204 protein-coding genes and 2 pseudogenes (2 of these 206 running past the window's edge) are annotated in these 230,686 nt (G+C 70.0%); 108 read left to right on the top strand and 98 right to left on the bottom strand.

The genetic code is table 11. From position 1 onward, the window contains the following. A pseudogene (locus SD37_RS18700) lies at positions 1-354 on the top strand (SDR family NAD(P)-dependent oxidoreductase) (its annotated part extends 5,394 nt beyond the left edge of the window); the annotation flags it as partial. A gap of 30 nt (positions 355-384) precedes the next feature. On the opposite strand, the gene SD37_RS18695 reads toward SD37_RS18700, so the two are convergent. Together SD37_RS18695 and SD37_RS18690 are read right to left on the bottom strand one after the other, a co-directional pair. Further along, positions 385-1,653 carry a vanadium-dependent haloperoxidase gene (locus tag SD37_RS18695; protein ID WP_044853116.1) on the bottom strand — a complete coding sequence of 423 codons (1,269 nt, stop codon included), beginning with the start codon at positions 1,651-1,653 and terminating at the stop codon, positions 385-387. 79 nt (positions 1,654-1,732) lie between these two features. Further along, the gene (locus SD37_RS18690) at positions 1,733-2,725 is read right to left on the bottom strand and encodes a WD40 repeat domain-containing protein (protein ID WP_044853115.1); all 993 of its coding nucleotides are present in this window, start codon (positions 2,723-2,725) and stop codon (positions 1,733-1,735) included. A gap of 197 nt (positions 2,726-2,922) precedes the next feature. Here SD37_RS18690 and SD37_RS18685 point away from each other — a divergent pair, with 197 nt between their 5' ends. After that, on the top strand, positions 2,923-3,579 hold the full coding sequence (locus SD37_RS18685) for a lytic polysaccharide monooxygenase auxiliary activity family 9 protein (RefSeq protein WP_044853114.1): 657 nt from the start codon (positions 2,923-2,925) through the stop codon (positions 3,577-3,579). A gap of 102 nt (positions 3,580-3,681) precedes the next feature. Here the strand turns inward: SD37_RS18685 and SD37_RS18680 are convergent, their stop codons facing one another. The 3 genes from SD37_RS18680 to SD37_RS18670 form a co-directional block, all read right to left on the bottom strand. After that, complete coding sequence (locus SD37_RS18680) at positions 3,682-4,200, bottom strand: TetR/AcrR family transcriptional regulator (RefSeq protein ID WP_083255009.1); 519 nt, start codon at positions 4,198-4,200, stop codon at positions 3,682-3,684. Continuing rightward, complete coding sequence (locus tag SD37_RS18675) at positions 4,193-4,594, bottom strand: DUF4260 family protein (RefSeq protein ID WP_044853112.1); 402 nt, start codon at positions 4,592-4,594, stop codon at positions 4,193-4,195. Before SD37_RS18675 ends, SD37_RS18680 begins: the two co-directional genes overlap by 8 nt. 93 nt (positions 4,595-4,687) lie before the next feature. Continuing rightward, the gene (locus SD37_RS18670; RefSeq protein WP_044853111.1) at positions 4,688-6,139 is read right to left on the bottom strand and encodes an amidase; all 1,452 of its coding nucleotides are present in this window, start codon (positions 6,137-6,139) and stop codon (positions 4,688-4,690) included. A 120-nt stretch (positions 6,140-6,259) separates the two neighbouring features. Between SD37_RS18670 and SD37_RS42050 the strand changes: the two genes are divergently transcribed. Then, positions 6,260-6,901, top strand: a complete 642-nt coding sequence (locus SD37_RS42050; RefSeq protein ID WP_083255008.1) for an MFS transporter — start codon at positions 6,260-6,262, stop codon at positions 6,899-6,901. A gap of 15 nt (positions 6,902-6,916) precedes the next feature. Here the strand turns inward: SD37_RS42050 and SD37_RS44215 are convergent. From SD37_RS44215 to bluB, 4 genes and pseudogenes are all read right to left on the bottom strand, one after another. Beyond that, a pseudogene (locus SD37_RS44215) lies at positions 6,917-8,860 on the bottom strand (FGLLP motif-containing membrane protein); the annotation flags it as partial. A 7-nt stretch (positions 8,861-8,867) separates the two neighbouring features. Next, positions 8,868-9,398, bottom strand: a complete 531-nt coding sequence (locus SD37_RS18655; RefSeq protein WP_044853108.1) for a hypothetical protein — start codon at positions 9,396-9,398, stop codon at positions 8,868-8,870. Positions 9,399-9,505: 107 nt separating this feature from the next. Next, positions 9,506-10,399, bottom strand: coding sequence for a LysR family transcriptional regulator (locus SD37_RS18650; RefSeq protein WP_065912883.1), 894 nt, complete (start codon positions 10,397-10,399; stop codon positions 9,506-9,508). 93 nt (positions 10,400-10,492) lie between these two features. Beyond that, on the bottom strand, positions 10,493-11,146 hold the full coding sequence (gene bluB / locus SD37_RS18645; RefSeq protein WP_044853107.1) for a 5,6-dimethylbenzimidazole synthase: 654 nt from the start codon (positions 11,144-11,146) through the stop codon (positions 10,493-10,495). 100 nt (positions 11,147-11,246) lie between these two features. Here bluB and SD37_RS18640 point away from each other — a divergent pair, with 100 nt between their 5' ends. The 5 genes from SD37_RS18640 (at position 11,247) to SD37_RS18620 (ending at position 15,724) form a co-directional block, all read left to right on the top strand. Beyond that, positions 11,247-12,626: an MFS transporter gene (locus SD37_RS18640; protein ID WP_044853106.1), complete on the top strand. Its 1,380-nt coding sequence runs from the start codon at positions 11,247-11,249 to the stop codon at positions 12,624-12,626. A 23-nt stretch (positions 12,627-12,649) separates the two neighbouring features. Continuing rightward, positions 12,650-13,414, top strand: a complete 765-nt coding sequence (locus SD37_RS18635) for an IclR family transcriptional regulator (protein ID WP_083255007.1) — start codon at positions 12,650-12,652, stop codon at positions 13,412-13,414. 119 nt (positions 13,415-13,533) lie between these two features. Then, positions 13,534-14,568, top strand: a complete 1,035-nt coding sequence (locus SD37_RS18630; protein WP_065912882.1) for an aromatic ring-hydroxylating dioxygenase subunit alpha — start codon at positions 13,534-13,536, stop codon at positions 14,566-14,568. Beyond that, a complete protein-coding gene (locus SD37_RS18625; protein WP_044853104.1) occupies positions 14,565-14,756 on the top strand; it encodes a hypothetical protein in 192 nt (63 codons plus the stop codon). Before SD37_RS18630 ends, SD37_RS18625 begins: the two co-directional genes overlap by 4 nt. Beyond that, positions 14,753-15,724, top strand: coding sequence for a PDR/VanB family oxidoreductase (locus SD37_RS18620; protein WP_065912881.1), 972 nt, complete (start codon positions 14,753-14,755; stop codon positions 15,722-15,724). The genes SD37_RS18625 and SD37_RS18620 overlap by 4 nt, the downstream gene beginning before the upstream one ends. 92 nt (positions 15,725-15,816) lie before the next feature. On the opposite strand, the gene SD37_RS18615 is transcribed toward SD37_RS18620, so the two are convergent. After that, the gene (locus tag SD37_RS18615; RefSeq protein WP_044853102.1) at positions 15,817-16,698 is read right to left on the bottom strand and encodes an FG-GAP-like repeat-containing protein; all 882 of its coding nucleotides are present in this window, start codon (positions 16,696-16,698) and stop codon (positions 15,817-15,819) included. A 148-nt stretch (positions 16,699-16,846) separates the two neighbouring features. Here SD37_RS18615 and SD37_RS18610 point away from each other — a divergent pair, with 148 nt between their 5' ends. Both SD37_RS18610 and SD37_RS18605 read left to right on the top strand, forming a co-directional pair. Next, entirely contained in the window at positions 16,847-17,458 is a 612-nt protein-coding gene (locus tag SD37_RS18610) for a helix-turn-helix domain-containing protein (RefSeq protein ID WP_083255006.1), read from the top strand. A 374-nt stretch (positions 17,459-17,832) separates the two neighbouring features. Beyond that, positions 17,833-18,927: a S1 family peptidase gene (locus SD37_RS18605; RefSeq protein WP_044853454.1), complete on the top strand. Its 1,095-nt coding sequence runs from the start codon at positions 17,833-17,835 to the stop codon at positions 18,925-18,927. Between the two features lie 41 nt (positions 18,928-18,968). Here SD37_RS18605 and SD37_RS18600 read toward each other — a convergent pair whose 3' ends face one another. Continuing rightward, positions 18,969-19,355 carry a hypothetical protein gene (locus SD37_RS18600; RefSeq protein WP_044853453.1) on the bottom strand — a complete coding sequence of 129 codons (387 nt, stop codon included), beginning with the start codon at positions 19,353-19,355 and terminating at the stop codon, positions 18,969-18,971. A gap of 102 nt (positions 19,356-19,457) precedes the next feature. Then, positions 19,458-20,351, bottom strand: coding sequence for a LysR family transcriptional regulator (locus SD37_RS18595; RefSeq protein WP_065912880.1), 894 nt, complete (start codon positions 20,349-20,351; stop codon positions 19,458-19,460). A 91-nt stretch (positions 20,352-20,442) separates the two neighbouring features. Here SD37_RS18595 and SD37_RS18590 point away from each other — a divergent pair, with 91 nt between their 5' ends. Beyond that, positions 20,443-21,132, top strand: coding sequence for an SDR family oxidoreductase (locus SD37_RS18590; protein ID WP_236725412.1), 690 nt, complete (start codon positions 20,443-20,445; stop codon positions 21,130-21,132). Here the strand turns inward: SD37_RS18590 and SD37_RS18585 are convergent. The 4 genes from SD37_RS18585 to SD37_RS18570 all read right to left on the bottom strand — a co-directional run bounded on the left by SD37_RS18585 (position 21,061) and on the right by SD37_RS18570 (position 23,774). Continuing rightward, a complete protein-coding gene (locus SD37_RS18585; RefSeq protein WP_044853099.1) occupies positions 21,061-22,206 on the bottom strand; it encodes a VanZ family protein in 1,146 nt (381 codons plus the stop codon). The two genes, SD37_RS18590 and SD37_RS18585, sit on opposite strands and share 72 nt — an antisense overlap. Beyond that, positions 22,199-22,504, bottom strand: a complete 306-nt coding sequence (locus SD37_RS18580) for a hypothetical protein (protein ID WP_044853098.1) — start codon at positions 22,502-22,504, stop codon at positions 22,199-22,201. Before SD37_RS18580 ends, SD37_RS18585 begins: the two co-directional genes overlap by 8 nt. A 95-nt stretch (positions 22,505-22,599) precedes the next feature. Then, a complete protein-coding gene (locus SD37_RS43190) occupies positions 22,600-22,767 on the bottom strand; it encodes a hypothetical protein (protein WP_167369598.1) in 168 nt (55 codons plus the stop codon). 80 nt (positions 22,768-22,847) lie between these two features. Then, positions 22,848-23,774, bottom strand: a complete 927-nt coding sequence (locus SD37_RS18570; protein ID WP_037305248.1) for a MurR/RpiR family transcriptional regulator — start codon at positions 23,772-23,774, stop codon at positions 22,848-22,850. A gap of 135 nt (positions 23,775-23,909) precedes the next feature. Between SD37_RS18570 and SD37_RS18565 the strand changes: the two genes are divergently transcribed. Genes SD37_RS18565 through SD37_RS18555 form a run of 3 tightly spaced genes read left to right on the top strand, consistent with a single transcriptional unit; the run spans position 23,910 to position 26,946 of the window. Then, a complete protein-coding gene (locus SD37_RS18565) occupies positions 23,910-25,301 on the top strand; it encodes an MFS transporter (RefSeq protein ID WP_044853096.1) in 1,392 nt (463 codons plus the stop codon). After that, a complete protein-coding gene (locus tag SD37_RS18560; protein ID WP_044853095.1) occupies positions 25,298-25,735 on the top strand; it encodes a GAF domain-containing protein in 438 nt (145 codons plus the stop codon). Before SD37_RS18565 ends, SD37_RS18560 begins: the two co-directional genes overlap by 4 nt. After that, positions 25,732-26,946, top strand: a complete 1,215-nt coding sequence (locus SD37_RS18555) for a metal-dependent hydrolase family protein (protein ID WP_044853094.1) — start codon at positions 25,732-25,734, stop codon at positions 26,944-26,946. Before SD37_RS18560 ends, SD37_RS18555 begins: the two co-directional genes overlap by 4 nt. A 68-nt stretch (positions 26,947-27,014) precedes the next feature. On the opposite strand, the gene SD37_RS18550 is transcribed toward SD37_RS18555, so the two are convergent. The 7 genes from SD37_RS18550 to SD37_RS18520 all read right to left on the bottom strand — a co-directional run bounded on the left by SD37_RS18550 (position 27,015) and on the right by SD37_RS18520 (position 33,991). Further along, a complete protein-coding gene (locus SD37_RS18550) occupies positions 27,015-28,016 on the bottom strand; it encodes a proline racemase family protein (protein WP_065912879.1) in 1,002 nt (333 codons plus the stop codon). Continuing rightward, positions 28,017-28,928 carry a dihydrodipicolinate synthase family protein gene (locus tag SD37_RS18545; RefSeq protein ID WP_044853092.1) on the bottom strand — a complete coding sequence of 304 codons (912 nt, stop codon included), beginning with the start codon at positions 28,926-28,928 and terminating at the stop codon, positions 28,017-28,019. Beyond that, complete coding sequence (locus SD37_RS18540; RefSeq protein ID WP_044853091.1) at positions 28,925-30,277, bottom strand: FAD/NAD(P)-dependent oxidoreductase; 1,353 nt, start codon at positions 30,275-30,277, stop codon at positions 28,925-28,927. The genes SD37_RS18545 and SD37_RS18540 overlap by 4 nt, the downstream gene beginning before the upstream one ends. Continuing rightward, positions 30,274-30,540, bottom strand: coding sequence for a (2Fe-2S)-binding protein (locus SD37_RS18535; RefSeq protein WP_044853090.1), 267 nt, complete (start codon positions 30,538-30,540; stop codon positions 30,274-30,276). The genes SD37_RS18540 and SD37_RS18535 overlap by 4 nt, the downstream gene beginning before the upstream one ends. Then, positions 30,537-31,715: an NAD(P)/FAD-dependent oxidoreductase gene (locus SD37_RS18530; RefSeq protein WP_044853089.1), complete on the bottom strand. Its 1,179-nt coding sequence runs from the start codon at positions 31,713-31,715 to the stop codon at positions 30,537-30,539. The genes SD37_RS18535 and SD37_RS18530 overlap by 4 nt, the downstream gene beginning before the upstream one ends. 78 nt (positions 31,716-31,793) lie before the next feature. Further along, entirely contained in the window at positions 31,794-32,393 is a 600-nt protein-coding gene (locus SD37_RS18525; protein WP_044853088.1) for a helix-turn-helix domain-containing protein, read from the bottom strand. Positions 32,394-32,575: 182 nt separating this feature from the next. Beyond that, the gene (locus SD37_RS18520; protein ID WP_044853087.1) at positions 32,576-33,991 is read right to left on the bottom strand and encodes an aminopeptidase P family protein; all 1,416 of its coding nucleotides are present in this window, start codon (positions 33,989-33,991) and stop codon (positions 32,576-32,578) included. A gap of 90 nt (positions 33,992-34,081) precedes the next feature. Between SD37_RS18520 and SD37_RS18515 the strand changes: the two genes are divergently transcribed. The 4 genes from SD37_RS18515 (at position 34,082) to SD37_RS18500 (ending at position 37,563) form a co-directional block, all read left to right on the top strand. Further along, positions 34,082-35,074, top strand: coding sequence for a LysR family transcriptional regulator (locus SD37_RS18515; protein WP_044853086.1), 993 nt, complete (start codon positions 34,082-34,084; stop codon positions 35,072-35,074). 55 nt (positions 35,075-35,129) lie between these two features. Further along, positions 35,130-36,509 carry an FAD-binding oxidoreductase gene (locus tag SD37_RS18510; RefSeq protein WP_044853085.1) on the top strand — a complete coding sequence of 460 codons (1,380 nt, stop codon included), beginning with the start codon at positions 35,130-35,132 and terminating at the stop codon, positions 36,507-36,509. Positions 36,510-36,611: 102 nt separating this feature from the next. Then, complete coding sequence (locus SD37_RS18505; RefSeq protein WP_037305268.1) at positions 36,612-36,797, top strand: hypothetical protein; 186 nt, start codon at positions 36,612-36,614, stop codon at positions 36,795-36,797. Positions 36,798-37,209: 412 nt separating this feature from the next. Beyond that, positions 37,210-37,563 (top strand): STAS domain-containing protein, encoded by a 354-nt coding sequence (locus SD37_RS18500; RefSeq protein ID WP_236725411.1) that lies wholly within the window; start codon positions 37,210-37,212, stop codon positions 37,561-37,563. Positions 37,564-37,570: 7 nt separating this feature from the next. Here the strand turns inward: SD37_RS18500 and SD37_RS18495 are convergent, their stop codons facing one another. After that, positions 37,571-37,912, bottom strand: coding sequence for an STAS domain-containing protein (locus SD37_RS18495; protein ID WP_236725410.1), 342 nt, complete (start codon positions 37,910-37,912; stop codon positions 37,571-37,573). A 158-nt stretch (positions 37,913-38,070) separates the two neighbouring features. Between SD37_RS18495 and SD37_RS18490 the strand changes: the two genes are divergently transcribed. Next, positions 38,071-38,481, top strand: a complete 411-nt coding sequence (locus SD37_RS18490) for an ATP-binding protein (protein ID WP_044853082.1) — start codon at positions 38,071-38,073, stop codon at positions 38,479-38,481. Positions 38,482-38,503: 22 nt separating this feature from the next. Here the strand turns inward: SD37_RS18490 and SD37_RS18485 are convergent, their stop codons facing one another. Further along, positions 38,504-39,079 (bottom strand): dihydrofolate reductase family protein, encoded by a 576-nt coding sequence (locus SD37_RS18485; RefSeq protein WP_044853081.1) that lies wholly within the window; start codon positions 39,077-39,079, stop codon positions 38,504-38,506. A 167-nt stretch (positions 39,080-39,246) separates the two neighbouring features. Between SD37_RS18485 and SD37_RS18480 the strand changes: the two genes are divergently transcribed. After that, a complete protein-coding gene (locus tag SD37_RS18480) occupies positions 39,247-41,559 on the top strand; it encodes a LuxR C-terminal-related transcriptional regulator (RefSeq protein ID WP_044853080.1) in 2,313 nt (770 codons plus the stop codon). Positions 41,560-41,562: 3 nt separating this feature from the next. Here the strand turns inward: SD37_RS18480 and SD37_RS18475 are convergent, their stop codons facing one another. The 3 genes from SD37_RS18475 to SD37_RS18465 form a co-directional block, all read right to left on the bottom strand. Continuing rightward, positions 41,563-42,687 (bottom strand): helix-turn-helix domain-containing protein, encoded by a 1,125-nt coding sequence (locus SD37_RS18475; RefSeq protein ID WP_065912878.1) that lies wholly within the window; start codon positions 42,685-42,687, stop codon positions 41,563-41,565. Between the two features lie 207 nt (positions 42,688-42,894). Continuing rightward, positions 42,895-44,574, bottom strand: a complete 1,680-nt coding sequence (ilvD, locus tag SD37_RS18470) for a dihydroxy-acid dehydratase (protein ID WP_044853078.1) — start codon at positions 44,572-44,574, stop codon at positions 42,895-42,897. A gap of 64 nt (positions 44,575-44,638) precedes the next feature. After that, on the bottom strand, positions 44,639-45,934 hold the full coding sequence (locus tag SD37_RS18465) for a hemolysin family protein (protein ID WP_044853077.1): 1,296 nt from the start codon (positions 45,932-45,934) through the stop codon (positions 44,639-44,641). A gap of 127 nt (positions 45,935-46,061) precedes the next feature. On the opposite strand from SD37_RS18465, the gene SD37_RS18460 reads away from it, so the two are divergent. From SD37_RS18460 to SD37_RS18420, 9 genes are all read left to right on the top strand, one after another. After that, positions 46,062-47,396, top strand: a complete 1,335-nt coding sequence (locus SD37_RS18460) for a cytochrome P450 (RefSeq protein WP_044853076.1) — start codon at positions 46,062-46,064, stop codon at positions 47,394-47,396. A gap of 72 nt (positions 47,397-47,468) precedes the next feature. Next, positions 47,469-47,957 carry a hypothetical protein gene (locus tag SD37_RS18455; protein ID WP_044853075.1) on the top strand — a complete coding sequence of 163 codons (489 nt, stop codon included), beginning with the start codon at positions 47,469-47,471 and terminating at the stop codon, positions 47,955-47,957. A gap of 61 nt (positions 47,958-48,018) precedes the next feature. After that, positions 48,019-49,017 carry an AraC-like ligand-binding domain-containing protein gene (locus SD37_RS18450; protein WP_044853074.1) on the top strand — a complete coding sequence of 333 codons (999 nt, stop codon included), beginning with the start codon at positions 48,019-48,021 and terminating at the stop codon, positions 49,015-49,017. Positions 49,018-49,057: 40 nt separating this feature from the next. Beyond that, positions 49,058-49,825 carry a MoaF C-terminal domain-containing protein gene (locus tag SD37_RS18445; protein ID WP_044853073.1) on the top strand — a complete coding sequence of 256 codons (768 nt, stop codon included), beginning with the start codon at positions 49,058-49,060 and terminating at the stop codon, positions 49,823-49,825. A 10-nt stretch (positions 49,826-49,835) separates the two neighbouring features. Continuing rightward, positions 49,836-50,228, top strand: coding sequence for a nuclear transport factor 2 family protein (locus SD37_RS18440; RefSeq protein ID WP_044853072.1), 393 nt, complete (start codon positions 49,836-49,838; stop codon positions 50,226-50,228). Then, positions 50,225-51,403, top strand: coding sequence for an ABC transporter substrate-binding protein (locus SD37_RS18435; RefSeq protein ID WP_044853071.1), 1,179 nt, complete (start codon positions 50,225-50,227; stop codon positions 51,401-51,403). Before SD37_RS18440 ends, SD37_RS18435 begins: the two co-directional genes overlap by 4 nt. Before the next feature lie 9 nt (positions 51,404-51,412). Continuing rightward, entirely contained in the window at positions 51,413-52,273 is an 861-nt protein-coding gene (locus SD37_RS18430) for an ABC transporter permease subunit (RefSeq protein WP_044853070.1), read from the top strand. After that, positions 52,260-53,963, top strand: a complete 1,704-nt coding sequence (locus tag SD37_RS18425; RefSeq protein ID WP_044853069.1) for a branched-chain amino acid ABC transporter ATP-binding protein/permease — start codon at positions 52,260-52,262, stop codon at positions 53,961-53,963. Before SD37_RS18430 ends, SD37_RS18425 begins: the two co-directional genes overlap by 14 nt. Then, complete coding sequence (locus SD37_RS18420) at positions 53,960-54,655, top strand: ABC transporter ATP-binding protein (protein WP_044853068.1); 696 nt, start codon at positions 53,960-53,962, stop codon at positions 54,653-54,655. The genes SD37_RS18425 and SD37_RS18420 overlap by 4 nt, the downstream gene beginning before the upstream one ends. Before the next feature lie 558 nt (positions 54,656-55,213). Here SD37_RS18420 and SD37_RS18415 read toward each other — a convergent pair. Together SD37_RS18415 and SD37_RS18410 are read right to left on the bottom strand one after the other, a co-directional pair. Further along, on the bottom strand, positions 55,214-56,011 hold the full coding sequence (locus SD37_RS18415; protein ID WP_044853067.1) for an SDR family NAD(P)-dependent oxidoreductase: 798 nt from the start codon (positions 56,009-56,011) through the stop codon (positions 55,214-55,216). 14 nt (positions 56,012-56,025) lie between these two features. After that, complete coding sequence (locus SD37_RS18410) at positions 56,026-56,745, bottom strand: SDR family NAD(P)-dependent oxidoreductase (RefSeq protein ID WP_044853066.1); 720 nt, start codon at positions 56,743-56,745, stop codon at positions 56,026-56,028. A gap of 122 nt (positions 56,746-56,867) precedes the next feature. Here SD37_RS18410 and SD37_RS18405 point away from each other — a divergent pair, with 122 nt between their 5' ends. The 4 genes from SD37_RS18405 to SD37_RS18390 are packed head-to-tail and all read left to right on the top strand — an operon-like array spanning position 56,868 to position 61,801. Beyond that, complete coding sequence (locus SD37_RS18405) at positions 56,868-58,733, top strand: primary-amine oxidase (protein WP_044853065.1); 1,866 nt, start codon at positions 56,868-56,870, stop codon at positions 58,731-58,733. 9 nt (positions 58,734-58,742) lie between these two features. Further along, entirely contained in the window at positions 58,743-59,534 is a 792-nt protein-coding gene (locus SD37_RS18400) for a molybdenum cofactor biosynthesis F family protein (protein ID WP_044853064.1), read from the top strand. Between the two features lie 3 nt (positions 59,535-59,537). Continuing rightward, the gene (locus SD37_RS18395; protein WP_044853063.1) at positions 59,538-61,172 is read left to right on the top strand and encodes an amidohydrolase; all 1,635 of its coding nucleotides are present in this window, start codon (positions 59,538-59,540) and stop codon (positions 61,170-61,172) included. A 41-nt stretch (positions 61,173-61,213) separates the two neighbouring features. Then, positions 61,214-61,801, top strand: a complete 588-nt coding sequence (locus tag SD37_RS18390; protein WP_037305305.1) for a TetR/AcrR family transcriptional regulator — start codon at positions 61,214-61,216, stop codon at positions 61,799-61,801. A gap of 110 nt (positions 61,802-61,911) precedes the next feature. Here the strand turns inward: SD37_RS18390 and SD37_RS18385 are convergent, their stop codons facing one another. Then, complete coding sequence (locus tag SD37_RS18385) at positions 61,912-62,841, bottom strand: alpha/beta hydrolase (protein ID WP_065912877.1); 930 nt, start codon at positions 62,839-62,841, stop codon at positions 61,912-61,914. Further along, a complete protein-coding gene (locus SD37_RS18380; protein ID WP_065912876.1) occupies positions 62,838-63,824 on the bottom strand; it encodes a methyltransferase in 987 nt (328 codons plus the stop codon). Before SD37_RS18380 ends, SD37_RS18385 begins: the two co-directional genes overlap by 4 nt. Before the next feature lie 234 nt (positions 63,825-64,058). Here SD37_RS18380 and SD37_RS18375 point away from each other — a divergent pair, with 234 nt between their 5' ends. From SD37_RS18375 to SD37_RS18355, 5 genes are all read left to right on the top strand, one after another. Then, positions 64,059-65,801 carry a dipeptide ABC transporter ATP-binding protein gene (locus tag SD37_RS18375; protein ID WP_044853060.1) on the top strand — a complete coding sequence of 581 codons (1,743 nt, stop codon included), beginning with the start codon at positions 64,059-64,061 and terminating at the stop codon, positions 65,799-65,801. Then, on the top strand, positions 65,798-67,378 hold the full coding sequence (locus SD37_RS18370) for an ABC transporter substrate-binding protein (protein WP_044853059.1): 1,581 nt from the start codon (positions 65,798-65,800) through the stop codon (positions 67,376-67,378). Before SD37_RS18375 ends, SD37_RS18370 begins: the two co-directional genes overlap by 4 nt. Continuing rightward, a complete protein-coding gene (locus tag SD37_RS18365; RefSeq protein WP_044853058.1) occupies positions 67,375-68,319 on the top strand; it encodes an ABC transporter permease in 945 nt (314 codons plus the stop codon). The genes SD37_RS18370 and SD37_RS18365 overlap by 4 nt, the downstream gene beginning before the upstream one ends. Further along, positions 68,316-69,236: an ABC transporter permease gene (locus SD37_RS18360; RefSeq protein ID WP_044853057.1), complete on the top strand. Its 921-nt coding sequence runs from the start codon at positions 68,316-68,318 to the stop codon at positions 69,234-69,236. The genes SD37_RS18365 and SD37_RS18360 overlap by 4 nt, the downstream gene beginning before the upstream one ends. Positions 69,237-69,311: 75 nt before the next feature. Beyond that, complete coding sequence (locus tag SD37_RS18355; RefSeq protein ID WP_052675053.1) at positions 69,312-69,965, top strand: alpha/beta fold hydrolase; 654 nt, start codon at positions 69,312-69,314, stop codon at positions 69,963-69,965. 95 nt (positions 69,966-70,060) lie between these two features. On the opposite strand, the gene SD37_RS18350 is transcribed toward SD37_RS18355, so the two are convergent. Next, on the bottom strand, positions 70,061-71,002 hold the full coding sequence (locus tag SD37_RS18350) for an aldo/keto reductase (protein ID WP_044853056.1): 942 nt from the start codon (positions 71,000-71,002) through the stop codon (positions 70,061-70,063). A 69-nt stretch (positions 71,003-71,071) separates the two neighbouring features. Here SD37_RS18350 and SD37_RS18345 point away from each other — a divergent pair, with 69 nt between their 5' ends. Continuing rightward, positions 71,072-71,788, top strand: a complete 717-nt coding sequence (locus tag SD37_RS18345; protein ID WP_044853055.1) for an SDR family NAD(P)-dependent oxidoreductase — start codon at positions 71,072-71,074, stop codon at positions 71,786-71,788. On the opposite strand, the gene SD37_RS18340 is transcribed toward SD37_RS18345, so the two are convergent. Next, positions 71,705-73,084, bottom strand: coding sequence for an amidohydrolase (locus SD37_RS18340; protein ID WP_174567842.1), 1,380 nt, complete (start codon positions 73,082-73,084; stop codon positions 71,705-71,707). The genes SD37_RS18345 and SD37_RS18340 overlap by 84 nt on opposite strands. Before the next feature lie 50 nt (positions 73,085-73,134). Here SD37_RS18340 and SD37_RS18335 point away from each other — a divergent pair, with 50 nt between their 5' ends. Genes SD37_RS18335 through SD37_RS18325 form a run of 3 tightly spaced genes read left to right on the top strand, consistent with a single transcriptional unit; the run spans position 73,135 to position 76,126 of the window. Continuing rightward, a complete protein-coding gene (locus SD37_RS18335; RefSeq protein ID WP_044853054.1) occupies positions 73,135-74,238 on the top strand; it encodes a zinc-binding dehydrogenase in 1,104 nt (367 codons plus the stop codon). An 8-nt stretch (positions 74,239-74,246) separates the two neighbouring features. Beyond that, a complete protein-coding gene (locus SD37_RS18330) occupies positions 74,247-75,206 on the top strand; it encodes an aldo/keto reductase (protein WP_044853053.1) in 960 nt (319 codons plus the stop codon). Next, complete coding sequence (locus SD37_RS18325) at positions 75,203-76,126, top strand: alpha/beta hydrolase (protein WP_044853052.1); 924 nt, start codon at positions 75,203-75,205, stop codon at positions 76,124-76,126. The genes SD37_RS18330 and SD37_RS18325 overlap by 4 nt, the downstream gene beginning before the upstream one ends. Here the strand turns inward: SD37_RS18325 and SD37_RS18320 are convergent. Further along, the gene (locus tag SD37_RS18320; protein ID WP_044853051.1) at positions 76,110-77,555 is read right to left on the bottom strand and encodes a GMC family oxidoreductase; all 1,446 of its coding nucleotides are present in this window, start codon (positions 77,553-77,555) and stop codon (positions 76,110-76,112) included. The two genes, SD37_RS18325 and SD37_RS18320, sit on opposite strands and share 17 nt — an antisense overlap. A 137-nt stretch (positions 77,556-77,692) precedes the next feature. On the opposite strand from SD37_RS18320, the gene SD37_RS18315 reads away from it, so the two are divergent. Then, positions 77,693-79,126 carry an aldehyde dehydrogenase family protein gene (locus SD37_RS18315; RefSeq protein WP_065912875.1) on the top strand — a complete coding sequence of 478 codons (1,434 nt, stop codon included), beginning with the start codon at positions 77,693-77,695 and terminating at the stop codon, positions 79,124-79,126. Further along, a complete protein-coding gene (locus SD37_RS18310) occupies positions 79,123-79,794 on the top strand; it encodes a GntR family transcriptional regulator (protein WP_044853049.1) in 672 nt (223 codons plus the stop codon). The genes SD37_RS18315 and SD37_RS18310 overlap by 4 nt, the downstream gene beginning before the upstream one ends. 243 nt (positions 79,795-80,037) lie before the next feature. On the opposite strand, the gene SD37_RS18305 is transcribed toward SD37_RS18310, so the two are convergent. Further along, a complete protein-coding gene (locus tag SD37_RS18305; RefSeq protein ID WP_236725406.1) occupies positions 80,038-80,931 on the bottom strand; it encodes a helix-turn-helix domain-containing protein in 894 nt (297 codons plus the stop codon). A gap of 135 nt (positions 80,932-81,066) precedes the next feature. Next, on the bottom strand, positions 81,067-82,620 hold the full coding sequence (locus SD37_RS18300; RefSeq protein ID WP_044853048.1) for a choice-of-anchor A family protein: 1,554 nt from the start codon (positions 82,618-82,620) through the stop codon (positions 81,067-81,069). Between the two features lie 157 nt (positions 82,621-82,777). On the opposite strand from SD37_RS18300, the gene SD37_RS18295 reads away from it, so the two are divergent. Further along, a complete protein-coding gene (locus SD37_RS18295; protein ID WP_145926663.1) occupies positions 82,778-83,737 on the top strand; it encodes a permease in 960 nt (319 codons plus the stop codon). After that, on the top strand, positions 83,734-84,381 hold the full coding sequence (locus tag SD37_RS18290; protein WP_044853047.1) for a TIGR03943 family putative permease subunit: 648 nt from the start codon (positions 83,734-83,736) through the stop codon (positions 84,379-84,381). Before SD37_RS18295 ends, SD37_RS18290 begins: the two co-directional genes overlap by 4 nt. Positions 84,382-84,383: 2 nt before the next feature. Here the strand turns inward: SD37_RS18290 and SD37_RS18285 are convergent, their stop codons facing one another. Beyond that, complete coding sequence (locus SD37_RS18285; protein ID WP_065912874.1) at positions 84,384-85,292, bottom strand: helix-turn-helix domain-containing protein; 909 nt, start codon at positions 85,290-85,292, stop codon at positions 84,384-84,386. Positions 85,293-85,464: 172 nt separating this feature from the next. Here SD37_RS18285 and SD37_RS18280 point away from each other — a divergent pair, with 172 nt between their 5' ends. The 10 genes from SD37_RS18280 to SD37_RS18235 all read left to right on the top strand — a co-directional run bounded on the left by SD37_RS18280 (position 85,465) and on the right by SD37_RS18235 (position 95,634). Then, a complete protein-coding gene (locus SD37_RS18280; RefSeq protein ID WP_044853045.1) occupies positions 85,465-87,594 on the top strand; it encodes a metallophosphoesterase in 2,130 nt (709 codons plus the stop codon). A gap of 15 nt (positions 87,595-87,609) precedes the next feature. Next, positions 87,610-88,821, top strand: a complete 1,212-nt coding sequence (locus tag SD37_RS18275) for an MFS transporter (protein WP_065912873.1) — start codon at positions 87,610-87,612, stop codon at positions 88,819-88,821. Continuing rightward, the gene (locus tag SD37_RS18270) at positions 88,818-89,723 is read left to right on the top strand and encodes a TolB family protein (protein WP_044853043.1); all 906 of its coding nucleotides are present in this window, start codon (positions 88,818-88,820) and stop codon (positions 89,721-89,723) included. Before SD37_RS18275 ends, SD37_RS18270 begins: the two co-directional genes overlap by 4 nt. Beyond that, positions 89,720-90,748: a hypothetical protein gene (locus SD37_RS18265; protein WP_044853042.1), complete on the top strand. Its 1,029-nt coding sequence runs from the start codon at positions 89,720-89,722 to the stop codon at positions 90,746-90,748. Before SD37_RS18270 ends, SD37_RS18265 begins: the two co-directional genes overlap by 4 nt. Before the next feature lie 9 nt (positions 90,749-90,757). Continuing rightward, a complete protein-coding gene (locus SD37_RS18260) occupies positions 90,758-91,861 on the top strand; it encodes a sensor histidine kinase (protein WP_065912872.1) in 1,104 nt (367 codons plus the stop codon). Beyond that, positions 91,854-92,927, top strand: coding sequence for a hypothetical protein (locus SD37_RS18255; protein ID WP_044853040.1), 1,074 nt, complete (start codon positions 91,854-91,856; stop codon positions 92,925-92,927). Before SD37_RS18260 ends, SD37_RS18255 begins: the two co-directional genes overlap by 8 nt. Further along, positions 92,906-93,562 carry a response regulator transcription factor gene (locus SD37_RS18250; protein WP_044853039.1) on the top strand — a complete coding sequence of 219 codons (657 nt, stop codon included), beginning with the start codon at positions 92,906-92,908 and terminating at the stop codon, positions 93,560-93,562. The genes SD37_RS18255 and SD37_RS18250 overlap by 22 nt, the downstream gene beginning before the upstream one ends. Before the next feature lie 100 nt (positions 93,563-93,662). Further along, on the top strand, positions 93,663-94,211 hold the full coding sequence (locus SD37_RS18245; RefSeq protein WP_065912871.1) for a hypothetical protein: 549 nt from the start codon (positions 93,663-93,665) through the stop codon (positions 94,209-94,211). 143 nt (positions 94,212-94,354) lie between these two features. Continuing rightward, the gene (locus SD37_RS18240; RefSeq protein WP_044853037.1) at positions 94,355-94,975 is read left to right on the top strand and encodes a hypothetical protein; all 621 of its coding nucleotides are present in this window, start codon (positions 94,355-94,357) and stop codon (positions 94,973-94,975) included. A gap of 221 nt (positions 94,976-95,196) precedes the next feature. Continuing rightward, positions 95,197-95,634: an SRPBCC family protein gene (locus SD37_RS18235; RefSeq protein WP_044853036.1), complete on the top strand. Its 438-nt coding sequence runs from the start codon at positions 95,197-95,199 to the stop codon at positions 95,632-95,634. 66 nt (positions 95,635-95,700) lie between these two features. On the opposite strand, the gene SD37_RS18230 is transcribed toward SD37_RS18235, so the two are convergent. The 3 genes from SD37_RS18230 to SD37_RS18220 are packed head-to-tail and all read right to left on the bottom strand — an operon-like array spanning position 95,701 to position 98,320. Beyond that, positions 95,701-96,186, bottom strand: a complete 486-nt coding sequence (locus SD37_RS18230; RefSeq protein WP_044853035.1) for a GerMN domain-containing protein — start codon at positions 96,184-96,186, stop codon at positions 95,701-95,703. Beyond that, entirely contained in the window at positions 96,183-97,589 is a 1,407-nt protein-coding gene (locus SD37_RS18225) for an ATP-binding protein (RefSeq protein ID WP_044853034.1), read from the bottom strand. Before SD37_RS18225 ends, SD37_RS18230 begins: the two co-directional genes overlap by 4 nt. Further along, positions 97,586-98,320: a response regulator transcription factor gene (locus SD37_RS18220; protein WP_044853033.1), complete on the bottom strand. Its 735-nt coding sequence runs from the start codon at positions 98,318-98,320 to the stop codon at positions 97,586-97,588. The genes SD37_RS18225 and SD37_RS18220 overlap by 4 nt, the downstream gene beginning before the upstream one ends. Before the next feature lie 154 nt (positions 98,321-98,474). Between SD37_RS18220 and SD37_RS18215 the strand changes: the two genes are divergently transcribed. After that, the gene (locus SD37_RS18215; protein ID WP_044853448.1) at positions 98,475-99,017 is read left to right on the top strand and encodes a M15 family metallopeptidase domain-containing protein; all 543 of its coding nucleotides are present in this window, start codon (positions 98,475-98,477) and stop codon (positions 99,015-99,017) included. On the opposite strand, the gene SD37_RS18210 is transcribed toward SD37_RS18215, so the two are convergent. After that, positions 98,995-100,005 (bottom strand): saccharopine dehydrogenase family protein, encoded by a 1,011-nt coding sequence (locus SD37_RS18210; RefSeq protein ID WP_044853032.1) that lies wholly within the window; start codon positions 100,003-100,005, stop codon positions 98,995-98,997. The two genes, SD37_RS18215 and SD37_RS18210, sit on opposite strands and share 23 nt — an antisense overlap. Before the next feature lie 99 nt (positions 100,006-100,104). On the opposite strand from SD37_RS18210, the gene SD37_RS18205 reads away from it, so the two are divergent. Then, positions 100,105-101,055, top strand: a complete 951-nt coding sequence (locus SD37_RS18205) for a helix-turn-helix domain-containing protein (RefSeq protein WP_201788888.1) — start codon at positions 100,105-100,107, stop codon at positions 101,053-101,055. Between the two features lie 24 nt (positions 101,056-101,079). Here the strand turns inward: SD37_RS18205 and SD37_RS18200 are convergent, their stop codons facing one another. Together SD37_RS18200 and SD37_RS18195 are read right to left on the bottom strand one after the other, a co-directional pair. Then, positions 101,080-102,258, bottom strand: a complete 1,179-nt coding sequence (locus tag SD37_RS18200) for an aminotransferase-like domain-containing protein (protein ID WP_044853030.1) — start codon at positions 102,256-102,258, stop codon at positions 101,080-101,082. Between the two features lie 148 nt (positions 102,259-102,406). Then, a complete protein-coding gene (locus SD37_RS18195; protein ID WP_044853029.1) occupies positions 102,407-103,630 on the bottom strand; it encodes an FAD-binding protein in 1,224 nt (407 codons plus the stop codon). A 107-nt stretch (positions 103,631-103,737) separates the two neighbouring features. Here SD37_RS18195 and SD37_RS18190 point away from each other — a divergent pair, with 107 nt between their 5' ends. The 3 genes from SD37_RS18190 to SD37_RS18180 are packed head-to-tail and all read left to right on the top strand — an operon-like array spanning position 103,738 to position 106,991. Beyond that, positions 103,738-104,970 (top strand): SLC13 family permease, encoded by a 1,233-nt coding sequence (locus SD37_RS18190; protein ID WP_174567841.1) that lies wholly within the window; start codon positions 103,738-103,740, stop codon positions 104,968-104,970. A gap of 39 nt (positions 104,971-105,009) precedes the next feature. Further along, entirely contained in the window at positions 105,010-105,783 is a 774-nt protein-coding gene (locus tag SD37_RS18185; protein WP_044853028.1) for an IclR family transcriptional regulator, read from the top strand. 32 nt (positions 105,784-105,815) lie between these two features. Next, on the top strand, positions 105,816-106,991 hold the full coding sequence (locus tag SD37_RS18180) for a 4-hydroxybenzoate 3-monooxygenase (protein ID WP_044853027.1): 1,176 nt from the start codon (positions 105,816-105,818) through the stop codon (positions 106,989-106,991). On the opposite strand, the gene SD37_RS44190 is transcribed toward SD37_RS18180, so the two are convergent. After that, a complete protein-coding gene (locus tag SD37_RS44190; protein WP_044853026.1) occupies positions 106,964-109,852 on the bottom strand; it encodes a helix-turn-helix transcriptional regulator in 2,889 nt (962 codons plus the stop codon). The two genes, SD37_RS18180 and SD37_RS44190, sit on opposite strands and share 28 nt — an antisense overlap. A gap of 73 nt (positions 109,853-109,925) precedes the next feature. Here SD37_RS44190 and SD37_RS18170 point away from each other — a divergent pair, with 73 nt between their 5' ends. Both SD37_RS18170 and SD37_RS18165 read left to right on the top strand, forming a co-directional pair. Further along, positions 109,926-111,092, top strand: a complete 1,167-nt coding sequence (locus SD37_RS18170) for an MFS transporter (RefSeq protein WP_044853446.1) — start codon at positions 109,926-109,928, stop codon at positions 111,090-111,092. Further along, entirely contained in the window at positions 111,089-112,441 is a 1,353-nt protein-coding gene (locus SD37_RS18165) for a M20/M25/M40 family metallo-hydrolase (protein ID WP_044853025.1), read from the top strand. The genes SD37_RS18170 and SD37_RS18165 overlap by 4 nt, the downstream gene beginning before the upstream one ends. Positions 112,442-113,908: 1,467 nt before the next feature. On the opposite strand, the gene SD37_RS18160 is transcribed toward SD37_RS18165, so the two are convergent. Further along, the gene (locus SD37_RS18160; protein WP_044853445.1) at positions 113,909-115,105 is read right to left on the bottom strand and encodes an HNH endonuclease signature motif containing protein; all 1,197 of its coding nucleotides are present in this window, start codon (positions 115,103-115,105) and stop codon (positions 113,909-113,911) included. Positions 115,106-115,222: 117 nt separating this feature from the next. Here SD37_RS18160 and SD37_RS18155 point away from each other — a divergent pair, with 117 nt between their 5' ends. Further along, positions 115,223-116,143: an aminoglycoside phosphotransferase family protein gene (locus SD37_RS18155; protein WP_044853444.1), complete on the top strand. Its 921-nt coding sequence runs from the start codon at positions 115,223-115,225 to the stop codon at positions 116,141-116,143. Here the strand turns inward: SD37_RS18155 and SD37_RS18150 are convergent. Together SD37_RS18150 and SD37_RS18145 are read right to left on the bottom strand one after the other, a co-directional pair. Continuing rightward, positions 116,140-117,927, bottom strand: a complete 1,788-nt coding sequence (locus SD37_RS18150) for a bifunctional sugar phosphate isomerase/epimerase/4-hydroxyphenylpyruvate dioxygenase family protein (protein ID WP_044853024.1) — start codon at positions 117,925-117,927, stop codon at positions 116,140-116,142. The genes SD37_RS18155 and SD37_RS18150 overlap by 4 nt on opposite strands. Continuing rightward, a complete protein-coding gene (locus tag SD37_RS18145) occupies positions 117,917-118,765 on the bottom strand; it encodes a shikimate dehydrogenase (protein WP_044853023.1) in 849 nt (282 codons plus the stop codon). The genes SD37_RS18150 and SD37_RS18145 overlap by 11 nt, the downstream gene beginning before the upstream one ends. Before the next feature lie 126 nt (positions 118,766-118,891). On the opposite strand from SD37_RS18145, the gene SD37_RS18140 reads away from it, so the two are divergent. Further along, positions 118,892-119,533 (top strand): TetR/AcrR family transcriptional regulator, encoded by a 642-nt coding sequence (locus tag SD37_RS18140; protein WP_044853022.1) that lies wholly within the window; start codon positions 118,892-118,894, stop codon positions 119,531-119,533. A 120-nt stretch (positions 119,534-119,653) separates the two neighbouring features. Beyond that, entirely contained in the window at positions 119,654-120,961 is a 1,308-nt protein-coding gene (locus SD37_RS18135) for an MFS transporter (RefSeq protein WP_044853021.1), read from the top strand. Between the two features lie 108 nt (positions 120,962-121,069). Here SD37_RS18135 and SD37_RS18130 read toward each other — a convergent pair whose 3' ends face one another. Then, entirely contained in the window at positions 121,070-121,645 is a 576-nt protein-coding gene (locus tag SD37_RS18130; RefSeq protein ID WP_044853020.1) for a TetR/AcrR family transcriptional regulator, read from the bottom strand. Between the two features lie 82 nt (positions 121,646-121,727). Between SD37_RS18130 and SD37_RS18125 the strand changes: the two genes are divergently transcribed. Continuing rightward, a complete protein-coding gene (locus tag SD37_RS18125; RefSeq protein ID WP_044853019.1) occupies positions 121,728-122,639 on the top strand; it encodes an SDR family NAD(P)-dependent oxidoreductase in 912 nt (303 codons plus the stop codon). Here SD37_RS18125 and SD37_RS18120 read toward each other — a convergent pair. Continuing rightward, a complete protein-coding gene (locus SD37_RS18120; protein WP_044853018.1) occupies positions 122,629-124,038 on the bottom strand; it encodes a PepSY-associated TM helix domain-containing protein in 1,410 nt (469 codons plus the stop codon). The genes SD37_RS18125 and SD37_RS18120 overlap by 11 nt on opposite strands. Positions 124,039-124,153: 115 nt before the next feature. Beyond that, positions 124,154-124,699 (bottom strand): hypothetical protein, encoded by a 546-nt coding sequence (locus SD37_RS18115; protein ID WP_236725405.1) that lies wholly within the window; start codon positions 124,697-124,699, stop codon positions 124,154-124,156. Positions 124,700-124,758: 59 nt separating this feature from the next. Here SD37_RS18115 and SD37_RS18110 point away from each other — a divergent pair, with 59 nt between their 5' ends. Then, a complete protein-coding gene (locus SD37_RS18110) occupies positions 124,759-125,964 on the top strand; it encodes an MFS transporter (RefSeq protein WP_044853017.1) in 1,206 nt (401 codons plus the stop codon). Here SD37_RS18110 and SD37_RS18105 read toward each other — a convergent pair. Beyond that, positions 125,948-127,513 carry a BTAD domain-containing putative transcriptional regulator gene (locus tag SD37_RS18105; protein ID WP_044853016.1) on the bottom strand — a complete coding sequence of 522 codons (1,566 nt, stop codon included), beginning with the start codon at positions 127,511-127,513 and terminating at the stop codon, positions 125,948-125,950. The two genes, SD37_RS18110 and SD37_RS18105, sit on opposite strands and share 17 nt — an antisense overlap. A 140-nt stretch (positions 127,514-127,653) precedes the next feature. On the opposite strand from SD37_RS18105, the gene SD37_RS18100 reads away from it, so the two are divergent. Next, entirely contained in the window at positions 127,654-128,085 is a 432-nt protein-coding gene (locus SD37_RS18100; RefSeq protein WP_044853015.1) for an organic hydroperoxide resistance protein, read from the top strand. 31 nt (positions 128,086-128,116) lie between these two features. Here SD37_RS18100 and SD37_RS18095 read toward each other — a convergent pair whose 3' ends face one another. Beyond that, positions 128,117-130,828: an ATP-binding protein gene (locus SD37_RS18095; RefSeq protein ID WP_044853014.1), complete on the bottom strand. Its 2,712-nt coding sequence runs from the start codon at positions 130,826-130,828 to the stop codon at positions 128,117-128,119. Between the two features lie 139 nt (positions 130,829-130,967). Between SD37_RS18095 and SD37_RS18090 the strand changes: the two genes are divergently transcribed. The 3 genes from SD37_RS18090 to SD37_RS18080 all read left to right on the top strand — a co-directional run bounded on the left by SD37_RS18090 (position 130,968) and on the right by SD37_RS18080 (position 134,880). Then, complete coding sequence (locus tag SD37_RS18090; protein WP_044853013.1) at positions 130,968-132,548, top strand: tannase/feruloyl esterase family alpha/beta hydrolase; 1,581 nt, start codon at positions 130,968-130,970, stop codon at positions 132,546-132,548. 353 nt (positions 132,549-132,901) lie between these two features. Next, on the top strand, positions 132,902-134,242 hold the full coding sequence (locus SD37_RS18085; protein WP_044853012.1) for an alpha-lytic protease prodomain-containing protein: 1,341 nt from the start codon (positions 132,902-132,904) through the stop codon (positions 134,240-134,242). Further along, positions 134,227-134,880: a sigma-70 family RNA polymerase sigma factor gene (locus SD37_RS18080; protein ID WP_236725404.1), complete on the top strand. Its 654-nt coding sequence runs from the start codon at positions 134,227-134,229 to the stop codon at positions 134,878-134,880. Before SD37_RS18085 ends, SD37_RS18080 begins: the two co-directional genes overlap by 16 nt. Positions 134,881-134,887: 7 nt before the next feature. On the opposite strand, the gene SD37_RS18075 is transcribed toward SD37_RS18080, so the two are convergent. Further along, on the bottom strand, positions 134,888-135,133 hold the full coding sequence (locus SD37_RS18075) for a hypothetical protein (protein ID WP_044853011.1): 246 nt from the start codon (positions 135,131-135,133) through the stop codon (positions 134,888-134,890). A 157-nt stretch (positions 135,134-135,290) separates the two neighbouring features. Between SD37_RS18075 and SD37_RS18070 the strand changes: the two genes are divergently transcribed. Further along, a complete protein-coding gene (locus tag SD37_RS18070; RefSeq protein ID WP_236725403.1) occupies positions 135,291-135,767 on the top strand; it encodes a DUF6130 family protein in 477 nt (158 codons plus the stop codon). 17 nt (positions 135,768-135,784) lie between these two features. Further along, complete coding sequence (locus SD37_RS18065) at positions 135,785-136,876, top strand: aldo/keto reductase (protein ID WP_044853010.1); 1,092 nt, start codon at positions 135,785-135,787, stop codon at positions 136,874-136,876. Positions 136,877-136,900: 24 nt separating this feature from the next. Here the strand turns inward: SD37_RS18065 and SD37_RS18060 are convergent, their stop codons facing one another. Together SD37_RS18060 and SD37_RS18055 are read right to left on the bottom strand one after the other, a co-directional pair. Further along, positions 136,901-137,191 (bottom strand): DUF1330 domain-containing protein, encoded by a 291-nt coding sequence (locus tag SD37_RS18060; protein ID WP_044853009.1) that lies wholly within the window; start codon positions 137,189-137,191, stop codon positions 136,901-136,903. Between the two features lie 1,943 nt (positions 137,192-139,134). Beyond that, positions 139,135-140,142, bottom strand: a complete 1,008-nt coding sequence (locus SD37_RS18055) for a hydroxyacid dehydrogenase (RefSeq protein WP_044853008.1) — start codon at positions 140,140-140,142, stop codon at positions 139,135-139,137. A gap of 179 nt (positions 140,143-140,321) precedes the next feature. On the opposite strand from SD37_RS18055, the gene SD37_RS18050 reads away from it, so the two are divergent. The 10 genes from SD37_RS18050 (at position 140,322) to SD37_RS18005 (ending at position 151,473) form a co-directional block, all read left to right on the top strand. Then, positions 140,322-141,650: a sugar ABC transporter substrate-binding protein gene (locus tag SD37_RS18050; protein ID WP_044853007.1), complete on the top strand. Its 1,329-nt coding sequence runs from the start codon at positions 140,322-140,324 to the stop codon at positions 141,648-141,650. Beyond that, entirely contained in the window at positions 141,647-142,603 is a 957-nt protein-coding gene (locus tag SD37_RS18045; protein WP_065912870.1) for a carbohydrate ABC transporter permease, read from the top strand. The genes SD37_RS18050 and SD37_RS18045 overlap by 4 nt, the downstream gene beginning before the upstream one ends. After that, entirely contained in the window at positions 142,600-143,466 is an 867-nt protein-coding gene (locus SD37_RS18040) for a carbohydrate ABC transporter permease (RefSeq protein ID WP_044853006.1), read from the top strand. The genes SD37_RS18045 and SD37_RS18040 overlap by 4 nt, the downstream gene beginning before the upstream one ends. Before the next feature lie 27 nt (positions 143,467-143,493). Continuing rightward, a complete protein-coding gene (locus tag SD37_RS18035) occupies positions 143,494-144,795 on the top strand; it encodes an alpha-L-fucosidase (protein WP_044853005.1) in 1,302 nt (433 codons plus the stop codon). A gap of 13 nt (positions 144,796-144,808) precedes the next feature. Then, positions 144,809-146,251 (top strand): polysaccharide lyase 6 family protein, encoded by a 1,443-nt coding sequence (locus tag SD37_RS18030; protein WP_044853004.1) that lies wholly within the window; start codon positions 144,809-144,811, stop codon positions 146,249-146,251. 82 nt (positions 146,252-146,333) lie between these two features. Next, complete coding sequence (locus SD37_RS18025; RefSeq protein ID WP_044853003.1) at positions 146,334-147,374, top strand: LacI family DNA-binding transcriptional regulator; 1,041 nt, start codon at positions 146,334-146,336, stop codon at positions 147,372-147,374. Beyond that, positions 147,371-148,132, top strand: coding sequence for a sugar phosphate isomerase/epimerase family protein (locus SD37_RS18020; protein ID WP_174567840.1), 762 nt, complete (start codon positions 147,371-147,373; stop codon positions 148,130-148,132). The genes SD37_RS18025 and SD37_RS18020 overlap by 4 nt, the downstream gene beginning before the upstream one ends. After that, the gene (locus SD37_RS18015; RefSeq protein WP_044853002.1) at positions 148,129-148,761 is read left to right on the top strand and encodes an SGNH/GDSL hydrolase family protein; all 633 of its coding nucleotides are present in this window, start codon (positions 148,129-148,131) and stop codon (positions 148,759-148,761) included. The genes SD37_RS18020 and SD37_RS18015 overlap by 4 nt, the downstream gene beginning before the upstream one ends. Before the next feature lie 70 nt (positions 148,762-148,831). Then, the gene (locus SD37_RS18010; RefSeq protein ID WP_044853001.1) at positions 148,832-150,145 is read left to right on the top strand and encodes a protein kinase domain-containing protein; all 1,314 of its coding nucleotides are present in this window, start codon (positions 148,832-148,834) and stop codon (positions 150,143-150,145) included. Between the two features lie 116 nt (positions 150,146-150,261). Further along, positions 150,262-151,473: a cytochrome P450 gene (locus SD37_RS18005; RefSeq protein WP_083255004.1), complete on the top strand. Its 1,212-nt coding sequence runs from the start codon at positions 150,262-150,264 to the stop codon at positions 151,471-151,473. Here the strand turns inward: SD37_RS18005 and SD37_RS18000 are convergent. The 3 genes from SD37_RS18000 to SD37_RS17990 form a co-directional block, all read right to left on the bottom strand. After that, on the bottom strand, positions 151,440-152,504 hold the full coding sequence (locus SD37_RS18000) for a LacI family DNA-binding transcriptional regulator (protein WP_044853000.1): 1,065 nt from the start codon (positions 152,502-152,504) through the stop codon (positions 151,440-151,442). The genes SD37_RS18005 and SD37_RS18000 overlap by 34 nt on opposite strands. Next, positions 152,505-153,149, bottom strand: coding sequence for a flavodoxin family protein (locus SD37_RS17995; RefSeq protein WP_044852999.1), 645 nt, complete (start codon positions 153,147-153,149; stop codon positions 152,505-152,507). Positions 153,150-153,225: 76 nt separating this feature from the next. Further along, positions 153,226-153,930 (bottom strand): alpha/beta fold hydrolase, encoded by a 705-nt coding sequence (locus SD37_RS17990; protein ID WP_044852998.1) that lies wholly within the window; start codon positions 153,928-153,930, stop codon positions 153,226-153,228. A gap of 126 nt (positions 153,931-154,056) precedes the next feature. On the opposite strand from SD37_RS17990, the gene SD37_RS17985 reads away from it, so the two are divergent. Then, positions 154,057-154,617, top strand: a complete 561-nt coding sequence (locus SD37_RS17985) for a TetR/AcrR family transcriptional regulator (RefSeq protein ID WP_044852997.1) — start codon at positions 154,057-154,059, stop codon at positions 154,615-154,617. Positions 154,618-154,740: 123 nt separating this feature from the next. Further along, positions 154,741-156,327 carry an AMP-binding protein gene (locus SD37_RS17980; protein ID WP_044852996.1) on the top strand — a complete coding sequence of 529 codons (1,587 nt, stop codon included), beginning with the start codon at positions 154,741-154,743 and terminating at the stop codon, positions 156,325-156,327. 19 nt (positions 156,328-156,346) lie between these two features. Here the strand turns inward: SD37_RS17980 and SD37_RS17975 are convergent, their stop codons facing one another. Beyond that, entirely contained in the window at positions 156,347-157,732 is a 1,386-nt protein-coding gene (locus SD37_RS17975) for a M20 family metallopeptidase (protein ID WP_044852995.1), read from the bottom strand. A gap of 211 nt (positions 157,733-157,943) precedes the next feature. Here SD37_RS17975 and SD37_RS17970 point away from each other — a divergent pair, with 211 nt between their 5' ends. From SD37_RS17970 to SD37_RS17960, 3 genes are all read left to right on the top strand, one after another. Further along, complete coding sequence (locus SD37_RS17970) at positions 157,944-160,478, top strand: LamG-like jellyroll fold domain-containing protein (RefSeq protein ID WP_418189815.1); 2,535 nt, start codon at positions 157,944-157,946, stop codon at positions 160,476-160,478. Positions 160,479-160,603: 125 nt separating this feature from the next. Continuing rightward, entirely contained in the window at positions 160,604-161,563 is a 960-nt protein-coding gene (locus tag SD37_RS17965) for an amidohydrolase family protein (protein WP_044852993.1), read from the top strand. A 77-nt stretch (positions 161,564-161,640) separates the two neighbouring features. Continuing rightward, entirely contained in the window at positions 161,641-162,681 is a 1,041-nt protein-coding gene (locus SD37_RS17960; protein ID WP_044852992.1) for an enoyl-CoA hydratase/isomerase family protein, read from the top strand. Here the strand turns inward: SD37_RS17960 and SD37_RS17955 are convergent. After that, positions 162,665-163,378, bottom strand: a complete 714-nt coding sequence (locus SD37_RS17955; protein WP_044852991.1) for an SWIM zinc finger family protein — start codon at positions 163,376-163,378, stop codon at positions 162,665-162,667. The genes SD37_RS17960 and SD37_RS17955 overlap by 17 nt on opposite strands. Further along, complete coding sequence (locus SD37_RS17950; RefSeq protein ID WP_044852990.1) at positions 163,371-166,382, bottom strand: DEAD/DEAH box helicase; 3,012 nt, start codon at positions 166,380-166,382, stop codon at positions 163,371-163,373. Before SD37_RS17950 ends, SD37_RS17955 begins: the two co-directional genes overlap by 8 nt. Positions 166,383-166,464: 82 nt before the next feature. Here SD37_RS17950 and SD37_RS17945 point away from each other — a divergent pair, with 82 nt between their 5' ends. Next, on the top strand, positions 166,465-167,085 hold the full coding sequence (locus SD37_RS17945; protein ID WP_044852989.1) for a YaaA family protein: 621 nt from the start codon (positions 166,465-166,467) through the stop codon (positions 167,083-167,085). A 6-nt stretch (positions 167,086-167,091) separates the two neighbouring features. Here the strand turns inward: SD37_RS17945 and SD37_RS17940 are convergent, their stop codons facing one another. After that, the gene (locus SD37_RS17940; RefSeq protein ID WP_044852988.1) at positions 167,092-167,520 is read right to left on the bottom strand and encodes a MarR family winged helix-turn-helix transcriptional regulator; all 429 of its coding nucleotides are present in this window, start codon (positions 167,518-167,520) and stop codon (positions 167,092-167,094) included. Between the two features lie 69 nt (positions 167,521-167,589). Between SD37_RS17940 and SD37_RS17935 the strand changes: the two genes are divergently transcribed. Then, positions 167,590-168,198 carry a TIGR03086 family metal-binding protein gene (locus SD37_RS17935; protein ID WP_044852987.1) on the top strand — a complete coding sequence of 203 codons (609 nt, stop codon included), beginning with the start codon at positions 167,590-167,592 and terminating at the stop codon, positions 168,196-168,198. Between the two features lie 3 nt (positions 168,199-168,201). On the opposite strand, the gene SD37_RS17930 is transcribed toward SD37_RS17935, so the two are convergent. Then, complete coding sequence (locus SD37_RS17930) at positions 168,202-168,921, bottom strand: TetR/AcrR family transcriptional regulator (protein WP_044852986.1); 720 nt, start codon at positions 168,919-168,921, stop codon at positions 168,202-168,204. A gap of 83 nt (positions 168,922-169,004) precedes the next feature. Between SD37_RS17930 and SD37_RS17925 the strand changes: the two genes are divergently transcribed. Next, positions 169,005-170,471 (top strand): carotenoid oxygenase family protein, encoded by a 1,467-nt coding sequence (locus SD37_RS17925; RefSeq protein WP_044852985.1) that lies wholly within the window; start codon positions 169,005-169,007, stop codon positions 170,469-170,471. 49 nt (positions 170,472-170,520) lie between these two features. Here SD37_RS17925 and SD37_RS17920 read toward each other — a convergent pair whose 3' ends face one another. From SD37_RS17920 to SD37_RS17875, 10 genes are all read right to left on the bottom strand, one after another. Further along, positions 170,521-173,277: a DUF5682 family protein gene (locus SD37_RS17920; protein ID WP_044852984.1), complete on the bottom strand. Its 2,757-nt coding sequence runs from the start codon at positions 173,275-173,277 to the stop codon at positions 170,521-170,523. Then, positions 173,274-174,386, bottom strand: coding sequence for an ATP-binding protein (locus SD37_RS17915; RefSeq protein WP_037305392.1), 1,113 nt, complete (start codon positions 174,384-174,386; stop codon positions 173,274-173,276). Before SD37_RS17915 ends, SD37_RS17920 begins: the two co-directional genes overlap by 4 nt. Positions 174,387-174,405: 19 nt before the next feature. Further along, positions 174,406-175,776, bottom strand: a complete 1,371-nt coding sequence (locus tag SD37_RS17910) for a VWA domain-containing protein (RefSeq protein ID WP_044852983.1) — start codon at positions 175,774-175,776, stop codon at positions 174,406-174,408. Beyond that, positions 175,773-177,158, bottom strand: coding sequence for a hypothetical protein (locus SD37_RS17905; RefSeq protein ID WP_236725402.1), 1,386 nt, complete (start codon positions 177,156-177,158; stop codon positions 175,773-175,775). Before SD37_RS17905 ends, SD37_RS17910 begins: the two co-directional genes overlap by 4 nt. Further along, positions 177,155-177,658 carry a hypothetical protein gene (locus SD37_RS17900; RefSeq protein ID WP_235783441.1) on the bottom strand — a complete coding sequence of 168 codons (504 nt, stop codon included), beginning with the start codon at positions 177,656-177,658 and terminating at the stop codon, positions 177,155-177,157. Before SD37_RS17900 ends, SD37_RS17905 begins: the two co-directional genes overlap by 4 nt. Positions 177,659-177,886: 228 nt before the next feature. Continuing rightward, the gene (locus SD37_RS17895) at positions 177,887-178,969 is read right to left on the bottom strand and encodes an RICIN domain-containing protein (RefSeq protein WP_044852982.1); all 1,083 of its coding nucleotides are present in this window, start codon (positions 178,967-178,969) and stop codon (positions 177,887-177,889) included. Between the two features lie 261 nt (positions 178,970-179,230). Further along, positions 179,231-180,607 carry a GH1 family beta-glucosidase gene (locus SD37_RS17890; protein WP_044853436.1) on the bottom strand — a complete coding sequence of 459 codons (1,377 nt, stop codon included), beginning with the start codon at positions 180,605-180,607 and terminating at the stop codon, positions 179,231-179,233. A 17-nt stretch (positions 180,608-180,624) separates the two neighbouring features. Beyond that, positions 180,625-181,509 carry a carbohydrate ABC transporter permease gene (locus tag SD37_RS17885; RefSeq protein WP_065912869.1) on the bottom strand — a complete coding sequence of 295 codons (885 nt, stop codon included), beginning with the start codon at positions 181,507-181,509 and terminating at the stop codon, positions 180,625-180,627. Between the two features lie 8 nt (positions 181,510-181,517). After that, positions 181,518-182,447, bottom strand: coding sequence for a carbohydrate ABC transporter permease (locus SD37_RS17880; protein WP_044852980.1), 930 nt, complete (start codon positions 182,445-182,447; stop codon positions 181,518-181,520). Then, positions 182,447-183,727 (bottom strand): ABC transporter substrate-binding protein, encoded by a 1,281-nt coding sequence (locus SD37_RS17875; protein WP_044852979.1) that lies wholly within the window; start codon positions 183,725-183,727, stop codon positions 182,447-182,449. Before SD37_RS17875 ends, SD37_RS17880 begins: the two co-directional genes overlap by 1 nt. A gap of 191 nt (positions 183,728-183,918) precedes the next feature. Here SD37_RS17875 and SD37_RS17870 point away from each other — a divergent pair, with 191 nt between their 5' ends. Beyond that, positions 183,919-184,992, top strand: coding sequence for a LacI family DNA-binding transcriptional regulator (locus tag SD37_RS17870; protein WP_044852978.1), 1,074 nt, complete (start codon positions 183,919-183,921; stop codon positions 184,990-184,992). Here the strand turns inward: SD37_RS17870 and SD37_RS17865 are convergent, their stop codons facing one another. The 4 genes from SD37_RS17865 to SD37_RS17850 are packed head-to-tail and all read right to left on the bottom strand — an operon-like array spanning position 184,993 to position 189,309. Next, the gene (locus SD37_RS17865; protein ID WP_044853435.1) at positions 184,993-185,673 is read right to left on the bottom strand and encodes a haloacid dehalogenase type II; all 681 of its coding nucleotides are present in this window, start codon (positions 185,671-185,673) and stop codon (positions 184,993-184,995) included. It lies immediately after the preceding gene. 60 nt (positions 185,674-185,733) lie between these two features. Continuing rightward, positions 185,734-187,911, bottom strand: a complete 2,178-nt coding sequence (locus SD37_RS17860) for a xanthine dehydrogenase family protein molybdopterin-binding subunit (RefSeq protein ID WP_044852977.1) — start codon at positions 187,909-187,911, stop codon at positions 185,734-185,736. After that, the gene (locus SD37_RS17855) at positions 187,911-188,870 is read right to left on the bottom strand and encodes an FAD binding domain-containing protein (protein WP_044852976.1); all 960 of its coding nucleotides are present in this window, start codon (positions 188,868-188,870) and stop codon (positions 187,911-187,913) included. Before SD37_RS17855 ends, SD37_RS17860 begins: the two co-directional genes overlap by 1 nt. Next, entirely contained in the window at positions 188,857-189,309 is a 453-nt protein-coding gene (locus SD37_RS17850) for a (2Fe-2S)-binding protein (RefSeq protein WP_044852975.1), read from the bottom strand. The genes SD37_RS17855 and SD37_RS17850 overlap by 14 nt, the downstream gene beginning before the upstream one ends. Positions 189,310-189,526: 217 nt before the next feature. Between SD37_RS17850 and SD37_RS17845 the strand changes: the two genes are divergently transcribed. Beyond that, complete coding sequence (locus tag SD37_RS17845) at positions 189,527-190,102, top strand: TetR/AcrR family transcriptional regulator (protein ID WP_044852974.1); 576 nt, start codon at positions 189,527-189,529, stop codon at positions 190,100-190,102. An 8-nt stretch (positions 190,103-190,110) separates the two neighbouring features. Here the strand turns inward: SD37_RS17845 and SD37_RS17840 are convergent, their stop codons facing one another. The 3 genes from SD37_RS17840 to SD37_RS17830 are packed head-to-tail and all read right to left on the bottom strand — an operon-like array spanning position 190,111 to position 192,100. Further along, on the bottom strand, positions 190,111-190,872 hold the full coding sequence (locus SD37_RS17840; RefSeq protein WP_044852973.1) for an ABC transporter permease: 762 nt from the start codon (positions 190,870-190,872) through the stop codon (positions 190,111-190,113). Positions 190,873-190,883: 11 nt separating this feature from the next. Then, positions 190,884-191,675, bottom strand: coding sequence for an ABC transporter ATP-binding protein (locus SD37_RS17835; RefSeq protein ID WP_065912868.1), 792 nt, complete (start codon positions 191,673-191,675; stop codon positions 190,884-190,886). After that, positions 191,672-192,100: a DUF1048 domain-containing protein gene (locus SD37_RS17830; protein WP_167369651.1), complete on the bottom strand. Its 429-nt coding sequence runs from the start codon at positions 192,098-192,100 to the stop codon at positions 191,672-191,674. Before SD37_RS17830 ends, SD37_RS17835 begins: the two co-directional genes overlap by 4 nt. A gap of 289 nt (positions 192,101-192,389) precedes the next feature. On the opposite strand from SD37_RS17830, the gene SD37_RS17825 reads away from it, so the two are divergent. After that, entirely contained in the window at positions 192,390-193,544 is a 1,155-nt protein-coding gene (locus tag SD37_RS17825; protein WP_236725401.1) for a glycoside hydrolase family 5 protein, read from the top strand. A 96-nt stretch (positions 193,545-193,640) separates the two neighbouring features. Here SD37_RS17825 and SD37_RS17820 read toward each other — a convergent pair whose 3' ends face one another. Then, positions 193,641-194,357, bottom strand: a complete 717-nt coding sequence (locus SD37_RS17820; protein WP_044852970.1) for a S1 family peptidase — start codon at positions 194,355-194,357, stop codon at positions 193,641-193,643. Positions 194,358-194,685: 328 nt separating this feature from the next. On the opposite strand from SD37_RS17820, the gene SD37_RS17815 reads away from it, so the two are divergent. Beyond that, positions 194,686-195,381: a nitroreductase family protein gene (locus tag SD37_RS17815; protein ID WP_044852969.1), complete on the top strand. Its 696-nt coding sequence runs from the start codon at positions 194,686-194,688 to the stop codon at positions 195,379-195,381. A 171-nt stretch (positions 195,382-195,552) separates the two neighbouring features. Beyond that, entirely contained in the window at positions 195,553-196,947 is a 1,395-nt protein-coding gene (locus SD37_RS17810) for a Gfo/Idh/MocA family protein (RefSeq protein ID WP_065913097.1), read from the top strand. A gap of 667 nt (positions 196,948-197,614) precedes the next feature. On the opposite strand, the gene SD37_RS17805 is transcribed toward SD37_RS17810, so the two are convergent. After that, positions 197,615-198,397, bottom strand: a complete 783-nt coding sequence (locus tag SD37_RS17805; protein WP_065913096.1) for an adenylate/guanylate cyclase domain-containing protein — start codon at positions 198,395-198,397, stop codon at positions 197,615-197,617. A 228-nt stretch (positions 198,398-198,625) separates the two neighbouring features. Here SD37_RS17805 and SD37_RS17800 point away from each other — a divergent pair, with 228 nt between their 5' ends. Continuing rightward, positions 198,626-199,222: a DUF6801 domain-containing protein gene (locus tag SD37_RS17800; protein ID WP_044852967.1), complete on the top strand. Its 597-nt coding sequence runs from the start codon at positions 198,626-198,628 to the stop codon at positions 199,220-199,222. Positions 199,223-199,388: 166 nt separating this feature from the next. Beyond that, on the top strand, positions 199,389-200,120 hold the full coding sequence (locus SD37_RS17795; protein ID WP_044852966.1) for an MBL fold metallo-hydrolase: 732 nt from the start codon (positions 199,389-199,391) through the stop codon (positions 200,118-200,120). On the opposite strand, the gene SD37_RS17790 is transcribed toward SD37_RS17795, so the two are convergent. From SD37_RS17790 to SD37_RS17760, 7 genes are all read right to left on the bottom strand, one after another. Then, positions 200,113-201,426, bottom strand: a complete 1,314-nt coding sequence (locus SD37_RS17790) for an MFS transporter (protein ID WP_044852965.1) — start codon at positions 201,424-201,426, stop codon at positions 200,113-200,115. The genes SD37_RS17795 and SD37_RS17790 overlap by 8 nt on opposite strands. A 21-nt stretch (positions 201,427-201,447) precedes the next feature. Further along, a complete protein-coding gene (locus SD37_RS17785; protein ID WP_044852964.1) occupies positions 201,448-202,308 on the bottom strand; it encodes a DUF3592 domain-containing protein in 861 nt (286 codons plus the stop codon). Positions 202,309-202,317: 9 nt separating this feature from the next. Next, positions 202,318-202,845 (bottom strand): hypothetical protein, encoded by a 528-nt coding sequence (locus tag SD37_RS17780; RefSeq protein ID WP_044852963.1) that lies wholly within the window; start codon positions 202,843-202,845, stop codon positions 202,318-202,320. Positions 202,846-202,903: 58 nt separating this feature from the next. Then, positions 202,904-205,936, bottom strand: a complete 3,033-nt coding sequence (locus SD37_RS17775) for a tetratricopeptide repeat protein (RefSeq protein WP_044852962.1) — start codon at positions 205,934-205,936, stop codon at positions 202,904-202,906. A 1-nt stretch (position 205,937) separates the two neighbouring features. Continuing rightward, positions 205,938-206,993 carry a hypothetical protein gene (locus SD37_RS17770; RefSeq protein ID WP_065912867.1) on the bottom strand — a complete coding sequence of 352 codons (1,056 nt, stop codon included), beginning with the start codon at positions 206,991-206,993 and terminating at the stop codon, positions 205,938-205,940. After that, entirely contained in the window at positions 206,990-208,303 is a 1,314-nt protein-coding gene (locus SD37_RS17765) for a hypothetical protein (protein ID WP_044852960.1), read from the bottom strand. The genes SD37_RS17770 and SD37_RS17765 overlap by 4 nt, the downstream gene beginning before the upstream one ends. Before the next feature lie 304 nt (positions 208,304-208,607). Then, complete coding sequence (locus tag SD37_RS17760; RefSeq protein ID WP_145926662.1) at positions 208,608-209,306, bottom strand: hypothetical protein; 699 nt, start codon at positions 209,304-209,306, stop codon at positions 208,608-208,610. Between the two features lie 165 nt (positions 209,307-209,471). Here SD37_RS17760 and SD37_RS17755 point away from each other — a divergent pair, with 165 nt between their 5' ends. After that, positions 209,472-209,909, top strand: a complete 438-nt coding sequence (locus SD37_RS17755) for a chromosome partitioning protein (RefSeq protein ID WP_145926661.1) — start codon at positions 209,472-209,474, stop codon at positions 209,907-209,909. A 440-nt stretch (positions 209,910-210,349) separates the two neighbouring features. After that, positions 210,350-211,417, top strand: coding sequence for a HEAT repeat domain-containing protein (locus SD37_RS17750; RefSeq protein WP_044852958.1), 1,068 nt, complete (start codon positions 210,350-210,352; stop codon positions 211,415-211,417). A 179-nt stretch (positions 211,418-211,596) separates the two neighbouring features. Here SD37_RS17750 and SD37_RS43185 read toward each other — a convergent pair whose 3' ends face one another. Continuing rightward, a complete protein-coding gene (locus SD37_RS43185; protein ID WP_167369597.1) occupies positions 211,597-211,758 on the bottom strand; it encodes a hypothetical protein in 162 nt (53 codons plus the stop codon). A gap of 129 nt (positions 211,759-211,887) precedes the next feature. Here SD37_RS43185 and SD37_RS42045 point away from each other — a divergent pair, with 129 nt between their 5' ends. Further along, positions 211,888-212,583, top strand: a complete 696-nt coding sequence (locus tag SD37_RS42045; RefSeq protein WP_052675038.1) for a class I SAM-dependent methyltransferase — start codon at positions 211,888-211,890, stop codon at positions 212,581-212,583. A gap of 572 nt (positions 212,584-213,155) precedes the next feature. Here the strand turns inward: SD37_RS42045 and SD37_RS17740 are convergent. Continuing rightward, positions 213,156-215,183 (bottom strand): ATP-binding protein, encoded by a 2,028-nt coding sequence (locus SD37_RS17740; protein ID WP_044852957.1) that lies wholly within the window; start codon positions 215,181-215,183, stop codon positions 213,156-213,158. 219 nt (positions 215,184-215,402) lie between these two features. On the opposite strand from SD37_RS17740, the gene SD37_RS17735 reads away from it, so the two are divergent. Next, the gene (locus tag SD37_RS17735) at positions 215,403-218,387 is read left to right on the top strand and encodes a 3-keto-alpha-glucoside-1,2-lyase-like domain-containing protein (RefSeq protein ID WP_044852956.1); all 2,985 of its coding nucleotides are present in this window, start codon (positions 215,403-215,405) and stop codon (positions 218,385-218,387) included. Between the two features lie 64 nt (positions 218,388-218,451). On the opposite strand, the gene SD37_RS17730 is transcribed toward SD37_RS17735, so the two are convergent. The 3 genes from SD37_RS17730 to SD37_RS17720 form a co-directional block, all read right to left on the bottom strand. Beyond that, positions 218,452-219,210 (bottom strand): EI24 domain-containing protein, encoded by a 759-nt coding sequence (locus tag SD37_RS17730; protein ID WP_044852955.1) that lies wholly within the window; start codon positions 219,208-219,210, stop codon positions 218,452-218,454. A gap of 73 nt (positions 219,211-219,283) precedes the next feature. Next, entirely contained in the window at positions 219,284-220,318 is a 1,035-nt protein-coding gene (locus tag SD37_RS17725; protein ID WP_044852954.1) for a hypothetical protein, read from the bottom strand. Positions 220,319-220,344: 26 nt separating this feature from the next. Beyond that, the gene (locus SD37_RS17720) at positions 220,345-221,193 is read right to left on the bottom strand and encodes a hypothetical protein (protein WP_044852953.1); all 849 of its coding nucleotides are present in this window, start codon (positions 221,191-221,193) and stop codon (positions 220,345-220,347) included. Between the two features lie 135 nt (positions 221,194-221,328). Here SD37_RS17720 and SD37_RS17715 point away from each other — a divergent pair, with 135 nt between their 5' ends. The 3 genes from SD37_RS17715 to SD37_RS17705 all read left to right on the top strand — a co-directional run bounded on the left by SD37_RS17715 (position 221,329) and on the right by SD37_RS17705 (position 224,393). Continuing rightward, positions 221,329-221,901 carry a TetR/AcrR family transcriptional regulator gene (locus tag SD37_RS17715; protein ID WP_044852952.1) on the top strand — a complete coding sequence of 191 codons (573 nt, stop codon included), beginning with the start codon at positions 221,329-221,331 and terminating at the stop codon, positions 221,899-221,901. A gap of 8 nt (positions 221,902-221,909) precedes the next feature. After that, on the top strand, positions 221,910-223,049 hold the full coding sequence (locus tag SD37_RS17710; protein ID WP_145926660.1) for a GDSL-type esterase/lipase family protein: 1,140 nt from the start codon (positions 221,910-221,912) through the stop codon (positions 223,047-223,049). Positions 223,050-223,298: 249 nt separating this feature from the next. After that, on the top strand, positions 223,299-224,393 hold the full coding sequence (locus SD37_RS17705; protein ID WP_044852950.1) for a S1 family peptidase: 1,095 nt from the start codon (positions 223,299-223,301) through the stop codon (positions 224,391-224,393). Here SD37_RS17705 and SD37_RS17700 read toward each other — a convergent pair. Beyond that, entirely contained in the window at positions 224,383-225,315 is a 933-nt protein-coding gene (locus tag SD37_RS17700) for a LysR family transcriptional regulator (RefSeq protein WP_044852949.1), read from the bottom strand. The two genes, SD37_RS17705 and SD37_RS17700, sit on opposite strands and share 11 nt — an antisense overlap. 80 nt (positions 225,316-225,395) lie before the next feature. Between SD37_RS17700 and SD37_RS17695 the strand changes: the two genes are divergently transcribed. Beyond that, positions 225,396-225,803, top strand: a complete 408-nt coding sequence (locus tag SD37_RS17695; RefSeq protein WP_044852948.1) for a hypothetical protein — start codon at positions 225,396-225,398, stop codon at positions 225,801-225,803. Further along, the gene (locus SD37_RS17690; protein ID WP_044852947.1) at positions 225,800-227,368 is read left to right on the top strand and encodes a multicopper oxidase family protein; all 1,569 of its coding nucleotides are present in this window, start codon (positions 225,800-225,802) and stop codon (positions 227,366-227,368) included. Before SD37_RS17695 ends, SD37_RS17690 begins: the two co-directional genes overlap by 4 nt. A gap of 20 nt (positions 227,369-227,388) precedes the next feature. On the opposite strand, the gene SD37_RS17685 is transcribed toward SD37_RS17690, so the two are convergent. Both SD37_RS17685 and SD37_RS17680 read right to left on the bottom strand, forming a co-directional pair. Continuing rightward, the gene (locus SD37_RS17685) at positions 227,389-228,138 is read right to left on the bottom strand and encodes a fumarylacetoacetate hydrolase family protein (protein ID WP_044852946.1); all 750 of its coding nucleotides are present in this window, start codon (positions 228,136-228,138) and stop codon (positions 227,389-227,391) included. 4 nt (positions 228,139-228,142) lie between these two features. Then, positions 228,143-230,686, bottom strand: the 3' portion of a protein-coding gene (locus SD37_RS17680; protein ID WP_044852945.1) for an FAD-binding and (Fe-S)-binding domain-containing protein. 387 nt of this gene lie beyond the right edge of the window; 2,544 of the gene's 2,931 nt are visible here — the last part of the coding sequence; its start codon lies beyond the right edge, outside the window — the gene reads right to left on this strand; it ends in the stop codon at positions 228,143-228,145.

Below are 230,686 nucleotides of genomic sequence, written 5' to 3'. Positions count from 1 at the left end.
GACAGCTATCTGCCGAGCGAATACGAGCGGCTGGTCCGCCTGCTGCCGGGTCTCGGTGACGAAATGCAGCTCCGGATGGCCGATCCGAACTATCCGGTGCCCGCCGACGACAGCTGGATCACCGCGATGCTGCACTACGGGACCTTCGACTGGACACCGGCCTACCTGCCGATCCCGGTGCTGTTCGTGCGCGCGGGCGACCCGGTGCAGGACTGGCCGCCCGACTGGGAACCGGTGTGGCCCTTCGAGCACACGGCCGTCATCACCCGGGGCAACCACTTCACCATGATGGAGGAGCACGCCCCGCATACGGCGGCGCTGATGGACGACTGGATGCGCGGCACCTTCGGCTGACCGGTCCGCCGTGAGGCCGAACTGGTGTGTCTACAATGGACAAGCGCCGTGGTGCGTGGGTCCGGTTCGCTTCAGCAGCCGGGTGGCGAGGACTTCGGTCGCGACGTCGTGGCCGATGGCGGAACCCGCCTGGTTGCTGAATTCGAAGTGCTGTCCGCCGAACACCCGCGACCGGCCCGCCTCGGCGGCGGCCGCGGAGAAACTCGGGTAAGTGCGCGCCTGGCCGCCCGGCGCGGTGTCCGTGGTGTGCGTGAAACGAACGTCGTCCGTGCAGAAGAACCCGGCCAGCACGGCCGCCGCCGCGCCGCTGTAAGAACTGTGTCCGGACGGGTATTCCGGTGATCCGCCGATGCTCCCGGCCCGCGAGGCCCAGTCCGGGTTCGGCCGCGTCCACGGGTTCCCGTCGGTGTCCGCCTCGCGGATCGCCGTGGCGGGACGCCAATGACGGTAGGTGAACTTGGTGCCCACGGTGGCGACCGTGGTGTCGGCCAGCGTCATCGTCAGCAAGGCCATGAGGCGCGCCGAGGCGGGCAGCGGCAGGCCATGGGACCTGGCCAGCGCGATCTTCACCCACTCGCCGGCGGGTTGGACGGTACCGGCGGGCACCGACCAGAACTGGAAGATGGCGAGCTTGTCGGGGGCGGGTATCGCGGCGTCGCCGAGCAGCGCGACTTCGGCGAAAGCGGCGGCATAGTCCAGGCTGTCCAAGGCAGGCGGCGGCCCCGGTACGTACACGGCGGGGTCGGCGACGGCGAAGGGACGAACGTCGCGGTACTGCACGCCGGACCACTCGGCCCGGAAGATTCCGGGACCTGAGCCGGCGGGCTGACTTCGCACCGGAGCCGAGCCGTCGTCGGCACGGGAGGCCACCACACGATCGGCGACCTCACGTCCCCAGCGCACACCCGCGTCGCGTCGATGGCCGGGACGCAGACCGGCCAGGTCGGCCTGTAGCCGCGTGTCGTAGCCCGCGGTCCGGTCGGGGTCCAGCCGGACAAGGACCGCGTGTGCCGCGGCGACGGCGGCGGCCTGGGGATCGGCGCCGCGCGGGCCGGGGCCGGGTATCAGCGCGTGGGCGCGTGCCGGGCCGGTGAGTCCGTTGACCGCGTCGTACACGGCGACGTTGAGCATCGCGTAGGTGCGGGCGGCGTCGGCGTCGGTGGCGCGGGTCGCCCGTACCGCGGCCAAGGCGAACTCGTTCCACACTCGCACGATGTCCGACCGTGGCTCGGCGGCGGCGGGTGCGCTCGACCCGGCTCCGACCAGAATGAGCACCAGGGCCAGGACGATCTTCTTCACGGCCGCACCTCCCGGGTCGCCACGGTCCCATGGTGTCGTGATTCCCGCGGCGCCGCGACGGCCACTTGGAGCGGAAGCGCTATTCCGACCAGTCGACGACGGTGATGAACTCGTCGGAGGCCACCGCGAAGCGGGTGCCGTCCGGATGCACGGCGACGGTCAGCGGCTCGTATTGCCAGCCGTACGCCAGCATGCGCTCGCCGGTCGGCAGGTGCGGCCACGCCTCGACCACGGCACCGGTGGCGGGCTCCAGGAGCTTCGGATACTCGTGGAAGCTGAGCAGGTGATCGCCGAACCGGGTCATCGTGCCGACGTGCTCGCCATAGGAGGCCTTGCTCGCCCAGCCCGCCGCTTCCATCGACCAAACGCCGAGTTCGCCGTTCGACAGCTCGGGCCGGCTGCCGGCCGTCGTGCTTATGGAGAAGACCGCCAGGCGGTCGTCGTCGAGCCAGCAGGCGGACTCAACCTCGTGGCCGACCGGTTCCGGATAGGGCTGGATCGCGTCGAGGGTGACCGGATCGGTGAGGGCGACGTCGAGATCGAAGACTTGGGCGACGCCGGCCGGATGCCAGACCCAGCCCGCGCTCAGCAGCCACCGTCCGCCGGGGCTCACCTCGAGCCGGGAGTGGTACATGTCGGTCGGGTAGACGCCGGGCTCCAAGGCGCGTGTGGTGAGCCGTTCCCCGGTCGCCGGTAGCTCGATCTCCAGCCGGTCCCGGCGTTCGGGGCAGTGGACGAGCACCTCCCGCCCGTCGGTGAGCCGCCCGAAGGTCACCGGATAGAAGAAGGCGTCCGGATCGTCGTCGTCACGGGTGAGTGCGCGGAGTTCTTCGCCTTGGTCGAGCAGGATCGCGTCGAGGCCGTACTCGGCGTAGACGACCTGGTAGCGCCCGGACGGGGACACGGCCACGCCGTTGTAGATGTCGCCGTAGCCCTGCAGCGGGGCTCCTGTTCCGGGGCGGCCGTCGGGATACCAGCTGTAGCCGCTCGCCCAGTCGACGAGACCGTTGCCTTGCCAGACCAGCGTTTGTGGTGCCTGGCCGGTGGTCGGCCATCGTTCTTCCGCTCTCATGATGCGCTGGATGATGCCAGCTCGCCGGCGGGACCGCCCCCGAATTTCCGAAGATCATTTCGAGAAGTGCGAAATAAACCATAACCATCGTCCACTGTTTCGTTGAAGTTTCGCGGAGTCGCGTATACGCTGATCCCTGCTCTGGGAGCGCTCCCATTTTGATCATCGCCGATCATCCCGAGAATGGAGGCCCATCCATGCGCAGTACCTCCAGGCCCATCGCCAGACGGCGGAGCGTCATCGTCCTGATCATCGCCACACTCGCCGGTATGTTCGCCTGGGTCCCGGCGGCTTCGGCGCACGGCACCATCGTCGGTCCGTCGACCCGCGCCTACCAGTGCTGGAAAGACTGGGGCAGCCAGCACACGAATCCCGCCATGCAGCAGCAAGATCCCATGTGCTGGCAGGCTTTCCAGGCCAACGCCGACACCATGTGGAACTGGATGAGCGCCCTGCGGGACGGACTCCACGGAAACTTCGAGGGGTCCACTCCCAACGGACAGCTCTGCAGCAACGGCCTCGCGCGCAACAACTCCCTGAACACCCCCGGCCCTTGGAAGACCACCAGTGTCGGCAGCAACTTCTCGATGCACCTGTACGACCAGGCCAGCCATGGTGCCGACTACTTCCGGGTCTACATCAGCAAGAACGGGTTCGACCCCACCACCCAGACCCTCGGCTGGGGCAACCTCGACTTCATCACGCAGACCGGTAGGTACGCCCCGGCCAAGGACATCACGTTCGACGTCCGGACCTCCGGCGCGTACCGGGGACACCACGTCGTGTTCACGATCTGGCAGGCATCACACCTCGACCAGACTTACATGTGGTGCAGTGACGTGAACTTCGGCTAGAAATCCATACGGTCGACCGGAATCCAAAAAGCCGCCCCGGTGTTCGCGACACCGGGGCGGCCTTCCGACGGGATCTTCCGTCACGGCTCGCGGCCCGCGGGTTCACGCGCCGGATCTCCGTCGAGCGGGGACGGCGAACGCCTTCAGCCCGGTGCGCCAGGCGCTGTCGAGGTCCGCGTCGGGCGGGAAACGACCGTCGAGTTCGAGGATGACCATGCCGTGCGCGAAAGCCCAGACAGCGCGCGCCCGGTCCATATCGCCGCCGACAGCACGCACGAGCGGCAGCGCTGCCGCGTCCTCGACTCCGGCGGGCAGGAGATGACGAGGGAGCGGCCCGGAATTCATCAGCCGGTAGAGATGGGGATGTTCGAGCGCGTAGGCACGATAGGCCGACGCGAGCGCGTCCAAAGAACCGGCTCGTTCCAGTTCGCTCGCCAGTTCCCGCAAGGCGAGCGCGATCACCTGCGCTTCGACCGCGCCCTTGTCCGGGAAATGCTTGTAAAGGGACGGAGCGCGAATGCCGAGCCGTTCGCCGAGTGCCCGCATGGTCAGCGCGGCGGAGCCGCCCTCGTCGATCAGCACGCGTGCCGCGTCGACGATCTGACCGGTCCGCTCAGACACGCCTGCTCCCGTCACGCTCACGGAGGCCGTAGCCGAAGGCCCGGTCGACCGCGATGTGCGTGAGCCAGCCGAGTCCCGCAGTGAACAGCGGCACCCAGTCCCCCAGGACGCCAAAGCTGTAGACGACCAGGACGGCCAACGGGATCCATGGCCGGTGCATGAGGTTGTAGTAGGGCACGGCCTTGGGCGACAGCTTGCCGCCACCGGCCGTGCCGTCACCGGCCCCGACGAACATCGACAGGTCGGGCGCGATCAGCAACAGCAGCGCGGCGGCCAGCGCCGGGCCGCCGTGGTTGATCACCTCGAGCACGATGAAGGCCAGCAAGAACACCGCGAGGGCGGCCCACGCCACCCGCTTGGCGACGTGACGAGCAGGCGAAAGAGCGACGGACATCGGAACCCCCAGAACGTGGCTAACAGCGTTAGCCTGACTGTATGGCTAACGCTGTTAGCCGTCAAGGCCGGCTCAGGAACCCGGTGGCGCGCCTCAGTTCGGTATCCGGAAGCCGCCGATCTCCTGCTCGAGCAGTTCGGCCAGTCGCAGCGGGGTGCGGTCCTCGTACATCGGCCCGATGAGCTGCACTCCCACCGGCAGGCCCTCGGGGGAAAGGCCCGTGGGTACGGCGGTGGCGGGCAGGCCGGGCATGGTGGCCAGTCCTGCCCAGACGAACTGGTCGAAGTACGGGTACTCGGCACCGTCGATGTCGATGCGCCGTTCCAGCGGATCAGGGGCGTGGTCGTGCGGGAACGCGGGCGTCGGCGTGATGGGGCAGACCACGGCGTCGAACTCGGCGAAGAGCCGCCGCCAGCCGTGGCGGTGGAGTTCGCGGCGGTGGTTCGCCTCCATCCAGTCGCGGTGGCTGAAGACCAAGGCGCGCAGCCGCGTCGCACTGAGACTCTGGTCGTCGGCGCTCAGCCCGGCGGCCTGGATCTGAAGCTGCTCATACGAGTCGATCGGGAAACGCGCGACGGAGCCCGAGATCAGCAACTGCATGTAGAGCGTCGCCGCTTCGGTCAGATCGGGCAGCAGCGGACTGTGCCGTTCGACGCGGGCGCCACCGGCGACAAGCGCGGCGGCCACCCGGTCCACGCCCGCCCGCACGGCGGACCCGGTCGGGATGAGCGGATGCTCGTCGAGGACCAGGACCCGGAAATCGCGCAGCCGCTCGTGGCGCGCGGGCGGCAGGGTCAAGGCGTACGCCATGCCGAGCGTCAGCGGGTCCGGTCCGGCCATGACGTCGAGCAGGAGCGTGAGATCGCGGGCGGTGCGCGCCATCGGGCCGGCGACGGCGAGGTCGAGCTCGGTCGGCAAGGCCGGCCCCGGCGGCGGGACCATGCCGCGGGTCGCCACCAGCCCGACCGTCGGCTTGTGCGCGTGGACGCCGCAGAAATGGGCGGGGGTGCGCAGCGAGCCGGCGAGGTCGGAACCGATGGACAGCGCGCCGAATCCGGACGCCAGTGCCGCCGCCGACCCGCCGGAGGAACCGCCCGAAGTGCGATCGCGATCCCACGGGTTGCCGGTGGTGCCATGGATTTCGTTGAAGCTCTGGATGTCCTGCAGTCCCAAGGGGACGTTGGTCTTGCCGAGCACCACCGCGCCCGCGGCCTTGAGCCGCGACACCTGTACCGCGTCCTCGGCGGGCAGGTGGTCCCGGTGCGGCGGCATGCCCCAGGTCGTCGGCAGCCCGGCGATGTCGTAGGACTCCTTGACCGTCACCGGGATACCGAGCAGCGGCCGGTCCTCACCACGCGCGAGTGCCTGGTCGGCCTGACGCGCGGCGGCCCGCGCGCGGTCGAAGTCCGGCACGCAGATCGCGTTGATCGTCTTGTCGTGCCGCTCGATCCGGGCGATCGCCTCGTCGGTCAGTTCCGCCGACGTCACCTCGCCTGCCCGCAGCGCGGCCGAAAGCCGGTGGGCCGGCTGAAAGTCCCATTCCATGAATCGACCGTAACGACCTCTTGAGCGAGCCATAAAATGCCGATTGGCGCAACGGAGGCCACCGGCCGCCTTTCGCGAAGTGCTTCGTCCACGGTGGCCGTGCGCTATAGGTTGTGCCCCATGTACGTGCCGACACCGACTGAGCGCGACCCGCACCCCCAGGCCGGGCAGCCTTGGTGGCTGATCATCGGACCCGGGTTCGCCGCGCTCATCGGCCTGTTCCTACTCACTGTCGTCTACCGCTTCGACGGCCTCTCCGCGCTGCAGGTCGAGCTGCACATGTCCAGTCAGGCCTTGCTGCTGAGTGGACTCGTCGCGTACCTCGTCGCGGCCGCGATCGCCTTCCCTGCCGGGCTTCTGCTCGGGGCCCGCTTCCCGACGTCGCTGACCGTGGCCGGGCTCGGTCTGATGCTCCTCGGCGTGCTGGCCGTCGCCTTCGTCCCCAACAGTGCCCTGCTCGTGGTCGGGCGGGTGCTCACCGGGCTCGGCGCGGGCGCGGCCATCGGCGTGACCGCCGCGCTGATCCGGCGGCTCCCCACCGGCCGCGGCCTCGCGGCCGGGGTGACCGGCGGACTCGGTGTCCTCGCCATGGTGATCGCGCCCTTCCTCGGCTCACTGCTCTCGGACGCCCTCAGCTTCCGCCTGGTGTACGTGGTGGCCGCGCTGTTCGTGTTCGCCGCGCTCGTCGTCACCGGGGTCATCGGCATCGTCGCGCTGACGAAGAAGGAAACTCGCCACACCCGCCGATACGAACAGGGCTGACGCCACCAGGATCTTCTCTCCGGCGGGTTTCTCGTCGACGGCGGGATGCACGCTGTGCAGGACCACGTGGACGTAGACGAAGACCGCGGGCGCGTACAGCGCCCACCACGCGGCTTTGCTCCACGCCTTCAGCGCGTATCCGTCCAGCGGCTTGATCGGGAGCAGTCCGAAGACGACGACCTGGACACCCGCGGCCAGCACGACACAGATCGCGAAGGCGCCCTCGTAGGCCGGTGACTTCAGCTCGGCCTCCCGCCCGGCGGCGACGACGGGCGCGAAAACCACCCAAAGCCCGATGGCGGTCACGAGGACGGCGATCCCGCCACCCAGCGTCGCACGTCCTTGCACGGCCGCCGTCTTCGGCACGCTTCCCAACGCCACGAACGTGACGACCAATCCGTACACGTAGGGCACGGGCGAGCCCAGGACACGGGACAGCGTGGCCATGACCGCGGCGACGAGGAATCCGAACCAGATCGCCCGGACGTACCCCCGCCCACGGCTCGCGGTGAGCAGGAGGTCCTTGGGTTTCTCGTATGCGGCGACGACCAGGAGCAGGGACATGGCCCCCACCGCCGCCTTCAGCAGGACGACACCCCAGTCCGTGCCGGGGCCGATCTCCGGGTCGGCCCAGACCAGCAAGGTCCCGCCGAGCGCGGCGTAGCCGAGCGTCCGCACCCAGCCGGGAACGCGCGGGATGCCCGCGTTCAGCCGTCGCCGGACGGCGCGGGTCCGCAGCAGTTCGATGATCTTGTTGACCCGGTCCGCCGGGAACGCCGTCTCCAGCAGCAGCACGATCGCGATGATCGCCGCCGATTCCGCCACGCTCACCGCCAGGGAACGCAGATCGGTCGGGACCTCGCTCGGGGTGGGGATGTCGGGAAGGCCGGGCGGGGGCGGCCGCGGGGGTTTCGGGAGTGGCGACGGGGGATCGGCCGTCTCCGTGGCCGGCCGGGTGGACGTCGTGGGGGCCGGGGCCGCCTTCCAGGTCAGCTCGAAGGTGGTCAGGCCGGGCGCGGCGGGCAGCCTCATCGTCCCGGCGGGATAGGTGGTCCCGGCACAGCGGAACTCCACGGCGCGGAGGCCGCCGGGCAGCCCGGACGGGATGAACGCGTGCAGGTCGATGAACTCCCACCCGGCCGCTCCCCCGCGCCCCTGCCGTGCTTCGTCCAGCCAGGTCTCCAGTCTCCTGCCCCCGATGCTGATCAGGCCGGAGCGGCAAGCCGCCGGATAGCCGTGCAGGTGCACGGTGACCTCGGGCTTGCCCGAGGGCCGGTCGCCGCCGGGCGAAGGCGTGGGCTGCGGCGTGATCGTGTCCGTCTTCGGCAGGACGACGATGCTGACGGTCGCCTCGGCCGCGTCGTTCTGCGGGTCCACCGCCCGATAGCCGAACGAGTCCGTTCCGGTGAAGCCGGACGGTGGCGCGTAGTCGAAGGAGCCGTCCGGCCGCAGGACGACCCGGCCGCCTCGCGCGGTGAAACCGTTGCCCGCCTTGGCTTCCGCCGTCATCGGCTCCCCCGCGGGATGGGTGTCCCCGGTCAGCACACCGGGCGCGGGGACCTTCAGCAGCACACCCGAGGTCGCCTGGTAGCCGTCGTCCCGCGGATGCGGACCGAGCCGCACCCCCACGGACACCGCCGCGGTGGCGCTCCGGTTCCCCGCCGTGTCGACGATCCGGTAACTCCAGCGCGCGGTCAGCGAAGACCCCCTTCGCCAGCGGAACCCGACCGGCCGTGTCGTCGGCTCGACCACGCCGTCGGTCGGGCCGGACACCAGCTCGACCGCGCGGACTGCCGTACCGCGCGGGGTGTCGTTGGCCAGGACGTCGACCGTGAACCAGCCGTTGACCGCCTGGCCGCTGGAGAAGACGAAGTTGTCGTCCACCGCCGACGGCGGCGCCGCGGCCAGGGTCAGGAAGACGCCGAGCCCGGCGACGAGCAGCACGAGGGCGCGTTTCATGGGCCCGTCAGAAGTTCCAGATCCGGACGGTGAGATCCCACCGCCCGCTGTTGTCGACGGTCCGGTCGTCGTTCTGTGCCAGCCACAGCCAGGTCTGCGGCCCGCGGTAGACCACGCACCCGCTGTCGGTCCCGGCCGGGAACGCGGCGCCGGTCGAGTTGAAGAAACCGTAGAGGCCGTACGCCGGCGCCGAAATCCCGCCCCAGAACGTCCTCGCCCGCTCGGTCGGATGGCCCGCCGGGGAGAAGGACGGGCCCCACGGCCAGGAGTCGATCTTGATCGAACCGCTCGCCAGGATCCGCACGACATCCCCGTCCTGGAGCGGGATGCCCGGTCCGATGACCGTCCGGTCCTGGTAGCCGAAGCTCACCGGCTGACCGTTCACGATGGTCAGGGCCGTGTCACGGATGGAGCCGATCTGGTTGTTCCGGCACAGCCGCTGGGACAGCTCCGTGCCCGCCTGAGCCGGCGCCGCCAGGCACAGGGCGAGGGTGGCCACACCGGCCGCGATCAGGGCGGTGGACCGGATTCCGGTCATGGTCGGTGAACTCCCGTCGTGACGTCGTTTCCTCGGTGTACTCCGAGAATCGGGCCACTCACCCGGTCACGTCGAAGTCGTGGTGACTATGCGCCGATCGGCCGGGGCTATAACGGCAGCTCCGCCGCGACCTTCGCCGCCAGCTCGCAGAACAACCGGGGCAGCGCGCGGCGGTCGTCCCGCCGCCGGGCGACGCCGGTGGACGAGCAAGGACCGTCGCGCAGCTCCAAGGCGCGGAATCCGTGCACGGCGGCCGTCTTGACGTACAGGAACGGGGCCGGGCAGACCACCTCATTCAGGACGACGGACAGCGCCAGCTCCGTCACCGTGGTGACCGGCTCCCCCACCGCCTTCGGATACTCGCCATTGCGCGCTTCGGGCATCAGCCACCACCGCTTCATGGACTCGGGCACCGCGTCCCCCACGTTCGGCATCGGTTCCTCGAGCACGTCGGCGACGTCGACGGAATCGAGTTCCCACAACGGGTGCCCGACCGGGACCGCCAGGCCGCAGGGTTCGTCGATGATGGGCTCCCACAGCACGCGCTCGGCGTCCACCGGCAGCCGCACCAGCGAGACGTCGACCTCGTCTTCGAGCAGCGGGCGTTCCGGATCGGGCAGGGTGGTCTCCTGCCACGTCAGCCGCACATGCGGGTACGCCGCGGAGAACGCGCTCGCGATCGGCACGTGCACCGCCCGCGGGATCGGCGGGCTCCCCCCGACCCGCAGCACGCTCGGCTCGGCCGCGGCGCGTCTCGTCGCGCGGGCGGCCTCGTCCACCATCCGCAGCACCGCCTCGGCGTGCGCGTAGAAGACCTCTCCGGCGGCGGTCATCCGGACCCCGTCCGGGGCGCGCAGCAACAACGGCACGCCGAGTTCCCGCTCCAGCGCGCGGATCTGCTGGCTCAAGGTCGGCTGGGAGACGTACAGCATGGCCGCGGCCTTGGTGAACCCACCCTGTTCGGCGACGGCCGTGAAATACCGGAAATGACGCAGCTCCATGAATCCCCTCCCGCGTTCCGCCCGCGTTTCCGCGGACGCGTCAACGATTCCGCATCGAGGCCGCGCGAGGACACGTCCAGGAGGATGAAGTCGTCAGGAAAGTTCGGCCGGTGAGTATTTTTCGTAATGCAGTACGGCGTCGAGCGGGAGCCGTTCCCGCCAGCCGTGCCGTTCCAGGTCGGGGACGTTCGGCAGCTCTCGCACCGGTCCGACGCACAACCACGCCACCGGGCGGATGTTTTCCGGCAGACCGACCAATTCGCGCAGGAATTCTTCGCGGTAGAAGCTGACCCAGCCGACACCGAGTCCTTCGGCGGTCGCCGCCAGCCAAAGATTCTGAATGGCCAGGCACACCGAGTACAAACCGGCGTCGGCGATCGCGTGCCTGCCCAGTACCGCGGGCGCCCCGCGTGACGGGTCGTAGCCGACCACGATGCCCACCGAAGAATCCACGATTCCTTCGATCTTGATAGGCGCGAAAATCCGGGCTCGTTCGGCGTCCAGCCGCCCTTCGAATACCGCGCGTTCGTCCAGCACGTGTTCCCGGAACTTCTTGCGAAGATCCATATCGGACACCACGACGAAATCCCAGGGCTGCGACAGGCCGACACTCGGTGCCGCGTGCGCGGCGCTCAGCACGCGGCGCAGGACCTCCGCCGGGATCGGCTCTCCGGTGAATTCACCCCTCGTGTCCCGGCGCCGGAAGATGGTCTCGTACACCGAACGGTCACCTGTCTCACTCGTCATGGCTAGATCGTGCCCCGGCTCGCCGGGATTCCCTCTGCCGGACGCCGCGCTGGATCGAGATCACATCTACTTAGTAGTTAGTAACTGGTAACTTACTGGCATGGCGGAACGGACGAGGAGCGAGGTCTCGGGACGGCTCGGCACCGCCCTGATCTGCACGGCGCTGGCGGGAGCGGTGATCGGCAGCGTCGGGGCGCCCCTCATCACCCCGGTCGCCACCGGGATGGACGTCTCGCTCGACGCCGCGCAGTGGACCTTGACGGTGACCCTGTTCAGCGGCGCGATCGCGGGCCCGGTCCTCGGCAGGCTCTGCAGCGGCCCGTACCGCCGTGTCACGATCCTCACCACGCTGGCCCTGGTCATGGCGGGCGGACTGCTGACGGTGCTCCCCCTCCCGTTCGCGGCGTTGCTGATCGGACGCGCCCTGCAGGGGCTCGCGGTCGCGGGCGGGGCGCTGTTGATGAGTGTCGCCCGCGCACATCTGCCGCCCGATCGCTCGGCCTCGACGATCGCCACGCTGTCGGTCGCGTCCACGGTCGGCATCGGGTTCGGCTACCCGGCGATCAGCCTTCTCGACCAGCTCGCGGGCCTGCGCGCCGCGTATGGGCTCGGTTTCCTGCTGTCCGCCGTGGCGCTGGTCATCGCCTGGCGGACGCTGCCCGCCGAGGCGCCCGGTGAGGTGCCCCGGATCGACGTCGCCGGGGCGCTGCTGCTGGCCCTGGGCACCCTCGGGGTCCTCCTGGTCATCGCCGAACCCGGGATCTGGGCGACCGGGTGGCCCGCCTGCGGCGTCCTCGCCGGTTCCGCCGTGGTCCTGGCCTTGTGGGCGTTCATCGAACTGCGCGCCAAGGCGCCGCTGGTGGACCTCCGGCTGCTCGGCCACGGCCCGGTCCTGCGCGCGAACCTGGCGGTGCTCGTGGCCGGTGCGGGGTTGTATCTGCTCTTCAGCGTGTTCACCCGCTATGTGCAGACCCCCGCCGTCGCCCGCTACGGATTCGCGCTTCCCGGTGTCGCCGCGGGTGCCGCCCTGATCCCGTTCTCGGTGCTCGGCTTCGTCGCGGGGAGAGCGATTCCGCGCCTCATCGCCCGCGTCACCGAACGCTGGACGTACACGATCGCGATCGTGATCGCCGTCGCCGCCGCACTGCTGTTCGCCGTCGGCAACCGGTCCCTTCTCGCCACCCTCGCCGCGATCGCGCTACTCGGCTTCGCCGTCGGGGGTGTCTTCGCGGTAATGCCGAAGCTCGTGCTTCCCGTTGTGCCCCAAGGGGAAACGGCCAGTGTGCTCTCGATCAACCAGATCGCCCGCAGCATCGGGATGAGCGTCGGGAGCGCGCTCGCCGGCTTCCTGCTCTCCGCCGCCACACCGGAGGGAAGCCTGTTCCCCACCCAGGACGGTTACGTCGCCGCCGCGCTGTGGGCACTACCCTCACTCGTCGGCAGCGGGCTCGTCATCGCGACCGGCCGATCCGCCCCCTGACCGAGCGAGGAGGGTGAACAACGATGCCGAAAGGTCGCCGCCCCGGCCCCACGGGCTCCGTGATCGGTCGCGCGTTCCGGGTGCTGGACGCGTTCAGCGCGGGGCGGCCGACGCTGAGCCTCAGTGAGATCGCCCGCCGGGCGGAGCTGCCACTGTCCACTGTGCACCGTCTGCTCACCGAGCTGAACGCGTGGGGAGCGGTCGAACGGGGCGAGGACGGGCTGTTCCGGATCGGTCTCCGGCTCTGGGAGTTCGGCTCGCTGGCGCCACGCGGACAGGGCCTGCGGGAGCGCGCCCTGCCTTTCCTCGAAGACCTTTCCCAGATCACCAAGGAGAACGTGCAACTCGCCGTACGGGAGGGCGCCGAGGTCGTCTTCATCGAACGTATCGCCGGTTCCGGGGCGGTGCCCGTGCTCACCCGGGTCGGCGGCCGGTTCGCGCTCACCGCGACCGGCGTCGGCCTGGTCCTGCTCGCGCACGCCCCGGCGGAGGTACAGGACGAGGTCCTCGGCGGCCCGATCGAGCGCTACCCCCGCCGGACCGTCACCGATCCGGCGGACCTGCGGCGGATGCTCGCCGACGTCCGCGCCAACGGTTTCGCGGTCAGCGACCGGCAGGTCACCATGGACGCCCTCTCGGTCGCCGCGCCGATCGACGACGGCCGCGGGCGGGTCGTCGCCGCGGTGTCCCTCGTCGTCCACCACGGCGGCACCCAGCCGCACGCGCTGGCGCCGCTGGTGCGCACCAGCGCGCGGGCGATCTCCCGGGCCCTGCATCCGCCGATCTGACCGCGACGCCCTCGGCGAAAGTCTTCCATCTTTTGGAAAGGCTGTTCGGCGCGACCGGTCGTCCCCGTCAGGCTGGATCACAGTTTCCGGCCGGCCTCAAGGACGAGGGGACATCGACCATGACCACCACCATCCCGCGAGACCAGTGGTACGTCGCCGCGTACGGCTCCGAGATCGGGCAAAAGCTGTTCTCCCGCACGATCTGTGGTGAGCCCATCCTCTTCTGGCGCACCCGCGCCGGCGAGGTCACGGCGATGTCCGATCGCTGTGTGCACCGGCGTTTCCCGCTCTCGCAAGCCCCTTCCCGGCTCGTGGACGACCAGGTGATCTGCGGCTACCACGGGTTCACCTACGGCTCCGACGGCAACTGCGTCTTCGTGCCGGGCCAGCACCGCGTCCCGCGCACCGCCCGGCTGCGGTCGTATCCCCTGGCCGAGCAGGATTCCCTGATCTGGGTCTTCATCGGCGACCCGGCCAAGGCGGACACCTCGCGCATCCCGCGAGCGCCTTATCTCGCTTCGCCGGACTACACCACCGTCCGCGGCATGGAGCCGCTGAAGGCGCGCTATTCGCTGCTGGTCGACAATCTTCTCGACCTGTCGCACGAGACGTACTTGCACGGCGGGTACATCGGCACCCCCGAGGTGGCGGCGACGCCGATCACGACGGAGGTCGACGAGGACGCCGGGATCGTCTACGTCTCACGCCATATGGACGACGCCGAATGCCCGCCGTTCTACGCGAAATCGACCGGGCTGCGGGGCAGGATCGCGCGCTGGCAGGACATCGAGTACCCCCCGCCGTGCCTGTACAAGCTGCACAGCCGCATCGCGGCGCCCGGTTCGGTCCCCCGTCCCGACGGGAGCGACCCGGACGCCTTCCACGTCGAGGTGGTGTACGCGATCACCCCGGAGACCGAGCACACCACCCATGATTTCTGGGCCGTCGCCCGTGACTTCGCGCTCGGCGACGACGAGGTGTCGGAATTCCTCGCGGAGAACAACCGCACCGTGGTGCTTCAGGACGTCGTGGCGCTCGATGTCCTGGAGAAGGTCATCGCGTCCGAGGCCGAGGGATATCAGGAACTGTCGATCAACATCGACACCGGCGGACTGGCGGCGAGGCGGATGCTCCAGCGCATGGTGGCACCATGACCGGCCGCCCGATGCTCTCCGGCGGCCGCGTCCACCGCGTTCACTGGGTGCTGGGCACGGACCGGCTGCGGGCGGTCTGCCACTGCTCCGCCGAGCGGGAGTTCGACGATCCCGTCGCACTGTGGGAATGGCTGCACACCCATCCCGCCGGGCATGACACGACGCCGGAAAGCGGACGTTCCCGATGAAGACCGCACCCCACACCGAACATGAACTCGACGTGGTGCTCGACCGCAAGGAAACGCTCGCCGACGACGTCGTCCGGCTGACCTTGCGGCATCCGGACGGGCTCCCGCTGCCCGCCTGGGAGCCGGGCGCGCACCTCGACCTCGTCCTCGACAATGGGCTCACCCGCCAGTACTCGCTGTGCGGCGATCCGCGCGATTCGTCGGTGCTTCAAGTGGCCGTGCTCCGCGAGGAGGACGGGCGCGGCGGATCGCGGTATGTGCACGACGGCCTTCCCGAAGGACGACGGCTGCGGATCCGCGGCCCCCGCAATCATTTCCCGTTGGTGGAGGCCAAAAGCCTCCTGTTCATCGCGGGCGGGATCGGGATCACGCCGATCCTGCCGATGATCGAGCGGGTGGCCGCGTCCGGCGGCGAATGGCGCCTCGTCTACGGCGGCCGGACCCGCTCCTCCATGGCCTTCCGCGAAGAACTCGAAACGCGCTACCCCGGCCGTGTCGAGATCCAGCCGCAGGACGAGCGGGGACTGCTCGACCTACCCGCCCTGCTCGCCGAAGACGAGACCGACGCCGACACCGCGATCTACTGCTGCGGACCGGAAGGGCTCCTCGCCGCCGTCGAAGAACTCTGCGCGAAACGACCGTCCGGGTCCGTGCACGTCGAACGCTTCGCGCCGAAGGAGGGCACCGACGGCGGCCCTCGCGCGGCCTTCGAAGTCGAGCTGGCGCGGACCGGCACGGTACTCGAGGTTCCCGCCGTCCGCTCGATCCTCGACGTGGTCGAGGAATCCGGGGGGTCCGTGCTGTCCTCGTGCCGGGAAGGCACCTGCGGCACGTGTGAGACGGCGGTGCTGTCCGGAACGCCGGATCACCGCGACTCGCTGCTCACCGACGAGGAACGGGACGCGGGCGACACGATGATGATCTGCGTGTCCCGCTCGCGCACACCCCGGCTGGTCCTCGACCTCTGACCGCGATGATCGCCGGAGTGTTATGAACGGGACTTTCATAACGAATTTTGTTATGAAAGTCCCGTTCATAACAACTCACGCGCCCTCAGGGCTCAGACCGGGATGTCGCCCGACGTCCCCCATTGGGTGGTGAACAGGTTGAGCCCGTACCAGGTCCCGTTGGACGGGCGCCACACCACGAAGTCCGCCCTCGGGTCGCCGCCGAAGTTGCCGGCCAGGGGAACGTCTCCCGCGACGCCCCACTGCTGGGTCGCGATACCGAGTACGTACCAGACGCCGTTGCCAGGGCGCCAGACGGCGAAGTCGGCGCGTCCGTCGGCGTTGAAATCGCCCGCCACCGGAATGTCGCCCGCGGTACCCCATTGCTGGGTCGCGATTCCCCGCACGTACCAGACACCGTCACTGGGGCGCCAAACAGTGAAGTCGGCGCTTCCGTCCGCGTTGAAATCACCCGCCACCGGTACGTCGCCGGCCGTACCCCACTGCACAGTGGCTATTCCGAGCACGTACCAGGTCCCGTTGGACGGGCGCCACACGGTGAAATCCGAGCGGCCGTCGCCGTTGAAATCGCCGGTCAGCGGAACGTCGCCGGACGTCCCCCATTGCTGGGTCACCACCGCGCCGGTGCTGCTCTGGATGATGTACCAGACGCCGTTGCCCGGGCGCCACACGGCGAAGTCGGCGCGGTGGTCGCCGTCGTAGTCCGCGGCGACCGGGACGTCACCCGAGACACCCCATTGCTGCGTGAGCACACTTCCGTTGCTGCTGCGGATCACGTACCAGACGCCGTTGCCCGGGCGCCACACCGCCTTGTCGGCGAACCCGTCACCGTCGAAGTCCGCAGCGGGTTTCTGCGACGCGGGCGAGGCGGTGATCCCGACGTCACCGTCGTCCGCGTTCGCGACCGGTGACATGACGATCAGACCCGCGAGCAGGCCAGCCATCGCCGTCCCCAGCCGAATGGTTCTTCGCATTTGCCGGAACCTTTCCATTCGATGGACGCACTCTTCCCAGTTCGGCCGTCTTGACCGAGGATAAGAACCGGGAGGCCAGCAGTCTGGCACCGAAAAGCCGCCATTGTCAGCAAGGGTTCCGTCCAGTGGACCGTGCGAGGGGATTTCAATGGACACCAAGAAAAGACCGAGAAGCGTGCTCGAAGGCGCTTTCACCCTATTGGATGCCTTGGTACGACATCAAGGTGAAGCGGGATTGACCCAGCTGGCGAATTCCTGCTCATTACCGAAATCGACGGCACACCGGCTACTCGAGCAATTGACCGAGCTGGAGGTTGTCAACCGCAGCGAGAACCGCTATCGCGTCGGCGTGCGCGCATTCCGGCTCGGCCAGTCGTGGCAGCCCTACCCGCGGCTGCTGGAACTCGCCTGCAGCCGTCTTCCGCGGCTGGCCGCGGCCACACGTGCGAGTTCGGTCCTCGCGGTGCCCTGTGACGGCCATATCCTCATCGCCGCGGCCAGTCTCACCCGTCCGGAGCACGAACTCCTTCTGCGGCCCGGATCCACCGTGCCTCAGCACATCGGCCGCTTCTCCCCCGGCTGGCAGGCCGCGCACGGCCTTGTCGTCACCGAAGCGCCCATCAGGGTGCCGACCGGCGAGACGGTCGGCTCGATCGCGGCCGCCGCGCCTCGCTCGTCCGCCGCACTGACCGAGGCCGTCGCCCACACGGCCCGCGCCCTCGGCGCGGCACTGGTGACCCAGTCCGTAGCGGGCCCTTGAAAGAAGGGGCTGAAGGGCGCCTTCAGCCCCTTCCCTGGAGGTGAGGATCGTGACCTATTCGGACGAACGGGTTCAGCGGGGACACCATCAGGTGATCCACTCTTTCCCACCGCGGACCCGGGTTTCCCGAATGGAGGTACGAGCGTCGCGGAGTGTCGTGTTTCGCTCGACGAATCAGGGACGGTAAATCGGGCAACCTCCACTCACACGAGTGAGCAATTCCCGAAAACCCCGCCGCCACTGAGCCGGAAAGGCGAATCGTCGGCGCTACTCCAATGGCGGAATCGGCGGGTATCCCTTTGTCGTAACGTCGAATGAGGAGCACCTCTCCAGTACACATCCCGCACCGAATTCCGCGATCCATGGAGGTTTTCGTGATCCGACGTCCCTTGCGCATCATGACCGCATTGGCCGGCGCCGCCGCGGCCGTCACCGCCTTCGCGGTCCCGGCCTCGGCCGCGGCACCCGCGCTGAACGAAGCCGCTGGCCCGGCCGCGCTGGCCGCCGCGCGAGAGCATTTCGGCGGCTCGCTCGGCGCCGCGTTCGCCGGCTCCTGGCTGGACACGACGACCGGCGCGCTGGTCGTCGGCACCACCGACGCGAGCGGTTCCGCCCGGATCCGCGCCGCGGGCGCGGTGCCGAAGGTGGTGCGGCACAACCTCGCCGAACTGAAGCGAATCCAGTCCATATTGGACGGTAAAACCGGTGGCCTGCCCGCTTCGGTCGCCGGCTGGTACGTCGACCTGCCCACGAACGAGGTCGTGGTCAGCGTGGTGGGCGGCGACCCCGCCGGGCGGGCCTGGGCGGCGGCCGCCGGGGTCCCGGTCCGGGTGGACCAGGTGAAGAGCGCGCCGCGCCCGCTGTGGGCGGTGGTCGGCGGGCAGGGTCTCTATTTCAACGGCGGTGCCTGTTCCGTCGGATTCAACGCCTACGACGATGACGACCACTACGTGATCACCGCAGGTCACTGCACCGAACTCGGCGGCACGGTACGCGGTGTCGGCGGAACGATCGGCACCGTCGCGAGATCGTCCTTCCCCGGCAACGACTACGGGACCGTCAGGGTGACCCACTCGGACGTCTCCACCCCGCCCCGGGTCGACCGGTACGGGGACGGTTCGGACGTGCGGATCGAAGGCGCCGACGTGGTCGGGGTCGGTGGCCGGATCTGCCGGTCCGGGATCACCACCCACTGGCAGTGCGGCCGGGTCGAGGCCCTGGACCAGACCGTGAACTACGGCAACGGGAACATCGTCAAGGGCCTCACCCAGACCGACGCCTGCGCCGAACCGGGCGACTCCGGCGGTTCGTTCGTCAGCCGGCCCACCTCGGGTTCCGGCACGAAACTGGTGCAGGCACAGGGGATGACGTCGGGCGGTTCGGGTGACTGCGAGGACGGCGGCACCACCTTCTTCCAGCCCGTCAAGGAGGTGCTCAACCGCTACGACCTGACGCTCGAAAAAGACTGATCCCCGGCGGGGGCGGCCGAATTCCCCGGCCGCCCCCGCCGTCACGGGCAAGAGGCGGCGGTCTGCCTGTCGAGGAATTCCGTGACCTCGTCGGCGAGGTCGCGGGCCTCGCGGACCAGCAGCTCGATCTCGGCCCACCGACGGCGGACCCGCTCGTCGTCGGCGACCAGCGTGCCGGAAACCATGCTCAGGAACAGATCCGTGTCCACCGCGACTTCGGCGAGCCGCAGGAAAGGACGGTGGTCCTCTTCGGACCCCGTTCCGCGCGCGGCCGCCCATTCACGGGCCCGCATCCCGGCGTCGTGGCAGGCGTCGACGAGGAAGGACCTGATCTCGTCGGGCCGGTTCCCCGGCCGCGCGGGTGGCCTGCCCATCAGCGGGAAAATGTTCCACGCCACCGAGAGCAGGCAGTCGGCCACGTCATCCATCGACTCCACGTCCACCGCGGGGAGTGTTCCGGCCCCTGCCCGCGACCGGCCGGAATGACTCGCGCGAACGGCGGGATAGACCCGATCGGGTCATGGCGGGCCTCACGGGGAAGCGGCCACCGCGGACGGCACCGGGATCCCCCGGCGAAGAAGATCGGCGCCGAAGCGATGGACGAGTGGATCGTTCGGGGTGAGGGTGAGGAGGACGACGTCGCGGCTCAGCGGCGGGTCGAGCCGCCGGAGGCTGCCGGGGAACGACCCGGACAACGCGGTGGCCGGGACGAGCGCGACACCGAGGCCCGCGGCGGCGAGCTGGGCGGCGGTGGCGGTGCTGCGGGTGCGGGTGGTCGCGGTCAGCGTGACGCCGTGCTCGGCCGCGACCGCGTCGAGCCAGCCGCTCAAACCGTTGTCCGGGTGGTAATGCACGATCGGTTCGGTGGCGAGGCTGGCGAAGGGGACCTCGCCGGGCAGCTCGTGGTTCTTCGCCGCCGCGACGACGACCTCCTCCCGCCCGATCAGCTCGGCCGGCCCGGTCCAGCGGGTCGGCCGGGGCCCGATCGCGAGATCGGCCATCCCGGCTTCGACCAGCCCGGCGAGCTCGTCGGCACTGGACAGTTCGGTGAGCGCGATCCCCAGCCCGGGACGGCGCCGCCGCCAGACCCGGAGCACCGGCGCGAGCAGGGCGACGGTCATCGACTCGGCGCACGCGACGCGCAACAGCCCATCGGACCCGTCCGCCCCCGCCCGGCCGGTGGCCACGACCCGGTCCGCGGCGGCGAGCGCGGCGCGCGCGTCCGCGGCGACCGCCCGCCCGGCGGCGGTGGGGCGGACCCCGCGCGGAAGCCGTTCGAGCAACGGCGTCCCGATCTCCTTCTCCAGCGCGGCCAGCTGATGCGACAACGCGGGTTGCGACAGATGCAGCCGGGCGGCCGCTTCCGTCACCGAACCGGCGTCGAGGACGGCGACCAGGCACTCGAGCGAGCGCAACGTAGGCATTCGTCAAATCTATCGTCAGAAGCGAAAACCTTCATATCGCGACGGGATTGTTCCCGGCCCCTGCCGCGCTGAGGTGGATATGACATTCACGATGCGGGACAAGAAAATGGTCATCGTCGGCGGCGGCTCGGGCATCGCCAGGCGGCTGGCCGCCGACGCGGCCGAGGCGGGCGCCACCGTGGTGCTGGCAGGGCGCGAACCGCGCACCCTCGACCTGCCGGGGGTGACCACCGCACGGGTCGACCTGGGCGACGAGGACTCGATCCGCGCGCTCGCCGCGCAGGTCGGTTCCTGGGATCACCTGGTGTCGCTGGCCGCGAACCACACAGGCGGCCCGGTGACCGGGCTGGCACGGGAAGCGATCACCCGCGCCTTCGACGCCAAGGTGATCGGGCCGCTGCTGCTCGCCAAGCATTTCGCGCCCGCCGCCCGCGACGGCGGTTCGATCCTGCTGTTCTCCGGCTTCGCGGCCTGGCGACCGGCGCCCGGCCTCTCCGTGATGGCCACGACGAACGGCGCCGTCGGTCACCTCGCCGAAGCACTCGCCGTGGAACTCGCGCCGGTGCGGGTCAACGCGCTGTCGCCGGGAATCGTCGACTCCGGATCGTGGGACCGGCTCGGGGCGGACCGGGACACTTTCTTCGCCGACACCGCCGCGCGCAATCCCGCCCGCCGGGTCGGGCGGCCCGCCGATATCGCCTCGGCCGCGCTACTGACGCTGACCAATCCCTTCATGACCGGGAGCACCGTGCACGTCGACGGGGGCGGGCGGCTGGTCTGAGGCGCCGACCGCCCGTACGTCGACCACCCGCAAACCCGCGAGGAGACCGGACAGTCCTTGGTGGCCTTGAGGCCGGATCGCGAGGACCCCGCTGGCGAAGAACAGCAGGTTCGCCAGCGCCTCGAATCCGCCGTTGACCGTGGAAGCCAAGGTGAGCAAGGTGAAATAGCCGCCGGAGCCGGCGAGGAAACGCACGATCATCCGCCACCCGGCGGGCTTCCCGCCGGGTGGCCCGACCGGACGCAGCAACACGACCCGCTGGCCGAAGCTGGCGCCGTCGCCCGCGAGCGGGACGACGAACAGCAGGAGCACCGCGGGCAGCAGGGTGCCGATCAGGGCGGTGACCACGGCGCCCGGTTCACCCGCCAGCAACGTCGTCACGATCCCGATGGTGGTGCCGAGCAGGACGACCGAGACGACGTCGACGGCCATCCCGAGCAGACGGCGGCGCGCGGTGACCGGCCGCGGGATTCCCGGCGGCGCGGACGGCTCGTTCCCCGGCAGCAGGCGCAGCAAGGGAGCGAGTCCGAAGCCGACCGCGGCACCGAGGGTGTTGGTCAGCAGGTCGTCGACGTCGGCCAGCCGGTACGGGCAGTCGAACAGGAACCAGACACCGGTGAGCTGGGTGCACTCGATGAACAGCGAGACGGCGAACCCGATCGCGACGGTGGCCGGGAAACCGCGCCGGAAGAGGTGCCGCACGAACATCCCCAGCGGCACGAACAGCGCGACGTTGAACACCGCCTGCTGGACCGCGGGGTTGCGCAGGAACGCCCGCAGGCCGCCGCCGGCCTGCTCGCGGCGGATGTCGGCGAGGAACCGGAAAGGGCGCAGCTGCAGATGACTCGCCGCGTGCTCGGCGCACCACGTCGCCGTCATCCGCGGGATGGGGAGCAGCGTGTACGTCCACAAGGCCATGGCGTAGACCAGGAACCCGAACACCAGAAGGACCCGCCAGAGCCCGAGTTCGCCGCGGCGCCGGTAACTCGCCGCGATGTACGGGACGGCCAGGAGGCCCGCGAGCACGAAACCCGCGAATACCGCGATGATCGCGGAGACGGTCGGATCAGTCACTCGCGGAAGCTAACAACGCTCGCTCCGGGGCACCCGTCACGCCACCTGGCCGGGTGACGGCGTCGGCCGGGGCGATGGCGCGCTGATGGGCGAGCGCGGCGATGGCGAAGGTGAGATGGACGACGACCCAGTTGCGGTCTTCACGGTGGACACGCTGCAACAGGTCGAGGGTGGCGTCGCCGGGACTGCGGCCTTGACGGCAGGCGTCGATGAACGCCTGGGTCAGTTCGTCGACGTTGCGGCGGAATTCCGCGAAGGCGTCGGCGGAAGGGGAGCTGGAGCAGAGATCCACGGTCACGTCACTCAGCGTTCCATAACGCGACACAAAGTTACGAATCGGTGGAGCTGGAATCACTCACGTGAGGTAGTCGTACGAGCACTCTGTGCTCTGCGTCACGCCGAGGCGAGGGTACCCGCGGGCATCCGGCTTTCCGGTTCGGCCACCTTCGCCCGGCGGAAGGCCGGGAAGCGCTGGTCGAGTTCGACCAGCAGCGGGGTCGCCGCCATCAGCACCAGAAGGGCGAAGCCGGCGTAAGCGCCCAGGGTCTCGATGATCGTCATTTCGTTCTCCTCGTTCCTGGCGCCGCCTTTTCCGGCGGCCTGGAACCAGGATCGCTTCCCGGCGGGGTGCGGCGGATCGGTCATCCGGCGGGGACGCCTCGACCGGTCGGCCTTTTCGGCACCGGCCTTTCGGCCGACCCAGGGCGGCGGTGCAGCAGATCGAACCGCGACCACATCGCTTCGGCCGCCTCGATGGATTCACCGGTCCGGACCGGGTCGACGGCGGCCAGTTGCGCGACGATGGCCTGCACCAGGCTCATTCCCGCGGTCAGCGACGGGAAGAAGGTGACCCCCTCGGCAGGCACCATCAGCACCTGCTCGACGGCCCCCGCCAGCGCGGGGCTGGCCGCGTCGGTGATGGCGAAGGCGCGGGCTCCCCTGGCCTTGGCCTCGTTCGCGGCGAGCACCGTACTTTCGTACAGCCGCCAGAAACTGATCGCGATGAGCACGTCCTCATCGGTGAGTTTCGCCGTGGCGTTGGCGAGTTCGGCGTCGCCCGCGGTGATCGCGTGGACGTCGTAACCGGCGAGCCGCGCGTTGTGCGCGAAGGCGATCCCGACGGCGGCATAGCTGCCGTCGGCGATGACGACCGTGCGGCGCGCGGCGGCGACGGCCTCGGCGACGTTGCGGATCTCGTCCTCGTCGAACCGCCGGTTGAGCAGAGCGAGGCTGTCGAGGTCCCGGCGCAGCGACGCCGAGCCCGGCGAATCGACGTCACGGTGCTCTTCGGCGACCTGCGGCGCGCTCAGCGACGACAGGTACCGCGCGCGCAGTTCCTGTTGCAGCGCGGGCCAGCCGGCGAAACCCAGTGCCTGCGCGGTCCGGGTCACGGTGGCGACGTTGACCCCGGCGAGCTGCGCGAGCTCGGCCGTCGAGCCGAACGACGCGCGGCGAGGCTGGGAGACCAGCACTTCGAGCACGGCCGCCGATTTCGGCCGCAGCCCGCGTTCCGGTGTCCGTTCCCGAAGCCACGCCTCGAAACCGTCGTCGGCCGCCGTCTCTGTCACGCACACCCTCCCTCGATCGCGTCACGGTAACGCATCGTGCCCGGTGAACCACTTGCAACAACCATTGCAGTTTTGACGAAACGCAGTATACGTTGTCCGCACTCCTCGTCGCCCGAACCACGGAAGGCGTTCCCCATGACGCTTCTGGCCCGGCTGGACCGGCTCCCGTTGAGCCGTCCCCATTACAAACTCCTGCTCATCGGCGGACTCGGCTACACCTTCGACGGGATGGACTCCGCCGTGGTCGCCTTCCTCCTGCCGAGCGCGAAAGCGGCCTGGGGCCTCGACAACGGGCAGCTCGGGCTGATCGGTTCCGCGACGCCGTTCGGTTTCCTCTTCGGCGCGATCGCCGCCGGCCTGCTGGGCGACCGCATCGGCCGCAAGAAGGTCATGATGTACGCGCTGGCCTTCTACGCGGTGTTCTCGGTGCTCGCCGCCTTCTCCCCCGACTACGAGGTCTTCCTGGGCGCCCGGGTGCTGGCCGGGGCGGGCGCGGGCGCCGAAAGCGCGATCATCGCGCCGTTCCTGTCCGAATTCGTGCCCGCCAAGCGGCGCGGCTGGTTCGTCGGCGCGCTCGCCGGGTTCTTCTCCTTCGGGTTCGTGGCCGCGGCGCTGATCGGGCGCTTCGTCGTCCCCACCGTGCCGGAGGGCTGGCGGGTCGCCCAGCTGATCACCGCGCTGCCGATCGTGATGCTGCTGTGGTGGCGCCGGTCCCTGCCGGAGTCACCGAGGTTCCTCGTCGCCAACGGGCGGCACGCGGAGGCGGAGAAGATCGTCGCCAAACTGGAGCGGGACGTCGAAAAGGCGACGAGGCGGGCACTTCCGGCGGTCGCCGAGACCGACGCCCAGCCCGCGACGGAGACGCCCAAGGTCAATCTCCTCAGCGCGCTCAAGTTCCTCTGGAGCCCGGCGATGGCCCGCCGTACCGCGGTGATCTGGACCGTCTGGTTCGTGATCACCTTCTCCTACTACGGTTTCTTCTCCTGGATCCCGACGCTGCTCGTCGAGCGGGGGATCACGGTGACCAAGAGCTTCGAGTTCTCGATCATCATCTACCTGGCGCAGATCCCCGGATACTTCTCCGCCGCCTGGCTCTCCGAACGGCTCGACCGCAAGCACACCATCGCGCTGTACCTGGCGGGTTCGGCGGTGAGCGCGTTCTGGCTGAGCCAGATGGACGCGCCGTGGTCGATCACCCTCGCCGGAGCGGTGCTGTCGTTCTTCCTCAACGGCACCTACGCCGGCGTGTACTCCTACACCCCCGAGGTGTTCCCGACCTGGATCCGCGCGAGCGGGACCGGGCTGTCCAGCGCGTTCGGCCGGGTCGGCAGCATCCTGGCCCCGACGATCATCGGCCTGTCCGCCGCGAGCCTCGGGTTCGCCGGTGTCTTCGGCCTGACCACCGCCGTCCTGGCGGCCGGGGTGGTGTGCGTGGTCGTGTTCGGCCTGTCCACCGCCGGCCGCTCGCTGGAAGAACTGACCGAACACGGCGCGCCCGTGAAGACCGCGAAGGAGATGACCAAGTGACCATGTCACTGTCCACTGTGGAGGACAAGACCCGCGCCACCATCGGCGTGCGCTTGTTCACCGTGCTGGCGTGGGTGCCCGAACGGCAGGCGCTGCGGCGGGTGCACAGCAGCCACCCGGCGGAGTACCCGGTGGGCGGCGAGAAGACCGTCGAGGTGGCCGCGGGCTGGCTGGACCGGTGCATCACCGGACAGGAACCCTACTTCGGCCCGGACAGCGCGGCGGTGCGGGAGATCTTCGCCGACCACGAACTCATCGACCGGCTGGGCTGCGGCGCGGTGATCAACGTGCCGGTGGTGGACGACGGCCGCACGCTCGGCGTCCTCAACATCCTCGACGCCGAAGGCAGCTACGACGACGCTTCCGTCGAAGCGGCCCGTTCCCTGGCACCGTTGGCCGTCCCGGCCCTGCTCGAACTCCTGGAGACCCGATGACCGGCTCACTGCTGCTGCGCGACGCCCGCCTGCTCGACCCGGTCAAGGGCGAGTACACCGAAGGGGACCTCCGCTGCGAGGACGGCCGCGTCGTCGAGGTCGGCACGGGGCTCACCGCCGGCGACGTCCGGACGCTGGACCTGCGGGGCGCGTTCGTCCTGCCCGGCCTCATCGACGCCCACGTCCACGTGACCGCGTCGACCGCGGATCTGGGGTCGCTCCCGGCGTCGTCACCGTCCTATGTGGCCGCGCACAGCGCCCGCACCATGAGCCGGATGCTGGACCGGGGCTTCACCACGGTCCGCGATGCCTCCGGTGCCGACTACGGCCTCGCCGACGCGCAGGCCGAGGGGCTGTTCCGGGGCCCGCGGCTGCTGTTCTGCGGCCGCGCGCTGAGCCAGACCGGCGGGCACGGCGACAGCCGGACCCGCGGCGCCAACGCCAGTGACGACCATCCGTGCTGCGCGGGTCTCGGCCGGGTGGCCGACGGGGTCGACGCGGTCCGTGCGGCGGCGCGCGACGAACTCCGCAAGGGGGCGCACCACATCAAGGTGATGGCCTCCGGCGGCGTCGCCTCCCCCACCGACCGGATCGACTCGACGCAGTACTCCGCCGACGAACTGCGCGCGATCGTCGAGGAGGCGGAGTCGGCCAACCGCTACGTCGCGGCGCACGCCTACACCGCCCGCGCCGTGAACAGGGCGCTGGAGCTGGGCGTGCGGTCGATCGAGCACGGCAACCTGATCGACGACCTGAGTGTCGAACTGTTCCTCCGCCACGACGCGTATCTCGTGCCCACCCTGGTCACGTACTGGGCTTTGAAGGAGGAGGGGCGCGAGCACGGGCTGCCGGAATCCAGCTGGCGCAAGGTCGACGAGGTGCTCGGCGCGGGGATGGCCGCGCTGGAACGCGCCGCGCGGGGCGGGGTCAAACTCGTGTACGGCAGCGATCTCCTCGGCGGGATGCACCGGCACCAGAACCACGAATTCCGCCTGCGCGGCGAGGTGCAGCCCGCCCTGGACGTCATCCGGTCGGCGACGTCGACCGCCGCGGATCTGCTGAACCTGACCGGCGAGATCGGCACGCTGGCCCCCGGCGCGCACGCGGATCTGCTCGTCGTGGACCGGGATCCGCTGGAGGACATCGGCGTCCTGGCCGAGCCGAAGGCGTTCCGGCACGTCGTCCAGGGCGGGACGGTGGTCTCCCCCTGACGCGTTTCGTCCTCTGGTCGCGGTAGTTGCACGCGCAAGCATCGCAACCAGAGGACGAAACGCCGGGGTCAAAGGACGAAACCCTCGGGGAACGGATCGTCCGGGTCGAGCAGGTAGGTGGCGTTTCCGGTGATCCAGGCCCGCCCCGAGAACTCCGGCACCACCGCGGGGACACCGCCGACGGTGGTCTCGGCCACCAGCTCGCCGGTGAAGGTGGTGCCGATGAACGAGCTGTTCTCGAACGGTGTGTGCAGCGGCAGCTCACCGCGGGCGTGCAGCTGCGCCATCCGGGCCGAGGTGCCCGTGCCGCAGGGTGACCGGTCGAACCAGCCCGGATGGATCGCCATGGCGTTGCGCGAAGCGCGGGCGTCCGACCCCGGGGCGAGGAACTGGACGTGCTTGCAGCCGCCGATCAGCGGATCGGCCGGATGTCCCGGCGGGCGCTGCTCGTTGATCGCCGCCATGATGTCCAGCCCCGCGGCGAGGATCCGGTCCTTTTCGGTCCGCTCGAACGGGATGTCCACTTGGGACAGTTCGAGGATGGCGTAGAAGTTCCCGCCGTAGGCCAGGTCGTAGCGCACCTCCCCGAATCCGGGCACCTCGACGACGGCGTCCCGCTCGGCCAGGAAGGACGCGACGTTGCGGAGCTTGACCCGTTCCGCGCGCCCGTCCCGGACCTCGACCTCGGCGTGCACGAGCCCGGCCGGGGTGTCCAGGCGGACCACGGTCTTCGGCTCGGTCACCTCTACCATGCCGGTCTCCACCAGTACGGTCGCCACCCCGATCGTGCCGTGCCCGCACATCGGCAGGCAGCCCGACACCTCGATGTACACCACGCCCCAGTCGGCGTCGTCGCGCGACGGCGGCTGCAGGATCGCGCCGCTCATCGCGGAATGGCCGCGCGGCTCGTTCATCAGGAACCGCCGCAGCTGATCCAGGTGCTCCATGAAGTACCGGCGGCGTTCGGCCATGGTGGCGCCGGGAATGAGGCCGCCCCCGCCGGTCACCACCCGGGTCGGCATCCCCTCGGTATGCGAGTCGACCGCGGTGATCGAGCGGATCGACCGCACCTACTTCACCCCCAGCGAGGCCAGCGCGCGGCCCATGTCGGCACGGACCTGTTCGTGATGCCCGGCGGTCAGCGGCCCGCGCGGCGGGCGGCACGGCCCGCCGTAGCGGCCCACGAGATCCATGCCGAGCTTGATCGCCTGGACGAATTCGGTGCGCGAGTCCCACCGGAACGCGGCCACCAACGGCTCGTACAGCGCCTTGGCCTCTTCGAGCTTGCCGGACGTCGCCAATTCGAACAGGCGCACGGATTCGGCGGGGAACACGTTGGGGAAACCGGCGAACCAGCCCGTCGCGCCCATCAGCAGGCTTTCCAGCACGACGTCGTCGGCACCGCTGATCACGTCGAGGCCCGGCGCCCGCTCGCGGATCTCCAGCACCCGCCGGACATCGCCGGAGAACTCCTTGACCGCCACCACGTTGTCGATCGCCGCGATCTCGGCGAGAAGGCCCGGGGTGAGGTCGACCTTGGTGTCGATGGGGTTGTTGTAGACCATCACCGGCAGGCCGACCGAGGCCACCGCCTCGAAGTGGGCGAGCACCTCGCCGCGGTTGGCGCGGTACATCGTGGGCGGCAGGCAGAGCAGGCCGTGGGCGCCGTCCTCGGCCGCGATCTCGGCCCAGTGCCTGGCCTGATGCGACCCCGGTCCGTGCACGCCGACGACGACGATCCCGTCCGCGCCGACGGTTTCGATCGCGGTGCGGGCGACCCGGCGGCGTTCGTCGTCGGTGAGCGAGGAGTACTCGCCGAGGGAGCCGTTCGGGCCGACGCCCCGGCAGCCGTTGTCGATCAGCCACCGGCAGTGCGCGGCGTAGGCGTCGTAGTCCACGGCCAGCCCGGCGGGCGCCGACGCGTCCGCCCGGTACGGGAGAGCGGTCGCGACGACGACGCCACCGAGGTCCGGGGTGCTCATTCAGGTTCTCCTTCGGGTCGGGAGGCGAGTTCGCCCAGCCGGATGGGCTGTGCGATCGGGCGGTGATGCCGTTCGGCACCGCCGCAGAGTTCGGCCACGCTCACGCCGCACATCCGGCCCTGGCACGGACCGAGCCCGGCGCGGGTGCCGAGTTTCAGCGCGTGCGGGCCCGGGCAGGCGGGGTCGCGGGCGGCGCGGGTCAGTTCGCCGTACGTGGTTTCCTCGCAGCGGCAGACGATCGTGTCGGCACGCAGCCAGCCGGGCCAGTCTGGGCCGATCGGATGCGCGGCGGCGAGCCGTTCGGCGAAGGCCAGCGCCCGGTCGCGGGTGCGGAGCAGGGCCCGCGACGGACGCCCGCCCGCGGCGGCGCATCCGGCCACCGCACCTTCGGCGGCGGCGGTGCCCGCTCCGCCGATGCCGGTGATCTCTCCCGCGGCGAAGACACCGTCCACTGTGGTCCGTTGTTCGCCGTCGACCCGGACGAAGCCACCGTCGAGGACACAGCCCGCCGCGACGGCCAGTTCGGGCCGCGGGACGAATCCGTGGCCGACACAGACCGCGTCGACCTCGTATACCCGCTCGGTGCCGGGAACGAGCGACCAGTCCGCACGCACCCCGGCGGTCACGACCTCGCGGACCTTGCCTGCGCCGCGTGCTTCGATCACGACCCGGCCCAGCCGGTACGGAACGCGGTGGCGGGCGAGGGTGACGGCGTAGCGGGCCAGCTCGCCCGCCTTGCCGGGATGCGCGGCCAGCCGCCACGGACGAGCCGACCATCCTTTGCGGACGGTGGGGAACGGGTTGGCCTCCAGCACGGCGACCACCTCCGCACCGACGCCCAGCAGCGATTCCGCGACCGGCAGCAGGAACGGTCCGGCCCCGGCCACGAGCACGCGCTTGCCGATCGCGACCCGCTCCCCCTTGGCCAGCGCCTGCGCCGCGCCCGCGGTGTACACACCGGGCAGTTCCCAGCCGGGGAACGGAAGGGTGCGGTCATGCGCGCCGGTCGCCAGGATCAGCGCGTCGGGAACCAGGGTCAGCCGCCGTCGCCCAGTGCCGTCGGACTGTCCTCTCAGGACATGCACCCGGTTCTCCGCGCTACCGAACGCCCACACGGTGGAGCCGGGCCACCACCGGCATCGCGGATGCGCCAGCAGCCGACGGCGCCGCTCGAAGCCCGCCCGGCCGGAGTTCCGCGCCTGGTAGGCCTCGGGCGGCATGCGGTGGTACTGGCCGCCGGGAGTGTCCGCCTGGTCCAGCACCGTGACCCGGGCACCCGCCCGCAGCGCGTGCTCGGCCGCCGCCAGCCCGGCCGGTCCGGCGCCGACGATCACCACCTGCCTGCTCAAATCCTGTCCTCCCGGGTCTGCGTGCGGATCTCGTCGCCGTCGGCGGCCGGGCGGAGGCACGCGCGGACGTCGGGCACGTCGTTGACCGTGAGCAGGCAGTCGAAGCAGACGCCGATACCGCAGAACACGCCGCGGGGCGCGCCGGAACGGGTGGTGCGCCAGGAGTTCCGGCCCGCGGCGAGCAGCACGCCCGCCACACTCTGGCCCGCGATCCCGGCCACCGGTTCGCCGTCGACGGTGATCCGGACCGGCCTGCCGCTCATGCCGCCACCTCCGCCAGTACCGCCGGACGGTCCACAGTGAACTCTTCGACCGCCATGGCGGGCTCCGTCCCGGTGAGCAGTTCGCGCAGCAACCGCGCGGTGCCGACACTCAAGCCGATACCGGCGCCTTCATGCCCGGTGGCGTGCCACAGGTTCGCCAGCCGCGGATCCTCGCCGAGGACCGGGAGGTGATCGTCCACATAGGGCCGGAAACCGCCGTAAGCCCGCATCACCGCGACGTCGGCGAGCGCCGGGAACAGCCGCAGCGCCTTGACGGCGATGGCACTGAGCACCTCGGGGCGGATGGCGTCGTCGAAGCCCACCCGGCGGCGCGACGAACCGATCAGCACGGTGCCGCCCCAGGTCGACTCGACGACGGCGGAAGTTTGCAGGTCACCGGAATCCGCGCCGACCGCGCCGACGTAATCGGCGTCGTAGACCTTGTGCCGGACGACGCCGGGCATCGGGGTGGTCACCAGTACCTCGCCCCGGCGGGGGCGGACGGCGATCGGGGCACCGAGACGCGCGGAAACCTGCCCGGCCCACGGGCCCGCGGCGTTGACGACGACGTCGGCCTCGATGCTCCCGCCCGGCACCCGGACACCGGTGATCCGTCCATTCCGGACGATCGCGCCGACGACCTCGGTCCCGGCGCGCAGCCGGGCACCGTGGCGCAGCGCGGAACCCAGCAGCGCCAGCGCCGCGCCCGCTGGCTGGACCTGGGCGTCCTCCGGATAGCGGAAGGCGGCGGTCACCGCCCGGGTCAGCGCGGGTTCCGCGATCGCGAGTTCCTTGGGCGACAAGGGTTCCGCGCGGATCCCGGCACCAGCTTGCGCCTCGGCGAACGCGGCGAGGGCACCGGCACCCTCGCCGGTGGTGGCGACCACGATGCCGCCCTTGGGGTCGTATTCGATCGCCGACGCGGCCGAGGCGTCTTCGTCGGCGATTTCGGCGACGACTCGCGGCCACAGCCGGGCCGAAAGCTTGGCGAGTTCGAGTTCGGCACCGGGTCCCTTGTCCGAGACGAGGACGTTGCCCTCGCCATGCGACGTGGTCCCGCCGGCGGGGTGGCCGCGATCCACGACCACGACGTCGAAGCCCGCCCGGCTCAGCTCACGGGCACACGCGGCACCGATGATGCCCGCCCCGAGGACGACCACACGCGTTCGGTTCATCGACCCTCCGCCGTTCGGTAAAGCGAACGATCGGAGCGTAGGTTCCACCCCGGAAGGGTGTCAATACCCGGCCCCCGGTCAGCCCTTCAGCACGGGATGCGGCTTGCCGTCGAGCCGTTCGTCCGCGCGATACTGCAGCAGCAGGACCGAATGCACCGGCCCCTCCGAAGCGGTGTAGCGATGCGGCTCACGGGCGTCGAAGGCGACGTAGTCCCCCGGGCCGACGTCGACGGTCCGGCCCGCCACCTCCACCCGCAACGAGCCCGACTGCACGATGGTGTGCTCGATCCCGACGTGGCCCTGCGAACGCTGCGGCGCGTCCCCGCGCACCACCTGGTCGTACACCTCGAAGACGCCGTCGCCGGTTTCGATCCGGCGCAGCGGCCGCAGATCCACTCCCTCGCCGCGGAGCACTTCGACGTCGGCGCCGCGCACCACGGTGAGCGCGCCGCCCGCCCGGTGGTCGAGCAGATCGGAGATCGCCACCTCCAGCACCCTGGAGAGACTGAACACCGTCTCGATGGTCGGATTGCCGCCGCCGGACTCCAGCTGCGACAACGTCGCCTTGCCGATACCCGACCGCCGGGCGAGCTCCGACAGCGAAAGGCCCCTCGCCGACCTCGCCGCGCGAAGGTTGACCGCGAGCATGTCCCGGATCGAAGGCGCCTCGTCCTCCACCGCTTCTCCCCTGCGTTCGTCAAACCGTACGACCGGCGGAGTAATCGTTCGCTTTGCCGATCGAGTTCGCGAACATCATGACACGCCTTTCACCGCGACGGCGGTCCGGTCAAGGAGCCTCGTGAGTGGTAATGACGGTTCTAACCGTCATTACCACTCACGAGGCATCCGGCCCGCTCCGTTCAGCCCCTGGCCGCCCGGACCCACGCGGTGACCTCGTCGGCGGTCGAGGGGAACCCGCCGGAGAGCAGCTCGTGGCCGGATCCGGTGACCACGACGTTGTCCTCGATCCGGATGCCGAGGCCGCGGAGTTCGGGCGGCACGGTGCGGTCGACGGCGTGGAAGTACAGACCCGGCTCGACCGCGAGCGCCATGCCTTCGGCGAGCGCGCCCTCGCGGTAGGCGCCGGGGCTCGCGGCCGCGCAGTCGTGGACGTCCAGCCCGAGGAAGTGGCCGGTACCGCAGACGATGTACCGCCGGTGCTGCTGCCCGTCCGGCGACAGGGCTTCCTCCACCGAGACCGGGAGAAGACCCCAGTCGTGCAACCCCTCCGCGAGCACCCGCAGCGCCGTCGCCTGGAAAGCGCCGTAGTCCCGGCCGGGACGGACCTCGGCCAAGGCCGCGAGATGCGCCTTGTGCACGAGGTCGTAGACATCGCGCTGCGCCGTCGTGAACTCGCCGCCGACCGGGAAGGTCCGGGTGATGTCGGCCGTGTACAAGGACTCCAGCTCGACTCCGGCGTCGAGCAGCAACAGGCTGTCGTCGGTCACCGGCCCGTCGCAGCGCGTCCAGTGCAGGATCGGCGCGTGCGGTCCGGCCGCGACGATGGAGGTGTAGCCGGGGCCCGTGCCCTCGGTCCGGGCACGCCGGTCGAAGGTGCCCTGCAGCCAGCGTTCCCCGCCGCCGCGGACGGCCTCGGGCAAGGCGGACAGCACGTCGGCGAACCCGAGGGCGGTGGCGTCGACGGCGTCGCGCAACTGGCCGATCTCCCAGTCGTCCTTGATCCGGCGCAGCTCGGCGAGGGCGGTCCGGAGGCGTTCGCTGTGGCCGAAACCGAACCCGTCGAGCACGGGGTCGACGCCGGCGCCGGTCAGCACGCCCGGGTTCCGCCCGCGCAAACCCCGCGGAAGGTCTTCCAGTGGACGGCATTCGATGCCGAGCGCCTCGCCGTACGCGGCGGGTCCGGCGGCGGAGCCGACCCACAACGGGCTGGTGTCCGCGTCGCCCACGAAGTCGGGTTCGTGCGCTTCCGCCGGACGCGGGACGTACAGCGTGGCGTGGTGGCTGTCCCCGGCCGGGGTCAGCACCAGGATCGCGCCTTCGCGCTGACAGCCGGTCAGCCAGACGAAGTCGCTGTCGGCGCGGAAGCCGTGGAAAGTGTCGTTGGAGCGCACCACGGCACGGCCCGCCGCGAGCGCGATCCGCTGCCCCGGCAGTTCCGCCGACAGCCTGCCGCGATGGGCGGCCGCGGCCTCGGCGGTGCCCGGCGGCACCTCCACCACGTCGTCGACGGGCTCCCAGCCGTCGCTGATCCAGTTCCGGAATCCCTTGGCGGCCAGTAGCGCGCGCAGGTCCGGCCGGGTTCGGTCGCCGGTCATCGGCTCCCCCTTCGGATAGTCGGAGTCCTGGACGCACCTTCACACCGGAAACGGCCCGGCCGTAATGACCGTCGGCGATAGACTCCGTCTATGGCCCTGGAGATCCGGCACCTGCGGGCGATCTGCGCGATCGCCGAAGCGGGCAGCCTCTCGCAGGCGGCCGCCGCGCTGGGCATGTCCCAGCCGTCGCTGACCTCACTGCTCCAGCGGCTCGAACGGCAGATCGGCGCGCCGCTGTTCGTCCGCAGCCACACCGGCGTGACCCCGACCCCGGTCGGCGAGCAGACACTGCGCCGTGCGCTGACCCTGCTCGTCGAATTCGACCGGTTCGAAAGCGACCTCCTCGGCGCGCTGGGTGACGGCCCGGTCCGGCTCGGATCGTCCCAAATGGACTGTCTGCCCGCGTTCGTCGAGCTGCTGGACGACGCGCTGCCGGGACTCGACGTGACCGTGCACGTGGAGCCGTCCAGTTCCGTGCTGGCGCAGGGGCTGGCGCGCGCCACCCTCGACATCGCCGTCATCGCCATGTCGGACGACCAGGAAGTACCGCTGGCGAAGCATCTGGGGCACCGGGTGCTGTTCTCGTGGGTGCCCGTCTTCGTCGGCCTTCCCGCCCGGCACCGGCTCGCCGGTGCCTCCGAAGTCGACCTGGCCGACCTCGCGGACGAAGCGTGGATCGGACCGCCGGGCCCTGAGGACGGCTCGCTGACGTCGTTGCGCGCCGCGACGCATCGCGCCGGGTTCACGCCCCGGATCCGCTTCGAATGCCCCAACGGCGGCGGACGGCAGCTGATCGCCGCCGGGCAGGCGGTGCAGCTCGTGGAACCGACCGCGCCCGAACTGCCGGGGATGGTCGTCCGGCCGCTGAAGGACGATCCCCTGCGGATGCGGCTCGTGCTGGCGTGGCGCAAGGAGCGGCTGACCTGGGATCAGGCGGAGAACGTCTATCGCGCGGTGATGACGTCCTACACCCGGCACGCGATGGCCTCCACCCCCTTCCGGACCTGGTGGGACCGGCGGCGCAGTTCCCGGTCATGGGACGGTTTGGCGGACTTCTTCCGGGCGGCCGGTTCGTCTTCGTGAGTGGTAATGACGGTTCTGACCATCATCGCCACTCACGAGACCTAGCGTGGGAGCCATGATGATCGATGATCTGGCCGCCGGGCTGCCGCCGGACCGGCTCGTCCGCGACCCGGACGTCCTGCGGAGCTTCGCCCACGACGAAGCCGAGTGGGCGCCTCATGGCCTCCCTCTCGTGGCGGTCCGGCCGCATACCGCCGAAGAGGTCCAGGCGGTGGTGCGGCTCTGCCTGCGGCATCGCGTCCCGCTCGTCACCCGCGGCGCGGGCACCGGTCTCTCGGGCGGCGCGAACGCCCTCGACGGCTGCGTCGTCCTGGTCACCGACAAGCTGACCGCGATCAAGGAGATCGACGAACTGGAGCGGATCGCGGTCGTCGAGCCCGGCGTGGTCAACGACGATCTCGGCGCCGCGTGCGCGGAACACGGGCTCTGGTATCCGCCGGATCCGGCGAGTTCGCCGTGGTCGACGATCGGCGGCAACGTGGCGACCAACGCGGGCGGTGTGTGCTGTGTGAAATACGGCGTCACCCGGGACTACGTACTCGGCCTGCAGGTCGTGACCGGCACCGGCGAACTCGTCCGGCTCGGCCGCCGCACGGCGAAGGGGGTCGCGGGGTACGACCTCGCCGGGCTGATGGTCGGCTCCGAGGGCACGCTCGGCGTGATCACCGAGATCACCGTCCGGCTGCGGCCCGCGCGGGCCGCGGAACGGACCGTCGCCGGGTACTTCGACACCACGGTCGCGGCCGGCGAGGCCGCGGCGGCGGTGGCGGCGCGCGGGGTGGTCCCGTCGGCACTCGAACTCGTCGACAGGCACTGTCTCGCGGCGGTGGACGCGTGGAAGAACATGGGGCTCAGCGCGGACGCGAACGTCGTCCTGCTCGGCCGCACCGACACCCCCGGCGCGCTGGGCGAGCACGAGGCCGCCGTCCTGCTCGAATGCTTCGAGAACGCCGGGGCGACCTGGGCCGCCCAGTCCTCCGACGAGACCGAGGCCAACGCGCTGTTCGCCGCCCGGCGGCTGGCGTACCCGGCCCTCGAACGGCTCGGGCCGGTGCTCACCGAGGACGTCTGCGTACCGACACGGCGCGTTCCCGAGATGCTCGCGAAAATCGACGCCGCCGCCCGGCGCCACAACGTGGTGATCGCCAACGTCGCGCACGTCGGCGACGGCAACCTCCACCCGTTGCTGGTGACGCCGCCCGGCGACGAGGACGCCCGGAAAGCGGCGCAAGCGGCCTTCGAGGACATCATCTCCGGCGCGCTCGACCTCGGCGGCACGGTCACCGGCGAGCACGGCGTCGGCCTGCTGAAACAAGCCGGGCTCACCCGCGAGCTCGGGCCGGCGGTGCTCGACCTGCATCGCGCGGTCAAGCAGGCGCTCGACCCGCACGGCATTTTCAACCCCGGCAAGGTCTTCCCCGCGGGGGCCGCCTGACGGCCTTCGGCGTTTCCCCAGGAAGACGCCACTTTCGAACACCCTGTAACCAGAGCCCCCCCCGCCGCGATTGACCCGGTACCTGGGGAACGGAGACGGGAGATGATGACGCAACGGCTGTGGCTGGGTCTGGCGGTCGTCTACGCATGCACGGCCGTGGTCCAGCTCTACCTGCTGGCCAGTACCGGTGCCGTCTGGGCGGGCACCCTCACCGCGGTCGGCTTCGTGGCGGCGTTCCTGTGCTCGCTCGCCGCCAGGAAGGCCACGAAACGGCGCCCGGACTCGTGAGTGGTAATGACGGTTCTAGCCGTCATTACCACTCACGAGACTGGACCGACCTGGGAAAAGGCCCTGTGTGAGTGACCATCCGCCGTCGTGAATCATGCGCTGTTCACCCGGTGCCGTCTTGCCAGACACGGTGAGCGGCGTACGGTTACGGGTACGTGAGGTTGAGTCCACCAGCCCGCGCGAACGACCCGCATGTCCGCGGCCCCAGAACTTTTCATCGGGCGACGCGGCGGCGCGTTGACTTGCGCAGCAGTTGTGCAGGCTTGCCCGTTGTCCGTCTCGTCCCGGCTATCCGGGAGACCAGCTCATGACCGACCGACTTTCGTTACCCACGGGAAGCCGCGACGGCCCCGCCCTCCGATCCTTCGTCAGCGCCCCCATCCCCCGGCCGCGGCCATCCGAAGATCACCTGTTGCAGGTCCGGAGAACCCGGTGGAACGACGACGTCCTCGTCATCTCCGCCGACGGTGAGATCGACCTCGCCACCGCCGGACGGCTCGAGCGCGAGCTGCGGCACGACCTTCCCGTCACCACGGTGGTCGACCTCACCGGGGTCACTTTCCTCGGCGTGGCCGGGCTGCGGGTCATCGAATCCGCCGCCGCCCGTGCCCGCACGGAGCGACGGGCGGTCGGGGTCGTCGCCTGCACCCGCCCGGTGCTGCGGTTGCTGCAGCTGTTCGGCGTCGACGCCCACATTCCCGTGTACCAGTACCTCGCCAACGCGATCCGCGAAGTACCGAAGGCCTCACCCGTGCCGCATCGGTGAGCCCGGCTCAGTTGCTCGCGAACGGCAGCAAGGTGGAGAGGCCCGTCTTCAACGCCAGCCGCTTGATCGTCGGTGACGGGAGGAAACTCAAGGCGACCCCTTGGCTGCCGCACCGGTCGTTGATCCCGACCAGGGTGGCCAGCCCGGTGGAATCGCAGAACTCCACGCCTTCGAGGTCGACGACGAGCTTGCCGGGCAGGGGTTCGAGAGCTTCCTCGAACGTCTCCTTGAGATCTTCGGACGTCGTCAGGTCGATCTCCCCCGCCACCGCGATGACGACCTGCGCACCGGGCCTGGCCACCGTCACCGAGAACGGAACCTCCTTGGTGTCGCCGTCTCCGCCAGTCACCGTCACACTCCCTCACGATCGGAACACCGAGAGTTCCGAAGATATCGGATGACGGTACCCATCCGCCCGGTACGCGCGCCCCGGCCACCGCCTTGCCTTAGCCTTGGCGATGGATCCGGCGGTCGTGGACCGCGGCGGACGAGGAGGAGAGCTCCGTGATGCCGATCGACGAGCCGGTGCGCCAGAGCGCGGACGAACTGGTCCACGAAGTCGCCGCCGTCCCGGCCGAGGCCGCCGCCTTGCGGGACGTCCTGGCGGACTGGGCCCTCGGCCGGGGCCTCCCCCGCGAACTCGCCGAGGATCTCAAGCTCACCGCCTACGAGGCGATGACCAACGTCGTCAAGCACGCCTACCCCGACGGCACCGACGGCAACGTCATGACGGTCACCGCCGCCCACGCCGACGGCTCGATCATGGTCACCGTCACCGACGAGGGCCGCTGGCGCGACGGCCGCCGCCCGGACGGCGGGCGGGGCCTGCCGATCATCCGCGCCTTCGCGCCGGAGGCCTCCGTGACGAGCACGCCGACCGGCACCGTCGTCCGGCTTTCCTGGCCCTGCCCCGCTTGACCCCACCTGCGAGGCCGCGGGCTCAGCGGACGACGTCGTAGACCAGCTTCTGCACGCCGTTGCCGTAAGCCTCGCTCTCGACGAGCTTGAGGTTCTGCTTGTCCTTGTCGGTGTCGCTGAACAGCTTCTTGCCCGCGCCGAGCAGGACCGGGAACATCAGCAGGTGGTAGCGGTCGACGAGCCGCGCGTCGGCGAGATTCCGGTTCAGCTCCGCACTGCCGTGGACGATGATCGGCCCGCCCTCGGTCTCCTTGAGCTCGGCGACCTCGTCCAGCGAACGCAGGATCGTGGTCTCGCCCCAGTTGCCGACCAGGTCCTCGTCCCGAAGCGTGGTCGAAACGACGTACTTGGGCATCGCGTTGTAGCCGGCGAACTCCTCGGTCATCCCGGGCCACACGGGCGAAAACGCCTGGTAGCTGACCCGGCCCAGCAGCATCGCGGTGGCCTCACCCTGCTCGCGGCCCTTGAGTTCGTAGGCCGCTTCGTCGAACTCGATGCCGTTGAAGGTCCAGCCGGAGTTGCGGTAGCCGGGCTCCCCGCCGGGCCCTTCGACGACGCCGTCGAGCGAGACGAACGCGGTGGCGATCAGGGTGCGCATCTGGTTTCTCCTTGGTCGTGCCGATCTGCTTTCGATACCACGTCGACCGGGAACCGGCGGATTCGACATCGTGCCGGAAAAAAGACCGGTCCGCTAGGATCCGCAGCCGGGCGTTTCCCGTCTACATCGGACGGAGATCGCGGGTCTGGTCGAGTGCGGGAGAGTGCATGGCGGACGGAGTTGGCTCGCTTTCGGGATGGTCGGCCGAACCCACCGAAGTGACCAGCTACGTAGGCCGTGACGCCGAGACCGGCGAGGCGCGACGGCTGCTGGAAGCGGCGTCGCTGGTCACGTTGACCGGCCCCGGCGGGGTCGGGAAGACCAGGCTGGCGTGGCGGATCGCGACGGCCCACCGCGAAGCCACCGCCGACGAAGTCGCCTTCGTCTCGCTGGCCGAGCTACGGGAACCCGCGTTGCTGGTGCCGACCGTCGCGAACGTCCTCGGCTTCGGCGATCGCTCGGCGAAACCGGCCATCGACGTCGTCGTCGAAGCACTCCAGGCGAGCCGGTTGCTGCTCGTCCTGGACAACTGCGAGCATCTGGTCGACAGCTGCGCCTGGTTCGCCGACACCGTGGTCAGGGCCTGCCCCCAGGTGACCGTGCTCGCCACGAGCAGGCAGTCCCTCGGGGTGGCCGGGGAGCGGATCCTGCCGGTGCCCCCGCTGGCGGTGCCGGAGCAGGGCGACTCCTTCGAACGCGCGATGAGCTACGAGTCGGTGCGGCTGTTCGTGGATCGCGCGACCGCCGTCGCGCCGTCCTTCCGGCTCACCGAATCCGACACCGAACCGCTGATCCGGCTGTGCCGCAGGCTCGACGGGCTGCCGCTGGCGATCGAGCTGGCCGCCGTCCGCGCGCGGGCGCTGTCCCCGCACCAGCTCGCCGACCGGCTCGACCGGCAGTTCTCGGTGCTCACGAAGGACCGGCGCGGACGGCCGGAACGGCACGAGACCATGCGGGCGCTGATCGACTGGAGCCACGACCTGTGCACCGGGCCCGAACGGCTGCTGTGGGCGCGCGCGTCGGTGTTCTCGGGCAGTTTCGACCTCGACGCCGCCGAACAGGTCTGTTCCGGCGGGGACCTGCCGCGCGACCAGGTCCTCGAAGTCGTCGACGGGCTGCTCGACAAGTCCATCCTGCTGCGCGAGGAGTACCCGGGCGGCGTGCGGTACCGGATGCTGGAGTCGGTCCGCGAGTACGGCGCCGACAGGCTCAGCGAAACCGGCGAGACGGCGGAATACCGGAAACGGCACCGGGACTGGTTCGCCGAACTCTCCGGCCGGTACGCCGCCGAATGGCTCGAAACCGATCAGCTCGGCTGGATCGGGCGGCTGCGGCGCGAGCACGCGAACCTGCGCGTCGCGCTCGACTACTGCACCGGCGGCCCCGAAGACGCGGTCGTCGGGCTGCGGATGTTGCGCGACATCAAGGAGTTCTGGATCTTCCGGGGGCTGAACACCGAAGGCCGGATGTGGGTCCGCAGGCTCGACGAGGCCGCGGCACCGGGTGTCCCGGAACGGGCGCGGGTGCTGTGGCTGTCCGGTTTCCTGGCCGTGGTGCAGGGAGACATGGACGCCTACCGCTCCGTGATGGACAGGGCGGAGGCCGAAGCCGAGGCGAGCGGCGACGAACTCGCCGCCGCGTACGTGCTCCACGTCCGGGCCTACGCGGCCCTGATCGGCAACGCCATGTCCGAGGCGGCGCGTTTGTTCGGCGCGGCCATCGCGCTGTTCCGCGCCAACGGCGACGAGGGCGCGGAACTCTGGGCGAGTTACAACCACGGGCTGGCCGTCTGGCTGGGCGGCGACATCGACCGCGGCCGGGCGGTGCTCGCCGAATCCGTCGAGCGCTGTGAACGGCGGGGCGAGGTCTTCTGGCGGGGCTGGGCGCTGTGGTCGCGCGCCGCCGCCGAGTACCTCCAGGGCGATCTCGCCGTGGCGAGCCGCTGCTGCGAACAGGTCCTGCGGCTGCACGCGAGGGTGGACGACCGGGTCGTCGTCGGGTTCACGCTCACGGTCCTGGCTGGCTGCGCGGCCCGCACCGGACGTCCCAACCGGGCCGCCATCCTGCAGGGCGCCGCGATGAACGTCTGGCGCACGGTGGGCGCGTGGCCGACGCGGTACGAGGCGTTCACCGAACCGCTGCAGGCCGACACCGACGTCGTGACGGCGGCGCTGGGCTGGGAGGTCGCGGTGAAGGAGTTCACCGACGGCGCCGCGATGCCCACAAGCGACGCCCTCGCGTACGCACTCGAAGAGCGGGTGCCCGAACCCCGGCGACAGACCGCCGGGGTGCTGACCAGGCGCGAGACCGAGATCGCGCAGGTGATCGCCGAGGGACTGACGAACCAGGAGATCGCCGACCGGCTCGGCATCGCCCGGCGGACGGTGGACACGCATATCGACCACATCCTCACCAAGCTCGGGTACTCCAACCGGGTGCAGGTGGCCACCTGGGTGACCCGGAGCGCGGACCAGGCCTGAGGTTCACGCCGCCCTGATCGGGGTGGCGGGCCTCGCCGGTCCGGGGTCGGGCGCGAGCAGGTCCGCGCGCAAGGCGATGCGCAGGTCGAGCCGCTCCTTGGGGTCGTCGAGGCGGTCGCCGAACAACACCCGGAGACGGCGCAGGCGGTTGCGGACCGTCTGGGGATGCACCCCCAGGTTGTTCGCGATCTCGGGGGCGCCGCCACGGGCGGAGAGCATCGCGTCGAGGGTTTCGGCGAGCTTCGCGCGCTCGGTCGACGGCAGCCCGGCGATCGGTGCCAGGCTGCGCCTGACCAGCGCGGTCGTGAGCACCTCGTCGGCGAAGAGCCAGTGCGTGGTCAAGTGATCCGACCAGCGGACGAGCGGACCGTCCTCGATCACCTCACGCCGGACCAGTTCCAGCGTCCGCCGGGCCCACCGCAGGGACGTCACGGCGTCGGCGGGTGCCACCGCGGGGCCGCCCGCCGCCCGCGTCCCCGCCAGCACGCGGCCGATCTCGATGTCGTCGGGGACGAGCAGGTGCGGGTACTCCCCGGTGAGGTCGGCCAGTACCTCCGGGCCGAAGGAGGCCCGGACCGCGCCGGGCTCCGCGGCGATGGCGACCACCTTGGCGGGCGGCACCCAGCCCGCCTCGGCCGCCAGTCCCGCCCACTTCGCGGGCGGTCGGCCGCTCAAGATCTCCTGGAGCAGGTCGCGGCGCAGTTCGGCCATCGACGGCGTGTGCGCGGCGCGGTAGGCGGCGGTGGACAGCCGGATCAGGACGTCGACGCAGCGGAGCAGGGCCTCCACCCCGGTGTCCATCAGCGCGGGCCCGGCGCCGGGCTGCCGCGACAGCGAGGCCAGGACGGGCAGCGCGCACCGGCCCGCCGAGTGAAAGGCGCGGGAAAGCCGGTCGAGTCCCTTGCCGGCGGCGTACTCCGCGACCCCCATCTGCCGGAAGGCGTCCGCACCGGCGGCGATCCCGAACGCGGAGTCCCTCCCGTCGTGCTCCAGGACCGACGCGACGAACTCGGTGGCACGCGTGTCGAGCAGGGGCGCGTGCTCGGGCAGGAGATGCCGGACGCCGTCGACGACGGTGCGGGCGATCACGAGGGCGGCGGAGCGGGCTGGAGCGTGGGACGCGGTCATGGTCGACCTCCGGGCAGCGAATCGTCGGGGCGCCGAGTCTGCTGCTCCGGGGTGGCGGGCACATCGGGTGAATTACGTAGTCGGGCCTCCCGGGCCTACGCATCACCCGTTCGTGAAGGTTCGGCTGGGCAAGGTGGCTCGTGAGTGGTAATGACGGTTAGAACCGTCATTACCACTCACGAGACCTGGGCACCCGCCGCGGCGGGCTTATTCGCAGACGGCGCCGTGCGCGGCGCTCCGGACGACCTTCGCGTACTTGCCGAGGACACCGCGTGTGTACGCCGGGGCCTTCGGCGTCCAGCCCTCCCGGCGCGCCTCGATGTCGTCGATCTCGACTTCGAGCGTCCGGTTCGCGACGTCCAGCGTGATCGGGTCGCCGTCGCGCACGAACGCGATCGGCCCGGCGTCGACGGCTTCGGGCGCGATGTGACCGACGCAGAGGCCGGTCGTGCCGCCGCTGAACCGCCCGTCGGTGATGAGCAGGACGTCCTTCCCGAGCCCGGCGCCCTTGATCGCGCCGGTGATGGCGAGCATCTCGCGCATCCCCGGTCCGCCCTTGGGGCCTTCGTACCGGATGACGACGACGTCGCCCGCGACGATCCGGCCCTCCGCGAGCGCGTCGAGGGCGGCCCGTTCGCCGTCGAAGACCCGCGCGGTGCCGGTGAACGTCGATTCGTCGAAGCCCGCCGACTTCACGACCGCGCCTTCCGGGGCCAGCGATCCCTTGAGGATGGTCAGCCCGCCGGTCTTGTGGATCGGGCGGTCGAGCGGGCGGATGATCTCGCCGTCGAGCCCGGCGGGCGCGATGCCTTCGAGGTTCTCGGCCATCGTCTTGCCGGTCACGGTCAGCACGTCACCGTGCATGAGCCCGGCGTCCAGCAGCGCCTTCATCACCACGGGGATGCCGCCGACCTTGTCGACGTCGTTCATCACGTACTTCCCGAACGGCTTGAGGTCGCCCAGGTGCGGGACCTTGTCGCCGATCCGGTTGAAGTCGTCGATGCGCAGGTCGACCTCCGCCTCCCGCGCGATCGCGAGCAGGTGCAGGACGGCGTTGGTCGAACCGCCGAGCGCCATCACGACGGCGATGGCGTTCTCGAACGCCTCCATGGTCATGATCTGCCGCGCGGTGATGCCCTGCCGGAGCAGGCCGACGACGGCTTCCCCCGACCGGTGGGCGAAGCCGTCGCGGCGCCGGTCGACGGCGGGCGGGGCGGCAGAACCGGGCAGTGACATCCCGAGCGCCTCGGCCACCGACGCCATCGTGTTGGCGGTGTACATCCCGCCGCAGGCGCCCTCACCGGGGCAGATCGCGCGCTCGATCCGGTCCACCTCGGCGCGGCTGATCTTGCCGGCCAGGCAGGCGCCGACGGCTTCGAAGGCGTCGATGATCGTGACGTCCCGGCCGTCGACCTGGCCCGGCATGATCGAGCCCGCGTAAAGGAACACCGAGGCGAGATCGAGCCGGGCGGCGGCCATGAGCATGCCCGGCAGCGATTTGTCACAGCCCGCCAGCAGCACGGAGCCGTCCAGCCGCTCGGCCATCATCACCGTCTCGACGGAGTCGGCGATCACCTCCCGCGACACCAGCGAGAAGTGCATGCCCTCGTGCCCCATGGAAATGCCGTCGGACACCGAGATCGTGCCGAACTCGAGCGGGTAGCCCCCGCCCGCGTGCACACCGTTCTTGACCGCCTTGGCCAGCCGGTCCAGCGACAGGTTGCACGGGGTGATCTCGTTCCACGAGGACGCCACGCCGATCTGCGGTTTGGCGAAGTCGTCGTCGCCCATGCCGACGGCACGGAGCATCCCGCGGGCCGCCGCGCGCTCCAGACCGTCGGTCACGTCGCGGGAACGGGGTTTCAAATCCGGCTGGTCCTCCGGCATCGGGACACCTTTCCTTCGTGGTGGGACACCGGGCACGCTGCCAACCGAAGCCGCCCGGCGCAACTCACCGCTCCGCGTTCGGTCCACGGTGCTGCGTCCCACGGTGCAGTGCGATCCGCGTGATCGCGTGATGCTCCACGCCGAGCACTTCGGCCGTCCAGCCGGAGACCAGCACCCGGTCGCCCGGTTTCTCCGGGATCCGGCCGAGGAGCACGAGGATCATCCCGGCGATCGTCGCGTACTCCCCCGGCGGCGCGTCCGGCAGTTCGACACCGACGTCGACGAGGTCGTGGACCGGGAAGGTACCGGGCAGCACCAGGGAACCGTCCTGGTGCTCGCGCACGGCCAGCACGTCCCGGTCGGTCTCGTCGTAGATCTCGCCGACGATCTCCTCCAGCAGATCCTCCAGCGTCACCATCCCCGCGACGGCGCCGTGTTCGTCCACGACCAGCGCCATCTGCTCCCGTTCGGCCTTGAAGCCGCGCAGCGCGTCCGAGACACGCAGCGAATCGGGGAACACCACCGCCGGCCTGGCCACCTCCGCGAGACTCTCGTGGTCGCCGAGCAGATCACGCAGATGCACGACGCCGACGACGTCGTCCAGATGCCCGCCGCGGGCGACCGGTGCCCGGGAATACCCGGCCTCGGCCAGCTGCCTTCGCGCCGACTCGAGGTCCTGTTCCAACGAGAGCGTCAGCACCGCCCGCCGGGGGACGAGCACTTCGCGCAGCCGTCGCTCGTGGATCTCCAGGGCGCCGTTCATGATCATGCGCTGTTCGGCGTTCAGTCCCCGTTGCGCCGCCACCAGTTCCCGTAATTCCTCGGGCGACATCTGATCCGGGTCGGCTTCCGCCCGGCCGCCCAGCATCCGGACGACGAGGTTCGTCGCCGTGCTCAGCGTCCACACCGCGGGCCTCGAAATCGCCGACAACAGGTTCAGCGGGCGCGCCACCAGCAACGCCCACCGCAGCGCGTTCTGCATGGCCAGCCGCTTCGGCGCCAGTTCGCCGAACACCAGCGTCAGGAACGTGAGCACGATGGTCACCAGCGCGACGGCCACCGCCCCGGCGGCCTCGCCGAGGAAGCCCAGCAGCGGCACCACGGGTTCGGCGAGTGCCACCGCCGCGGTCGCCGAGGCCAGGAACCCGGCGAGCGTGATGCCGATCTGGATCGTCGCCAGGAAGCGGTTCGGGTCGCGCGCCAGCCGCACCAGTGTCCGCGCGGAGGCGCGGCCGTCCCGTTCCAAGGCCCGCAACTGCCCCTCGCGCAACGAGATCAGCGCCATCTCGCTGCCCGCGAACACCGCGTTGAGCACCACCAGCACCGCGACCAGCGCGATGTCGAACCCGTAGTCGCCCACAAGCACTCCCCGGCCCGCCGGAAGAGCAGAACTTTACCGAGGGGGAAGCGGGTCCGCAGAGGTCGGACGGGTCGATACTGACACGTCGTTCCGCTACCTTCGAAGGACCCGCACGGACGGAGTCCTGATGTTCACACTCAAGACCGCTCCCGCACGGACGTTCCTGCGCCGGGCGGAGGAGATCGCCAAACCGGTCACCCGCTGGAGCATCGGCCACGCACTCCCCCGCGTCGCCTTGCGGGCCGCGGCGCGCCGGGGCGATCTCCAGGGCAGGCTGTCCGTCGAGGCGAGTGGCGGCACGGACCTGACCGGACTGTTCGACGAGATCCGCGCGCACGGCGCCATCGCCACCACCCGGGTCGGGCATGTCACCACGCGGCACTCGGCCTGCAAGGAGATCCTGACCAGTGACGCCTTCAAATCCGTCCGGTTCGTTCCGGACAACCCGCTGCTCAACCGGCTCGTCACCTGGTCGGCGTCCGGCCTGATCCATCCGATCGAACCGCCGTCGCTGCTCGCCAGCGAACCGCCCGACCACACGCGCTACCGGAAACTCGTCACCCGCGTCTTCACCGCCCGCGCGGTCGAGCAACTGCGGGAGCGCACGCAGGCGATCACCGACGAACTGCTCGACGGCCTCGACCCGGCGAACCCCGTCGACCTCATCGAGTCCTACTGCGGCCTCCTGCCGGTCACCGTGATCAGCCAGATCCTCGGTGTCCCACCGGAAGAGCGCGACAAGGTGCTCGCACTCGGCGGCGCCGCGGCCCCCAGTCTCGATCTGGGCCTGCCGTGGCGGACCTTCCGGACCGTCGAAGCGACGCTGGCCGAGTTCGACACCTGGCTCACCGAGCATCTGGAGAAGCTGCGCGCGAACCCCGGCGACAACCTCCTCAGCAAACTGATCGCCGCCCGCGAGGACGGCGTCGGGCTGACCGAACGGGAACTCAAGGCCACAGCGGGGCTGGTGCTGGCGGCCGGGTTCGAGACGACCGTCAACCTCCTCGGCAACGGCATCGCCCTGCTCACCGCGCATCCGGACCAGCTGCGAAAACTGCGTGAGGATCCGGGATTGTGGAGCAACGCCACCGACGAGATCCTCCGCTACGATCCGCCGGTCCTGCTCACCGGCCGGTTGTGCGCACGCGACACCGAAGTCGGCGGAGTGCCGGTCGCCCGCGGGGCGATCGTCAGCACGGTCCTCGCCGGCGCCAACCGGGATCCGGAGATCTTCGAAGACCCGGGCACGTTCGACGTCACGCGCGCGAACGCTCGGGACCACGTGTCGTTCGGCGCCGGACGGCACTACTGTCTCGGCGCCTCACTGGCGCGGATGGAAGGGGAGATCGGGCTGCGGTCGATCTTCGAACGGTTCCCCGGGCTGCGGCTCCGGGAGGGGGCGCGACGGCGGCAGACGCGGATCCTGCGCGGTTTCGAACGGCTTCCCGCCACCCTCACCTGAGTGCCTCGGACTCGCGGCAAGCGGGCATTTTTACCGGACCGGTCCCCCGGGGCGGTCACTACCGTCGCGCCGGTGACGACCACTCCGGACCGCACCGGCAAGGAAGCCCCGGAACTGCCCGTCTTCACCGGCATCGGTTGCCTGATGGGCTTCTTCATGACCGTGCTGGCCCTGATCGGCCCGGCCATGCTGTGGCTCAGCACCCGGTTCGATCCCGCCGACGACGATCGCCTGGTCGTCATCGCGATGGGCGCCGTGTTCACCATCGGCGGCCTGGCGACCATCGGCTCGCATCTGTGGCAGAACGCCAGGGCGCGGGAGACCCACCGGGAACTCGACCGGACCGGCGTCCGCGCGACCGCCGAAGTCGTTTCCAGCAGGCGGATCTGGGTCGGCGAGGTGAGCAACCCCGCGGACGACGTCGATCTCGTCGTCACCGGGCCGGGGGTGACGCCGTTCAGCGCGCGGCTCCTCACCGAGGACGTCGGCCGCTACGCGACGGGCGAGGTGGTGCCCGTCGACGTGGACCCGGGAACCCTGCTGTTCCGCCTCGCCGACTGACCTCGCCGCGATCATTGCCCGGCAGCATCGTATCGCTTATCGTATATGAAATTCACCCCCGATGCTGCGAGGTGACGTCTTGACCACCGCCACCGCCGATCCGACCACCACCACGGTCGCGCGAGATTTCACCGATTTCCGCACGGTGGTGTCGCATTCCTTCGTGCCGTTGCACGTGACGAGCGAGCACCGCGACCAGTTCCGCGGCCGCATCCGCTCGTGCGGTGCCGACGACGTCCAGCTGACCGAGGTGACCGCCTCGGCCCACAAGGTCGAGCGGACGCCCGAACTCATCGCCAGGGCGGACAGGCACTACTACAAGCTGAGCCTCATCCTGTCCGGGACCGGGCTGCTGGTGCAGGACAACCGCGAGGCGATGCTCCGCCCCGGGGACGTGGCGCTGTACGACACACACCGGCCGTATTCACTGGTGTTCGAAGAGGACTTCCGCACGCTCGTGGTGATGTTCCCGCAGCGGCTCATCGACCTCCCCCGCGATCTGGTCGGCCAGCTGACCGCGGTCCCGATGTCGGGCAAACGGGGCATGGGCAACGTGGTGGTGCCGTTCCTCGCGCAACTCGGCAGCAACCTCGACCAGCTCGGCGGGCCGGCGGGCGTCCGGCTCGCGCATACCGCGGTCGATCTGCTCGCCACGCTGTTCGCGAGCGAACTCGACCTCGCCCGCGCCACGGCCGGACCGCATCACGAACTGATGCGCCGCGTCCTCGCCTACATCGACGCGAACCTGTCCTCCACCGACCTCGGCCCGGCGCAGATCGCCGCCGAGCACTACATCTCCACCCGGCATCTGCACGGCCTCTTCCACGAACAGGGCACCACCGTCTCGGGCTGGATCCGCACGCGGCGCCTCGAACACTGCCGCCGTGAACTGCTCGACCCGGTGCACGCGTCCCGGCCCGTCGCCGCCATCGCGGCGAAGTGGGGTTTCGTCGACGCGCCGCATTTCAGCCGGGTGTTCAAGACGGAATTCGGCCGCTCGCCGAGCGAACTGCGCCGTGGCTTGACCGTGAGCGAGCGGTTGTTGCCACCCAGCGCGTGACAGCTGGCCCTCCCCCGGGCCTCGCCCCGACGATGACCGCATGTCCGAAGCACCCGAGGAACAATGGCGTACCTATGACGAGTTCGCCGCCGGAATCGCCACCTACCGCCTGCCGAACGCGGATCTGTCGGGCCGCGAACTAGCCGTCACCCTCGACGACGGGACGACGCTCGCGTTGCGGTTCGAGGACGCGGAAACCGTCACCTGCAACGGCATCAAGGATCCCTACGACGCGGTGGCCGTCCGGGAAGACGTCTTCTTCGTCAATCTCCCCCACACCAGCGTGGACGGTGAAGCACTCACCGTGGTCTTCTCCACGACGAGCCATCGCGCACTGGCCGTGCGCTCGGTGATCGGCGCCGAGGACGTCGAGGGCGTTCCCCGTGTCTCCCAGACGTTCTGGTCCGGCACCACCGACGGTGGCACGCCGACCGGCGAGGTGCCGGGGCCGTCGCGCGACCTGATCGGCAAGCGCAACATCTACCGCTACAGCCCGGAACACCTCTACGAACACGTGTACGTGTCCTCCCAGCGCTATGCCTGGCAATGCCTCGAAGGCGTCCAGCGGGGGCACGGGGACATGGACCTGTCGACGGTGTGGAAGTTCCAGGACGGGCTCTACCTGTTCTGCTTCCGCGAATTCCGTATCGCCGTGGCGAGTGTGTGGCTGCACGACCTCGGCTACGCGCTGAAGACCACCGGCGTCTTCCTCGGCCTGACCGGCGACGGCCGATCGGAGCATTCCCGCGCGGGCGGGCACATCTACCCACTCGGCGCCGTCGCCTATCCCGACGCGCAACCCGTCTAGAGGAGTTCGAATGTCCAATGTAGACGTTATCGCCGCGCATTACGCCGCGAGCGACCGGGGTGACCTGGCGGGCATGCTGGCCCCGCTCGGTCCGGACACCACCTGGACGGAGGCGGCCGGTTTCCCTTACGCCGGTACCTACACCGGTCCCGAAGAAGTACGGGACAACGTCTTCGGCGCGATCGCGAAGGACTGGGAGGGCTACACCTTCACCCTCGGCGACCTTCTCGACGCGGGTGACACGGTGGTCGGCCTCGGCACCTACCAGGGCAAGCACCGCGAGACCGGGCGCTCCTTCACCGCCCGGGTCGCGCATGTGTGGCGGTTCGAGGGCGGCGAGGTCGCCTCCTTCGAGCAGATCGTCGACTCCGTGCCCGTCGTGAACGCCGCGGAAGACCGGTGAAGCGCGCCAGGCGCGTCCTCGCGCTCTCCGCCGCCGTCCTGCTCGCGACCGCGGGCTGCGCCGGTGCAGGCAGCGGTGCCAGCGGTCCGATCGTGGTCGGCTCGGTCAACGCGCTGAGCGGCGCGGCCACCTTCCCCGAAGCCTCCCAAGCGGCCAAGGCGGTCTTCGACGCGGCCAACGCGAGCGGCGGTGTGAACGGGAGACAGATCCAGTACAAGGCCCTCGACGACAAGGGCGACCCGGCGGCAGCGGCGGCGGCCGCCCGCGAGGTCGTCGGCCGCGACGAGGCCGTGGCGCTGGTCGGTTCGTCCAGCCTCATCGAATGCGAGATCAACAACAAGTACTACGAGCAGCAGAAGATCCTGTCGATGCAGGGCATCGGTGTGGACCCGGCGTGTTTCTCCAGCCCCAACATCGCCCCCGTCAACGTCGGCCCGTACCACGACATGACGCTGACCCTGCTCTACGGCTCGGAAACGCTGAAACTGAACGACATCTGCGCGCTGCTGGAGATCGCGGGCAACACGCTGCCGTCGTACCAGGCGGCCATCGACGAGTGGTCGGCCATCACCGGCAAGAAACTCAAGTACCTCGACGCGACCGTGCCCTACGGCGGTTCCGACTACACCTCCTACATCGTCAAGGCCCGCAACGCCGGCTGCAAGGCGATCACGGTGAACCCGGTCGAGCCGGATTCCATCGGGCAGCTCAAGGCCGCCGCGGCGCAGGGCTGGAACGACGTCACGTGGCTGCTGCTGACCAGTGTCTACAGCGAGAACTACGCCAAGGCCATCACCAACGCCGGTGCCGGTGTGTACGTGCCGGCCGAGTTCTACCCGTTCACCGACGCGACTAGCCCGCAGAACAAGGATTGGCGCGACCTGATGACGAAGAACGGCATCCCGCTGACGTCGTTCAGCCAGGGCGGCTACCTGGCGGCGAAGTACTTCCTCGACGTCGTGCGCGGGATCGGCGGCGACATCACCCGCGAGTCGGTGACCAAGGCGCTGCGTGAGATGAAGCCGGTCAGCGACCCGATGGTCGGCACGCCGTACGTCTTCGGCCCCGGCGAAACCCACCACGACAACACCTCTGGCTGGCCGATCAAGCTCGCCTCGGGCACCAACAAGTGGGAGCTGGTCGCGAACGACTGGCTGCGTATCCCGAAGAAGTAGGAGGAAGCGATGCTGCAGGGAGCGCTGGCAGGCCTGGCCGCCGGCGGACTGTACGCGGTGTTGGCGGTGTGCCTGACGCTGATGTCGCGGCTGGTGCGGGTGGTGAACTTCGCGCAGGCGGCCACCGGGATGTTCGGGTGCTACGTGGCGGTGTTCCTGTCCGTCCACCTGGGACTGCCGACGTGGCTCGCCACGGTGGCGGGGATCCTGCTCGGCGGGCTGCTCAGCGCATTGCTCGGCTGGATCGTGTCGACCTGGCTCGCCGAAGCGGACACCGGCACCCGCTCGGCGGTCACGGTGGCGGTACTGCTCCTGCTGATCTCGCTGTCGTTCATCCTGTTCGGCAACAAACCGCAGCCGTTCCACCCCCTCCTCGACGGTCCGGCGCTCACCGTCGCGGGCGTGGTGATCAGCCAGGTCACCGTGGTCACCGTCGCACTGGCGGTACTCGTCGCGGTGGCCAGCCGGCTGGTGCTGAGCCGGACCCCGGCCGGAGTCCGGCTCAGGGCGCTGTCGGAACGCCCGACGACGGCGGAACTGCTGGGCATCCCGGCGAAACGGCTCAGCATCGCGGTGTGGGCGGCCACCGGGGTGGTCAGCACGCTGGTCATCTCGATCGTCGCGCCGTCGCAGTCGAACGACGCGACGTCGCTGGCGATGCTGGTGGTCCCGGCCGCCGCGGCGGCCCTGCTCGGCGGGTTCCGCCGTCTCGACCTCGCGGTCGCGGGCGGCCTGGGCCTCGGCCTGATCCAGGGCGCGGCCGCGCAGGTCGACGGCCTTTCGGTGGTGCGGTACTTCCTGCCGTTCGCGGTCATCGTCGCGCTGCTGCTGTGGTCGCAGCGCAAGGAGGTGTGGGATGCGGCTCGCTGAACGAGGGATCCCGTTCGCGGTGGCGCTGGTGGCGATCGCGGCGGGGTACGGCCTGAGTGCCGGGCTCGACGGGTATTTCGTCTATCTCGGCATGAGTGCCGTCGTCGCCGGGATCTCGCTGCTCGGGCTGGGCGTGGTCACCGGCAGCGCGGGGATGATCTCCCTGTGCCAGCTGACTTTCGGCGCTGTCGGCGCCTGGACGGTATCGGCGCTGAACGAGGCGCAGGCGCCGGGCGGGTTCCTGACCTGGTTGCTGCTCGGCGGGCTCGCGGCCGGGGTGGTCGGGATCCTCGTCGGGCTCCCGGCGTTGCGGCTGCGCGGGATCAACCTCGCCGTCGTCACGCTGGGACTCGCGGCAGCGGCCGATCTCGCGCTGGTGCAGCTCCAGTTCCCCGGTGTCTCCGGCGGGATCTCGGTCGAACGGCCGGACGCCTTCTCCGACGACCGGTCGTATTTCCTGCTCGCGGTGGTGGTGCTGGTGCTGTGCTGCCTGGCCGTGTACTTCCTGCGCCGCGGGCGCTGGGGCAGCGCGTGGCAGGCGGTGGCGTTCTCCGAACGCGGGACGGCGGCCGCCGGGACGAGCGTGCGGACCTCGAAGCTGACCGCGTTCGCGGTGAGCGCGACACTGGGCGGGATCAGCGGCGGCCTGCTCACCGGGCAGGTCGGGCTCGCCTTCCCGGCCAGTTTCACCGCGATCCAGTCGCTGGCGCTGTACGTGCTGGCGATCATGTCCGGCGCGCACCTGATCGACATGGCGGTGTTCGGCGCGGTGCTGTGGGTCGGCGTGCCGGAACTGCTGAAGCGCTGGGGGATCCCGCAGGACTGGGGTTTCGTGGTCTTCGGGGTGCTCGGGGTCCAGGCGCTGGCCAGTGGCGGGAATCTGGGCACCACGGTGCGACAGGTCTGGTACCGGCGGTCCCGGAAGGAACCGGCGAAACTCGCTCTCGCCGCCGGGGCCGGGGCCGTCGACCCCGTCTCCCCCGGTCCACCGGTGCTGACCGTGCGCGGGCTGAGCATGAACTTCGGCCACGTGGCCGCACTGTCCTCTGTGGACATCGCGGTGCCGGAACACGGCGTACTCGGCGTGATCGGGCCCAACGGCGCGGGCAAGTCGACGCTGGTCGACGCGATCAGCGGGTTCCTGCCGGACGCGGACGGCGTGGTCGAACTCGGCGGCAGGCAGTTGACCGGGTCGCCGTCGGACCGGGCCCGCGCCGGACTGCGGCGGACCTTCCAGCAGGACCGCGTCCCCCCGGGACTGACGGTCGGCGCGTACGTCAAGTTCCTCGCGAGGCGCCGCCTCACCACCGGCGAGATCGGCGACGCGCTGGACTTCTTCGGCTGCCCCGCCGCCCGCACCCCACTGTCGCAAGTGGACGTCGGCGCGCGCAGGCTGGTCGAGGTCGTCGGGCATCTGCTGGCCGGACCGCGGGTCCTGCTGCTGGATGAGCCGGCCGCCGGACTGCCGCACGAAGAGCACGTCGCGTTCGGGGAACGACTGCGGCAGGTTCCCGCCCGGTTCGGGGTGTCGGTGCTGCTCATCGAGCACGACCTCGATCTGGTGCGCTCGGTCTGCGACACGATCACCGTCCTCGACTTCGGCCGCGTGCTGGCCTCCGGCCCCCAGGCCGAGGTACTCGCCGATCCGGCCGTGCTCAAGGCGTACATGGGCGAAACGGAGCTGCTGTGAACGCTTTGCGGATAGCGGGGCTGACGGTCACCCGCGGTGCCGGGCCGGTGATCTCCGGCGTGGACCTCACCCTCGAACCGGGCCGGATCACCGCGCTCGTCGGCCCCAACGGTGCCGGGAAGACCAGCCTGCTGGAGGCCGTCTCCGGCGTGGTCCCCGCCTCGGCCGGGACCATCCACATCGGACCGGACGAGATCACGAAGCAGTCGAGGGTCTCCCGCGCCCGGCGCGGGCTGGCGCATATCGAGCAGGGCCGCGCGGTGTTCGGCGGCCTGACCGTGCTGGAGAACCTGATGCTGACCGCCCGCACCCGCGCGCGGGCCGACGAGCTGTTCGAGTTGTTCCCCGAACTGGAGAAACGCCGTGACTCACCGGCGGCGCTGCTCAGCGGCGGCGAACAGCAGATGGTGGTGCTGGCCCGCGCGTTCGCCGCGCGGCCGTCGTTCCTGCTGATCGACGAGATGTCGCTGGGCCTCGCGCCGGTGGTGTTCACCCGGCTGCTGCCGCTGGTGACGCGGTTCGCCGAGGAGGGTGCGGCGATCCTGCTCGTCGAGCAGTTCACGCATCTCGCCCTCGGCGTGGCGAGCGACGCGCTGGTGGTGTCCTCGGGCCGCGTCACCTACGCGGGTTCCGCGCAAGGCCTGCTGGACTCCCCCGGCACCCTGCACTCCGCCTACCTCGGCGAATCCTGACGGTCCCAAGACAGTCGTGAGTGGTAATGACGGTTCTAACCCTCATTACCACTCACGAGCACCTGGACGAGCGCCGGAGGTTCGGTCGAGTTTCCGTGAAGGGCTCCTTCACTACCTTCAGGGTCAGGGTCCCGGCAAAGTCGCAGAGCTGCTGGTCAGCGCTGTTCCTAGTGGTTCGGATGGGGCATCGCCGGCGCCTGCGGGGCTCGAGTGTGGAGGATTTGGGACGTTGAACGTCCCAAATCCTCCACACTCAGGGATGTACCGAGCTCCGGGACAGGTCCTCGCCCTCTGTTGATCAAGCCACGCGACCGGCACACCCCGCGACGATGAAGGAATTGGGACACTCAACGTCCCAATTCCTACATCGTCGTCTGCCTGCGCCATGACGAAGAGGTGCCTGACCAGCAAGATGCCGACTTTGCCGGACCCTGACCTTGAGAGTAGGGAAGGAGACCTTCACGGTAGCGAGCCATGCCGCGGCGGCCCCTCAAGTCCGTGAAGGCCTCCTTGAGGGACTCTGGGTCCCTCAAGGAGGCCTTCACGGAACGCGGCGGGCTAAGAACCCATGCCGGCGCGTTCGAAGGCCAGCGTCGGCAGATCGACGGCGTGCGCGCCGCCGTCGGCCACGATCACCGCACCGGTGATGTACGACGACTCCGCGGAACCCAGGAACCGCACGATCGACGCGATCTCCTCGGGTTCGGCCGGACGGCGCAGCGGCACCTCGGCGGTGACCCGGCGGTAGCCCTCGTCGTGGCCGCCCTCGAAGCCCGCGGCCTCGGCGAACTGGTCCATCTCGCCGTCCGCCATCGGGGTCCGCACCCAGCCGGGGCAGACGGCGTTCGCCCGGACGCCCTTCGGCCCGTAGTCGCGGGCGATCGAGCGGGTCAGCCCGATCAGCGCGTGTTTCGCGACGGTGTAGCCGGCGACGTTCGGCCCGGCGAACAGCCCGGCCAGCGACGACACGACGACCACCTGGCCGCCGGTTTCGATCAGCGAGGGCAGCATGGCCCGGCAGAACACGAAGGCGCTGGACAGGTTCGAGCGTAGCGCGAGTTCCCATTCCTCGTCGCCGGTGTCGACGACCGAGGAGAGGCCGTGCCCGCCCGCGTTGGCCACCACGACGTCCAGCCTGCCGAACTTGCCCACGATCTCCGCCGCGGCGGCCTCGGCGGCTTCGCGATCGCTGGCGTCACAGGCGATGACGTGCGCGCCGGTCTCGGCGGCCACCTTCTCCAGTGGTTCGCGCCGTCGTCCGAGCACCACCACCTGGGCGCCCTCGTCGGCGTACCGGCGGGCCACCGCCGCGCCGATACCGGTACCGCCACCCGTGATCGCGATGACCTTCTTCACTTGCGGAGTCCTTTCTAAGCGGGAAAACCGGAGCGGGCCGAGACGCCGAAGTCGGCGAGGACGGCCTGGCCGTTGACGGCCCGCGAACGCGCGGACGCGAGATGGAGCACCTGCCAGGCGACTTCCTCGGGATCCTGCACCGGGAACGCGGGATCGTCGAGGGTCTCGCCGAGGTCACCGCGCGCCATCGGGGTGTCGACCACCGACGGGCACACGCAGTTCACCCGGACCCCGGGAAGATCGACGGCGAGCGCCCTGGTCATCGCGACCACGGCACCCTTCGAGGCGCAGTAGGGCACCATCCCGGGCGCGCTGGTGAACGCCGAGTCGCTGGCCAGCAGGACGACCGAGCCGTGCGCCGCGGCGAGCCATGGCGCGGCGTGTTTGACCAGCAGGAACTGGCCGGTGACGTTGACCGCCATCAGCGCCGCGAAGTCGGCAGCCGAGGTTTCGGTGACCGGGGTCCCCACCGGTCCGGAGATCCCGGCGCAGCCGACGACGACGTCAAGCCCGCCGAACCGGTCCGCGACGGCGGCGACCGCGGCGGCCACCGAACCCTCGTCGGTCACGTCGGCGCGCACCGCCAGGACGTCGCCGCCCAGTGGCGGCACGGGTGCCCGGTCGAGGGCACCGACCCGGGCGCCTTCGGCCAGGAACGCCCGGGCGCAGGCAAGGCCGATACCGGACGCCGCGCCGGTCACCAGCACGGCCTTGCCCGCGAGATCCAGTCGCATGGCGTCATCCTGCGGTCCGGCGCTCGCGAGGGGGTTGGCCGTCAGCGCACCCTTCTTGTCGGCAGCCGCATGGCGGCCGTGCGGTCTTTTCACCCGCGGGCGGACCGGCAAGACTGCGAAGCATGACCAGGCCGCACGCACTCGACCCGCTGACCGCCGACGAACTCACCGCAGGCCGGGCGATCCTGGCCGCCGAGGGCCTGCTCACCGCGACCACCCGGTTCCCGGCGGTGCTGCCGGTGGAGCCGGACAAGGGCGACGCCGCGCCCGACCGCCGCGTCCAGTACACGCTCCTGGACACCGCGACCGGCCGTGCGCGCGACGTGGTCGTTTCGCTGGCGAAACGCGAGGTCGTCTCCGACGACGACTGCGGTGACGGCCAGCCCGCCTATCTGTTCGAGGAGTACGACCTCGCCGCGTCGATCACCAAGGCCTCGCCGGAGTGGCAGGCCGCGATGGAGCGGCGCGGGCTCGGCGACCGGATCGGGCACGCCTTCTGCGCTCCCCTGGCGCCCGGCTTCTTCGGCAGGCCGGACGAGACCGGCCGGGTCATCCGTTCGCTGACGTTCCTGCGTGACGACGAGTCCGACAGCCCGTGGGCGCATCCGGTCGAGGGCCTGATCGTGCACATCGACCTCACCGGGCAGCGCGTCATCCGGGTCGAGGACGAGGGCGACGTGCCCGTCCCGCCGGAGCACGGCCGCTACGGCGGCGTCAAGGCCCGCACCACGCTCAAACCCATCGAGATCACCCAGCCCGAGGGGCCGAGCTTCACCGTCGACGGCAACGAGGTCACCTGGGAGGGCTGGCGGCTGCGGGTCGGCTTCAACGCCCGCGAAGGCCTGACGCTGCACCAGATCTCCTTCCAAGACCGCTCGGTGCTCTACCGGGCCTCGGTCCCGGAGATGGTGGTGCCCTACGGCGACACCGCGCCCGGCCGGTTCTGGATCAGCTACTTCGACGCGGGCGAATACCTGCTCGGCAAGAACGGCAACGACCTGCGGCTGGGCTGCGACTGCCTCGGCGTCATCCACTACTTCCCCGCGTTCGTCGCCGACGACCACGGCCACCCGGTCGAGATCCCGCGCGCGATCTGCCTGCACGAAGAGGATTACGGGATCCTCTGGAAGCACACCGATCTCGACGGCCGCGCCGAGGTCCGCCGCTCACGGCGGCTGGTGATCTCGTCCATCTCCACCATCGGCAACTACGACTACGGCTTCTTCTGGTACCTCTACCTCGACGGCACCGTCGAACTCGAGGCGAAGGCCACCGGCATCGTGTTCGCCGGCGCCGCGCACACCGGGACGAAGCATCCGCACGCCAACGAGATCGCGCCCGGCCTGTTCGCCCCGGTGCACCAGCACCTGTTCTGCGCACGGCTGGACGTGGCGATCGACGGCGAACGGAACTCGCTCGTCGAGATCGACGTCGAGGGCGTGCCGACGGGTGAGCGCAACCCATACGGGAACGCCTTCACCTGGAAGGAGACCCCGCTGCGGACCGAGCGGGAGGCGCAGCGGCACGCGGATCCGGCGAAGGCGCGGGTCTGGGAGATCCGCAGCGCGGAGCGGACCAACCGGCTGGGCGCGCCCACGGCGTACCAGCTCGTGCCGCGGCCGTCCGCGACCCTGATGGCGCAACCGGAGTCGACCGTCCACAAGCGAGCGACGTTCGCGACCCGGCATCTGTGGGCCACGCCGTACCGGGCGGACGAACGCTTCCCGGCGGGCGACCGGCCGAACGCGCATCCCGGCGGAGCGGGCCTGCCCGCCTGGACCGCCGCCGACCGCGACCTCACCGACACCGATCTCGTGCTGTGGCACGTCTTCGGCCCGACGCACATCCCGCGGCCGGAGGACTGGCCGGTCATGCCGGTCGACTACTCGGGGTTCTCCTTGCGCCCCTACGGCTTCCTGGACCGCAACCCGGCGCTGGACCTGCCTTCCGGAGCCACCGACGAGCACTGTTCCGCCCACGAGCACTAGGACCCCTCCATGCCCGAACTGACCCTGTCCGACACCTCCACCTGGCTTCCCCTGGACGGTCTCGCCCCCGGTTTCGACGCGAACAAGGCACCCACGGTCGGCGACCTGCACGGCCGCGCCTTCGAACTCGCCTGCGAAGACGGCACGACGTTCAGGGTCGCCTTCACCGGCACCCGGATCGAGTGGACGTACCACGGCTCCGGCACGGACCGGTGCGAGACCTTCCTGGTCGACGACGACCTGTACTACGTCCAGTTCCATCCGCAGGCGCGGCGCGAAGAGGCCTTCACCCTGCTGCTCGACCTGCGGCGCGGCCGCGCGCTCCTGGTGCTGAGCCGGATCGGCGACACCTCGCCGCGGGTCACGCAGACCTTCCTGGCCGCCACGATCGGCGGCATCGAACCCAGCGGCGAGTCACTGGCGCCCAGCACCTCGCTGGTCGGACGGCGCGTGCTGTGGGTGTACAGCACGGCGCACGCCTACGAGCACGTGTACCTCAGCCCGCACTGGTACACCTGGCAGTGCCTGGCCGGGCCGGAGAAGGGGCTCGCCGACACCGACGAGAATTCGGTCTACGAAGTGCGGCCCGGCATCTACGTGTTCGCCTGGCGCGAGAAGGTGATCCCGTGCGCGTCGGTGACCGTCGCCGACCACCGGGACGCGAAGCGGCTGCGTTCGCACGGTGTCCTTTTCGGACTGGACGCCACCGGGACCACCCCGACCCACTTCACCTTCGGCGCGCACGGCAAGCTGCTGAGCACCACCGTGCACCCCGAGGCTTACGACCCCGCCGGGAGCTGAGCCTTGACCGCGGACCTCATCCTCACCAACGCCACGGTGTACACAGTGGACGGTGTCCGGCCGTGGGCGTCTTCACTGGCGATCAAGGACGGCCGCGTGCTGTCGCTGGAGGACATCGAACGCGGTCCGGCCACCGAGATCGTCGATCTCGAAGGCGCGTTCGTGATGCCCGGCCTGGTCGACGTGCACAACCATCACGCCCTCGCCGGGCGCGCCGCCCTGTTCGAACTGAACTTCGGCCCCGACGCGGGCCTGGACGACATCCTCGCGGCGGTCCGTTCGCGGGCCGGGGGGCTCGGGCCGGACGAGTGGGTGGTCGGCGGCGCTTGGGCGTCCACTTTGGTCGGTACCCTTTCGCGGTCTTCGGCGCGGCACGCGCTCGACGAGGCCGCGGGCGGGCGGCCGGTCATGCTCGCCGACGACAGCAGGCACAACCGCTGGGTGAGCAGCCGGGCACTGGAACTGGCGGGCATCACCGCCTCGACGCCCGATCCGGAGGGCGGAGAGATCGTCCGCGACCCTTCGACCGGCGAGCCCGTCGGTGTCCTGCTCGAAGCGGCAGGCGTCGCCGTCGAACGGGCACTCAGCGAGACGCGGGTCCTCACCGCCGAGCAGCATGTGGCGGCCTCGCGGCACGGGATCGGCACACTGCATTCGTTCGGGGTCACCGCGTTCCAGGACGCCGGCGTCTCCGCGGACATCCTGCGCGCGCTGAAGTCGCTCGACGACGCGGGCGAATTGCACGCGTGGGTCGTGTCGTCGCTGCTGATCAACGACCCGATTTTCGGCTTCGACCCGATCGGCGCGCCGCTGCTGGAGATCGCCGGGCAGTACCGCGGTGAGCACCACCGGCCGGACTTCGTGAAGATCTTCCTCGACGGCGTCCCGCCGACCCGGACGGCCGCCTTCCTGGAGCCGTACCTGCCGGACGACGTCCACGGCGCCTGTCACCACGGCGCCACCACCATGCCGGGCGACGAACTCGTGGGCTGGCTGCGCACCGCGGCCGCGGCCGGGCTCTCGGCCAAGGTCCACTGCACCGGCGACGCGTCGGTGCGCGCGACACTGGACGCCGTCGAGAAGGTGCGGGCCGAAGGCTTCGGCGAAGCGCGTTTCCAGGTCGCGCACGGCCAGTTCGTGCACCCGGACGACCTCTCGCGGTTCGCCGCGCTGGGCGTCGCCGCGGACATCTCGCCGTTCCTGTGGGTCCCCGGGGTCATCCCGGCGGCCATCGCGGAGGTCCTGCCCGGCGAACGGGCCGGGCGGATGCAGCCGAACCGGTCGCTGCTGGACGAGGGCGCGCTGGTCGCGGGCGGTTCCGACTGGCCGGTCAGCGAGTCCCCGAACGCGTGGGAGGGCATCCACGGTCTCGTCACGCGGCAGGACCCGACCGGCGCGTTCCCGGGGTCGCTGTGGCCGGAGCAGGCGATCACGCTGGCCGAGGCGGTCGAGGTCTTCACCCTCTCGGCCGCCCGCGCGATGGGTGTCGACGACGTCACCGGCTCGCTGGTGCCGGGGAAGTCGGCCGATTTCGTCGTCCTGGACCGGGATCCGTTCAAGACAGACCCGTCGGCGCTCGTCAAGACCAAGGTGACGGAAACGTGGTTCGCCGGGCACCGCGTGTATCGACGCGACTGATCTCCTACACTGGTAGAAGAACCAGTGCGGGAGGTCTGCCGATGCCGAAGATCATCGACCACGACGAGCGGCGCAGCCATATCGTCGACGTCACCTGGGAGCTGATCACCCAGGGCGGGATCGAGGCCGCCACCATGCGCGAGATCGCGGCCGCCGCCGGTTTCGCCAACGGCGCGCTCAAGCTGTACTTCCCGAGCAAGGAAGACATCATCCAGGCCACCTACGAACGCGCGCTGGGCATGATGCGCGAGTACGTCGAGCTGGACGAACTGCGCGGGCTGACCGCGCTCCGCGAGCTGTGCGTCTCGTCGATGCCGATCGACGAGGACCGCATCGCCGCGGGGCGGGTCCTGCTCACCTTCTGGCAGCTTTCGCTGACCAACCCGAAGCTGCAGGACAAGTACCTCGAGCACATCCGCTCGTGGCGCGGGCTGCTGCACCGGTATCTCGCCGAGGGCCGCGAGGACGGCGACATCGTCACCGAGACCCCCGACGAGCAGCTGGTCGACGAGGTCGTGCTGATCAACGCCGGGGCGAACGTGATGAGCCTGGTCGCCGGGGAGTTCTCGACGATCGCCTTGCAGCGCCAGCACCTCGAGTCGTTCTTCGCCCGCCTGACCCGCCCCTGACGCCCCCCACCCGCATTTCGTCCTCTGAACGCGGTGGTTCGCGCCCCGTACTACCGCATCCAGAGGACTAAATGCGGTAGTCGTACGCATTTAGTCCTCTGGATGCGTGATCAGGGGGCGAGGACGCGGGTCAGGAAGCTGGCCACGTGCCGGTGAGAGCGCGGCGAAGCGGGAAGATCCGTGTAGAGGCCATAGAAACCATGGATCTGGCCCGAGTACCGCGTCATCTCGACCCTGGTCCCGGCGTCGGTCAGGCGCCGCGCGAACTCCTCCCCCTCGTCCCGCAGGACGTCGTATTCGGCCGTCAGCACCAGCGCGGGCGGGAGCCTCGTCAGGTCGGAGGCCCGCAGCGGCAACAGGTACGGATCGTTCAACTGCGCCGGATCCGAGACGTACTGGTCGAAGAAGAACCGCATCGCCCCGGCCGTCATGCCGAACCCTTCGGCGAAGTCCACATAGGATCGGAACCCGTCGTCCGGATGACCGTAGACCGGGCAGATCAGCACCTGCGCGGCCAGCGGCGGCCCGCCCCGGTCGCGAGACATCATCGAGACCACGGTGGACAGATTGCCGCCGGCGCTCTCCCCGCCGATCGCGATCCGCCCCGGGTCCCCCCCCGACCCGGCACCGCCCGCGGCGAGCCATTCGACGACGGCGTAGCAGTCGTCCGGTGCCGCCGGGAAGGGATGCTCGGGCGCGAGCCGGTAGTCCACGGCGACGACGGCGACGTTCGCCGCGTTGCACACCGCGCGCGAAGCGACCTCGTTCTCGTCGATCGAGCCGATCGTCCACCCGCCGCCGTGGATCCACACGAAGGCGGGGACCGGCGTGGTCACGTCGGGCAGGTAGATCCGCACGCGCACCCCGGAAGGGAGTACGTGGTCGGTGACCGAGGCGACCTCCTCGACCGTGTCGGGACGTCGCCACGAGGCGGCGAACGCGGCCCGCAACTCGGCGGCCGTCGGAGGCATGGCCGGCGCTTCCGGCGCGACACTGCGGGCGAGCAGTTCCTTGACCGCGGGATCGAGGGTCACCGTCACACCGCTTCCGCGACGAGCACCCGCGGGCTGCCCGGCAGCGTGAGCCGGCCGGTGACCCGCCAGCCCGCCCCGCTCAGCCACTCCCGGACCTCGGCCTCGGGGTAGACGACCGTCCCGTCGATCACCAGGTACTCCCCCGCGTGCAGGGCGTCGATCCGCCGCTGGGTCGCGTCGTCGTCGAGGAAGAAGTCGAGCAGGAGCAGGCACGCTCCCGGCGCCGCGGCCGCACGGGCGTTGCCCAGGATCCGCGCGTTCTGCTCCGCGTCGAACCGGTGAACGACGTGGTTGACCATCACCAGGTCGAACTCGCCTTCGGGACGGGCGGTAGGCGTCTCCGCGCCGACGACCGTCGCACGGTCCGCGAACCCCGCCTCGGCCGCCGCGGTGGTGACCGACCCGGTGAAGCCCGGATCGAAGACGAACGTCGTGTGCAGTCCTTCGTTGGCCTTCATGGCTTCGATCGCGAACGCGCTGGAGAGCCCGCCGAGGTCGAGCAGCTTCCGGTAGGGCCCGAAATCGAACGCGCCGGCCAGCATCCTCGCGTGCAGGGCGTTATACGTCATCACGCCGGACATGAACGTGCCCCAGCGCGTGTCGTCCATCTCCAGCTTCCCCGGCTCACCGCTGTCGGCCGTCTGCCCGAACTGCAGCCAATGCGGGTAGCTGATCGAATCCAGGAAGGTCAGGAACGGCGCCAGGTCGAGCTCGCCGCCGCCGAGGTACTCCGCCGCGTCGGCGGCCAGTCCGTACCGTCCGTCCACACGGGACAGGAGACCGAGTGATGACATGGCGTCACCGAGGATGCGGGTGATCTTCTCCGGCTTGCCGGTCTCCCCCGCCAGTTCCGCGGCCGTCAGCGGCCCGTCGGCGAGCGCGGTGAACAGGCCGATCCGGCTCGCCGCGAAGAGTTGCTTGGCCGCCATGTACCCCACGGCGATGTCCACGATGCGCTCGGGACCGGCTGTCTTGGTCGACCCGCTCACGGGTGCCCTCCTTAGCTCGTTTCCGCCGAGAGTCTACAGACGTAGATAAAAGAATCCAGTGCGAATTTTCGCCCACTGCCAGGCAAAACCGGCCGGATATCAACTTCCTACATTCGTAGAATATACCCATTGACAGGCCACTCCCCCAGTGTCAACATGCGTAGAACTCCCCCCGCCGGCGGCCCGTTCCCCGGCAGTGCGGTCCGCTTCGGGCGGGCTCGGGAAAGGGGATTCATGACCCTGCTCGAATTACGAGAACTGACCGTCGGCGTGATCGCCGACGAGACCGAACGCGAACTGGTCCGCGAACTCTCGTTCGACCTCGACCAAGGCCGGACACTCTGCGTGGTCGGTGAATCCGGCAGCGGTAAAACGGTGACGGCCTTGTCGATCATCCGGTTGCTGGAATTCGTCGCGCCGGTGTTCACCCGCGGTGAGATCACCGTCGACGGCGTGGACGTGACGCGGCTGTCCGCCGACGAGATGCGCGCGTACCGCGGCCCGCGGATCGGCATGATCTTCCAGGAGGCATTGGATTCACTCAACCCGAGTCAGCGGGTCGGCAAACAGCTGATCGAGGCCTACCGGAAACCCGGTTCCCTGCCGCGCCAGGCCGCCCGCAAGGGCACCGCGCTGCACCGCGAGGCCGAGGCCAAGGCTCGCGGGCTGCTGGAAGAGGTCGGCCTCACCGACACGGACAGGGTGCTTTCGCTGTACCCGCACCAGATGTCCGGCGGGATGCAGCAGCGCGTGATGATCGCGCTCGCCCTGATGGCCGACCCGGCCCTGCTGATCGCCGACGAGCCGACCACGGCACTGGACGTGACCACGCAGGCGGAGATCCTCACCCTGTTCGACCGGGTCCGCCGCGACCACGGCACCGCGTGCGTCTTCATCACCCACGACATGGGCGTGGCCGCCCAGGTGGCCGACCGGATCGCGGTGATGTACCGCGGCGAACTGGTCGAGCTGGGGTCCAAAGAGGACATCCTGGGCGCGCCGAGGCATCCCTACACCAAGGCGTTGCTCGACTGCGTGCCGAAGCTCGGGGTGAGCAGGCGCGACGGCTTCCCCACCATTTCCGAGGCACTGCTCGAAGCCGCGATGAACGGCGAATCGCCGGTCGCGACGGAGACCAGGACCTTGAGCCGCGTCACCCGCGACGACGCGGGTGAGGGCACCGCGCTCGTCATCGACTCGGTGTCCAAAGTGTACGGACGCCCGCGCCGGTTCTCCCTGAGCCGCGCACCCGAGGTGCACGCGGTCAAGGACGTCTCGCTGGAGATCGCGCCCGGCGAGTTCTTCGGCCTGGTAGGGGAATCCGGTTCGGGCAAGACCACGCTCGGCCGTCTGGTCAGCGCGCTCGAACCGCCCACCGCAGGCAGTATCACCTTCGGAGAGCACCGGTGCACGCCGTCCGGCCTCGACGGCGACGAGCGCGCGTTCCGCCGGCGCGCGCAGCTCATCTTCCAGGACCCGCAAAGCTCGCTCGATCCCCGGCACACCGCCGCCAGGATCATCGCCGAACCGCTGCGGGAACTCACCGGTCTCCGCGGCGCCGAACTGGACCGCCGGGTCACCGAACTGATCGACGAGGTCGGCCTCCCCTCGGACACCGCGAAGAAACTGCCCTCGCAGCTCTCCGGCGGGCAGCGGCAGCGCGTGTCGATCGCCCGCGCGATCGCGGCCGAACCCGACCTCATCGTCGCCGACGAACCCACCTCCGCCCTCGACGTCTCGGTACAGGGCCAGGTGATGAACCTGCTGCTCGATCTGCGGCGCACCCGCGCGCTCAGCTTTCTCTTCATCACGCACAACCTCAGCCTGGTGCTCTCGGTCGCCGACCGCGTCGGCGTGATGTACCGGGGCGAACTGATCGAGATCGGCGACCCGGACGAGATCCGGCTCCGCCCCCGGCACGAGTACACCCGCCGCCTGCTCGCGGCGAACCCCGACACAGGAGTGCGGAACCCATGAGACGAACCCTGACCACGGCCGCGCTCGGCCTGGCGACCGTCCTGCTGCTCGGCTCCTGCATGGGCGGGCAGGCGGGCGGCGGAGCCGCGGACGGACCGCCGGTCCGCGGCGGCAACCTGAACGTCGCCGTGCCCACCGACCCGCAGTCCCTCGACATGGTCGCGAATCCCGGCCAGGTGACCGCGCATATCGGCAACATGATGTACGAGAAGCTGTTCGAGGTGGACCGCGGTTTCACCGCCCGGCCGATGCTGGTCGAGGACTACACCACCAGCCCGGACAGGCTCACCTACACCTTCAAGCTGCGCCAGGGCGTCACTTTCCACGACGGCAGCCCGCTGACCGCCGAGGACGTCGTCGCGAGCCTGAAGCGCTGGCAGCAGGTCCATCGCACCGGGCAGCTGGTCACCCCGGACATCGAGGCGATCACCCCGGCCGATCCGGCGACGGTGACCATCAAGCTCAAGCAGCCGCGCTATCCGCTGATCAACGAACTCGCCGGCGCCGGCACGGAGATCTACGAGGCGAAGAACCTCGCCGGTGTCCCGCCGACCGGATTCGGCAAGGACAAGGCGATCGGGACCGGGCCGTACAAATTGAAGAGCTGGGACATCGGCCGCGAACTGGTGCTGGAGCGTCATTCCGGCTACAAGTCCCGGTCCGAAGAGGACTGGGGTGGCCAGGCGGGTGCCAAGCACGCCTACCTCGACACGGTGACCTACAAGGTGGTCTCCGATCAGGACGCGCTGATCAACGGCCTGCAGACCGGGCAGTGGGACCACATCATGCCCACCAACGACCAGTACGAGACGTTGCGCGCCAACCCGGCCGTCGTGGTGCGCAACCTCCCCGGCGGCAACGAGAACGTCGTCATCCCCAACTTCAACACCGGTTCGAAGTTCGCCGACCCCCGGGCCCGCGAGGCGCTGAACCTGGTGCTGGACAAGGCCGCGATCAACGCGGCCACCGGCGGCAGCAAGGACCTCACCCTCGAGACCGGAGCCTTCGCCTCCCCGGACAACAAGCAGTTCTATTCCACCGCGGGCGAAGACGTCTACAAGAGGCACGATCCCGAGAAGGCCAAGCAACTGCTCGCCGAGGCCGGGATCCCCACCGGCGCGACCATCCGCATCGTCACCACCAACTCCTATCCCGAGTTCGGCAAATGGGCGGTGCTGCTCCAGGACAGTCTGTCGAAGATCGGCATCAACACCAAGATCGACACGTTCGACTTCGCCACCATGCTCGGCACGCTGACCAAGGAACCGGGCGGCTGGGACATCACCACCCTGTTCTTCGATTCGGCGCTGACCTCGCCCGCGCAGATGCCCGCGCTCACGCTGGGCACGCTGAACGGCTCGTCCTCGCCCGAACTGGACGGGCTCATGGCCGAGTTCAACGCCTCGACGAACCCCGAGCAGGCCAAGGCGGTGGTGGACCGGATGCAGGCGTTCACCTGGAAGCAGCTGTCCGTCATCACCCTGAGCCAGTCCCGGCTGTACGCGGCCTACTCCCCCAAGCTCAAGGGCTATGGCGACTTCTACCGCGTCTTCTGGAACACCTGGCTGGCGTCATGACGGGCCTGCTGCTGCGCAGGCTGCGCGATCTGCTGATCATCCTGGTGATCGTCGGGACGATGATGTTCTTCGTCATCCGGCTCATCCCCGGTGATCCGGCGCAGGCCATCCTCGGCCCGACCGCACGTCCGTCCGATGTGGACGCCCTGCGGGAGAGCATGGGCCTGAACGGCACACTGTGGGAGCAGTACCTCGGCTGGGCCGGCAACGTGCTTCAGGGCGATTTCGGTACCTCGATCACCTACCACGCGCCGGTACTCGGCGTGGTCGCCGACCACATCCTGCCGACGCTGACCTTGGCCGTGCTGTCCACGGTGATCAGCTTCTTCCTTTCGGTCGCGATCACCTCCTGGCAGGCGGTGTCGCCGCGCAATCCGGTGGCGCGGGCGCTGGACCGGCTCTCCGCGCTCGGGATGGCGATGCCGGACTTCTGGATCTCGCTGGTACTGGTGCTGGTGTTCTCGGTGACGCTGCGCTGGTTCCCTTCGAGCGGCTACGAGAACCTGTTCACGGATCCGGCGACGGCGGTCCCCGCGCTGGTGCTGCCCCTGACCGTGCTGGTCATCGGGCAGACGGCGTTGTTCGTGCTCACCCTGCGCGAGAGCCTGCTCGGTGAGCTGCCGCTGGCGTATCTGCGCACCGCGCGGGTCAAAGGGCTCTCCGAGCGCCAGGTCATGACCAGACATGTCCTGCCGAACGCGCTGATGCCGCTGATCACCCAGCTGGGCAGCAACTTCGCCATGCTGGTCGGCGGGATCGTGATCATCGAGTCCATCTTCGTCGTCCCCGGCCTCGGGCATCTGCTGATGGGCGCGGTGTCCACCCGCGACTTCCCGCTGATCCAAGGGGTGACCCTGTTCGTCGCGGTGCTGTTCGTACTGGTCAACCTGCTGGTGGACCTGTCGTACGCGCTGCTCGACCCGAAGGTGCGTGTTTCGTGAGCGTGGCCCTGGTGGAAAAGACGTCGCCGGTGCGGGAAACGCCTTCGGCCGGGCGTGCGGCGCGGGTGTTCCGGCGCAACCGGATGCTGGTGATCACCTCCGCGTCGCTGGCGCTGATCGTGCTGGCCGTGCTCGTGCTGCCGTTCTTCCTGCCCAGCGTGAGCGCGACCGACCCGGTCAACCGGCTGCTGCCGCCGTCGGCCGCGCATCCCCTCGGCACCGACTCGTTCGGCCGGGACGTGCTCGCCCGGCTGGTCTCCGGCGGGCGGGCGTCGCTCGGGCTGTCGGCGCTGATCACCCTGTGCGCGGCCTTCACCGGCCTGGTGATCGGGCTGATCAGCGGGTTCTTCCGCGCGGCCGACGCGGTGCTGATGCGGGTCATGGACGCGTGGATGTCGTTCCCGGCGATCATCCTGGCGATGGCGCTGGCGATCTCGCTCGGCGCGAGCATCTGGACCGAGCTGATCGCGCTGACGGTGATCTTCACTCCGTTCACCGCCCGTGTCATCCGCAGCCGGGTGCTCGGTATCGCCGGCCGCGCCTACATCGGGGCGGCACGGGTTTCCGGGATGAGCAAAGGGAAGATCCTCGTCGTGCACGTGTTCCCGAACGTGCTGCCGCTGGCGCTCGTGCAGGTGGTCATCCTGTCCGCCGCGGCGATGCTGGTCGACGGCGCGATGAGCTTCCTCGGTCTCGGCATCGCTCCCCCGACCCCGACCTGGGGCAACATGATCGCCGAGGGGCGGTCGTATCTGGTGCAGGCGCCCTGGCTGGTGATCGCGCCCGGCGTGACGATCATGGCGTGCGTGTTCCTGCTGAACCTGATCGGCTCGTCGCTGCGGATCGCCGTCGACGCCCGCGCGCGGACGCTGAGCGAACTGCAGCGCCTGCGCACCCGCCGTCTCTCCGGCAGCTGAGAAAGGATCTCCTTGTCTGTGAACACTTCCTTGACCGTGCGCCGTTTCTCCCCCGAAACCGTCTCCGGGCCGCCGGTGCTGCTGGTGCACGGCTTCGCCTCCGACGGGCACACCGACTGGATCACCACCGGCTGGCCCGCCGCGCTCACCGCCGCGGGCCGCGAAGTGCTCGTGCCCGATCTACCCGGCCATGGCTCCAGCCCGGCGACCGGTGGCTCGCAGGGAGCCAAGGCGATCACCGCCGAACTGTCACGGCTCGTCTCGAGTCTGTCCGAAGTGGACGTCGTGGGCTATTCGCTGGGCGCGCGGCTCGCTTGGGAACTTCCCGCACAGGCCCCGGTGCGGCGGCTGGTGCTGGCCGGGGTGAGCCCGTTCGAACCGTTCGGTGCCGTCGACGTCGTGGCCGCGATGGCCTTCGCGGAAGGCGGGAAGACCCCTGCCGACCCGCTGACCGCCATGATCGCGCACATGATCACCGCGCCGGGCCGTAATCCCGCCGCGCTGGCGCGGTGCATCGAGGACCTGCGCCAGGAGCCGTTCGCGCCCGTGGCCGGAGCCGTCACGGTGCCGACCCTGTTCGTGGCGGGCGTGGACGATCCGGTGAGCCAGGGCATCGAGACGCTGGCCGGGCTGGTCCCGGGGGCCGGTCTCGTACGGGTGCCCGGGGATCACGGCGGCGCTCTGCGGAGTCCGGAGTTCAAGGCGGCCGTGCTGGAGTTCCTCGGTTAGGGTCCGGCTGCCTGCGGTGTCGCCAAGTGTCATGAGGGGTCCCCATAGGACGAAATTTGTCCCATGGGGACCCCTCATGACACTCCCGCGGCCGGTCAGAGCGTCCCATCGGCGGCGACACCGCGGTCCAGCCAAAGGTCCTCCAGCGCGGCCCGCACCTCCGCACCGTGCTCGGAAGCCAACGCGACAGCGCCCAAGTTGTCCTCCAGTTGCTCAAGGCGGCTCACCCCGAACAGCACGTTCGCCACCGGCCCGTACGCGAGGCAGAACGCGATCGCCAGCCGGGAAGGGCTCACCCCGAACTCCCCGGCCACCTGGGCGACACGGGAGGCGGCGTCTCGGATCGCGTCGCGGATGCCGCCCGGGTCCGCGCCGATCTTCCGATCCGGCGTCTTGCCGAGCAGCACGCCGCCCTCGAACACGTCCGAAGCCTGCAAGGCCAGCCGTCCGGCCGCGAAATGCTTTCCGTAGAAGGAACCTTCGGCCATCGAGCGCCGCGCCACGCTGTACTTCAGCTGCGCGAACGCCGGCGCCGGGAGGCCTTCGCGGGCGGCGAAGTCCAGCGCCTGGTCGAGGTCCGAGGCGATCCAGTTGTTGACGCCCCAGACGTCGAAGCGGCCGAGCCGGATCTGTTCGGCCACCTCGGTGACGATCCGCGGGATGTCCGGCCGCTCGAAATAATCGCCGACTACGACCGCTTCCGCGCGGTCGACGCCGACACGGTCGAAAGACGTCGCGAGCTGCTCGGCGAAACCGGTGTTCGGGTAGTCCCAGAGCCAGAGCTTCCCGCACAGCTGGTACTCGCCGCGTGAGATCCCCGCGGCTCGGACGGCCTCTCCGAACAGGAGATCCGTGCGCGACTGTTCGGCATGCGGCCCCATGTCGTAGTGGGCCACGTCGAACAGCGTGACCCCGGCGTCGACCGCGCGCCGGATCAGGGATACCGCGTCGCCGAAGTCCATGCGGTCCCAGGTGTTCCAGGATCCCAGGCCCAGCGCCGAAGTGGCGAAGCCCAGCCGGTTCTGCTTCTCGTCCACGAGATTTCCTTTCGCTGGCAACGGAAACCAGTTTTAGTCTACGATCGTAGAATGAACAAGAGACTTGTCATGGTGACCGGTGGCGCCAGCGGCATCGGCCGTGGCGTCGCCGAAGCCTTCCAGTCCGCGGGCGATCGCGTGGTCATCGCCGACGTCGACGCCCGCGCGGCCCACGACCTGGCGCGCGAACTCGGTGCGGAGCACGTCGAACTCGACATCTCCGACCCGGGCTCGGTCGACGCGGCGCTGACGCTGGTCACCGGCCGGTTCGGCCCGGTGGAGGTCCTGGTCAACAACGCCGGTCTCGCGGGAGGTGGCGGGCCGTTGGTGGGACTGGACATCGGCGTCTTCGACCTGTGCATGCGGGTCAACTTCCGGGGCACCTTCCTGATGACCCGCGCGGTCGGCGCGCGGATGGTCGAGACGGGCACCCGCGGCGTGATCGTCAACATCACCTCCATCGGCGCCCGCCAGCCGACGCCCGGCCTCGGCCATTACGAGGCCACCAAGGCCGCGGTCGAGGCCCTCACCCGCTCGGCCGCGCTCGAACTCGCGCCGCACGGCATCCGGGTCAACGCCGTCGCACCCGGCCCGGTCCTCACCCCGATGACCGCGGGATTCGCCTCGGACACCGCCGCCCGCGCGGCGTGGGAAGCGAGGATCCCGCTGGGAACCATCGCTTCCGTCGCCGACGTGGTGCCGTCAGTCCTGTTCCTCGCCTCCGCCGACGCCGGCCATCTCACCGGGGTGAGCCTGCAGGTCGACGGCGGGCAGCTGCTCACCTGAGTACACGACGCGGCCGCCGGACACGGTGAGTTCGACACCGACGTCCGGCAGGTCCGCGAACGCGACTTCGAGCGGATTCGCCGCCAGCACGCAGAAGTCGGCGACGTGCCCCACGGTCAGGGATCCCTTCCAGCCCGCAGCGCCGTCCTGCTCCGCGGCCGCGGTCGTGTAACAGCGCAGCAGCCTGGTCATCAGCCGTTCGTCCACTTCGGACACCTCCAGCATCCGGGCGGCGGCGGCGAGATGCACCCGCCAGTCCGGGGTGACCACCGGCGCGTCACTGCTCAAGGTCAGCGGGACACCCGAGTCCAGCATCTCCGCCAAGGGCCACGCACGCGCGGCGATCCCGGCACCGAGGGCTTCGGCCAGCATTCCCCGCATCGCCTCCGCGATCGCGGGTTGCGTGGTCAGGCCGACTCCCGCCGACGCCATCCGCGCCAGCTGCTCCGTGGTCACCAGGTCGCCGTGCACCACATGGTCACCCCGGCGCAGCGTCCCGAGCGCGGCCTCGATACTGCGATCCCCGGTGGCGTGCACGGCGACGACCATCCCGGCGTCGTGGGCGAGGCGGATCATCGCGGCGAGGTTGCCCGCCCGGTCCGGATCGTCGTCGCCGTCGACGAGCAGCGCGCCGTGCGAACCGTCGGCGTAGCAATGATGCGTCCACGCGGACCGCATCGGCGGGATGCCGTCGGCGAAGATCTTCACGCCGGGCACGGCGAGCCACAAGGGATCCGCGATCGGCACCGGCGTCGCCAGTCCGCGTTCGAAGTCCGCCAGCGAACTGGCGCCGTCGAGCAGGCCGAACAGCCGCAGCACCGTCACCCGCGCACGCAGAAGTCCTTCCGCGGCCAGTGCCGCGTAGTCCACCAGCACCTCGGCTCCGAAGCAGCCCGTCTCGCCCGGGCCGAGGCCGGGTTCGGTGTAACTCGTGATGCCGAGCGACGCGCACAGGTCCCCCGCGCGCAGGATGGCGGCACGCCGCTCCGCCGTGGTGCGCACGGTCTTCTCCTGGCCGCCGGTGAAACCCGCGCCACCGATGAGCGTGTCCGGCCACCGGGCGCCGAGCCAGGTCGCGTGGAGGTGTGAATCGTTGATACCGGGCAAGACGCTCCGGCCAGCGAGGTCGATCACCTCGGTGTCCGGGCCGATGTGGTCCAAGGCGACATCGCCGAGGGCGACGATCCGGCCCTCGCGCACCGCCATCGCCCGCACGACGGTTCCCGCCGGATCGAAGGTGAGCACGGGACCGTCGCGAACCACGAGCGATGCGGGACGAATACGGTGCGACGCCATGGTTTCCTCCAGGATCTGGACTTTTTCTCCTACGACTGTAGACTAAAAAGATGGTCGACAGAACCGAAGCGGCGGTGCTCACCGAACACGGCTCCCCGCTCACCTTGCGGGAACTACCGCTGCCGGAAGAACCGGAGCCCGGTGCCGCGCTGGTCCGGATCACCTGCGCCACGTTGTGCGGCACCGATGTGCACCTCTGGTCGGGTCAGATGACCTTCCCCGGCATGCTGCCGATGGTGCTGGGACACGAAATGGTCGGCGAAGTGGTGGCCGTCGGCCCGGGCACCACCGACGCTCTCGGCCGTGAGATCGCCGAGGGTGACCGGATCGGCTGGTCCGAGTCGACGTGCGGGAAGTGTCACGGCTGCACGATCCTGCGCGAACCGGTCGCCTGCGAGAAGCGCGGGTACGGCTTCCTTCAGCGTTCGGACGTCTTCCCTTACGCCACCGGCGGTCTCGTCCGGTATTGCTACGTGACCCCGGGCGCGGCCAAGCTCCTGCTCCCGGACGACGTCAAGGACACCTGGGCCTCGATGTCCGGCTGTGCGGGCAAAACCGTGCTGCGGGCGGTCGCCCGCTCGGGCGGGATCCGTCCCGGTGCGACGGTCGTGGTCCAGGGCGCCGGCGCGCTCGGGGTGTTCGCCACGGCCGTCGCGCGGATCTCCGGCGCGGGCGAGGTGATCACCATCGGCGGACCCGCCGACCGGCTGAAGACGGCCGGCCGGTTCGGGGCCACCGCGACGATCCCGGTCGACGGCAGCGTCGAAGACCGCGTCGAACGGGTCAAGGAGCTCACCGGCGGCCGCGGCGCCGATCACGTCTTCGATTTCGCGGGCGGCCCCACCGTCGGCGAAGAGGCGGTCGCCTTCGCCGCGCAGCGCGGGACGATCGCGATCGTCGGTTCCACCGGCCCCGCGCCCTCTCCGGTGGCCTTGGGCACGGTGATGGGCAAGGAACTCACGGTCGTCGGGTCACTCAACGGCGACATCGCCGACTATCACCGCTCGGTGGACTTCTTCCGCACGTTCGCCGACCGGCTGCCCTGGGACGAACTCTTCAGCCCGCCCGTCGGTCTTTCCCAAGCATCGCGGAGCGTCAAGTCGATGTCGCGGCTCGGCGAACTCAAGGCCGTCATCGATCCCCGCCTCCCCTAGGAGTCCTCATGCCCGTCATCCCCCAGCGCCGCATCGGCCGGGACGGCCCGCTCACCGGCGTGCTCTCGCTCGGTTCCTGGCACACCTACGACCGGATGGACTTCCGCGAGGCGGTGACCCTGATCCGCACCGCGGTCGACTCCGGGATCACGCTCTTCGACGTCGGCGTCTACGGTTTCCCCGGCAGCACACCGGTTTTCACCGACGTGTTGTTCTCCGCGATGGTCCGCGCGGCCGGGCTCAAGCGCGAGGACTACCTGCTCTCGGCCAAGCTCTGGCTGGAGGGCTATCCGGAGCACAACCTCCGCGATCAGCTGGACAACGCGCTGTTCCGCGCGGGGGTCGAGCACGCCGATCTGGTGGTACTGGGCGATCTCCGGCGCGACGACACCGATCTGCACCGGCTGGTCCTGGACTTGAACGAACTCCGTGAGGCCGGGCTCATCCGGCAGTGGGGCGTGAACAACTGGTCCGCCTCCACGATCCGCGCCCTGCACGACTTCGCCGCGGCGGAGAACGTACCCGGGCCCGCCATCGCGCAACTGAAGTACAGCGTCGCACGAAGGTCCATTCCGGACGGTGAGCCGTTCAAGAAGGTGTTCGGCGAACTCGGGGTGACCCTCCAGTCGTCGGACATCTTCGAGGGCGGCATCCTGCTGGGCAAGAACAGCGGCGCCCGCCAGGTCGGCCGCGACCCCGGCGACATCCGCGAGCGCATCGCGGCCTCCGCTCCGGAACTGGCGAAGATCGCGACCGAACTGGGTGCGACACCGGCGCAGCTGTGCCTGGCCTTCACGCTCACCCATCCGGCCAACACGACCACGCTCTTCGGCGCGACCAGCACCGGGCAGCTCAAGGACAATCTCGGCGCGGTCGATCTCGTCGAGCGGGTGGGCGCGGAGAAGCTGCGCGAACTGGTCGAGCCGTACTGGGCGGACCGGGGCGTCGTCGATCCGGAGGGACCGTGACGGCCTTCGATCCAGAACTCGCCGAGGCCCTGACCGGGCTGCCCGCCGGGCCTCCGTTGAGCGCCGAATCGCTGCCGGCCGTCCGGCGGGCGATGGCCGACGGGAACCTGACCTGTGCCGAGGCGATCGGCGACCGGGATCTCGTCTGGGAAGATCACGAGGTCCCCGGTACCGACGTGGTCGTCACCGTGGTCAAGCCTCGGAATGCCCGGGACGCGCCGGGGTTCTACAACATCCACGGCGGCGGCATGGTGCTGGACGACCGGTTCGCCGACCTGCCCCGGATGGTCGCCCTGGTCGAGGAGTTCGGCTTCGTCGCGGTCACCGTGGACTACCGGCTCGCACCCGAACACCCGCATCCGGCGCCGATCGAAGACTGCTACGCGGGTTTGACCTGGATGGCCGGGAACGCCGGTGAACTCGGTTTCGACCCGGCGAAACTGATCGTCGGCGGCGGCAGCGCGGGCGGTGGGCTCAGCGCGGGGATCGCCTTGCTGGCCCGGGATCGCGGCGGTCCGGCGCTGGCCGGTCAGCTGCTGTTGTGCCCGATGATCGACAGCGCCAACGATTCGGCGTCCACAGTGGAATTCGCCGAACGCGGAGTCTGGGGGCGGGAAGCCAACGAGTTCGGCTGGCGATCGCTCCTCAATGGACAGACCTCGCCGTACGCGGTCCCGGCCACCGCGGAGGATCTCACCGGGCTGCCGCCCGCCTTCATCGAGGTCGGCGCGGCCGAGATCTTCCGTGACGAGGACGTCGACTACGCCCGCCGCCTCTGGCGCGCGGGTGTGCCCACCGAACTGCACGTATGGGCGGGCGCGTACCACGGTTTCGACCGGATCGCGCCGGACAGCGAGGTGACCCGGGCCGCGCTCGCCGCCCGGGCCTCCTGGCTGCGCCGCGTCATCGGCCGAGCATGAACCGGGCGGCCTGCTCGCCGACGAGCACCGCCGGCGCGTTGGTGTTGCCCGTGGTCACCCGCGGCAGCACCGACGCGTCGGCGATCCGGAGCCCGCCGATCCCGTGCACGGCGAGTTCCGGGTCGACCACCGAGTTCTCGTCGGTGCCCATCCGGCAGGTCCCGACCTGGTGGTGATAGGTGATCGCGGTCCGCCGGACGTACTCGCGGACCTCCGCCTCCGGCCCCGGGTACAGCTCGCGGGCACCCCAGTCGTCGGCCAGCGCGGACGCGCGGCCGATCTCCCGGCACTGCTCCACCGACGCGACCAGGCTCTCGAAATCGGCCGGATCCTCCAGCGCGGCGAGGTCGATCAGCGGCTCGTCGAGCGGACTCGGCCCGGAAAGCCGCAGGCTCCCCCGGCTGCGCGGCGTGACCATGCCCGCCATCAGCGAGAAACCGGTCTCCGGACCGGTCATCCACGATTCGTACATCGGCACGCTGAAGTGGATCGGCTGAGTGTCGGGCACCGGCAGACCGGGACGGCTGCGCCAGAACAGATGGGTCTGCGTGACCGAGCGGCCGGGGGCGGGCGGGTCGACCTGGCGACGGTCGGTGGCGAAGATGACCGGGGAGAGCAGGTGGTCGTGCAGGTTCTTCCCGACTCCCGGCAGCTCCGCGACGACGTCGATGCCGTGTACCTCCAGTTCGTCGACCGGGCCGACCCCGCTGCGCAGCAGGATCGCCGGTGACGCCAGCGCGCCGGCGGCGAGGACGACCTCGTCGGCGAAGACCTTGCGCAGTTCGCCGTCCACCTCGGCCAGCACACCGGTCACCTTGTCGCCCTCGAAGAGCAACCGGTGGACGAGCGCTCCCGTGTGGACGGTCATCCGCTCGGCGGCGGGCCGCCCGTAGGCGAGCCAGGTGTTGAGCCGTTTGCCGTCCCGGGTGGTGACCCGCTGCACCGAGACGCCGTCGAGTTCGCCGCTGTTGTAGTCCAGGTTGAACGGCAGCCCGATCTGCGTCGCCGCGTCCACAATGGACCGCTGGATCGGATGCAGCGGCTCGTTCGGCACGACGTCGAGCAGATCCTTCTCGATCCGCTCGAACACCGGGCGCACGTCGTCCCACCGCCAGCCGGGCAGTTCCCAGCCGTCGTAGTCGGCGGGGGCGCCGCGCACCCAGATCATCGCGTTGAGCGAATGCGACCCGCCGAGCACCTTCCCGCGCGGCAGGTGCAGCCGCCGGTTCGCCGCGTGCGGCTGCGGCACGGTGTAGTAGTCCCAGTCCTCCGGGCCGTGCCACAGCTCCCCGGCCCGCGACGGGTCGTGAATGGCCGGGTTGCCGTCCGGCCCGCCCGCTTCGAGCAGGGTGACCCACACCCCGGCGTCGGCCAGTCTCCTGGCGACCACCGATCCGGCCGAACCCGCTCCCACCACGATGACGTCCATGTCCCCACCCTCGCAAGGCGGACGGACGTCCGGCGGATTCGGTTCGCTGGCCGACAATCGGCGTGCCCTGGCGGGCAAGACCGGGGAGCGCGTGGCGCCCGATACTCGATCGCACACCGGTCGAGGAGGAGCTAGCCATGGCCACACGCCTGTTCATCGACGGACAGTGGACCGCCGCCGGAGGCGGATCCCTGCCGACGTACGATCCGGCCACCGGCCAGGTGATCGAGGAGGTCGGCACCGCGTCGGCCGCCGACGTCGACGCCGCCGTCGGTGCCGCCCGGAAGGCACTGGACGACCCCGCCTGGGCGGGCCTGCTCCCGGTCCAGCGGGCCGCGCTGCTGTTCAAGCTGGCGTCGCTGGTCGACGAGCACCACGAGGAACTGGCCACCCTCGAAACCCGTGACCAGGGGCAGCCGATCGGCATCTCCCGCCAGGTCAGCGTCACCGGCGCGGCCGAGCATCTGCGGTACTTCGCGGGCTGGGTGACGAAGATCCAGGGCACCACGAACCCGGTGTCCTTCCCGGACACGCTGCACTACCCCCGCCGCGAACCGGTCGGGGTCAACGCGCTGATCACGCCGTGGAACTTCCCGCTGATGATCCTGGTGTGGAAGCTCGCGCCCGCACTGGCCACCGGGAACACCGTGGTGATCAAGCCCAGCGAGGTCACGCCGCTGACCAGCATCCGGCTGGTGGAACTGGTGCACGAGGCCGGGTTCCCGCCCGGCGTGGTAAACCTGGTCACCGGCGACGGGGCGGTGGGCGCGCTCCTGAGCGGGCACCACGACGTCGACCACCTGTCCTACACCGGGTCGACCGCGGTCGGGAAGCTGATCACCGCGGCCAGCGCGGAGTCGAATCTCAAACGGCTGACCCTCGAACTCGGCGGCAAGGCGCCCAGCATCATCGCCGGTGACGCCGACATCGACGCCGCCGTCGCGGGCAACCTCGCGGGCGCGACGCTGAACAGCGGGCAGGTCTGTGCCGCGTACACCCGGTTCTTCGTGGACCGCAAACGCGAACAGGAGTTCGTCGCCAAACTGGCCGCCGGGCTCGAAGGCCTCAAGCTCGGGCCGGGGCTGGACGAGTCGACCCAGCTCGGGCCGCTCGTGTCCGCGAAGCACCGCGAGCACGTGGACTTCCTCGTCTCGACCGGTCGCGAGCAAGGCGCGGACCTGGTCACCGGCGGCCAGGCCGTCGATCGCGAGGGCTACTTCTACTCGCCGACGCTGTTCGCCGGGGTCGCCGACGACATGACGATCATGCGCGAGGAGATCTTCGGGCCGGTCCTCGCCGTCACCGCTTACGACGACCCGGACGAATTGCTGGCGCGGGCGAACGACACCGAATACGGGCTCGCGGCCACCGTGTGGACCCGCGACCTCGGTGTCGCGCACCGGTTCGCCAACGGCATCCGGGCGGGCGCGGTGTTCGTCAACATGCCGCCGATCCCCGACATGGCCGCGCCGTGGGGCGGGTACAAGGCATCGGGCTGGGGCCGCGAGATGGGACCGTGGGCGATCGACGCGTACACCGAGACCAAATCCGTCTGGCTGCACTACTCGTGACCGCGGGCGACGCGGTGAACGGGATCGCGAAGAGCAAGTCGCAGATCGCCTATCACTGGCTCAAGGCGCGGATCGACGACGGCACCTTCTCCCCCGGTTACCGCCTCGTGTTCGGGCAGATCGCGCAGGAACTCGGGGTCAGCACCGTGCCCGTACGCGAGGCGGTGCGGCGGCTGGAGGCCGAGGGGCTGGTGACCTACGAGCACAACATCGGCGCGCAGGTCGCGATGGCCGACGAGAGCGACTACCAGCACACCATGCAGACGCTCGCCCTGGTCGAGGGCTACGCCGCCGCGCTGGCGGCGCCGTCCCTGCCCGGCGCGGCACTCGAAGAGGCCAAGGGACTCAACGCGGAACTGACCGCCTGCCTGGACAATTTCGAGCCGTCGCGGTTCACCGCGCTGAACCGCGACTTCCACCGCGTCCTGTTCGGCACCTGTCCCAACCCGCAGGTGCTCGACCTGGTCAACCGCGGCTGGAACCGGCTGGCCGGGCTGCGCACGTCGACGTTCAGCTTCGTGCCCGGCCGCGCGCACGAATCCGTGCTGGAGCACCAGAAGATCCTCGACCTGTTCGACCGGAGCGCGCCGGCCGGGGAGATCGAACTGGCCGTGCGGGAGCACCGGCTGACGACGCTGGAGACCTTCCTGGCCTGGCGGTCCTCGTGAAGTACATGATGGTCGAGTTTCCTCGGCTGAGCCGAGGGAAGGGGGCCTTCACGCGCTACCGCTGTGACTGGTGGTGCCACTGAGCCCGGTGGCGATAGTGCGAACTGGCCGTGAAGGCCTCCTTGAGGGACCCTGAGTCCCTCAAGGAGGCCTTCACGGCCAGCCGCCGACGAACCTACCCCGGTAGGTACCTAAAACACCCTTGGCTCTAACCGTCATTACCACTCACGAGGGACGCCGCAATCAAGCAGGGACGGCCTCGGGCAGCGGGAAGGCGTAGAACCGCACGGAAAGTTCCTGCTCGCCCGCCGCCGGGCGCCGTCGGCGTTGGCAGTACCGCGCGATCAGCTCGCGATATTCGGCGTCCAGTTCGCGGAATTCCTCTTCGGTCAGCCGTGTCGATGTGCGCTGGGCCGTCGCCCACGGGCCGAACTCGTCGCGATGTGTCGCGGCCCAGGACAGCAGGGCGATCTCGTTCTCGTACTTCGCGTCGAGGAACGCGGCGACCCGCTCCCGCTCCTCGCCGTCGTAGTCCTCGGGCCTCGGCTCACGCAGGTCCTGCGGAAGCGAGATCCACTTCCCTTTTCGGTCACGGCGCACGAAACCGTTGTCCTGCAAGGTTTTCAGGCACGCCTCGACTTCCGCCTGCTGGAGACCGGTGGCTCGCGCCACCTGTTCTGCGGTGGCCGGGAGCACGCGCGTCACCCGCTGGTATCGAGGGTCCTCCCGCATCGCGATGTCCCGCAACGTCACCGTCCGCTGGGGTGTCGTGTCGCTCAACAGCCGCCGTGCGGCGAGTGCCAGGACGACGGCGACCGGGATCTCGACCAGGGCGGCGAGCGCGACGCTGGCCCACCGCTCGTCCGACGTCCAGCCGAGGATGACGTCGAACCACGCGTCGCAGCACAACAGCGCGGCGGTGGCCGACAGCAGCGGGACGGCCGCGCGGCGGCGGCGCATCCCGAGCCACGCACCGGCCGCGAAACAGAGCAGGAGGGCGATGTCGAATCCGACCCAGGCCGCGCGCCACTGCCCGGTGTCGTACCGGTCGGGCAGGGTGTGCGCGAGGTAGACGGTCCACGGCACGAGGCAGACCGCCGCCCCCGCGAGGAGGGCCAGGAGTATCCGTCGGATCATGATCATGAGGTTAGAAGCGGGCGGCACCGCCGACATCCGGGCTTTTCCCTGGTCCGGTCTCAGGGTCGGTCCAGCGGGCTCGTGAGTGGTAATGAGGGTTAGAACCGTCATTACCACTCACGAGACCGGAGTCTTCTAGGACTCGCGGCGCCTCGACCGGATGGTGACCGCGACCAGCGCGCCGCCGAGGATCAGCAGGAACAGACCGGGGGCGAGCAGGCCCCGGACCTCGCTGCCGGTCGAGGCCAGCGGGCCGCTGTCGGACGGCCCGCCGCCCGGCGTGGTCGCGCCCGGCTGCCCTGGGGTGGCGCTGGTCGTCACCCCTGGAACCGGGGCGGTGCTCGAGCTGCTGCTGGTCGAGGTAGTACTCGAAACAGCACTGCTGGTGGCGGTCGTAGTCGAAGATGTCTTGCTCGAAGTGGTGCTGCTCGTCGGGCTCGATGAAGTGGTCACGGTCGAACTGGTGCTCGTCGGGCTCGACGAACTGGTCGTGGTGCTGCTGCTCGTCGGGCTCGACGAAGTGGTCGTGGTGCTGCTGCTCGTCGGACTCGACGAAGTGGTCGTGGTGCTGGTCGGGCTGGTGGAACTGGGCGACGAAGACGACGAAGAGGTCGAACTGCTCGGTGTCGTGGTCGGCGTGGTCCCGCATTCGGGCAGGTCACCGTTGAACGGATAGGCGTGGAACTCCTGCCCGCCACCGCCGGTCGCCTCGGAGGTGTGCACCAGCGAACCCGTGGTGAAGAAGCGGCCGTTCATCCCGGACGCGGTGACCGTCGCGGTGCTCCCCGGCTCGCCGATCAGCACACTTCCCTGGAACTGGGCACCGCCCGCGATCTTGACCTTCGTGGCGTCCGGGAAGTTCCACAGGAGCCGTTCGCGCAGCTTGTTCAGCGGGTCCTGGTCGCCGAGGTCGCCGGTGTAGGTGTTGATCGTCCGGGCCGCGCCCACCAGGTTGACCAGGACCGTCGCCCCGGCCGGGATGCCCTGGAACTCGATTCCCTGCATACCGCCGTTGCGGGCGGTCAGGTCGAAGTCCACGGTGAACACCTGCAGCGCGGATTTCCCGTCCCCGGTGAACAGGGTGCGGTATCCCTCGTTGACCGCCGTGCCCGTCGCGGGCCGCGGGGTGGCGTTCTCCCGTGCGTAACACTGGCTCGCCACCCGGAGATCCTCACGCAGGCTCAGATAGGGCTTCGCCGCGTCGGGATCCTTTTTGAGCGTGCCGATCACCGTCCCGGTGGCGGTTCCCGCGTGCCGGACGACCCCGCCCTCGGCGAGCAGCCGCTGCTCCGCCGCGATGCTCACGTCCCCGCCGGCGGTCAGGAAGTCCGCGCCATCCGGCGGCGGGACCCGGGAACCGACCCCGGCGACACCGACGTTGTACACAGAGGACGCACCGGCTCGTTTCGCCATGTCGAAATCACCGAGGACGACGACGCGTCCTTCGGCTTCCGCCGCCGCTTCGCGTACCTGGAATTCGCCGCCGACGAAGACATTGATGCCATTGTCCCGGCCCGCGTAGTCCTGGTTGTTCACCGGCGGGTATTTGTCCGGGCAGGCGGGGCCGACACACGGCCCGAGGCCGCCCGGTAAGGGAGCGGCGACCGCTCCATCGGCGACCACCAGGGCCGCCACGCACACCGCCGCGGCGGCACCGGCAGAAATCGAGGCGAACCGCCTTGCACGCATGGGGGCGATTCTTGTGCCCACCGTAGCGCCGGACACAATCGAAATCCCGAAATACCCCCGACCGGGCGAGGCGGGTAACCCACCCCGATCGTGGTCGTCCAGCGTTGTCCAGAGAAGGAAATTCCTGGTGGAACGCGGAAACCCTAGAGTCGGTCCGGTGCAGACCGAAGTGGACAGGCGCGTCGGTTCGGTGGAAGTGCTCGCGGGCCTTCTCGTTGTCGTTCTGCTCGCCCGGGGCCCGCTCGACGCCGTCCTCGGGACACCGATCGTGCAGACCTGGACCACGGTCTTCGTTTCCGTCGTGCTCCAGGCCGTTCCGTTCCTCGTCTTCGGCGTGACCCTTTCCGCCGCGATCGCGGTTTTCGTTCCGAGGGAATTCTTCGCGAAGGCGCTTCCGAAACATCCCGCCCTCGCGGTCCCGGCGGCCGCGGCGACCGGAATGGTGCTGCCGGGCTGCGAATGCGGTTCGGTCCCGGTCGCCGGTGCCCTGGTGCGCAAGGGGATCACGCCTGCCGCGGCGCTGGCGTTCCTGCTCGCCGCCCCGGCCCTCAACCCGGTCGTGCTGGCCGCCACGGCGATCGCCTTCCCGGATCGGCCGTCGATGGTCTTCGCCAGGGCGGCGGCTGGCCTCGCCGCCTCGGTCGTCATGGGCTGGCTCTGGCTCGGCCTCGGCCGCACCGAATGGATCAAGCTGCCCGACCACTCCCCCGGCGGCCCGCGGTGGCGGGCGTTCACCGGCGCGGCGGGGCACGATCTGGTACACGCGGGCGGGTTCCTCGTCGTCGGCGCCCTGGCGGCCGCCACGCTCAACGTCCTGATCCCCGGCCGCTGGCTCCAGGCGGTCGCGGACGACCCGGTCCTCAGCGTCCTCGCGCTCGCCGTGCTGGCGGTCCTGCTGTCGATCTGCTCCGAGGCGGACGCCTTCGTGGCGGCGTCGCTGACCCAGTTCTCCCTCACCGCCCGCCTGGCGTTCCTGGTGGTCGGGCCGATGGTCGACCTGAAACTGTTCGCCATGCAGGCCGGCACCTTCGGCAGGCGGTTCGCCGTCCGGTTCGCCCCGGCCACGTTCGTCGTCGCGCTCGGCTGCGCGGCCGTCACCGGCACGGTGCTCTGGTGAACCGCACCGCGGCGACCGTCGTCCTGCTCCTGCTGGGCGTGGCCGTGGTCAAGGTCTGCCTGACCGGCCACTACCTGCGTTACGTCAAGGAAGGATTGTGGCCGTTCCTGCTCGCGTCCGGCGTCCTCGTGCTGGTGCTGGCGGCCACGAACCGCCACCGGCATCCGAAGGTGGCCTGGCTGCTGCCGCTCCCGGTGCTGGCACTGCTGCTGGTCGCCCCGCCACCCCTCGGCAGTTACGCGGCGGGCAACGCGGGCACGGCGCTGACCCGGTCCGACGAGTACCCGCCGCTGCCCGACGGCGACCCGGTGAAGGTGACCATCCTGGACTACGCCTCGCGCGCGGTGTTCGACGAGGGCCGCTCCCTCGGTGCGCGACGAGTGGTGCTCACGGGTTTCACCGCCACCGGCCCAGACGGCGCGGCTCTGCTGGTCCGGATGATCCTGACCTGCTGCGCCGCCGACGGGCGGCCGGTGAAGGTCGTCCTGGACGGCCGCGTCCCGGCCGAACCCGACACCTGGATCGAGGTCACCGGCACCTTCCGACCGGGTTCCGTGGTGGACGCCGTCAACGGCGAACGTATCCCGTACCTGAAGGTCGAAGCCGTCACGCCGGTGGCCGCGCCCGAACGTCCCTATGAATAGGTCTAGGTCCAGCTCCACTGGATGCCGTACTGGCCGGGCAGCGGGTCGAGGGTGATGAACTGGAACGTGCTGGTGTCGCGGTCGAAAGTCGCCTCGCAGCGCTCCTCGGGTGGCTGGGTGCCGCGCGGCCGGAAGACCCCGGCGCACCACTCCGGCACCCGCCCCGGATCGAAGGTGACCTGCACCGCGACATCGCGCGCCGGCCGGTAGAGCGCGATCTGCACTTGCCTCTTGGCCTGTCCCGGCGGGAACCGCACCCCGAATTCCACGACGGCGAGTTCTCCCGCGGCCAGTGTGCGGTCGAGGGCGAATTCGAAGACGCACGTCGACGACGGGACGTCCGCGCGGAACCGCGCCGGACGGCAGCCTTCGGTGAACAGCACCACGGGCGGCCGCGTGATACTGGTACACCGGTTCACGAACACGAAGCGCGAGGTGCCGTCGTGATCGGCGCGGATCAGCCGCCGGACCCGGATCGATTCCTGATGTCCGTCACCGTCGACGCGGTAGGAAAGGAATTGCGAGAGCCGGTGCGGGGTGTCCAGCTCGTCCGGGGTCACCGCCATTTTGGCCAGTGCGCGCGCCACCTCCTCGGGCCGCCGCCAAACCTGGTCGTAGGGCAGGGCCGCGCCGCCACGAAGGGTCCAGCGGCCGCGGGGCCGCCGGGGACCGAGCAATCCGGTCAGGGTTTCCGGCCGCTGGCCGAGAATGGTTTCCAGCGCGGTGAGCGCGGCGAGTGAACTGGCCCGTTCCGGCCGGTTCTCACCATTCTGCCAATAACTCAGCGCGCTGACGCTCACCGGCGTCTCCTGGTCGCGCAATCGGCGGCTGATCTCGTTGAGACTCAGCCCGCTGCGTTCGATCGCGGCGCGCAGGGCGGCGCCGAATTCCGCCGGAGCGAGACTCGTCATGAAGGCGCAGCGTACCGTCCGGAACGCCCGACTTTCGTCGGTGAACCGGGCGCCGTTCAGAGTTATCCAGCGTCCCTCGCGACTTTTCGTTGACCGTCCTCCGGCCGTGATTAGGGTCGAAATCGAATTCGGAATCGCACCTCCTCCCGTCAATGACCGAAGAGGATTCCCCATGCGCTCAACGACAAGACGATGGCGCCGCCGGACGCTCGCCGTCGCGACCTCCACCCTGGCGGCCGGGGCCTTCCTGGTCGCCGCACACCCCCAGGCGGGCGGGACCCCGCCGCCCGCCGTACCCACGCTGGCCGACGAAGTCCCGCAACTGACCGAAACGGGCGTCACCGCCGGTCCCGCCTCGGTGTCCGGTGGCGGCACCTCCACCGTGGCCGCGTCCGCCCGGTCGGTCTGCGCCCCCGGCGCACAGTGGCTCCGCGTGCGGTTCACCGAACTTTCCTTACGCGGCAACGATTCGGTGACGTTGACCGGTAGCAGGGCCGGTTCGTTCACGCTCACCGCGCGGCATTGGCCCGGCAAGGCGTTCCACACCCGCGCCTTCGAAGGCGACTGTGTCCGGGTTTCGGCCGCCCTCGCCGATCCCGCCAGCCGCTTCGTCATCGACGCCTACCAGGCGGGCGACCGGCCGCTCGCCGCGGCGACCACGACCGTCGCCGCGGTCGGCGACGTCTGCGGATCTTCGTGCAACCAGACCGCGCCGCTGGTCAAGAACATGAACCCGCAGGCGCTGATCCTGGCCGGGGACAACGCCTACAGCTCCGGCACCCTGACCGAGTACAAGAACAACTACGACCCGAACTACGGCCAGTTCAAGGCGATCACCTACCCGACGCCCGGCAACCACGAATACAACACCTCGGGCGCCTCGGGGTACTTCGACTACTTCGGCACGCGGGCCGGTGAACGCGGCAAGGGCTATTACAGCTTCGACGTCGGTGACTGGCATTTCGTCGCGCTCAACTCCAACATCACCCGCACCGCCGGATCGGCGCAGGTGACCTGGCTGAAGAACGATCTGGCGGCGAGCACCAAACCCTGTACGGCCGCGTTCTTCCATCACCCGCGGTTCAGCCGCGGCACCCACGGCGACGACTCGTCGGTGACCCCGTTCTTCCAGACGCTCTACGACGCGAAAGCGGACCTGGTCATCGTCGGCCACGACCACAACTACCAGCGGTACGCGCCGTCGCGGCCGGACGGCACCCGCGACGACGTGAACGGCGTCCGTGAGGTACTGATCGGCACCGGCGGCCGGGGTTACTACAACTTCGACCAGTCTTCGGCCGCCGTGCAGGAAGCGGGTAACACCAACACCTTCGGCGTCGGCAAGCTGACGCTGACCGCGACCGACTACCGCAGTGACTTCGTGCCCGTGTCGGGCCGCACCTTCACCGACACCGCGACGGGGAAATGCAAGAAGGCCGTCTCCTCCCCCGGTTTCTCGGTCGGCGCCGACCCGGTGTCGGTCTCGGTGAAACCGGGCGGGACGGCGTCGGTGACGGTGACCGTCGGCAGCACGGGCGGTTTCTCCTCGGCCACCGCGCTTTCGGTGTCGGGCCTGCCTTCGGGCGTGGCCGGGACGCTCTCCCCGTCGACGGTCACGCCGCCCGCCAACGGCAGTGTGACGGCAACGCTGGCCCTGTCCGCGTCGGAGGCCGCGTCCGGTACGGCGACCGCCACGATCACCGGGTCCTCGGGTTCGGTCACCCACACCGCGGCTCTCTCGGTGAGTGTGGGCGCGGCGGGGGGTGAAGCCTTCGCCGACGACTTCGAGACCGACAAGGGCTGGCGGCTCGACGCGGCCGGATCCGACACCGCCACCGCGGGCCGGTGGGAACGTGGCGATCCTGAGCAGACCACCTCGACCTACAGCAACCAGGTCAAACAGCGCGGCGACACCACCAGCGGCGCGAACTGCCTGGTCACCGGGCGGCTGGCTGGGTCGGAGTACGGCGTCAACGACCTCGACGGAGGCGTCTCGTCGATGACCTCCCCGCTGTTCACCGTGCCCGCGGGCGGGAAGCTGACCTTCTCCTACACCTTCGCGCACGGCGACAACGCGACCTCCGCCGACTACCTGCGGATCCGCGTACTCGACGGCACCACGCCGGCGACGGTGTTCGAGAAGACCGGCTCCGCGACCGAGGTCGCGGGCGTCTGGCAGACCGCGACGGCCGATCTGTCGTCGTTCGCCGGGCGCGGTGTCCGGCTGCTGGTCGAAGCCGCCGACGCGAGCACCGCGTCGCTGTGGGAAGCCGCGGTCGACGACATCCGCGTCGCCGGTTAGCCCGGAAGGCCTGACATGTATCTCTCCACCGTCCGTTCCACCGACCCCGCCCGGCCCGCGAGCCGGGCGGGGTCGGTGCCCGCCACCGTGGTCGCCCTGGGCGTGGTCAGCCTGATCACGGACCTGTCCGCCGAGATGGTCACGGCCGTGCTTCCCCTGTACCTCGTCTACGGGCTCGGCGTCGGTTACCTGCAGCTCGGGGCGATCGACGGGCTCTACACCGGCGCGACGGCGCTGTTGCGGCTGGCGGGCGGCTACTTCGCCGACCGTCTCGGCAGGCCGAAGGCGGTCGCCCTGGTGGGCTACGGCGTGTCGGCGGCGACGAAACTCGCGTTCCCGGCGGCCGGGTCCTCGCTCGGCGCGATCGGCCTGGTGATCGGGGCCGATCGCGCGGGCAAGGGCATCCGGACCGCGCCGCGGGACGCGATGATCCCCCTCGCCACCCCCGCCGCCGGTCTCGGCCGCTCGTTCGGCGTGCACCGCGCGATGGACACCGCGGGCGCGCTGCTCGGCCCGCTCGTCGCGTTCGGCCTGCTGACCGTGCTCGCCGGCGACTATCCGGCGGTGTTCGGGGTGAGCTTCTGCCTGGCCGTGATCGCGGTGATCGTGCTGGCGGTGTTCGTGCGCGCCCCCGCCGGGGCCGTCGAGCGATCGCGGGTGCGGCTGCGGGCGGGATTCGCCCTCGTGCGGCGGCCCGGGCTGCGCGGAACCTGCCTGGCCGCGGCCCTTCTCGGTGTCTGCACCGTCGGCGACATGTTCCTCTTCGTGGGCGTGCAGCGGTCCGCCGGGCTGCCGCCGGGCGCGCTTCCCCTGCTGCCCTTGGCGACGGCGCTGGCGTTCATGGCGCTCGCGTCGCCGATCGGACGGCTCGCCGACCGCGTCGGACGCTGGAAGGTGTTCCTCGCGGGCCACGTCGTCCTCCTCGCCGCCTATGCCGTCCTGGCGGTCTCCGTGAGCGGATGGCCGGTCGCGGCGGTCGTCCTGGCGGCGCACGGCGTTTTCTACGCGTGCACCGACGGAGTCCTGATGGCGCACGCGTCACCGCTGGTGCCGGAGTCCTTGCGCGCCACCGGCCTCGCTTTCGTCCAAACAGGACAGTCGGTGGCCAGGGCGGCGGGCGCGGTACTGTTCGGCGCGCTGGCGGCCGGGACGGCGTTGCGGCCCGCGTTCGCGGTCTTCGCCGTCGTGCTGCTGGTGTCGGTGCTGGCCGGAACGAGGGTGAAATGATCGCGGGGCGGACACTGGCGGGTATCGCGGCGGTCGTGGTCACGGTGGTGGCCGGGGCGGTCTTCGTCGGGCTGCGTACCGGCGACGCGGTGGCGGAACAGCGGCTGGACCTCGCCCACGGCGGCCTGCTGTACGTGGACGACGCGGGCCGGGTGCGGCAGGACGACCACGTCGGCCCCTCCTGTCAGCGGGTCGACGTCGCCGCGGGTGTGCTGGCGTGCCTGCGTGCCACGGCGGTACCCGACCAGGCCGAACTGGTGGTCACGAAACCGGGGGCCGAACCGCGGCGGATCTCCGAATGGGGCCTGCCGTCGCGGGTCCGGCTCTCGCCGTCCGGCCGTCTCGTGGGATGGACGGTGTTCCGCTCCGGTGACTCCTATCTCGGCGGGGTGGGCACGTTCTCCACCACGGCCGGAATCTTCGACCTGGACACCGGCAGTCACTACGGCTCCCTGGAGGATTTCGCCCTCATCATGGACGGAAAGCCTTACCCCGCCAAGGATCTGAACTACTGGGGAGTGACCTTCGCCAGGGACGACCTGACGTTCTACGCCACCGTCAGGTCGGCGGGCGGTACCTGGCTGGTGCGGGGCGATCTGCGCGCCCGCACGCTGACCACGTTGCGGCGCAACGTCGAATGCCCGTCGCTGTCACCGGACGGCACCCGCGTCGCCTACAAGTTCCGCGACGGCGACCGCTGGCGGCTGCACGTGCTCTCGCTCGCGGACGACCGGGACGTCCCGCTCGCCGACCCCGCCCATCTCGACGACCAGCCGCAGTGGCTGGACGACAGGACTGTCGCCTACGGCCGGGACAAGGCGATCTACGCGGTACCGGCCGACGGGACCGGCACGCCCACGCTCCTCCGCGCGGCCGCCTCGTCCCCGGCGGTGGTGCGGTGATCCCGCGCGACTGCACACCGCTCGGCCTGGCGCTGGCGGTGCTGGCGGCCGTCGCGATCGTGGTCCTGCCCGGACAGGACCCCGCCCCCGCCGCTCCCGCCGTCCCGTCGCTCACCGACGTCTGGCCGGGGGCGCGGATCACCGAGCATGCGGTCTCCGGAGCGCCTTACACGCCGTTGGCGTACCTCGATCCCGGCATCTCCGCCGGGGTCACGCGGGCGAGCGACTCGATCCGGCTGACGGTGGGAGATCGCGTGCTCCGCGAGGTCCCGCCGTCGGGTTCACCCCGGTTCGCCGTCGCCACCGCGCCGGACGCGCTGGTGTGGCTCGAACTGTCCGACATCACCGGCACCGGCTCACTGTGGCGCGCCGGGCCACGCGGCGAGAACCCCGTCCTCGTCACCGCCGACACCGGGCGGGTCGTGCTCCTGGACTCCCAGTACGACCTCGTCGTGCACGACGAGCAGGCCGGCTGGGCGGCCACGCGGGGCGACGCCACCGAGATGCGGACGGTGGCGTTGTCCGGCGGACCGGTGACCGTCACGCCGCTGCCCGGCGATTTCGCGCTGACCGCGTGGCCGTTCGCGACGTCGGCGGCGGTCGAGCAGGCCGGGCCTTCGGAACTCGTGGACGTCCGCGACGGCCGGGTCACGAGGGTCGGCGGGCAGAGCGCCGAACTGGTCGACTGCACGCCGTCCTGGTGCCGGGTCCAGGTCCTGCGCCAGAGCGGGACCGCGCGCTTCGACCTGATGCGGCCCGACGGCTCCGAGCGCAGGCGGGTCGGCGGCAAGGGGATCCGGCCGGCGTTCGGCGACGTCGTCGTGCTCGACCGGTTCGCCGTCGTGGTCGACGACGACCGCGGCGCGCTCGTCCTGTACGACACCGCCACCGGGCGGGCGGCGGACCTGGCGGCGGAGTTCGGCACCGTGCTGGCGCGGGGGCCGTTCGTCTGGTGGTCGGCGGGCGGGAACGAGGCGCTGACCTGGCGGGTACTGGACCTGCGCACGCTTGAGGCATCTGCTTGACTGCTGCCCGTGCCGCCCGATCGTGAGACCTCCGTCGAAGCGGAGTTCTTGACGGTGGTCGGCCGGTTCGCCGGGCCGGCCCGGGGCGCGGGGCTGGTGGTGATCAGCGTTTTCGGGGTGCTCGCGACACCGCCGGACGCGCTCCCGCTGGGTTTCGGGCTGCTCGCGCTGGCGGTGGGCACCGCGGTGGCCGAGCACCTGGCGGGGAAGACGGGCCGGGGCAAGCCGGTGGCCTTCGCGCTGACCCTGGTCCGTGCCGCGGCGATCTGCGGCACCCAGTTCCTGACCGCGCCCGAAGCGGGCGAGCTGAACCAGTGGGCGCTGAACGTCCTCACTATCACCGCGATCACCTTGCAGTGGGAATGGCCGCCGAAGATCACCGTGCCCGCCGTCGCCTGCCTGCTGGCGATCGAGGTGCCGCCGCTCGGGTTCGAGGACGGCCTTCCGGTGGTGCTGCGGGTGGTGCTCGAAGCCGCGCTCGCCAGGGGCGCCTTCCTCCTGCTGCTGCGCACGACGCGCCGGATCGACGACCTGCGCGAGCGGCGCGCCCGGCTGGCCCGCGAAGAATCCCTTGCCGTGGAACGACGACGGCAGGAACGGGAGTATCTGGCGGTCCTGCACGACACGGCGGCGGCCACCTTCCTCACGGTGGCCCAGCGCGGCGAAAGCACGGCCCCGGCCGAGGTCGCCGAGTACGCCCGCCGGGATCTCGCGATCCTCACCGGCGAATCCGGCCCCGGCGGGGTGGTCGATCTCGAAACCTCGCTGCGCGGCGTCCTCGCTGAAAGCCCGGTGAAGGTCGAGACGCGGTGGTCGCCGCTTCCGCCGATGCCGGCGTCGGCCGCGCTCGCCCTGGTCCGGGCCGTCCGCGAGGCGCTGGTGAACGTCGACCGCCACGCGGGCGTCGGCGAAGCGCGGCTGACGGTCGAAGACGGCGTCCGGGTGACGGTCCGGGACGAGGGCCGCGGGTTCGATCCGGCCACGACCCCGGCGCAGCGGCGGGGCGTCCGGGGCTCGCTCGTCGAGCGGATGGCCGCGGTGGGCGGCCGCGCGCGGGTGACCTCCGCGCCCGGCGCGGGGACCACGGTGGAACTGGTGTGGCCCGATGGATGAGACGACGGCGGACCGGGTCCTCGGTGGCTGCCGGATCGCGATCCTGGGCATCACCGTGGTGATCCAGCTCAGCCTGAGCCTTCCCCGGTTGACCGGCGCCGAAAGCCGGTCCGCCTTCGTGGCGCTGGGCGCCGTCCTCGTGGTCGCGTCGTGGTGGGTGCTGCGGGGCAGGCCGGTCCCGTGGCCCGCCGGGGTGATCGGCACCGTCGTCGCACTGACCGCCTCGGCGGTGGCGAGCTGGGCGGTACCGCCCGGTGAACTGTTCGGCGAACGGCACTGGGTCTTCGGCCTGGTCGGCTGGCATCTGCTGGTCCTGCTGCTCGACCGGCCGGTGGCCGCGGTGGCGGCGCTCGGCGCGCAACTGGTGCTGGACGTCGTCCGGCTGGTCACCGCCGCCCCCGCCGACCGGGCCGAGATCAGCGGTGTGGTGATCGGCGGGCTCAGCGTGATCACCTTCCAGCTCGCCACGCTGGCACTGGTGCGGGTCGTGTACCGGCGGGCGGGGGAAGCCGCGGCGGCTTCGGCCGAACGGGACCGGCTGCTCCACCGCAAGGCACTGGCCGAGCAGCGCGAGGCAGATCAGCGGAGCCGGTTCGCCGGTCAGCTGGGCACCACACTGCCGTTGCTCGCCGGACTGGCCGACCGCACGCTGGACCCGCGCGACGAGGCCGTCCGGCGGCGGTGCGCGCTCGCGGCCACGCAGCTGCGGCGGTTGTTCGCGGAGAACGACGATGTCCCCGATCCGCTGGTGCACGAGGTGTCGGCGTGCGTCGATCTCGCCGAACGGCGGGGGCTGACGGTGGCCTTGGCGGTCAGCGGCGAACCGGCGCCGGTGCCGACGGAGGTCCGCCGGGAACTGACCGGACCGCTCATGACCGCGCTGGTCGCCGCCCGGTCACAGGCGCGGGTCAGCGTGCTGCGCACCGGTGACGAGATCCGGGTCGCGGCCCTCACCGACGGTGAACCGGAGCCGCCGGTGAACGGATCGGGCTCCGTCGACGTCGAATGGCACACGCTGGGAGAACGATCGTGGATGGAGGCGAAATGGCGTTCGCGACCGAACTGACCGCGGTGGTCGTCGACGATCATCCGGCCGTGCGGGCCGGGGTCGTGCACTGGTTGTCCTCGGGGACCCCGCCGGTCACGGTGGTGGCCGAGGGTGAGGACGTGCGGGCCGCCTGGATCGGCGAGGGCGCGGAGGCCGACGTCGTCATCCTCGACCTGCACCTGAACAGCACCACCCCGGCGATGGGCGATCTGCGCCGGCTCACCGAGGCGGGCAGGCGGGTCGTCGTCTACTCGATGCGGGCCGACGACGAGACCGTCCTGCAGTGCCTCGAACTCGGCGCGCTGAGCTATCTCACCAAGGCCGAAGGCGCGGAACACCTCCTCGAAGCCGTGCGCGCGGCCGCCGCGGACCGGCCGTACACGCCGCCGTCGCTGGCGGGGGCGCTGGCCGGGGACCGCTCGGACCGGCGTCCCGCCCTTTCGGCGCGGGAGACCGAAGTGCTCATCGAGTGGTTCCAGTCGGAGTCGAAGGAGTTCGTCGCGCACCGGCTGGGGATCTCGCCGAACACGGTCAACTCGCATCTCGAGCGGATCCGGGTCAAATACGCCCAGATCGGCCGGGAGGCGCCGACCAAGGCCGCGCTCGTCGCGCGGGCGATCCAGGATGGGCTGATCGGCGTAAGCGATTTGTGATCGGTTGTGGTGCGAACGGGCCACAGTCGCCACCACCGGCTTCGACTACGGTGCGTGACGAGCGCGCCGGTACCGGTCCGGCGGAAGTCCGAGGAGATCCATGAAGACCGCCCGCACCGCCTTGATCGCCACCGGCTGCGCCGCCGCGCTGCTGCTGTCCGCCTGTGGCGGGGGAGCGGGCGGGAAGACCGTCCGGGCCGACGGCACCATGGCGCCCGGCAGTGAACTCAAGGTCGGCGAACGAGCCGTCGTCCCGTTCAGCGACGCGGGCAAGTCCGGCACGATCGCGATCACCGTCAAAGCGGTCGAGATCGGTCCCAAGGAGGATCTCGCCAAGTTCAAGAACCAGGGCGAGGGGACGCTTCCGGTCTACGTCCGGATGGTGGTCGAGAACGTCGGCGGCACGGACCTCGCCGGTACTTCGGTGTCGGTGCGCGCGCTCGACGCGAACGGCAAGGGCACCAAGGTGATCATGGCCGGTGGTACCGCGGCCTGCAAGGGCGAGACGGCGCCGGAGAACTTCACCGCCCAGGGCGCGACCTACGAGACCTGTGACACCGAAGGCGTCAAGGACGGCGGCGAGGTCGGCGGCGTGTCGTTCAGCGAGGGTGACGGGTACAAGGACGACCCGATCTCCTGGAAGAAGTGACCACCCTCCACGTTGGGCCGATCAGCGCAACCTTTTCGTGATCGTTCGTGGTGCGAATGGCCCACACCGCGCTACTCCCGCATCGACTACGGTGCGTGGCGAGAACGCCGGAGCAGAATTCGGCGGGAAGTCCGAGGAGATCCATGAAGTTCGACCGCATCGCCCTGTCCGCCGCCGGCTGCGCCGCCGCGCTGCTGCTGTCCGCCTGCGGCGGTGAAAAGGGCGGCTCCCCGGCGCCCGCTCCGACGCCGGCGCCGACGTCGGCCGCCGCGTCCTCCCCGGCGACCAGCGGCACCGTCCCGGTCTCGAACGCCGACGCGACGGCTCCCGGCTCCGAGCTCAAGGTCGGCGACCGCGCCGTCGTCCCGTTCAAGTACGGCAACGACAAGGCCGGCACCATCGCGATCACCGTCAAGACGATCGAGCTGGGACCGAAGGACGACCTCGCGGCCTACGGCGACAAGGCCAAGGGCATGACGCCGGTGTACATCCGGATGACCGTGGAGAACGTGGGCGGCACGGACCTCACCTACAGCACGGTGCGGCTGCGCGCGGTGGGCCCGGACGGCAAGGGCACCGGCGTGATCATCACCGGCGAGACCCCGAAGTGCCAGTCCGAGACGGCGAAGAAGGACTTCAAGACCGTCGGCGCCACCTACGAGACCTGCGAACTCCAGGCCGTGCGCGACGGCGGCGAGGTCGGCGGCGCGACCTACGGCGACGGTGACGGGTACAAGGACGACCCGATCATCTGGAAGAAGTAAGCAGGGGTAAGGCAAAGGTGTCGAGGTCGGGCGCGGTGTGCCGGTGACCGGTCCCGACCACGTCCCTGTTTGCCTGCTTCTCATGTCGCGAAAGCCACGTTCAGGACACCAGATTTCCCAAACGTGGCTTTCGCGACACGCACGTTTGCCTCGCCCCTCAATAAGGCCTTCAGCTCCCCACCACACTGCGGGTACAGGGAAGCCTGCGTACCGTTGAACGGGTGGTTGACGTGCACCGGACGATCACCGTCCGCACCCCCGCTCAGACCGTGGTCGAGTACCTGCGCGACTTCGCGCACGCCGAAGAGTGGGACCCCGGCACCGTGTCCTGCACCCGGGCGGACACCGGCCCGATCGTCGTCGGGGCGCAGTGGCGCAACGTGTCCGAGTTCCGCGGTAAGAAGACCGAGCTGGCCTATCGCCTCGACCGGCTGGAACCGGGGCGGATCGTGTTCGTCGGCAGCAACAAGACCGCCACGTCCACCGACGATCTGACGGTGACCGAAGAAGACGGCACCACGACCATCAGCTACCACGCCACCATCGAGTTCCACGGGCTGGCGAAACTCGCGGACCCCTTCCTCAAGCGGGAATTCGAGAAGATGGGCGACGAACTCGTGCCGACGATGACCAAAGCACTGGAAGCCCTCCGCACTTGAAGGTCTTCGCACTTGGAGGACTGAACGCGAGGATCGCCGAGGGGCCCACGTCGCATCGCTTACCCTTCACCGCTGACCGGCCACGGGACAGGACAGCGGACCGCGTTCGGTCGCCCCGCCCCGCAAGGTGATCTTCGCGGTGCCGTCGAGGGCGTCCCGCACGGTGCACACGAGCTGCTCGGTGGCACGCACCGACAGCCCGGCGACGTCGACCGAGAGGGTCACGATGACGCCGTCCCCCGCCGCGGTCTGGCCGAGGACCGCGGTACCGGCAGGGACTTCGGTGGTGTAGCCCTGTCGTCCTTCGTCCCCGTCCGGACCGGCGGCGAGCAGCTCGATCGTGCGCGCCAGGGTCACGCCGCCGGGATGCGGGCGCTGCGGCACCCGCACCGGTTCCCCGGCGGACAGGAAGTACAGCACCACTCCGGCGGACGGGCCCTCCGGGGCGGGTGCCCCGAGGATCACGCCGCTGGGCCGGACACCGCATCCGGCGGCCACCGGCGCGAGCAGGGCCAGCGCGATCAGGCGCGGGACGAGCCGGGGGTTCCTCATCCCGCCACCTCCTGACGCGGCAGGCGCAGCGTGAACACCGCGCCGCCGTCCGGGCCGTTCGCGGCGATCAGCGTCCCCCGGTGCAGCCGGGCGTTCTCCCAGGCGATCGCGAGCCCGAGCCCGCTGCCCCCGGACCGGCCCCTGGCCGAATCCGCCTTGTAGAACCGGTCGAACACGTGCGGCAGCACCTCGGGCGACAGCCCCGGCCCGCGATCCGAGACCTCCAGCGTGATCCACTCCCCCGCTTCGGAAAGCCGGAGCGTCACCGGCTTTTCCCCGTGCCGCACCGCGTTCCCGACCAGATTCGCCACGATGACGTCGAGACGCCGCGGGTCCAGCGTGGCGAAGATGCCGGTGGGCAGGTCCTTCTCCACCTCGGCGGCCCAGCCGCGGATCCGCAGGCTCGCCGTGACCACCTCGGCGACGTCGACCTCCTCCGGCGCGAGCGCGGCCGCACCGGCGTCGAACCGCGACACCTCGATGAGGTCGTTCACCAACCGGGTCAGATGATGCGTCTCGTCGATGCTCATCCGCACCGCGCGGCCGGCGTCGCCGGACAGCCGCGGCGCCTCCTGTTCCAGCACGTCCGCGACCGCGGTCATCGCGGCCAGCGGGGTGCGCAGTTCGTGGGAGACGTCGGCGACGAAACGCCGCGCGTCGGCCTCCATCCGTTCCAGCTCCCCGACGTGACGTTGCAGGGCTTCGGCCGTCTCGTTGAACGTCCGCGCGACCCCGGCCAGTTCGTCGGACCCGCGGACGCCGATCCGCGTGCGCAGGTCGCCCTCCCCCAGCCGCTGCGCCGCCTCCCCCAGTTCCCGCACCGGCCGCAGGACGCCGCGCGCGGCCAGCAAGGCCAGTCCGACGGCGAAGAGGAGCGCGACGCCGCCGATCAGCCAGGCACGGGTGGCGAGCTCGCCGATGCTCCGTTCCTCGGCGAGCATGTTCCGGGCGACGTAGGCTTCGATGCCCGACGCCTGCCGCTGCCCGTCCGCGAGGGTGAGGGTGAACCTGGTGCCCAGCACCAGCATCGGTGTTCCCCGGACGACGACCCGTTGCCAGGCCACGTTTCCCGACCGCACCTGCTCGCGGAGTTCGGGCGTGATCAGCGATCGGAGCTGCTCGTTGCCACTCGCCTTGTCCGCGTAAAGGACCAGGGAACTGAGGTCCCGGTCGGAGAGTTCGCCGCTGATCCGGCTCAGCGTGCCGTCGCTCGGCGGCATCGGCCCGAGCGGGTAGAGCGCACTGGCCTTGTCGACCAGGACGCGGGCGGTGGCGTCCTGCGCCTGCTGGAGGATCAGGGTGCGGGACAGGACGTAGGTGCCGCCCGCCACCGTCGCCGCGGTGACCACGACGAGCAGGCTGAACGCCAGCAGCAGCCGGGTACGCAGACCCCAGAGCTTCACAGGGGCCCGAACCGGTAGCCGAATCCGCGGACCGTCTGGACGTACACCGGCGCGGAGGAGTCGTCCTCGATCTTCGCCCGCAGCCGCTGCACGCAGGCGTCCACCACCCGGGAGTCACCGAAATAGCCGTGCTCCCACACGCTTTCCAGCAGGTACTGGCGGCTGAGCACCCGGCCGGCGACCTGCGACAGTTCCAGCAGCAGCCGCAGTTCGGTCGGGGCGAGGCCGACGGGCTCACCGCCCTTGGTCACCGTCAGCCCGGCGCGGTCGATGCCGATGTCGCCGTGCTGCTCGATCCCGGGCGGCACGGGGCCGGGCCGCGACGGCTGACCGCTGCGGCGCAGGACCGCGCGGATCCGCGCTTCGATCACCTGTGCCCTGGCGGGTTTGACCACGTAGTCGTCCGCGCCGGCGGCGAGCCCCGCCACCACGTCGATGTCGTCGTTGCGCGCGGTGAGCATGATGATCGGCAGATCACCCGCGGCCCGGATGCGGCGGCAGACCTCGAATCCATCGAGTCCGGGCAGCATCAGGTCCAGCACGACGACGTCCGTCGTCCGCGACGAGAGCCTGGCCAGCCCTTCCTCCCCGGTGGCCACCGCGTCGACCACGAGCCCGCGGCCACCCAGCGCCATGCTCAGCCCGTCGCGCACGGCCACGTCGTCCTCGATGAGCAGCACCCTGGGCATCCCGGCGGCCGGTCCGGCGCCGGGCGGAATCCGCTCGTCCATGACTGATCATCATGCCCGCCCGGGTTCCGCGGGAGGTCCGCGGAATGTCATTGTTTCGTCACAGTGTGCTCCGTGCGGAACGGTGACATATTCGTCGGCGTCCGCGCACGTGGCCGCGATCGGGCCGGGACAAGCGACCCCGACCGTGAACGGTATGAAGGAACTCGTTCTCGCCGCGATCACCCGCGTCCTCGCGGTACTGCTGCTGCTCCCGGCGTGGCTGCGGTCCCCCGGCCACGCCCGGCGACTCGCCTGCGGATGGGCGCTGTCGCTGCGGTTCCCGGCCGAGGACCTCGCCGGGCTCACCGGCGGGACACGCGCCGCGTTCACCGCCGCCAGGACCGAGGCGTTCTGGCGGCACCGCACGCTGCTCGGCCTCACCTCGGGACACCGCGACGCCGCCGAGCAGCATCGCCTCTTCCTCGACGAGGTCGCCAAGGCGGGCCCGGACCGCAAGCGGGTCCTCCCGGCCGGGGAATCGGCGCACGTCCGGGGTACCGCGCTGGACGTCCGGCCGCGCGAGGGCGCGCAGTGGCTGGAGGACCACGGCGCCCGCTTCGCGCTTTACCGGACCTACGACAACGAATGGTGGCATTTCGAGTACCGGCCCGGTGAGGCACCGCCCGCGCGGCTGCCGTACCCCGGCTGGCGGGCGGCCGGCCCGGCCCCCTCGCTCACGCGACCGTTTCCACGGTGACGTGCGGGGCCAGCGCCGCCAGGAAACCCGGCGCGTCGAAAGCCTCCCCCGCCGAAACCACCCCGGTCGCCTTGGCCCGCCCGTCGAGCACCCGCTGGACCGCCTCCACCACCAGCGGCGCCGTGACCGCGTAGATGTCCTGCCCGCGAGCGACGATCCGCCGCTCCTCCCCGCCGGACCGCACGACGACGTCGACCACGAACTCCTGCGAGGACGGGCCGTCCGCCGGCGGTGCGGGCGTCTCGGGGGCCACCACTTCGCGCGCCGCGTCCACCGTCATGTACGTGGTCACTTCGGGAATCGCGAGATGGCTCGGGACGGTGACGACGTCGGCCATCGTGAACTCGCCGAGCACGGCACGCGTCCCGAGCGGCGCGGGGAAGTCCCAGTCCAGGGTGGGCAGCGCGTCTTCGCGGTGCTCGATCCGCCCGCCGGAGAACCGGAGTCGCCGCCCGTTCCGGCGTTCCCGCGAGACCTTGCTCGCCGCTCGGGTCCCGCCTGTGGGGTGCCAACTGCTCAGCGCGTAGGCGACGTGCGCCTCGTCGGCCGAGGTCCAGTCGCCCATCGCGGCGGTGACCATCAGGTCGCCGAGACCGCCGAAGAACGCCATCGCCGGGATCACCGTCGCCCCCTCGGCCCGGTCGCCGAACTGCGCGAAGGTGTCGATATTCGCTTCGAGCTCCGCGGCCACGTCCAGATACGGCAGTCCCGCCCGCAACGCCGCTTCGATCACCGGGGCGGCGGTGTGGGCGAACGGACCGGCGGCGTTGATCACCGCGTCCGCGCCCTCGAAGGCGCGGTCGAGCGAGGCCGGATCGTCGACCGAAGCCTGCCGGATGTCGAGGCCCTGCCAAGGCAGGCCACGCAGTTTGGCCTCGTCGCGGCCCACGGCCAGCACACCGAATCCCCGTTCGCGCAACTCCGCCACGACGAACCGGCCGGTGTGCCCGTAAGCCCCGAACACCGCGACGTCATATCCCTTGCCCATGGGGTTCTCCTGCCCTCGTTGATCCACTGTGGACCATCCTGCCGAGGAGAGCGGTCTGCCGACAGTGTCCGGAACGCCATCATGCGTACACTTTCGGACATGACCACGGTCGCCCTCGCCGCCACGGACGGAATGCTGCAGTTCGAGCTGGCCATCGCCCAGGAGGTCTTCGGCACGGGCCTGCCGGGATTCACCGGCTCCTGGTACGAACTGACCGTCTGCGGCCCGGCGCCGGTGAAGGTCGGCCGGTTCCTCCTCGAACCGGACCACGACCTCGGCCGGCTCACGCGCGCCGACACGGTCATCGTCCCCGGCTGGGCCGACCTCGACGTCGCCCCGCCCCCGGACCTCGTCGACGCCGTGCGCGCCGCCCACGAAGCGGGCGCGCGGGTCGCCTCCCTCTGCACGGGCGCGTTCGTACTGACCGCCGCCGGGCTCCTCGACGGCCGCCGCGCGACGACGCACTGGGCGCACACCGATCTGCTCGCCGCCCGGTATCCCCTGGTGGAGGTCGATCCGGACGTGCTCTACGTGGACAACGGCAGTGTGCTCACCTCGGCGGGCAAGGCGGCGGCGATGGACCTGTGCCTGCACCTGGTCCGCTCCGACCACGGTTCAGCGGTCGCGAACACCGTCGCCCGCCGCCTGGTCGTCCCGCCCCATCGCGCGGGCGGGCAGGCCCAGTTCGTCACCGCCCCGGTGCCCGACCAGGACGACCACCCGCTCGGCGGCCTGCTCCCCTGGGTGACCGAACGGCTGGACCGGCCGCTGACCGTCGAAGACCTCGCCCGCCGCGCGAACATGAGTTCACGCAACCTGGCACGGCACTTCCGGTCGGCGACCGGGACCACGCCGCTGCGCTGGCTGCTGATCCAGCGCATCCGCCGCGCGCAGGAACTGCTGGAGCGCACCGACGACAGCGTCGACGCCATCGCGGAGGCCACCGGCATGGGTACCGCCACGACCCTGCGACGGCATTTCAACCGGACCGTCGGCGTACCACCGGACAGCTACCGCCGCACCTTCCGGGCCGGGTCCCGTGAGTGGTGACGACGGTTCTCACCGTCGGAGCGACTAGGCAACCAGTACCTTCGCCAGCCTCCGCAGTCCTTCCGCGATCGTCTCCGGCGGGTGCGCGGCGAACGAGAGCCGCAACGCCGAACGGTCCGGCTCCCCCACCAGGAACGCCGAGCCGGGCACGAAAGCGACGTCGTGGCGCAACGCCTCGGGAAGCAGCAGGTCGGTGTCCATCCCTTCGGGCAGCGTGACCCAGACGAACATCCCGCCGTCGGGCTCGGTCCACGTGGTGCCGGGCGGGGTGATCGCGGGCAGTTCGGCCAGCATCGCGTCCCGGCGCAGGCGGTAGGTCTCGCACAACCTCCGCACGTGCGCGTCGAGATCCGCCGCGGCCAGGTATTCGGCGGCGGCCGCCTGGTCGACGGTCGAGGTGTGCAGATCGCTCGCCTGCTTGAGGATCGCGACCCGGCGCAGGAGTCCCCGCGGCGCCCGGAGCCAGCCCAGGCGCATCCCCGGGGCGATCACCTTCGAGAAGCTGCCGAGGTAGATCGCCCGCTCGGCGAGTTCCGGACGAGCGGAGATCGGTTCCTCGCGCTCGCCGCGATACCGCAGTTCGTGGTACGGATCGTCCTCGACGAGCCAGAACCCGTGGCGCGCGATCACTTCCGCGAGCGCGCGGCGCCGTCCGGGACTCGTCGTGCGGCCGGACGGATTGGAGAAGGTCGGGACGAGATACAGCAATGACGGCCGTTCCCTGGCCGCGATCTCGTCGAGCGCGGCCGGGTCGATCCCTTCCGCGTCACCGGGAACGGGCACGATCCGGGCTTCGGCGAGCTGGAAGCACTGCAGCGCGGACAGATACACCGGTTCTTCCACCAGCACGGTGGCACCGGGATCGAGCAACGCGGTGCTCAGCAGCTGAAGTCCCTGCTGTGAACCGGTGGTGATCAGCAGATCGTCCACAGTGGTCGGCAGCCCGCGCCCGGCCAGCCGGGCGGCGAGCAGTCCACGCAGGCGCGGATTGCCCTCCGTCGGCGAATACTGCAGCGCGCGGCGGGCGGACTCGCCGTCGAGCGCCCGGTCGAAGGCGGCGCGGAGACCGTCCACATCGAACAGTTCGGGCGCGGGGATTCCGCCGGCGAAGGAGATCACGCCGGGACGGGCGGTGAGCGCGAGCAGGTCGCGCACGGGGGAACTGGTGACGCCGTCCATACGACGGGCGAGGGGAAGGGACATGGCCACTCCTCGGGAGAACACGGATCCTGGGGATTCATGACCCGGACCACGTTCCGGTCCGCAGGCCAGTTGATCAGCACAGTGCAGCTACCGGGGATCCGCCCGTACGAGCAAGCAACTGCGGCCAGGATATCAGCCCGGGATCGGTCTAGAGCTCACCGAAGACGTTCCGTCGCACGAACGGGCTCCGGAACTTGCCGTCCGGGTCCAGTTCGACGGCCAGCGCCCGGAAATCGGCCAGCTTCGGGTAATCCGCGGGCTGATCGAAGAGCTTGCCCCAGTGCGGCCGGACCCCGAACGGCGCCAGGCGTTCCTCCATGACCGGAAGCAGCGCGCGGACGGCGTCCTGATCCGGCTGCCAGGTGAAGTGCAGCGCCACCCGGTCACCGCCGTGGAACGGGCTCAGCCACAGCTCGTCCCCCGCGACGGTGCGGATCTCGGAGGTGAGCAGCACGGGCGCGAGCCGGTCGCCGAGGCCGCGCATCGCCTCCATCGCGGCGACGGCGTGCCGGACGGGGACGAAGTACTCGGTCTGCAGTTCGTCGCCGACGCTGGGCGTGAAGTCCAGGCGGAAATGCGGGATCCGTTCGTGCCACGGCCCCGGCACCCCGAGCTGCCGCGTGCAGTTGTCCGCCGGGATCCCCGCCGCGTGCGCCGGATGCCGCGGCCCGTCGGCGGCCTTCGCGCCGAAGAAGTCCGCGCCCGGCCGTCCCGGTCCCTTGACCCAGACCTGGTCGACCGTGTCGCGGGCCCAGTTCGTGAACATGCTGACGCTGTAGCCCGAGTCGTGGATCTCCTCGAAGTGCTCGTACGCCGCGTCCCAGGGCAAGCCGTCGAAGACGTCCTGCCGAAGCTCGAAGGCGGGCACCAGGTCGAGGGTCAGCCGCGTCACCACGCCCAGTGCGCCGAGACCGACGACCACGCCGTCGTGGTGGGAGTACGTCCTCACCTCGCCGTCGGCGGTGACCAGCTCCAAACCGGACACCGCCGAGGCGAGGCTCTGGTTGCGCCGTCCGGATCCGTGGGTCGCCGTCGCGACGGTGCCCGCCACCGTGCAATGGGGCAGCGAGGCGAGGTTGGCCAGCGCGAACCCGGCCGCGTGCACCTGGACGGCGACATCGCCGTAGCGCGCCGCCGCCGGAACCGTGACCGTCGCGGACTCCGCGTCGACGACGGTCACCGCGTCGAGTCCGGAGAGGTCGAGGTGGAGACCGCCCGGGCAGTCGGCGATGTCGTTGAAGCAGTGCCCGCTGCCGAGCGCCTTGACCGCGGCCGCTCCAGCGACGGCCTCCTGTACCTGTTCGACCGTGCGCGGGCGAAAGATCCGTTCCGCGGTGAAGATCTGATTTCCCGCCCAGTTCGTGTCGCGCACCCGGCCTCTTTCCCTTGCGGTGTCCGGCCGCTCAGCCTACCCAAGCTAGATTGCCTTGGTTCGTTTCACACGGAGGAGGGTGCACCCTGTCAGGCATTCCCGGCGAGGTGCTGTCCATCGTGCTCTTGCTGGTGGTCTTGGCCTTCGCGGTGATCCGGCCCCGCGGCCTGCCGGAGGCGGTCGCCGCCGTCCCCGCCGCCGTGCTCGTGCTGGCGGCAGGCGCGATCCCGTTCCCCGACGCCGTCGACGAGGTGGCCAGGCTCGGCCCGGTCGTCGGATTCCTCGCCGCGGTACTCGTACTGGCCCGGTTGTGCGACGACGAAGGGCTGTTCAAGGCGGCCGGTTCGCTCATGGCCCGGGTGAGCCGGGGACGGCCCCGGCGGCTGCTGGCCGCGGTGTTCGCGATCGCCGCGGCGGTCACCGTGGTGCTCAGCCTGGACGCCACCGTCGTGCTGCTGACCCCGGTCGTGTTCGCCACCGCCGCGAAAATGGGCGCGCGGGCCAAACCGCACGCCTACGCCTGCACGCATCTGGCGAACTCGGCCTCGTTGCTGCTCCCGGTGTCCAATCTCACCAACCTGCTCGCCGTCGCCGCCACCGGGATCTCGTTCCTCCGGTTCACCGCGCTGATGACCTTGCCTTGGCTCGCGGCGGTGCTCACCGAATACCTGGTGTTCCGCCGGTTCTTCGCCGCCGACCTGGCCGCGCGGCCGCGGGGCGCGAAAGAGGCTCCGGCCGCGAAGGTCCCGGCGTTCGTCCTGGTGGTCCTCGGCCTGACGCTGGCCGGGTTCGTGATCACCTCCCTGTTGGACCTCAGTCCCGCGTGGGCCGCGTTCGCCGGTGCCGCCGTCTTGGCCTGCCGCGCCCTCGCCCAGCGGCGGACCTCCCCCGTCGCGATCGCACGCTCGGCGAACGTCCCCTTCCTCGCGTTCGTGCTCGCGCTGGCGATCGTGGTCCGCGCCGTGGTCGACAACGGACTGGCCGGGGCGCTCAGCCATCTGGTGCCGACGTCCAGCTCGTTCCTCGCCCTGCTCGGTGCCGCCGCGGTGGCCGCAGTGCTCGCCAACCTGATCAACAACCTGCCCGCGGTGCTCGTCCTGCTGCCGCTCGCCACGGCGGGCGGGACGCCGGTGGTGCTGGCCGTGCTGATCGGGGTCAACCTCGGGCCGAACCTCACCTACGTCGGTTCCCTGGCCACGCTGTTGTGGCGGCGGATCCTGCACCGGCACGACACCCGGCCCGATCTGAAGGAGTTCACCAAGCTCGGGCTGCTCACTGTTCCGGCGTCCATCGTGCTGGCGGTGGCCGGGTTGTGGCTCGGCCTGGCCGTCCTTCCCTGAGTCCACCGCCGTCCTTCCACTCAGTGAGAGAATGACCGGATGGCCGGGAACCTCTCGACGCCGGGGGCGAGCGTCACGTCACGGGTGTTCGCGCTGCTCGGCGCCTTCGACGTCGACCACCGCGAGCTGTCGCTGACCGAACTCGCGAGCCGCGCTTCCCTGCCGCTGCCGACGGCGCACCGCCTCGCCCGCGAACTCGTCGGTTTGGGGGCGCTGGAACGGCGCGAAGATCGCTACGCCGTCGGAAGGCGGCTCTGGGATCTCGGCCTGCTCGCCCCCGTCCAGTTCGAACTCCGCCAGGTCGCCGCGCCGTTCCTGCAGGATCTCTACGGCGCGACCGGCGCCACCGTGCACCTCGCGGAACGGGACGGCGGCCAGGTGCTCTACCTCGACCGGCTTTCCGGGAACGCGTCGGTGCCGGTGATCAGCCGGATCGGCGGGCGGTTGCCGCTGCACGCCACCGGCGTCGGGAAGGTGCTGCTGGCCTGGGCACCGGAGGAGGTCCAGCGCCAGGTGCTCGGCTCCTTGACGCGCGTCACTCCGTACACGATCACCCAGCCCGGGCGGTTGCGTGACCAGTTGCGGCGGGTCCGCCGGGAGGGGTTCGCGCAGACCGTCGAGGAGATGAGCCGGGGCGCCTGCTCGGTCGCCGTCCCGATCCGGGCTTCCGCCACGGGCGACGTCGTCGCGGCGCTCGGCCTGGTCGTCCCGGATCTGAGCCGTGGCCGCGCGCGCCTGGTCTCCGCGCTCCAGGTGGCGGCCGCCGGGATCGGCCGGAGCCTGCCGATTTCACTGAGTGAAAGCACCCGCTAGGAGTTCGCCCGCCGCGGGACCAGACTCCGGTCATGCGCACCCCAGTCGCCATCGTCGGCGCCGGCCCCGCCGGACTGCTCCTGTCGCATCTGCTCGACCTGGCGGGGGTCGAGTCGGTGATCGTGGAGACCCGCTCGCGCGAGTACGTCGAGGCGAGGATCCGGGCGGGCATCCTCGAACAGTCCACAGTGGACCTCCTCCGCGAGGCCGGGCTCGCCGGGCGGCTCGACCGCGAGGGCGACGAGCATCGCGGCATCTACCTGCAGTGGCCGGAGGAACGGCATCACCTCGACTTCGTGGACCTGGTCGGGCGCACCGTCACGGTGTACGGGCAGACCGAGGTGACCAAGGATCTCGGCAAGGCGCGTGAAGCGGCCGGGCAGCGGATTCACTACGAGGTCAGCGACACCGCCGTCCACGACCTCGAAACCGACCGGCCCTACGTCACCTTCACCGGCCGGGACGGCACCCCGGAAAGACTCGACGCAGATGTCGTCGTCGGCTGCGACGGCTCCTTCGGCCCCTGCCGCACCGCGATCCCCGACGCCGCGAAGCAAACCTGGGAACGCACGTACCCGTACTCGTGGCTCGGTGTCCTCGCCGACGTCGCCCCCTCGACCGATGAACTCATCTACGCCTGGCATCCCGACGGTTTCGCCATGCATTCGATGCGCTCGGCCACTGTCAGCAGGCTGTATCTTCAGGTGCCCAACGGCACCGATGTCGGTACGTGGTCCGACGAGCGGATCTGGGAGGCGCTCGCGACCCGGCTCGGCCACGGCCAGGACGGCTGGACGCTCACCCCCGGGCCGATCACCGACAAGAGCGTGCTGCCGATGCGCAGTTTCGTCCAGCAGCCCATGCGCCACGGCCGCCTGTTCCTCGCCGGCGACGCCGCCCATATCGTGCCGCCGACCGGCGCCAAGGGCCTCAACCTCGCCGTCGCCGACGTCGCCCTCCTCGCCCCCGCCCTCGCGGCTTTGGTGCGGGACAAGGATTCCGCGCTCGCCGACGCCTACTCCGACACCGCGCTGCGCCGGGTCTGGCGGTGTACGCACTTCTCCTGGTGGATGACGACGATGCTGCACCAGTCGGGCGACCCGTTCGACCGGCAGCTGCAGCTCTCGCAGCTGCGCTGGCTCGCGCGCAGCCAGGCCGGCCGGGCGGGTCTGGCTGAGAACTACGCGGGGCTGCCCATCGGCTTCTGATTCGCCTGGCCCGGTTTTCGAGTGCCGCCGGTCGGCAGCAGGCCGAGCCGGTGCGCGGTCGTCGCGGCCTGGACGCGGCCGGAAACGTCCAATTTGGACAGGATGTTCGAAACGTGGGTGCTGACGGTCTTCGCGGAGATGTACAGCTCCGCGGCGATCTGGCGGTTGGTCCGCCCTTCGGCGAGCAGCCGCAGCACCTCGATTTCCCGCCCGGTGAGGCTGTGCCGGTCAGGCGCGGGTTCGCCGGGTTCGGCCGGTGAGACGCGAAGTGCCTTGGCCAGCCGGTCGATCTCGGCGCGCAACGGGACGGCGCCCAGCCGGTCGGCGAGCGAGGCGGCGGCCCGGAGGCGGGTGACCGCGTCGGCGTGGGCACCGGCCTCGCCCGCGACCGACGCCGCCCCCAGCAGGGCCCGTGCCTGGGGATAGGGCTCACCCAGGTCCGCCCAGGCTGCCGCGGCGCGGTCCCAGGTGGCCTGCGCGGGTTCGACGGTCGCGGCGAAGGTGAGCCGGTGCGCCTGTTGTACCGGACCGATCGCCGGCACCGTCTCGGCCAGCGACCGCAAGCGGGGCCGAAGCCCGGGCAGCTGGGCCCCCGACACGAGGACCGGCCACAAGTACCGCGGGCTCGCCTCGACCTCCGGCAGGCTCAGCGCTTCCGCCACCAGCTCGGCGGCTTCCGCGGGTCGGCGTCCGGCCAGTTCGAGGTCGATTTCCAGCCGGGCGAGGGGCAGCAGGTCCTGGGTGTCGGGGTAGCCGTCGGCGAACACCTCGCGTGCGTACGCGGCGGCCGTTCGCGCTCCCGCGAGATCCCCCTTGGCCAGCAGGATCGTGCCCTGCAGCACGGTCAGGTAGGCGTCCAGGCCGGGGATCGGAGGGTGGCCGAGCGCGTGCTCGATCGTTTCGGCGGCCTCGTCCCAGTCTCCGGCCGCGATCGACGATTCGGCGAGGTTCGCCGCATGGACCGGCCCCGCCGTGCGCACCAGACCGGCGGCCGCGCAGACGGCGAGTCCGGTCCGGGCCACCGATGCCGCCGCCGCGTACCGGCCCTCGCCTTGCAGTACATCGGCTTCGCGGCGCAACACGTGCAGGAGCGCGGCGTCGTCGGCGAGCCGCCGCGCGCTCGCCGCGGCTTGCGCCAGCTTCGGCAACTGGGCGTCGAGATCGCCCGCCCTGGCGCGGGAGTAGGCCAGGTCGGCCGTGGCCATCACCTCGGCGCGGACATCGCCGAAGCGCCGGGCGGCCGTGATCGCCGCCTCGGCGACCAGCCGCCCCTCCTCCTCACGCGGCACCGTCAGCAGCCGATAGGAAAGGGCCACCAGTGCCGCCGGGGCCGCCGGATCCGTTTCCGGGATCAGCGTGGTCGCGGCGCGCAGGTCCTCGACGCCGCCCGGCCGTCCGAGGGCGTGCCGCAGCTCGCCCCGGCGCATCAGCATGCGTCCCGCCCTGCCCGGCTCGGCCCCGGCGTCGGTCCCGGCCAGCAGGGACTCGACGAGAGCGAGCGCGCGGGTCACGTCGCCCGCCGCCGCGGCCGCGTCCGCCGCCGCGTCGACCACCGCGTCGTGTCCGGCACCGACGTGCTCTTCCGCGCCCGGCACGTGCCGCCACAGCCGCAGAACCTCGGTCAGCAGGTGCAGCTGCTCGGCGTACGCCAGTGACCGGCCGGCCGCCTCGGCGGCGTGCCACGCCGCGCTCAGCGCCCGAGCGGGATGTTTGCCGGCGACCGCGCCCCAATGGCCCGCCAGCTGCGCGCCGGCCCTTCCCGGCGACGCGAGCGCCGGATCACGTTCGATGGCTTCGGCGTAGCGCACATGCAGCCGGGCGCGTTCCACGGGCAGCAGGTCGTCCTGGACGACCTCGCGGGTCAACGCGTTCCGGAACCGGTACCCCTCGTCGTCGGCGACGAGCAGGTTCGCCGCGATGGCGGGACGCAACGCGGCCGTCAGCTCTGTCTCGTCGAGCCCGGTGACCGTCGCGAGCAACTCGTGTCCGATGCGGACAGCGCAGACCGAAGCCGCGCGCACGACCTCCTGGCTCGGCGCGGGCAAGAGGGTCAATGGGGCGATCAACAGGTCGCGAATCGTCTGCGGCACCACGGGACCGCGCTGGTCACGACAGCTCATCAGCGCCTCGACGAACAGCGGATTGCCCTCGCTGCGCGCGAAGACGTCATCGCTGAGATCGACGTCCGGCTCGTGCCCGAGCAACTCCCGCAGCTGGGCCGTCACCCCTCGTCTGGACAGCGGGGCGAGCTCGCACCTGCGGACCCAGCCGATCCTGGCCAGCTCCGACGGCACCAGCCTCGCCGCGTGTGCCCGGTCGAGGCCGGTCCGGTAGGTGAGGACGATGAGCAGGGCGGGTATCGCCCGCTGGTTCCCGACGAGGAACAGGAGCAGTTCCCTGGTCGACCGGTCCGCCCAATGGATGTCCTCGATCAGGAGCACCGTGGGCCGTTCCTCGGCCAGGACCTGCATCAGGGACAGCAGCTGCTCGAACAGCCGCGCCTTGGCCTGCTCCGTGTCCCCGGCGGGCGGCGGCCCCAGCACGGGCAGCAACCGCCCGGTCTCACCGGCCACCCCGCCGGGAAGCCGGCGGAGGACTCCGGTGACGCCCAGTTCACCGACCAGGTCACGCAACAGCGAAGTGAACGGCGCGAACGGGAGGCCGCTTCCACCGAAGTCGAGGCACTCACCGGCCAGTATCCGCGCGCCGTCGTCGAGGGTGGCCGCGAACTCGCCCACCAGTGCCGACTTCCCCACGCCCGCGTCCCCGGCGACCAGCACGGTGACCGGCGCGCCTGCCTGGGTCTCGTCGAAAGCGGCACGCAGCCCGGCGAGCTCCCGATCTCGTTCCACGACTGCCACGGACCGAGTCTAAGGAGCCGAATAGGGCACTTGCCCGATGCCGGACCGTCCGCGCGCGCCGCAGGCTGGGGCCATGATCGGCAAGCCCCTTTTCACGACTTCGTCACCGAAGGCGAGCAAAGAGCTCGTCATGCTGCTGGTGGCCGCCTTCGGCGCGCTGAGCGGGTTCTACCTGCTGGTGTCGGTTGTCCCGCTGTACACGGCCGGTTCGGGAGGCGGCGGGTTCGGCGCCGGGCTCGTCACCGGCACGATGATGCTGTCCACGGTGGTGACGGAACTCGCCGTGCCGCGGTTATTGGCGCGGCTCGGCTACCGGGCGGTGCTCGCGCTCGGTCTGCTGCTCCTCGGCGTGCCCGCCCTCGCGTTGATCGCCACCTCGGACACCGCGCTGGTGCTGGCGGTGAGCCTGGTGCGCGGGGCTGGCCTCGGGATCGTGGTGGTCGTGGGGAGCGCGCTCGCCGCCGAACTGTCCCCAGCCCGGCATCGCGGCGAAGGGCTCGCCGTCTACGGCGTCGTGGTGGGTGTGCCGGCGGTCGTGGGCCTGCCCGCGGGGATCTGGCTCAGCGAGCGGTTCGGCTTCACCGCGGTGTTCGCCGTCGCCGGGGCCGTGTCGCTGGTGCCGCTGGCCGTGGTGTCGGCGTTGCCGTCGAAATCCGGTGACGTGACCACATCGGGCTCGGTGTTCGGCGCCTTCCGCGCGGGTGGACTGGCCCGGCCGACGGTGGTCTTCACCGCGATCACGGTCGGCGCGGGTGTTTTCGCCACCTTTCTGCCGCTGGCCGTATCGGCCGAAGCACGCGGGACGGCGGCCTTCGCGCTCCTCGTCCAGTCGCTGACCATGTCGGTCGCCCGCTTCGCCGCGGGCCGGTTCGGGGACAGGCACGGTTCCGGACGACTGCTCGTTCCGTCCGTGCTCGTCTCGGCCTTGGGCGCGGCCTTGCTGTTGTGGGCGGACGACCCCGTCGCGATGGTCGCCGGGATGGCGCTGTTCGGTGCCGGCTTCGGCGCGGCTCAGAACGTGACGCTGGCCCTGATGATGGAGCGGGTCGAGGCGGCCGATTACGGCCGTACGAGCGCGCTGTGGAACGTGGCCTACGACGCGGGGTTCGGCATCGGCGCGGTCGGTTTCGGGATGCTGGCCGGGCCGTTCGGCTACGGGACGGGGTTCGCGTTCACCGCCGCCGTGGTGCTCGCCGCGCTGGTACCGGCGATGCTCGACCGGAGGGTGGCCAAGCCGTGATCGACATCGGCAAGGTGCTGCCCGCGGCGCGTGCGGCACTCGAGGAACTGGTGCGGATCCCGTCGGTGAGCGCGGAACCCACCGAGGACGTCCGGCGCAGCGCCGAACTGACGGCCGCGTTGTTCCGCGGGGTGGGCGAACCGGAAGTCGAGATCCTCGACGACGTGCCAGGTGGCCGGCCCGCGGTACTGGTCAGGTATCCGGCTCCGCCCGGACGGCCGACCGTCCTGCTGTACGCGCACCACGACGTCCAGCCCGCCGGCGAAATCGCGCAGTGGAGCAGCGCGCCGTTCGAACCCATCGAGCGCGACGGACGGCTGTACGGCAGGGGCACGGCCGACGACAAGTCCGGGATCGCCGCGCACCTCGCCGCGGTGCTCGCGTTCGAGGGGGATCCTCCGGTAGGGGTCACCGTGCTCGTCGAAGGTGAGGAGGAGATCTCCTCGCCGACACTCGGCGCACTGCTCACCCGGCATCGCGACCGGCTCGCCGCCGACCTGATCGTGCTCGCCGACTCCGAGAACCTGGAGCGCGGCACACCGGCCTTCACCACCTCACTGCGGGGTACGGCCGCATGCGTCGTCGAGCTGCGCACGCTGGCGACCGGTGTGCACTCGGGCGGTTTCGGCGGTCCGGCACCCGACGCGCTCAGCACGCTGTGCCGGCTGCTCGCCACCTTGCACGACGAACACGGCGACGTCGCCGTGGCCGGCCTCGAAACCGGCCCGGTTCCCGACTACGACTATCCCGTTTCCAGGTATCGCGCCGAAGCGGGCGTGCTCGACGGTGTCGAACTGCAGGGGACGGGCGACGTCGCCGAGCGGCTGTGGGCCAAACCGGCGGTGAGTGTCCTCGCCATCGACGCGCCCCCTGTGGCGACCGCGTCGAACACGCTCATCCCGGTGGCCAGAGCCAAGATCGGACTGCGCGTGGCCCCTGGCGACGACGCGATCCAGGCCGCCACCGCGCTCGCCGAGCACCTGAGCACGCATACGCCGTGGGGTGCGCGGGTGTCGGTCACCGTCTCGGAAATCGCGCAACCCCACCACGTCGACACCACCCACCCGGCCTACGCGGCGGCGAGACGCGCCTACCGCAAGGCTTACAGCACGGACGTGACCGAAATCGGCAGCGGGGGCAGCATCCCGTTCGTCGCGGAATTCGCCGCCGCCTTTCCCGCCGCCGCCATCCTGATCACCAGCGCGGGCGCGGACACCGACTCCAACCCGCACGGCATCGACGAGAGCGTGGATCTCGCGGAGTTCGGCCGCGCCTGCCACGCGGAGGCCCTCCTGCTGGCCGAACTCGGCCGTGACCGGCTTCGGCGCGATGATCGTGGCTCGCGATGAGGTGTCTGTGTTCGGCTGGTGCCGAGACAGCATCTTCGGGAAGGTGGGCTTTCTCGTCCTGGGGTTCCGAAGGGGAGGGTCCGTCGCCGTCGGCGTCGGGTGGCGGAGTGGTGCTGGGCCAGATTGCTTTATCTCTTGGCAAAGTTTGGCGTTGCCGTTCAGCGGCAACGACTGATGTGGGTCCGCTCCCCCGCCGCACGAGATGCGCCTCCGGTCGGGAACGTGGTTCCGGCGAGTGGTACTCATCGTTGCCGTTTTCCGGCAACCAAATCTTCGGCAGCTCGGCATCGCCGTTCAACGGCAACGGCCGAAGTGGGTTCCTTCCCCCCGACGCCTCGGACCGTGCCTGCACTGGGAATGCGGCGCAGGCAACGCTACATAAGTCGTCGCCGTTTCCGGCAAAACTTCTCGGCCGCGGAACCCAACAGCTCGGCGTCGCCGCCTAGCGGTAGCGGCCCCGGGCAAGTCCACCCGTTCGACGCACAAGATGGCCTCCGGTCGGAAACGCGGCCCCAGCAAACGCCACATCCGTCGTCGCCGTTTTCCGACAACCAAATCTTCGGCAGCTCGGCATCGCCGTTCAACGGCAACGGCCGAAGTGGGTTCCTTCCCCCGACGCCTCGGACCGTGCCTGCGCTGGAAATGCAGCGCAGGCAACGCTACATAAGTCGTCGCCGATTTCCGGCAAAACTTCCCGGCCGCGGAACCCAACAGCTCAGCGTCGCCGCCTAGCGGTAGCGGCCCCGGGCAAGTCCACCCGTTCGACGCACAAGATGGCCTCCGGTCGGAAACGCGGCCCCAGCAAACGCCACATCCGTCGTCGCCGTTTTCCGACAACCAAATCTTCGGCAGCTCGGCATCGCCGTTCAACGGCAACGGCCGAAGTGGGTTCCTTCCCCCGACGCCTCGGACCGTGCCTGCGCTGGAAATGCAGCGCAGGCAACGCTACATAAGTCGTCGCCGATTTCCGGCAAAACTTCCCGGCCGCGGAACCCAACAGCTCAGCGTCGCCGCCTAGCGGCAACGGCCCCCGGCAAGCCCACCGCTCGATACGCGAGATGCGCCTCCGGTCGGAAACGCGGCCCAGCAAACGCCACGCCCGTCGTCGCCGTTTTTCGGCAACCGAACCTTCGACAGCCAACAGCTCGGCGTCGCCGCCCAGCGGCAACAGCCAAAGTAGACCCACGACGCGCCGACCTGTGTCTGCGCCGAAAACGCGACCCAGCAGACACAGCACCCACCGTCGCCGCCCAGCGGCAACGGCCCCGGCAAGCCCACCGCTCGATACGCGAGATGCGCCTCCGGTCGGAAACGCGGCCCAGCAAACGCCACGCCCGTCGTCGCCGTTTTCCGGCAACCGAACCTTCGACAGCCAACAGCTCAGCGTCGCCGCCCAGCGGCAACGACCAAGACACCCACCGGGACCCGTCGCCAATTCCCGGCAACGACCTCAGCCCGGCGAGGACCTCAAAAAGGCGGAGGTTCCGGCCGCGGATCGTGCAGCGGCGGCGGAGTGCTGACGTGGGTCTGCCCGGTGGGCGTGGTGAGGGTGAGGCCACCGTCGGCATCGAGCCGATAGATCCAGCCGGGCTCGTCCTTCAACCGGTGGTCGCGTTTGCAGTAGGTGACGAGATCGGCGACATTCGTTTCCCCCTGGAACTGCCACGGGATCGAGTGGTCGAGTTCGCAGGTGTGGGCGGCCCGGGTGCAGCCGGGTCTTCGGCACTCGCGATCGCGCACCCGGACGAACTCGGCCGTCGCCGCGTCGGGGCGGTATCGCGTTCTGCCCAGGTCCTGGACCTGGCCGCTGAGGGGGTCGGTGATGATGCGCCGGAGCACGGTGTTCGGCCCGGCGGCGATATGACGGCCCAGCTCGGCCGGAATGTAACCGTGCCCGGCCATTTTCACCGGATCGTGGTTCAAGCCCAGATAGGTGGTGAGATCCATGTACAGGAACACTTCCGTGCGCTCGGAGACACCACCCTGCCCACCGAGGAGCAGGTCCAGGGCGACGTCGGCCCGGAGCTGGTCCATCGTCCGCTCGTCACCCTGATTCCGCAGAGCGCGGGCTTCGCGGTGGATCCGCTGGTAGGCGGCGGTGACCTTCTCCACCGGACCGTCCCGCACCTCGATCGACGCGACTCCGGCCTCGCCCTGCGCCACGGACAGGCGGCGTCCTTCCCGGCGTTCGGCCGCCTTCCTCTCGGCACCGGATCGATCGGCCTTCATCGCCGCGTAGCTCGCCGCTTTCCGGACCTGTTCGCTGTTCTTCTTCGGCAGCCGCGCTTCCAGCGCCGCATCTGCCACCAAAGAGTCCTCATCGGACAGCCAGGCGGTGGCCTCCGCCACCTTCCCAGCCGCGAAACCCGTCAGCTCACCACGGTCCATCAACGACAACGTCCGCGGCAGCCGCGACGTCAACGCCACCCCCGTCGCCACCATGGAACCGGCGAAACCATCCACAAGGGACAGTGCCATCGCCACCTCCTGCACCACACTCCCCACGCCGCCACGCAATTCGCTCAACCGCGACAGCGCCCGGTATCGCACCGCCTCGAGACGCGAGATCGCGGCGGTCATCTCTTGCGCGACCCGGACAGAATCCTTGTCGTCCATGGACTTCACTGCCGCATTGATCTCCTCCAAACGGTCAGGATCGGTCATTTCCTTGAGTACGGCCCAGATTTCGGCCTTCGGAACAGCCACTCGACGAACCTACAACCGACCACCGACAAATCCGTGGCGTCGAACCCCGATCTAGGGAAGGATGCCCTGGTGTCCCTGAACAGCACCCCTCGTCTCGGCCCTCCGCCGCGGCGCCTGACCGTCGACACGGAACAGGTTCGACGGCTCGTCGTCGAGCAGTTCCCGCACTGGGCAGACCTTTCGATTCGTCCCGTGGCCCGAAGTGGTTGGGACAACTACACATTCCACCTCGGCGACACGATGTCGGCGCGTTTGCCCAGCGCGGCCGAATACGCGTTGGCGGTGGAAAAGGAACACCGCTGGCTCCCGTCGCTCGCTCCTCGACTGCCTCTCGCCATTCCCGTTCCGCTGGCCCAAGGTGGGCCCGGCGCCGGTTATCCGTACTCCTGGTCGATCTACCACTGGCTCGACGGTGAACCGGCGAGCGCGGGCCGTATCGCCGACCCGGTCCGCTTCGCGGTCGATCTCGCCAGGTTCCTGGCCGCCTTGCAGGACATCGACCCCGCCGACGGCCCCCGGCCGGGAGCGCACAACTGGTACCGCGGCGCCACCGTGCGCACCTATGACGGGCAGACCCAGCGCGCGTTGGCGAAGTTGGACGGCGAGATCGACGTCGGACTGGCCCGCGAGATCTGGAAGACCGCACTCGACGCGCCATGGGACGGCGTGGAGCGCTGGTTCCATGGTGACGTCGCCGAGGGAAACCTGCTGCTCGAAGACGGGGACCTGGCCGCCGTCATCGACTTCGGGACCTGCGGCGTCGGCGACCCGGCCTGCGACCTGGCCATCGCGTGGACGCTGCTGACCGCGGACGGCCGTCGCGCGTTCCGTGAGCGGCTGCCGGTCGACGAGGCGACCTGGGCACGCGGCCGCGGCTGGGCGCTCTGGAAGACCCTTGTCACCTGCGCCCAGACCTCGGGCCGCGCCGACCAGGAGGCTCTGAACGCGAGGCGGATCCTCGGCGAGATCTTCTCCGAGTACTCCGCTGCGGGCTAAGCCGGACGGACACTCCTGGCCAGGCTGAGCCGCCGCTCGCGGTGCGCGGTCATGTACACCGGGGTGTTCACGACGCCGTACCCGCGATAGCCACCGATCCGTTGCACCACCTCGAAGAACACCCTGGAGCCGATCAGTTCGGTGTGGAAGTGCAGGAATTCGCCGTGCTCGTCACGGTCGTACAGCACCGAGTTCTCCCGCAACCGCGCGGAAAACGGCAGATCAAACCGGGCATCGAGATCGTCGTAGTAGTTGCCGGGGATCTCCAGCAAGGGCGCCCCGGCCTCCCGCATCGCCTGTGCGACGGCAAGTGCGTCCTCGCAGGCGAAAGCGACGTGCTGCGGCGAAGGAACACCCGGCGCCCACTCCCCTCGTCGCACCAGGGCGCTGTCCAACGTCAAGCGGACCTCCCCCTCGCCGACCGCCCGGCTGCGCACCAGCCCGAACGGCGCAGCGAACTCCGAAACGGGTTCGGGCCGCAACCCCAGCACCGATCGGTAGAACAGCGTCGCCTCATCGAAGTGATCGAAGGGCTGGGTCAGGGCGACGTGGTCGATGCCGGTGATCCCCATCCCGGCCGGAACCACCCCGGTGGGAACGAAATCGCGAAGCCAATCATCGTTGCCACAGAAGAAGATCTCGGTCCCATCCGGCGCGGCGACCGCCGAAAGGGCCGCCTCGTCCGGGCCCTGTTCACGCGGCAGCACGGGCGCGAGCAACGTCTCCGCGCGCCGCGCCGAACCGGCGGGGTCGGCGCTCGTCAACCCGAGCGCGCCGATCGCACCGTCCACTGTGGTCTCGTTCACCAGCACCCGCGCCGCACCCTGCTGCCAGAGCTGCACCGGCTTGGAGCGATGTGTCCCCACCCGCGCGAATCCGAGACTCGCGAGTGCCGCTCCCGGCACGGCGAGTTCCGCGAAGGCGTGTCCGGCCAGCCGTGGCGCCTCGGGAACCTCCAGTGCCCCCACGGAGTCCCGCAGCGCCACCAGTGACCGCATGGCGTCGACGGCGGCCGGACGCGGATCCGCCTGCCGGAAGACGTCGTTGAACACCTCCAGCGACAGTGGCCCCGGATACCCCGCCGCCAGCACGTGGCCGGTGAACGCGGCCAGGTCGAAGGCACCCTGCCCGGGGAAGAGCCGGTGATGCCTGCTCCAGTGCAGGACGTCCATGTTCAGGAGCGGCGCGTCGGCCAGCTGCAGGAAGAAGATCTTCTCCCCCGGGATCGTCCGGATCGCGCGGGGATCACTGCGGCGCGACAGGATGTGAAAACTGTCGAGGCACACCCCCAGGGCCGGGTGATCGGCCCGCCGGACGAGGCGCCAGGCGTGCTCGTAGGTGTTCACGTAACGGCCCCACGCGAGCGCTTCGTAGGCGACCCGGATCCCGCGCTCCCCGGCCACCTCGGCCAGCTCACGCAGCTGCGAGGCGGCGAGTTCGTCGTCATCGACGGCGTCGGGCGAGACCGACGAGCAGACCAGGACGGTCTCCGCCCCGAGTTCGGCCATGAGGTCGAATTTCCTGCTCGCCCGGCGGAGGTTCGCCCTCAGCACGTCCGGCGGCACGGCTTCGAAGTCACGGAAAGGCTGGTAGAGATCGATCGTGAGCCCGAGATCGCCACAGAGCCGCTGGATCTCCGACGGCGACCTCCGTGACGCGATCAGGTCGTTCTCGAAGATCTCGACACCGTCGAAGCCGGCCGCCGCGGCCGCGGCGAGTTTGTCCTCGAGCGTCCCGGACAGGCACACCGTCGCGATGGCGGTCCGGATCCGGTCACCGGACATGGGCGGGTTTCCCTTCCAGCGCTTCGAAATGCCGGATCATCCGGTCGGCGTCCGGCTCCGCGCCGGTGAACAGGCGGAACGAGTCGGCCGCCTGGAAGACCACCATCCCGCCGCCGTGCAGCGTCCGGCAGCCCCGTTCTCGCGCCAGCTTCAGCAGCTCGGTCTCCAGCGGCCGGTACACGATGTCGGCCACCCACATCCCCGGCCGCAGTGCCCCGGCGGGAACCGGCGAGCCCGGATACGCGGCCATCCCGGTGGGGGTGGCGTGGACGAGACCGTCAGCTGTCCTCAGGTCGTCCAGCGAACCCGCGCGGGCGCGCTCCTCGCCGAACCGCCTCCGCAGTCCGGCCACGAGGATCCCGGCGCGCACGGAGTCGACGTCGTGGACGATCAGCCGTCCGGTGCCGAGGGACAACAGGGCATGGGCGACGGCCGCGCCGGCGCCGCCCGCCCCCAACAGGACGACCGTGTCCAGATCCGCGTCGGGCAGGCCTTGGGTGAGATTGCGGGCGAAGCCGGTGATGTCGGTGTTGTGCCCGGTCGCCAGCCCTTCGCGGAACACCACCGTGTTCACCGCGCCGAGCGCGGCGGCCTCGGGCACGATCTCGTCCAGATACGGCAGCACTCGCTGCTTGACCGGATGCGTGATGTTGAGCCCGTCGAAACCCGCGGTCCGCGCGGCGGCCAGCACCTCCCCGATCGGCATCGCCAGCGCGTCGAGGTCGAGCCGCCGGTAGAGATAGCGCAGCCCGAGTTCGTCGGCTTCCCGCTCATGCAGCGCCGGGCTCAGCGACGGCCCGATGCCGGTGCCGACCAGGCCGATGAGGTAGCTGGTCACCAAGATCCTCCGTGGAACGACCCGAAATTAATGTACGAACTAGTGAGTTCACTGTAGCGCGGACAGGTCGGTCCGAGAAGTGCTGCGCTAGAGTGAGGCCCCCACCAGCGGTTCGAAGGGAGTCAGGTGGCCGCACCGTCGTCCGAGGTCGAGCGCCAGCGCGACAAGGAACGCACCCGCGCCGAGATCCTCGCGGTGGCCACCAGGGAATTCGCCGACAAGGGTTACGCCGGCGCGAGAGTGGACGAGATCGCCGCCCGCACCAGCACCACCAAGCGGATGATCTACTACTACTTCGGCGGCAAGGAACAGCTCTACGTCGCGGCGCTGGAACGGGCGTACGCCACCATCCGCGCCCTCGAGCGGGATCTGGACGTCGACCACCTCGAACCCGAGGACGCGATCCGCCGGCTGGCCGAGCTGACCTTCGACCACCACGAAGCGAATCCGGACTTCATCCGGCTGGTGAGCATCGAGAACATCCACCACGGCGAGCACATCGCACGCTCGGAAGCCTTGTCGGGCATGGCGAATCCAGCTCTCGACGTACTCACCCGCATCCTCGACCGCGGGCGCGAGGCCGGCCGGTTCCGCGACGACGTCGACGCACTCGACATCCACATGGTGATCAGCTCGTTCTGCGTGTTCCGCCTCGCGAACCGGCACACCTTCTCGGCGATCTTCGGCCGCGACATGCTCGACCCGAAGCGCCGCGCCCACTACCGCCTGATGCTGGGCGACCTGGTGATCGAGTACCTGACCGCCTGAAACACCGCTCTTGACAACCGTGGCACCGTCTCGCACGCTGTATTAACTAACTAGATCGTACATTGCTGGATCGCCCCTTGGAGCGTCGACGTGGCCCCTCCTTCTCCTGTCACGCAAGGCATGCCCCGCAAAGCCGCACTGGCCGCCTGGATCGGCAGCGCGCTGGAGTACTACGACTTCTTCATCTACGGCACGGCCGCCGCGCTGGTGTTCAACAAGGTCTTCTTCCCCGCCTCCTCCCCCGCCACCGGAACGCTGCTCGCGCTGGCCACCTTCGGCGTCGGATACCTCGCCCGCCCGGTCGGCGCTTTCGTGCTCGGGCACGTCGGCGACCGGCTCGGCCGCAAGAAGGTCCTGGTCTTCACGTTGCTGTTGATGGGCGCCACGACATTCCTCGTCGGCTGCCTGCCGACGTACGCCTCCATCGGAGTGCTCGCACCGATCCTGCTGGTGGTTCTTCGTCTGCTGCAAGGACTTTCGGCCGCGGGTGAGCAGGCGGGCGCCAACTCCATGTCGATGGAACACGCGCCACCGCACCGGCGTGGTTACTACACGAGCTTCACCCTCAGCGGTACGCAGGCCGGCCAGATCCTCGCCACGGCCGTCTTCCTGCCGATCGCCGCGCTCCCGCAGGAGCAGTTGCTCACCTGGGGCTGGCGGATCCCGTTCTGGTGCAGCGCCGTCGTGGTGGTCGTCGGCTTCGTGATCCGCCGCAAGATCGACGAGACCCCCGTGTTCGAACAGAACAGGGCCGAGGTCGCCAAGCTGCCGGTCGCCGTGCTCTTCCGGACGCACTGGAAGGACGTGCTCCGCGTGGTCGCCGCGGCCACGATCGCCTCCGTCAGCACGATCTTCACCGTCTACGCGCTCAGCTACGCGGTCAACACCGTCGGACTGGAGCGGGGGCCGATCCTGTGGGTCGGCGTGCTGGCCAACGTCGCCGCGCTGCTCGCGATCCCTGTGCTGGCCGGACTTTCCGACCGGATCGGCCGCAAACCGGTGTTCGTCGCGGGCTGTCTCGCCTGCGCGGTCCTGATCTTCCCGTACCTGTGGTCGATCTCGGGCGGTTCGTACCCGCTGATCTTCGCACTCGGCATCCTGCTGTTCGGGGTGGCCTACAGCGCCGTCAACGGGGTGTGGCCGTCGTTCTACGGCGAGATGTTCAGCGCCAAGGTCCGGCTTTCGGGGATGGCGATCGGCACCCAGATCGGCTTCGCCATCGCCGGGTTCGCCCCGAGTGTGGTGGCCGCGATCGGTTCCGGGAAGGACGACTGGCTCGGCGTCGCCGTCTTCACCGCCGCCGTCTGCCTCCTCAGCGCGACAGCCGCGCTCACCGCTCGCGAGACCCACGACGTCCCGACGGAGGATCTCGGCGCGGCGCACGTCCGGCGGGTGAAAGAGCCCGCTTCCGCGACGCGTGGCGGATGAAAACACCGCGCCGGGCCGCCCACAATCGGCGGTAGTTCCGCCACTCCACGTCAGGAGCGCCACCGATGACCTACGCGTACGACCCGGAGATCTCCCCAGGCTAGCCGCTCAGAACCCCGGCCAGCCTCGGCGCAGGAAGGCGAAGGCGGCGTCCAGCGCGGCGGACGGATCGGGCTCCGTACCGGCCAGATCCGGGATCTCCAGGACGTAGCGGGCCAGGAGCCGCACGGAAAAGTCGTCTTGGCCCGCCTGTTCGGCGATGACCTTCGCGAGCGCGGCCTCGCAGCCCGTCCACAGCACCCTGGCGTAGGCACGCAGCGCCGGAGTGGCGATCACGAGGTCCGCGACCCGGCGCGACAGCGGATCGGGATCCGGGTCGAAGGGGCCGCGAGTCGCGAGAAAGTCCCGCAGCGCCTGCAGGATCGAGACGCCCTCGGCGCGGTTTCGCACCGCGGCGGCCAGCGCCTCCTCGCGTTCGGCCCCATGGCCGAGGATCAGTGCCTCCTTGCCGCCCGGGAAGTGCGCGAACAACGTCGACACCGCCGTGTCGGCGGCGTCCGCGATCTCCGCGACGGTGACGTTGTCGAAGCCCCGCTCCAAGAAGAGGTCGCGCGCGGCCCGCGACAGGGCCTGCCGGGTCGCCGCCTTCTTGCGCTCCCGCCTGCCCGGTTCGGTCTGTCCCATGCCCTCACCTTACATCGGATTCACTCCGAACTCGAAGTGGGTATATATTCGAAGTCACTTCGACTTTTAATCGGGAGTCATCATGACCCACTGGGACGTCCATCACCTGCCTCGCGCCGACGGCAAGACCTTCCTGGTCACCGGCGGCAACGCGGGTATCGGCTACTTCGTCGCCGAACAGCTCGCCGGGACCGGGGCCACCGTGGTCCTCGGCAGCAGGAAGGCCGCCAAGGCCGACGCCGCGATGGCGTCGATCCGGTCGCGTGTCCCCGACGCGAGACTGGGGCACCTGCCGCTCGATCTCTCCGATCTCTCGTCCATCAAGTCCTCTGTGGACACTCTGAAGATCGAGCGGCTCGACGCCGTCGTCTGCAACGCGGGCGTGCTCCTGGAGGAGCCGCCGAGGCGGGAGACCGCCGAGGGACACGAATTGACGTTCGCCACCAACCATCTCGGGCATTTCGTGCTGGTGCACCACCTGATGCCGTTGCTCGAAGCGGCGACGGCGGGCCGCGTCGTCACCACGGGCAGCTTCGTCGGCAAGTCCGCGGAACTCGATCTGGACGACCTCCAGAGCAAACGGGACTACCAGCCCAAGCGCACCTACTCGCGCTCGAAGCAGGCGCAGATGCTGTTCGCCTTCGAACTCGACCGGCGGCTGCGCGCGGCCGGGAGCACGGTGCTGAGCGTCGTCGACCATCCGGGCGGCGCGCTCGACTCCCTGACCCCGCCGAGGCCGGTGCACGAGACGCCAGGCGGGCGGAAGTTCCCCGCCGGGCTTCTCTTGCAGGGCAAGGAAGCCGGCGCCTGGCCCGCCGTCCGCGCGGTCCTCGATCCGGCCGTGCGCGGCGGCGAGATGTTCGGCCCCCGCGTGTTCGGTCTCCGCGGTGAACCCCGGCGGGAACCGGTTCGCGGCCGGCTGGCCGACACCGAGCTCGCCGCCCGATTGTGGGCGGCGAGCGTCGGCCTCACCGGCGTCGAGGTCACACGGTGACGTCGGCGGAGTCCGCCTTGGCCCGGGACTTGAGGCCCAGCAGCAGATCCACCACCAGGAACACCAGCAGGCTGATGCCGAACAACGGCACGAACCAGCCGATCGCCGCGGCGAGGAGGACGAGCCCCGCCACCAGGGCGGGCGGCGCCTTTCGCCACTGCCCCCGCGGAATGGGCCGCCCGAAGGTCAGCCCGGTGGCGCGGGTCGGCCTGCGCCGCCACCACATCCGGTAGCCGAGGACGACCAGCGTGACCAGGCCGGCGCCGAGCAGGAGCAGCGCGAGCTGGTTGGGCCAGCCGAAGAGCACCCCCATATGCGCGTCGATCCCCCAACGGGCGAGCTTCGCCATCAGCGGATAGTCGGCGAAGCGGACCTCGCCCAGGATCTGCCCGGTGGTCCCGTCGACCGCGACGGCGTCGACCTGGGTCGGCCAGCTCCGTTCGACCTCGGTCACCTGCCAGGGAGCCCCGGGTTTGGCCGGCAGCCCGATCTCCACGGAAGCCGCGTCGATCCCGGCGGCGCGGGCCGAGGCCAGCACGGCGTCCACGCTCTCGGGCCGGGCGGGGGCGGGTGCGGCGGGAGCGTCCCCGTGACCGGCGTGCCCGGTGTGCCCCGCGTGCTCGCCGCTCCCCGTCACCTTCAGCGCCGGGGTGGCCCAGCCGAGGGATTCCCGCAGCGCCGAGACGTTCTCGCCCGCGTACGCCGACCACGTCAGCCCTGTCGCGGAGAGGAACACCGCGCCGAGCAGTACCCACAGGCCGACCGTGCCGTGCCTGCGCACCGACTTCCCGCGGGCGGACTCGGTTTTCGCGGCTTTCTCCGCCTTCTCGGTCCGGCGGGCACGGCGACGGCTCACCCACAACACGAGGCCGCCCAGTGCGACCACCCACAGCCAGGACGCGGCCAGTTCGCTGTAGAGCCGTCCGGGTTCGCCGAGCAGCAGGTTGCGGTGCAGCTGGTCGAGGACGGTCCGGAACGGCAACGCGCCGCTCGTGCCGTACGCGACGAGGTCCCCGCGCACCTGGGCGGTGGCGAGGTCGACGAAGATCGCGCGCCGTTCGGACTCGCCGAGCCCTTCTTCGTTGAACAGCACCCGGGTCGTGTCGCCCGGCTCCGCGCCGGGCCGGACGGCGGCCAGTTCACCGCCGGGGTTGGCCGCTTGCGCCGCCTTGACCTGGTCGGCCAGCGAGGCCTGCTTCAGCCCGACGGGCGCCTGAAGCTGGTCGGAGTAGATCCACGACTCCATCTGGGGAGTCGCGGCGTACAGGACGCCGGTCAGCGCCGCGATGAGCACGAACGGTCCGACGAGAACGCCGGCGTAGAAGTGGAGCCGGAGGAACAGCCCGCGCCAGCCGGATGCGCGGGGCGGGCTCGCGGCCTGCTCGGTTTGTGTTGCCATGAGGGAACTCCTGAGGCGTCGGTGGGGAGGCGTGCGCCTGCGCCGCGCGCCGGAACGGTCACGGCGCGCGTGCTGAGCCCTGCCGGGACGTGGGGTCCTGGCAGGGTTTCGGGGTTCAGGCGAACGACACCGGCGGACCGCGCCGGGAAAGCACGTCCCGCAGGAGCGCCTCACGCGCGGGATGCTTCACCGCGAGCGGGACATGGAGCCGCAGCGGCGCCGTCGCGGGCCGCGGCGTGAGGCGGCGCGGGAGCACCGCGGCGATCAACGCGGTCAGCGCGAACAGCACGTGCTCGGCGCAGGCCAGCACCGTGACCGCCACCAGGGTCGCGGCGGCGTGCGCGGCCGTCATGAGCAGGCCGCCTCCCGGGGTCCCGGCATGTTCGGAATGCGACTCCCAGGCTAGATAGGCGAGGGAGCCGTGCATCGCCAGCTGTCCGCCTGCCACCAGGCAGAAGAGGACGAACGGACCATGCCTGCGCCCCGCGAAGGCGTAGGCCACCCAGCTCAGCAGGGCGACGAGCAGCACGACCACGCCGAGATCCGGGACGCGCCCGCCGGCGCCCAGGTGGGCACCGGTCGCCAGGACGCCGGTCAGGATCCCCACGGCCACGCCCCGGAGGCGCCGGAGGAGGCCTCGGGTCGGGGTGGGTGTGCGCACGGAAGGCAGAGTAGAGCGCGACCGCGCCTTCTGTCGCGTCTCACGGGAGAGGACCTGAAGTGAAATACGCGTTCGCCCGGCTCTGGACCGGCAACACCGCCTCCGGGCTGGCGACCTGGGCACTGCCGTTCATCCTCGGGCTGGCGGTGCTCGAACGCTCGCTCTCGGCCGTCGACCTGGGCATCGTGCTGGCCACGCGGACGGCGGGGTTCCTCGTGGCCGTACCGGTGGCCGGAGTCCTCGCCGACCGGCACTCCCGCCGTCAGGTAGTGCTCTGGGCCGGTCTCGTCGCGGGTCTGGCCACTCCCCTGATCGCGGCCGGGATGGGCCGGTCCGTTCCGCTGATGGCCACCGCGGCCGCCGTCGTCGGGATCGGCCAGGGCGCGTGCCGCCCGGCGTTCCAGGCCCTGACCGCCGAAGTGATCGCCGAGGACCGGCGCCAGCAGGCCAACGCGGCGATGACCCTCGCCGTGCGGGTCACGACGCTGGTCGCGCCCGGTCTCACCGCGCTGCTCGCCGTCGTCGCCTCGACCCCGGTCCTCGTCATCGGCACCGCGGTGCTGTGGCTGGCCGCGGCACTGATCCCGCCCCGCGGCACCTTCACGCCGGTCCCGGCAGCCGTCAAGAGCCGCTTCTTCGCCGATTTCGCCGACGGGCTCCGCGAGGCTCGCCGTCACCCCTGGTTCCTGGCCGGGCTCGGCGCGCTGACGGCCGTGATCGCGACCGGCTACTCGGCCACCGGCGTCGTGCTGCCCCTGGTCAGCCGCGACCGCTACGACACCGAAGCGGTCCTGGCCGGCGGGCTGACCGCGTACACGGTCGGCGCGCTCGTGGGCGCCGTCGTCATCGCGCGCTGGCGGCCGCGACGGCAGGGCTGGGCGGCACTGATCGGGCTCGGCTGCTACGGCTTCGCGCCACTGAGCCTGCTGCTGCCGGTGCACCCGGCGTTCGTCATCGCCGCCTACGCCGTCGCCGGGCTGGGCATCGAACTGTTCAACGTCCCGTGGTTCACCGCGACCCAGCGGGAGGTCGAACCGGGGAAGCTCGCCCGGGTGTCCTCTTTGGACTTCCTGTTCTCCTACGGCCTGGCCCCCGCCGGACTGGCGTTCATCGCGCCCGCGATCGGCGAGTTCGGCGCGGTGCCGGTGCTGGCGGTGTGCACGGTGGTCTGCTTCGCCGCACCGGCCGCCGCGGCACTCGTTCCGTCGTCGCGTGACTTCCGGGTGACACGGGTTCCCGCCGCACCGGTCAACGACCGGTCGTGACCCGGCTGATCCGGCCGCGCATCCGTGCGCGGCCCGCCGGGTCACGCCACCGGAGGTGCCTGTCGAGCACCTCGCGGAGCACACCGCGGAGGACGAGACCGTGGGGGGCGGTCTCGACGCAGGGGTGGCCGCGGAGCCAGTCGAACAGCTCCGACGACCGGCCTCCCGGCAGCACCGACCGGAGGAGGTCTTCGGTGGTGTTGTCCGCTTGCGCGCACACGTACAACGCCCAGCGATGCGCCTCCGTCGGCGGATCACCGGCCAGATGGGCGTACACGGTGTCCACCACGTAGCGCGCCGCGTCCGCCCGTGGTGACCTGGCGACCTCGGCGGCCAGGGAGAGCGCGAACGGGTTGCCCGCGGCGAAGTCCATAATGGACTCGCGGAGGTCCGGGCCGACGCCGCGTGCTTCGAGCAGGGCCGCGGACTCGTTCTCGCTCAAGGCTTCGAGCTTCCGGATCCGGAGCCTGCCCGACCACGCCGGATCGACCAGCAGCGTGGCGTCCGGGCCGCTCCGCCCCGCGATCACGACCGTGACGTCTTCGGGCAGGCGGCGCAGGACGTCCGCCGGATCGTCGAGCCCGTCGAAGAGCCGTACGGGTTTGCCCATGGCCGCCGCGTCGTCGGCGAACTTCCGCAGCAGGGTCGACTTCCCGATCCCGGGAGGCCCGGTGAGGAACAGCACTTCGGCGCCCTTGGCCGGATCCCTCGCGAGCAGACGGCGGAATTCGGCGCGTTCGCGCTCACGGCCGACGAACAACGGGTCCGCTTCACGGAGTGCGGGCGTCCGCTCGTCCTCGGCGTGAAGCACCTTCTCGTGCAGCGCCCGCAGTTTCGGCCCCGGCCGGACCCCGAGTTCTTCGTCGAACAGGTCGTGGATGGCCCGGTAGAGTTCGAGCGCCTCGGCCCGGCGCCCACCGCGGTACAGGGCGAGGAGATAGATCTCGTACAGCGGTTCCTCGAGACGATGGCGCTCGATCAGCGCGGGCACCTCGGCCATCACCTCGTCGTGGTCGCCGAGTTCCAGGCGCAGCCGGAGCAGCTCCTGGGTGGCGGTCAGTTTCAGCCGCTCCAGGCGGGAACGCTCGTGTTCGGCCGCTTCGCCGGGGACACCGGCCAGTGCCGTACCGGTCCAGAGGCCGAGTGCCCGTTCCAGCAGTTCCGCCGCTTTCTCCGCCGAGTGCGCCCGGCGCGCGCTCTCGATCAGCCCGGCGAATTCGACGGCGTCCACCTCGAAGCATTCCGGGTCCAGCCGGTAGCCGCCGGATCGCGAGACGATCGCCGATCCCAGCCCCTGCAAGGAGAGCAGCCGCCGGAGACGGGAGATGTAGGTCCGGATGACGGCCTCGCCGGTGGCGGGCGCCCGCTCGCCCCAGAGCCCGTCGATCAGCTCGCCGGTCCGGACGAAGCTGCCCGCGTTGGCGAGCAGCAGCATCAGGACCGCCTGCTGCTGCGGTGAGCCGAGGTCCAGCCGGGTGCCGCCGCTGGTGAAACCCGGCGGGCCGAGCACGGTGAAGCGATACCGGACTTCCTGCGGCAGGTGGGACATGGGCGGAAAGGTAGGCGGGCTCGCGCGGTGCCCGCGACCGTCGGACGACGTCGTCGGCGTACGTCGTCCGGCCCGTGACGTACAGGAATGACGTCATCCGACGGTCGCCGCGGTCAGCGCCGGATTCCTACGGTTGCGGCATGTCTGAAACCACGTACACCGCCGTCGCCACTTCGACCGCGGAAGGCCGCAACGGCGGCCGGGCGACCTCCGACGACGGCGTGCTCGACGTCGGCCTCGCCGTCCCGAAGGCCTTCGGCGGCTCCGGCGACGGCACGAACCCCGAGCAACTGTTCGCCGCGGGCTGGGCGTCCTGCTTCGTCGGCGCCGTCCGCCGGGTCGCGGGCGTCAAGAAGGTGAAGGTGGACGACCTGGCCGTCGTCGCCGAGGTGACGCTGCACCACGACACCGGCGCGGGCGAGTTCCACCTGAGCGCCGCGCTGCACCTGGAGGCCACCGGCATCGACCAGGCCACCGCCGACGAACTGGTCCAGGGCGCGCACCAGGTGTGCCCGTACTCCAAGGCGACGCGGGGGAACATCGAGGTCACGCTGGACGCGACAGTCGCGTGAGGTGCCCGGCTCGTGAGTGATGATGACGGTTCTAACCGTCTTCACCACTCACGAGCCCCAGGGCTCCCTTGAGTTCCGCCCGCGAACTCACGCCCAGCTTCGGGAAGATCCGGTGCAGATGCGTGCCGACCGTCCGGTGGGACAGGTAGAGCCGCTGCCCGATCTCCCGGTTCGTCAGCCCTTCCGCGGCCAGGTGCACGATGCTCAGCTCGTGCGGGGTCAGCTTCTCGCGCGCGTCGGGGCCGCGGTGGGGGCTGGACTCCCCCGCGCTTCGCAGTTCACGGCGCGCTCGTTCGGCCCACGCGGTCATGCCGAGCGCGTCGAACGTCTCCCGCGCGGTGCGCAGATGCGCCCGCGAGTCCACCGCGCGCCGCTGCCGCCGCAGCCACTCGCCGTAGGCCAGGTGCAGCCGCCCGCGTTCGGCGGGCCAGCCGTCCAGCTCCGCCCGCAGCGCGGTCTCGAACAGTTCGTCGCTCGGATCGAGTACGGCACGGGCGTACCGCAAGCCGATGTGCAGGGCGGGCGCCGGGGTGATCAGGGCGAGCCGTTCCATCTCCGCGACGATCTCGCGCAGGGCCTCGACCTGCCCCGCCCGGACCGCGACCTCGGTGAGTTCCGCGACGAAGTAGACGCGCAGCGCCGGCTGGCAGGCGGGATCGGCGGGATCGAAGAGGCGCCGCAGGTCGGCGAACGCGTCGTCGAAGCGGCCCTCGCTCGACGCGGCGATCCCCCTGGCGAGCCGCACGGTCGCCAGTACCGGCCGGGCACCGGCGGCGAGCGCGGTCCGTTCGGCCTCGTCGGCCAGTGTCCTGGCCTGTTTGTGCTCGCCCTTCAGCGCGGCGATCTCGGCCTGGACCGCGGTGGCGAAGCCGTACATGAACGGCTGCCCGGTCTCCCTGGCGAATTTGGCCGCTTCCGCCGCGACCGGCACGGCCCCGGCGAGATCACCGAGCCGGACCCTGCTCCACGCCTGGACCGCCAAGGCCCGCGGCAGCAGCCCGAGCCTGCCTTGCGCCCGCAGTCCCGGTGCCGCGGCCGCGGAGAACCGGGCGGCCAGATCGACCGCGCCGACCTGCAGGGACGCACTGCCGAGAAAGCGGTCGACCTCGGGATCGGCACCGGTCCCGGCGGCGAGCGCGCGCAGCCCGGCGAGCACCTCGCCCGCCCGCTCGAACGGCGCCACATAGGCGGCGACCGCGACCAGGCGCGGGTCCGAGTTCTCGGTCGGGAGGCGGTCCGCGACGGCCAGTAGCGTCCGCCGGGTGTCGGCGCCGGGTTCGGTCCAGAAGCACCGCATGGCGGCACCCCACAGGACGCGCATCGCCGGATCCGGCTGCCCGTCCTCCGCGACCGATTCGGCCAGCCGGGCCAGTTCCGCGATCCGCGAGCGGTCCTCGCGGACCCCGTCCTCGAACCCGCTGAGCAGCCAGCTCGCCGTCGCCCGCTGCCGGGGCGTGAGTTCTCCGGCGCGGGCCTCCAGGACGAGCCGTTCCGCCGTCTCACGGCCGCCGGATTCCACGGCCAGCTCGGCCGCGCGCAGCAACCGGTCCGCCCGGCGCTCCGGATCGGCGCTCATCAAGGCCGCTCGCTCCAGCGCGGCGACGGCGGCCGTCGCTCCGCCGCGGTGCCGCGCGCGGTCGGCGGCGTTCTCCAGTTCCCGTGCGACGTCTTCGTCGGCGCCGGTCGCGGCGGCGGCCCGGTGCCAGGCACGGCGATCCGGCCGCTCGCGGAAGATCTCGGCGAGACGCAGGTGCGCGCGTCGCCGTTCCTCGGCCGGTACCGCCGCGGGAATGGCCGAGCGCATCAGAGGATGCCGGAACGAGACCGCACCGGCTTCGAGGTCGATCAGCCGGGCCTCGGCGGCGGGTGCCAGCGCCGACGGCTCGACGTCCTCGCCCAGCAGCGCGCCCGCCGCCGCGAGCGTCTCGGTGAGCGAGCCGGTCTCGCTGAGCGCGGCGACCAGCAAGGTCGTGCGGGCGGGCTCGGGCAGGGCGGTGAACCGGGCGCCGAACGTGCGCTCGAGCCGCTGGGTCAGCGGCAGCACGGGATCTGAGGCCCCGGTCACGGCCGACGGCAACTCGGTAAGGGCCAGTGGATTGCCGTCGGCTTCGGCGAGGATCCGGGAGCGGACCGGCGAGGCGAGCCCGGGGGCCACGGAGTCGAGCAGCTCGGCCGCCACCTCTCCGGGCAGGCGTTCCAGGTCCATTGAGGACAGTCCCGCGTCGCGCAGTGGCGACGGCTCCCCGTCCCGGAGGGTCGCGATCAGGACGATCGGTTCCGTCTCGATCCGCCTCGCCACGAACGCGAGCACGTCGGCGCTCTCGCGGTCCATCCAGTGGACGTCGTCGGCGACGATCAGCAGCGGTTTGGCCGCCGCCTCCTCCGAAAGCAGCGTCAGCGCGGCGAGCCCGGCCAGGTACGCGTTCGGCTCCGCCGCTTCGGCCAGCCCCAGCGCCGCCCAGAGCGCGGAACGCTGCGGCGCGGGCAGGGTGTCGGCACCGGCGCGGACCGGATGGAGCAGCTGGTGCAGGGCGGCGTACGGGAAGTTCCGTTCGGCCTCGACGCCGGTCGCGCGCAGCACGCGCAGTCCCCCGAGCGTGGCCGCGGCGACGGCCTCCGCGACGAGAGCCGACTTTCCGGCGCCCGGTTCGCCCTGGATGAGCACACCGCCGCAGCCCGCGGCAGGACCGTCGACGAGCTCACTCAGGTCCTTCAGCTCGGCATCCCGTCCGAAAAGCGGCATGGTGGCGCATTCCTCCCTCGGCCATGGGTGGCCACCCGTCCGACGATACCCAAACGGTCCGATTTGGACCGGGGATGGTGGCGGCGTCCACAGGATGTAGACGGCGTGTCAACACGATCGGCCTAGCTTCGGGAAAGTGATGAAACGCAAGAAATTGTTCCTGGCGGCGGCACCACTGGCCGCCCTGCTGCCGCTGGTGCTGACCTCGGTCACGCAGACGGCGCCCGCCGAAGCGGCGGCGACGTCGTCGTGCGCGGCGCTTCCCGTTTCGGCCCCCGACGGGGCGCGGATCGAGTCCGTTCAGGCGGAGCAGAAGCCGGGCGGCACCGTCACTTTCCCGCCCACCCCGTTCACGCCCGGATCCTCGATCACCGGCGTCCCGGCGTACTGCGAAATCACCGTCACCCTGACCCACGGCGAGGCCGGTGACCACGTCAAGGTCGCCGTCGCGCTGCCCCGGACGGGGTGGACCGGCAGGCTTCAGGCGGTCGGCGGCAGCGCCTACACCGCCGGCGACTTCGGCGCACCGCTCGTCCAGGCGGTCAAGGACGGCTACAGCGGTGTGACGACCGACGCCGGTGTCCCCCTGACCTTCCTCGACACCTCGTGGGCGCTGACACCAAAGGGCGAGATCGACAAGCCCCTGGTGACGAACTTCGCGACCCGTTCCGTACACGAGGCCGCCCTCGTCGGGAAGGACGTGACACAGAAGTTCTATCAGCGCGAAGTCGGCCACTCGTACTGGAACGGCTGCTCGACCGGCGGCCGTCAGGGCTACGCCGAGGCGCAGCGGTATCCGGGCGACTTCGACGGTGTCCTCGCGAACGCGCCCGCCGTGCACTGGGCGGAGTTCGCGGTCGCGACCCTGTGGCCGCGGGTCGTCATGAACCAGGAGAAGACCTTCCCGGCGCCCTGCGTTTTCACCGCCTTCCAGCAGGCCGCGATCAAGGCCTGCGACGGCCGGGACGGGGTCACGAACGGCATCGTGGACCGGCCGGACGAATGCGGTTACGACCCGCGATCGCTCGTCGGCACGAAGGTGCTCTGCGGCGACAAGGAGGTCACCGTCACCGCGGCGGACGCCGAGGTCGTGCGCAAGATCTGGGCCGGGCCGACCGACGAGCACGGACGACGGCTCTGGGCCGGTCTGCCCAAGGGCGCCGATTTCGGGCCGGTGACGACGGCCCCGGGCTTCCCGGTGGCCGTGGGCTGGGTGCAAACGTTCCTGAAGAAGCAGCCCGGCTTCGACACCGAGAAGCTCACCTATCGCCAGTTCGCCGACCTGTTCCGCCAGTCGGTGCGGGAGTACGACGACGTCATCGGGACCTCGGACCCGGATCTGTCGGGTTTCCGCCGGGCGGGCGGCAAGCTGATCACCTTCGTCGGTACCGACGACCAGCTGATCCCGCCGGGCGGCACGCTGCGGTACCGCCACGAGGTGGAGCGGGAAATGGGCGGTTCCCGGCGGGTCGACGACTTCTACCGGCTGTTCCTCGCACCGGGTGTCGCGCACTGCGGCGGCGGCGCGGGCGCCACCCCGACGGACGCGCTGGGCGCGCTCGTCGACTGGGTCGAACACGGCAAGGCGCCGTCGACCCTGCCCGCGGCGAACGGCGACCGGACCCTCACCCGCGATCTCTGCCCGTATCCGCAGGTCTCGCGGTACCGCGGCCACGGTGATCCCGCGGTGGCGTCGAGCTACCGCTGCACCGGCCGCTGAGGTCCTCCACACCCGTGCCCGTCGTGCCGGCCGCCCCCACCGGTACGACGGGCACTTCCTCATTCTGTGAGAAGTTCCGGCGTTCCCTTTGCCATACCCCTCAAAAGTACGGTATTGACGACAGTGGACACCGCGACCGGCCGAATCGGACACGTCCGCGCCGCCCGTGCCCACGGCGACTGAAACCCTTGCACCGCAACGAAACCACCGGCCCTTCCGGCAGGACCGGCCGTCATATCGCGCTGCGCCGAGCCCGGCCGATATGACCCAAATGGTATGTACCAGTCGCGTGATCCGCCTCGTACGGTCGGGATCGACTCTCCCTCCCCGCCCGTTTCGAGGAAAGCGTTGACATGAACAGAAAGATCCTCGCCGCCACAGCCGCGGCCATCACCGGGGCAGGCTTGATCACCGCCATCGCCCTTACGCCCAGCGCGAGCGCCGGTCAGCAAGCCACCGCCGGCGACCAGGCCCAGTCCGAAATGCTGGCCGCGATGTCCCGCGATCTGAAGATCAGTCCCGAACAGGCCAAGATCCGGCTCGCGAGCGAGCAGCGCGCCGCGATCGCCGACAACACGCTGAAGAAGCAGCTCGGCATGTCGTACGCCGGGTCGTGGCTGGACGCCACCGGGACCGCGCTGACCGTGGCCGTCACCGACGCCGCCCAGGCCGACCTGGTGCGCGCCGCGGGCGCCACCCCGAAGACCGTCGCCCGCAGCGCCGCCGATCTCGACGCGGCGAAGCTGCGGCTGGACGCCAAGTCCACCAAGGCACCGAAGACCGTGCCCGGCTGGTACACCGACGTCGTCACCAACTCGATCGTCGTACTGGCCAACGCCGGTGGCGAGGCCGCCGCGAAGGCGTGGGCCGCCGAGTCCGGTGTGCGGGCCGATCTGGTCCGCGTCGAGACCAGCGCGGAGAAGCCGCGGGCGCTGATCGACATCATCGGCGGCAACGCCTACACCTTCGGCTCGGGCCGCTGCTCCATCGGGTTCCCGGTCGAGGGCGGTTTCGTGACCGCCGGCCACTGTGGCACCACGGGCACGCGGACCTCGAACCCCAGCGGGACCGTCGCCGGCTCCAGCTTCCCCGGCAACGACTACGCCTGGGTCCGCGCCGACGCCGGGAACACCCCGCGCGCGCTGGTCAACCGCTACCCCGGCACCGTGCCGGTGGCCGGTTCGACCGAGGCCGCGGTGAACTCGTCGGTCTGCCGTTCCGGCTCCACCACGGGCTGGCACTGCGGCACGATCCTGCAGAAGAACACCTCGGTCACCTACCCCGAGGGCACCATCACCGGCCTGACCCGGACCAACGTCTGCGCCGAACCCGGTGACTCCGGCGGTTCGTGGATCACCGGCGACCAGGCGCAGGGTGTCACCTCGGGTGGCTCCGGCAACTGCACCTCCGGCGGCACCATCTACTTCCAGCCGGTCAACGAGATCCTGGGCGCCTACAACCTGCGCCTGATGGTCACCGGCACCCCGCCGTCCAGCACGACCACGACGCCGACCACCACCCCGACCAGCCCGACGACCTCGAACCCGCCGGGCGGCACCTGGGCGCCGTACACCTACTACGGCTCCGGCGCGACCGCCACCTACGGCGGCAGCACCTACCGGGTCATCCAGCCGCACACCTCCATGCCCGGCTGGGAACCGCCGAACGTGCCCGCGCTTTGGGAACTCGCCTGACCTGGACCGCCCCCGGCGAACGCACCTCGCCGGGGGCGGTTCCTCCCCCTGACGACGGCGCGCTGACCGCGGACCTCGAGTCCCTCGTCCCCCGCGCCCGCGACGGCGATCCCGCCGCGACCCGGGAGCTGATGGGCATCGTCGAGCCGGTCGTCGCGAGCTATTGCCGGAGCCGGATGGAGGGGACGGACGCGCGCGTGATCGGCGCGGAGGACGTCGCGCAGGAGACCTGTCTCGCGGTGCTCACCGCGCTTCCCACCGCCAGGACCACCGGTCGCTCGTTCCTCACCGTCGTGCTCGGGATCGCCGCCCGGAAGGTCGCCGCTGCCTTCCGGAGGCGGGCCCGGGACCGGTCGGAACCCACCCCGGACTTACCCGACCGCGCGACGCCTGAGCCCAACGAACCCGAACGCCAGGCCCTCGCCGCCGACGGCCACGACCGCCTGACCCGCCTGATGAGCACCCTCCCCGGCCTTCAGCAGGAGATCCTCCGGCTACGGATCACGGTCGGCATGTCGGCGCCCGAAACGGGTGCGGTCCTGCGGGTGAGCCCCGGACTGGTCCGGGTCGCCCAGCATCGCGCCCTGCACCGGCTCCGCGCGATCCTGAGCGAGGGCGACCCGGGACCAGCCCCGTGATCGGCGGTCAGCGCTGGATACAGTCGAGCCCCAGCCCGAACGTCGTGAGCACGTACTGACAGATGTGCGTCGCGTGCACTTCGTCGGTTTCCAGGCAGCCCACCGGGGTGCCCAGCAGATCGACGGCGCACGAGGCATAGAACTGGTTCGGGCTTCCCGGCACCGGGTCCGCGACGGCGGGCGAGGCGGCGACGGCGCCCGCCGACACCATGAGCGTGACGGTGGCCGCCAAAGCTGCGATTCGAGTCTTCATCGTTCTCTCCTTCTCTTCCGCCCCCGCCTGATGCCATCGGTATTCCCCGCTTGACCTGGCTTCACCTGGCGATCACCGGAAAGTGTCACGGGTGACGTACACCGATGACGTCGTCCGACGGGCGCGACGGCCCGGCAGGCCGTCCTAGCGTGACCTCATGCCCGTTCTTGGGAAGCTCGCCCTGATCGCCGCCGTGCTCACCGCCGCCGCCTGCAGCGCTCCCCCGCCCGCGCCGTCGGCTCCACCGCCCGCCGCCGTCGCCGCCTCCGACTGGTCCCCCGCGCCGGTGGTGCCCCTGCCCTCGCAACCGCCGCCTTCGCTGGTCGTCGACGCGCCACTGCCCGATCAGCTCGCGATGGGCCTGGTCGTGCTGCGATACCGGGCGGAGAACCTCCGGATCGTCCCGGTCTACGGCCCGGCCGCCCTCGACGTCTCGCCTCGGATCGGCCACATCCACGTGACCGTCGACGACGCGGCGTGGCACTGGGCGGACGGCAGCGGCGAGCCGCTCATCATCCAGTCCTTGCCGCCGGGCCCGCACAAGGTGTGGATCGGGCTCGCCGATCCGACCCACAAGATCCTCGACCAGAAGACGGTGAACTTCGTCGTCCCTGTCCACAATGGACACCACTGAAGCCGGGAGTTCCTTCCATGACACTGGATCAGTACTATCTGCTCGGCCGGTCCGGCCTGCGCGTCAGCCGGATCGCGCTCGGTACGATGAACTTCGGCACCGGCGGTTTCCATGCCGCGTACGGGAAGACCGAGGACGAGGTCCGCCCGATCTTCCGCAAGTACCTGGAGGCGGGCGGGAACTTCATCGACACCGCGGATTTCTACACGGCGGGCGAGAGCGAAACGATCCTCGGACGGCTCATCGCCGAGGCGAAGGTGCGCGACCGGGTCGTGCTCACCACCAAGTACACCAACAGCGTCGACCCCGGCGATCCGAACGCGGGCGGCAACGGGCGGAAGCACCTGATCCGGGCCCTGGAGGCGTCGCTGCGCCGGCTGGGCACCGACCACGTCGACCTGTTCCTGCTGCACACCTGGGACCGGATCACCCCGCCGGAAGAGGTGATGCGCACCTTCGACGACCTGGTCCGCGCGGGAAAGATCCGCTACGCCGGCCTTTCCGACGTGCCCGCCTGGTACGCCGCGCGAGCACAGACCTTCGCCGAAGCGCACGCGCTGACCCCCGCGGTCAACCTCCAGCTGCCCTACTCGCTCGTGGAGCGGACGATCGAGACCGAACACGTCCCGATGGGCAGGCATCTCGGGCTCGGCATCACCGCGTGGAGTCCCTTGGCGGGCGGTTTCCTCACCGGCAAGTACCGCCAGACCGGCGAGACGCCGTCCGGCGAGGGCAGGCTGAGCGATCCGGGGAACCCCGGGAAATCCTGGACGGACCGGGACTGGGCGCTGCTGAAGCCGCTGGAAGAGGTCGCCGGCAAGCTCGGCGTGACCATGGCCCAGGTCGCGATCAACTGGGTCGCGACCCAGCCGGGCATCGCGGCCGCGATCGTCGGGGCCAGCAGCGCGGACCAGCTCGGCAAGAGCATGGCCGCACTCGACTTCGAGCTGCCGCCGGAGCTGCGCGCGCTCCTCGACGAGGCGAGTGCCGTGCCGCCGGAGTCGGTGTACCGGATGTTCACCCCCGAGTACCAGAACTGGGTGATCAGCCCTGGGGTGAGGGTCGGGGACAAGCCGTCGGGCTACGCGCCCGCCGTGCGGAACTGGTGATCGTCGCCGTTTTTCGGCAAGGGCTCAAACGCCTTCGACGATGCGGAAGTCGCGCTCGACGCCGTCGGACAGGACGAGCAGTGCCTGCTGGTAGGCCTCGCTCGCGTGAGTCGCGACGGCCTGTTCGAAGCTGTCGAACTCGATCAGGATGACGCGCTCGGCGACGCCGTCGTCATGGGGGACGACCTGCCCGCCGCGGACGAGAACCCGTCCGCCACCGGCCTTGACGGCCGGAGCGGCCAGCTTGTCGTAGGCGGCCAGCTTCTCGGGGTCGGAAATGGTGCGGTAGGCGCTGACCCAGTAGCCCTTGGCCACGAGAACCTCCAGTGTTCGGAAAGTGCGCGTCCGGGGATACGCGGCTGGCGCCGGATTCATCGCCGTGCGCGAGCGTACCCGGGGAAGATCATCGGGGTGGGTTGAGGGAACGTACTGGTGCGGGAGGGGGTGGAGCATCGTCGATCTTCGGGGGTCGGTGTGTGCTCCGTGCCTGCTCGTTCGGTCGTTGTTGGGGGCAGGCCGTGTGGTGACGAGGCGGCACTGGCGGCCGTCGCCGTTCTGCGGCAACAGACCCGGCCAGCACGTGGGCGACTCTGGTTTCCGTTCACCGCGGGCGCAACGTCGAAGACGGGCCGTCTGGCTACGCGACGGCGCTGGTGACTGTCGCCGTTTCGCGGCAACGACCCGGCTGCACTTGCGGCGGCCCTCGTTTCCGCTCACTGCAGGCGCAACGTCGAGGACAGGCCGGGTGGTCACCCAGCCACGCTGCGGAGCTGGCGGCCGTCGCCATTTCGCGGCAATGGCCCTTGGGCGACCGGTCGCTACAGACGCGATGTCTTGGAGCTGCGGGACACGGTCCAGAACCGGTCCGTCGCCGTTTTCCGGCAACAGACCCCGGCCTGCACTCCGGGCGCCCCTGACCTCCGCTCGCTACAGCCGCAAGGTCGAGGACAAGCCGTCTGGCCACCCAGGCACACTGCGGTACTAACAACCGTCGCCATTTCGCGGCAACGCGCCCTGGACGACCGGTCGCTACAGACGTGACGCCTTGGAACCGCGGGAACCGTCGCCGTTCTGCGGCAACAGACCCGGCCAGCACCTGGGCGCCCCTGGTTCCGCTAACCGCGGGCGCAACGCCGAAGACGGGCCGTCTGGCCACGCGGCGGCGCTGGTGACTGTCGCCGTTTCGTGGCAACGAGGGCTTGGGCGAGCGGGTCACCACAGACGCAACGTCTTGGAGCGGCGGGCACGGTCCAAGACCGGTGGCCATCGCCGTTTCGCGGCAACAGACCCCGACTGCACTTGCGGCGGCCCTCGTTTCCGCTCACCGCAGGCGCAACGTCGAGACAGGCCGTCTGGCGACCCAGCCACGCTGCGGAGCTGGCGGCCGTCGCCATTTCGCGGCAATGCCCCTGGGCGACCGGTCGCTACAGACGTGACGCCTTGGCGCCGCGGGCACGATCCGAGACCGGCGGCAGTCGCCGTTTTCCGGCAACAGACCCCAGCCAGCACCTGGGCGCTCCTGGTTCCGCTCACCGCGGGCGCAACGTCGAATACAAGCCGTCTGGCGACCCAGCCACGCTGCGGAACTGACGGCCGTCGCCATTTCGCGGCAATGGCCCTTGGGCGACCGGTCGCTACAGACGTGATGTCTTGGAACCGCGGGCATCGTCCAAACCGTCGCCGTTCTGCGGCAATAGACCCGGCCAGCACCTGGGCGGCCCTGGTTCCGTTGACCGCGGGCGCAACGCCGAAGACGGGCCGTCTGGCCACGCGGCGGCGCTGGTGACTGTCGCCGTTTCGTGGCAACGAGCCTTAGGCGACCAGGTCACCACAGACGCGACGTCTTGGAGCTGCGGGACACGGTCCAGAACCGGTGGCAGTCGCCATTCTCCGCCAACAGACCCTGGCTGCACTTGCAGCGCCCCTCGTTTCCACTCACCACAGCCGCAACGTCGAAGACAAGCCGCCCGACCACCCAGCCACACTGCGGACCTAACAACCGTCGCCATTTCGCGGCAACGAACCCAGGGCGACCAGTCACCACAGACACAACACCTAAACGCCGCGGCACAGTCCAAAACCAGCAGCCGTCACCGCTTCGCGACAACAAACCAAAGACAGTGCCCCAGCCGCGAACTCAACACCGTCCAAGCCACGCAGTATAGACCGTTATACAAAACCAGCCACAGATCACCCACAGCCACGGCCCGCGCAGGTGAACGCCCCCAGCCGCCCCCCAACCTCATCCCGAAACCGAGTCAAGCCCGCAAGTGGGCGCGATCCGGCGCAACAGCATGCTGAAGCGGCTGCCCGAGCACGAACCGCCGCAGTTCCCGTGCGACGAGTTCGCCCATCCGAGCCCGCTCCGCACCCAGGGCTCCCGCCAGATGCGGGGTGAGCACCACGTTCGGCAGGGTGTAGAGCGGCGAGTCCGGCGCGGGCGGCTCGGGCCAGGTGACGTCGAGGATCGCCGTGAGGTCCGGCCGCTCGCCGAGCACGGGGATGACCGACGGCTCGTCGACCACAGCACCGCGAGCGGTGTTGATCAGGGTCGCGCCGATGCCCATTCTGGCCACGAGCGTCCCGTTCACCAGGCCCTCGGTCTCCGGCAGCAGCGGCGCGTGCAGGCTGACCACGGCACAGGTGCCGAACAGCTCCTCAAGCTCCACCAGCCGCACACCTAGGTCGGCGGCGGCCGCGGCGTCGACGACGGGGTCGCTCGCCAGCACCTCGACGTCGAAACTCCGCAGGTGGGACGCGACGAGAGCGCCGATCTCGCCGAGCCCGAGCAAGCCGACCTTGGAGCGGTACGCCCCGGCGACCCTCGGATCGCCAGGGTAGGCGCGCCGCTCCCGGATCTCGCGGGAGATCCGGTGCACCTGTTTCAGTCCCAAGAGGATCTGGGCCAGGGTGAACTCGGCGACGGGGACGGCGTTCGCGGCCGCCGCGGACACGATCGGGATCCCGCGCGCCCAGAAATCGGGCGTGGTGAGGGGCCGGACCGATCCGGCGGCGACGAGCACCGCCCGCAGGTCCGGCGCGTGTGCCAGCAGGCCGGTGTCGAGGACGGGCGCGCCCCAGCCCGAGAGCAGGATTTCGACGCCGTCCAGGGCCTCCGGACGCTCCGCCAGCCGCTCGCGGGTGAGCGGCTCACGCAGGTCCACCAGCGTCCCGATCTCCGCCAGGACGGCCTCGGGGTAAACGTCGCCACGGCGGCGTTCCTCCATCACCAGGAGCGCCGTCGGCCGGTGTCGCAGTTCCGTCATCCCTACCTCCGCGGCGACCATACATCGGATGCTTAGACCGGTCCACGGGCGGTGAGTGCCACGCAGGGGCAAACCCGGCCGATTGAAATTCGTAATCATCGGACCATTGACCCCGGGTCCGGAAAGCGCTTACCGTCCCTGCGGATAGACAGCGTGGTCCACAGTGAACAGGAGAAGCGATGCGGAAATCGCGGTGGATCGGCGTGGGACTCACGGTCTCAGCGCTGGTCCTTTCGGGCTGCTCGGCAGGCCCCGCCGGAACGAACGTCGCGCAGGACACCAAGGCGCCACTGGAACTGTGGACCCGGACGACCCCCGGCGGCGCCGGTGAGCAGGCCACGAAGCGGCTCGCGGAAGCCTTCGAGAAGGCCACCGGGTTCAAGGTGCAGGTCACCGCGATCTTCGACGACTTCGAGACGAAGCTCGCCCAGCGCGCCGCCCAGCGCGACCTGCCGGACATCGTGATGAACGACGTCACGCAGGTCGGCACGTTGAAGAGCCAGGGCCTCGTCCGCGAGGTCGAGCAGGGCAAGATCAAGCACGCCTCCGAGCTGACCGAGCAGGCGCTGAAGTCCAACCAGACCCCGGACGGCAAGCTGTACGGCCTGCCCTACAGCGCGCAGGCATCGGCGCTGCTGATCCGCAAGGACTGGCGCGAGAAGCTCGGCAAGAGCGTGCCGCAGAGCTGGCCCGAACTGGTCGACCTCGCCAAGGCCTTCACCACCGGCGACCCCGACGGCAACGGGAAGAACGACACCGCGGGCCTGAACGCGACGCTGTCGACCAAGCGGGGCTACGCCTCCTGGTACTTCTCCAACTTCCTGTGGGCCGCGGGCGGCGACTTCATCACCGAGACCGGCGGCGGCAAGTACAAGCCGTCGATGAGCACGCCCGAATCCGTGGCCGCGATGCAGTGGTTCCGCGACCTCGGCTGCAAGGACAACGTGATCCAGCCCGGTTCGGTCACCATGCCGACCCCCGCCACCAACGAGACCTTCGAAGCGGGCAAGGCCGGGATGTACGTCGTCGGCCCGTATCTGCTGCCGCGGTTCGACAAGGCGCTCGGCAAGGACAAGTACGAGGTCGTCCCGATGCCGAAGGGTGCCAAGAACGCGGACGTGCTCGCCGAAGGGCTGTCGATCTACATGATGGCCGGTTCGCCGAACCAGGCCGGGCAGGACGCCTTCGGTGACTTCGCGATCTCGACCGACGGCCAGAAGATCGGCATGGAGGGCGACACTGCCTTCATCGTGCAGCTCCCGGTGAACAAGAACGTCGACATCACCCAGGTCCGCCCGGACCCGCGCTGGAAGACCTACGCCGAGATCTACGCCAAGTCCGGCCACTACGCGCCGTCCATCCCGAACTGGACGCCGGTCCGCCAGGACACCGCCGACACGGTCAGCGCGCTCATCGCCGACTGCAAGCTCGACCTCAAGGCCGAACTGGCCAAACTCGACACCAAGCTCACCGCGACCTTGCAGCAACAGGGGATCAGCGCGTCATGACCGTAGATCACGCCAAGCCGGCGGCCGTCGGCGCGGACCGTCCCGCCCCCCGGCGGGCGCCCGCGCCGAAGGCCCGCGGGCGCAGCGACCGCGACGGGAAATGGTGGACGCCGTGGCTGTTCCTGGCCCCCGCCCTGATCCTGTTCGTGTACTTCAAGTTCATCCCGATGATCACCGCGGTGACGATGTCCTTCCAGGACGTCCAGCCGTACCTGGGCAACCAGTGGGTCGGCGGGCAGAACTACGGCACCGTCCTCGGTGACGAGGCGTTCCACTCCGCCATCTGGCACACCGTGATCATCGCGGTCGGGCAGACGGTCGGATCGATGGTCATCGGCCTCGCGCTCGCCCTGCTGATGGAGGGCCAGAGCAAGCGGCTGAAGTTCCTGCGCTCGGCGGCGTTCCTGCCGGTGGTCGTGCCGATCGCGGTGGTCGCCGAACTCTGGCGGATCATGTACCACCCGACCGAGGACGGGATGCTGAACTCCATCCTCGGCCTGGTGGGGCTGGGCCCGTCGGGCTTCATCAACGATCCCGACACCTCGATGGTCTCGGTGATCATCACCGGCATCTGGCGCGGCGCGCCGTACGACATGATGATCTTCCTCGCCGGACTGGCCGGGATCGACCGCGGTCTCTACGAAGCGGCCACTGTGGACGGTGCCTCCCGCTGGCGCAAGATCCTCCACGTGACGCTGCCGGGCCTGCGGTCGGTGTTCTCGATCCTGTTCGTCCTCGCGGCGATCCGCGGCCTGCGGGTGTTCACCGAGGTGTTCCTGCTGACCAACGGCGGGCCGAACGGCTCGACCGAGGTGGCGATGACCCTGATCTACAAACTCGGCCTGGAACAGAACCGGCTGGGCGTCGGCGCGGCGGGAGCGGTCCTGCTGTTCCTCGCGACGCTCGTGCTGACCCTGTTCGTCCAGGTGCTCCGACGGAGGCGAGACGCATGACCGCGGCCAACGATTCGGCACTCGGCCTCGACGCCGTCAAATCGCCGGGCGGACGGATCCTCAAGTTCGTCCTGTACGCCCTGCTGCTCCTGATCTTCGCCGGACCGCTGCTGGCCCTGCTGGTCAGCGCGTTCAACGACGTCTCCGATCCGACGGCGCTGAGCGTCGTCCCGTCGAGCCCCACCCTGGACAACTTCGGCATCGCCTTCGACCTCGGCGTCGGGAAGTACCTGCTCAACTCGTTCCTGGTGGTCGGCTTCGGCCTGCTGCTGCAGGTCATCGTCTCGGTGCTGGCCGGATACGCGTTGGCGCGCAAGAAGTTCCGGTTCATGACCTTCGTGCTGGTCGCGATCCTGGCGACGCTGATGCTGCCGGAGGAGATCCTCGCGATCCCGCTCTCGCTGATCCTGTCGGACCTTCCGGTGGTGCATTTCAACCTGATCGGCAGTCTCGCCGGGATGATCGTGCCGCTCGGCGCCTGGGCCTTCTCAATCCTGGTGATGACCGAGTTCATGAAGGACGTCCCGCGCGAACTCGAAGAGGCCGCCCGGATCGACGGCGCCGGAGATCTGCGGATCTTCGCGCAGATCATCCTGCCGATGTGCAAACCCGCGCTCGGCGTGATCGGCGTCTTCGGCTTCACCATGATCTGGGACCAGTACCTGCTGCCGCTGCTGGTGTCGACCGACGCGTCGACCTACACCCTGCCGCTGGCCCTGCGGACACTGCGGATCGACACGAACGTCACGCCGGGCGTGATCATGGCCGCGTCGCTGCTGGCGCTGCTCCCCTCGGTCGCCGCGTTCCTGTTCTTCCAGCGTTCGTTCGTCCGCGGGCTCGCCTCGGGCGCGCTCAAGGGCTGACCCACCATCTCAAGGAGCGATCCTGTAGTGAGTTCCACCGCCTGGTTCACCCACGACCGGTTCGGGATGTTCGTCCATTGGGGACTGTATTCCCTCGCCGCCCGGCACGAATGGGTGCAGAACCGCGAAAAACTGACCGACGAGCAGTACCGCGTCTACTTCGACCACTTCGAGCCGGACAAGTACGACCCGCGTTCCTGGGCGCGGGCCGCGAAGGCCGCGGGCATGACCTACGTCGTGCTCACCACCAAGCACCACGACGGTTTCTGCCTGTGGGACAGTGATCTCACCGACTTCAAGGTGACGAACACGCCGTATGGCAAGGATCTGCTCGGCCCGTTCGTCGACGCCTGCCGCGAAGAAGGCTTGAAGGTCGGCTTCTATCACTCGCTGATCGACTGGCACCACCCGGCTTTCCCCGTCGACGGCACCCATCCCCGCCGTGACGACGCGGAGTACATCGCCGCGCACCAGTACGCCGACATCGCCGAATACCAGCTCTATCTCCACGGCCAGGTCCGCGAACTGCTCACCCGCTTCGGCACGATCGACTACCTGTTCTTCGACTTCTCGTACCAGGGCCGCAAGGAATGGTGGGGCGGCAAGGGACCGGACGACTGGGACTCCCCCGGCCTGCTCGCGCTGGTCCGTGAACTGCAGCCCGGCATCCTGGTCAACGACCGCACCGGCATCCCCGGCGACTTCATCACCCCGGAGCAGTACCAGCCGTCCGGGCCGATGACCCGCGACGGCGTCCCGGTGGTGTGGGAGGCGTGCCAGACCCTCAACGGCAGCTGGGGTTACGACCGCGACAACTTCGACTACAAGAGCCCCGAACTGCTCATCCGGATGCTGGTCGACGGCGTGTCCAAGGACGGCAACCTGCTGCTCAACGTCGGGCCGAACGGCCGGGGCGAGATCGACCCGCGAGCGCTCGAAGTGCTCGCGGAACTCGGCCGCTGGATGGACCGGCACGAACGCTCCATCCGCGGCTGTGGCCCGTCGGCGTTCACCGCGCCCGCGGACTGCCGCTACACCCAGCGCGGGGACCGGCTCTACCTGCATCTCTTCAGCTGGCCGATGAACCACGTCCACCTGCCCGGGATGGCCGGGCGAGTGCGCTACGCCCAGCTGCTCGACGACGCCTCGGAAATCCGGCAGGTGCACACCGACCCCGGGCAGACCGCGCAGAACACCCAGATGGGCGGGCAGCCGGAAGGCACGCTCACCCTCAAGCTCCCCATCCGGAAACCGGACACCCCGGTCCCGGTGATCGAACTGTTCCTGAGCACAGAAAGCCCCGCCGCCGAAACCCTCCCCACCGATTGAGCACGGAGGCATCATGGATCGCAGAAGGTTTCTCAGCGGCGCCACCCTCGGCGCCGCGCTGATCACCGTCCCCTGGGTCACCGCGGGCACGGCGTCGGCCAAGCCGAAGGGGTTGTGCGCACTGAGCGTCGGTTCGCTGACCGAACTGCAGAACGCGATCAACCAGGCGGGCCCCGGCACCGTCATCACCGTCACCAACGGCACCTACACCGTGCCGACGGGCAGCCCGATCAGCGTCAAGGGCAGGCGCGGCACCAAGGACCAGCCGATCACCATCGTCGCCCAGTCCCGCGGCGGCGTGACGCTCAACGGTGAGCAGAGCTTCGTCTTCGACGACTCCACCGGTGTCACCATCAGCGGGTTCAAGTTCCGCCAGAGCACCACGCTCGAGATCCCGGCGAACTGCTCGCGGATCCGGCTGACCCGCAACGACCTCCAGTTCGCCGACATCACCGACCTGGACTGGGTGATGGTCCGCGCCGACAACAGCAAGATCGACCGCAACCACTTCCACCACAAGACGACACTCGGCGTCATGCTCTGCATCGAGGGTGCGGACGAGGACAAGATGGCCGTGGACGTCGAAGTCTTCCGGAACTACTTCTCCGACCACACCTTCCCCGGTGACAACGGCGGCGAGCCGATCCGGCTCGGCCTCAGCCCGCGTGCGCTCAGCACCGCCGGCGCCAAGGTCGAGTTCAACCTCTTCGAACGGGCGAACGGCGACCCGGAGGCGATCTCGATCAAGTCGTCGGGCAACTTCATCCGCAACAACACCATCCGGAACAGCCTGGGCGGCATCGTGCTGCGCCACGGGAACAAGACCGTCGTCGACTCCAACTTCATCCTCGGCGGCAAGGAAGGCATCCGGATCTACGGGAACGACCACAAGATCGTCAACAACTACGTCGCCGGCCTGTCCGGCAGCGCGCTGGTCGTGGGCAGCGGCTCCGTCCGGGACCACTTCCCGGGTGAGTCCAAGGAATCCCGGCGCGGCAACGACGCGGCGGACCGCGTGCTCATCGCGCACAACACGCTGCTGAACAACGGCGGCACGCTCGCCGGCGAGACCAAACGGACGATCGAACCGCGTGACTGCACGATCTCGGACAACATCTTCGTCGGCGGCAACGGCGATCTGGTCGCGATGAGCACCACGGGCAACTTCACGTGGTCGGGCAACATCCTGTGGGGTTCGGGCGGGGACGGCAACATCCCGGCAGGCACCTTCCGCCGGATCGACCCGAAGCTCGTGCAGGGCAGCGACGGTATCTCGCGGCTCGCCGCGGGCAGCCCGGCGATCGACGCGGCGACGCTGACCACCGCGCCGACCACCTTCGACCTCGACGGCCAAGCCCGCGGCAGCCTGCGCGACGTCGGAGCGGACGAGTACTCGACGGCCGCCATCGCCAACCGGCCGCTCACCACCGCGGACGTCGGACCCGGCGCCCCGTAGCCAGGCGGTCAACATCACAGCCGGGCTCACACCGGCGGCCGTCCCCGCCGGTGTGAGCCCACCGCACCCCCGAGGAGGAACCATGGCGCAGCGCGCCGCGGGGTCGGCCACCTTGGCCGACGTCGCCCGTGAGGCGGGAGTGTCGCTCGCGACCGCGTCGAGGGCGCTCAACGGCGGGACCAGGCAGGTCAGCGGCAACCTGCGCGAATCGGTGCTGCGGGCCGCGGAACGGCTGCGGTACACCGCGAACGTGCCCGCGCAGGCGATGGCGCGCGGCCGCGGCAACGTCGTGGGGCTGCTGGTGCACGACATCGTCGACCCCTACTTCTCCTCGATCGCTTCCGGGGTCATGCGCGTGGCGGCCCGGCACGGGCTGACGGTCACCATCGCGAGCACGGAAAACCGGCCGGAGAAGGAACTCGAATACGTCACGACGTTGCGCGGGCAACGGGCGCGGGCGGTCATCCTGGCCGGTTCGCGCAACGAGGACAGTGCCCTGCAACGGAATCTGACCAAGGAACTCAAGGCGTTCGAAGCCGCCGACGGCCGCGTGGTGGTGATCGGGCAGCGGAAACTGCCGTTCGACACGGTCATGCTGGAGAACCGGCCGGGCGCCGCCGCCCTCGGCGAACAACTCGCCGGGCTCGGGCACCGCGATTTCCGCGTCCTCGCCGGACCGCCGGGACTGCTGACCTCGCGCGATCGCGTCCTGGGCTTCCGCGACGGGCTCGCCGGTCATGGCGTTTCCCTTCCCGAAACCCAGGTCCTGCACGCGGAATTCACCCGCGACGGCGGCTACGCGGCGATGGTGCGGGCGCTCGAAGGCGGGTTCCGCCGCGGCTGCGTCTTCGCGGTCAACGACGTGATGGCCGTCGGCGCGATGGCCGCCTGCCGCGACCGCGGGGTGGAGGTGCCGTCGCCCATCGCGGTCGCGGGGTTCGATGACATCATCACCTTGCGCGACATCAGGCCTTCGCTGTCCACCGTGCGCGTCCCGATCGAGACGATGGGGGAACAGGCGCTCGACTTCGTCCTCGCCGACCGCGCGGGCAGCCCTCGCGTCAAACCGGTCACCGGCGAGGTCGTGCTGCGGGAAAGTACACAACTGCTGGAGGAACGATGATCCGCCCTGGACTGTGTTCGGTGACGCTGCGACGGCTGGACGCCGACGAGGTCGCCCGCCGTGCCGCGGAAGCGGGTCTGCGGGTGATCGAGTGGGGCGCCGACGTCCATGTGCGCCCCGGCGACGACTGGGCGGCCGACCGCGCGCTCGAAGCCATGGCACGGCATGGGCTGACCTGCGATTCCTATGGCTCCTACTTCCGCGCCACCCCGGTGGAGGCCGGGAAGTTCGGCGACATCGCCGCCACCGCGGTCCGGCTCGGCGCCACCAGGATCCGGGTCTGGGCGGGCAAAGCGGGCTCGGCGGACGTCGACCCCGAGGAGCGGGAGCAGATCGTCACCGGTCTCCGCGAGGCCGCCGACGTCGCGAACGAACACGGTCTCGAAGTCGCGCTGGAGTTCCACGGCGGGACCCTGACCGACACCGCCGAATCGACCGTGCGGCTGCTCGACGAGGTCGGCCGCGACAATCTCGGCACCTACTGGCAACCGCCGCAGGACCTGCCGGACGAACCGGCGCTGGCGGGACTCGAACTCGTCCTCGACCGGGTCCGCGCGGTGCACGTCTTCTCGTGGTGGCCCAGCAACGAGCGGCATCCCCTGACCGCCAGGGCGGAGCTGTGGACGCGGGCGTTCGCGCTGCTCGCGAACACCGGGCGGCCGCTCGACGCGCTGCTGGAGTTCGTCCCGGACAACGATCCCGCCCTGATCCCGGGCGAGGCCGACTCCCTCCGCAAGCTGATCGAGGCGGGCGCGTGAGGTTCACCGAAGCCGACCGCCTGCTGTTCGCGGGCGATTCGATCACCGATTCCGGTCGCGACCGCGAGGATCCCGCGTCACTGGGCAAGGGGTACGTCCGGCAGATCGCCGACCGCCTCGGCGAGGGCCCGGAGGTGCTCAACAAAGGCCTCAACGGCAACCGGATCTACGATCTGGAGGCCCGCTGGACCACCGACGTCCTCGCGTTCCGGCCCACCGTGCTGACCGTGAAGATCGGCATCAACGACACCTGGCGGACGTTCGACCGCGGCCTGCCGAGCCCGGTCGGGAAGTTCCGCGCCGCCTACTCCCGGCTGCTGGCCGGTGCGCGCCAGCACCTCCCGGCCGAGCTGTACGTCATCACGCCGTTCCTGCTGCCGGTCGAGCCGGAACAGCACGAATGGCTCGACGATCTGGCTCCCCGGATCGAGGTCGCGGTCGACGTGGCCACGGAGTTCGGCGCTCGCCTGGTGCGCGCGGATCTGTTCATGCCCCGGGCGGCGGAAGAACACGGGGCCGCGACGCTGGCCCCGGACGGCGTCCACCCCAGCCCGCTCGGTCACCGCCTGCTCGCCGAGGCCTGGCTCGCCGCGGCCGGTGCTCCGGTCGAGGGGGTCCCGCTCTCCTGACGGATACAGTTGCCCTGGTGAACCTGAATGCCATCGGATCCGTGTGCACTGCAGGAGATCAGGGGGCGGCGTGACACGTGAAGGTGAGCTCGTCGCCGGCCGGTACCGGCTGGAGCGCAAGGTCGGCCGGGGCGCGATGGGCGTGGTGTGGCAGGCGCGGGACGAACGGCTCGGCCGGACGGTCGCGGTCAAGCAGCTGCTGCCGGGCACCGTGCCGGACGACGCCCCGTTCCGCTCGATCGTGCGCGCGATGCGGGAGGCGCGGGTCGCCGCGAAGCTCAAGCACCCGCACGCCGTCACCGTGTACGACGTCGCCGAGCAGGACGGGACCCCGTTCCTGATCATGGAGTTCCTGCCGTCGCGGCCGCTCACGGACCTGCTCGCGGACGAAGGGCCGCTCCCGGCGGGACGGGTGGCGGAACTCGGCGCGCAGATCGCCTCGGCGCTGGCCGCCGCCCACGCGGACGGGATCCTGCACCGGGACGTCACCCCCAACAACGTCCTGATCACCGAGGACGGGCGGGCGAAGATCGCCGACTTCGGGCTGTCCCACGCCGCGGGCGAAGGGACCATGACCGGCGGCGGGCTCGTCGTCGGCACTCCGGCGTTCCTCTCCCCCGAGGTCGCCGACGGTGAGGAACCCGGCTATCCGTCGGACGTGTTCTCCCTCGGCTCGACGCTCTACACCGCGCTCGAAGGCGCGCCGCCGTTCGGCACCGACGGCAACCAGATCGCGCTCCTCAAACGGGTCGCCCGCGGCGAGATCACCGCGCCGCGGAACTCCGGCCCGCTCACGGACGTCCTGCTGCGGCTGCTGCGGCACACGCCCGGGGAACGGCCGGACATGGCCGAGGCGGAGCGGATGCTGGCCGCGGTCGCCGAGGGCCGTCCGGCGGTTCTCGCCGGTACGAAACGACTTCCCGCGCCGACCGGCCGTTCGAAGCTGCCGCTCGCCATCGGTGCTGGTGTGGCGGTGGCCGGTGCTGTCTTGGCGGGAATCCTTCTGTTCGACGGCGGCCCGGCCGAGAAACCCGTGGCGGCGCCGCCCGTGCCGGGGCAGAGCACCACCGTCGAGCGGCCGGTGTGCGAGGCGCGCTACGAGGTGACCAATCGCTGGCCCGGCGGGTCGGAGATCCGGGTCTCCGTGCGGAACGCGAAGGACACCCGGCTCACCGGCTGGGAGGTCAGCTGGACCATGCCGCCGGGAACCCGCATCGCCAATCTGTGGAACGGTTCCCTGGCGCAGGACGGCGACCGCGTGCGAGTGTCCGAACTGGACTGGAACGCGGTCCTGCCCGCGGGCGGGACGACCACCTTCGGCTTCATCGCGACCACCGACGACGGGGGCGGGACTCCGCCGGTCGCGGAGTGCCGCAGCTCCTAGCGGCCCGGCCGACTCCGAAGAAATGTGACACAACTCACGTCTGATTTGTCCGATTACCGGGTCCCTCCGCACCGGCATGCTGCGAGCGCGAAGCACTCGACAGCAAGGAGAAACGCGTGGACGACGACCAGGCGAGCACACCGCGGTTCCCGATGGCACGCGCGGCGAACTGCCCCTTCGACCCGGCACCGGAACTGACGCGGCGAGCCGAAGAGGCCCCGGTGTCACGGGTGAAGCTGTGGGACGGCGGCACGCCGTGGCTGATCACCCGGTACGAGGACGTGCGCACGGTACTGGCCGATCCGCGGGTCGGCGTCGACCCCGGGCGACCCGGCTTCCCGCACACCAACGCGGTGAGCAAGGCACGCGACACGGCGATGAAAACGCTGATGCAGCTGGACCCGCCGGACCACACCGCGCAGCGGCGGCTGCTGACGCCGGAATTCACGGTCAAGCGGATGGAGGCGCTGCGGCCCCGGATCCAGCGGATCGTCGACGACCTCATCGACGGGCTGCTCGACGGTCCGAAGCCGGTCGATCTGGTGGCGGAGTTCGCGTTGCCTGTCCCTTCGCAGGTGATCTGCGAACTGCTCGGCGTGCCCTACGCCGACCGCGGCTACTTCCAGGGCGTGGCCCGCACCCTCGTCATGGACGAGCCCGATCCCGGACGGGCCATGGCCGCGAGCGAGGAGCTGAACGCCTATCTGGAAGACCTCGTGGCCGAAAAGAACGCCAGGCCCGGCGAGGATCTGCTCAGCACGCTGGCCGTCGGGCAGTTCCGGACCGGCGCGATGACCTCGCGGGAGATCGCCACGGCGGGCCAGCTCCTCCTGGTGGCCGGGCACGACACCACCGCGGCCATGATCGCGCTGGGCACGGCCGCGCTCCTGGCGAACCCGGAGCAGCTCGCGCTGGTCCGGGACGACGCCACGCGGGCGGCGGGCGCGGTGGAGGAACTCCTGCGCTACTTGTCCCTCACCCACACCGAAGCGCGCCGCGTCGCGCGGGAGGACCTGCAGATCGGCGGGAGGCTCATCCGCGCCGGGGAGGGCATCATCGCGGTGAAGAACACGGCCAACCGGGACCCGGCCGCCTTCCCCGACCCGGACACCGTCGATATCCGGCGCGACGCCCGCCACCACGTCGCCTTCGGTCACGGCAGGCACCTGTGCCTCGGCGCCCCACTGGCCAGAGTGGAACTCCAGGTCGTCTACGGCACGCTCTTCCGGCGCATACCGACCCTGAAATCGGCCGTACCGCTGGAAGAACTGCCGTTCGACGAGAACGCGATCTTCTACACGGTGCGGGAGCTGCCCGTCACCTGGTGACCCCGCGAGCCGCGCCGGGCGGTCGATTCCCGCGCGTTCAACCGCACGGGCACCTCGATCCGGCGCGGCTCGCCCTCCGGCGCCACCCCCTCGACGAGGTCCATCAGTGCGGTGGCCGCGCGGGAGCCCACTTCGCGGGGATGCACGAACATCCCGGTCACCTGTGGCGAAGTGAGCCGGAGCGAGCCGCTGTCGACCGCGCTGCAGATGCCGAGTTCGGCGGGCACCGCGAGCCGACGGCGGCGGGCCTCGTGGAGGACGCCGAGCGCGAGGTTCTCCGACGTCGTGAAGACGGCGTCCGGGCACACCGGCCGGTCGAGCAGCCTGCCCAGTGCCGCCGCGGTGCCTTCGGTGGTCGGTGGTTCGTCGATCTCGGCGACCACCGGCTCCAGGCCCCGGTCCCGAGCCCAGCCGGTGTACCCCGCGACGAGATCGGCCGCGTAGGAGCGGCCGGTGTCGGTGGTGATCATCGCCGGCCGCTCATATCCGTTGTGCGCCAGGTGATCCAGCATCAGCCGGGCGGCCGCGACCAGGTCGTTGTCGACGACGACCGGGACGGGGCACGGCGCCGCCAGCGGGCGGCCGGTGGTGACCAGCGGCCGGTCGCGGCACCAGCCGGTGGCGAAGAACGGCTCGTCACCACGGGGATCGACGAGGATCGCGCCGTCGACGGCGAAGGCGTTCAGCCTGTCGAGGTCCGCGTCGGCCGGTGTGAGCAACAGGCCGTACGAGCGTTCCGACGCGGCTTCGGCGGCGCCGTTGAGGACCTCGAGGAAGTAGTCCGAGTTGGGCACGAGGGCACAGGCACTGCTCGCGTCGACCGAGTTCGCGAGCTGGATCGCCAGGGTGCGGCTGCGCCGGGTGACCAGTTGCCGCGCGTGGACGCTGGCCTGGTAGCCGAGGTCGGCGGCCGCCCGCGCGACGCGGCGCCGGGTGTCCTCGGAAATCCGTCCCTGGCCGTTGAGCACATGGGACACGGTCGTGATCGACACCCCCGCCGCGGCGGCGACGTCACGGATGGTCGGCGACACTCAGGCCTCCACGGGCGGTCCCCAGACGCGGTTCGGCCGGTCGGTGTCCAGCCGGTAGTCGGTGACGTGGGCGGCGCCCAGCCTACGGCCGAGGTCCGCCGCCGCCTCCAGCGGCCGCGCGGGATCCCGTTCCACCTCGCCCCGGCTGTTGCCGACGCCGACCACGATCCCGGCGAGGTCCTGGCGCAGGTACCGGGTCAGTTCCTGGAACTGGGCTTCCAGGCCGAGCGTCGCGCCGCGATAGCTCTCCTCACACGAGATCACCACCGCCGCGCGTTTGTTCATCAACCCGGGCACGACCTCGCCGGTATGCGGCGAACTTCCCGAGGTGTGACAGAAAAGCCGGTCGAAGAACGCTTTGAGCCGCCCGGTCATGCCGTACCAGTGCAGCGGCGTCGCGTACACGATCGCGTCCGCCGGGAGCACGTGGTCGAACAACAGCCGCTCGTAGCCGTCCCCGATGCCGCACGAACGATCGCTCAGACGGCAGCTGCGGCAATCCCCCAGCGGCGCTTCGACGAAATCGGCGAGGTGGACGAAGTCGATCGTGTGCCCCGCCTCCTCCGCGCCCTTGGCCAGCGCTTGGGCGAGGGCCCAGGAATTGCCTTCACGACGTGGGCTCGAACTGAGCACCAGGATCTTCACACGGATCTCCCCGGAGAGACTGCAAAAACGCTTTTGCAGTCTCTCCGGGGAGGATTCACCTGTCAAGCGATCAGGGTCAGCCGACCTTGGCTGCCGCCGCGAGGATGACCTCCGCGACGACGTCCGGCCGCGACACCGACACGGCGTGCGAGGCGTCGACCCGGGTGACCTCCGAACCGGCGCGCTCGCTCATGAACTCCTGCGCGGCGGCGGGGATGGCGTGGTCCTGCCCGGCGACCAGCGCCCAGGACGGCAGGGTCTTCCACGCCGGCTCGCCGTCGAACGGGGTCGCCAGCGCGCGCTCGGTGACCGGGCGCTGGGTGACCGCCATGACGGCGGCCGTCTCGGCGGGGACGTCGGCCGCGAACACGTCCGAGAAGTTCTCGGGCTTGATCGACAGCTCACCCTGGGCGGCGAGGACGTTGGTGGTGTCCGGGCCGAGCTTGCCGCCCTCGAACCGGCCGGACAGTTCGAACACGCTCTCCCCCGCCTCCGGCTGGAAGGCGGCGATGTAGACGAGCGCCTTCACGTTCGGCGCGGTGGCGGCCGCGCGGCTGATCACCACGCCGCCGTAGGAATGCCCGGCCAGCACCACGGGACCGGACACCCCGTTGACGACATCGGCGACGTAGTCCGCGTCGGACTCGATCCCGCGCAGCGGGTTCGACGCCGCGAGCACCTGATAACCCTGCTCACGCAGCTTCGGGACGACGCCGTTCCAGCTGGACGAGTCGGCGAAAGCACCGTGGACCAGGACGATGGTGGGCTTCTGGACGCTCATGGTGGCTCCTTCAAAGCTAGGGAGAACGATCGGTCTTTCTGCTTGAACAATGCTCGATCCGGAGGCCTTCCGCAACGTGACGAAGGCGACCTCGCGGAATGACCGTTCTTTCTCTAAGGTTGGGGAATGCCGACTGTCGACCGGGGCGTACACCCGAAGGTCCGGCTGCTAGAGACCGCTTCGCGGCTGTTCTACGCCGAAGGCATCCACGCCGTCGGGGTGGAGCGCCTGGTCTCCGAGGCGGCCGTGACCAGGGCGACCTTCTACCGCCACTACCCCACCAAGGACGACCTCGTCGCCGCGTACCTGAGCATCACGAGCGAGCGGATCCGCGAAGGCGTCCACGCCGTGACCGAGGACAAACCCGCCCGTGAAGCGCTGCTCGCCGCACTGGGCATCATCGGCGACCGGACGCTGGACGACGACTTCCGCGGCTGCCAGTTCCTCAACGCCGCCGCCGAATACCCCGACCCCGCGCACCAGGTCCGCCAGGTGATCGACGACCACCGCGAGTGGTTCTTCGGCGCGCTCCGGGACCTGGCCCGCGACGCGGGACATGCCGATCCCGACCACGCCGCCCGCACCCTCGTCCTTCTCCGCGACGGCGCGTTGCACGGCGGGAACCTCGACGACGCCGAAACCGTCCGCGCCACCTTGCGGCGTGCCGTGACCGACGTCGTCGGCTGACTCCCGGTCCCGCCATATCCTTTCCGGCGTCGTCGTCACGCACGAGACATTGCGTCTTCTCGACGGTCGTAACAAGTGCTACCTTCGCGGAAGGGGGCACGGCCGGACCGAGGAGCGGCGACGATGAGGCTTTCTCCCAGCGCGCACGCCGACCCGTTCTGCCGCGACCGGCTGCCTCCCGAAGACCAGTGGCCCGTACTTGAGTTCGAACTCCCGGAACTGCGGTATCCCGCCAGGCTGAACGCCGCCACGGCGCTGCTCGACGAGACCGTCGCGCGTTTCGGTCCGGACCGGCCTTGCCTGCTGTCAGCCGCCGAAACGTGGACATACGGCGAAGTCCTCGCCCGCGCCAACCGCATCGCCCATGTCCTGACCGCCGACTTCGGTGTGGTGCCCGGAAACCGGGTGCTGCTGCGCGGCACCAACACGCCGTGGCTCGCGGCGGCGTGGCTGGCCGTGCTCAAGGCGGGCGCGGTGGCCGTCACGACCATGCCGATGCTGCGCCGAGCCGAACTCGACAAGATCGTGGACCGCGCGCGGCCCACGATCGCCCTCTGCGACGAACGCCTGCTGGACGAACTCCCGCCCGGTCTGCCTGTCGTGTCCTACGGACCGGACCTCGCCGCCCGCGCGGCACGGCATCCGGCGACTTACGCCGACGTCCGGACCGCGGCCGACGACGTCGCCCTGCTCGCCTTCACCTCCGGCACGACGGGATCTCCGAAGGCGACGATGCACTTCCACCGCGATCTGCTCGCGATCGCCGACACGTTCTCGCGGCACGTCGTGCGGCCGGCGTCCGGCGATCTCTTCAGCGGCACGCCACCACTGGCCTTCACCTTCGGACTCGGCGGGCTGCTGGTGTTCCCGTTGCGCGCGGGAGCGGCGACGCTCCTGATCGAACGCGCGACACCGGCGGAACTCGCCGCCCTCGTCGCCGAGAAGGACGTGACCGTCCTGTTCACCGCGCCGACCGCGTACCGGGCGATCCTGAACTCCGGCGATGGGCGGCTCCTGGCCGGGGTGCGCCGCGCGGTCTCGGCGGGCGAGTCGCTGCCCGCCGCCGTGGCCGAGCGGTTCCGGGAGACCGTCGGAAGGCCGCTCATCGACGGCCTCGGCAGCACCGAGATGCTGCACGTCTTCATCTCCGCGGCGGACGAGGCGGCCCGGCCCGGCGCGACCGGGAAGGTGGTGCCCGGCTACCGGGCCGCCGTCCTGGACATCGACGGCACACCGGTTCCCGACGGCACACCCGGCTTTCTCGCGGTGCGCGGCCCCACCGGCTGCCGCTACCTGGACGACCCGCGACAGCGCGACTACGTGCGCGACGGCTGGAACATCACGGGCGACACCTACGTCCGGGACGCCGACGGCTACTTCAGGTTCGTCGCGCGAAGCGACGACATGATCATCTCGTCCGGCTACAACATCGCCGCGCCCGAAGTCGAGGAGGTCCTCCTCACCCACCCCGACGTGGCCGAATGCGCGGTGGTGGGGACGCCGGACCCGGACCGCGGTTCGGTCGTGACCGCCTTCGTCGTGCTCCGGCCGGGGATTCCGGCGGGCCCCGCCGTCGCCCGCGCGCTGCAGGACCACGCGAAGGCGACCGCGGCGCCGTACAAGTACCCGCGGCGTGTCCGGTTCATCGACGCGTTGCCGCGTAACGCGAGCGGGAAGCTGCAGCGGTATCTGTTGCGGTCCTCCGGCTGAGCCGCTTCAGCGGTGATCGTCAGTCCTCGTTCCCGCGCCGGCCGAGCGCGTGGAACAGCGCCGTGGCGAGGACGAGGCCTTCGCGGGCGATACCGGCGAGCAGATGCTCGTCGGGCGCGTGCTGGAGGCAACCGGGATAGGAATGCGGCACCCACAGAGTCGGCAGGCCGAGGATGTCGGTGAACACGTGATTCGGCAGACCGCCGCCGAAACTGGGCAGGATCGCGACCGGCCGGTCGGAGACCTCGTCGAGCACGCCCTTCGCCCAGCCCACCCAGGGGTCGTCGACCGGCGTGCGGCTGGCCCGGAAACTGCCCTCCGCGGTGACGTCGACCATCGAAAAGCCGTGCACGGCAAGGTGTTTCGTGATCTCGTCCGCCACCGCGCCGACGTCGGTGCCCGCGACGTACCGGAGTTGCAGCATCGCGCGGGCGCGGCCGGGGATGGCGTTGACGGGCCGGTCGATGTCCGCGGCCCCCAGTGAAAGGACTTCGAGCGTGTTCCAGCCGTACAGCCGCTCGGCCACGGTCAGCCTGGTGTCGCCCCAGCCCTCGTCCGGCGCCGGATCCCCGGGCCCGTTCGCGATCTCAAGGCCGGCGAGGGCTTCACGGACGCTTTCGGGAAGCTCGGGCGGCAGGAGTCCCGGCACCTGGATGCGGCCATGGCCGTCGACGAGACAGGCGATGGCGCCGGCGAGGGTGGTGGCGGGATTGCGCAGCACGCCGCCCCAGTTCCCCGAGTGGTAGGCGTCGGGGCGCAGATCGACGTCGAGGGTGATGCGGACACTGCCGCGCGCGCCGAGGAACACCGTCGGCGTCGCGGCGTCCAGCCGGGGGCCGTCGGAGGCGATGAGGAGGTCCGCGCGCAGCGCATTCCCTTGCGTCGCAACGAATTCGTCGAGCCCCGGGGAGCCGATCTCCTCGCCGGTCTCGAACAGGAACTTGAGGTTGAAGCCGAGGGAACCCTGTTCCGCCAAGAGGAACCGCAGCGCGGTCAGGTTGACCAGGTGCTGTCCCTTGTTGTCCGCCGCGCCGCGGCCGTACCAGCGCTCGCCCTCGGCGGTCAGCGTCCACGGGTCCCGGCCTTCGCTCCACCGGCCCTCGTGCCCGTCGACGACGTCGGCGTGCCCGTAGCACAGGAGGGTCGGCAGCTCCGGGGACTCGATCCGGGTGCCGATCAGGAAGGGGCCGCCCGCCGGGTCGGGATTGGGATGGGTCGTCACCGAGCAGCCGAGCGCGGTGAGCGCCGGGGTCAGCACGTCGTCGAGGTATGCCTTGATGGCGACGCGCCCGTCCGGATGGTCGCTCACGGTCGGATACCGCACCAGCTCGGCCAGTTCGGCGAAGAAGGCGCCCGAGTCGACGTGTTCCCGGGCCTTCGAAACCAGTTCTGCGGGGACTGCCACGTGTTCTCCCGATTCGCTCGCCGAGTGTTTCCGAGGAGCGTAAGCCGGTTTCCCACCTTGCGGTTCACCGCGCTCCTGACCTCCCTGGTCGAGCCGTTTGCCGCTTTACAACGTTGTATCAACGATGTAAAAAGACTCCGACGGCTTGCCGTGGCCCGCCTCACACCGGTTCCCCCGGCCGCGGCTGCCCCCGGAGAAGGGTGTCGAGCAGATGTTGTCAACGTTGTCACCTCATCGTCCCCGACCCAGATCCCGCGGTGCCACGCGGTTTCGGAAGTCACTGGCCACCGCGGTCGCGGTGGTCTCCGCCCTGGCGGTGACGTCGGGATCCGCGACGGCGGCGGAGAGCGGCTGGAAGCTGGGCAAGCCGCGCCTGACCACCCCGTGGACGAACCAGGTGTCCCCCACCAACGCGTTGCCCGAATACCCGCGGCCTCAGCTGGTGCGCGAGAATTGGCAGAACCTCAACGGGGTCTGGGAGTTCGCCGGCGCGGCTCCCGGCGAGGTCCCGCCGTTCGGCGAGCGGCTCGCCGAACGGGTCCTGGTCCCCTACCCCATCGAATCGGCGCTTTCCGGTATCCAGCGGCACGAAGACCACATGTGGTACCGGCGCACGTTCACCGTGCCGAAGAACTGGCATGTCGGCAAGGGCAACACCCTCCGGATCAACTTCGGCGCCGTCGACTACCAGGCGAAGGTCTACGTCAACGGCAAGGAGGTCGCCGCGCACCAGGGCGGCTACGGCGCGTTCTCCGCGGACGTGACGTCGGCGCTGAAGCCACAGGGAGAGCAGGAGATCATCGTCGGCGTCGAGGATCGCGCCGACGCGACCTGGCAGCCCGTCGGGAAGCAGCGCCTGGTCCCCGACCGCGGGATCTTCTACGAAGGCGCCTCCGGCATCTGGCAGACGGTGTGGATGGAGCCGGTCGCGGACCGGCACGTCGGCACGCTCGGCATGGTCCCCGACCTCAAGTCGTCCGCGCTCAAGCTCACCGTCGGCACCGGCGGGAGCGCCGGGCTGACCGTCGAGGCCGTGGTCCGCGACGGCAAGAAGGTGGTCAGCCGCACCAAGGCGCCCGCCGCCGGGACGATCTCGCTGCCGGTGCCCCAGGCGAAGCTCTGGTCGCCGGACTCGCCCTTCCTCTACGACCTCGACGTCGAGCTGCAGGACGGCCGCCGCACCGTGGACAAGGTGTCGTCCTACTTCGGCATGCGGGAATTCGGCGCCACGAAGGGGGCCGACGGCAAGCTCCGGTTCACCCTCAACGGAAAGATCCTCTTCCTGCAGTCCACTTTGGACCAGGGTTACTGGCCGGACGGCGTCTACACCGCGCCGACCGACGCCGCGTTGCGCTTCGACCTCGAACAACACAAGGTCCTCGGGTTCAACACCGTCCGCAAGCACATCAAGACCGAACCCGATCGCTGGTACCACCACGCCGACAAACTCGGCCTGCTCGTCTGGCAGGACATGCCGTCGATGCGCACCGGTGGCCGCCCGCCCGCCGACGCCCAGCGGCAGTTCAAGGCCGAGTTGAAGGAACTGGTGGAGCAGAAGAAGAACTGGACCTCGATCGTCGGCTACGTGCCGTTCAACGAAGGCTGGGCGGAATGGTCGCGCGAGGAGACCGGGAAGATCGCCGACAGCGTCAAGGCCCAGGACCCGACCAGGCTGGTCAACGCGCACAGCGGGGTCAACTGCTGCGATTCCCTCGGTGACTCCGGCAAGGGTGACGTCCTCGACTGGCACGCCTACCCTGGCCCCGCGAAGCCGATGCCCGACGCCAGGCGGATCTCGATCGACGGCGAACACGGCGGCTACGGTCTCGAGGTCAAGGACCACATGTGGTTCGGCGAGGGCCATGCCTACGAGATGGTGAAGGACCAGGCGACCTTGAACAGCCGCTACGTCCAGAACCAGCGTGACGTACTCGCGTCCGCCCAGAGCTGTGGCATCAGCGGCTCGATCTACACGCAGATCACCGACGTCGAGCACGAGGTCAACGGCTTCTTCACCTACGACAGGCAGGTGAAGAAGATGGACTTCGCGCAGGTGCGCGCGGTCAACCAGGCGATCATCCGCAACGCCGACGGCAGCGGCTCCGGCGCGCCCGACCCCGGTCCCGGCACCCCGGGCCTCGACGGCGTGCACGCCTACAAGTTCGACGAAGGCACCGGTTCCCGTGCCGCGGACTCGGTCGGCGACGCGGACGCCACGCTGACCAACGCGCAGTGGGCGGGCGGCGTCGAGGGCGGCGCCCTGGCCTTCGCGGGCAACGGACAGGCCGACACCGGAACGAATCTCGTCGACACGGCGGGCAGCTATTCGGTCTCGGCGTGGGCGAAACTGGACGAGGCGAGCGGAGCGTTCCAGACCGTCGTCAGCCAGGACACCGGCCGCGACAGCGCGTTCTTCCTGCAGTACTCCGGGCAGGACCAGCGGTGGGCGATGAGCTTCGTCGGTCTCCGCGCCCTGTCACCGGAGAAGCCGGAAGCCGGCCGCTGGTACCACCTGACCGGGGTCCGCGACGCCAAAGCGGGCACGTTGGCACTCTATGTCGACGGCAAAAAGGTCGCCTCGCAGAACGCCTGTTCCGCCGCGCGCAGCACCGGCCACACGGTGATCGGCCGCGGTCAGTACGGCGGTCAGCAGGTCGACTTCCTGCGCGGGGCGGTGGACGACGTCCGGCTCTACGACCGGCCGCTGTCCGACGCCGAGGTCGCGACGCTCGCGAAGCGGGACTGAGCGGTGAGCGCGGCGCCGAGGCCTCCCTCGGCGCCGCGCGTTCAGCACGAAGGAAGATCCCGAAACCGCGCGAAACGAGAAGACTGACGACGGGTTTCCGTGATCGTCCGCATGGAGGGGTCGAGTTGAAGGTCATCGCCATCGAGGAGCATTTCACCCACCCGTCCTTGTACGACGAGGAAGGCGAAGGGGAACTGGGCGACCACCCGATCATGGTGGGCATCCGGAAGAAGCTCCGTGACCTCGGCCGGGGCAGGATCGCGGAGATGGACGCGGCCGGGATCGACGTCCAGGTCCTCTCGCACGCCGTCCCCGGCGCCGAGGCGCTGAAGCCGGAGGAGGCGCATCGGGCGAGCCAGGCCAACGACGCGCTCGCCGACGCGATCTCCCACCATCCCGGCCGGTTCGCCGGTTTCGCCGCGCTCCCGGTCCAGGCCCCCGACGCCGCGGCCGACGAACTTCGCCGCGCCGTGGAGGAACTCGGGCTGAAAGGCGCGATGCTCAACGGCCTCACCACCGGCCGGTTCCTCGACGACGCCGCGTTCCAGCCGGTGCTCGCCGCCGCCGAATCCCTCCGCGTCCCGCTCTACCTGCATCCGGCGCTCCCGCCGAAACCGGTGCTGGACGCCTACTTCTCGGGCCTTTCCGAGCTGCAGGCCGGCAATCTCGCCACCGCCGCCTGGGGCTGGCATTCGGAGACCGCGCTGCATCTGCTGCGGCTCATCGTTTCCGGGGTCCTCGACGAGTACCCGGATCTGCAGCTCGTCATCGGCCACATGGGCGAGATGATCCCGTTCGCGCTGTCGCGGATCGACACCGTGCTGACGCCGATCAACGAGCACCTGCGTCAGCCGGTGGCGGACTACTTCAAGACCAACGTCCACATCACCACGAGCGGCTACGCGACGTTCCCGCCGCTGCAGTGCGCGCTCGCGGTGCTCGGGGCCGACCGGATCATCTTCTCGGTGGACCATCCCTACACCCCGAACGAGCCCATGGTGAACCTGCTCAAGACCGCGCCGATCGACGAAGCCGACCGGGAGAAGATCGCGCACGGCAACGTCGAGAAGTTACTGCGGCTCTGAGCCCGCCGGGCCCCACCGCGGTCGGACCGCCGGAGCTCAGTCGGACTTCCTACTTTAGGATGTCCACGGGAGGCTTCATGAACGACGTCCTGCTCTTCGTCCACAGTGGAATCGGCCGGATCACCTTGAACCGGCCGCGTGCGCTCAACTCGCTGAACCACGGCATGGTCCGCGCGATCGCCGGACAGCTCGAGGCCTGGCGTTCCGATCCGGCGGTCCACGCCGTGCTGATCGACGGCGCCGGGGAACGCGGGCTCTGCGCGGGCGGAGACATCCGCGCCATCCACGAGGACGCCAGGGCGGGCGGGAGCGCCTCGTTGCGGTTCTGGGCCGACGAATACCGTCTGAACGCGCTGATCTCGCGCTACCCCAAGCCGTACCTGGCGCTCATGGACGGTCTCGTGATGGGCGGCGGGGTCGGCGTCTCCGCGCACGGCAGCCACCGGATCGTCACCGAACGCTCCCGGATCGCCATGCCCGAGGTCGGCATCGGCTTCGTCCCCGACGTCGGCGGCACGTACCTGCTGTCCCGCACGCCCGGGGAACTCGGCACGCATATCGCCCTCACGGCCGGGTCGATCGGCGGATCCGACGCGATCCACTGTGGACTCGCCGATCATTTCCTGCCCAGCGACCGGATTCCCGAGCTGCCCGACGCGCTCGCGTCCCACGGGCCGGACGCCGCGCTGGAGCTGCTCACCGAACCCGCGCCGCCGAGCGATCTCGCCGCGGACGCCGCGTGGATCGACCACTGTTACGCGGCGGACACGGTCGAGGAGATCCTCGCCCGGCTCCACTCCGCGGGTGGCGCGGCGGCCACCGCGGCCAAGGAGATCGAGGCCAAGTCACCGACGGCGGTGAAGGTGACCCTGCACGCGCTCCGCACCGCGGCGACACTGCCCGATCTGGAATCCGTGCTGGCGCGGGAATACCGCGTCTCGTACCACCTGCTGCGCACGGCCGAGTTCGCCGAGGGGATCCGCGCGCAGATCATCGACAAGGACCGTTCCCCGCGCTGGTCGCCGGCGACCTTGTCCGAAGTGGACGACGCGCTGGTCGGCTCCTGCTTCGCCGATCTCGGCGACGACGAACCGGGGCTCTTCACTCCTGGCCGGTGAGCGTCCGGTACAGCGGCCGCAGCAGTTCGGTGACCGAGGTCCCGTCCACCGTCGCCGCGAGCGGCGGCACCTCCCCGAGCAGCCCCAGCGCCGCCCCGGTCCGAGGTCGTCGCGTGCTCATCCGCGTGACGTCGCCCGCCGGGCCCCAGCCGAAGAAGTCGTCCATGACTTCGGCGAGCCCCGGCGCTTCCGTGTCGGTGGACGGTGCCGTGACCCGGGCGCCCGCCTGGCGCCCGAGGTCTTCGAGCAAAGTGTCCTGGTCACGGCCGCGGAGCGCGAAGATCGTGAACGGATCGGCGTCGTTCTGCTCCGCCAGCGCCAGCAGAGCGGCGACGAGGTGGTCGCACGGGACCCGGGTGCCGGGGCACGTGCAGTCGAGCGACAGTTCCCGCGCCCCCTCGGGGAACAGCGGCACCCGCTCCGCGAAGAAGAAGCGTTCGACATCGTCCGGCACCCGCCCGTCGAGCAGGGCCGCCGTCGTGTCCTCGTCTTCGGCGAAGGCCGCGGTCACCGCTGTCCACACCTGCTTGCCGAAGGTCGGCAGTCCGATGCGGACCTCGTAGAACCGTTGCCGGGTCACGCGTATCCGGGCGACGGCGGCGGCGGGGCCGACCGTGAGCATGTCGACGCGACAGGGCGGGACAAGTCCTTTGTGGACGCCGAGTTCGTCGAGGGCGCGGCGGAACCGGTCAGTCATCGGCCGCCTCCCGTCCCAAGGCGAAGACTTCCCGCAGCGAATCGGCGGACAGTCCGGTGAGCCAATCCTCCCCGTCGGTGACGACGAGTCCGGCCAGTGACTCCTTCTTGGTGATGACGGCGTCGATCCGTTCCTCGATGGTGCCGGGGCAGACGAACTTGCGCACCTGCACGCTCCGCCGCTGGCCGATGCGGAAGGCGCGGTCGGTGGCCTGCTCCTCGACCGCCGGATTCCACCACCGGTCCAGATGCAGGACGTGGGTGGCGGCGGTGAGGGTCAGGCCCGCTCCCCCGGTCCTCAGCGACGCCATCAGGATCGACGGCCCGGTGCCGGACTGGAAATGTTCGACGATCGAATCCCTGCGCTGCTGGGACAATCCGCCGTGCAGGTAGGCGATCTTCGCGTTGAGCCTGGCCGACAGATGCGGCACGAGCAGATGCCCGAACTCGGCGTACTGCGTGAAGCACAGCACGCGGTCACCCGAATCCAGGATCTCGGCGAGGAGTTCTTCGAGCCGGTTGACCTTCCCGGACCGGTTCCCGAGCGGTGAACCGTCGTGCAGCAGATGCGCGGGATGGTTGCAGATCTGCTTGAGCTTGGTGATCGCGGCGAGGATGTTGCCGCGCCGTTTCACCCCGGCGCTGTCGGTGATCTTGGTCATCATCTCGTCCACGGTCGCGCGGTAGAGCGTCACCTGTTCGCGGGTGAGGCGGTACTCCTGGATGATCTCGATCTTCTCGGGCAGGTCGGCGAGCACGGTGGGATCGGTTTTGAGCCGCCGCAACAGGAACGGACGGGTCAGCCGGCGCAGTTCGGTGGCCGCGGCCGCGTCGCCCCGGCGTTCGATGGCCACCTCGAACCGCTCGCGGAACTCCTGTCTGCCCCCGAGCACGCCGGGGTTGAGCAGATCCGACAGCGACCAGAGATCGGCGAGCCGGTTCTCCACCGGTGTCCCGGTCAGGGCGACCCGGTGGCCCGCCGGGATCCGGCGCAGCGCCCGCGCCGGACCGGTGTTCTGGTTCTTGACCGCCTGCGCCTCGTCGAGGACGAGCCGGTGCCACCGGGTGCCCGCGAGTTCGTCGGCGTCCCGGGCGGCGGTCGAGTAGGTGGTGACGACGAGATCGGCGGCGGCGACACGCACGGCCAGCCGGGCACCGTGCTCGCGGGAAGCCCCGTGATGCACGGTGACCCGGAGGTCAGGGGCGAACTTGGCCGCTTCCCGCTGCCACGTCCCGAGCAACGACATCGGGCAGACCAGCAGCGTCGGGCCGACGTCGGCGCGCGCCCGCTCGATCGCTTCGAGCGCGAGAAGCTGCACGGTCTTGCCGAGGCCCATGTCGTCGGCGAGGCAGGCGCCGAGCCCGAGGGAGGCCATGAACGCGAGCCAGGCGACGCCCCGGTTCTGGTACGGCCGCAGGGTCGCCAGGAACGTGGGCGGCGGTTCGACCGGTTCGATGACCCGGTGCACGCGCCCGGCGAGGAAGTCGTCGATCCAGCCGTCGGTCGTCACCTCCGTGACCGGCAGCGGCGCGTCATCGAACCCGTGGAGCAGCGCCAGCATCTCCGCCGGGGTGGGCAGAGGTGGCTTCTCGCGGCCCGGGTCGCGGCGCAGGTATTCGAGGCCGGCACGCAGCAGTTCCGGATCGACGCTCACCCACCGCCCGCGCAGCCGCACCAGCGACGACTTCGCGGCGGCGAGCCCGGCCAGTTCCTCGTCCGTCAGCGCTTCCTCGCCGACGGCGAGCGACCAGCGGTACGAGGCGAGCTGGTGACGGCCGAGGCGGTGCACCGCGGCCTGGTCGACGGGCGCGCCGCGGACGGAGAGCTTGAGCGCGAGCTTCCGCCTGCCGCCCCAGCTCGCCGGGAGCTGGACGTCGAACCCCGCCGCGACCAGTTTTTCGGCACCACCGTCGAGGAACTCCACGGTTTCGGCGACGGTGAGGTCGTAGATGCCCGGTTTCTCGGCCTGGACCGCCGGGCCGAGCATCGGCAGCACCGCCGCGGCCCGGTCCAGTTCGGCGGCGAAAAGGCCTTCCGGGTCGGTGAACTTCGCGCCCGCCTTGCCGGACCAGACGTCTTCGGCCGGGAGCAGGAGGCTGGGATCGGCCGTGGAGCGCAACAAGAACCGCAGCTGCCACTTGGTGCCGTCACCGGTCTGGTCGTCGGGGTCGTCGACGGGCCCGTACAGCGTGGGGACCTCGTCGAGCCGGAGGCAGACGGTGCCCTCGGTGAGGTCGGTGTCGCCGACGGCGTCCCAGGCCGCGATGCCCTCGGCGACGATCCCCATCCGGCCCGGCGCTTGGCTGACCCGGTCATCCGCGCCGGTCAGCGCATGGAGCCACGATCCGAACGGCCCTTCGCGGCCGTCGCTTTCCGTGGCGTGGCCCGCGGCGGCCAGCCGCTCGCGGACGGCGGCGTCGACCAGGGTGCGGAGGGCGTCGGTGACGAGCGCCGCCGGATCCGCTCCGGGATGTTCGGCCCGGCCGACCGGCGGGGTGGCCGCGATCAGGGTCCGGAGCGCGACCGCGTCGCCGCCCCTGGCCACCGGACGCCAGCGTGCTCGCGCCACGATCTCGGTGCGCACGAGGGTGGGCAGCACCCGGCCGCGGCGCACCAGATCGTCCGCCAGCCGGACGACGGCGCGCAGGTGGCGGACGGAAGAGCCGTAGCCGACCGTCTCGGCCAGGTCTTCCAGCTCGGAGGGGTCGATCAGGAGCGCGGGCACCGACCAGGGCTCCAGTGTCAGTTCCCGCTGCGGGCGGCCGCGGACGCCCAGCTCGGGTGAGGCGACCGGCCCGCCGGGCCGCGACGGCAGCAGCAGGACGGCCGACGCGGGCTTGCCGGGATGCAGGGCGGTCAGATCCGCGACCGACGCGGCGAACGGATGCGGCCGGGCCGCGCTCGACGGCCGCATCGACGTCGTCGCCGGGCGGTCGCCGTGCTCGCCCCAGAGCACGATCCCGCGGCCCCGGGACCACAGGCCGTGCACGACGAGTGGCGACATGGTCCTCCTTCCGCGGTCTGGTCCCTCCAGCATGCCCGTGGCCGATCAGCGTCCGGTCAGCGAGGCACTTTAGGGTGCGCGGGTGACCGTTCTGAACGCGATCGAGCCGCGCGACAGCCTGATCGTCCTCGGCCCCTCGAAGGCCAAGATCCGCGGCGGCGACGCCCTCGCGGGGTCTGGCGCGCGTTGGCCGGAGCCGATGCTTCGCGCGCGGACCGAGGTCCTGGCGCGGTCCAAGGTCGACGGCGGCGGGCTGCGGCCCGCGTGGCTCCGCTACACCGGGAACTTCTACCGGAACGTCGGCGGCGCCCTCGGCGAGGCCGCCGCGTCCGGGCGGTTGCTGATCCTCAGCGGGGGCTACGGAATCCTGCGCGCCGACGAACCGATCGCCTACTACGACCGGAAACTCAAACTCGGTGACTGGCCGCCGGGAGTGCTCGAAGACGCCGTGCTCGGGGAGGCCCGCCGACTCGGGGCCGCGAACGTGGTCACGTTCGTGTCCGCCAGCGCCGATTACGCGAAACTGATCCGCCGAATCCCTTGGCACACCTCGGAAATCGGCGGCGTACTGGTCACGATCGACTTCCACGGCGGCGGCGCGCAGGTCGAGGTGCCCCGGCGGCTGGCTCGGTCCTTCGGCGCATGGTGGCGCCGCTCGCCGTCGGACTACCCACCGGGCATGGTCACCGAAGTACTCGGGTGAACCCCGTCACGGCCACTCGGCTTCGGACAACGAGCGCGCCGCACGGAGGAACGCCGCACGGTCGCCCGCGGGCAGCCGTCCGAGCAAGCGTTCTTCCTGCTCCTGGATCTTCGACTGGGCCGACCTCCGCGCGGCGCGGCCGGCGGCGGTGATCCCCAGCAGCCGTACGCGGCGGTCCTTCGGATCCGGCTCGCGGGTGATCAGGCCGTCTTCCTGGAGCGTGTCGAGGGTGCCGATGATCCGGGTCTTGTCCGCGCCGATCGCCTTGGCGAGCGCGGCCTGCGCGCGGACCGGCCCGTCGTCGAGCGCGCTCAGCACCACGTAACCCCACATCGTCAGCCCGTGCTCGGCCAGCACCGGCTGCTCGGCGTTCATCAGCCGTCGCATCAGCCCGCCGAGCATCGCCGCGAGATCCGGCCTCCTCTGCTCCGCCATGCGCAGACCATACCGACCGGACTCGCGGAACGGTTGACGAACTCGTACGCATATGTAGATGATATGCACATGCCTATCGATGAACTCCGCATCCTCGACGCCATCGTGACCCGGACGAGCCTGGACCTCGTCTCGAAGATCGCCCCCGCCGACCTGACGAAGCCGACCCCGTGCACCGCCTGGACCCTGCACGGCCTGCTGGCGCACATGGCGACGCAGCACCACGGTTTCGCGGCCGCGGCCGAGGGTGAAGGCGGCCTCGACCACTGGCGCCTGATCCCGCTGGGCGACGACCCCATCGCCACCTACCGCGCCTCGGTCAAGCGAGTACTGAACGCCTTCGTCCCCCACGACCTCGCCGACCGGAGGTTCCCGCTTCCCGAGTTCTCCACCGAGGTCACCTTCACCGCGGAGCAGGCACTGGGCTTCCATTTCGTGGACTACCTGGTGCATTCCTGGGACGTCGCGAAGACCCTGGGGGTACCGGTCAAGTTCCAGCAGGAGGTGCTCGACGCCGGACTGGGATTCGCCAAGTCGATCCCGGACGGGAAGAACCGCAAGGCGCCGGGCGCCGCCTTCGGCCCGGCCGTCGCGGCGACCGGACCGTCCGATCTGGACACGATCGTCGCGCTGCTCGGCCGTTCGCCGTCATGGCCCGACCACTCCGCCGCCGCGTGAGGGTCACCGGCGTTCGATGAGCGCCTCGATGCCGTCCAGGATGCGGCCGAGGCCGAACTCGACGTCGGCTTCCTCCATACCCTCCTCGCCGTACGCCTCACCGGAGATCACGGCGGCGACGCGCGCATAGCCCCGCCCTTCGAGGCGCGGGCCGAGGAACGCGCTCAGCGCCCGGACCTGATCAGGCGGACTCGCGTTCACGTCCCGGAGCAAGGAAGCCGTACTGCGGACCCAGCCGTCGACCAGTACGGCGCAGCCGGTCACGTCCTGGGCACTCAGCCCCGAGTCCGCCATCCCCGCGAGGAAGTTCTCCAGCCACCCGAGCAGATTCGGCGTACTCGGCGCCCTCCGCACCGGCAGGTCGATCAGCCACGGATGGCGGCGGCAGCGTTCGAGGAGCGTGCGTGCCCAGACGGTGACCGCGGCACGCCAGTCGCCGGACACCGGCTCCGGCGGCGGCCCCCAAGCCGCCTCGGCCACCAGGACGAGCAGTTCCTCCTTGGAGCTCAGATACCGGTAGAGCGCGTTCGCGGTGATACCGAGTCGTTTGGCGATCGACGGCATGGACAGTGCGGCGTAGCCCTCCGCGTCCGCCTGGGCGATGGCCGCGTCGACGATCTGTTCGAGGCTGTATCCCGGCTTCGGCCCGCGCCGGGGCTCCGGGGCGTGCCCCCACGCCAGCGCGGTGCCCGGCGGCAGCAACTCGATCTCCACGTCGTCCATGGCCGCATTGTTGCACCCGAAACAGGTAAAGGCATACACTGTTCATGGCATACACAGTTACTTGACGAGTTGGGGGATCGACCATGACCGAACCGACCAGGCGGAACGTGCTCCGCGGGGCGGCCGCGCTGGCCATCGGCGGAGTCGCCGCGACGGCCGCCAGCAGTGGAACCGCGTTCGCCGCACCGGCTCCGGCGACGCCGCGATATCCCTTCGTCGAAGGTGCTTTCGCACCGGTGAAGGAGGAGGTGACCGCGTTCGGCCTGCCGGTCACCGGCCGCATTCCCCGCGATCTCTGCGGGCGATACCTGCGCACCGGGCCGAACGTGCTCGGACTCGAAGATCCGCGCGCGCACCACTGGATGCTGGGTGAGGGGATGGTGCACGGCGTCCGGCTGCGCGACGGGAAGGCCGAGTGGTACCGCAACCGGTGGGTGCGGTCCTCCGGTGTCGCGGCGAAACTCGGCGAACGATACCCGTGGCCGGTGCCCGCCGAAGACTTCGCGCCGAACACGCATGTGATCAGCCACCACGGCCGCATCCTCACCCTGCAGGAGTCCGGCGCACCGCCGTACGAACTCGACGGCGAGCTGAACACGTTGGGGCCGTTCGACTTCGGCGGTTCGCTGGAGGGCTCCTACACCGCGCACACCAAGTTCGACGCCCGCGCCGACGAGCTGCACGCGGTGACCTATCACCCGACGTGGGATCACGTACGGCACCTGATGGTCGACCGGACCGGCCGCGTCGTGCGGACCACCCGGATCCCGGTCACCGACAGTCCGATGATGCACGACTTCGGGCTCACCGAGAACTACGTGGTCGTCTTCGACGTGCCGGTCACGTTCGACCCGCAGCCGGGCAAAGTCGTTCCCTACAAGTGGAACACGGCCCACCCCGCCAGGGTGGGGGTGATGAAACGCGACGGCGGCCCGGTCCGCTGGTTCGCCGTCGACCCGGTGTTCTACTCGCACACCCTCAACGCCTACGAGCAGGGTTCGACGGTGGTAGTCGACCTGACCACGATGCCTGCTCCGTTCGAGGTGGCGGGCAAGCAGGGCTTCGGCGGCCCGTCGGCGTCCGGTCCGCCGGTGCTGGAGCGCTGGACGATCGACCTGGCGCGCGGCCGGGTGCGGCGCCGTGTCCTCGACGACCGGCCGCAGGAGTTCCCGCGCGTCAACGAAAGCCTGGTGTCGCGGCGGCACCGGTATGGCTATTCCGCTTCGCCCGGTGAACTCTTCGACGTCTATCTGGACAAGCCCGCCGGCTCCTTCGGCAACGCCCTGATAAAGCACGACCTGCACAACGGGCGTTCGGAAGTGCACCGCTTCGGCAAGGGTGCCGACGCGAGCGAGGCGGTCTTCGTGCCGTCGTCACACAGCCGGGCCGAGGACGACGGTTACGCCCTCGCCTACGTGAACAATCCCGACCGCGGCGCGTCGGATCTGGTGATCCTCTCGGCCCAGGATTTCACCGCGAAACCGCTGGCACGCATCCATCTGCCGAGGCCCGTGCCGCTGGGCTTCCACGGCAGCTGGGTGGCCGACTGACGACCGGTGTGGTCACCGGCGGCCGCACGCCGGTGACCACACCGTCGGGTCACACCCCGGTCAGCACCTCCTCCAGCGCGGCGGCGGAATCCGGGTACCGCTCGATCAGGTCCAAGCCTCCGGACGCGGTACTCCCCCACGGTTCGTCACAGCCCAGCAAGCTCGCGACGGCGTCGCAGGCCGCCGGATGCGCGGCCAGGAGCGCGAGGCCGCTCCCGCCCGCTTTCCGCGGTGCCGCGGGGAGTTCCGGTTGGGTCTTCCACGGCGGGACCCACTCGTCGAGCGCCGCGAGACGGCCGGGGAAGAGCCGCCCCGCCTCGCGGACGAGCAGCGGCACGAGTTCCGCGCCCCGCGACCGCAGTGTGGTGATCAACGTCGGCAGCCAGGGCAGCAGCAACCTGTCCGGGAGTTCAGCGAAGGCGTTCGACACCGCCTCGACGACGAAGTCGGCCAGCCCCGGCGCCGGTTCCAGCGCGTGGACGAACCCGCTGAGATACCGCGGATAAGCGGGCAGTACCAAGGGATTGGCCAGCAGCCCGGCGCACCGCTCACGCAGTTCCGCACGCGACAGTCGGCCGAGCTGGACCTGGGCCGCCCACAACAGCGCCACCTTCGACGGCTCCTGCGGATGCGATCCGGCGATCGCCAGCTCCAGCTGCGTGCGGTCGCAGCCCAGCGACAGGGCGAGCGCCTCCATGCTGAACAGGAAGCCGAGCATCGCGGCGACCTGCTCGACCCCGGCCTCCTCGTCGGCGAAGGCCACCGGCAGCAGGGTGCAGTAGTGCGCGTAGCCCGTCCTGACGAACTCCTCGATCCACCGGGGCAGGACCGGTTCGCTGGTCCGGTAGTGCGCCAAGAGCCGGCGCACCCGCCGCAGCACTTCCGGCGCGCCGTCGACGGTGCGTTCGGTCGCCAGCACCTCCAGCGCGCGGGTGCCCAGCTCCCCCGCCAACCGGGCGCTGCGCAAATAGAGCGTCGCGTCCTCGACGGCACCGAGCACCTTCGCCGCGGTGGCCCGCGGGTGGTACGCGGCGCGCCGGAGCCGCTGCTCCAGCACCTGCTCGATGCTGACACCCTCGTAACCCAGCTCGATGAGGGATCGCTGATGGGTGCCCAGCGCCAGATCCCACGACTCCTGGATCGGCCGCTCCCCGAGCCGCCGCTCCCCCATGATCGGCCGGGCCGCGCCGTGGGGCATCAGATACCGCAGCATCCACAGCAGATCGGAGCAGGGTTCCAGCTCCGGCCGCGAGGCGATGTCGAGCAGCGCCCGCTGCACGCCTCGTTGCTGCAGCTTGAGGTTCAGCGGTTCCAGCCTGTCGTGCACGTCGCGCGCCAGCGGCGGGAGCGCGTCGTACCCGACCTGCCCGATCCGGTCGCCGCCCATCATGATCTCGACGAGACGGCGCACGTCACGCCTGCCGGGTACGACGTCCTTCTCGATGCAGGTGACCGCCGCGTCCTGGAAGTCGTACGGCGTGGGCTTCGCCCGGTCACGCAGACCCGCCAGCAGGATCGACGTCTCGAACACCGCGATGGCGTCCGCGGTCGAGGACAGGTACCCGTTGCGGCGTGCCGCCCGCACGATCTCGACCGACCAGCCCAGCAACTCGGCCTCGTCCAGTTTGTCCAGGACCGGTGGCCGCCGCAGGAATCCGGACAGGTGATCCGAGGGCGCCGGGTCCGGTGCGGGCGGGGGCGGCGCCGCGGTCTTCTTCCGCTTCGGCCCGCCCACCTGGCCGTCCAGCTGGAACTGCTTCACCCGGGTGCGCTTGAGGTTCTTCGCCCACTCGGTGGCGGCGATCGACACCGAACCCCCGGCCAGGCCGAACTGCGCCTCGATCGACGCGTGGCTCGACGGGATCAGGCCGTACTGCCAGGTGCTCGCGCTGCGCGGGCTGATCACGAACCCGTCCGCGCCCTCGACACCGAACTCCGCGACCCGGCTGGCCGCGTGGAAGGCGCCGCAGACGTACAGGCAGTCGCCGGGATCGGCGCCCGACGCGGCCAGGTGCTCGCGCATGCGGGTCCACATGTAGCGCTCGCGGTCCTCGTCCACGCGGACGCGGTGGGTGTCGCCGGGGGCGAGCCGCCGGAACAGGCTGCCGATCAGGAACATGACCTGGCGATAGGTGTCGTGGTCGCTGTCCCCGAGTGGCAGTTCGACGTACTGGTGCCACCACTCCGACCAGTGCCGCACCCGTCCGTGCCGCAGCAGGTGGTCCTCGAGTTCGGCGAACCGGGGCCGCAGGTCGCCGATCTCGACACCGACCGCGTCACCGTGCAGCGCGGCCTCCTCCTCGGGGGGTGCCGCGTCCGGCTCCGCGGGCGGTTCGCGTTCGTCCCACTGGAAGACGTGGTCGGCCGACCGGTCGACGAGGACGAGCTCGACCCCCGGGGTGTCCAGCGCGTAGGCGATCGCCTGGTACTCGGCGGAGGCCTCGGTGATCGGCGCGACCACCGACAGCGGAGCCCACTCCGCGGGGAATCCCTTCACGTCGGTCGCGAACGCCTGCACCGCCACGGGAAGACGGCAGTTGCGCAGCTCGGTCAGCAGCGGGGCCATGTCCTCGCACAGTTCGAGGTAGACGACCTTCGGCTGCTTCTCCCGCAGCCGCCGTGCCATCGCCACGGCCGAAGCCGGGGAATGGTGGCAGACCGGGAAGATCTCCAAGGGCTCCCGCACGGCCCTGTCGACGTCGTCGACGAGGCCGAGCAGGATGCCCTCCAGCGCGCCCGGCCCGTCGGCGAAGGCGGCCGCGGCCTCCTGCAACTGGCCGCGCAGCGCCTCGAAGGCGCCGCTCACGAGAGGGTGGCGATCGCGTCGCGGCCGCCGTCGAGGAACTCCGGCCAGTCCCCGCCCTCGTCCTTGCTGCGCGGCTCGACGACGCCGTGCAGGTACTTGTTGAGAATCGCCAGATCCTCCGGCTCACGACGGGCGAGCGAGCCGACCAGCGACGACGCCAGCGTCCGTGCGGTCAAGGCCCGCTCGCCGAAGAAGTTGCTGTGCAGCACCGCGTCTTCGAGGACGCCGATCTGTTCGGCGGTGGACAACGCGGACTCCAGCTTCTCGTCGTCGCTGCCCGCCGAGGCCGCCGCGGCGCGCAGGTCTCCGAAGCTGCGCAGCAGCACGTCGAGCAGCGTCGGCGGCACGTCCAGCTCGATCTGATGGCGGCGCAGGAGTTCCTCGGTGCGGAAACGGACGATCTCCGCCTCGCTCTTCTTGTTCGTCACCACCGGGATGCGGACGAAGTTGAACCGGCGCTTGAGCGCGGAGGACAGATCGTTGACACCGCGGTCGCGGCTGTTGGCGGTGGCGATCACGGAGAAGCCGGGTTTGGCGAAGACGATGCCGTCACTGTCCAGTTCCGGCACCGAGATGTACTTCTCCGACAGGATCGAGATCAGCGCGTCCTGCACGTCGCTGGTGGACCTGGTCAGCTCCTCGAAGCGGCCGATCGATCCGGCCTCCATCGCGGTCATGATCGGCGACGGGATCATCGACTCGCGGGACTGTCCCTTCGCGATGACCATCGACACGTTCCACGAGTACTTGATGTGGTCTTCGGTGGTCCCCGCCGTGCCCTGCACGACGAGCGTCGAGTTGCGGGAGATCGCCGCGGCCAGCAGTTCGGCGAGCCAGCTCTTGCCGGTGCCGGGATCGCCGATCAGCAGCAGCCCGCGGTCGGAGGCGAGCGTGACGATGGCGCGTTCGACGATGCTCCGGTCGCCGAACCATTTCTGTGAGATCTCGCGATCGAGGCCGTCGGCGCGCTCGGCGCCGAGGACGAACAGGCGCACCATCTTCGGGGACAGGCGCCAGGCGAACGGTTTGGGGCTGTCGTCGATCGACTCCAGCCAGTCCAGCTCTTCGGCGTACTTGAGTTCGGCGGGGGCGCGCAGGACGTCGGACATGTCTTGCCTTTCGGAAAGTTCAGGAGGTGAGGAAGGTCTTGAGTTCGTGGACGAGTTTGGTGATGTGGCCGGAGATCACCGGCGTGCCCAGATCCTTGAAGCGCTCGCGGAACCACGGGTTGACGCTGCCGCGGCCGGCGCTGGTGACCGAGCCGACCGGGATGAACTTCGCCCCGGACCGGTGGATCGCGGCCATGTTCTCGAAAAGCTGCTCGACGCGGGTCTCGTAGAAGTCGGAGATCCACACCACCACGGTGTTGGCGGGTTCGGCGATCTTCGGCCGGGTCAGCTCCATCGCGACCATGCCGTCGTTGCCGCCGCCGAGATTGGTGCGCAGCAGGGTTTCGAACGGATCATGCACCCACGGCGTGAGGTCGAGCGCTTGGGTGTCGTAGGCGATCAGGTGAACGTCCACTTTGGGCAGTCCGGCGAAGATCGAGGCCAGCACGGCACAGTTGACCATCGAGTCGACCATGGAACCGGACTGGTCGACGACCGCGATGAGCCGCTGTGGCGTGGTCTTCTTCGCGGTCTGCTTGTAGTAAAGCCGATCGACGTAGAGCCGCTCCTCTTCCGGGCTCCAGTTGGTGAGGTTCTTCCAGATGGTGCGATCGAGGTCGAGATTGCGGAACACCCGTTTGGGCGGGACCGACCGGTCCACCTTGCCGGTCGAGGCGTTCTCGACCTGGGTGCGCAGGACCTCCGCGATCTCGTCGACGTAGCGGCGGATCAGCGATTTGGCGTTGGCCAATGCCACCCCGGACAAATTGTCCTTGTCCCGCAACAACTGTTCGATCAGCGACATACTCGGGGTCAGCTTCGCCGCGAGCGTGGGATTCGCGAGCACCTCGCGCAGACGCATCCGCTTGACGAGATCGGCCTCGATCGAACCGAGTTCCGGGCCGATCCCCGGGAGCAGCGTGCTCAGGTCGGGAGTCCCGCCCCCGCCGGTGCCGCCGAGTCCGGTCGGAGTCCCACCGGGACGGCCACCGCGCAGCTCACCGGGACGGCAGCCCAACGCGCGTTCGAACCAGCCCGCGTCGGCCTGCCAGCGGGACAGCTGCCCCGCCGTCACCGTGGCGGGTGCCGCGGCGAAGACGTTGAGCAGCACCTTCGACACCAGCGCCGCACGCCGTACTTCCGCGGCCTTGTCCCGGCTTTCCCCGGCTTCGGGGACCATCAGCCCGTCGAATTCGGCGGCGAGGCCGGGATGGCGCTGGACGATCGAGTCGACAGCGACGTTCGGGTCCAGCACCGCGGGCGGCAGGCCGATGTCCTCGACCACGGCCAGGCTCGCCGATTCGAGGGTGGCCTGCTCGTCGGTGTCGAAGAGCCGGGCGAGCAGCCGCCAATATAGGACCTGGCGGCGGTTGTCCTCGGGTTCGGTCATTTCCGCAACAGCCTTCCGGCGCGTTCCCGCAGCACGGCCGCGGCGTCGGTGGCCGCCTTCTCGGCTTTCACCCCGGCCTTGTCCGTGGTGCCGCCCGCCCACGCTCCGGCGTGGACGGCCGTCGTCTTCTTGCGCACGGTGGTCTCGACGGCGAGCGGCTGGAGCCGGAAGCCACCGTCGTCCCAGCGGATCAGGCCGACACACGCGCCGGAACCCGCGACCGCTTTCGGGGTCAGCGGACCGGCGGCGGGGACGCGATCGGTGTCGACGGCGAGGCGGTTCCCGGCGAACACGAAGGTGAGCGCGTCTTCGCCGCCCTCGGTGGTGTAGCCCTCCAGGAAGACGGGGACGGCGATGCGCGCCGGATGCCGGTCCAGTGGCGCGACCACCGACGCGGTGACGGTGGACAGGGCGACCCGCGCGGTGGCGAAAGCGTCCGCGGCCTCACCGAGCCGGGCCTGCTCGTCCCGCCACAGAAGATCGCCTTCCGCGGTGACCGACATGTCGACGATGTCCATCGAGCGGCCCTCGCTGACCGCCGCGAGGAGGGACAACCGCGGGCGTAGCAGCTGCCAGATCCCCGCGCCGATGACCGTGTCCGGCTTCGGCGCCGTCACGCTCGCGCGCACGAGCCGCGCCGCGCCGCCGTCTTCCGGTTCGAACACCGCGTGGACCTGGGCCTGCGCGGCCGTCGCGTGTTCGAGCAGGTCGACCCCGAGCGGGAGGAGGCGGCCCGTCACGGTGCCGGCGGCAGGCGTCGCCGCCACACCGGGCACTGTCAGCAGCATCCCGCGTGACCAGAGATCACCCCAGCGCCGGGCCGGGACGCGGTCCAGCGCGGCTCCGGGACAGGACGCGGCGAGTTCGGCGGCGAAGCCGTCGAGGAGGACGGCCAGCCGGCGCAGGCCGGGTTCGGCGAGCAGCGCGGAGATCACCGGTGCCGAGGCCGAAACGAGGTCGTGCTCAATACCCTGCCATCCGGCGCGGGCCAGATCGGAGAGCCAAGACCGGGCGGCCGCCAGCAGATTCGGCGACCCGGCTTCCCGGGCGCCTGGGACGACCTCCTCGCCGGACGGGCGCCCGGTGGCCTCGGCCAGCCGGGCGAGCAGTGCGTCGTGCACCGAGCCGAACACCGCGATCCTCGCCGCGGCGAGGGAAACGAAGTGTTCCTCCCCCGCGGCCCCGGCGGCGGTCTTCTCGGCGGCCTCGGCGACCCGCGCGGCCAGCGGCGAGCCCGCGACGGCGTCGGCCAGTTCGGTCAACCCGGCGACCTTCTGTGGCCGCAGCAATCCGCCCGCCAGCACGTGATCGAAGGCGTCGACCGCCGCCAAAGCCTCGTCGAGCCCGGCGACGGGATCGGTGAGCAGATCGATCCGCATCATCCCACCGCCCTGGTCGGCGGGAACCACTGCAGCTCCGGCACCGGCGCCGTCGAGGGCTCGAACTCCAGATACGCCAGGTGCCGCAGGAACTGGCTGAACACCGACGCGGCGGCGGTGCTGTCCCCCTGCGACGGACGCGCGGCGATCATGACCTGCGAAACGGCCTGCGCCGTCAGCTCCTCGGCCGCGACCTCCACCCGCAGATACCGCGCGACCCGTTCGACGCCGTACTGCAGCGCCGCTTCGTTGAGCAACGCGAGGATATGGTTGCAGAACATGCCCCTCGCGCCGCCGCAGGGACGATTGTTGTTGGTACTACAGGCGAATTCGTACGTACCGGCGGCCACCGACGAGACGTACACCCGCCCGATGTCCGATCCGCTGGACACCACGCCCTGCACCCGTCCGTCGGCCAGTTCGACGAACGGGACCTTCGCGAGCTTGCGCGGGCGGGCCGGTGGCAGCACCCTGGCCGTACTCGCTCTTTCCCAGTCTGACAACGCATCTTCTCCTTGCGGGCGCCTCGGTGGGGACTGGGAAGAACCTAGCGGGAGGCACCGACAATTCCGATCAGGTCCGCCGCGCGCCCTCCTTCGGTGCGGGTTTTTGGCACAGGGCTGAAGGACGCTTTGACCTCATCGCATGCGACGAAAGGGCCCTTCACCGCATCACATGCGGTGAAGGGCCCTTTCAGCCCCGCGCGACTCGCGGCCGCCACTTGACCCCGGTCAGGACCGCCACTGCTGGTTGGCCTGGCCCGAGCAGGACCACAGGACCAGCTGAGTGCCATTGGCGGTCCCCAGACCGTAGGCGTCCAGGCAGAGGTTGGAGAGCGCGTTGGTGATCGTGCCGTCGGCGTTGACGTTCCACTGCTGGTTCGCTCCCCCGTGGCAGTCCCAGATCGTCACGCGGGTCCCGTTGGCCGAACCCCAGCCGGAGGCTTCCAGGCATTTCGTGCCGGAGACCAGTTGCCCGCCGGCGGTGTGGGTCCAGCTCTGGTTCGTGCCGCCGTGACAGTCCCACAGCTGGACCTGTGTGCCGTTGCTCGTGGTCGCCCCCGGAACGTCCACGCAACGACCCGAGGGGACGCCCACGATCCGCCGCGCCGGATCGCCGATGCTGCCGGGCACGGCGCGCAACGCCGCGTACCAGGTCGCGGCCATTTTGTCGTAGCCGGTGGCGGTCGGGTGGACGCCGTCGATCAGGTCGGCGGTGGTCAGCGCGGCGTGCATGTCGACCAGGTGCACCCGCTTGCCCGCGTCGGCCTTGGCCCGCACCATCCCGGGGATCGTGGCGTTGTACGCGCGCGCGGCGGATTCCTGCGACTCCGTGGCCAGCGGGGTGATCGTCGCGACGAACACGTCGGCGCCGGGCACGGTCGCGGTGATGCGGTCGACGAGGGCCGACAGGCGTGCGGGGGCGTTGACGAGATCGTGGTTCTGGAGCACGTCGTTGGTACCGATGTGCAGCAGAACGCTGCGCGGACCGGTGGCCCGGAGCCAGGTGACGATGTTCGCGTCGATCTGGTCGATACGCCAGCCGGGGTGGCCCTCGTGGTCGTGGTCCCCCAGCGACGACGGTCCGTTGAACTGCGAACCCACCAGGTCGACGCGGTGGTTCGTGCTCCCGAACCGTTGCCACAGCCCGATCCGGTAGCCACCCGGCACTTGTGTTCCCTCGGTGATCGAGTCACCCAGCGGCATGACCCGTGTTCCGCCGTTGGACTCCGCGGCCGCCGGAGCGGCGGGCAGCAGCGTGGCGGCGAGCAACGCGGCGGCGCAGACGATGAGGCGCCGTGACCTTCCCTGCATAGGATCTCCCTGGTCGGCGCGACGACCATGTCGCGTTAACGCTAACAATTAGCGTCCGCGTCCTACTCATGTCAAGGAAACGATCCACCTATGCCGACCAGAAGGGCTTGCGGACAGGTGCGGAAAGCAGGGAGTCGGGCGGCTCTTGTGTGGGCTGCCTTTGCCCCGTTAGCGTTCACATTCACGTGCGCGCGAGGAGCAGCTCTGGGCCTGGCCCGGGGCGTGGGGCGGACCGCGCGCCGTCCGCCCCACACCACGGGATCACGGGGTCCGGTGCGCCGCGATGTGGTCGCGGTACCAGTGGTAGCTGGCCCGCGGGGTGCGCCGCTGGGTCGCATAGTCGACGTGCACCAGGCCGAACCGGTGCTTGTACCCGTGCGCCCACTCGAAGTTGTCCAGCAGGGACCAGCAGAAGTAGCCGCGCAGGTCGACCCCCGCCGCCACGGCCGCCCGGGCCGCTTCGACATGCTCGCGCAGGAAGGCGATGCGCTGGTCGTCGGCCACCATGCCCCGCTCGTCGGCGAGGTCCGGGTACACGCAGCCGTTCTCGGTGACGTACATCGGTGGCAGGCCGGGATATTCGTCGCGCAGGCCGACCAGGGCGTCGGTCAGGCCGTCGGGCTCGACGGGCCAGCCCATCCCCGTCCGCGGCACGTCCGGCAGGCGGGTCGTGTCCAACCCGATGTCGGCCGCCGTGCGCCGGGCCGGGTCCGGCTCGCGGTACGGCGCGTCGGCGACGTGGAGCCGGTAGTAGTAGTTGACCCCCAGGTAGTCGAGCGGCTGGCCGATCGTCTCCAGGTCTCCGTCGCGGCGGAAGGAGAAATCCGAGACGCCGTCGAACATCGCGATGAGCCCGGGCGCGTACCGGCCGCCGAACAGCGGGTCCGTGAACTGGCGGCGCAGCAACGTGTCCTGCCGGGCGGCCGCGGCGATGTCCGCGGCCGACGGGGACACCGGCACCGCGGGCGACTGGTTGAGCACGATCCCGAACCGGTGCCCGGGCCTCGCCCGCGCCCGCATCGCCCGTGTCGCCAGGCCGTGGCCGAGCAGCAGGTGGTGGGCCGCGGCGAGGGCGCCGTGCCCCTCCCGCGCACCCGGCGCGTGCCGTCCTTCGCCGTAACCCGCGATCGCGCACGGGTACGGCTCGTTCAGTGTCGTCCACCGGTCGACGACGTCGCCGAGTTCGTCGTGCACCAGCGCCGCGTACTCGGCGAACCGCTCGGCGGTGTCGCGCGCACGCCAGCCGCCTTCGTCCTCCAACGCCTGTGGCAGGTCCCAGTGGTACAGCGTCAGGAACGGCTCGATCCCCCGCGCCCGCAACGCTTCCACGACGCGCCGGTAGAAGTCGATCCCCCGCCGTTCGACGCGGCCGCGCCCGGATGGCTGGATCCGGGGCCAGGACACCGAAAACCGGTAGGAGTCGACGCCGAGGCCGGTGAGCAGGTCGAGGTCCCGCGGCCAGTGGTGGTAGTGGTCCGCCGCCGGTTCGCCGGTGTCGCCGCCGGCCACCGCGCCGGGTACGGTCGCGAAAGTGTCCCAAATGGACGGTCCGCGTCCATCGGATCGGGTGGCGCCCTCGATCTGGAAGGCCGAGGTGGCGACGCCCCAGCGGAAGCCGGGCGGGAAGGTGGATGTCACGGTCAACTCCGGAAGGGTCAGCCCTTGAGCGCGCCCTGCATGATGCCGCCGACGATCTGGCGGCCGAACAGCAGGAACACGACGAGGACGGGGATGGTGCCGATGGTCGCGGCGGTGAGTACGAGGGTGTAGTCGGTGGTGTAGCCGCTGGCCAAAGTGGACAGTGCGGTTTGGACGGTCGGGTTCTCCGGCACCAGCACCACCAGTGGCCAGAAGAAGTCGTTCCACGCCTGCATGAAGGTGAACAGGCCGAGTACCGCCGCGGCCGGGCGGGCGGTGGGCAGGGCCACGTGCCAGAACAGCCGCAACGATCCGCAGCCGTCCATCCGCCCGGCCTCCAGCAGCTCCAGTGGCAGCGCCCGTTCGAAGTACTGGCGCATGAAGAACACGCCGAACGCGGTGACCAGGCCGGGCACGATCACGGCTTCCAGCCGCCCGGCCCAGCCGAAATCGGCCATCATCATGTAGAGCGGGACGACGCCCAGTTCGGTCGGGATCGCCTGGGTGGCGACCACGAGCAGCAACAGCGCGGTCCGTCCCCGGAAGCGCATCTTGGCGAAGGCGAACCCGGCGAGGGTCGAGAACAGCACCACCGAAACGGTGATGGTGCCCGCGACGATGAGCGAGTTCCCCAGCGCCAGCGCGAAATCCGTCTCGTCGAAGACCCGGGCGATGTTCTCGAACAGATGCCCGCCGGGTACCAGGACCGGCGGCACGCTGCCGACGGCCTCCGGGGTCTGCGACGAGACGACGAGCGACCAGTACACCGGGAAGGCGGAGCCGGCCAGGATCGCGATCAGCGCGGCGTAGGTCCACGGGCTCGCGCCCCGCCGCACGAGCCGCCGGGCCCGCCCTGGCGAGACCGGCGGCGCGGGCGCGGCGGGGGGCAGCACGGAGGTCATTTCGCTCCTCAGTCCGTTTGGATGCGCCGGGTCACCAGGTACGACACGCCCGCGACGAGCATCGTCGCGACCGCCAGCACCAGCGCGATGGCCGAGCTGTAGCCGAAGTCGTACTTGGTGAAACCCTGCTCGTAGAGGTAGAGCGCGGCCGTCTGGAACTGCCGGTCGGAGCCACCGGTCGCGGCGGCGGTGCCGGGGTTGAACAGCAGCGGCTCGGCGAGCAGCCGCATGTTCCCGGTCGTCGCGATCACCGTCGAGAAGATGATCTGCGGCCGCAGCAACGGCACGGTGATCCGCCAGAACTGCTGCCATCCGCGGGCGCCGTCGAGGGTGGCTGCCTCGTACAGGGCCGACGGGATCGCCTGCATCGACGCGAGGAAGATCAGCGCGTGGTAGCCGGTCCAGCGCCACACCACCATCGCCGCGATGGCGGTATGCGAGCTGGCGGTGCCCGCCTGCCAGTCGATCTGGCCGGCCCCGAACCAGCTCAGCACCCAGTTGACGAGGCCGAAGTCCCGGCCGAACAGCTGCGCGAAGATGATCGTCACCGCCGCCACCGAGGTGATGTTCGGCAGGATCATCCCCATCCGGAACAGCGTCCGCCCGCGCAGCCTGCGGTTGAGCAGGTGCGCGATGCCGAGCGCGAACAGGATCTGCGGGATCGTGGTCAGCAGCCACAGGCTGACCGTGTTCCCCATCGCGTTCCAGAAGTACGGGTCGTGGAACAGCAGCTGTTCGTAGTTCCCGAAACCGATGAACGTGGCGCCTTCGGCGTCGAGCAGGTTGCGCTGCTGCAGCGAAACGAACGCCGTGTAGAGCAACGGGAACAACCCGAAGACCCCGAAGATCAGGAAGTACGGGCTGATGAAGCCGAACGGCGACAGCTTGACGTCCCAGTTGTGCCGCCGGTCGGCGAAGCTCAGCGTCTTTCCCGCCATCACTTGATCTTCGCGACGTCACCGACCAGCTGCTGCCACGCCGCCGCGCCGTCCTGCTTGCCCTGCTCGACGCGCTGCATCGCGCTGCCGAACTCCGTCTGCACGTCACCGGCCTTCGGACCCTGGTACTGCGGCTTCAGCTTCTTCGCCGCCTCGGTGAAGAGCTTGCCGACCGGCGCGTCCGAGAAGAACGGGTTCGTGTAGCCGGTGATCTTCGGGTCGTCGTAGAGCGACGGCGTCGAGGGCAGCAGGCCCTGGCTGGTGAAGACCTTCGCCTGCTGTTCGGGCGCGGTCAGCCACGCGGCGAGTTCAGCGGCCTCCTTGGTGTGCTTGCCCTGCTTGGGGACCGTCAGGTACGAGCCGCCCCAGTTGCCGCCCCCGCCGGGCACGGTCGCGACGTCCCACTTGCCCGCCGTGTCCGGTGCCTGGTCCTTGATCTTGGTCATCATCCAGGCGGGACAGGTGACGGTGGCGAACTGGCCCTGGGTGAAGCCGGTGTTCCAGGTCGGCGTGCTGTAGAGCAGCCCGGCGCTCAGGTTCGACTTGACGGCGTCGACGACGAGGTCCCAGCCCTGCCGCAGCGCCTGGTTGCCCTCCAAGACGATCTTGTCGCTCTGGTCGTAGTACCCGACCGGAGCCTGTCCGACGATCGCGTTGAGCACGGTCGGGCCGCCGTCCATCCACTTGACCCCGTTCGGCGCCTTGGCCTGGAACCGCTTCCCGGCGTCGAAGAACGCCTGCCAGGTCGGCCAGAGCGCGGAGACGGCGTCGCGGTCTGCGGGCAGTCCGGCGTTCTGGAGCAGGTCGCGGCGGTAACAGATGGCCAGGCCGCCGACGTCGGTGCCGTAGCCGATCTGCTGTCCGCCCTTGGCCAGCGACGCCGACCATTTCCAGTCCAGCCAGCGATCCTTGAGCTTGTCGCCGCCGACGGTGTTGAGATCGACGAACTTGTCCGGCGTGGCCTTGAACTGCGCGACGTACCCGGTGTCGACCGCCTCGATGTCCGCGGCTCCCCCGCCGGTGGCCAGATGCGCGGCGATGTTCTTGTGGTGGTCGGAATAGGCCGCGGTCCGCTCGGTGATCTCGATGTCCGGATGCGCCGCCTGGTACTCCTTGATCAGGTCGCTGTAGCCGAAGTTGCCGAACAGGCCGAGGCTGAGCTTGATCTTGCCGCCGCCGGCGCCGCCGTCACCGCAGGCGCTCAGCGCGGTGACCGCGGCCAGGGTGACGCACACCCCGGCGAGCAGGCGGGTACGGCGGTTCCTCGTTTTCGGGCGCATGAGATCTCCGTTGTTCTGCGGGGCGCACGGGGACACCGCGGCCGGGGACCGGCCGGGGCGGGAAACGTGGCACCTATGAGAGCGCTCCCAATGTCGAACAGTCAAGTAACGAACTCATAACGCCATGGGAAGTTTTCCCAGCAGGAGATCATGTGCTAGAGATGTAACCGGTTACAAGCCAGGAGGTCAGCATGGTCACCGCCCGCGAGGTCGCCCAGCTCTGCGGGGTCTCCGTCGCCACCGTCTCGCGGGTTTTCAACCGCCCGGCCACGGTCAGCGCGCCGACCCGGGAACGCGTCGAACGCGTCGCCCGTGAACTCGATTTCTCGCCGAACGAATCGGCGCGGGCGCTGTCGCGGCAGCGGTCGGCGATGATCGGGCTGGTCTGGGACACCGACCACCGCCGCCCCGGCTGGCGGCATCCGTTCCTGCAGGATCTGTTGCTGGGCCTCAAATCCGCGCTGAGCTCGCACGGCTACCACCTGCTGCTGCTCGCCACGAGCGACGACGCCCGCAACCGCACCGCCGGCGTCTCCCTCGCCGACCCGATCGCCTACGTCGGCATGACGCGCCGCCACCACCTGGCGGGACTGGTGCTGATCGACAGCGGCTCGGACGCCGAGGCGTTCACCGCGTTCGCGCAATCCGGGCTGCCGTGCGTCGCGCTCGACGTGGCCGTTGCGGGGCCGAAGGCCACGTACGTGACTTCGGACAACGCCGCGGGCGCGAGCGAAGCCGTCCGGCATCTCGCCGCGCTCGGGCACGAACGGATCGCCACGCTCACCGGCCCGCGCGGCAACGCGCCCGCCACCGCCCGCACCGAGGGCTATCTGCGGGGAATGGCGGACGCGGGCCTCCCGGTGCGCGACGACTACGTGGTCAGCGGGGACTTCTACCGCGGAAGCGGCTTCGTCGGGATGCGGCGGCTGCTCGCCCGCAAGCACCCGCCGACGGCGGTGTTCGCCGCCAGCGACGAAATGGCGATCGGCGCGCTGCTCGCCGCCCGCGCGGCCGGGCTACGGGTGCCCGCCGACCTCGCCATCGTCGGCTTCGACGACATCGAGGTCGCGGCTTTGGTCGACCCCGCGCTCACCACGGTCGCCCAGGACAAGGCGGAGTTCGGCACCGCAGCGGCCGGGGCGCTACTGGGCATGATCGAGAACGCGGCGGCGCCGGAGCCGGTGTTGCTGCCCACCCAGCTGATCGTCCGCGACTCCTGCGGCACTCCCCATCGTCAGGCGTCGGCCGCCGCGCCCCGGCTCTGATCACCTCCCGCGTTCGCCGAGCTGGGCGGCCAGATCGAGAAGGTTCTCGGCGTGGAAGTCGAAGTGATCGGCCGGTGACGGCGGATCACCGACCGGCCTGGCGACGTAGGCGGTGCGCAGCCCGACGCGCTGCGCTCCCCGCAGGTCCCACGCGTGGGCGGCGACCATCAGCAGCCGATCCGGCGGGGCACCGGACACCTTGACGGCCAGTTCGTAGACCGCCGGATCCGGCTTGTAGGTCCGCGCCTCTTCGGCGGAGAGCGCCTGATGCCAGCGGAGACCCGCGTTGGCGTTGATCCGGAGCAGGGTTGACCGGCAGGCATTGGACAGGCCGATCAAGGGGTGGTGTTCCGCGAGCCGGGCCAGCCCTTCCACGGTGTCCGGCCAAGGCGGCAGCCGTTGTCCCGCCGTGGCGAGCGCTTCTCTGTCCTTTTGGGACAGCTCTCCTCGGGATGCTTCAGCGACCAGCCGGGCCGCTTCGCGGTCGAGGACGTCGCTGGCGGCGAAGGGCCGGTCGCCTGCGACGATGCGCCGCTGCTCGGTTTCGATATGGCCTTGCCACAGCGCGACCAGCTCATCCGGGTCGGCCCGCGGGGCCGGCGCCCCGATGGCGGCGCGGAGCCCCGCCGGTTCGTCCACGAGCGTGCCGAGCACGTCGAACACCAAAGCGTCGATACCCATGGACGTCACGATAGTGAGGTCCATGGGTACTCCCGCCGGGTGAAGCCCCGGGCCACCGTCCTACGGCTGGTCGAGGAGGTCCTCGATCTGGATGGGGATGTGCCGGACCCGGATACCCGTGGCGTTGTGGACGGCGTTGGCGATCGCCGCCGCCATCCCGACGGTGCCGATCTCCCCCAGCCCCTTCGCGCCGACGGAGTTGTGCAGCGTGTCCGGGTACTCGACGAAGTGGACGTCGACCTCGGGGATGTCCGCGTTCACCGGGATCAGGTAGCCCGCGAGGTCACCGTTGGCGAAGCGTCCGTTGGCCTCGATCTCCAGCCCTTCGTGCAGGGCGGCCGACACACCCCAGATCATGCCGCCGATGATCTGGCTGCGGGCCGCCGTCGGGTTGATGATCCGGCCCGCGTCGAAGACGCCGAGCATGCGGGACACCCGGATCTCGCGCGTCCACCTGTGCACGCGGACCTCGCAGAACTGGGCGCCGAACGAGCTGAACGAATGCTTGGTCAGCTCCTCGCCGGGTGCCGACGAACCGGTCACCGTGATCGACGGGCGGTTCAGGGCCCGCAGCAGCTCGCCGAAGGTCATCGTCCGGTCGCCCGCCAGAACCCGGCCGTCCGCATAGGACACGTCCATGCCGTCGAACGGCGCGCCCGGGGCCGCCGCCAGGGTCAGCAGGTCGTCGATCGCCTTGGCGGCGGCGATCATGATGGCCGACCCCGCGCTCGCGGTGGCTGTCGAACCACCGGAGAGCCCGCCGGACGGCAGCGCCGAATCGCCGAGCCGCGGCACGATCCTGTCCGGCGAGATGTCCAGCGATTCCGCGCCCACCAAGGAAAGCACGGTCAGCAGGCCGGTTCCCGGATCCGCGCCGCTGGTCGCGACGACGGCCGTGTCGTCGGGCTGCAGGGTGATCTCGATGGTGGCCGGGAACCGCAGGGCGGGGAACATGGCGGTGGCCGTGCCCAGCCCCACGAGCCAGTCGCCGTCGGTCCGTCCCCGGGGCGAGCGATCCGCCCAGCCGAACCGGGCCGCGCCGACGCGGAAGCATTCGTCGAGATGCTTGCTCGACCATTGCAGGTCCTTGCCGGGCGGCGCGGTCGAGTTGTTCCGCAGCCGCAGCTCGATCGGGTCCATGCCCAGCGCGACCGCCAGCTCGTCGATCGCGCTCTCCAGCGCGAAGGATCCGGGCGCCTCACCGGGCGCCCGCATGAACGTGGTCGGCGGGATGTGCAGTGGCACCATCTTCTGGCTGATGGCGAGATTCCGGGTGGCGTACCACTCCCGCGAGGTGCCGTGCGATGTCGGCTCGACGAAGGACCTGTCCGCCGCGGTGCTGCACCACGAGTCGTGCCGCAGCGCGTTGAGCGTGCCGTCGTGGTCCGCGCCGAGGGCGATCTTCTGCACGGTCGCGGCCCGGCCCGCGGTCGCGGTGAAGACCTGCTCCCGGCTGAGCGCGGCCTTGACCGGCCGGTCGAGGACCCTGGCCGCCGCCGCGGCCAGGAACGCGGGTGCGGACGTCCGCGCCTTGCCGCCGAACGCGCCGCCCACGAACGGGTTCACGGCGTGTACCTCGGACGGTTTCAGGTCCAGCGCCCCGGCCAGCTCCGCCGCCTGCAGGTCGGAGCCCTGGTTGCCGCTGTGGATCGTCAGGCCGTCGGGACCCCAGACCGCGACCGCGGAATGCGGTTCCATCGCGGCGTGGTGCTGGGTCGCCGTGGTGTAGGTCGCCTCGACGACCACCGGGCTCGCCGCCAGCGCGTCCTCGATGGACTCGACGCCGGGGGCGAGTACCTCCAGCGACGGCGGCGCGCCGTCCCTCGCGGCGGGTGCGTCTTCGGCGGAGGCGAGGCCGTCTTCGAGCGACGTCAGCGCGGGCAGGGTCCGGTAGGAGACCTTGACGAGCATCGCCGCGTCGCGGGCCTGTTCATAGGTCTCGGCGACCACGAAGCCGATCGGCTGGCCGTAGTAGGCGACTTCCTTGTCCTGCAACGGAACCCAGGTCTCACCGAAGAACGGCGACACCGGCGTGCGCAGCTCCAGCGGGTCGAACGGCGAATACACGCCGAGCACGCCCGGAGCGCTCCTCGCGTCCGCGACGTCCATGGCTTCGATCTCGCCGTGGGCGATCGTACTGAGTACGACATAGCCGTGCGCCATCCCGGGGAAGGTGTGGTCCGCTCCGTACTCGGCCCGGCCGGTGACCTTCAGCGGCCCGTCCACCCTGCTGGTCATCAGCGGCTCCCCTCGGTCAGTTCGAGCAGTGCGCGGACGATCGTCCGGCGCAGCAACGGCACCTTGAACCCGTTCGCGGACAACGGCCTGGCGCCTTCACCGGCCCGCGCCGCGGCGGCTTCGAAGGCGGCGACGGTCGCGGGCGCGCCGCGCAGGGCCGCCTCGACCTCGGGCAGCCGCCACGGCACGGTCCCGACGCCACCGGCCGCGATCCTGGCGTCGACGACACGCGAGTCCTCGACGTGCAGCGCGACCGCGGCCGAGCACAGCGCGAATTCGTAGGACTGGCGGTCCCGCACCTTGACGTAGGTGGACTTCGCCGCCCACTCCAGCGGCGGCACCACGACCTCGGCGATCAGTTCACCGGGGCGCAGGTCGTTCTCCAGCTCGGGGGTGTCCCCAGGCAGGCGGTAGAACGAGCCCAGCGCGACGGTGCGGCTCCCGGTGGCGCTCACCAGCCGGAGTTCCGCGTCGAGAGCGACCAGGGCGACCGCCACGTCGCTGGCGTGGGTCGCCGCGCACGAGTCGCTCGTGCCCAGCACGGCGTGCATCCGGTTGGCGCCCGAGAGCGCCGGGCAGCCGCTGCCGGGCTCACGCCGGTTGCACGGCATGGCGACGTCGCGGAAGTACGTGCAGCGTGTGCGCTGCATCAGGTTCCCGCCGATACTGGCCATGTTCCGGATCTGCTGGGAGGCGCTGAGCAGGAGCGCCCGGGAGATCACCGGATACACGCCGGGATGCCCGGCGATGTCGCTCATCCGTTCCAGCGCGCCGATCCGCAGCCCGTCGGCGGTGTCGATACCGCGTAACGGCACCTCGTTGATGTCCAGGACCCGCTGGGGTGCCAGGACATCGAGCTTCATCAGATCGACAAGCGTCGTCCCGCCCGCCAGGAAGGTGCCTGGCGAGGCGACCGCGGCTTCGACGGTCGCGGGAGCGGTCAGCTCAAAGGGTCGCATCGGCCCGCCTCGCCTGCTCGACCGCCGCGACGATGTTCGGATAGGCCGCGCAACGGCAGAGGTTGCCGGACATGAACTCCCGGACGTCGCGGACGTCCTGCTCGACGGCGGCGACCGCCGACATGATCTGCCCGGAGGTGCAGAACCCGCACTGCAGGGCGTCCTGGTCGACGAAAGCCTGCTGCACCGGATGCAGTTCGTCCCCTGTGGACAGTGCTTCGACGGTGGTCACCGGCTGTTTCACGGTGGCGGCCAGGGTGAGACAGGCGAGCACCGGCCGCCCGGCGACGTGCACCGTGCAGGCGCCGCACTGCCCCCGGTCACAGCCCTTCTTGGGGCCCGTGATCGCGAGCCGCTCCCGCAGCGCGTCCAGCAGTGTCACACCGGGATCGACCCTCAGGTGTTCCGTCCTGCCATTGACTTCTAGTGAGATGTCCACTGGATCCCTTCCGCGGATCGTCGCGGCCGGGCGGCCGGACGGCGTAGGTTTGTGGTGGGTGAGCCGGTCACGGAATGAACCGGATATTCATCCGCTTCGTTTTCACGCTATCGGATCACAATCCGCTTCGCAACGCCGCCTTTTCCTGGAGTCGCTCCAGGTCGCGCGGGTCCCTCGGCTACATTCACGGTGAAGGGATCGGCGGACGGGAGAGAGCATGACGACGGGATCGGTCAGCCCCCGGCGTGCGGACACCCGGCGCAACCACGAGCGCATCCTCGCCACGGCGGCGAAGTCACTCGCCCGCTCGGGCGAGGTTTCGTTCAACGCCATCGCGAAGCAGGCCGAGGTCGGTGTCGGCACGGTGTACCGGCACTTCCCCACCCCCGAGGCCCTCATCCTGGCGGTCTACCGCCGCGAAGTGAGCCAGCTCGTCGACGTCGTGCCGAAGCTGCTCAAGAAGCACGCCCCGGAAGAGGCGTTCCGGGTTTGGACCGCCGACCACCTGGCGCACTACATGATGACCAAGCGCGGCCTGGCCGACGCCCTGCGCACCGCCACGGCCTCGCGCGGGGAGCTGCCCGCGAACGCCTACGAGGCCATGGTCGGCGCGGTCGCCACCCTGCTGAAGGCCAACGTCGACGCCGGCACCGTCCGCGCGGACCTGGCACCCGAGACCGTGCTGCGCGGACTGGGCGGCCTGCTGTACCTCGATCCGAACGGCGAGTGGCGGCGCGACGTCGCGGACCTCGTCGACCTCCTGTGGCACGGAATGGGCACCGGCAGGAGCTGAAGGGCCCTTCAGGAGACCTTGCGGCGATAGGTGACCGTGGCGAAGAAGTAAGCGACGACGAGGATCCCGACGCACCAGCCGAGCGCGATCCAGATGTCGTCGCCGACCGGCTGCCGCGCGAACAGGGCGCGGATGGCGTTCACGATCGACGTGACCGGCTGGTGCTCGGCGAACCAGCGCACCGGGCCGGGCATGGTGCCGGTGGGCACGAACGCCGAGCTGAGGAACGGCAGGAAGATCAGCGGGTAGGAGAACGCGCTTCCGCCTTCCGCCGTCTTCGCCGACAGACCGGCGATCACCGCGATCCACGTCAGCGCCAAGGTGAACAGCAGCAGGATGCCGGTGACGGCGAGCCAGGCCGTCACCCCCGCGTTCGACCGGAAGCCCATGAGGAGCGCGACGCCCACGACGATCACAAGGGAGATCAGGTTGGCGACCATCGACGTCAGCACGTGCGCCCACAGCACACCCGACCGGGCGATCGGCAGGGACTGGAAGCGCTCGAAGATCCCGCCCTTCATGTCGTTGAAGAGCCGGAGCGCGGTGTAGGCGACGCCCGACGCGACCGTGATCAGCAGGATGCCGGGCAGCATGTAGTTCACGTACGAACCCGATCCGGTGTTGATCGCGCCGCCGAACACGTAGACGAACATCAGCATCATGGCGACCGGCATGACCGCGGTCGTGATGATGGTGTCCGGGCTGCGGGCGATGTGGCGCAGGGACCGTCCTGTCAGGACAGTGGTGTCGCCGAGGACATGCGTGGCCATCGTCGTTTCCCTTACTTTTCCGTGCGGACGGCACCGCTCTTGCGGCCGTCACCGACAATCGCGAAGAAGACGTCTTCGAGGGTCGGCTGCTTCTCGACGTATTCGACCTTGGCAGGCGGCAGGTGCCGCTTGAGTTCGGCGAGGGTGCCGTTCACGATGATCCGGCCTTCGTGCAGGATCGCGATCCGGTCGGCGAGCTGCTCGGCCTCCTCCAGATACTGCGTGGTGAGCAGCACCGTGGTGCCCCGCCCGGCGAGTTCCTTGACCGCCTGCCACACCTCGACACGAGCCTGGGGGTCGAGGCCGGTGGTCGGCTCGTCCAGGAAGATCACCGCCGGGTTCCCGATGAGGCTCATGGCGATGTCCAGCCGTCGGCGCATGCCGCCGGAATACGTCGACGCCTTCCGCGCGGCCGCGTCGGTCAGCGAGAACCGCTCCAGCAGTTCGTCGGCGATCTTGCCCGGCTGCTTCAGATGCCGCAGCTTGGCGACGAGCACGAGGTTCTCCCGGCCGCTGAGGATTTCGTCGACGGCGGCGAACTGGCCGGTGAGACTGATGGACTCCCGCACGTCCGCCGCCTGCGTGGCGACGTCGAACCCGTTGCCCCCCGCCGTTCCCGCGTCCGCCTTGAGCAAGGTGGACAGGATCCGCACGACGGTGGTCTTGCCCGCCCCGTTCGAGCCGAGCAGCGCGAAGATACTGCCCTTCTCCACGCCGAAGTCCACACCGCGCAGGACTTTCAGCGTCCCGTAGGACTTCTCCAGGCCCCGCACTTCGATCGCCCGGGCTTGCCGTGTCGTCATCGGGTGGCCCCGTTCTCTTTCCCGGCGGCCCGATCGATGGCGCCGATCAGCCGCTTCTGCTCCCGGGCGACGTAGCCGCCCTTCTCGTAGTTCCGGATCAGCGCGTCCACGAATTCCACCGGGTCGTTCCCGACGATCCGGCGGATCGGCGTCCCGTCCGCCGCGGCCCGCTCGAACAGGTCTGCGACCTCCTCGAACAGCGAAGTCGCGCTCTCGCCGTCGGTCGGCCCGAAGTGCATCAGGTACCGCTCGACCCCGTCGACGGCCGCGCGGTAGTCCGGCGGAAGCTGCTTCACACGCGCCTTGTACTGCCGCCATCGCCGCTTGTCCCCGATCACCTGCGAGAGGGCCCTTGAGATGAAGTTGCCCTCTTCGGTGTCGGACGTGCTCACGTCCGGGGTGCCACCCGTGCCTGTTTCGTTCATGCCGCCCACCATCACCTGTCGTCCTGACACGGCGCTGACACGGCACTGACACGGCACTGACACCGCCCCGGTACCAGTGCGGCATCGGCGGGCAAAATCTTGACCTCCGATGTGACGGGTGCCATAGTTGTCGAAGCGCTTCGAAACTGTCCCGCATCCCATCCGCGCGAAGTCGCTTTTCGCAGGAAATCACGGTGCCGGCCATAAGGCACATACCTCACCGAAAGTGAGTAAACGACCTATGGGTTCGCGAGCAAGAAAGATCAGAGTCGCTCTCCTTGCCGCCGCCATGGCAGCCACCGGATCCTTCTCCGGTGTGGCAAGTCAGGCGTCAGCCGAGTCAAGAACGCAGCTCAACGCCTCCCAGATCGTGGCGGACATGGGCGCGGGCTGGAATCTGGGAAACCAGCTGGAAGCCAACTCGAACGGATATCCCAGCGAAACGGCCTGGGGACAGCCCACAGTAACTCAAGCGCTCATCGACAAGGTCAAAGCGGCGGGATTCAAAACGATTCGCATCCCGGTATCCTATTTGAACAACATAGGACCGGGACCGAACTACACCATAAACTCCGGCTGGCTGAACCGAATCCAGCAAGTCGTGAACTATGCCTACAACCGCGGCCTCTACGTGCTGATCAACATGCATGGCGACGGTTACAAGACCATCAACGGCTCGTGGCTGATCTGCGATTCGTCCTCCCAGGCGGCGATCAAGGCCAAGTACCAGAAGGTCTGGCAGCAGATCGCGACCAGGTTCCAAGGCTATGACCAGCACCTGATCCTGGAATCCATGAACGAGGAGTTCGACGGGCAGTTCGGCCGCCCGACCCAGCCGTGCTACTCGAATATCAACGCCTATAACCAGATCTTCGTCGACACGGTGCGCAAAGCAGGCGGGAACAACACTTCGAGGTGGCTGCTCGTCCCCGGCTGGAACACGAACATCGACTACACCGCGGGGAACTACGGCTTCACGCTTCCGACCGACCAGTATCGGTCCCCTTCGATCCCCAGCGCCGAACAGCGGATCATGATCTCCGTTCATTACTACAGCCCGTGGGACTTCGCCGGCGAGGAAAGCGGCACCATCACGCAGTGGGGCCGGGCCGCGACCAATCCGGCGAAGAAGTCCACCTGGGGACAGGAGGACTACCTGGACTCCCAGCTGAAGCTGATGCACGACAAATTCGTCACGCGCGGGTATCCGGTGGTCGTCGGTGAATACGGGTCGATCGACAAGTCGTCCTTCGATTCCGCCAACAACAGGTACCGCGCGGACTTCGCCCGCGCCATCGTGTCCACCTCCAAGAAGTACGGGGCGGTCTCAGTTTACTGGGACAACGGCGCGAACGGACGCTACGGCTTCGGACTGTTCGACCGGCGTTCGTATGCGGTGACGCAGCAGGGCATCATCGACGCCGTCATGGCAGGTCTTCGATAGCGCCGATTCAGGGGTAAGGCACGACCCCGTTCAGGACTGTATCTCGGCCGGTGCCCTCCCCGAAAACCTCGGGGAGGGCACCGGCTTTACCGAGGATCAGACCCCGGCCACCTGCTGGATCCAGGGCCGGTACCGGGTGATGTTCGTGTACGCCGTCGTGGTCTGCCGGTCGCTGGTCGAAGCGACACCGACCTGACGGCCGGAGGCGAACATCGGGCCGCCCGAGTCCCCTCCGGCGGTGATTCCGTCGCCACGGCTCGCGCAGACCGCGATACCGCCGTTGTAGTCACGGCACGCGACCGAGGTGACCCGGACGTTCGCGTACTTCAGATACCGCGACTGGCAGTTGATCTCCGAACCGCACTGGCTGGTCGCGCCCCAGCCGTAGACCTGCACGGTCTGCCCCACCGCGACGTCACTGGTGGTGCCCAGCGGCGAGTAGGTGGCGTTCACCGGCGCGGTCAGCCGCACGATCGCGAGGTCCGCGCTGGCATGCCGGGTGACCGTCGAGCCGGTGGCCATGGTGCCACCACTGGTCTGGTCCAGGCTGCCGATCCGGAAGGTGAACGTGCCGCCGCTCGCCACGCAGTGCTTGGCGGTCAGGATGTACTGCGGCGCGATGATCGTGGAGGTACAGGTCTGCCTGCCGTTGGCGAACAGCCTGGCCGCCCACGGGCCGCTCTGCGCGTTCTGGCCACCGATGATCATCGGCTGGACGCCGGACGGTTCCGCGGCGGACGCCACGGGTGCGGTCGCGCCGAGCAACGCCAGGAAGGCGGTGCCGGCGATCAGGACGAAGGAACGCAGTCGCATGGTTCCGACTCATTTCTGCGGCCGGGGTCCCAGCCGCGCGATAGGGACGGGGTGTGCCGATTCTGGGACGTGGCAAGAGAAATCGGACACCGACGAAAGTCGTGCAGTAGGTACCTATCTCTGCGCCGCGGCGACCGCTAAGCACTACCCCTAGGTAAAGCGACGGGACGGCGGCTGGGCCGACCGGCGTCCGTCCACTGGGGACAGATGGCGGCATAACCCGCAGGGCATAACGTGCGGTCGTGAGTGGCAATGACGGTTAGAACCGTCATTGCCACTCACGACTGAGGGCTTCCGGAAAGGCACGTCCACCACCACAATCGGGATCATGACCGCAGCACACTGGACCCCGACCTACGGCGACCCCTTCGAGCCGGTGCCCTACCGTCCCGCGCGGATGTCCGCGGAAGAATCGCTGGCCACCGCCGCCGATCTGCGACGCCGGATGGACACCCGCCGCACCGTGCGGATGTTCTCCACCGACCCGGTACCCGAGCAGGTACTGATGGACGCCATCGCGGTGGCCGCCACCGCGCCCAGCGGCGCGCATCAGCAGCCGTGGACCTTCGTGCTCATCGAGGACCAGGAGACCAAACAGCGCATCCGCGAGGCCGCCGAAGAGGAGGAGCGGATCTCCTACGAGGGCAGGCTCGGCGACGAGTGGCTGTCCGCCCTGCGTCCGCTGGGCACCGACGCCGTCAAGACCCACCTCACCGACGCCCCGTACCTCATCGTGGTCTTCCAGCAGCGTTACTTCCTCGACGAGGACGGCACGAAGCACAAGCATTACTACGTCGACGAATCCGTGGGCATCGCGGTGGGCATGCTGATCACGGCCCTGCACCTGTCCGGGCTGGCCGCGCTGACGCATACGCCGTCGCCGATGCGGTTCCTCGGCGAGCTGCTCGAACGGCCGCAGAACGAGAAGGCGTTCGCCGTCATCCCGGTCGGCTATCCGGCGGACGACTGCGTGGTGCCGAACCTCGTGCGCAAGTCTCTCGATCAGGTGCTGATCCGCCGCTGACCACCGCGCGGCCCGGGTGTCCGCGCACCCGGGTTGCGCGAAACATCCCATTTCACACAGCCATATTGCGCATTGGTGCAGTTTAATGCGCACTTTGACGCATCTCTTGACATATCCGGCGGCGATTGGACACAGTCTGGGCACCGAAGGCGACACGAAGGAGTGTTCTTCATGGCCGACCTGCCCTCTGTCTCCCGGCGGACATTGTTCGGTGGCGCCCTCGCCGCCGGGGCGCTCGCCGCGATCCCGGTGAGCGCCGCCGCGGAAGAGGCCGCCGATACGGGAAGCGCGCCCCACCGTCCGGGCCGTCGCAGCATGATCGGGGTGCCGTTCGAGCGGCACCAGACCGTCCGAATAGGACTCATCGGGCTCGGGAACCGTGGTATGTCCATGATCGGCGGCTGGAGCGCGGTCCCGGGCGCCGTGGTCACCGCGGTCTGCGACATCCGCGCCGAGCGCGCGAAGGCCGCCGCGGACAAGCTCGCCGCCGACGGCAGGCCACGTCCGGCCGAGTACGGCGGATCCGGCGACGCGTACCGGAAAATGCTCTCCCGCACGGACATCGACCTGGTCTACATCGCCACGCCGTGGGAGTTCCACTACCCGCAGGGCAAAGCCGCGCTGGTGGCGGGTAAGCACGTCGGCGTCGAACTGCCCATCGCCACCGAACTCGATCAGCTGTGGGACCTCGTCGACACCAGCGAGCGGACCCGGAAACACCTGTTCCTCGCCGAAAACTGCAGCTATGGCCGCAACGAGCTGGCCATCCTGAAGATGGCGCACGAAGGCATCTTCGGCGAGGTCACCAACGGGCACGGTGGTTACCTGCACGACCTGCGCGAACTGCTGTTCTCCGACACGTACTACACCGACGCGTGGCGCCGCAAATGGCATACCCGCAGCACCGCGAGTTTCTACCCGATGCACGGTCTCGCCCCGATCGCCGCCTGCATGGACGTCAACCGCGGCGACCGGTTCGCCCCCCTGCGCGCCACGGCGACCGAGCCGAAAGGGCTCGCCGACTACCGGGAACGGCATATGCCGCCCGGCCACCCGTCGTGGAACGAGACCTACATCAACGGCGACCTGGTGACCTGCCTGATCGAAACCGCGCAGGGGCGCGTCATCCGCGCCGAGCACGACGTCAGCTCGCCGCGCCCGTACAGCCGGATCAACAGTCTCGCGGGCAGTCGCGGCATCGTGGAGGACTACCCGGCGCGCATCTACGTCGAGCCCGACCACAGCGGTCACGCGTGGAAGGACTTCGGGCCGTACCGCGACCGCCACGACCACTGGCTGTGGAAGAAGCTCAAGGACGACCCGAACCTCGGCGGCCACGGCGGCATGGACTACGTGCTGCAGTGGCGGATCGTGCAGCAGATGCGCGCCGGGCTGGTGCCGGACATCGACGTCTACGACTCCGCGACCTGGTGCTCCCCCGTGCCGCTGAGCGTCGTCTCACTGGCCAATGGCGGGAAGCCGGTCGCGGTACCGGACTTCACCCGCGGCGCCTGGTCGAAGCCCCGGGCGGGCCTGGACTCGCAGCCTTCGGAGATGCCCGCCTAGGCGAAACAGGCCCCGTGAGCGGTAATGGCGTTCCTATTGAGAGGTACGGCAAAAGTGGCGTCAGTTCCGGGTGTTCACAGGTCCTGTCACGCTGGACTGTGTGGATTTCGGGACCTCTGACGTCCCAAAATCCACACAGTGAGGGACGCGGTCCGAGGCTTACTCGCCGGCTTCAGGCCAGCAGGAAGGAGCTTCCGGCAGTGTGCGGCTCTCAGAGGGAAGTCCGCGAAGGCCTCCTTCCCTACCTTCAAGGTCGGGGTCCCGGCAAAGTCGGCATTGTGCAGGTCAGGCGCCCCTTCGTCCTGGGGCGGGCGGACGACGATGAAGGAATTGGGACGTGAGTGTCCCAATTCCTTCATCGTCGCGGGGCACGCCGGTTGCGAAGCTTGATCAACAGAGGGCCAGGGAAAGAGCCCTCCACGGACCGGGCTTGGCCCGGCAAAATCACCTAACTGCCGGTCCGTGCCGCCCCCAGAACGGCGACCGACGTGAGGGGTAACACTTGCGCGCCGCCAGCCACAGCGAGTGACCATATGGGGCGAAAGCGCGGCCTCGTGACGAACCCGTGCGCATTACCCGAAAACGGGCGCTTCGGTCTCGGCTCATCTAACCGGCGACGCCCTGCGACTTCGCCGGGACCCTTACCCTGAGAGTAGGGAGGGGGCCTTCACGAGTAGCGCGGGACGACGCGGTAGACCCGCAGATCCTTCGGCGTGCCTTTGGCGCGGAAGTTCCGGCGCGGCCGCACCGAGACCGTGTCCGCGTCGAGTTCCTCGACGACGCTTTCGCTGGCAAGTACCTCGTCGCCGTCCGCGGCCGCCATGATCCGGGCGGCGATGTTCACGTCGACGCCGAGGTAGTCGTCGCCGACCCGCTGCGGGTTCCCGCGATGCAGGCCCGCACGCAGGTGGGGCAGGTAGCCCTCGGCCTTGATCACGCTCACGGCGGAGCACGTTTCGTAGGCGGCGTTCACCGCTTCGCCCGGGTCGGCGAACACGGCCATCACGCCGTCGCCGAGCCCCTTGACGATGCTGCCGCGATGCCCGGTGACGATCGACTCGGTGACGTCGGAGACCGCGCGGAGCAGCTCGAGAACGCGGTCGTCGCCGGCGTGAAGTGCCCAGGTCGAGAAGCCGACGAGGTCGGTGAACAGCACTGTGACCCCGTTCGCCACCCTCGGCTGCGTTCCGCTCCGCCTGAGAGCCTTCCACGCCTGCACGGCGGCCAGCCCCAGCTCACGGGTCGCGCTGGGCCGGTCGGCGCCCGCCTCGGCGAGCAGCCGCGCGAGCCGGGCGGACGAGCGGCTCGTCGTCGGCGCGAGCGGGTCGTCGCCGGGGACGAGCCTCCGCAGGAACCGCGCACCGCGCACCAGCTCGCCTCGCTGGTCCGTCGCGCTCAGGAAGCGGCGGGTCCGGAGGTGCCACGGCTCGGGTCGGTCGGTCACGATCAAGACGATAGCCCGCCCGCCACCGGACCGGGCCACCTGTCACCGGGATGACAAGAATCCCGCCCGCGTTTCCCCTTTATGCCTTCGCATGACAATTCGCGACAATACCGTTCCGTGTACGCGTGACAAGATCGGCGCGTAAAGAAAACGCGAGAGATCTTTTCCTTTCCTCGTTGGTGACTTTCCACCTACATTCGGCTCCGAGCCCATTCAATGACGAAAGGACCAGACATGACGGAAACCCTCGTGCGGAAGGGCGTCCGGCGGTTCCGCGCGGCCGGGATCGCCGCCGCGATCGTCGGCACGGTAATGCTTTCCGCCGCCGGGACCGCGGCCGCCGTCGAAAAGAACCTCACGTACAAGGGCGGCTTCCCCCTCATCGGCGACCAGCAGGTCGCGGTGGTCGTGAAGGCGGAAATCCCGGCGACGGCGAAGGCCGGGGAGCCGATTTCGGTGCCGTTCACCCTCGACGTCGATGCCGGTCAGGCCGCGGGCGACGGGCTGCGGCTGGTCGGTGCCAAGAAGCTCTCCGGCACGATCAGCTCGAAGGTGAACATCGCCCTCGGCGAGCAGAAGGTGGCGATCCCCATCGAGCTGCCGATCCCGGACACCGAGGTGCCCGCCGAAGGGCCGCTGAAGTTCACCGCGACGGGCAAGGTCGACTTCACCATCCCGGCGGGCACCCCCGCCGGTGAGGCGACCAGCAGCGTCGACGCCGCGGCGACCTCGCACATCGTCACCGACAGCTCGCTCGGCGAGTTCGACGTCGACCTCACGCTCGACCCGCCGGACCAGGACGCCGTCCTGGGCAAGACGACCGTCAGCTGATCACCCGTCTTCCCCCGGCTCGGCGAGCCGGGGGAAGACGCGTCTTGACCTCCAGCGCACTGGAGGTCGCAAGCTGTCGATCATGTGGATTTGCGACAGGTGCGGTATCGAACATCCAGCCACCCCGGAACCTCCCCGGTGCGTTCTCGACCGCGGGGAGGTCGGCATGGAAGAAGCCGGAGACCTCGGCCCGCACACCGGACGATGGTGGACGCACGAGGAACTGATGGCCGTGCCCCATCAGACCCTTCACCGTGACCACGGCCGCGGCCTGCACAGCGTCACCCGGGAGCCGCGGTTCGCGATCGGGCACTGGTCGTTCATCGCGGTGACCCCGGCGGGCAACCTGCTCTGGGACCCGCCGTCCTGGCTGGACACCGAGGTGCTCGACGTCGTGCGCGGTCTCGGCGACGTCGCCGCGATCGCCACCAGCCACCCGCACATGTTCGGCGCCCAGCTCGGCTGGAGCCGCGCGCTGGGCGGGGTCCCGGTGCTGGTCAACGAACGCAACCGCGAATGGCTGCCCGCCCCCGACCCGGCCTTCGAGTTCTGGGACGAGCACAGCGAACCCTTGCCCGGCCTCGAACTCATCCGGCTCGGCGGGCATATGCCCGGCAGCGCCGTGGCCAGGACGCCGGACGGCAGCATCCTGGCCGGTGACACGATCAGCGGCGGGCTCGCGCCGGACTGGGTGTCGTTCCAGCGCAGCTTCCCCAAGCACATCCCGCTGTCCGCGGCCGTGGTCCGCCGCATCGTCGACCGGCTCGACGACTTCCCCTACGACCGGCTCTACACCCTCGGTGGCGACACCATCGACCGGGACGCCCGCGCGGTCGTCCGCCGCAGCGCCGAAACCCATGTCCGGTGGGTGAACGGCGACTTCGACCACCTCACTTGATCGCGCGCTTCTCCTTGCGACGGAAGGACAACGCGATGAAGCCCGCCATCGCCATGAAGAACGCGACGACCCACATACCGGCGCGGAAACTGCCGGTCAGTCCCTGCAGCCAGCCGGTGAGGTAGGGGCCGACGAAACCCGACAGATTGCCGAACGAGTTGATCAGGCCGATCCCGGCGGCGGCGCCGACCCCGGTGAGGAAGGCGTTGGGCAGCTGCCAGAACACCGGGATGGCGGTGAACACCCCGACCGCGCAGATGGTCACCGCGATCATCACCAGCAGCGGCGAGCCGAGATACAGCGCGCCGGCGATCGCGACCGCGCCGACGAACGCGGCGATGGCGACGTGTCCGGCGCGTTCGCCGGTGCGGTCCGAATGACGGGCCCACAGGACCATGGCGACGGCGGCCACGGCGTAGGGGATCGCCGTGATCAGCCCGATCTCCACGATGCTGTAGGAGGTCTGGAACTGTTCCTGGAAGCCCTTGATCACCTGCGGGAGGAAGAACGCGAGCACGTAGAGGCCGAAGATGATCCCGAAGTAGACGGCGCTCAGCGCGAGCACGCGCGGATCGGTCAGCGCCGATCGCGTGCTCACCTCCTCGCCGACCTCACGGGTGTCTTCGGCGTCGATGGCCGACTGCAACGCCGTGCGCTCGTCCGGGGTCAGCCACTTCGCGTCCTTCGGTTTGCTCGGCAGCAGGAAGAACACCGCCACACCGAGCAGGATCGAGGGCACCCCTTCGGCGAAGAACATGAAGCGCCAGCCCGCGTCGAAACCGAGGACTCCGTCACCGTGCTTGATGAGCAGGGCGGAGATGGGGCTGCCGAGGACCGACGAGAGCGGCACTGCGAGGAAGAACAGCGCGACGATCTTCGCCCGCTGCTTACGCGGGAACCAGTAGGTCAGGTACAGGATGATGCCGGGGAAGAAGCCGGCCTCGGCGATGCCGAGCAGCACCCGGACGATGTAGAAGCTGACCTCGCCCTGGATGAACGCGGTGGCCGAGGCGACGAGGCCCCAGGTGACCATGATCCGCGCGATCCAGATCCGGGCGCCGACCTTGTGCAGGATGACGTTGCTGGGCACCTCGAAGAAGAAGTACCCGACGAAGAACAGGCCCGCGCCGAGCCCGTAGGCCGCCGCGCTGATGCCGAGGTCGGCGTTCATGGTGAGCGCCGCGAACCCGACGTTGACCCGGTCGAGATAGTTGAGCAGATAGAGCAGCCCGAGTAACGGGACCAGCCTGATCATCGCCTTGCGCACCGCCGGCGCGGTGGGCACCTCTGCCGTCTGTTCGTCCATCCGCGGGAGTGTAGGGGGCGGTCAAAACAACGGAGGCAGGAACGCGCCGAAATTCCCGCCCGCGGCCCGGTCGGCCGGATCCGGGTCCACCTGGACCGAGTCGGGGTTCCGCGGGTCGTAGGTGACCTTGACCGTCGAGCCCCGGGACGGGGTCCGCATCGGCGAGGTGGTCATGCTCGTCACCACCGTGTGCTCCCCGGTTTCCGTGGGGAACCGGACCTGCACGGTGAACCGCGGGTTCCCCATCACCCAGATGTTCGTGAACTCGACGCCGACGACCTTCCCGATCACCTGAAGACCGGTCTGGGCCAGCGCCTGCGCCTGGTCGTCCGCCTCCGCCCTGGTGACGAACGCCCGCCCCAGCACCATGAGCATGACCAGCGCCGCCGCCCCGGCCACACCCGGCACCAGATACGGCTCGTAGTAGATGATCCAATCGACGTCGGTCCAGGGTTCGGCGGCGCCACGGCCGGCGGGCAGCCGCTGCCCCACCGCCTCGGGCGGCGTCCACGAGGGAATCGCGAAGCCGCTGCCCAGCGCCACGCCGAGTGACGCCGCCAGTGAGCTCGCCCGGAAGCCGACACCCAGTCCCCGCAACGACATCCCGTCCCCCCACAGCATCGCGAAGCCGAGCGACGAGGCGATCGTGATCGAGACGCTGAAGAACAGGACGAGCGAAACCGCCGGACCCGCGTCGGCGCCCCACGCGTCGACGCGGTTCAGCGACATCAGCCGGAAGCCGTCCAGCAGCCCGAGGGCACCCGACCAGCCCACGACCGCCCAGGCGAGCGTCGTGGGAACGCCGAGCAGCCACAGGCGACGGCCGGGACGGCGAGCCTGCCGCGAGTCGTCCGGCAGGCCGAACTCGAAGGATCCGAACATCGCCGCCCCCTACGCGATCGGGCCGAAAACAGCGACCTTGGCCGGGTCGGCGGGGTCCACCCTGGCCTCGTGCCGGGTGCCGGGTGCGTACTGCTGGACCGTCGCCAGCGGCGCGATCAGCTGGGCCACCGTCTCGTAGGTGGTGCCGTCGGCGCGGGTGACCTCCAGCGTCGCGGTGTACTGCGCCTGTCCGGCGATCTTCCGGCCGGTCGGCTCCAGTGCGCGGATCACCAGGGTGGCGGGCTCGCAGGTGTCGTAGAGCCGCCGCAGTTCGGTGCCGTAGTCCTGCAGTTCCCGCTGCTGGCGCAGCTGCTCCTCCATCGGCAGGGCCAGGAACGCCGCCATGTCCGGGTCGGCGTTCAGGTCCCGGAACGCCTGCGCGGCCAGCTGCGGCGTCGGCAGCTGCGGGGTGATGTCGTGCCCCTGCGCGGCAGCGGCCCGCCGGAACTGCTCGGCGTGCCGCTGGAAGTCCTGCGCGCCCCGCGCCATGCCCTGCTGCGTCGCGTCGTTGATCTTGTCGCGGATCTTCTTGAACATCGGGTCCCGCCTTTCGCCGTGTCGTTCGTGCTGGACACAGCTTCGGCGGCGTGATCCGCTACCGAACCCAGGTTTTCCCGTCGTCGGTGGCGTCGAGGCAGGTCAGGGCCGCCCAGAAGACCGGCGAGCCCGCCGGTCCGGGCTGCTCGCGCCAGCGTGCGAGCCGGGCCCGCTGCCACGCGCACAGCTCGGTGACCGGGTCCTCGGCGCCGAGGGCGGTGTCGACGGCGATGATCAGCTCGGACATCGGGTCCGCGCCGGGGACCGCGGCCGACGTCGGCAGCGCCCAGACCGTCGCCGCGACCAGGCCGGCTCCGGCCGCGACGGCGGCGAGCAGCACGCCGAACGGTTCGGCGAGGCCGAAATCGCTCGCGCTGGCGCAGCCGATCAGCGCCACCCTCGCGGGCATGGTGTCCACTTCGGACAGTGCGAGATCGGCGGCGGTGAACGGCCGGTGCGCCCCGATCGGCGCGGCGGTGCCGGGGAGATCGGCGCCGCAGGACAGATGCAGCGCGGTCTGCGCCCCGTACTCGTCGCGGACGCGGCTGACGTGTCCCACGAACACCAGCCGGGAACAGGGCCCCGCCAGGAGTTCGGCGAGCAGACGGCGGTCGGTGTCGGTGCGGCGGACCAGCTCCAGCCCGCGTGCGGCGGCGGGCAGGACCGGCCCGTCGGCCAGCCGCGCGTCCAGATGGCGGATCAGCGGCGACGTCGCGTCCTGCTTGCCGAGTACGGAACCCAGCTCGCCGAAAGCGCTTTGGCCGGGGATACGCGGATCGAGCAGGTAGACCGGCGGGCCGTCGGCGGCGGGCGGACGGCGCGGGATGCCCGCCGGGGCGAGCAGCGAGACGTCGGCGACGTCGAGGACGCGTTCGTCGCCATCGAAACAGGTACCGATCCCGGCGATGTCCAGGACGTGGGCGGCGCGGCGATCGGGCAGGGCCAGCAGTCCCCACGGCACCCCGGCGAGGCTCGGCGACGGCTGCACCCGCAGGAGCGGGCGGCGTCCTTCGGCGGCGGCACGCCGGAGACGTTCGACGAGGTCGGCGGGCAAGAGGTTGAGGGCGAGAACCCGGGCCAGGCGCTGCTCGCCCTCGAAGCTGCCGAAGGCGTCTTCGCCCAGCGAGCGCCGGACGGCGTCCGCCACGCTCTCGCCCTCGTGCGGGGTCGGGGAGGCGGCGTCCAGATACTCGCGGGCGGTCCCGACGAGGGCGGCGTCGATCGGGTGGAGGTGGACCGTGTCGAGGTCCGCGGTGGTCCGCCAGGTGAGAAAGGTGTGCCCGGCCTCGGCGAAGCGCAGGATGAACGTCTCGCGCCCCGGCCGGGCGGCGGGCCAGGTCTCGACGGTTTCGGCGGCGGGCCGGGGCAGGCGGTACCGCTCGGCGGCGAGGCCGAGCCACGGGTCCAGCTCCATCGACGACGCGGGAGACCAGCGCAGCGCGGGCGGCGGGGCCAGCCGGAGCGGAAGCGACGCCGTGACGGAACCCAAGGCCGCCAACGGAAGCCGATCGTCCTCAGTGGACGGTGTCAGGCCGAGCGCGGGCAGCGCGCCGGTCAGCTCCAGTGACCGCTCCGCCGCGCCCGTGTACGCCCCGACCGCGCAGAGGCGCTCGATCAGTTCCGCCGCGAGCCTCCGCTCCCCCAGCTGGGACAGCAACGCCATCAGCAGCGCCGTCGCCGGGCCCGCGACGTCACGGGCCCAGGCGGTGCGTGCCCGCGGGTCGGCGAATTCGAACCGGTACTCCGCCGCCGCGAGGGTCAACGGCAGCAGTAGATCCAGCACCGACCGCGGGTCCGCCCCGCGGGCGAAGCCGATCGTGGCCGCGACGAAGTCGGTATGCAGGCGGTCCGGCCACTCCCCCGACGTCCGCGCCGATTCCCGCGCCCGGGCCGCGTGCTCCTCCGCCGTCGCCCAGTCGCCGTCCATCGCGGCACAGCGGGCCAGTGCCACGTCGAGCCGTCGCAGGCCCGCGGTGTCGCCATTGGCCGTCCACAGCTTCCCCGCGTGCTCGAACTGGTCGCGGGCCTGACCCGCGTCGCCCGCCATCAGCAGCAAAGTGCCCAGCGCGTGGCTCGCGTCGGCGACGTCCCCGGTCAGGCCCGCCGTCGCGAGTTCGTCGCGGGCGGCGGCGATCGCCGCGATCGCGCCCGGGAGATCACCGTCGAGGGCGCGGGCCGCGGCCAGCCCGATGTCGGCCTTCGCGGCCATCGGACCACCCGCGTACCGGGCGCTCAGCCGCAGCAGATCGGTCCGCGCGTCGGCGTCCTCACCACCCGCCTGGTGGACCCTGGCCCGTTCGGCGACGGCCATCGCCTGCAGCGAGACGACCTGCTCGCGGACCTCGGCGATGTCCGCGATGGCCTCCAGCTCCGCGAGGATCTCTTCGAGCGCCGCCCGCGCGCCCGCCGGATCGCCGTCGGCGATCTGGACACGCGCATCGAGGATCCGCAGTTCGAGTTCGTCGGCGCCGTGCGGGTCGAGCAGCTCGGGCGGGAACTGTCCCGGCCCGGCCGCCTTGCGGCTCGCCGCCCGCGCCCGCTGGCCCGCGATCAGCTCGCGCGCCCGGGCGACGTCGCCTTCCTCTGTGGACAGGGAGATGAGCACGCGTTCCGCGACTTCCCGCGAGCCCTCGATCATCCGCAGCTCGGCGTACTGTCCGAAATGGACGATGGCGGTGGTGCTCACCTTGAAGACATGGAGGACGGCCTCGGCACACTGCCGCGCGTTGCGCAGATCGCCCGCGGAATAACAGACGGTGGCGAGGTCGCTGACCGCGGCGAGGTCGATGTCGGTCCGGTCGAGCTGTCGCGCGACCTGCCGCATCCGGCCGTACGCCCGGTGCGCGCCCGCGACGTCCCGCGCCGCGGCGAGCCGCTTGGCCTTGTCCTGGAGCTTGGCCGCCTCGACCAGCAGGCGCCGGTACTGCCGCTCGGACAGGGAACACGCCGGCAGTTCGCCGTACGGAGCCGGGTCGAGACCGAAATGCCTTGCTACGCAACGACAGTTGTAGCCGTGCGAACTCGCTTCGGAGAGTTCGGCCGGAAGCGGCCGGTCCGGCGGGGTGAGCGGTGGCGGCATGCCGACGAGCACGTCAGAACTCCTCGTCCTCGGCCGTGGCCGCCGCCCGCTCGGCGAGTGTCCGGGCTTCCGGCGGGCGTGCCCGCACGAGCGCGACCACCTCCGCCCGGTCCTCGGCCGTGGTCCCTGCGACCCCCTCGCCCGCCACCCCGACGACGAGCGCGATCCGTCCACTCCGGACATTCGCGGCGAGCCGGGCCGAGGCCTCGTCCAACTCGGCCGTCCCGGTGAAGCGTCCGGCGCCCAGTGACAGGGCCACCTCCGCGAACGGCTCCCCGTCGTGGATCGCGACCGCGGTGAGGGCGGCGTCGGCGAACGCTCCCGCGACGTCGACTTCGAGCCGGGCGGTGGCCCCGGCCGCGACGATCCGCCAGGTCACCGTGTCTTCGGCGGCGTCCAGGATCCCCGGCGGCACCCGCGCCCAGTCGACGCTCTCCCGGCCCTGTGCCAGGACGCCCTCGCCTGCCGCGGCGGGGTCGGTGCCCGCGGCCAGCGCGTACGCGCGTTGACCCAGGGGCGCGGTTTCCAGTCGTGCCACCACTTCCGCCGCGGCTTCGGCGCGCACGACGTCGTCCTGGTCGTCGAACCAGGCCGCGAGGCGGCCGCACAGGCCGCGGACCTCCTCGGCGACCGGGGACGCGGCGGCCACGAGGGCGCCGTCCGCGACGGCGGTGTCGAACAACTCCGCCGGGGTGGCTTCGAAACCGTCGAGGAGGCCCTCGGCCAGCTCTTCCACCGCGGCTGTCGCGACCGCCGTTTCGAGGTCCAGCAGCGCCGGGTCCAGCGCGGGGACCCCGAGCGAGGTGCTGGCGGGCCACCAGCGGCGGATCCACAGCAGCGAGGCGAGTCCCGCCAGTTCCGGCCGGGCGGGGAGGTCCCCCCGGCCCTCGCCGAGCGCGGCCAGGCAGGCTTCCGCGCCGGCGAGCCGGGTCAGCCACGGTTCGGCGGCTCCGGCGTCGGTCAGGTCGATCCGCATCGAGGCCGCCCGGCCGGCGAGCAGTTCGGCGAGGGTGAAGCGGATGAGGGCGCCGTCCGCCGCGACGACGGGGGTGTGCACCGGATGCGTCACGACACGGCCTCCAGTTCCGGGAGGCGGGCCACGAGCGCGCGCCGCACCTTCGTCCGCAGATCCAGCGAGGTCGACCGGACCACACCGGTGACGAGGTCCCGCACGTCTTCGGCGTCGGCGGGCAGATCGCCCCGGACGTCGAACCCGTGCAGCCGGACCCACAGCCTGCTGAGGAACTGCTTGGCGAACTCACGCAGATCGCGCAGGAGTTCGGCGTCGGGCCGCGGGGTGAGCGGCGTGGCACCGGCGAGGGCGCGGCGGGCGTGCAGCACGTACCCCTCGCGGGCGACCTGGGCGTTGAGCCGCCGCGCGAATTCGGGGACCCCGGCGGGCGCGGCGCCGTCGAGCGGCCGGAGCGCGGGCGCGAGCACGACACCGAGCGCGAAACAGGCGGCCAGCGCGGGCAGACCGAGCCCGAACCCGGCGGCGACGCGGGCGAGTTCGTCGTCGACGAGGTCCGCGACGGGAGGCCGCTCGTCCGCCGGGAGCCGGCGCAGGGTCGCGCGCACCCGCCGTTCGACACTGCGTTCGAGGAGTTCGGGGCCGGTTTCGTCGCGCCGGTTCAACGGCGGGATCGCGGTGCGGTCCCCGCGCTGCAGGCCGAGATCCGGTGCGGGGAGCCCGGAGATCTCCTGGACGGCCTCGTCCAGCGCGCCCGCCCCACCAGGCTGTCGCAGGGCGAGGCCGAGGGCGTGCCCGGCGGCCGAATCGGCGAGGGTCCGCCACGCGGCGTCGGAAAGGTCTTCGACGAACGCCCGGAGCACCGGGATGTCCTGCGGTACGGCGGATTCGGCGTGCCAGCGGCGATGAAGCTCCGCTGTCAGCGCCGCCGACCTCCCAGGGTCGGTGAGATGCGCGGTGAGCTGATCGACGCCCGCAGCGCCGCCCTCGCCGTGTAGATCGCGCAACGCCGCCGCGGCCGTCGCGGGCGCCTCCGGCCCCGGCGCGCCGGAAGCCGTCGCCAGCTCGTAGGCCAGCGGGAAGCACACGTCCTGGACGTCGCCCGCCGTGATGCGCAAGGCGCGGCGCTGCCGCTTCAGCTGCGTGAACCACGCGGCCGTGGCACGCAGCCGGTCCGCGTCGGCCAGCAGCAGCCCGGTGAGTTCCGCCGCCGCGACCGGGTCGAGCACGGGACGGCCGAGCCGGGGACGCGCCGCCGTGCGGATGACCAGCGGGTCGATGATCTTCTTGATCGTCCTGGTCAGCGGCCCGCCGTCGGCCGAGGACAGGATCTCGACGCCGTCGATGCGTTCCCAGGCCTCGGTGAGGACGGCCGAACGCAGCCGGGGTCCGCCCGATTCCGTCGTCATCGCCCTCCCCTCCCGTTGCCCACCACCCTATCCGGGACCTCCACCAGCACGCCGTGCTCTTCCACCCACACCGCTCTTCCACCCACACCGCCTACTGCGACCGAGGCACTCCGAACACAATCTTCGACAATTTGCGAAGTCCCTCGTATCGCGGGAGTCCTCTCCCCAGACTCGGCACGACGGTGCTGATCGCGTACCCGACGATCCATGAGGTATCGGTCTACCTTACAAACGTGCCGGAGGCTGGTGATCGACTACTCGCCGAGGTGGACCTGCTAGCGGTCTCGGCACTTGGTGGCTGGCTTTAAATCGCGTCCATCACCAGCGAAAGCAGTGACTGGACCTCTCCCGGCGGCAGTATCCGTTTGGGCGGGTCTTCGCGAATCGCGTCGCCGCTGGGAGCAAAGACCGACGTGTAGGCCTTCCTGCGCGATCCTGTGATCGCGAACGTGACACCGAGCCCCTGTTCACCGTCGGTCCGCGCCCGGTGCAACGTGGAATTCCCGATCCGGTAGAGCGAACCCGCCCGATGAGAAAGCGCAGCTGATTCCCCGAGGCGGGCCACCCCCGCCGGTTCGAGGATTCCGCGTGACACACTATCCCGACCGGCGAAATAACGATAGCGGTCCATCCGGGAGCCTACGTCGTCGACCTCGAACCTCTGCTCTTCGAGCGCTCCGACCAGAACCCGGGAACAGAAACCCCAGACGTGATTGTGAATGTTTCCTGGCGGCGACTCGTCGGGCTCCGAAATCGCATTCCAGACGTGCAACCGCGCCGCCATACCCGCCCGTCTTTCCAATACGATCTTGACGAATCCGTTCGCATGCATTGAACTGCGCTCCGCGATCGCGGCGATCGCATCGTGATCAGTCACCATCGACTGCAGATAGCGTTTGATCTTTTGCCTCCCCAGGGAAGACATGAGTTCAGTTATGCGATCGAGCTCTCCCCGCTCCTCCGGCCCCACAAAAGACGCACCACCCAAGAGTCCGTCCCGCAACAGACTGCTCCTTATGGCCTAAGCGCGGCGTCCAGCCGCCTCAATCTAGCCGGGAAATCTCGACTAGTTCAGAATCAGTAACAATTTCAACCGTGTCATGCTACACCTCGCCACCGCTTGGCGTCATCGTCTAGAGTGATCCGAAAGTCGAGCAAGGGAGGGCTCGTGGGATTAGAGGTTGTCGTTGGGTTTCTTCTGGCATGGGCCACCACCAGGATTCGCCGAATCGGCACCAAGGTCGAGGATCTGGTGGACAGCAATCTGGACGCCGCTCTGGAACGTCTGAACACAGTCGTCTCAGGCAAACTGACCGGTGAGCCCGCCCTCGAGAAACTGCAATCCGAGGCAGAGGAATCGTCGCACAGAACCAGAACACGCGTCGAGCTCGCTTTGGAAGAGGCAGTCGAGAGTGATCCGGCATTCGCCACAGAACTTCAGACAGCCATCGCAGCACTGAAACGTCTGTCGCTGAAAGATCAGCCTGCCTCGGCGAATATCACGATCGACGGCGATGTCAAGGCGAAGTCTTCCGGAATCGCGATCGGCGGTGTATCAGGCGTATCCGTGTCCATCGGACACCCTTCGGCGCCGGAGCGGAAGTAGGGAGCTCTGCTTCCGGCTTTTCGACAGAACGACAACAATCCCACCTACCAACGGTACCCACCCCGATAGAGGTCCGGGGTGACATCCGGTCGGGACCCGGAGGAATCGCACTCGGCGGCGGCTCCACCCAGATCGGCGATGGGAACACCCAGCACAATCACTTTTACGCGTCACCGCATGCAAGATCGGGAGCCTCGCCCGATCTCGGCCCCTTCAAGGCAATATTCGCCCTCGCCCTCGAAAGCGAGGACAAAGCGGCCTCCGCGGATGTGGTCGAGAAGGTGCAGCGATGGGCCGCGCGACCGGTAAGCCCGCAGGGCGTCCTGACCACGAGTTTGGAACTAGCGGAAACGGTGGCGACACACGGGGACTGGCGATTGCGGCGAACATTCGGGCACTGCCTGGGTCAAGCCCTGAGCGCTACCGATGTCGATCGGAACATGACCTCCTACCCCATAGCGCGACTGATCGAGGCCATGGCCGACGCACCGGACATGGCGGTCATTCTGGCGATCGCCTGCACAAGGTCGATACAGTCGAATGAGGCCTTCGCAGGCTCCGGCATCGACCAGATTCAGCAAGCGCGCCACCCACAGGCGTTGTGGCAACTAACCCGTGCACCGTTCATCACGACCTCGCATTCTGACCTCCGCTCCTTGGTAGATACCGTCCTCGACCGCGAAGCCCCTTGGATCAGGCGGAAGCTGGTCACTTCGAGCCTCATCCAACTGACGACGGGCAGGCTGCCGAACCCCGAGTCAACGGCGGCTGTGACCCGGTTGCTGGCGAGCCTGACGGAGGTCGACCTCGAGTACCTGAATCAGCTCTACCTCTGGCTGGACATGCGAGGAGACTCCTGGATTCTCGACTTGCTCCCTGCCCAACTGAAACGAGAGATAACAGCCAGATTTCCGCATCGACGAAAGCCGAATATCTCAGAAAAATCGACACAAGCTGATGTCACGTCGATTCGCTTCGACCTCGAGCGGGCAAGCCTGGATTTGGATGTCAGCCAAAGCCTGCACGGTAGCGAGAAATACTATCAGCAACTTGTCGATGACGGGGGACGAGGAAGTTTCTCCAAAATCGAGGATGCCACCGCGTTCGTTCTGTCCAGTACCCCGCAGTCCAGCCGTGCGGCACTCGTAAGCCAACTCCTTCGATCCCACGACGAAGGCATTAGATGGGCCGTCGCATCAAGAATGGATCTCTCCACGTCCGGGGAACGAATCACCAGCGCGACCGTGCCGCTGCTGCTGCAGATGTTGCACGACGAGAGCCCTTGGGTTGTCAGGGAAGCCCTGACCTCGGTCGTACAACTGGGCTTGACCTTGAGGCCCTCCTATCTCGAAAAGCTGGCACGAGGTGTCGTCGCAGCCGTCGACAGAGCCTCGCGCCAAGGATGGCCGAAGACCGAGATCCTCCCCGCTGTCGCAAGACTGATCGCGGCGAACCCCAGCATCTCCTCGTGGTTGGACCTGGCCGACTCCACGAACAGTCAGACCTGAACGCAGGCAGGCGCCGTGTACACGCCTCGCGCGGGACCCGTTTCTGAATCTTCGGCGGAGAAATCGATGCTTATTCCCTAGAGAGCTTATCCAGATGGCACGTCAGGGTAGCCATTTAGTCTGAATTTCGTCCGAGTTGTACATACTTTCGTCGATACTCGACGAAAGTCCTCTTAAGTTCAGCGCGTCACAGCGCGTTCGGTGCGAATGACCAGCGGGTTGATGATCTTCTTGATCGTCCTGGTCAGCGGGCTGCCGTCGGCCGAGGACAGAACCTCGACGCCGTCGATGCGTTCCCAGGCCTCGGCGAGGACGGCCGAACGCAGCCGGGGCCCGCCCATTCCGTCGTCATCACCCTCCCCTTCGCGCCGTGGTCACTCTATCCGAGACCGGCCCTCACTCCGTTGCCCGAAGGATCCCACCGAGCAGACGACGCGGAAGGCCCGCGACGCTCCTTAATCTGGACGGTCGTGAGTGACGCCGTCCCCGTCGACTACGAAAGCGATCCCGGGCGCTTCGTGGCCAATGTGCTTTCGACCGCGTGGTTTTCCGCGTGCGGCGACGTCCATCCGGAGATCGCCCATGGCCTCGCGAGCGCGGGATGCTCGCTGGTGCTGGACGTCGGCGGTGGCACCGGAGCGCTCTCCCGGTTGCTCGTGCACCGCAATGTGCCGACCGTGGTGGCGGATCTGGCACCGCACGTGTCCCACGCCCCGGGTTTCTCCATCCGGGCCGATGTGGCCGGCCTTCCCTTCCGCGAGCGGACCTTCGACGGCGCCGCCGCCTTGTGGATGCTGCATCACGTGCCCGATCCGGTCGAGGCCCTCGCCGAGGTGAGCCGGGTCCTCGCCCCCGGCGGTCTCCTCGCCGTCTCGACGTCCAGCCGGTGGAACGATCCCGAGCTGGCTTGGGCGCTGCCCCGCTGGGGACGGCCGTCGAGCTTCGACGCAGAGATCGCGGAAACCTTATTGGGAAAGGTGTTCGACGTGGAGTCAATCCGCGCGTGGGACGCCCGGCTCGTCACCCTTCCCGATCACGCGGCGGTCGCGTTGTTCCTGCGTGGCCGGGGTCTCACCGAACCGGCCGCCCGGCGGCTCGCCCGCGAGGTGGAGGTTCCCCTGTCCCTCACGAAGCGCGGTCTGGTCGCCTGGGCCCGAAAGCGCTAGCGCGCGAAGCACGCGGATCTCGGCGGCCGCGACGGCGAGGCCGAGGTCACCGACACGGCCACCACCGGCGTCAGTGTCGGCGAGGCCACCTGAACGGCCACGACGGACGCACCGCACGAATGAGGATCGCAAGGTCCCGAAGCCCCTTGGTTTCTCCGGTTCGATGGACGATGAACGCCGCCGGGCAGAGTACGGCGATGAAAGCGGCCAGCGTGCACAGAGGAACAACCAGGAACAGCAAGTCAACTCCACAACGACGTACACCTGTCCCGGTACCGGTGTCGTTGATCCGAGTTACTTGCAGTTGTGCCAGTTCACGCCCGGCAAGTCCCAGAGATGAGCGGTTATCCGGGGGCCGCTCGGTGGCTGCTTAGCACGCTAGCAGCCGCACGTGTGTTGCAGTGCGTCTGGTGAACCCCTTTCGGGGTACATGAACCGGTGGTACCTGCACACGGTACCTGCGGACTCGCTCTGATCCACGTCCAGGGGTGAGCGATGGGCCCTGGAAGGCGTCACGATCGACTACGCCGCCGTGGCGGAACTCCAGATTCCGGGCCGTGAGCCCGAAAGCGTTAGCGGGTGTCCGGCACCGCCTGGATCCGCCGGAGCCTGGCGAGCACGTCCGCGGCCCTCGGCGCGCCGAGTTCGGTGAAGATCTTCAGCGCGTCACCCCAGCAGGCCCCGGCCGAGCCGAGTTCGCCGCGCGCCTCCCAGAGCTGGCCGAGATGGTCCAGCGCGGCCGCTTCGCCGTAGCGATCCCCCATGTCCCGGCGTAGCTCCAGTGCCCGGTTCAGCCGGCCCGCCGATTCCCCGCTCCTGTCGATCTTCTGGAACACGAGGGCGAGTCCCACCAGCGTTTCCGCTTCGCCGTAGCGGTAACCGATCCGATGTCGGATCTCCAGTGCCTGACGCAGGTTCTCGTATGCCTGCTCGAACCTGCCCAGCCCGTGGTTCGTGAGACCGACGAAGTGCAGGGTCTGCGCCACACCCCATTCGTCGCCGAGCCGGCGGAAGACCGACAGCGCGTCGGCGTGGTGGTCGAGGGCCTCGGTGAACCGTCCCTGTTCGTGGTAGGCGATCCCGAGACTGATCAGCGCTTGGCCCTGCCCCCAGGAATCACCGATCCGCCGCCGGATGGCGAGCGCGGATTCGAGATACTCCAACGCTTCTTCGAACCGGCACAGGTCCCGGTGCGCGATCCCCAGCCCGGCCAGGAGGGACGCCTCGCTGAACTCGTCCGAGCATCGCCGGGCGGCCTCCACCCCGGCCTTGTAGGTCGCGATCCAGTCCGCCCACGGTTTGCGCAGGGTGAAGAACGCCCACAAGGCGAGCGGCAACCGGCACGCGATCGAAGGCCAGTCCGCGGCGAGCGCGGCATGCACGGACGCGACCAGATTGGGTTGTTCGGCCTCGCACCAGGCAAGGGCGTCCCCATAGCTGGCGAATTCGAGGCGGTTGGCGACGCCGGTGGAGAATTCGAGTGCCGTGCGTCTTCGCATGGGGGTGAGTACGCGGTCCGCGGAATCCGCGCAGGCGAGGTACCACTCCAGCAGCCGTTTGGGCGAGTTCTCGCGCTCTTCGGGCGACTCCTCGGCGTCGACGCGCTCTTTGGCGTAGACACGCAGCAGGTCATGGAAACGGAACCGGTCGCGGTCGACTTCGGACAGCAGGCAGCCGCCGGTGAGCTTGTCGAGCCTGCGCCGGACGTCGGCCATGGGCGTGCCCGCGAGCACGGTCGCGGCCGCCACGCTGACGGTCGGGCCGGGATGCAGGCCGAGCAGCCGGAAGACGCGGGCCGTCGCGGGATCCAGCGCCCGGTACGACCACGAGAACACCGGCCGCAGGGCGGACATCTCGTCGTCGCCCGTCTCGAACGCGTCCAGCCTTCGCGCTTCCGACGTGAGTTCGGCGAGCAGGTCGGTGAGCCGCAGGTAGGGGTGGGCGGCGACACGCTCGCCCGCGATCCTCAGCGCGAGTGGCAGATGTCCGCACAGATCGGCCAGTTCCCCGAGCACGCCGGGTTCCTCGTCCGCCCGTTCCGGTCCGATCGCGGTACGCAGCAGGGCCGCGGATTCGGTCGGGGACAACATGTCCAGGGTGATCCGGCGCGCCCCGTTGCGGACGACGAGACCGGACAGGCTGCTGCGGCTGGTCACCATGACGAAGCACCCCGGCGTACTGGGCAGCAGGGCGCGGACCTCGTTCGGCGACGTGACGTTGTCCAGCACGATGACCAACCGGCGATCGTTCACCAGCGACCGGAAAAGCGCCGACTTCGCTTCGAGGCTTCGCGGGATCATCTTCCCGGGGACCTCCAGTGCCCGGAGGAATCCGGCGAGCACCTCGTGCGGGGTACTGGGTGGCCCCGGCGCATAGCCTTGGAGATCACAGTAGAGATCGCCGTGGGGGAACCGCTCGCGCTGCGCGTGCGCCCATTGCACGGCCAAGGCGGTCTTTCCCACCCCCGGCGCGCCGGCGACGATCGCGACCCCGATGGAGTGACCGTCCCCGCCCCGGTCCGCGATGGCGCTGAGCTTGGCCAGTTCCGCTTCCCGTCCGACGAACGTGGCGGTCACCGCGGGCAGCTGATGCGGGGTCATACCCGGGGAATCGCCCCGGCGCGGACCACTGTCGCGGGTTCCCCGGTGTTCCCACCTGAATGGCGCAAACCCGGGGCCGCGACGGTGCGCGGGGACGCGCGAGACCATTAGGACTAACTTTCGTCCGAGTTGTACATACTTTCGTTGACTCTCGACGAAAGTCCTCTTAGGTTCAGCGGCGTCACAGCGTGTTCGGCTGTCCGACCTTGAGGAGCAACGATGCTTCCGTCTGTCCGTAAGCGCTTCAACCGGTCCCTCATCGCCCCGATCGTGCTGGTCACAGCCCTGTCCGGGCTCGTGACGGCACCGGCGGAAGCGGCCGTCCCGCCCCAGCAACCGGGTGTCACGCTTCGCACGTACGACCTTCAGCGCGAGATCAGCAAGCTCTGCGTGATCAAGTCCGGGCAGACGCCCAACGTCGACAAGCTGATGCCGACGATCAACTGGACCGGCACGGCCGATTTCGGGCTCGGCGACCAGTTCGTGTCCGAGGTGACCGGCAACATCAACGTCGCGACCGCCGGACGGTACGAATTCCGTCTCACCAGCGACGACGGGTCCCGGCTGAGCATCGACGGCCGGCTCGTGATCAATCACGACGGGCTGCACGGCGCGACCCCGGCGGCCGGGGCGGTCGAGCTGACCACGGGCTATCACGCCCTGCGGATCGACCATTTCGACAACCTCTACGACCAGCAGGTCACCCTCGAATGGCGGCCACCGGGCGCCGCGGACTTCGTACTGGTGCCGAATTCGGTACTCAGCACCGACGCCGACGTCGTGCGGGTGACCTCGCCGGGCCGCAAGGAATGCGAAGGCGCCGCGGACTCGCCGGGTGACGGCCTTCCGCTCAACGGCGTCCACCCCGGCTTCACGCTGACGAATCTGCGTCCCGACGGCTTCCAGCCCCAGGTCACCGGGATGGACTGGCTGCCGGACGGACGGCTCGCCATCGCCACCTGGGGTGGTTCGGACAAGGTGCTCGGCGAAGTCCATTTGCTGAGCAACGTCACCGGGAACACCGACCCGGCCAAGGTCCGGACGAAACGTGTCGCCAGCGGTCTGAAGGAACCGATGGGCGTCAAGTACGTCGACGGCAAGCTGTACGTGTCGGAGAAGACCCGGCTCGTCGAGTTGAACGACACCAACGGCGACGAAGTGACCGACACCTACCGCACCGTCGCCACCTGGCCGTTCGGCGGCAACTTCCACGAGTTCGCGTTCGGGCTGCTGTACAAGGAAGGCTTCTTCTACGCCAACCTGTCCGTGTCCATCAACTACGGCGGCGCGACGACCGACCCGCAGCCCGCGCCGAACCGCGGCACCACGATCAAGGTCAACAAGAAGACCGGTGAGGTCTCCTACATCGCCGGTGGCCTGCGCACCCCGCACGGCATCGGCTGGGGACCGGAGGGCGACGTCTTCGTCACCGACAACCAGGGTGGCTGGCTGCCGGCGAACAAGGTCGTGCGGATCAAGCAGGACCGCTTCTTCAACCACTACACCAGTCCCCCGGGACCGTTCGACGCCAAGCCGGTGACCGCGCCGGTGTTGTGGCTGCCGCACAACGAGATCGCGAACTCGCCGAGCAACATGGTCACGTTGTCGCAAGGCCCCTTCGCCGGGCAGATGGTGTACGGCGACGTGACCTACGGCGGACTTCAGCGCGCCTTCCTGGAGAAGGTCAACGGCGAGTACCAGGGCGCCGTTTTCCGGATGACACAAGGACTCGAGTCGGGCGTGAGCCGGATCAGCCTCGGCCCCGACGGCGCGATCTACACCGGCGGGATCGACGGCGGCGGCAACTGGGGCCAGCCCGGCAAGCTCGCCTACGGCCTGCAGAAGGTGACGCCGAACGGGACGAACGCCTTCGACATCCTCAAGATGCGCGCGGTGGCGGGTGGTTTCGAACTCGAATACACCCGGCCTCTCTCGGCCGAGACCGCGCAGAACCTCGCGGCGAAATACCAGGCGCAGCAGTGGCGCTACCAGCCCACTCCCGCGTACGGCGGGCCGAAGATCGACGAGCAGACCCTGTCCGTCACTTCCGCGAGCGTCTCGGCCGACCGCAAGAAGGTCACGCTGCAGGTGGCGGGCCTGAAGGCCGGGCACGTGGTGCATCTCCGCTCGCCGCGCCCCTTCGCCGCGGAATCCGGTGAGGCGCTGTGGAGCACTGAGGCCTGGTACACGCTCAACAGCCTGGTCGGCGGCCCGCCGGCGAGCACGACGTACGAGGCGGAACGCGCCGCGCTCAGCGGTGGCGCCGGGACCAACACCAATCACGCCGCTTACACCGGGACCGGTTTCGTCGACGGTTACTGGAACCAGGGCGCCACGACGACGTTCACGGTCACCGCGCCGACGGCCGGGACCTACAACGCGGCCCTGCGTTACTCCAACGGCCCGGATCCGGCTCCGGGGACCAAATCCGTGAGCGTCTACGTCAACGGCGCCAAGGTCAAACAGGTGCGTCTCGCCAGCACCGGGAACTGGGACACCTGGAACTCCCAGCCGGAGACACTCACCCTCGCCGCCGGGGCGAACACGATCGCCTACAAGTACGACAGCGGCGACGCGGGCAACGTCAACCTCGACAGCCTCACCGTCACGAAGGCCCAGCGCGTCACCTTGTTCAACGGGAAGAACCTCGACGCCTGGGAGAAACGCGCCGGCGGCGCCGCGACCTGGCCGGTGGCGGGCGGGGCGATGGAATCGAACGGCGGCGACATCCGCACGAAGCAGCAGTTCGGTGACTTCCGGCTGCACGTCGAGTGGAACGAGCCGAACTACCCGCCGGAGGTGACCGGGCAGGCCAGGGGCAACAGCGGCGTCTACCTGCAGGAACGCTACGAACTCCAGGTGCTGGAATCCTTCGGCGACACCACCCTCGCCAACAACGAGGCCGGGTCGATCTACTCGAAGCGGGCGCCGGACCGGAACATGGCGACCGCGCCGGGGACGTGGCAGACCTACGACGTCACCTTCCGCGCCGCACGGTTCGACGGCGCCGGGAACAAGACCGACAACGCCCGCGTCACCGTGGTCTGGAACGGCGTCGTGGTCCACGACGACGTCGAGATCGACGGCGGCACGGGCGACAGCAACCCGGAGAACGCGGGCCCGGGGGCGATCCGCCTCCAGGACCACGGCGACCCCGGTGAGAATCCGCGGTTCCGGAACATCTGGATCGAGCCGATCGCCTGACCCGAGAGGGATCCGCCGGGTGTCTTACCGTCCCTTGTGGACAGTAAGACACCCGGCGATCACCTCAGGCGGCCGGGTGCGGCTGATCGGCGCCCAGGACCTCACGGGCGACGAGCACACCGCCGACGAAGCCGACCGGCATCACGATCAGGACGGCGAACGGGATCAGGCTCAGCAGCGAGGCGGGCAGCCCGAGCCCGAGGGCGAGCGCGCGGCGTTCGCGCAGCAGCAGCCGTCGCCGCTTCAGGTCCATCCCCCGCCGGTAGAACGGCACGGCGATCAGTTCCAGTGCCAGGAACCACGCCGTGACCAAGGCCAGCAGGACCGGCACGACCGTCTGCCCGAGCACGGGGACGAACCCCGCGATCATGAGGGGGATCGTGAACATCAGCGAACGCAGCACGAGTGAGAGCCCGTCCTTCAGGCCCATCCCCAGCAACCGCCAGAACGACAGGTCCACCGCACCGGGCACGCCGCCGAGATCATCTTCGACCTTCTCCGCGATGTGCTCGTAGAACGGTCCGCCGACGGCGAGGGTGATCGCGGTGAACCCGATCAGGCAGATGGCCAGTACCGCCCCGAACACCGCGACGCCGATCGCCACGCGGACCGTCGTCCGCCAGCCCTCCGCCCAGTCGTCCGCGAACGGGGTGACCAGGAGCGCCAGATCGTCGATCCAGAACGCCAGCGCGACGATCCCGCCGAGCAGCAGCAGCATGGTCAGCACCGCGGGCAGCGCACCGATCAGCAGCAGTTTCGGCGACCGCAGCAGAATGCCCAGGCCTTGCCCGAACATCCGGAAACCCTTGAAGAACTCGCGCATCGGGCCTTTCTATCAGTGAGCCCGCTTTGTCCGTGTTCCAGGGGACACAGCGAGTTGAAGGACGCTTTCCCCTTCAGCCGCCGTCGGCGAGCGCGCCGCTGCCGTCCGGTCCGGTCACGACGACGCGGGTGCTCACGGCGGTCCCGAACGGGACGATGGTGACCTGCCAGGTCTGCGGCGACCCGACGTCGATCGTGGCCGTCGCCCTCCGCACGAGCGGCGGGACGCGGTCGACGGCCAGCGCGCGGAGGTCGAACCGCGGCACCTGGGCGCCGGTCGGCGCGAAGACCACGGTGAGCCGCCGGTCCTCGACGACCGCGGTGATCACCTGGGAGACATCCGCGGCCTCCGCCAGCGAGTCGATCGTCCGGCGCAACTCCCCCTCACCCAGCAGGGACCGGTCGACGGTGACCGTGGCGGAGCCCGACGAAGAGGTGGTCACACCCGAAGAAGAGGACTGCGTCTCTTCCGTCCGCGCGGGTGCTTCCGGCGCGAACAGCTCCACCCGGAACAGCACCAGCACGAGCGCCGCCCCGAGCACGAATCCGAGGACCGCGAGCGCGCCGAACACGCAACCCTCCGGCGGCTCGTGCACCAGACTGGACTCCGGAGCGGATTCGATCACGGCCGCGGCCGCGCGGCGCTCCCATTCCGGTGACGGCCGCTCCACGATCTTCGCCTTCCACGGCCGGTCCGGCGGGTACCGGACGACGAGGATGCCGCCCGGCCGGTGGTCCGGGAGATCGACGAGATTGACGCTGTGCGTGATCCTCACGCGGTGCGACGCCGCGCCGTCGGGGGCGACGGTGAGGACGAAGTCAACCGGGATGTCGCCCGTTTCCGTGCCACCCGCCCGCACGCTCTCGATCTTGGCGAGCGCGACCACCGGGGCGACGGCCGCTTCGCGAGCGCGTCGCGGTGCCCCGGCGACATGGAGCAGAAGGCCGTAGACGATGGGAAGCCCCAAGCCGGCGATGATCAGCGGAACGTACTCGATGATGATGCCGACGACGAAGGCGCACAACGTCGTCCCGCTGACGACTCCGGTCAGGAAGCCGCGAAGGTGGGCGAACGGATCACGCCGGGCGGGCGCCGGGACAGCGGACATGAAGAGAACTCCAGACGTCGGGCGGGTCAGTCCGCGGGCAGCCAGTCACCGGGGGTGGGATGACGCCGCAGCGCCACGAAGATCGACTTCTCGTCGGCCGGGCGCATCGGATCGAACAGCACTTCGGCGGTGCCGATGGTGGTGTCCCGGGTCCGGCGGGTCACCCACCGCTTGACGCCGGCGAGATCGGTGAACGACACCGTGACGTCCGCGCCCACGACCCGGGTCCCCGATTCGTCCCCGCCCAGGCGCAGCTTCACGTCCGCGATTTCGGCGGGCACCCGCCGACCGTGCCTCAGCAGCCGCTCGCGGGTCCGGGCCAGCTCGGCGTCCCGCCGCTCGACCCCGATGGCGTACCACAGGATCAGCGACGTCAGGACGAACAGGAACGCGGGCACCCACCAGTCGGCGTAGTACATCAGCCACGCCCAGAACCCCCACTTTTCGTCTTCGTGGAAGACGGGGTCGACCGCGGTGCCGACGGCGAGCGGCGGAAGCCAGTCGCGCGACGAGACCCAGATGCCGAGCGTACCGGCCGCGAACACCAGTACCACCGGGAACATCGGTCCTGAGGGCCGCCCCAGGTAGCGCCGCACGGCGCTCGCCGCGAAGGTCGCCGCGCCTAGACAGGCGACGAACGCGAAGGTCCCCCACACCATCCCGTACGGCGTTTCGCCGTCACCGCGGTCGTCGAAGACGCTGTCGATCGCCGAGGTACGCAGCAACTCGATCAGCGTGCCGAACCCGTGTCCGGCGACGAAACCGCAGACCAGCGTGACCGCGGAGGCCACGATCGCGCCGACGAGCACCCGCCGGTTCCCCCGCCACCGCTCGACGCGGTCGTGCCGGGCCCGCTCCGGGTCCACCGTGTTCATACCGCTCACCTCCCTTCGGACTGTGTTCAGTCTTCGGTGCGAGCCGCGCTACCGAACCCGGGTTTGGAAACCTAATCTCATTAGGCAAGTCCCAAATGGACTATGGTAGCCTCGGTTCCGACGGAAAGGCTGGAGATGGCACGGGCGGGACTGACCACGGAACGTGTGGTCCAGGCAGGGGCGGAGATGGCCGACGAGATCGGCTTCGAGCACGTGACCCCGACAGAGCTGGCGAAACGATGCGGCGTCAAGACGGCGAGCCTGTACTCGCACGTGAAGAACGCCCACGAGCTGAAGACCGGGATCGCCCTGCTGGCGTTGACGGAACTCGCCGACCGGGCCTCCGCGGCGGTGGCGGGCCTCGCGGGCAAGGACGCGCTGATCGCCCTGGCCGACGTCCACCGTGACTACGCGCTCGAACACCCCGGCCGGTTCACCGCCGCCCGGTTCCGGCTCGCCCCCGAGACGGCCGCCACCAGCGCGGGTGTCCGGCACGCCCGGCTGATGCGGGCGATCCTGCGGGGCTACGACCTGGCGGAACCGCACCAGACGCACGCGGTGCGGTTACTGGGCAGCGTTTTCAGCGGCTTCGTCGGCTTGGAGTCCGCCGGAGGCTTCAGCCACAGCGACCCCGACCCGCGGGAGAGCTGGACCGAGATCCTCGACGCGCTCGACGTACTCCTGCGCGCCTGGCCCCGAAAGAAATGACGAAGGACATGATCACCACCCCGATCACCGCCGCCCTCGTCCGCGGCGCACTCGACCTGGAGCACACCGAACGCGGCGTGCTCCCCCACCGGCTGCCCGCGCACGCCCGGCGGCAGATCCCCGACGCCCAGCTGGCCATGGCGGAATCGCAGCCGTCGGGGGTACGGCTGGTCTTCCGCACCACGGCCACGCTCGTCGAACTGGACGTCTTCGCCACCAAACGGCGCTACGCCGGCGTTCCGCCCCGGCCCGACGGCGTCTACGAACTCCTCGTCGACGGACACGTGGCGGGACAGGCCGGCGTGGACGACGGTGACACGCTCACCATCGACATGGCCGCCGGCACCGCGGTCCACCGGTCCGGGCCGATGCGGACAGTGCGGTTCCCCGGCCTGCCGTCCGGCGAGAAGGACGTCGAGATCTGGCTGCCACACGACGAAACCACCCGGCTGGTCGCCTTGCGCACCGACGCGACCGTCCACAGTGTACGGTCCAGCGGGCGCAGGACCTGGTTGCACCACGGTAGTTCCATCAGCCACGGCTCCAACGCGGCGAGCCCGACCGGGACCTGGCCCGCGCTGGCCGCGAAGCTGGGCGGCGTGGACCTGATCAACCTCGGTTTCGGCGGCGGCGCGCTGCTGGACCCGTTCACCGCCCGTGCCCTGCGGGATACGGCCGCGGATCTGATCAGCGTCAAGATCGGTATCAACCTCGTCAATTCCGACGCGATGCGGCTGCGCGCGTTCGGCCCCGCCGTGCACGGTTTCCTCGACACCGTCCGGGAAGGGCATCCGGACACCCCGCTGCTGGTCATCTCACCGATCTATTGCGCCATCCACGAACACACGCCGGGGCCCAGCGTCATGGATCCCCGTGCGCTGAGCGAAGGGACTCCGCGCTTCGCGGCCACCGGAGACCCCGCAGAGGCCGCCGCGGGGAAGCTGACGCTCACCACGATCCGCGGCGAACTCGCCCGCATCGTCGAGGAGCGGAGCGCGACCGACCCGAACCTGGCCTACCTCGACGGTCTGGACCTCTACGGCGAGGCGGACCACGCGGAGCTGCCGCTGCCCGATGACCTCCATCCGGACGCGGCCACGCACCGGCTCATCGCGGAACGCTTCGCGAAACTCGGTTTCGGCAGCTGAAGGCTCGTGAGTGGTAATGACGGTTAGAACCGTCACTACCACTCACGAGGTTTAGGTAGCGCGAGCGGCACGGTACCTATTTTTCTTCCTGTCCAACGAAAGTCGGTACCGGGTTCCCCGGCCCGCGGATCACCCTGATCCGCACCGGATCACCGGTGCCGGGCCACCTTGGCCGTGCCCGGCTACCCACTGTGTCCAGTGCGGCCACCCCTCGCGCTGGATCTCCCCTCGCGAAAGTGAGTTCCCGGTATGCGCCCAACCCCCTTAGCCCGTACCGCCACCACGTTGGTGGCCGCCGCCGCGGTCATCGGCTTCCTCGCCCCGTCCACGGCCACCGCCACCACCATCGAGGGCTACTCCCCCACCGTGCAGCAAGAGGCCGTCTCGTCCCTCGCCGCCGAGGCCGGGATCAGCGAAGCCGCCGCCACCCGGTTGCTGCGGACGCAGGCCGCCAGTGTCGAGACGCTGCAGAAGGCCACGGCCTCCCTCGGTTCCCGCGCCGCCGACGGCTATCTCGACGACGCCGCCAGGCCGGTGGTCAACGTGCTCGACCAGGCCGCCGCGGATCAGGTCACGGCGACCGGCGCGCAGGCCCGTGTGGTCAAGCACTCCAGCGCCGCACTGGCCGGTGCGCAGAACGCCTTGCAGTCGCTGCCCGCGGTCACGCATACGTCGATCGGCCTCGACCCGAAGTCGAACCAGGTCGTGCTCACCGTGTCCGACGCGGCCAAGGGCGCCGAAGCCCTGATCAAGGCCGCCGAAGCGCTCGGCGACCGGGTCCGGGTGGAACGGACCTCCGGTGAGATGCACACCGCGATCTACAACGGCGAAGCCATCACCGGCGGCGGAACCCGCTGCTCGGTCGGGTTCAACACCAACCGCGGCGGCCAGAACTACATCCTCGACGCCGGCCACTGCACGCGCGCGGTGTCGCAGTGGAACGTCGGGCCGTCGCAGGGCGCGAGCTTCCCGAACAACGACTACGGCCTGATCCGCAACACCAGCGGCAGCGGACCCGGCGCGGTCACCCTGTGGAACGGCTCCACCCAGCGGATCGCCTCCGCCGGGACAGCCACCGTCGGACAGCGGATCAGCAAGAGCGGCAGCACCACCCACCTCACCTCGGGCTCGGTGCAGCGGCTGAACGTGACGGTGAACTACGCCGAAGGTTCGGTGTACCAGCTGATCCAGACCAGTGCCCTGGTCAACCCCGGCGACTCGGGCGGCTGCCTCTTCTCCGGAAGCGTCGGCCTGGGCATCACCTCCGGCAAGGGCAGCGGGACCTCGTACTTCCAGCCGGTCGGCGAGGCCATGAGTGCCTATGGCGTGACGCTCAACCCGTGACACCTCCCGAAGCCGGGCCCTCCTTCGGCGAGGGCCCGGCTTCGGCCGGTGCCCGGAAGTGTTCGACGGTGTGGTCGCGAAACCGTCGCGCGGCGGCGGAAAGGTAGGTGTCCTCCCGCCACGCGACGCTGAGCACGCGGCGGCACTCGGGATCGTCGACGCCGAGCCAGACCACCGTCGTACTGACGTCGGCGCGGAGCCCGAGCGAGGGCACGAACGCGATGCCGAGGCCCGCGTCGACGAGCTGGAAGAGGACGGCGGCTTCGTCGCCCTCGCAGACGATCTGGAGTTCCAGACCGGCCTTCGCGAAGAGGTGCTCGGCGAGCGCCCGCTGCCAGTAGCCGGGCCGCGTGGTGAGGAACGGCTCCCCCGCCAGGTCCGCGAGGCCGACCCGGCGGCGCCCGGCGAGCCGGTGGCCGGACGGCACGCACAGCATCACGGGTTCGTCGAGGAGCACGCGGCTTCGGATGTCGTTGCCGGATAAAGGTTGCGACGTGACGCACAGGTCGACCTCGCCGGACCGCAGCTTCTCCGTCATCCCCGCCGCCGAGGCCTGCGACAGCCGCACGTCCACCAGCGGGTGGCCGGGGACGAAGGTGCGAACCGGTTCGGTGAGGACCAGCAGGCTTTCGGCCGCGACGGTGACGGTGCCGCGTTCCCACCCGGCGGCGTCGTCGAGTTCCTGACGAGCGTCGTCGAGTTCGGCGAGTACCCGGTCGACGCGGCGAAGGAACGCGGCGCCGAACCGGTTGAGCCGGATCCGGCGGCCGTGCCGGTCGAACAGGGGCACACCCAGCTCGTTTTCCAGCCGCGCCAGGGTGCGGCTGAGCGACGGCTGCGCGACACGCAGCTTCTCGGCGGCGCGGCCGACGTGTTCGAGCCGGGCGACCGTCTGGAAGTACCGGAGTGCCAGGAGATCCACAGCTGATGCCTCGTCTGTTATGAACACATAACGAATCTTGTCTTGGACAGCATAAGGCCACGGCTCTTACGTTCGTTCCCGTGAGTGAAACCGTGCCTACCCGGAGCCGGAAGGCGACCGGGACGCTGAAGGTGAACCGGGTGCTGGTGAGTGCCCACACCGTGGCGATCATCGGCCAGCCGGTGTTCGCCGGCGGCTACCTCGGCGGCGACTACGACATGCTCTGGCTGCACCGCTGGGGCGCCGACGCGGTGTCCTTCCTGGCGTACGCCCAGATCCTGGCGGCACTGGCCCTGTGGCTGGTCCGCGGGCCACGCTGGTTGTTCTGGGTGAGCCTGCTGCTCGCGGCGGGCGAGACCGCGCAGTATTTCGCCGGTCTCGCCGGCGCGCTCGACCTGCACATCCCGCTCGGCGTCGCCCTCGTCACCGGGATGGCGCTGACGGCCATCGCCGTCTGGCGTCCGCAGACCTGGCGGTCGGCCCGATGAGCCGCCCCCTTCCCAGGAGGAGGTTCCTCGGGCTCGCGGGCGGAGCCGGCGCTCTCCTCGCCGCGGGTCTGACCGCGCCCCGGCTGCTCGCGCGGGGCGCGCCGGGCACCGGCGAACTGCTGCGCAGCGGGCTTCCCCTGCCGGAACCGTTCCGGGTGCCGCTCCCGGTCCCGCCGGTCCTCCGTCCACACAGGACGGACGGCGCGGACCACTACACGATCACGCAGCGGGCGGCGACGGCCGAGATCCTTCCCGGCGTCCGGACACCGATCTGGGGCTACGACGGGATCTTCCCCGGCCCGACGATCGAATCTCGACGGGACCGGACGACGGTGGTCCGCCACCGCAACGAACTCCCCGTCCCGACCGTGGTCCATCTCCACGGTGGCCATACCCCCGCCGACTCCGACGGCTACCCGACCGACCTCGTCCTGCCGCTGTCCGGCTGGGACACCGGACACGCCGGGCACGGGATGGCCGACGCCCGCGCCCGGATCACGAACGGTGAACGCGACTACGTCTTCCCGATGCGGCAACGGGCCGCGACGCTGTGGTACCACGACCACCGCATGGATTTCACCGGTCCCGCCGTCTACCAGGGCCTCGCCGGGTTCCATCTGGTGCGTGACGACGAGGAGGACGCGCTGGGTCTTCCGTCCGGCGAACGTGAACTGCCGCTGATGATCGCCGATCGCTCCTTCGACGAGCACGGCGCCTTCGCGTATCCGTCTCTCGACCGGACCTTGCGCACCACCCCGGGAGTGGAAAGTGCTTACGTGGAAGGCGTTTTCGGTGACGTCATCCTCGTCAACGGCGCACCGTGGCCGGTCTGCGAGGTGGCGGCCGTGCGGTACCGGATCCGGGTCCTGAACGCCTCCAACGCCCGCCGCTACGACCTGGCGCTGGACCCGCCGCCACCCGGCGGAGGCGGCTTCGTCCAGATCGGCGGCGACCAAGGCCTCCTCGACGCGCCACGCGCACACGACCACCTCCCCCTCGGGCCCGCGGAGCGGTACGACCTCGTCATCGACTTCGGCCGGTATCCGGTGGGCACCGAAGTCGCCCTGGTGAACCGGCTCGGCACGGGCCCGACCGCCCAGGTCATGCGGTTCGTCGTCGCCCGACGCGCGGCGGACGAGAGCCGGGTCCCGGCGAAGCTCGGCGAAATCGCGCCGCTCACTCGCGAGCAGGCCACGACCACGCGGGAGTTCTCGTTCCGTGCCGGGACCGTCCACGGGCGCGCGGGCTGGGTGATCGGCGGCGAACCGTTCTCCCCGGACGTGATGTCGGCGAGCCCGCGCCTCGGTGACGTCGAGATCTGGCGGTTCGTCGCCGACATCCACCATCCCGTGCATCTGCACCTGGTGGGCTTCCGGATCCTCTCGCGCGGCGGCCGCCCGCCGGGACCGTTCGACGGCGGCATCAAGGACACCGTCGACCTGAACCCCGGCGAAGCGGTCGAGGTCATCGCCCGCTTCGACGGCTACCGCGGCCGCTACGTCTTCCATTGCCACAACGCCGAACACGAGGACATGGCGATGATGGCGAACTTCGAGGTGGTCTGATCCCGCCTGTCATGGGGGCGTCAGCGGACGGGGTTGGTCAAGGCACCGACCCCTTCGATGGCCACGGTGACCTCGTCCCCCGGCTTCATCGGCCCGACACCCGCCGGGCTGCCGGTGAGCACGATGTCGCCGGGGCACAGGGTGAACCAGCGGGTCACCCAGGCGAGGATCGCGGGCACACCGAAGATCATCTGCCCGGTGGTGGACCGCTGGGCGATCCGGTCGTTGATCCGCGTGGTCATCTCCAGGTCTCCGTTCGCGATGCGGGTGGTGATCCAGGGCCCGAGCGGCAGGAAGGTGTCGGCGCTTTTGGCCCGCGCCCATTGGCCGTCGGCCCGCCAGTCGTGCGCGGTGACGTCGTTGGCGCAGGTGTAGCCGAGGATGTGCGCGGCGGCGTTCTCGGCGGTCAGGTTCCGCGCGGTCTTGCCGATGACGACGGCCAGTTCGCCCTCGTACTCCAGGCGCTCGACCTCGGGCGGATGCTCGATCGGCTGCCCCGGGCCGGTGACGGCGTTCGGGGCCTTGAGGAAGAGTGCGGGCCGCTCCGGCCACGGACGGCCCTTCTCCTTCAGCTGGCAGGGATAGTTGCTGCCGACACAGACGATCGTGCGCGGCTCGCAGGGCGCGAGCAGCCGGACGCCGGAAAGCGGGCCGACGACCTCGCCGGGGCCGGTGGCCGGATCGTAGGCACGGACGACGTCACCGTCGCGAGTGGAGTCGACGCAGCCCGTCCGGGCGGTTCCCTCGGTGGCGAAACGAATCAGGCGCATCCGGTCAGCCCTGTTCCAGCGCGCCGCCGAGTGCTTCACGGACCAGTTCGAGCGGATGCCACGCCGTCCGGCCCGCTCCGTGGAAGATCTGCTGACGACACGAAACCCCCGTGGCGGCGACCAGTGTTCCGGCGGGTTCCCTCTCCAGGGCGGGGAAAAGGCGATCCCGGCCGACGGCCATCGAGGTCTCGTAATGTTCGGCCTCGAAGCCGAACGAACCCGCCATCCCGCAGCATCCGGAGTCGATCTCGGCGACCTCCAGCCCCGGGACGCGGCGCAGGAGCGCCATGGTCGCGGCGGTGCCGACCTCCGCCTTCTCGTGGCAGTGACCGTGGAACACCACCCGCCGCCCGCTGAGCCACGACCGCTCGGGCAACGTCAGCCTGCCGTCGTCGAGGGCCTCGACGAGCAGCTCCTCGACCTGGCGGACCCTCTCCTTGATCTGCCGCGCCTCGGGAAGTTCCGGCACCAGTGCCAAAGTCTCGTCCCTCAAGGTGAACACGCACGACGGCTCGCATCCGACGATCGGTGAGCCCGGTTCGGTGTCGCGGGCCAGCGAGGTGACCAGTCCGCTGGCCTTCTTCTTGGCCTCGTCGAGCAGTCCCTTGGACAGGCTCGACCGCCCGCAGCAGCCGCCGGAAGCGAGTTCCACCGCCCAGCCCGCGCTTTCGAGCAGTTCGATGGCCGCCTTGCCGATCTGAGGTTCGGTGAAGGTGGTGAAGGAGTCCGCCAGCCAGGTGACCGTGCCCGCCGCCCCCGGCGCCGTGGTGCGCCGCCGGTTCCAGCGCACGAGGTTGTCCCGCGCGAACTCCGGCAGTGGACGTCCAGCCTTGATCCCGACGGTGCGTTCCAGGAGCCGCCGGAGCACACCGATCCGGCCGGGCACATTGGACACCGGCGCGGTGGCCGAACCGAGCCGGTTGAGGAACCGGATGGAGCCGAAGATCCGCGACCGCAGCGGGATTCCGTGCTCCTCGTGGTGCTGGTGCAGTGTCTCGGCCTTGAGCGAGGCCATGTCGACGCTCATCGGGCATTCGCTCTTGCAGGCCTTGCACATCAGGCACAGGTCGAGGATCTCGTGCAGCCGCTCCCCGCCGAGCGCGGCCTTCGGATCCGGCTCGGAGAGCGCCTTGACCAATGCGTTGGCGCGGCCGCGGGTGGAATGCTCTTCCTGCAACGTGACCTGATAGGACGGGCACATCACGCCGCCGGTGGTCTTGCGGCACAACCCGATGTTCATGCAGCGGTCGGCGGCGTCGCGCATGCCGCCCCCGCCGATGACCTCGAACGACAGCATGGTCCGCAACGGCGGCGCGGGCGGCAGGGCGTCACGGTCGCGGAGGTTCTCGGTCATCGGGGGCGCGTCGACGATCTTGCCGGGGTTCATCGTGCCCGCGGGGTCGAACAGCTTTTTGACCTGACGCATGGCTTCGTAGAGCTCTTCGCCGAAGATCTCGCGGTTGAACTCGGAACGGGCCAGGCCGTCGCCGTGTTCGGAGGAGTTGACGCCGCCGTACTCGGCCACGAGGTCCTTGACCTTCTCCGCGACCACGCGCATCGTGTCGACCTGCGCGGGATCGGTGAGGTCGACGAACGGCCGGATGTGCAGGCAGCCGACCGAACAATGGCCGTAGAACCCGGCTTCGAGGCGGTGCTCGTCGAGGATCCGTTTCAACCGCGCGGTGTAGTCCGCGAGATGTTCGGGGTCGACGGCGGTGTCCTCGATGAACGCCAGCGGCCGTTTGGTGCCCTCCCCTGCGGCCATCAGCAGCCCGAGGCTGGATTTGCGCACTTTGAGCAGCGCCGCCTGTTCGGCGGCCGTGACGAGTTTGAGCGTTTGATAGCCGTGTCCATCGCGTTCCCAGAGTGCCGTGATCTCGTCGAGTTTCGCCGCCAGGGCGGTCTCGTCGTCGCCGGAGAACGACACGAACAACAGCGCGGCCGGATCTCCGACGAGGTGATCGCCGAGATCGGCGTACTCGATCTTCTCCCTCGACAGGTCGAGGATGGTCTTGTCCATCAGTTCGACCTGATGCGGGCCGCAGCTGAGCGCGTCGAGCGTGGCCGCGATCGCGCCCTGCGTCGTCTCGAAATGCCCGACCGCGTAGACGGTCTTCGCCGGCTTGGGCACCAGGTCGACTTCGATCCGCGTGGCCAGTACGAGGGTGCCTTCGGCGCCCACGACGAATTTCGCCAGGTCGAAGGGATCGCCGTCGCCGCGACCGGAAAGCCGGTCGAGCCGGTAGCCGCAGGCCCGGCGCCAGAACACCGGCATGCCCTTCGCGATGGCGTCCTCGTTCGCGGTGACCAGTTCGGGCAGCTCACGGTAGATGCGGCCTTCCAGGGTGTCCGCTGCGGCGCGCCGCAGGCGTTCCGCCTCGCTCACCGGTTCCAGCCGGGCGGTGGAGCCGTCGGCGAGGACGACGTCCATCGCGCGGACGTGGTCGATCGTCATCCCGAAGGTCAGCGAGCCGGAGCCCGCCGAGTTGTTGCCGACCATGCCGCCGATGGTGGCGCGGTTGCTGGTGGAGGTGTCGGGGCCGAACAT

The organism is Amycolatopsis orientalis (assembly GCF_000943515.2).
In the GTDB taxonomy this organism is placed as follows: Bacteria; Actinomycetota; Actinomycetes; order Mycobacteriales; family Pseudonocardiaceae; genus Amycolatopsis; species Amycolatopsis orientalis.
This window is presented reverse-complemented; position numbering and strand designations above follow the sequence as displayed.

Excerpts from the sequence above, each read along its gene's own strand:
- SD37_RS18205 (WP_201788888.1), top strand. The coding sequence starts at position 100,105 with ATGACCACGGTCGCCCTCGCCGCCACGGACGGAATGCTGCAGTTCGAG.
- SD37_RS18445 (WP_044853073.1), top strand. The coding sequence starts at position 49,058 with ATGTCCGAAGCACCCGAGGAACAATGGCGTACCTATGACGAGTTCGCC.
- SD37_RS18450 (WP_044853074.1), top strand. The coding sequence starts at position 48,019 with ATGCTGCGAGGTGACGTCTTGACCACCGCCACCGCCGATCCGACCACC.
- SD37_RS18620 (WP_065912881.1), top strand. The coding sequence starts at position 14,753 with ATGAAGACCGCACCCCACACCGAACATGAACTCGACGTGGTGCTCGAC.
- SD37_RS18280 (WP_044853045.1), top strand. The coding sequence starts at position 85,465 with ATGCGCTCAACGACAAGACGATGGCGCCGCCGGACGCTCGCCGTCGCG.
- SD37_RS17690 (WP_044852947.1), top strand. The coding sequence starts at position 225,800 with ATGAGCCGCCCCCTTCCCAGGAGGAGGTTCCTCGGGCTCGCGGGCGGA.
- SD37_RS18515 (WP_044853086.1), top strand. The coding sequence starts at position 34,082 with ATGGCCCTGGAGATCCGGCACCTGCGGGCGATCTGCGCGATCGCCGAA.
- SD37_RS17735 (WP_044852956.1), top strand. The coding sequence starts at position 215,403 with ATGCTTCCGTCTGTCCGTAAGCGCTTCAACCGGTCCCTCATCGCCCCG.
- SD37_RS17935 (WP_044852987.1), top strand. The coding sequence starts at position 167,590 with ATGCCTATCGATGAACTCCGCATCCTCGACGCCATCGTGACCCGGACG.
- ilvD (WP_044853078.1), bottom strand. The coding sequence starts at position 44,574 with ATGCCGGAGGACCAGCCGGATTTGAAACCCCGTTCCCGCGACGTGACC.
- SD37_RS17910 (WP_044852983.1), bottom strand. The coding sequence starts at position 175,776 with ATGACCGAACCCGAGGACAACCGCCGCCAGGTCCTATATTGGCGGCTG.
- SD37_RS17870 (WP_044852978.1), top strand. The coding sequence starts at position 183,919 with ATGGTCACCGCCCGCGAGGTCGCCCAGCTCTGCGGGGTCTCCGTCGCC.
- SD37_RS17800 (WP_044852967.1), top strand. The coding sequence starts at position 198,626 with ATGACGGAAACCCTCGTGCGGAAGGGCGTCCGGCGGTTCCGCGCGGCC.
- SD37_RS18365 (WP_044853058.1), top strand. The coding sequence starts at position 67,375 with ATGACGGGCCTGCTGCTGCGCAGGCTGCGCGATCTGCTGATCATCCTG.
- SD37_RS18595 (WP_065912880.1), bottom strand. The coding sequence starts at position 20,351 with ATGCCTACGTTGCGCTCGCTCGAGTGCCTGGTCGCCGTCCTCGACGCC.
- SD37_RS17880 (WP_044852980.1), bottom strand. The coding sequence starts at position 182,447 with ATGGCGGGAAAGACGCTGAGCTTCGCCGACCGGCGGCACAACTGGGAC.
- SD37_RS18125 (WP_044853019.1), top strand. The coding sequence starts at position 121,728 with ATGACCCACTGGGACGTCCATCACCTGCCTCGCGCCGACGGCAAGACC.
- SD37_RS17875 (WP_044852979.1), bottom strand. The coding sequence starts at position 183,727 with ATGCGCCCGAAAACGAGGAACCGCCGTACCCGCCTGCTCGCCGGGGTG.
- SD37_RS17845 (WP_044852974.1), top strand. The coding sequence starts at position 189,527 with ATGACGACGGGATCGGTCAGCCCCCGGCGTGCGGACACCCGGCGCAAC.
- SD37_RS17885 (WP_065912869.1), bottom strand. The coding sequence starts at position 181,509 with ATGACCTCCGTGCTGCCCCCCGCCGCGCCCGCGCCGCCGGTCTCGCCA.
- SD37_RS18085 (WP_044853012.1), top strand. The coding sequence starts at position 132,902 with ATGAACAGAAAGATCCTCGCCGCCACAGCCGCGGCCATCACCGGGGCA.
- SD37_RS18185 (WP_044853028.1), top strand. The coding sequence starts at position 105,010 with ATGGCCGGGAACCTCTCGACGCCGGGGGCGAGCGTCACGTCACGGGTG.
- SD37_RS18390 (WP_037305305.1), top strand. The coding sequence starts at position 61,214 with ATGCCGAAGATCATCGACCACGACGAGCGGCGCAGCCATATCGTCGAC.
- SD37_RS18250 (WP_044853039.1), top strand. The coding sequence starts at position 92,906 with ATGGCGTTCGCGACCGAACTGACCGCGGTGGTCGTCGACGATCATCCG.
- SD37_RS18485 (WP_044853081.1), bottom strand. The coding sequence starts at position 39,079 with ATGCGCACCCTGATCGCCACCGCGTTCGTCTCGCTCGACGGCGTCGTC.
- SD37_RS17715 (WP_044852952.1), top strand. The coding sequence starts at position 221,329 with ATGGCACGGGCGGGACTGACCACGGAACGTGTGGTCCAGGCAGGGGCG.
- SD37_RS17990 (WP_044852998.1), bottom strand. The coding sequence starts at position 153,930 with ATGAGCGTCCAGAAGCCCACCATCGTCCTGGTCCACGGTGCTTTCGCC.
- SD37_RS18430 (WP_044853070.1), top strand. The coding sequence starts at position 51,413 with ATGCTGCAGGGAGCGCTGGCAGGCCTGGCCGCCGGCGGACTGTACGCG.
- SD37_RS18375 (WP_044853060.1), top strand. The coding sequence starts at position 64,059 with ATGACCCTGCTCGAATTACGAGAACTGACCGTCGGCGTGATCGCCGAC.
- SD37_RS17905 (WP_236725402.1), bottom strand. The coding sequence starts at position 177,158 with ATGATGCGGATCGATCTGCTCACCGATCCCGTCGCCGGGCTCGACGAG.
- SD37_RS17730 (WP_044852955.1), bottom strand. The coding sequence starts at position 219,210 with ATGCGCGAGTTCTTCAAGGGTTTCCGGATGTTCGGGCAAGGCCTGGGC.
- SD37_RS17955 (WP_044852991.1), bottom strand. The coding sequence starts at position 163,378 with ATGACTGACCGGTTCCGCCGCGCCCTCGACGAACTCGGCGTCCACAAA.
- SD37_RS17750 (WP_044852958.1), top strand. The coding sequence starts at position 210,350 with ATGACCTCCTACCCCATAGCGCGACTGATCGAGGCCATGGCCGACGCA.
- SD37_RS18040 (WP_044853006.1), top strand. The coding sequence starts at position 142,600 with ATGACCGCGGCCAACGATTCGGCACTCGGCCTCGACGCCGTCAAATCG.
- SD37_RS18300 (WP_044853048.1), bottom strand. The coding sequence starts at position 82,620 with ATGCGTGCAAGGCGGTTCGCCTCGATTTCTGCCGGTGCCGCCGCGGCG.
- SD37_RS17795 (WP_044852966.1), top strand. The coding sequence starts at position 199,389 with ATGGAAGAAGCCGGAGACCTCGGCCCGCACACCGGACGATGGTGGACG.
- SD37_RS18600 (WP_044853453.1), bottom strand. The coding sequence starts at position 19,355 with ATGGATGACGTGGCCGACTGCCTGCTCTCGGTGGCGTGGAACATTTTC.
- SD37_RS17835 (WP_065912868.1), bottom strand. The coding sequence starts at position 191,675 with ATGACGACACGGCAAGCCCGGGCGATCGAAGTGCGGGGCCTGGAGAAG.
- SD37_RS17720 (WP_044852953.1), bottom strand. The coding sequence starts at position 221,193 with ATGAACACGGTGGACCCGGAGCGGGCCCGGCACGACCGCGTCGAGCGG.
- SD37_RS18630 (WP_065912882.1), top strand. The coding sequence starts at position 13,534 with ATGACCACCACCATCCCGCGAGACCAGTGGTACGTCGCCGCGTACGGC.
- SD37_RS17925 (WP_044852985.1), top strand. The coding sequence starts at position 169,005 with ATGACCGAACCGACCAGGCGGAACGTGCTCCGCGGGGCGGCCGCGCTG.
- SD37_RS18200 (WP_044853030.1), bottom strand. The coding sequence starts at position 102,258 with ATGTCCCTTCCCCTCGCCCGTCGTATGGACGGCGTCACCAGTTCCCCC.
- SD37_RS17825 (WP_236725401.1), top strand. The coding sequence starts at position 192,390 with ATGGCAGCCACCGGATCCTTCTCCGGTGTGGCAAGTCAGGCGTCAGCC.
- SD37_RS18640 (WP_044853106.1), top strand. The coding sequence starts at position 11,247 with ATGGCGGAACGGACGAGGAGCGAGGTCTCGGGACGGCTCGGCACCGCC.
- SD37_RS18170 (WP_044853446.1), top strand. The coding sequence starts at position 109,926 with ATGATCGGCAAGCCCCTTTTCACGACTTCGTCACCGAAGGCGAGCAAA.
- SD37_RS17840 (WP_044852973.1), bottom strand. The coding sequence starts at position 190,872 with ATGGCCACGCATGTCCTCGGCGACACCACTGTCCTGACAGGACGGTCC.
- SD37_RS18345 (WP_044853055.1), top strand. The coding sequence starts at position 71,072 with ATGGTGACCGGTGGCGCCAGCGGCATCGGCCGTGGCGTCGCCGAAGCC.
- SD37_RS18150 (WP_044853024.1), bottom strand. The coding sequence starts at position 117,927 with ATGTCCGGTGACCGGATCCGGACCGCCATCGCGACGGTGTGCCTGTCC.
- SD37_RS18590 (WP_236725412.1), top strand. The coding sequence starts at position 20,443 with ATGCGGGACAAGAAAATGGTCATCGTCGGCGGCGGCTCGGGCATCGCC.
- SD37_RS18490 (WP_044853082.1), top strand. The coding sequence starts at position 38,071 with ATGCCGATCGACGAGCCGGTGCGCCAGAGCGCGGACGAACTGGTCCAC.
- SD37_RS43185 (WP_167369597.1), bottom strand. The coding sequence starts at position 211,758 with ATGGGCGGGCCCCGGCTGCGTTCGGCCGTCCTCGCCGAGGCCTGGGAA.
- SD37_RS18565 (WP_044853096.1), top strand. The coding sequence starts at position 23,910 with ATGACGCTTCTGGCCCGGCTGGACCGGCTCCCGTTGAGCCGTCCCCAT.
- SD37_RS18460 (WP_044853076.1), top strand. The coding sequence starts at position 46,062 with ATGTTCACACTCAAGACCGCTCCCGCACGGACGTTCCTGCGCCGGGCG.
- SD37_RS17915 (WP_037305392.1), bottom strand. The coding sequence starts at position 174,386 with ATGTCCGACGTCCTGCGCGCCCCCGCCGAACTCAAGTACGCCGAAGAG.
- SD37_RS18555 (WP_044853094.1), top strand. The coding sequence starts at position 25,732 with ATGACCGGCTCACTGCTGCTGCGCGACGCCCGCCTGCTCGACCCGGTC.
- bluB (WP_044853107.1), bottom strand. The coding sequence starts at position 11,146 with ATGACGAGTGAGACAGGTGACCGTTCGGTGTACGAGACCATCTTCCGG.
- SD37_RS18275 (WP_065912873.1), top strand. The coding sequence starts at position 87,610 with ATGTATCTCTCCACCGTCCGTTCCACCGACCCCGCCCGGCCCGCGAGC.
- SD37_RS17780 (WP_044852963.1), bottom strand. The coding sequence starts at position 202,845 with ATGTTCAAGAAGATCCGCGACAAGATCAACGACGCGACGCAGCAGGGC.
- SD37_RS17685 (WP_044852946.1), bottom strand. The coding sequence starts at position 228,138 with ATGCGCCTGATTCGTTTCGCCACCGAGGGAACCGCCCGGACGGGCTGC.
- SD37_RS17950 (WP_044852990.1), bottom strand. The coding sequence starts at position 166,382 with ATGTCGCCACTCGTCGTGCACGGCCTGTGGTCCCGGGGCCGCGGGATC.
- SD37_RS18305 (WP_236725406.1), bottom strand. The coding sequence starts at position 80,931 with ATGATCCGACGGATACTCCTGGCCCTCCTCGCGGGGGCGGCGGTCTGC.
- SD37_RS17865 (WP_044853435.1), bottom strand. The coding sequence starts at position 185,673 with ATGGGTATCGACGCTTTGGTGTTCGACGTGCTCGGCACGCTCGTGGAC.
- SD37_RS17960 (WP_044852992.1), top strand. The coding sequence starts at position 161,641 with ATGAACGACGTCCTGCTCTTCGTCCACAGTGGAATCGGCCGGATCACC.
- SD37_RS18635 (WP_083255007.1), top strand. The coding sequence starts at position 12,650 with ATGCCGAAAGGTCGCCGCCCCGGCCCCACGGGCTCCGTGATCGGTCGC.
- SD37_RS17895 (WP_044852982.1), bottom strand. The coding sequence starts at position 178,969 with ATGCAGGGAAGGTCACGGCGCCTCATCGTCTGCGCCGCCGCGTTGCTC.
- SD37_RS18270 (WP_044853043.1), top strand. The coding sequence starts at position 88,818 with ATGATCGCGGGGCGGACACTGGCGGGTATCGCGGCGGTCGTGGTCACG.
- SD37_RS17860 (WP_044852977.1), bottom strand. The coding sequence starts at position 187,911 with ATGACCAGCAGGGTGGACGGGCCGCTGAAGGTCACCGGCCGGGCCGAG.
- SD37_RS18625 (WP_044853104.1), top strand. The coding sequence starts at position 14,565 with ATGACCGGCCGCCCGATGCTCTCCGGCGGCCGCGTCCACCGCGTTCAC.
- SD37_RS18685 (WP_044853114.1), top strand. The coding sequence starts at position 2,923 with ATGCGCAGTACCTCCAGGCCCATCGCCAGACGGCGGAGCGTCATCGTC.
- SD37_RS17785 (WP_044852964.1), bottom strand. The coding sequence starts at position 202,308 with ATGTTCGGATCCTTCGAGTTCGGCCTGCCGGACGACTCGCGGCAGGCT.
- SD37_RS18135 (WP_044853021.1), top strand. The coding sequence starts at position 119,654 with ATGCCCCGCAAAGCCGCACTGGCCGCCTGGATCGGCAGCGCGCTGGAG.
- SD37_RS17765 (WP_044852960.1), bottom strand. The coding sequence starts at position 208,303 with ATGACGACGGAATCGGGCGGACCCCGGCTGCGTTCGGCCGTCCTCACC.
- SD37_RS18095 (WP_044853014.1), bottom strand. The coding sequence starts at position 130,828 with ATGCCGCTTTTCGGACGGGATGCCGAGCTGAAGGACCTGAGTGAGCTC.
- SD37_RS18100 (WP_044853015.1), top strand. The coding sequence starts at position 127,654 with ATGTCTGAAACCACGTACACCGCCGTCGCCACTTCGACCGCGGAAGGC.
- SD37_RS18690 (WP_044853115.1), bottom strand. The coding sequence starts at position 2,725 with ATGAGAGCGGAAGAACGATGGCCGACCACCGGCCAGGCACCACAAACG.
- SD37_RS17970 (WP_418189815.1), top strand. The coding sequence starts at position 157,944 with ATGTTGTCAACGTTGTCACCTCATCGTCCCCGACCCAGATCCCGCGGT.
- SD37_RS17855 (WP_044852976.1), bottom strand. The coding sequence starts at position 188,870 with ATGCGACCCTTTGAGCTGACCGCTCCCGCGACCGTCGAAGCCGCGGTC.
- SD37_RS18545 (WP_044853092.1), bottom strand. The coding sequence starts at position 28,928 with ATGAGCACCCCGGACCTCGGTGGCGTCGTCGTCGCGACCGCTCTCCCG.
- SD37_RS18670 (WP_044853111.1), bottom strand. The coding sequence starts at position 6,139 with ATGGAATGGGACTTTCAGCCGGCCCACCGGCTTTCGGCCGCGCTGCGG.
- SD37_RS18055 (WP_044853008.1), bottom strand. The coding sequence starts at position 140,142 with ATGACGGAACTGCGACACCGGCCGACGGCGCTCCTGGTGATGGAGGAA.
- SD37_RS18255 (WP_044853040.1), top strand. The coding sequence starts at position 91,854 with ATGGATGAGACGACGGCGGACCGGGTCCTCGGTGGCTGCCGGATCGCG.
- SD37_RS17930 (WP_044852986.1), bottom strand. The coding sequence starts at position 168,921 with ATGGACGACGTGGAGATCGAGTTGCTGCCGCCGGGCACCGCGCTGGCG.
- SD37_RS18320 (WP_044853051.1), bottom strand. The coding sequence starts at position 77,555 with ATGGACGTCATCGTGGTGGGAGCGGGTTCGGCCGGATCGGTGGTCGCC.
- SD37_RS18285 (WP_065912874.1), bottom strand. The coding sequence starts at position 85,292 with ATGACGAGTCTCGCTCCGGCGGAATTCGGCGCCGCCCTGCGCGCCGCG.
- SD37_RS18160 (WP_044853445.1), bottom strand. The coding sequence starts at position 115,105 with ATGACCGATCCTGACCGTTTGGAGGAGATCAATGCGGCAGTGAAGTCC.
- SD37_RS18400 (WP_044853064.1), top strand. The coding sequence starts at position 58,743 with ATGCCCGAACTGACCCTGTCCGACACCTCCACCTGGCTTCCCCTGGAC.
- SD37_RS18105 (WP_044853016.1), bottom strand. The coding sequence starts at position 127,513 with ATGTCCCACCTGCCGCAGGAAGTCCGGTATCGCTTCACCGTGCTCGGC.
- SD37_RS18065 (WP_044853010.1), top strand. The coding sequence starts at position 135,785 with ATGACACTGGATCAGTACTATCTGCTCGGCCGGTCCGGCCTGCGCGTC.
- SD37_RS18440 (WP_044853072.1), top strand. The coding sequence starts at position 49,836 with ATGTCCAATGTAGACGTTATCGCCGCGCATTACGCCGCGAGCGACCGG.
- SD37_RS18425 (WP_044853069.1), top strand. The coding sequence starts at position 52,260 with ATGCGGCTCGCTGAACGAGGGATCCCGTTCGCGGTGGCGCTGGTGGCG.
- SD37_RS17790 (WP_044852965.1), bottom strand. The coding sequence starts at position 201,426 with ATGGACGAACAGACGGCAGAGGTGCCCACCGCGCCGGCGGTGCGCAAG.
- SD37_RS18230 (WP_044853035.1), bottom strand. The coding sequence starts at position 96,186 with ATGAGGAACCCCCGGCTCGTCCCGCGCCTGATCGCGCTGGCCCTGCTC.
- SD37_RS18510 (WP_044853085.1), top strand. The coding sequence starts at position 35,130 with ATGATGATCGATGATCTGGCCGCCGGGCTGCCGCCGGACCGGCTCGTC.
- SD37_RS18130 (WP_044853020.1), bottom strand. The coding sequence starts at position 121,645 with ATGGGACAGACCGAACCGGGCAGGCGGGAGCGCAAGAAGGCGGCGACC.
- SD37_RS18675 (WP_044853112.1), bottom strand. The coding sequence starts at position 4,594 with ATGTCCGTCGCTCTTTCGCCTGCTCGTCACGTCGCCAAGCGGGTGGCG.
- SD37_RS18215 (WP_044853448.1), top strand. The coding sequence starts at position 98,475 with ATGAAGGAACTCGTTCTCGCCGCGATCACCCGCGTCCTCGCGGTACTG.
- SD37_RS18530 (WP_044853089.1), bottom strand. The coding sequence starts at position 31,715 with ATGAACCGAACGCGTGTGGTCGTCCTCGGGGCGGGCATCATCGGTGCC.
- SD37_RS18475 (WP_065912878.1), bottom strand. The coding sequence starts at position 42,687 with ATGACCGCGTCCCACGCTCCAGCCCGCTCCGCCGCCCTCGTGATCGCC.
- SD37_RS17980 (WP_044852996.1), top strand. The coding sequence starts at position 154,741 with ATGAGGCTTTCTCCCAGCGCGCACGCCGACCCGTTCTGCCGCGACCGG.
- SD37_RS18655 (WP_044853108.1), bottom strand. The coding sequence starts at position 9,398 with ATGACCGGAATCCGGTCCACCGCCCTGATCGCGGCCGGTGTGGCCACC.
- SD37_RS17815 (WP_044852969.1), top strand. The coding sequence starts at position 194,686 with ATGACCGCAGCACACTGGACCCCGACCTACGGCGACCCCTTCGAGCCG.
- SD37_RS18210 (WP_044853032.1), bottom strand. The coding sequence starts at position 100,005 with ATGGGCAAGGGATATGACGTCGCGGTGTTCGGGGCTTACGGGCACACC.
- SD37_RS18120 (WP_044853018.1), bottom strand. The coding sequence starts at position 124,038 with ATGGCAACACAAACCGAGCAGGCCGCGAGCCCGCCCCGCGCATCCGGC.
- SD37_RS17810 (WP_065913097.1), top strand. The coding sequence starts at position 195,553 with ATGGCCGACCTGCCCTCTGTCTCCCGGCGGACATTGTTCGGTGGCGCC.
- SD37_RS18405 (WP_044853065.1), top strand. The coding sequence starts at position 56,868 with ATGACCAGGCCGCACGCACTCGACCCGCTGACCGCCGACGAACTCACC.
- SD37_RS18335 (WP_044853054.1), top strand. The coding sequence starts at position 73,135 with ATGGTCGACAGAACCGAAGCGGCGGTGCTCACCGAACACGGCTCCCCG.
- SD37_RS18410 (WP_044853066.1), bottom strand. The coding sequence starts at position 56,745 with ATGCGACTGGATCTCGCGGGCAAGGCCGTGCTGGTGACCGGCGCGGCG.
- SD37_RS18075 (WP_044853011.1), bottom strand. The coding sequence starts at position 135,133 with ATGAAGACTCGAATCGCAGCTTTGGCGGCCACCGTCACGCTCATGGTG.
- SD37_RS17725 (WP_044852954.1), bottom strand. The coding sequence starts at position 220,318 with ATGTCCGCTGTCCCGGCGCCCGCCCGGCGTGATCCGTTCGCCCACCTT.
- SD37_RS18520 (WP_044853087.1), bottom strand. The coding sequence starts at position 33,991 with ATGACCGGCGACCGAACCCGGCCGGACCTGCGCGCGCTACTGGCCGCC.
- SD37_RS18245 (WP_065912871.1), top strand. The coding sequence starts at position 93,663 with ATGAAGACCGCCCGCACCGCCTTGATCGCCACCGGCTGCGCCGCCGCG.
- SD37_RS17940 (WP_044852988.1), bottom strand. The coding sequence starts at position 167,520 with ATGGCGGAGCAGAGGAGGCCGGATCTCGCGGCGATGCTCGGCGGGCTG.
- SD37_RS42050 (WP_083255008.1), top strand. The coding sequence starts at position 6,260 with ATGTACGTGCCGACACCGACTGAGCGCGACCCGCACCCCCAGGCCGGG.
- SD37_RS18090 (WP_044853013.1), top strand. The coding sequence starts at position 130,968 with ATGAAACGCAAGAAATTGTTCCTGGCGGCGGCACCACTGGCCGCCCTG.
- SD37_RS18030 (WP_044853004.1), top strand. The coding sequence starts at position 144,809 with ATGGATCGCAGAAGGTTTCTCAGCGGCGCCACCCTCGGCGCCGCGCTG.
- SD37_RS18045 (WP_065912870.1), top strand. The coding sequence starts at position 141,647 with ATGACCGTAGATCACGCCAAGCCGGCGGCCGTCGGCGCGGACCGTCCC.
- SD37_RS17710 (WP_145926660.1), top strand. The coding sequence starts at position 221,910 with ATGATCACCACCCCGATCACCGCCGCCCTCGTCCGCGGCGCACTCGAC.
- SD37_RS18340 (WP_174567842.1), bottom strand. The coding sequence starts at position 73,084 with ATGGCGTCGCACCGTATTCGTCCCGCATCGCTCGTGGTTCGCGACGGT.
- SD37_RS18330 (WP_044853053.1), top strand. The coding sequence starts at position 74,247 with ATGCCCGTCATCCCCCAGCGCCGCATCGGCCGGGACGGCCCGCTCACC.
- SD37_RS18220 (WP_044853033.1), bottom strand. The coding sequence starts at position 98,320 with ATGGACGAGCGGATTCCGCCCGGCGCCGGACCGGCCGCCGGGATGCCC.
- SD37_RS17830 (WP_167369651.1), bottom strand. The coding sequence starts at position 192,100 with ATGAACGAAACAGGCACGGGTGGCACCCCGGACGTGAGCACGTCCGAC.
- SD37_RS43190 (WP_167369598.1), bottom strand. The coding sequence starts at position 22,767 with ATGACGATCATCGAGACCCTGGGCGCTTACGCCGGCTTCGCCCTTCTG.
- SD37_RS18240 (WP_044853037.1), top strand. The coding sequence starts at position 94,355 with ATGAAGTTCGACCGCATCGCCCTGTCCGCCGCCGGCTGCGCCGCCGCG.
- SD37_RS18025 (WP_044853003.1), top strand. The coding sequence starts at position 146,334 with ATGGCGCAGCGCGCCGCGGGGTCGGCCACCTTGGCCGACGTCGCCCGT.
- SD37_RS18020 (WP_174567840.1), top strand. The coding sequence starts at position 147,371 with ATGATCCGCCCTGGACTGTGTTCGGTGACGCTGCGACGGCTGGACGCC.
- SD37_RS18610 (WP_083255006.1), top strand. The coding sequence starts at position 16,847 with ATGGACACCAAGAAAAGACCGAGAAGCGTGCTCGAAGGCGCTTTCACC.
- SD37_RS17740 (WP_044852957.1), bottom strand. The coding sequence starts at position 215,183 with ATGACCCCGCATCAGCTGCCCGCGGTGACCGCCACGTTCGTCGGACGG.
- SD37_RS18480 (WP_044853080.1), top strand. The coding sequence starts at position 39,247 with ATGGCGGACGGAGTTGGCTCGCTTTCGGGATGGTCGGCCGAACCCACC.
- SD37_RS18050 (WP_044853007.1), top strand. The coding sequence starts at position 140,322 with ATGCGGAAATCGCGGTGGATCGGCGTGGGACTCACGGTCTCAGCGCTG.
- SD37_RS18615 (WP_044853102.1), bottom strand. The coding sequence starts at position 16,698 with ATGCGAAGAACCATTCGGCTGGGGACGGCGATGGCTGGCCTGCTCGCG.
- SD37_RS17705 (WP_044852950.1), top strand. The coding sequence starts at position 223,299 with ATGCGCCCAACCCCCTTAGCCCGTACCGCCACCACGTTGGTGGCCGCC.
- SD37_RS18070 (WP_236725403.1), top strand. The coding sequence starts at position 135,291 with ATGCCCGTTCTTGGGAAGCTCGCCCTGATCGCCGCCGTGCTCACCGCC.
- SD37_RS17985 (WP_044852997.1), top strand. The coding sequence starts at position 154,057 with ATGCCGACTGTCGACCGGGGCGTACACCCGAAGGTCCGGCTGCTAGAG.
- SD37_RS18180 (WP_044853027.1), top strand. The coding sequence starts at position 105,816 with ATGCGCACCCCAGTCGCCATCGTCGGCGCCGGCCCCGCCGGACTGCTC.
- SD37_RS18370 (WP_044853059.1), top strand. The coding sequence starts at position 65,798 with ATGAGACGAACCCTGACCACGGCCGCGCTCGGCCTGGCGACCGTCCTG.
- SD37_RS18505 (WP_037305268.1), top strand. The coding sequence starts at position 36,612 with ATGATGACGCAACGGCTGTGGCTGGGTCTGGCGGTCGTCTACGCATGC.
- SD37_RS18535 (WP_044853090.1), bottom strand. The coding sequence starts at position 30,540 with ATGAGCGGCAGGCCGGTCCGGATCACCGTCGACGGCGAACCGGTGGCC.
- SD37_RS18650 (WP_065912883.1), bottom strand. The coding sequence starts at position 10,399 with ATGGAGCTGCGTCATTTCCGGTATTTCACGGCCGTCGCCGAACAGGGT.
- SD37_RS17820 (WP_044852970.1), bottom strand. The coding sequence starts at position 194,357 with ATGCGACTGCGTTCCTTCGTCCTGATCGCCGGCACCGCCTTCCTGGCG.
- SD37_RS18315 (WP_065912875.1), top strand. The coding sequence starts at position 77,693 with ATGGCCACACGCCTGTTCATCGACGGACAGTGGACCGCCGCCGGAGGC.